The sequence below is a fragment of the Lacisediminihabitans sp. H27-G8 genome (assembly GCF_046156175.1).
GTDB lineage: Bacteria > Actinomycetota > Actinomycetes > Actinomycetales > Microbacteriaceae > Lacisediminihabitans.
In genome coordinates, this window is the sequence record NZ_JAYLVL010000001.1 from 458,953 (window position 1) to 685,732 (window position 226,780).

222 protein-coding genes and 3 tRNA genes (2 of these 225 running past the window's edge) are annotated in these 226,780 nt (G+C 66.8%); 99 read left to right on the forward strand and 126 right to left on the reverse strand.

Going from position 1 to position 226,780, the window contains the following annotated elements; genetic code table 11:
* The 4 genes from VLI63_RS02150 to VLI63_RS02165 form a co-directional block, all read right to left on the reverse strand.
* A protein-coding gene (locus tag VLI63_RS02150) for a ComEC/Rec2 family competence protein (protein WP_409155268.1) crosses the window boundary here: on the reverse strand, window positions 1–718 show its start. The gene continues 1,634 nt to the left of window position 1, outside the view; 718 of the gene's 2,352 nt are visible here — the first part of the coding sequence; its start codon is at window positions 716–718; the stop codon falls past the left edge of the window.
* Window positions 719–748: 30 nt separating this feature from the next.
* A complete protein-coding gene (locus VLI63_RS02155; RefSeq protein WP_409155270.1) occupies window positions 749–1,369 on the reverse strand; it encodes a helix-hairpin-helix domain-containing protein in 621 nt (206 codons plus the stop codon).
* A 101-nt stretch (window positions 1,370–1,470) separates the two neighbouring features.
* Window positions 1,471–4,068 carry a leucine--tRNA ligase gene (gene leuS, locus VLI63_RS02160; RefSeq protein WP_409155271.1) on the reverse strand — a complete coding sequence of 866 codons (2,598 nt, stop codon included), beginning with the start codon at window positions 4,066–4,068 and terminating at the stop codon, window positions 1,471–1,473.
* Between the two features lie 203 nt (window positions 4,069–4,271).
* Window positions 4,272–5,627, reverse strand: coding sequence for an anthranilate synthase component I family protein (locus VLI63_RS02165; RefSeq protein ID WP_409155272.1), 1,356 nt, complete (start codon window positions 5,625–5,627; stop codon window positions 4,272–4,274).
* A gap of 11 nt (window positions 5,628–5,638) precedes the next feature.
* Between VLI63_RS02165 and VLI63_RS02170 the strand changes: the two genes are divergently transcribed.
* The 3 genes from VLI63_RS02170 to VLI63_RS02180 all read left to right on the forward strand — a co-directional run bounded on the left by VLI63_RS02170 (window position 5,639) and on the right by VLI63_RS02180 (window position 8,613).
* Window positions 5,639–6,415, forward strand: a complete 777-nt coding sequence (locus VLI63_RS02170) for an aminotransferase class IV (RefSeq protein WP_409155273.1) — start codon at window positions 5,639–5,641, stop codon at window positions 6,413–6,415.
* Window positions 6,416–6,539: 124 nt separating this feature from the next.
* Window positions 6,540–7,610: a hypothetical protein gene (locus VLI63_RS02175; RefSeq protein WP_409155274.1), complete on the forward strand. Its 1,071-nt coding sequence runs from the start codon at window positions 6,540–6,542 to the stop codon at window positions 7,608–7,610.
* Window positions 7,611–7,941: 331 nt separating this feature from the next.
* Entirely contained in the window at window positions 7,942–8,613 is a 672-nt protein-coding gene (locus VLI63_RS02180; RefSeq protein ID WP_409155275.1) for a DedA family protein, read from the forward strand.
* A gap of 32 nt (window positions 8,614–8,645) precedes the next feature.
* On the opposite strand, the gene VLI63_RS02185 is transcribed toward VLI63_RS02180, so the two are convergent.
* The 5 genes from VLI63_RS02185 to VLI63_RS02205 form a co-directional block, all read right to left on the reverse strand.
* Complete coding sequence (locus tag VLI63_RS02185; protein WP_409155276.1) at window positions 8,646–9,440, reverse strand: ABC transporter substrate-binding protein; 795 nt, start codon at window positions 9,438–9,440, stop codon at window positions 8,646–8,648.
* Between the two features lie 159 nt (window positions 9,441–9,599).
* On the reverse strand, window positions 9,600–10,316 hold the full coding sequence (locus VLI63_RS02190) for an ABC transporter permease (RefSeq protein WP_409155278.1): 717 nt from the start codon (window positions 10,314–10,316) through the stop codon (window positions 9,600–9,602).
* Entirely contained in the window at window positions 10,313–11,002 is a 690-nt protein-coding gene (locus VLI63_RS02195) for an ABC transporter permease (protein WP_409155280.1), read from the reverse strand. Before VLI63_RS02195 ends, VLI63_RS02190 begins: the two co-directional genes overlap by 4 nt.
* The gene (locus VLI63_RS02200; protein WP_409155282.1) at window positions 10,999–11,850 is read right to left on the reverse strand and encodes an ABC transporter ATP-binding protein; all 852 of its coding nucleotides are present in this window, start codon (window positions 11,848–11,850) and stop codon (window positions 10,999–11,001) included. The genes VLI63_RS02195 and VLI63_RS02200 overlap by 4 nt, the downstream gene beginning before the upstream one ends.
* A 372-nt stretch (window positions 11,851–12,222) precedes the next feature.
* Window positions 12,223–12,879, reverse strand: coding sequence for a TetR/AcrR family transcriptional regulator (locus VLI63_RS02205; RefSeq protein WP_409155283.1), 657 nt, complete (start codon window positions 12,877–12,879; stop codon window positions 12,223–12,225).
* Between the two features lie 174 nt (window positions 12,880–13,053).
* On the opposite strand from VLI63_RS02205, the gene VLI63_RS02210 reads away from it, so the two are divergent.
* Complete coding sequence (locus VLI63_RS02210) at window positions 13,054–14,097, forward strand: App1 family protein (RefSeq protein WP_409155284.1); 1,044 nt, start codon at window positions 13,054–13,056, stop codon at window positions 14,095–14,097.
* Window positions 14,098–14,140: 43 nt separating this feature from the next.
* The gene (locus VLI63_RS02215) at window positions 14,141–14,947 is read left to right on the forward strand and encodes a class I SAM-dependent methyltransferase (protein WP_409155285.1); all 807 of its coding nucleotides are present in this window, start codon (window positions 14,141–14,143) and stop codon (window positions 14,945–14,947) included.
* A 13-nt stretch (window positions 14,948–14,960) separates the two neighbouring features.
* On the opposite strand, the gene VLI63_RS02220 is transcribed toward VLI63_RS02215, so the two are convergent.
* The gene (locus VLI63_RS02220) at window positions 14,961–16,328 is read right to left on the reverse strand and encodes a glucose-6-phosphate dehydrogenase (RefSeq protein ID WP_409155286.1); all 1,368 of its coding nucleotides are present in this window, start codon (window positions 16,326–16,328) and stop codon (window positions 14,961–14,963) included.
* 31 nt (window positions 16,329–16,359) lie between these two features.
* Here VLI63_RS02220 and VLI63_RS02225 point away from each other — a divergent pair, with 31 nt between their 5' ends.
* Window positions 16,360–18,165: a glycoside hydrolase family 15 protein gene (locus tag VLI63_RS02225; RefSeq protein ID WP_409155287.1), complete on the forward strand. Its 1,806-nt coding sequence runs from the start codon at window positions 16,360–16,362 to the stop codon at window positions 18,163–18,165.
* On the opposite strand, the gene VLI63_RS02230 is transcribed toward VLI63_RS02225, so the two are convergent.
* Together VLI63_RS02230 and VLI63_RS02235 are read right to left on the reverse strand one after the other, a co-directional pair.
* Window positions 18,162–18,905 carry a dienelactone hydrolase family protein gene (locus tag VLI63_RS02230; protein ID WP_409155288.1) on the reverse strand — a complete coding sequence of 248 codons (744 nt, stop codon included), beginning with the start codon at window positions 18,903–18,905 and terminating at the stop codon, window positions 18,162–18,164. The two genes, VLI63_RS02225 and VLI63_RS02230, sit on opposite strands and share 4 nt — an antisense overlap.
* A 44-nt stretch (window positions 18,906–18,949) precedes the next feature.
* On the reverse strand, window positions 18,950–19,810 hold the full coding sequence (locus VLI63_RS02235) for an aldo/keto reductase (protein ID WP_409155289.1): 861 nt from the start codon (window positions 19,808–19,810) through the stop codon (window positions 18,950–18,952).
* Between the two features lie 74 nt (window positions 19,811–19,884).
* On the opposite strand from VLI63_RS02235, the gene VLI63_RS02240 reads away from it, so the two are divergent.
* Both VLI63_RS02240 and VLI63_RS02245 read left to right on the forward strand, forming a co-directional pair.
* Window positions 19,885–21,327, forward strand: coding sequence for a sensor histidine kinase (locus tag VLI63_RS02240; protein ID WP_409155290.1), 1,443 nt, complete (start codon window positions 19,885–19,887; stop codon window positions 21,325–21,327).
* The gene (locus VLI63_RS02245; protein WP_409155291.1) at window positions 21,324–21,980 is read left to right on the forward strand and encodes a response regulator transcription factor; all 657 of its coding nucleotides are present in this window, start codon (window positions 21,324–21,326) and stop codon (window positions 21,978–21,980) included. Before VLI63_RS02240 ends, VLI63_RS02245 begins: the two co-directional genes overlap by 4 nt.
* 35 nt (window positions 21,981–22,015) lie before the next feature.
* Here VLI63_RS02245 and VLI63_RS02250 read toward each other — a convergent pair whose 3' ends face one another.
* The gene (locus VLI63_RS02250) at window positions 22,016–22,552 is read right to left on the reverse strand and encodes a hypothetical protein (protein ID WP_409155292.1); all 537 of its coding nucleotides are present in this window, start codon (window positions 22,550–22,552) and stop codon (window positions 22,016–22,018) included.
* Window positions 22,553–22,955: 403 nt separating this feature from the next.
* On the opposite strand from VLI63_RS02250, the gene VLI63_RS02255 reads away from it, so the two are divergent.
* From VLI63_RS02255 to VLI63_RS02265, 3 genes are all read left to right on the forward strand, one after another.
* Complete coding sequence (locus VLI63_RS02255; RefSeq protein ID WP_409155293.1) at window positions 22,956–23,321, forward strand: hypothetical protein; 366 nt, start codon at window positions 22,956–22,958, stop codon at window positions 23,319–23,321.
* 87 nt (window positions 23,322–23,408) lie between these two features.
* Complete coding sequence (locus VLI63_RS02260) at window positions 23,409–24,446, forward strand: FUSC family protein (protein ID WP_409155294.1); 1,038 nt, start codon at window positions 23,409–23,411, stop codon at window positions 24,444–24,446.
* The gene (locus VLI63_RS02265) at window positions 24,443–25,381 is read left to right on the forward strand and encodes an alpha/beta fold hydrolase (RefSeq protein ID WP_409155295.1); all 939 of its coding nucleotides are present in this window, start codon (window positions 24,443–24,445) and stop codon (window positions 25,379–25,381) included. The genes VLI63_RS02260 and VLI63_RS02265 overlap by 4 nt, the downstream gene beginning before the upstream one ends.
* A 17-nt stretch (window positions 25,382–25,398) precedes the next feature.
* Here the strand turns inward: VLI63_RS02265 and VLI63_RS02270 are convergent, their stop codons facing one another.
* Complete coding sequence (locus VLI63_RS02270; RefSeq protein ID WP_409155296.1) at window positions 25,399–25,878, reverse strand: hypothetical protein; 480 nt, start codon at window positions 25,876–25,878, stop codon at window positions 25,399–25,401.
* 42 nt (window positions 25,879–25,920) lie between these two features.
* On the opposite strand from VLI63_RS02270, the gene VLI63_RS02275 reads away from it, so the two are divergent.
* A complete protein-coding gene (locus VLI63_RS02275; RefSeq protein WP_409155297.1) occupies window positions 25,921–26,898 on the forward strand; it encodes an NAD(P)H-quinone oxidoreductase in 978 nt (325 codons plus the stop codon).
* 20 nt (window positions 26,899–26,918) lie between these two features.
* Here VLI63_RS02275 and VLI63_RS02280 read toward each other — a convergent pair whose 3' ends face one another.
* Complete coding sequence (locus VLI63_RS02280; protein ID WP_409155298.1) at window positions 26,919–28,163, reverse strand: allantoate amidohydrolase; 1,245 nt, start codon at window positions 28,161–28,163, stop codon at window positions 26,919–26,921.
* A 51-nt stretch (window positions 28,164–28,214) separates the two neighbouring features.
* On the opposite strand from VLI63_RS02280, the gene VLI63_RS02285 reads away from it, so the two are divergent.
* Window positions 28,215–29,045, forward strand: a complete 831-nt coding sequence (locus tag VLI63_RS02285; RefSeq protein WP_409155299.1) for a UbiA family prenyltransferase — start codon at window positions 28,215–28,217, stop codon at window positions 29,043–29,045.
* Window positions 29,046–29,144: 99 nt separating this feature from the next.
* On the opposite strand, the gene VLI63_RS02290 is transcribed toward VLI63_RS02285, so the two are convergent.
* Genes VLI63_RS02290 through VLI63_RS02300 form a run of 3 tightly spaced genes read right to left on the reverse strand, consistent with a single transcriptional unit; the run spans window position 29,145 to window position 32,020 of the window.
* Window positions 29,145–30,521: an MFS transporter gene (locus VLI63_RS02290; protein WP_409155300.1), complete on the reverse strand. Its 1,377-nt coding sequence runs from the start codon at window positions 30,519–30,521 to the stop codon at window positions 29,145–29,147.
* A 13-nt stretch (window positions 30,522–30,534) separates the two neighbouring features.
* On the reverse strand, window positions 30,535–31,209 hold the full coding sequence (locus VLI63_RS02295) for an esterase/lipase family protein (RefSeq protein WP_409155301.1): 675 nt from the start codon (window positions 31,207–31,209) through the stop codon (window positions 30,535–30,537).
* A 10-nt stretch (window positions 31,210–31,219) separates the two neighbouring features.
* Window positions 31,220–32,020, reverse strand: coding sequence for an alpha/beta fold hydrolase (locus VLI63_RS02300; RefSeq protein ID WP_409155302.1), 801 nt, complete (start codon window positions 32,018–32,020; stop codon window positions 31,220–31,222).
* Between the two features lie 87 nt (window positions 32,021–32,107).
* Here VLI63_RS02300 and VLI63_RS02305 point away from each other — a divergent pair, with 87 nt between their 5' ends.
* Window positions 32,108–33,337 carry a PQQ-binding-like beta-propeller repeat protein gene (locus VLI63_RS02305; protein ID WP_409155303.1) on the forward strand — a complete coding sequence of 410 codons (1,230 nt, stop codon included), beginning with the start codon at window positions 32,108–32,110 and terminating at the stop codon, window positions 33,335–33,337.
* 66 nt (window positions 33,338–33,403) lie between these two features.
* Here the strand turns inward: VLI63_RS02305 and VLI63_RS02310 are convergent, their stop codons facing one another.
* Window positions 33,404–34,072: a hypothetical protein gene (locus tag VLI63_RS02310; protein ID WP_185200872.1), complete on the reverse strand. Its 669-nt coding sequence runs from the start codon at window positions 34,070–34,072 to the stop codon at window positions 33,404–33,406.
* A 130-nt stretch (window positions 34,073–34,202) separates the two neighbouring features.
* On the opposite strand from VLI63_RS02310, the gene VLI63_RS02315 reads away from it, so the two are divergent.
* On the forward strand, window positions 34,203–34,862 hold the full coding sequence (locus VLI63_RS02315; protein WP_409155304.1) for a peroxiredoxin-like family protein: 660 nt from the start codon (window positions 34,203–34,205) through the stop codon (window positions 34,860–34,862).
* Here the strand turns inward: VLI63_RS02315 and VLI63_RS02320 are convergent.
* From VLI63_RS02320 to VLI63_RS02335, 4 genes are read right to left on the reverse strand one after another with little or no spacing between them, the layout of a single operon-like run.
* A complete protein-coding gene (locus tag VLI63_RS02320; protein WP_409155305.1) occupies window positions 34,859–35,623 on the reverse strand; it encodes a tyrosine-protein phosphatase in 765 nt (254 codons plus the stop codon). The genes VLI63_RS02315 and VLI63_RS02320 overlap by 4 nt on opposite strands.
* 32 nt (window positions 35,624–35,655) lie before the next feature.
* A complete protein-coding gene (locus tag VLI63_RS02325; protein WP_409155306.1) occupies window positions 35,656–38,187 on the reverse strand; it encodes a DEAD/DEAH box helicase in 2,532 nt (843 codons plus the stop codon).
* On the reverse strand, window positions 38,180–39,109 hold the full coding sequence (locus VLI63_RS02330) for a nucleoside hydrolase (RefSeq protein WP_409155307.1): 930 nt from the start codon (window positions 39,107–39,109) through the stop codon (window positions 38,180–38,182). Before VLI63_RS02330 ends, VLI63_RS02325 begins: the two co-directional genes overlap by 8 nt.
* A gap of 56 nt (window positions 39,110–39,165) precedes the next feature.
* On the reverse strand, window positions 39,166–41,079 hold the full coding sequence (locus tag VLI63_RS02335; RefSeq protein ID WP_409155308.1) for a hypothetical protein: 1,914 nt from the start codon (window positions 41,077–41,079) through the stop codon (window positions 39,166–39,168).
* A 143-nt stretch (window positions 41,080–41,222) separates the two neighbouring features.
* Here VLI63_RS02335 and VLI63_RS02340 point away from each other — a divergent pair, with 143 nt between their 5' ends.
* Complete coding sequence (locus tag VLI63_RS02340; protein WP_409155309.1) at window positions 41,223–42,692, forward strand: SDR family NAD(P)-dependent oxidoreductase; 1,470 nt, start codon at window positions 41,223–41,225, stop codon at window positions 42,690–42,692.
* Window positions 42,693–42,923: 231 nt separating this feature from the next.
* On the opposite strand, the gene VLI63_RS02345 is transcribed toward VLI63_RS02340, so the two are convergent.
* Complete coding sequence (locus VLI63_RS02345) at window positions 42,924–44,351, reverse strand: helix-turn-helix domain-containing protein (protein ID WP_409155310.1); 1,428 nt, start codon at window positions 44,349–44,351, stop codon at window positions 42,924–42,926.
* A gap of 167 nt (window positions 44,352–44,518) precedes the next feature.
* Between VLI63_RS02345 and aceA the strand changes: the two genes are divergently transcribed.
* From aceA to VLI63_RS02390, 9 genes are all read left to right on the forward strand, one after another.
* Window positions 44,519–45,808, forward strand: a complete 1,290-nt coding sequence (gene aceA / locus VLI63_RS02350; protein ID WP_409155312.1) for an isocitrate lyase — start codon at window positions 44,519–44,521, stop codon at window positions 45,806–45,808.
* 38 nt (window positions 45,809–45,846) lie between these two features.
* Window positions 45,847–47,481 carry a malate synthase A gene (aceB, locus tag VLI63_RS02355; RefSeq protein WP_409155314.1) on the forward strand — a complete coding sequence of 545 codons (1,635 nt, stop codon included), beginning with the start codon at window positions 45,847–45,849 and terminating at the stop codon, window positions 47,479–47,481.
* Window positions 47,482–47,574: 93 nt separating this feature from the next.
* A complete protein-coding gene (locus tag VLI63_RS02360; protein WP_409155316.1) occupies window positions 47,575–48,702 on the forward strand; it encodes an alcohol dehydrogenase catalytic domain-containing protein in 1,128 nt (375 codons plus the stop codon).
* Window positions 48,702–49,457, forward strand: coding sequence for a 3-oxoacyl-ACP reductase FabG (gene fabG / locus VLI63_RS02365; RefSeq protein ID WP_409155317.1), 756 nt, complete (start codon window positions 48,702–48,704; stop codon window positions 49,455–49,457). The genes VLI63_RS02360 and fabG overlap by 1 nt, the downstream gene beginning before the upstream one ends.
* A gap of 4 nt (window positions 49,458–49,461) precedes the next feature.
* Window positions 49,462–49,950 carry a MaoC family dehydratase gene (locus tag VLI63_RS02370; RefSeq protein ID WP_354575936.1) on the forward strand — a complete coding sequence of 163 codons (489 nt, stop codon included), beginning with the start codon at window positions 49,462–49,464 and terminating at the stop codon, window positions 49,948–49,950.
* Window positions 49,947–50,345, forward strand: coding sequence for a hypothetical protein (locus tag VLI63_RS02375; RefSeq protein WP_409155318.1), 399 nt, complete (start codon window positions 49,947–49,949; stop codon window positions 50,343–50,345). The genes VLI63_RS02370 and VLI63_RS02375 overlap by 4 nt, the downstream gene beginning before the upstream one ends.
* Window positions 50,342–50,779, forward strand: a complete 438-nt coding sequence (locus VLI63_RS02380) for an acyl-CoA thioesterase (RefSeq protein ID WP_409155319.1) — start codon at window positions 50,342–50,344, stop codon at window positions 50,777–50,779. The genes VLI63_RS02375 and VLI63_RS02380 overlap by 4 nt, the downstream gene beginning before the upstream one ends.
* Entirely contained in the window at window positions 50,776–51,837 is a 1,062-nt protein-coding gene (locus tag VLI63_RS02385; RefSeq protein ID WP_409155320.1) for a phosphotransferase family protein, read from the forward strand. The genes VLI63_RS02380 and VLI63_RS02385 overlap by 4 nt, the downstream gene beginning before the upstream one ends.
* Complete coding sequence (locus tag VLI63_RS02390; RefSeq protein WP_409155321.1) at window positions 51,837–53,039, forward strand: acyl-CoA dehydrogenase family protein; 1,203 nt, start codon at window positions 51,837–51,839, stop codon at window positions 53,037–53,039. The genes VLI63_RS02385 and VLI63_RS02390 overlap by 1 nt, the downstream gene beginning before the upstream one ends.
* 28 nt (window positions 53,040–53,067) lie before the next feature.
* Here VLI63_RS02390 and VLI63_RS02395 read toward each other — a convergent pair whose 3' ends face one another.
* Window positions 53,068–53,499 carry an Lrp/AsnC family transcriptional regulator gene (locus VLI63_RS02395; RefSeq protein ID WP_354575941.1) on the reverse strand — a complete coding sequence of 144 codons (432 nt, stop codon included), beginning with the start codon at window positions 53,497–53,499 and terminating at the stop codon, window positions 53,068–53,070.
* A 123-nt stretch (window positions 53,500–53,622) separates the two neighbouring features.
* On the opposite strand from VLI63_RS02395, the gene VLI63_RS02400 reads away from it, so the two are divergent.
* The 5 genes from VLI63_RS02400 to VLI63_RS02420 all read left to right on the forward strand — a co-directional run bounded on the left by VLI63_RS02400 (window position 53,623) and on the right by VLI63_RS02420 (window position 59,551).
* Window positions 53,623–54,654, forward strand: a complete 1,032-nt coding sequence (locus VLI63_RS02400) for an ornithine cyclodeaminase (protein ID WP_409155322.1) — start codon at window positions 53,623–53,625, stop codon at window positions 54,652–54,654.
* A 5-nt stretch (window positions 54,655–54,659) separates the two neighbouring features.
* Window positions 54,660–55,595, forward strand: coding sequence for a citrulline utilization hydrolase CtlX (gene ctlX, locus VLI63_RS02405; RefSeq protein WP_409155323.1), 936 nt, complete (start codon window positions 54,660–54,662; stop codon window positions 55,593–55,595).
* A gap of 576 nt (window positions 55,596–56,171) precedes the next feature.
* Window positions 56,172–57,440, forward strand: coding sequence for an alkaline phosphatase family protein (locus VLI63_RS02410; protein WP_409155324.1), 1,269 nt, complete (start codon window positions 56,172–56,174; stop codon window positions 57,438–57,440).
* Window positions 57,437–58,612 carry an alkaline phosphatase family protein gene (locus tag VLI63_RS02415; RefSeq protein WP_409155325.1) on the forward strand — a complete coding sequence of 392 codons (1,176 nt, stop codon included), beginning with the start codon at window positions 57,437–57,439 and terminating at the stop codon, window positions 58,610–58,612. The genes VLI63_RS02410 and VLI63_RS02415 overlap by 4 nt, the downstream gene beginning before the upstream one ends.
* Before the next feature lie 264 nt (window positions 58,613–58,876).
* Window positions 58,877–59,551 carry an SDR family NAD(P)-dependent oxidoreductase gene (locus tag VLI63_RS02420; RefSeq protein WP_409155326.1) on the forward strand — a complete coding sequence of 225 codons (675 nt, stop codon included), beginning with the start codon at window positions 58,877–58,879 and terminating at the stop codon, window positions 59,549–59,551.
* A gap of 152 nt (window positions 59,552–59,703) precedes the next feature.
* Here the strand turns inward: VLI63_RS02420 and VLI63_RS02425 are convergent, their stop codons facing one another.
* Both VLI63_RS02425 and VLI63_RS02430 read right to left on the reverse strand, forming a co-directional pair.
* Window positions 59,704–60,051: a VOC family protein gene (locus VLI63_RS02425; protein ID WP_409155327.1), complete on the reverse strand. Its 348-nt coding sequence runs from the start codon at window positions 60,049–60,051 to the stop codon at window positions 59,704–59,706.
* A 286-nt stretch (window positions 60,052–60,337) separates the two neighbouring features.
* A complete protein-coding gene (locus VLI63_RS02430) occupies window positions 60,338–60,799 on the reverse strand; it encodes a hypothetical protein (RefSeq protein WP_409155328.1) in 462 nt (153 codons plus the stop codon).
* A gap of 73 nt (window positions 60,800–60,872) precedes the next feature.
* On the opposite strand from VLI63_RS02430, the gene VLI63_RS02435 reads away from it, so the two are divergent.
* Entirely contained in the window at window positions 60,873–62,162 is a 1,290-nt protein-coding gene (locus VLI63_RS02435; RefSeq protein ID WP_409155329.1) for an alpha/beta hydrolase, read from the forward strand.
* A 28-nt stretch (window positions 62,163–62,190) separates the two neighbouring features.
* Here VLI63_RS02435 and VLI63_RS02440 read toward each other — a convergent pair whose 3' ends face one another.
* The 3 genes from VLI63_RS02440 to VLI63_RS02450 form a co-directional block, all read right to left on the reverse strand.
* Window positions 62,191–62,544 (reverse strand): DUF3566 domain-containing protein, encoded by a 354-nt coding sequence (locus tag VLI63_RS02440; protein ID WP_409155330.1) that lies wholly within the window; start codon window positions 62,542–62,544, stop codon window positions 62,191–62,193.
* 359 nt (window positions 62,545–62,903) lie between these two features.
* On the reverse strand, window positions 62,904–63,530 hold the full coding sequence (locus VLI63_RS02445; RefSeq protein ID WP_409155331.1) for a response regulator: 627 nt from the start codon (window positions 63,528–63,530) through the stop codon (window positions 62,904–62,906).
* A complete protein-coding gene (locus VLI63_RS02450; RefSeq protein WP_409155332.1) occupies window positions 63,527–64,717 on the reverse strand; it encodes a sensor histidine kinase in 1,191 nt (396 codons plus the stop codon). The genes VLI63_RS02445 and VLI63_RS02450 overlap by 4 nt, the downstream gene beginning before the upstream one ends.
* A gap of 165 nt (window positions 64,718–64,882) precedes the next feature.
* Here VLI63_RS02450 and VLI63_RS02455 point away from each other — a divergent pair, with 165 nt between their 5' ends.
* The gene (locus tag VLI63_RS02455; RefSeq protein ID WP_409155333.1) at window positions 64,883–65,953 is read left to right on the forward strand and encodes an ABC transporter permease; all 1,071 of its coding nucleotides are present in this window, start codon (window positions 64,883–64,885) and stop codon (window positions 65,951–65,953) included.
* Entirely contained in the window at window positions 65,950–66,639 is a 690-nt protein-coding gene (locus VLI63_RS02460; protein ID WP_409155334.1) for an ABC transporter ATP-binding protein, read from the forward strand. The genes VLI63_RS02455 and VLI63_RS02460 overlap by 4 nt, the downstream gene beginning before the upstream one ends.
* 98 nt (window positions 66,640–66,737) lie before the next feature.
* Here the strand turns inward: VLI63_RS02460 and VLI63_RS02465 are convergent, their stop codons facing one another.
* The 3 genes from VLI63_RS02465 to VLI63_RS02475 are packed head-to-tail and all read right to left on the reverse strand — an operon-like array spanning window position 66,738 to window position 68,835.
* Window positions 66,738–67,472, reverse strand: a complete 735-nt coding sequence (locus VLI63_RS02465; protein ID WP_409155335.1) for a glucose 1-dehydrogenase — start codon at window positions 67,470–67,472, stop codon at window positions 66,738–66,740.
* 2 nt (window positions 67,473–67,474) lie between these two features.
* Window positions 67,475–68,089: a TetR/AcrR family transcriptional regulator gene (locus VLI63_RS02470; protein ID WP_409155336.1), complete on the reverse strand. Its 615-nt coding sequence runs from the start codon at window positions 68,087–68,089 to the stop codon at window positions 67,475–67,477.
* Entirely contained in the window at window positions 68,089–68,835 is a 747-nt protein-coding gene (locus tag VLI63_RS02475) for an SDR family oxidoreductase (RefSeq protein ID WP_409155337.1), read from the reverse strand. The genes VLI63_RS02470 and VLI63_RS02475 overlap by 1 nt, the downstream gene beginning before the upstream one ends.
* Before the next feature lie 114 nt (window positions 68,836–68,949).
* Between VLI63_RS02475 and VLI63_RS02480 the strand changes: the two genes are divergently transcribed.
* The 3 genes from VLI63_RS02480 to VLI63_RS02490 are packed head-to-tail and all read left to right on the forward strand — an operon-like array spanning window position 68,950 to window position 71,489.
* A complete protein-coding gene (locus VLI63_RS02480) occupies window positions 68,950–69,975 on the forward strand; it encodes an NADP-dependent oxidoreductase (RefSeq protein ID WP_409155338.1) in 1,026 nt (341 codons plus the stop codon).
* 3 nt (window positions 69,976–69,978) lie between these two features.
* Complete coding sequence (locus VLI63_RS02485; RefSeq protein ID WP_409155339.1) at window positions 69,979–70,716, forward strand: AAA family ATPase; 738 nt, start codon at window positions 69,979–69,981, stop codon at window positions 70,714–70,716.
* Between the two features lie 11 nt (window positions 70,717–70,727).
* The gene (locus tag VLI63_RS02490) at window positions 70,728–71,489 is read left to right on the forward strand and encodes a putative protein N(5)-glutamine methyltransferase (RefSeq protein WP_409155340.1); all 762 of its coding nucleotides are present in this window, start codon (window positions 70,728–70,730) and stop codon (window positions 71,487–71,489) included.
* Window positions 71,490–71,493: 4 nt separating this feature from the next.
* Here the strand turns inward: VLI63_RS02490 and VLI63_RS02495 are convergent, their stop codons facing one another.
* A complete protein-coding gene (locus tag VLI63_RS02495) occupies window positions 71,494–72,288 on the reverse strand; it encodes an alpha/beta fold hydrolase (RefSeq protein ID WP_409155341.1) in 795 nt (264 codons plus the stop codon).
* Window positions 72,289–72,323: 35 nt separating this feature from the next.
* The gene (locus VLI63_RS02500; protein WP_409155342.1) at window positions 72,324–73,799 is read right to left on the reverse strand and encodes a flavin-containing monooxygenase; all 1,476 of its coding nucleotides are present in this window, start codon (window positions 73,797–73,799) and stop codon (window positions 72,324–72,326) included.
* A gap of 113 nt (window positions 73,800–73,912) precedes the next feature.
* On the opposite strand from VLI63_RS02500, the gene VLI63_RS02505 reads away from it, so the two are divergent.
* A complete protein-coding gene (locus VLI63_RS02505; RefSeq protein WP_409155343.1) occupies window positions 73,913–75,178 on the forward strand; it encodes an LCP family protein in 1,266 nt (421 codons plus the stop codon).
* Between the two features lie 6 nt (window positions 75,179–75,184).
* Here the strand turns inward: VLI63_RS02505 and VLI63_RS02510 are convergent, their stop codons facing one another.
* Genes VLI63_RS02510 through VLI63_RS02520 form a run of 3 tightly spaced genes read right to left on the reverse strand, consistent with a single transcriptional unit; the run spans window position 75,185 to window position 78,547 of the window.
* Entirely contained in the window at window positions 75,185–76,090 is a 906-nt protein-coding gene (locus VLI63_RS02510; RefSeq protein WP_409155344.1) for a 2-deoxy-5-keto-D-gluconate 6-phosphate aldolase domain-containing protein, read from the reverse strand.
* Window positions 76,091–76,137: 47 nt separating this feature from the next.
* Complete coding sequence (locus VLI63_RS02515; protein WP_409155345.1) at window positions 76,138–76,626, reverse strand: universal stress protein; 489 nt, start codon at window positions 76,624–76,626, stop codon at window positions 76,138–76,140.
* Window positions 76,619–78,547 carry a heavy metal translocating P-type ATPase gene (locus VLI63_RS02520; protein WP_409155347.1) on the reverse strand — a complete coding sequence of 643 codons (1,929 nt, stop codon included), beginning with the start codon at window positions 78,545–78,547 and terminating at the stop codon, window positions 76,619–76,621. The genes VLI63_RS02515 and VLI63_RS02520 overlap by 8 nt, the downstream gene beginning before the upstream one ends.
* A 167-nt stretch (window positions 78,548–78,714) precedes the next feature.
* Here VLI63_RS02520 and VLI63_RS02525 point away from each other — a divergent pair, with 167 nt between their 5' ends.
* Window positions 78,715–80,142, forward strand: coding sequence for a protein kinase domain-containing protein (locus VLI63_RS02525; RefSeq protein ID WP_409155348.1), 1,428 nt, complete (start codon window positions 78,715–78,717; stop codon window positions 80,140–80,142).
* 3 nt (window positions 80,143–80,145) lie between these two features.
* On the opposite strand, the gene VLI63_RS02530 is transcribed toward VLI63_RS02525, so the two are convergent.
* From VLI63_RS02530 to VLI63_RS02540, 3 genes are all read right to left on the reverse strand, one after another.
* Window positions 80,146–80,574, reverse strand: coding sequence for an FMN-binding protein (locus VLI63_RS02530; protein ID WP_409155350.1), 429 nt, complete (start codon window positions 80,572–80,574; stop codon window positions 80,146–80,148).
* The gene (locus VLI63_RS02535; protein WP_409155352.1) at window positions 80,571–81,977 is read right to left on the reverse strand and encodes a ferric reductase-like transmembrane domain-containing protein; all 1,407 of its coding nucleotides are present in this window, start codon (window positions 81,975–81,977) and stop codon (window positions 80,571–80,573) included. The genes VLI63_RS02530 and VLI63_RS02535 overlap by 4 nt, the downstream gene beginning before the upstream one ends.
* Window positions 81,978–82,281: 304 nt before the next feature.
* Window positions 82,282–82,355, reverse strand: a tRNA-Ala gene (locus VLI63_RS02540).
* A 120-nt stretch (window positions 82,356–82,475) separates the two neighbouring features.
* Here VLI63_RS02540 and VLI63_RS02545 point away from each other — a divergent pair.
* Complete coding sequence (locus tag VLI63_RS02545) at window positions 82,476–83,036, forward strand: antibiotic biosynthesis monooxygenase (RefSeq protein ID WP_409155353.1); 561 nt, start codon at window positions 82,476–82,478, stop codon at window positions 83,034–83,036.
* 13 nt (window positions 83,037–83,049) lie between these two features.
* Here VLI63_RS02545 and VLI63_RS02550 read toward each other — a convergent pair whose 3' ends face one another.
* The 11 genes from VLI63_RS02550 to VLI63_RS02600 form a co-directional block, all read right to left on the reverse strand.
* The gene (locus VLI63_RS02550) at window positions 83,050–84,012 is read right to left on the reverse strand and encodes a hypothetical protein (protein WP_409155355.1); all 963 of its coding nucleotides are present in this window, start codon (window positions 84,010–84,012) and stop codon (window positions 83,050–83,052) included.
* A 17-nt stretch (window positions 84,013–84,029) separates the two neighbouring features.
* Entirely contained in the window at window positions 84,030–84,407 is a 378-nt protein-coding gene (gene rsfS / locus VLI63_RS02555) for a ribosome silencing factor (RefSeq protein ID WP_185200918.1), read from the reverse strand.
* 42 nt (window positions 84,408–84,449) lie between these two features.
* Complete coding sequence (locus VLI63_RS02560) at window positions 84,450–86,627, reverse strand: hypothetical protein (RefSeq protein ID WP_409155358.1); 2,178 nt, start codon at window positions 86,625–86,627, stop codon at window positions 84,450–84,452.
* Window positions 86,624–87,226, reverse strand: a complete 603-nt coding sequence (nadD, locus tag VLI63_RS02565; protein ID WP_409155762.1) for a nicotinate-nucleotide adenylyltransferase — start codon at window positions 87,224–87,226, stop codon at window positions 86,624–86,626. Before nadD ends, VLI63_RS02560 begins: the two co-directional genes overlap by 4 nt.
* 13 nt (window positions 87,227–87,239) lie before the next feature.
* On the reverse strand, window positions 87,240–87,440 hold the full coding sequence (locus tag VLI63_RS02570; protein WP_409155359.1) for a hypothetical protein: 201 nt from the start codon (window positions 87,438–87,440) through the stop codon (window positions 87,240–87,242).
* Window positions 87,441–87,497: 57 nt separating this feature from the next.
* Complete coding sequence (locus VLI63_RS02575) at window positions 87,498–88,766, reverse strand: glutamate-5-semialdehyde dehydrogenase (protein WP_409155361.1); 1,269 nt, start codon at window positions 88,764–88,766, stop codon at window positions 87,498–87,500.
* 23 nt (window positions 88,767–88,789) lie between these two features.
* On the reverse strand, window positions 88,790–89,584 hold the full coding sequence (gene proB / locus VLI63_RS02580) for a glutamate 5-kinase (RefSeq protein WP_409155363.1): 795 nt from the start codon (window positions 89,582–89,584) through the stop codon (window positions 88,790–88,792).
* Window positions 89,577–91,130: a GTPase ObgE gene (gene obgE, locus VLI63_RS02585; protein ID WP_409155365.1), complete on the reverse strand. Its 1,554-nt coding sequence runs from the start codon at window positions 91,128–91,130 to the stop codon at window positions 89,577–89,579. The genes proB and obgE overlap by 8 nt, the downstream gene beginning before the upstream one ends.
* A 137-nt stretch (window positions 91,131–91,267) precedes the next feature.
* Complete coding sequence (gene rpmA, locus VLI63_RS02590; RefSeq protein WP_185200924.1) at window positions 91,268–91,522, reverse strand: 50S ribosomal protein L27; 255 nt, start codon at window positions 91,520–91,522, stop codon at window positions 91,268–91,270.
* Window positions 91,523–91,539: 17 nt separating this feature from the next.
* Window positions 91,540–91,848, reverse strand: coding sequence for a 50S ribosomal protein L21 (gene rplU / locus VLI63_RS02595; RefSeq protein ID WP_185200925.1), 309 nt, complete (start codon window positions 91,846–91,848; stop codon window positions 91,540–91,542).
* Between the two features lie 143 nt (window positions 91,849–91,991).
* The gene (locus VLI63_RS02600; protein ID WP_409155366.1) at window positions 91,992–92,555 is read right to left on the reverse strand and encodes a hypothetical protein; all 564 of its coding nucleotides are present in this window, start codon (window positions 92,553–92,555) and stop codon (window positions 91,992–91,994) included.
* Window positions 92,556–92,632: 77 nt separating this feature from the next.
* Here VLI63_RS02600 and VLI63_RS02605 point away from each other — a divergent pair, with 77 nt between their 5' ends.
* A complete protein-coding gene (locus VLI63_RS02605; protein WP_409155367.1) occupies window positions 92,633–92,905 on the forward strand; it encodes a DUF4031 domain-containing protein in 273 nt (90 codons plus the stop codon).
* A 92-nt stretch (window positions 92,906–92,997) separates the two neighbouring features.
* Here VLI63_RS02605 and VLI63_RS02610 read toward each other — a convergent pair whose 3' ends face one another.
* Genes VLI63_RS02610 through VLI63_RS02625 form a run of 4 tightly spaced genes read right to left on the reverse strand, consistent with a single transcriptional unit; the run spans window position 92,998 to window position 98,975 of the window.
* Entirely contained in the window at window positions 92,998–94,422 is a 1,425-nt protein-coding gene (locus VLI63_RS02610) for a hypothetical protein (protein ID WP_409155368.1), read from the reverse strand.
* Complete coding sequence (locus VLI63_RS02615; protein ID WP_409155369.1) at window positions 94,403–95,164, reverse strand: TIGR03943 family putative permease subunit; 762 nt, start codon at window positions 95,162–95,164, stop codon at window positions 94,403–94,405. The genes VLI63_RS02610 and VLI63_RS02615 overlap by 20 nt, the downstream gene beginning before the upstream one ends.
* Window positions 95,157–96,176 (reverse strand): permease, encoded by a 1,020-nt coding sequence (locus tag VLI63_RS02620; RefSeq protein ID WP_409155763.1) that lies wholly within the window; start codon window positions 96,174–96,176, stop codon window positions 95,157–95,159. Before VLI63_RS02620 ends, VLI63_RS02615 begins: the two co-directional genes overlap by 8 nt.
* 51 nt (window positions 96,177–96,227) lie before the next feature.
* Entirely contained in the window at window positions 96,228–98,975 is a 2,748-nt protein-coding gene (locus VLI63_RS02625; RefSeq protein WP_409155370.1) for a ribonuclease E/G, read from the reverse strand.
* A gap of 420 nt (window positions 98,976–99,395) precedes the next feature.
* Between VLI63_RS02625 and VLI63_RS02630 the strand changes: the two genes are divergently transcribed.
* Both VLI63_RS02630 and VLI63_RS02635 read left to right on the forward strand, forming a co-directional pair.
* Window positions 99,396–100,397: a vitamin K epoxide reductase family protein gene (locus VLI63_RS02630; RefSeq protein ID WP_409155371.1), complete on the forward strand. Its 1,002-nt coding sequence runs from the start codon at window positions 99,396–99,398 to the stop codon at window positions 100,395–100,397.
* Window positions 100,398–100,501: 104 nt separating this feature from the next.
* Window positions 100,502–101,392 (forward strand): DsbA family protein, encoded by an 891-nt coding sequence (locus VLI63_RS02635; protein ID WP_409155372.1) that lies wholly within the window; start codon window positions 100,502–100,504, stop codon window positions 101,390–101,392.
* An 87-nt stretch (window positions 101,393–101,479) separates the two neighbouring features.
* Here the strand turns inward: VLI63_RS02635 and ndk are convergent, their stop codons facing one another.
* From ndk to ileS, 4 genes are read right to left on the reverse strand one after another with little or no spacing between them, the layout of a single operon-like run.
* Entirely contained in the window at window positions 101,480–101,896 is a 417-nt protein-coding gene (gene ndk, locus VLI63_RS02640; RefSeq protein WP_409155373.1) for a nucleoside-diphosphate kinase, read from the reverse strand.
* A 7-nt stretch (window positions 101,897–101,903) separates the two neighbouring features.
* Complete coding sequence (locus tag VLI63_RS02645; protein WP_409155374.1) at window positions 101,904–102,314, reverse strand: DUF4233 domain-containing protein; 411 nt, start codon at window positions 102,312–102,314, stop codon at window positions 101,904–101,906.
* Window positions 102,311–103,702 (reverse strand): bifunctional folylpolyglutamate synthase/dihydrofolate synthase, encoded by a 1,392-nt coding sequence (locus VLI63_RS02650; RefSeq protein ID WP_409155375.1) that lies wholly within the window; start codon window positions 103,700–103,702, stop codon window positions 102,311–102,313. Before VLI63_RS02650 ends, VLI63_RS02645 begins: the two co-directional genes overlap by 4 nt.
* Entirely contained in the window at window positions 103,695–107,048 is a 3,354-nt protein-coding gene (ileS, locus tag VLI63_RS02655) for an isoleucine--tRNA ligase (RefSeq protein WP_409155376.1), read from the reverse strand. Before ileS ends, VLI63_RS02650 begins: the two co-directional genes overlap by 8 nt.
* 244 nt (window positions 107,049–107,292) lie before the next feature.
* Between ileS and VLI63_RS02660 the strand changes: the two genes are divergently transcribed.
* Entirely contained in the window at window positions 107,293–108,243 is a 951-nt protein-coding gene (locus tag VLI63_RS02660; RefSeq protein WP_409155377.1) for a cation diffusion facilitator family transporter, read from the forward strand.
* Window positions 108,244–108,246: 3 nt separating this feature from the next.
* Here the strand turns inward: VLI63_RS02660 and VLI63_RS02665 are convergent, their stop codons facing one another.
* Window positions 108,247–108,522, reverse strand: coding sequence for a DUF5652 family protein (locus VLI63_RS02665; RefSeq protein WP_409155378.1), 276 nt, complete (start codon window positions 108,520–108,522; stop codon window positions 108,247–108,249).
* 149 nt (window positions 108,523–108,671) lie between these two features.
* A complete protein-coding gene (locus VLI63_RS02670) occupies window positions 108,672–109,286 on the reverse strand; it encodes a TetR family transcriptional regulator (protein WP_409155379.1) in 615 nt (204 codons plus the stop codon).
* Window positions 109,287–109,350: 64 nt separating this feature from the next.
* On the opposite strand from VLI63_RS02670, the gene VLI63_RS02675 reads away from it, so the two are divergent.
* The 5 genes from VLI63_RS02675 to VLI63_RS02695 are packed head-to-tail and all read left to right on the forward strand — an operon-like array spanning window position 109,351 to window position 115,984.
* Window positions 109,351–110,982 (forward strand): ABC transporter substrate-binding protein, encoded by a 1,632-nt coding sequence (locus VLI63_RS02675; protein WP_409155380.1) that lies wholly within the window; start codon window positions 109,351–109,353, stop codon window positions 110,980–110,982.
* Window positions 110,967–111,941, forward strand: coding sequence for an ABC transporter permease (locus VLI63_RS02680; protein WP_409155381.1), 975 nt, complete (start codon window positions 110,967–110,969; stop codon window positions 111,939–111,941). The genes VLI63_RS02675 and VLI63_RS02680 overlap by 16 nt, the downstream gene beginning before the upstream one ends.
* On the forward strand, window positions 111,938–112,735 hold the full coding sequence (locus VLI63_RS02685) for an ABC transporter permease (protein WP_409155382.1): 798 nt from the start codon (window positions 111,938–111,940) through the stop codon (window positions 112,733–112,735). The genes VLI63_RS02680 and VLI63_RS02685 overlap by 4 nt, the downstream gene beginning before the upstream one ends.
* A complete protein-coding gene (locus VLI63_RS02690; protein WP_409155383.1) occupies window positions 112,732–114,285 on the forward strand; it encodes a dipeptide ABC transporter ATP-binding protein in 1,554 nt (517 codons plus the stop codon). Before VLI63_RS02685 ends, VLI63_RS02690 begins: the two co-directional genes overlap by 4 nt.
* 52 nt (window positions 114,286–114,337) lie before the next feature.
* A complete protein-coding gene (locus tag VLI63_RS02695; protein ID WP_409155384.1) occupies window positions 114,338–115,984 on the forward strand; it encodes a glycoside hydrolase family 13 protein in 1,647 nt (548 codons plus the stop codon).
* Window position 115,985: 1 nt separating this feature from the next.
* On the opposite strand, the gene VLI63_RS02700 is transcribed toward VLI63_RS02695, so the two are convergent.
* The 4 genes from VLI63_RS02700 to VLI63_RS02715 form a co-directional block, all read right to left on the reverse strand.
* Entirely contained in the window at window positions 115,986–116,786 is an 801-nt protein-coding gene (locus tag VLI63_RS02700; RefSeq protein WP_409155385.1) for an ABC transporter permease, read from the reverse strand.
* Window positions 116,787–116,796: 10 nt separating this feature from the next.
* Window positions 116,797–117,696, reverse strand: coding sequence for an ABC transporter permease (locus VLI63_RS02705; protein WP_409155386.1), 900 nt, complete (start codon window positions 117,694–117,696; stop codon window positions 116,797–116,799).
* Between the two features lie 84 nt (window positions 117,697–117,780).
* Complete coding sequence (locus VLI63_RS02710) at window positions 117,781–118,917, reverse strand: ABC transporter substrate-binding protein (RefSeq protein ID WP_409155387.1); 1,137 nt, start codon at window positions 118,915–118,917, stop codon at window positions 117,781–117,783.
* Between the two features lie 96 nt (window positions 118,918–119,013).
* Window positions 119,014–120,054: an ABC transporter ATP-binding protein gene (locus tag VLI63_RS02715; RefSeq protein ID WP_409155388.1), complete on the reverse strand. Its 1,041-nt coding sequence runs from the start codon at window positions 120,052–120,054 to the stop codon at window positions 119,014–119,016.
* Window positions 120,055–120,217: 163 nt separating this feature from the next.
* On the opposite strand from VLI63_RS02715, the gene VLI63_RS02720 reads away from it, so the two are divergent.
* The 4 genes from VLI63_RS02720 (at window position 120,218) to VLI63_RS02735 (ending at window position 124,726) form a co-directional block, all read left to right on the forward strand.
* Window positions 120,218–120,928 (forward strand): FadR/GntR family transcriptional regulator, encoded by a 711-nt coding sequence (locus VLI63_RS02720; RefSeq protein ID WP_409155389.1) that lies wholly within the window; start codon window positions 120,218–120,220, stop codon window positions 120,926–120,928.
* Between the two features lie 6 nt (window positions 120,929–120,934).
* Complete coding sequence (locus tag VLI63_RS02725) at window positions 120,935–121,777, forward strand: cache domain-containing protein (protein WP_409155390.1); 843 nt, start codon at window positions 120,935–120,937, stop codon at window positions 121,775–121,777.
* 142 nt (window positions 121,778–121,919) lie between these two features.
* Complete coding sequence (gene valS / locus VLI63_RS02730; RefSeq protein ID WP_409155391.1) at window positions 121,920–124,496, forward strand: valine--tRNA ligase; 2,577 nt, start codon at window positions 121,920–121,922, stop codon at window positions 124,494–124,496.
* Window positions 124,497–124,498: 2 nt separating this feature from the next.
* On the forward strand, window positions 124,499–124,726 hold the full coding sequence (locus VLI63_RS02735; protein WP_409155392.1) for a hypothetical protein: 228 nt from the start codon (window positions 124,499–124,501) through the stop codon (window positions 124,724–124,726).
* A 126-nt stretch (window positions 124,727–124,852) separates the two neighbouring features.
* Here VLI63_RS02735 and VLI63_RS02740 read toward each other — a convergent pair whose 3' ends face one another.
* Together VLI63_RS02740 and VLI63_RS02745 are read right to left on the reverse strand one after the other, a co-directional pair.
* A complete protein-coding gene (locus VLI63_RS02740) occupies window positions 124,853–125,101 on the reverse strand; it encodes a hypothetical protein (RefSeq protein WP_409155393.1) in 249 nt (82 codons plus the stop codon).
* 67 nt (window positions 125,102–125,168) lie between these two features.
* Window positions 125,169–125,786, reverse strand: a complete 618-nt coding sequence (locus VLI63_RS02745) for an ArsR/SmtB family transcription factor (protein WP_409155394.1) — start codon at window positions 125,784–125,786, stop codon at window positions 125,169–125,171.
* A gap of 85 nt (window positions 125,787–125,871) precedes the next feature.
* Here VLI63_RS02745 and VLI63_RS02750 point away from each other — a divergent pair, with 85 nt between their 5' ends.
* On the forward strand, window positions 125,872–127,911 hold the full coding sequence (locus VLI63_RS02750; protein ID WP_409155395.1) for a M3 family metallopeptidase: 2,040 nt from the start codon (window positions 125,872–125,874) through the stop codon (window positions 127,909–127,911).
* 78 nt (window positions 127,912–127,989) lie between these two features.
* Here VLI63_RS02750 and VLI63_RS02755 read toward each other — a convergent pair whose 3' ends face one another.
* Together VLI63_RS02755 and clpX are read right to left on the reverse strand one after the other, a co-directional pair.
* Window positions 127,990–129,090 (reverse strand): benzoate/H(+) symporter BenE family transporter, encoded by a 1,101-nt coding sequence (locus tag VLI63_RS02755; RefSeq protein WP_409155396.1) that lies wholly within the window; start codon window positions 129,088–129,090, stop codon window positions 127,990–127,992.
* A 212-nt stretch (window positions 129,091–129,302) separates the two neighbouring features.
* Window positions 129,303–130,580 carry an ATP-dependent Clp protease ATP-binding subunit ClpX gene (clpX, locus tag VLI63_RS02760; RefSeq protein ID WP_354575002.1) on the reverse strand — a complete coding sequence of 426 codons (1,278 nt, stop codon included), beginning with the start codon at window positions 130,578–130,580 and terminating at the stop codon, window positions 129,303–129,305.
* A 233-nt stretch (window positions 130,581–130,813) separates the two neighbouring features.
* On the opposite strand from clpX, the gene VLI63_RS02765 reads away from it, so the two are divergent.
* From VLI63_RS02765 to VLI63_RS02775, 3 genes are all read left to right on the forward strand, one after another.
* On the forward strand, window positions 130,814–131,434 hold the full coding sequence (locus tag VLI63_RS02765; protein WP_409155397.1) for a hypothetical protein: 621 nt from the start codon (window positions 130,814–130,816) through the stop codon (window positions 131,432–131,434).
* A 106-nt stretch (window positions 131,435–131,540) separates the two neighbouring features.
* A complete protein-coding gene (locus VLI63_RS02770; protein WP_409155398.1) occupies window positions 131,541–132,266 on the forward strand; it encodes a YcnI family protein in 726 nt (241 codons plus the stop codon).
* A 3-nt stretch (window positions 132,267–132,269) separates the two neighbouring features.
* Window positions 132,270–132,899, forward strand: a complete 630-nt coding sequence (locus VLI63_RS02775) for a copper resistance protein CopC (RefSeq protein ID WP_409155399.1) — start codon at window positions 132,270–132,272, stop codon at window positions 132,897–132,899.
* 67 nt (window positions 132,900–132,966) lie between these two features.
* Here the strand turns inward: VLI63_RS02775 and VLI63_RS02780 are convergent, their stop codons facing one another.
* The 8 genes from VLI63_RS02780 to VLI63_RS02815 all read right to left on the reverse strand — a co-directional run bounded on the left by VLI63_RS02780 (window position 132,967) and on the right by VLI63_RS02815 (window position 139,577).
* Complete coding sequence (locus VLI63_RS02780; RefSeq protein ID WP_354574998.1) at window positions 132,967–133,632, reverse strand: ATP-dependent Clp protease proteolytic subunit; 666 nt, start codon at window positions 133,630–133,632, stop codon at window positions 132,967–132,969.
* Between the two features lie 16 nt (window positions 133,633–133,648).
* Window positions 133,649–134,248, reverse strand: coding sequence for an ATP-dependent Clp protease proteolytic subunit (locus tag VLI63_RS02785; protein WP_354574997.1), 600 nt, complete (start codon window positions 134,246–134,248; stop codon window positions 133,649–133,651).
* 346 nt (window positions 134,249–134,594) lie between these two features.
* Window positions 134,595–135,452: a MurR/RpiR family transcriptional regulator gene (locus VLI63_RS02790; protein ID WP_409155400.1), complete on the reverse strand. Its 858-nt coding sequence runs from the start codon at window positions 135,450–135,452 to the stop codon at window positions 134,595–134,597.
* Complete coding sequence (gene phnE, locus VLI63_RS02795; RefSeq protein ID WP_409155401.1) at window positions 135,436–136,248, reverse strand: phosphonate ABC transporter, permease protein PhnE; 813 nt, start codon at window positions 136,246–136,248, stop codon at window positions 135,436–135,438. The genes VLI63_RS02790 and phnE (VLI63_RS02795) overlap by 17 nt, the downstream gene beginning before the upstream one ends.
* Window positions 136,245–136,988, reverse strand: coding sequence for a phosphonate ABC transporter, permease protein PhnE (phnE, locus tag VLI63_RS02800; RefSeq protein ID WP_409155402.1), 744 nt, complete (start codon window positions 136,986–136,988; stop codon window positions 136,245–136,247). Before phnE (VLI63_RS02800) ends, phnE (VLI63_RS02795) begins: the two co-directional genes overlap by 4 nt.
* Window positions 136,989–137,035: 47 nt before the next feature.
* A complete protein-coding gene (gene phnC, locus VLI63_RS02805; protein ID WP_409155403.1) occupies window positions 137,036–137,818 on the reverse strand; it encodes a phosphonate ABC transporter ATP-binding protein in 783 nt (260 codons plus the stop codon).
* 2 nt (window positions 137,819–137,820) lie between these two features.
* Window positions 137,821–138,807, reverse strand: a complete 987-nt coding sequence (locus VLI63_RS02810; RefSeq protein WP_409155404.1) for a phosphate/phosphite/phosphonate ABC transporter substrate-binding protein — start codon at window positions 138,805–138,807, stop codon at window positions 137,821–137,823.
* Window positions 138,804–139,577 (reverse strand): HAD family hydrolase, encoded by a 774-nt coding sequence (locus tag VLI63_RS02815; protein WP_409155405.1) that lies wholly within the window; start codon window positions 139,575–139,577, stop codon window positions 138,804–138,806. Before VLI63_RS02815 ends, VLI63_RS02810 begins: the two co-directional genes overlap by 4 nt.
* A 98-nt stretch (window positions 139,578–139,675) precedes the next feature.
* On the opposite strand from VLI63_RS02815, the gene VLI63_RS02820 reads away from it, so the two are divergent.
* Window positions 139,676–140,353: an amino acid deaminase gene (locus tag VLI63_RS02820; RefSeq protein ID WP_409155406.1), complete on the forward strand. Its 678-nt coding sequence runs from the start codon at window positions 139,676–139,678 to the stop codon at window positions 140,351–140,353.
* Here VLI63_RS02820 and VLI63_RS02825 read toward each other — a convergent pair.
* The 3 genes from VLI63_RS02825 to VLI63_RS02835 all read right to left on the reverse strand — a co-directional run bounded on the left by VLI63_RS02825 (window position 140,287) and on the right by VLI63_RS02835 (window position 142,821).
* Window positions 140,287–141,201 (reverse strand): hypothetical protein, encoded by a 915-nt coding sequence (locus tag VLI63_RS02825; protein ID WP_409155407.1) that lies wholly within the window; start codon window positions 141,199–141,201, stop codon window positions 140,287–140,289. The two genes, VLI63_RS02820 and VLI63_RS02825, sit on opposite strands and share 67 nt — an antisense overlap.
* Before the next feature lie 63 nt (window positions 141,202–141,264).
* Window positions 141,265–142,677, reverse strand: coding sequence for a trigger factor (tig, locus tag VLI63_RS02830; protein ID WP_409155408.1), 1,413 nt, complete (start codon window positions 142,675–142,677; stop codon window positions 141,265–141,267).
* 70 nt (window positions 142,678–142,747) lie between these two features.
* Window positions 142,748–142,821 (reverse strand) — tRNA-Pro (locus VLI63_RS02835).
* Window positions 142,822–142,980: 159 nt separating this feature from the next.
* On the opposite strand from VLI63_RS02835, the gene VLI63_RS02840 reads away from it, so the two are divergent.
* The 9 genes from VLI63_RS02840 to VLI63_RS02880 all read left to right on the forward strand — a co-directional run bounded on the left by VLI63_RS02840 (window position 142,981) and on the right by VLI63_RS02880 (window position 151,646).
* Window positions 142,981–143,054, forward strand: a tRNA-Gly gene (locus VLI63_RS02840).
* Window positions 143,055–143,627: 573 nt separating this feature from the next.
* Entirely contained in the window at window positions 143,628–144,899 is a 1,272-nt protein-coding gene (locus VLI63_RS02845; RefSeq protein WP_409155409.1) for a M20/M25/M40 family metallo-hydrolase, read from the forward strand.
* Entirely contained in the window at window positions 144,896–145,696 is an 801-nt protein-coding gene (locus VLI63_RS02850; protein ID WP_409155410.1) for a FadR/GntR family transcriptional regulator, read from the forward strand. The genes VLI63_RS02845 and VLI63_RS02850 overlap by 4 nt, the downstream gene beginning before the upstream one ends.
* Window positions 145,693–146,652, forward strand: a complete 960-nt coding sequence (locus tag VLI63_RS02855) for an ABC transporter permease (protein WP_409155411.1) — start codon at window positions 145,693–145,695, stop codon at window positions 146,650–146,652. The genes VLI63_RS02850 and VLI63_RS02855 overlap by 4 nt, the downstream gene beginning before the upstream one ends.
* Entirely contained in the window at window positions 146,649–147,524 is an 876-nt protein-coding gene (locus tag VLI63_RS02860; RefSeq protein ID WP_409155412.1) for an ABC transporter permease, read from the forward strand. The genes VLI63_RS02855 and VLI63_RS02860 overlap by 4 nt, the downstream gene beginning before the upstream one ends.
* Entirely contained in the window at window positions 147,521–148,393 is an 873-nt protein-coding gene (locus VLI63_RS02865; RefSeq protein WP_409155413.1) for an ABC transporter ATP-binding protein, read from the forward strand. Before VLI63_RS02860 ends, VLI63_RS02865 begins: the two co-directional genes overlap by 4 nt.
* Entirely contained in the window at window positions 148,390–149,172 is a 783-nt protein-coding gene (locus VLI63_RS02870; RefSeq protein ID WP_409155414.1) for an ATP-binding cassette domain-containing protein, read from the forward strand. Before VLI63_RS02865 ends, VLI63_RS02870 begins: the two co-directional genes overlap by 4 nt.
* 49 nt (window positions 149,173–149,221) lie before the next feature.
* Window positions 149,222–150,028, forward strand: a complete 807-nt coding sequence (locus VLI63_RS02875) for an alpha/beta fold hydrolase (protein ID WP_409155415.1) — start codon at window positions 149,222–149,224, stop codon at window positions 150,026–150,028.
* Between the two features lie 25 nt (window positions 150,029–150,053).
* Window positions 150,054–151,646 carry an ABC transporter substrate-binding protein gene (locus VLI63_RS02880; protein ID WP_409155416.1) on the forward strand — a complete coding sequence of 531 codons (1,593 nt, stop codon included), beginning with the start codon at window positions 150,054–150,056 and terminating at the stop codon, window positions 151,644–151,646.
* 75 nt (window positions 151,647–151,721) lie between these two features.
* On the opposite strand, the gene VLI63_RS02885 is transcribed toward VLI63_RS02880, so the two are convergent.
* Window positions 151,722–153,425 carry an alkaline phosphatase family protein gene (locus VLI63_RS02885; protein ID WP_409155417.1) on the reverse strand — a complete coding sequence of 568 codons (1,704 nt, stop codon included), beginning with the start codon at window positions 153,423–153,425 and terminating at the stop codon, window positions 151,722–151,724.
* Window positions 153,426–153,554: 129 nt separating this feature from the next.
* Between VLI63_RS02885 and VLI63_RS02890 the strand changes: the two genes are divergently transcribed.
* The 5 genes from VLI63_RS02890 to VLI63_RS02910 all read left to right on the forward strand — a co-directional run bounded on the left by VLI63_RS02890 (window position 153,555) and on the right by VLI63_RS02910 (window position 158,300).
* Window positions 153,555–154,271 (forward strand): phosphatase PAP2 family protein, encoded by a 717-nt coding sequence (locus tag VLI63_RS02890; protein WP_409155418.1) that lies wholly within the window; start codon window positions 153,555–153,557, stop codon window positions 154,269–154,271.
* Between the two features lie 79 nt (window positions 154,272–154,350).
* Window positions 154,351–154,656 carry a hypothetical protein gene (locus VLI63_RS02895; RefSeq protein ID WP_409155419.1) on the forward strand — a complete coding sequence of 102 codons (306 nt, stop codon included), beginning with the start codon at window positions 154,351–154,353 and terminating at the stop codon, window positions 154,654–154,656.
* A 3-nt stretch (window positions 154,657–154,659) separates the two neighbouring features.
* Entirely contained in the window at window positions 154,660–156,441 is a 1,782-nt protein-coding gene (locus VLI63_RS02900; protein ID WP_409155420.1) for a DEAD/DEAH box helicase, read from the forward strand.
* Window positions 156,442–156,570: 129 nt separating this feature from the next.
* Window positions 156,571–157,236, forward strand: a complete 666-nt coding sequence (locus tag VLI63_RS02905) for a response regulator transcription factor (RefSeq protein ID WP_409155421.1) — start codon at window positions 156,571–156,573, stop codon at window positions 157,234–157,236.
* Window positions 157,233–158,300 (forward strand): sensor histidine kinase, encoded by a 1,068-nt coding sequence (locus VLI63_RS02910; protein WP_409155422.1) that lies wholly within the window; start codon window positions 157,233–157,235, stop codon window positions 158,298–158,300. Before VLI63_RS02905 ends, VLI63_RS02910 begins: the two co-directional genes overlap by 4 nt.
* Here VLI63_RS02910 and VLI63_RS02915 read toward each other — a convergent pair.
* Together VLI63_RS02915 and VLI63_RS02920 are read right to left on the reverse strand one after the other, a co-directional pair.
* Entirely contained in the window at window positions 158,290–159,108 is an 819-nt protein-coding gene (locus tag VLI63_RS02915) for a hypothetical protein (RefSeq protein ID WP_409155423.1), read from the reverse strand. The genes VLI63_RS02910 and VLI63_RS02915 overlap by 11 nt on opposite strands.
* 46 nt (window positions 159,109–159,154) lie before the next feature.
* The gene (locus VLI63_RS02920; RefSeq protein ID WP_409155424.1) at window positions 159,155–159,949 is read right to left on the reverse strand and encodes a hypothetical protein; all 795 of its coding nucleotides are present in this window, start codon (window positions 159,947–159,949) and stop codon (window positions 159,155–159,157) included.
* 92 nt (window positions 159,950–160,041) lie between these two features.
* Here VLI63_RS02920 and VLI63_RS02925 point away from each other — a divergent pair, with 92 nt between their 5' ends.
* Entirely contained in the window at window positions 160,042–160,710 is a 669-nt protein-coding gene (locus VLI63_RS02925; RefSeq protein WP_409155425.1) for a DedA family protein, read from the forward strand.
* Between the two features lie 25 nt (window positions 160,711–160,735).
* Here VLI63_RS02925 and VLI63_RS02930 read toward each other — a convergent pair whose 3' ends face one another.
* Complete coding sequence (locus tag VLI63_RS02930) at window positions 160,736–163,318, reverse strand: CDP-glycerol glycerophosphotransferase family protein (RefSeq protein WP_409155426.1); 2,583 nt, start codon at window positions 163,316–163,318, stop codon at window positions 160,736–160,738.
* 325 nt (window positions 163,319–163,643) lie between these two features.
* Between VLI63_RS02930 and VLI63_RS02935 the strand changes: the two genes are divergently transcribed.
* Window positions 163,644–165,257, forward strand: coding sequence for a glycosyltransferase family 39 protein (locus tag VLI63_RS02935; RefSeq protein WP_409155427.1), 1,614 nt, complete (start codon window positions 163,644–163,646; stop codon window positions 165,255–165,257).
* On the opposite strand, the gene VLI63_RS02940 is transcribed toward VLI63_RS02935, so the two are convergent.
* The 10 genes from VLI63_RS02940 to VLI63_RS02985 form a co-directional block, all read right to left on the reverse strand.
* Window positions 165,244–167,772 (reverse strand): CDP-glycerol glycerophosphotransferase family protein, encoded by a 2,529-nt coding sequence (locus tag VLI63_RS02940; RefSeq protein ID WP_409155764.1) that lies wholly within the window; start codon window positions 167,770–167,772, stop codon window positions 165,244–165,246. The two genes, VLI63_RS02935 and VLI63_RS02940, sit on opposite strands and share 14 nt — an antisense overlap.
* Before the next feature lie 63 nt (window positions 167,773–167,835).
* Entirely contained in the window at window positions 167,836–168,597 is a 762-nt protein-coding gene (gene heR, locus VLI63_RS02945) for a heliorhodopsin HeR (RefSeq protein ID WP_409155428.1), read from the reverse strand.
* Window positions 168,594–168,878, reverse strand: a complete 285-nt coding sequence (locus VLI63_RS02950) for a hypothetical protein (RefSeq protein ID WP_409155429.1) — start codon at window positions 168,876–168,878, stop codon at window positions 168,594–168,596. Before VLI63_RS02950 ends, heR begins: the two co-directional genes overlap by 4 nt.
* A 131-nt stretch (window positions 168,879–169,009) precedes the next feature.
* Window positions 169,010–169,792: an enoyl-CoA hydratase/isomerase family protein gene (locus tag VLI63_RS02955; RefSeq protein WP_409155430.1), complete on the reverse strand. Its 783-nt coding sequence runs from the start codon at window positions 169,790–169,792 to the stop codon at window positions 169,010–169,012.
* A gap of 1 nt (window position 169,793) precedes the next feature.
* On the reverse strand, window positions 169,794–171,011 hold the full coding sequence (locus VLI63_RS02960; RefSeq protein WP_409155431.1) for a CaiB/BaiF CoA transferase family protein: 1,218 nt from the start codon (window positions 171,009–171,011) through the stop codon (window positions 169,794–169,796).
* Window positions 171,008–172,531, reverse strand: a complete 1,524-nt coding sequence (locus VLI63_RS02965) for an aldehyde dehydrogenase family protein (RefSeq protein ID WP_409155432.1) — start codon at window positions 172,529–172,531, stop codon at window positions 171,008–171,010. The genes VLI63_RS02960 and VLI63_RS02965 overlap by 4 nt, the downstream gene beginning before the upstream one ends.
* A 10-nt stretch (window positions 172,532–172,541) precedes the next feature.
* Window positions 172,542–173,318 (reverse strand): enoyl-CoA hydratase, encoded by a 777-nt coding sequence (locus VLI63_RS02970; RefSeq protein ID WP_409155433.1) that lies wholly within the window; start codon window positions 173,316–173,318, stop codon window positions 172,542–172,544.
* Window positions 173,315–174,214, reverse strand: coding sequence for a 3-hydroxyisobutyrate dehydrogenase (gene mmsB / locus VLI63_RS02975; RefSeq protein ID WP_409155434.1), 900 nt, complete (start codon window positions 174,212–174,214; stop codon window positions 173,315–173,317). Before mmsB ends, VLI63_RS02970 begins: the two co-directional genes overlap by 4 nt.
* Window positions 174,211–175,311, reverse strand: coding sequence for an enoyl-CoA hydratase/isomerase family protein (locus VLI63_RS02980; RefSeq protein WP_409155435.1), 1,101 nt, complete (start codon window positions 175,309–175,311; stop codon window positions 174,211–174,213). Before VLI63_RS02980 ends, mmsB begins: the two co-directional genes overlap by 4 nt.
* The gene (locus VLI63_RS02985) at window positions 175,311–176,447 is read right to left on the reverse strand and encodes an acyl-CoA dehydrogenase family protein (protein WP_409155436.1); all 1,137 of its coding nucleotides are present in this window, start codon (window positions 176,445–176,447) and stop codon (window positions 175,311–175,313) included. The genes VLI63_RS02980 and VLI63_RS02985 overlap by 1 nt, the downstream gene beginning before the upstream one ends.
* A gap of 104 nt (window positions 176,448–176,551) precedes the next feature.
* Between VLI63_RS02985 and VLI63_RS02990 the strand changes: the two genes are divergently transcribed.
* Window positions 176,552–177,097, forward strand: coding sequence for an MOSC domain-containing protein (locus tag VLI63_RS02990; RefSeq protein WP_409155437.1), 546 nt, complete (start codon window positions 176,552–176,554; stop codon window positions 177,095–177,097).
* 26 nt (window positions 177,098–177,123) lie between these two features.
* Here VLI63_RS02990 and VLI63_RS02995 read toward each other — a convergent pair whose 3' ends face one another.
* On the reverse strand, window positions 177,124–177,777 hold the full coding sequence (locus tag VLI63_RS02995) for a pentapeptide repeat-containing protein (protein WP_409155438.1): 654 nt from the start codon (window positions 177,775–177,777) through the stop codon (window positions 177,124–177,126).
* A gap of 120 nt (window positions 177,778–177,897) precedes the next feature.
* Between VLI63_RS02995 and VLI63_RS03000 the strand changes: the two genes are divergently transcribed.
* Together VLI63_RS03000 and VLI63_RS03005 are read left to right on the forward strand one after the other, a co-directional pair.
* Window positions 177,898–182,001 carry an SCO7613 C-terminal domain-containing membrane protein gene (locus VLI63_RS03000; protein WP_409155439.1) on the forward strand — a complete coding sequence of 1,368 codons (4,104 nt, stop codon included), beginning with the start codon at window positions 177,898–177,900 and terminating at the stop codon, window positions 181,999–182,001.
* 144 nt (window positions 182,002–182,145) lie between these two features.
* Window positions 182,146–182,322, forward strand: a complete 177-nt coding sequence (locus tag VLI63_RS03005; protein ID WP_185200985.1) for a DUF2510 domain-containing protein — start codon at window positions 182,146–182,148, stop codon at window positions 182,320–182,322.
* Between the two features lie 27 nt (window positions 182,323–182,349).
* Here the strand turns inward: VLI63_RS03005 and VLI63_RS03010 are convergent, their stop codons facing one another.
* The 6 genes from VLI63_RS03010 to VLI63_RS03035 all read right to left on the reverse strand — a co-directional run bounded on the left by VLI63_RS03010 (window position 182,350) and on the right by VLI63_RS03035 (window position 186,793).
* Window positions 182,350–183,018, reverse strand: a complete 669-nt coding sequence (locus VLI63_RS03010) for a response regulator (protein WP_409155440.1) — start codon at window positions 183,016–183,018, stop codon at window positions 182,350–182,352.
* Between the two features lie 81 nt (window positions 183,019–183,099).
* Window positions 183,100–184,068, reverse strand: a complete 969-nt coding sequence (locus VLI63_RS03015; RefSeq protein ID WP_409155441.1) for a histidine kinase — start codon at window positions 184,066–184,068, stop codon at window positions 183,100–183,102.
* Window positions 184,069–184,077: 9 nt separating this feature from the next.
* On the reverse strand, window positions 184,078–184,449 hold the full coding sequence (locus VLI63_RS03020; protein ID WP_409155442.1) for a sensor domain-containing protein: 372 nt from the start codon (window positions 184,447–184,449) through the stop codon (window positions 184,078–184,080).
* Between the two features lie 94 nt (window positions 184,450–184,543).
* On the reverse strand, window positions 184,544–185,128 hold the full coding sequence (locus VLI63_RS03025) for a helix-turn-helix domain-containing protein (RefSeq protein WP_354574953.1): 585 nt from the start codon (window positions 185,126–185,128) through the stop codon (window positions 184,544–184,546).
* 19 nt (window positions 185,129–185,147) lie between these two features.
* Window positions 185,148–186,086, reverse strand: coding sequence for an agmatinase (gene speB, locus VLI63_RS03030; RefSeq protein WP_354574952.1), 939 nt, complete (start codon window positions 186,084–186,086; stop codon window positions 185,148–185,150).
* A gap of 38 nt (window positions 186,087–186,124) precedes the next feature.
* Window positions 186,125–186,793, reverse strand: coding sequence for a cyclase family protein (locus VLI63_RS03035; protein ID WP_354574951.1), 669 nt, complete (start codon window positions 186,791–186,793; stop codon window positions 186,125–186,127).
* A gap of 96 nt (window positions 186,794–186,889) precedes the next feature.
* Between VLI63_RS03035 and VLI63_RS03040 the strand changes: the two genes are divergently transcribed.
* The gene (locus VLI63_RS03040) at window positions 186,890–188,464 is read left to right on the forward strand and encodes a cytosine permease (protein WP_354574950.1); all 1,575 of its coding nucleotides are present in this window, start codon (window positions 186,890–186,892) and stop codon (window positions 188,462–188,464) included.
* A complete protein-coding gene (locus VLI63_RS03045) occupies window positions 188,461–188,859 on the forward strand; it encodes a nuclear transport factor 2 family protein (RefSeq protein ID WP_354574949.1) in 399 nt (132 codons plus the stop codon). The genes VLI63_RS03040 and VLI63_RS03045 overlap by 4 nt, the downstream gene beginning before the upstream one ends.
* An 18-nt stretch (window positions 188,860–188,877) precedes the next feature.
* Here the strand turns inward: VLI63_RS03045 and VLI63_RS03050 are convergent, their stop codons facing one another.
* The 9 genes from VLI63_RS03050 to VLI63_RS03090 all read right to left on the reverse strand — a co-directional run bounded on the left by VLI63_RS03050 (window position 188,878) and on the right by VLI63_RS03090 (window position 196,260).
* Entirely contained in the window at window positions 188,878–190,347 is a 1,470-nt protein-coding gene (locus tag VLI63_RS03050; RefSeq protein WP_409155443.1) for an amidohydrolase, read from the reverse strand.
* Entirely contained in the window at window positions 190,344–190,964 is a 621-nt protein-coding gene (locus VLI63_RS03055; RefSeq protein WP_409155444.1) for an FMN-binding negative transcriptional regulator, read from the reverse strand. The genes VLI63_RS03050 and VLI63_RS03055 overlap by 4 nt, the downstream gene beginning before the upstream one ends.
* Before the next feature lie 24 nt (window positions 190,965–190,988).
* On the reverse strand, window positions 190,989–191,966 hold the full coding sequence (locus tag VLI63_RS03060; RefSeq protein WP_354574946.1) for a DNA-formamidopyrimidine glycosylase family protein: 978 nt from the start codon (window positions 191,964–191,966) through the stop codon (window positions 190,989–190,991).
* 2 nt (window positions 191,967–191,968) lie between these two features.
* Window positions 191,969–192,454, reverse strand: coding sequence for a ribose-5-phosphate isomerase (locus VLI63_RS03065; RefSeq protein WP_409155445.1), 486 nt, complete (start codon window positions 192,452–192,454; stop codon window positions 191,969–191,971).
* Between the two features lie 38 nt (window positions 192,455–192,492).
* Entirely contained in the window at window positions 192,493–192,834 is a 342-nt protein-coding gene (locus tag VLI63_RS03070; RefSeq protein ID WP_409155446.1) for a cupin domain-containing protein, read from the reverse strand.
* Window positions 192,831–193,412: a hypothetical protein gene (locus tag VLI63_RS03075; protein ID WP_409155447.1), complete on the reverse strand. Its 582-nt coding sequence runs from the start codon at window positions 193,410–193,412 to the stop codon at window positions 192,831–192,833. Before VLI63_RS03075 ends, VLI63_RS03070 begins: the two co-directional genes overlap by 4 nt.
* Before the next feature lie 37 nt (window positions 193,413–193,449).
* The gene (locus tag VLI63_RS03080; protein ID WP_409155448.1) at window positions 193,450–194,874 is read right to left on the reverse strand and encodes an NAD(P)/FAD-dependent oxidoreductase; all 1,425 of its coding nucleotides are present in this window, start codon (window positions 194,872–194,874) and stop codon (window positions 193,450–193,452) included.
* Between the two features lie 48 nt (window positions 194,875–194,922).
* Window positions 194,923–195,534, reverse strand: a complete 612-nt coding sequence (locus VLI63_RS03085) for a GyrI-like domain-containing protein (protein WP_409155449.1) — start codon at window positions 195,532–195,534, stop codon at window positions 194,923–194,925.
* Window positions 195,535–195,636: 102 nt separating this feature from the next.
* On the reverse strand, window positions 195,637–196,260 hold the full coding sequence (locus VLI63_RS03090) for a DsbA family protein (RefSeq protein ID WP_409155450.1): 624 nt from the start codon (window positions 196,258–196,260) through the stop codon (window positions 195,637–195,639).
* 108 nt (window positions 196,261–196,368) lie between these two features.
* Here VLI63_RS03090 and VLI63_RS03095 point away from each other — a divergent pair, with 108 nt between their 5' ends.
* The 7 genes from VLI63_RS03095 (at window position 196,369) to VLI63_RS03125 (ending at window position 204,390) form a co-directional block, all read left to right on the forward strand.
* Window positions 196,369–197,019: a hypothetical protein gene (locus tag VLI63_RS03095; RefSeq protein WP_409155451.1), complete on the forward strand. Its 651-nt coding sequence runs from the start codon at window positions 196,369–196,371 to the stop codon at window positions 197,017–197,019.
* A 55-nt stretch (window positions 197,020–197,074) separates the two neighbouring features.
* Window positions 197,075–199,612 carry an aminopeptidase N gene (pepN, locus tag VLI63_RS03100; protein ID WP_409155452.1) on the forward strand — a complete coding sequence of 846 codons (2,538 nt, stop codon included), beginning with the start codon at window positions 197,075–197,077 and terminating at the stop codon, window positions 199,610–199,612.
* A gap of 168 nt (window positions 199,613–199,780) precedes the next feature.
* Window positions 199,781–200,695, forward strand: a complete 915-nt coding sequence (locus VLI63_RS03105; protein WP_409155453.1) for an ABC transporter ATP-binding protein — start codon at window positions 199,781–199,783, stop codon at window positions 200,693–200,695.
* Window positions 200,692–201,531 carry an ABC transporter permease gene (locus tag VLI63_RS03110; RefSeq protein WP_409155454.1) on the forward strand — a complete coding sequence of 280 codons (840 nt, stop codon included), beginning with the start codon at window positions 200,692–200,694 and terminating at the stop codon, window positions 201,529–201,531. Before VLI63_RS03105 ends, VLI63_RS03110 begins: the two co-directional genes overlap by 4 nt.
* Window positions 201,532–201,580: 49 nt before the next feature.
* Window positions 201,581–202,594, forward strand: coding sequence for a mechanosensitive ion channel family protein (locus tag VLI63_RS03115; protein WP_409155455.1), 1,014 nt, complete (start codon window positions 201,581–201,583; stop codon window positions 202,592–202,594).
* 77 nt (window positions 202,595–202,671) lie between these two features.
* Window positions 202,672–203,052 (forward strand): globin, encoded by a 381-nt coding sequence (locus tag VLI63_RS03120; protein ID WP_409155765.1) that lies wholly within the window; start codon window positions 202,672–202,674, stop codon window positions 203,050–203,052.
* 237 nt (window positions 203,053–203,289) lie between these two features.
* Entirely contained in the window at window positions 203,290–204,390 is a 1,101-nt protein-coding gene (locus VLI63_RS03125) for a fatty acid desaturase family protein (RefSeq protein ID WP_409155456.1), read from the forward strand.
* Here VLI63_RS03125 and VLI63_RS03130 read toward each other — a convergent pair.
* From VLI63_RS03130 to VLI63_RS03140, 3 genes are read right to left on the reverse strand one after another with little or no spacing between them, the layout of a single operon-like run.
* Window positions 204,387–205,208 (reverse strand): HpcH/HpaI aldolase/citrate lyase family protein, encoded by an 822-nt coding sequence (locus tag VLI63_RS03130; RefSeq protein WP_409155457.1) that lies wholly within the window; start codon window positions 205,206–205,208, stop codon window positions 204,387–204,389. The genes VLI63_RS03125 and VLI63_RS03130 overlap by 4 nt on opposite strands.
* Entirely contained in the window at window positions 205,205–205,687 is a 483-nt protein-coding gene (locus VLI63_RS03135; protein ID WP_409155458.1) for a MaoC family dehydratase, read from the reverse strand. The genes VLI63_RS03130 and VLI63_RS03135 overlap by 4 nt, the downstream gene beginning before the upstream one ends.
* The gene (locus VLI63_RS03140) at window positions 205,687–206,853 is read right to left on the reverse strand and encodes an acyl-CoA dehydrogenase family protein (RefSeq protein ID WP_409155459.1); all 1,167 of its coding nucleotides are present in this window, start codon (window positions 206,851–206,853) and stop codon (window positions 205,687–205,689) included. Before VLI63_RS03140 ends, VLI63_RS03135 begins: the two co-directional genes overlap by 1 nt.
* A 121-nt stretch (window positions 206,854–206,974) precedes the next feature.
* Here VLI63_RS03140 and VLI63_RS03145 point away from each other — a divergent pair, with 121 nt between their 5' ends.
* From VLI63_RS03145 to VLI63_RS03165, 5 genes are all read left to right on the forward strand, one after another.
* Window positions 206,975–207,562 (forward strand): TetR/AcrR family transcriptional regulator, encoded by a 588-nt coding sequence (locus VLI63_RS03145; protein WP_409155460.1) that lies wholly within the window; start codon window positions 206,975–206,977, stop codon window positions 207,560–207,562.
* A gap of 147 nt (window positions 207,563–207,709) precedes the next feature.
* The gene (locus tag VLI63_RS03150; protein WP_409155461.1) at window positions 207,710–208,204 is read left to right on the forward strand and encodes a hypothetical protein; all 495 of its coding nucleotides are present in this window, start codon (window positions 207,710–207,712) and stop codon (window positions 208,202–208,204) included.
* Between the two features lie 70 nt (window positions 208,205–208,274).
* The gene (locus VLI63_RS03155) at window positions 208,275–209,933 is read left to right on the forward strand and encodes an FAD-binding dehydrogenase (RefSeq protein ID WP_409155462.1); all 1,659 of its coding nucleotides are present in this window, start codon (window positions 208,275–208,277) and stop codon (window positions 209,931–209,933) included.
* A 17-nt stretch (window positions 209,934–209,950) separates the two neighbouring features.
* Entirely contained in the window at window positions 209,951–210,370 is a 420-nt protein-coding gene (locus VLI63_RS03160; RefSeq protein WP_409155463.1) for a nitroreductase family deazaflavin-dependent oxidoreductase, read from the forward strand.
* A gap of 26 nt (window positions 210,371–210,396) precedes the next feature.
* Window positions 210,397–210,696 (forward strand): hypothetical protein, encoded by a 300-nt coding sequence (locus VLI63_RS03165; RefSeq protein WP_409155464.1) that lies wholly within the window; start codon window positions 210,397–210,399, stop codon window positions 210,694–210,696.
* Here the strand turns inward: VLI63_RS03165 and VLI63_RS03170 are convergent.
* Window positions 210,654–211,346, reverse strand: coding sequence for a hypothetical protein (locus VLI63_RS03170; protein ID WP_409155465.1), 693 nt, complete (start codon window positions 211,344–211,346; stop codon window positions 210,654–210,656). The genes VLI63_RS03165 and VLI63_RS03170 overlap by 43 nt on opposite strands.
* Before the next feature lie 69 nt (window positions 211,347–211,415).
* Between VLI63_RS03170 and VLI63_RS03175 the strand changes: the two genes are divergently transcribed.
* Window positions 211,416–212,288 (forward strand): acyl-CoA thioesterase, encoded by an 873-nt coding sequence (locus VLI63_RS03175; protein ID WP_409155466.1) that lies wholly within the window; start codon window positions 211,416–211,418, stop codon window positions 212,286–212,288.
* A 6-nt stretch (window positions 212,289–212,294) separates the two neighbouring features.
* Here the strand turns inward: VLI63_RS03175 and VLI63_RS03180 are convergent, their stop codons facing one another.
* From VLI63_RS03180 to VLI63_RS03190, 3 genes are read right to left on the reverse strand one after another with little or no spacing between them, the layout of a single operon-like run.
* On the reverse strand, window positions 212,295–212,813 hold the full coding sequence (locus tag VLI63_RS03180) for a hypothetical protein (protein WP_409155467.1): 519 nt from the start codon (window positions 212,811–212,813) through the stop codon (window positions 212,295–212,297).
* A 47-nt stretch (window positions 212,814–212,860) separates the two neighbouring features.
* Window positions 212,861–213,583, reverse strand: a complete 723-nt coding sequence (locus VLI63_RS03185; RefSeq protein ID WP_409155468.1) for an anti-sigma factor family protein — start codon at window positions 213,581–213,583, stop codon at window positions 212,861–212,863.
* Window positions 213,580–214,086 carry a sigma-70 family RNA polymerase sigma factor gene (locus tag VLI63_RS03190; RefSeq protein WP_409155469.1) on the reverse strand — a complete coding sequence of 169 codons (507 nt, stop codon included), beginning with the start codon at window positions 214,084–214,086 and terminating at the stop codon, window positions 213,580–213,582. The genes VLI63_RS03185 and VLI63_RS03190 overlap by 4 nt, the downstream gene beginning before the upstream one ends.
* A 144-nt stretch (window positions 214,087–214,230) precedes the next feature.
* On the opposite strand from VLI63_RS03190, the gene VLI63_RS03195 reads away from it, so the two are divergent.
* Together VLI63_RS03195 and VLI63_RS03200 are read left to right on the forward strand one after the other, a co-directional pair.
* Window positions 214,231–214,683, forward strand: coding sequence for a Rieske (2Fe-2S) protein (locus tag VLI63_RS03195; RefSeq protein WP_409155470.1), 453 nt, complete (start codon window positions 214,231–214,233; stop codon window positions 214,681–214,683).
* Complete coding sequence (locus VLI63_RS03200; protein ID WP_409155471.1) at window positions 214,683–215,189, forward strand: hypothetical protein; 507 nt, start codon at window positions 214,683–214,685, stop codon at window positions 215,187–215,189. The genes VLI63_RS03195 and VLI63_RS03200 overlap by 1 nt, the downstream gene beginning before the upstream one ends.
* A gap of 20 nt (window positions 215,190–215,209) precedes the next feature.
* Here VLI63_RS03200 and VLI63_RS03205 read toward each other — a convergent pair whose 3' ends face one another.
* The 4 genes from VLI63_RS03205 to VLI63_RS03220 all read right to left on the reverse strand — a co-directional run bounded on the left by VLI63_RS03205 (window position 215,210) and on the right by VLI63_RS03220 (window position 218,242).
* A complete protein-coding gene (locus tag VLI63_RS03205) occupies window positions 215,210–215,689 on the reverse strand; it encodes an acyl-CoA thioesterase (protein ID WP_409155472.1) in 480 nt (159 codons plus the stop codon).
* A gap of 5 nt (window positions 215,690–215,694) precedes the next feature.
* Window positions 215,695–217,377 (reverse strand): energy-dependent translational throttle protein EttA, encoded by a 1,683-nt coding sequence (ettA, locus tag VLI63_RS03210; RefSeq protein WP_185201021.1) that lies wholly within the window; start codon window positions 217,375–217,377, stop codon window positions 215,695–215,697.
* A gap of 140 nt (window positions 217,378–217,517) precedes the next feature.
* A complete protein-coding gene (locus VLI63_RS03215; RefSeq protein WP_409155473.1) occupies window positions 217,518–217,646 on the reverse strand; it encodes a hypothetical protein in 129 nt (42 codons plus the stop codon).
* 113 nt (window positions 217,647–217,759) lie between these two features.
* Window positions 217,760–218,242, reverse strand: a complete 483-nt coding sequence (locus VLI63_RS03220) for a DUF6993 domain-containing protein (RefSeq protein WP_409155474.1) — start codon at window positions 218,240–218,242, stop codon at window positions 217,760–217,762.
* Between the two features lie 155 nt (window positions 218,243–218,397).
* Here VLI63_RS03220 and VLI63_RS03225 point away from each other — a divergent pair, with 155 nt between their 5' ends.
* The gene (locus tag VLI63_RS03225) at window positions 218,398–220,005 is read left to right on the forward strand and encodes a carboxyl transferase domain-containing protein (protein WP_409155475.1); all 1,608 of its coding nucleotides are present in this window, start codon (window positions 218,398–218,400) and stop codon (window positions 220,003–220,005) included.
* Window positions 220,006–220,010: 5 nt separating this feature from the next.
* Window positions 220,011–222,026 (forward strand): biotin carboxylase N-terminal domain-containing protein, encoded by a 2,016-nt coding sequence (locus VLI63_RS03230; RefSeq protein WP_409155476.1) that lies wholly within the window; start codon window positions 220,011–220,013, stop codon window positions 222,024–222,026.
* Here VLI63_RS03230 and VLI63_RS03235 read toward each other — a convergent pair.
* From VLI63_RS03235 to VLI63_RS03245, 3 genes are all read right to left on the reverse strand, one after another.
* Window positions 222,023–222,571, reverse strand: coding sequence for a single-stranded DNA-binding protein (locus VLI63_RS03235; RefSeq protein WP_409155477.1), 549 nt, complete (start codon window positions 222,569–222,571; stop codon window positions 222,023–222,025). The genes VLI63_RS03230 and VLI63_RS03235 overlap by 4 nt on opposite strands.
* A gap of 67 nt (window positions 222,572–222,638) precedes the next feature.
* Window positions 222,639–222,917: a hypothetical protein gene (locus tag VLI63_RS03240; protein ID WP_409155478.1), complete on the reverse strand. Its 279-nt coding sequence runs from the start codon at window positions 222,915–222,917 to the stop codon at window positions 222,639–222,641.
* Between the two features lie 70 nt (window positions 222,918–222,987).
* Window positions 222,988–223,227, reverse strand: a complete 240-nt coding sequence (locus tag VLI63_RS03245) for a methyltransferase (protein ID WP_409155479.1) — start codon at window positions 223,225–223,227, stop codon at window positions 222,988–222,990.
* A gap of 116 nt (window positions 223,228–223,343) precedes the next feature.
* Here VLI63_RS03245 and VLI63_RS03250 point away from each other — a divergent pair, with 116 nt between their 5' ends.
* Window positions 223,344–224,393 (forward strand): LLM class F420-dependent oxidoreductase, encoded by a 1,050-nt coding sequence (locus tag VLI63_RS03250; protein ID WP_409155480.1) that lies wholly within the window; start codon window positions 223,344–223,346, stop codon window positions 224,391–224,393.
* A 6-nt stretch (window positions 224,394–224,399) separates the two neighbouring features.
* Here VLI63_RS03250 and msrA read toward each other — a convergent pair whose 3' ends face one another.
* On the reverse strand, window positions 224,400–224,927 hold the full coding sequence (msrA, locus tag VLI63_RS03255) for a peptide-methionine (S)-S-oxide reductase MsrA (RefSeq protein WP_409155481.1): 528 nt from the start codon (window positions 224,925–224,927) through the stop codon (window positions 224,400–224,402).
* 109 nt (window positions 224,928–225,036) lie between these two features.
* On the opposite strand from msrA, the gene mgrA reads away from it, so the two are divergent.
* The 3 genes from mgrA to VLI63_RS03270 form a co-directional block, all read left to right on the forward strand.
* A complete protein-coding gene (gene mgrA / locus VLI63_RS03260) occupies window positions 225,037–226,044 on the forward strand; it encodes an L-glyceraldehyde 3-phosphate reductase (RefSeq protein ID WP_409155482.1) in 1,008 nt (335 codons plus the stop codon).
* Window positions 226,045–226,141: 97 nt separating this feature from the next.
* Window positions 226,142–226,387, forward strand: coding sequence for a hypothetical protein (locus VLI63_RS03265; protein WP_185201030.1), 246 nt, complete (start codon window positions 226,142–226,144; stop codon window positions 226,385–226,387).
* Window positions 226,388–226,494: 107 nt separating this feature from the next.
* Window positions 226,495–226,780, forward strand: the start of a protein-coding gene (locus VLI63_RS03270; protein WP_409155483.1) for a hypothetical protein. It continues 1,127 nt past the right edge of the window; only the first 286 of its 1,413 coding nucleotides appear in the window; it begins with the start codon at window positions 226,495–226,497; its stop codon lies beyond the right edge, outside the window.

The window sequence follows — 226,780 nt, forward strand, 5'->3', positions numbered from 1 at the left end:
GCGACGTCACCTTCATCGCGCCGTCGAGTGCGGTGCCGACGGCGCTGGTGTCCCCGATGGCGAGGCCCGGGAGCAGGTCTCCACCGTCGCCCGGGAGTGTTGCCGCGGCATCCCGGAACCGGGCGCGAAGACCATTCGCCCAGTCGAGGTACGAGGGCGAGGCGGACTCGAGGCGGACTCCGCGATCGGCGAAGAAGCGGAATGCGACCCGATCTGTCGGCTCCGTTGCCGAGACGGTACCCGCAAGCTTCACGGTGGCTCCGATACCGATCGTGGTGGGCGGGGGAACCGCGAAGACCGTGACCGGGCTATCGAGAGACAGCGTGTGACCGGCGATGGTCACCGAATTCAGCGTGGCGGAGAACATCGCCTTACCCGCGACACCCTGGCCTAGTGCCGGCACCGTTTCGGTGACCACCGCCGTGGCGGTGATGAAACGACCAGCCTTGGCCGCCTCGAGCAGCACCTCCGGCGATCGGCTCGGGGCTCTGGTCGCCGCGACGCTGGTGAGCAGCGCGCTGGCGGCAAGGGCGAGGACAACGCCGACGAGCACGGCGCGGCGGCGGCCGCGCGTGGCGACAGATGCCAGGAGGGTCAGGGTGGTCGCTACCCAGAAGAGGATTGCCGAGCCGGGGAGCAGCTGCGGTGTTGCCACCAGCACCCCGACGACCACCCAGGCGACAACGGTCGGCACCGCGAGTCGAAGATCGACGTTCACAGCGTCACGGCCGTCACAGCGTCACGGCGGTCACAGCGTCACGAGGTCCTTCAGCGAGTCGAAGGTCTTCTGGCCGACACCGGTGACGCTCATCAGGTCTTCGAGGGCGGTGAACCTCCCGTTCTTCGCGCGCCAGTCCAGGATGCGTTTCGCCATGGCGGGCCCCACCCGGGGAAGGGTCTCGAGCGCCGCCTCATCCGCGGTGTTGATGTTGACCTTGCCGCCCGGGGAAGAGGCCCCCGGCACGATGACGGGGGCCTCGCCGACCGCGGGCACGAGGATCTGCTCGCCATCGACGAGCGCTCGCGCCAGATTGAGCCCCGCCTGTTCGGCGGCCGGGGTGAACCCGCCGGCGGCCGCGATCGCATCGACGGCCCGGTCCCCGTCACGGAGAAGGTAGAGCCCTGGCTTCGCGACAGCGCCGAGGATGTGCACGTAGATGGTCACGCCTCCCGAGGCGGACCGTGGCGCGCCGCTGACGCCGGGCGTGGATGGCGCGGTCGGGGCGACGGACTGTGTCGCCCCGTCGGTGCCCACCGCGCTCACGAGCACCGCGATGCCCAGGCCGACGAGCACCAGCACGATGGCCGCACCCACACCCACCCGCGCGCGGACGGGTCGGCGCGCGACGAGGGCGGCAAGCGGATCCATGCCCGAAGGCTAGGAAGTATCCGCCCGTGACCTCACCGTGGCGACCGGGGATGGGGACAATCCGGCCCCCGCTCCCCCGGCAGAGGACTGGAGCCGTCGCGTCAGGGTTTGGTGGCGATGTTCACGATGCGCGGAGCCCGCACGATCACATTGACCACCGTACGATCACCGACGGCGCGCACGACTCCGGCGGATGCGAGCGCGAGCTTCTCGAGCTCGGCAGGGTCGATCTTGGGGCTGACGTCCGCCTTGTCACGCACCTTGCCGTCGACCTGGAACACCGCCGTGACGGAGGTCTCCACGAGCAGTGTCTTGTCGGCCTTGCGCCAGCCGTAGAGAGCGACGGGCGGCGGGTAGCCGAGCTGCTCCCACATCTCCTCCGCGGTGTACGGCGCGAAGAGCGAGAGCCCGAGGGCAACGGTCTCGGTGGCTTCGCGCACCGCGGCATCCGCTCCCCCCGCTCCGCTGTCGATGACCTTGCGGGTGGCATTGACGAGCTCCATGAGACGGGCGACCACGACATTGAACTTGAAGGACTCGATGAGGCCCGGCGCTTCGGCGAGGAAGTGGTGGGTGACACGGCGCAGGGCCTGGTCGCCGGTGCGCCACTCGATCTCGGGAGCGCTCGTGACATCCTGCGCGAGGCGCCAGGCGCGGGCGAGGAACTTCGCCGAACCGGCGGGAGAGACGTCTTCCCAGTTGATGTCGTCTTCCGGAGGACCGGCGAACACCATGGTCAACCGGATCGCGTCCACACCATGGGCCGAGATCTCGTCGCCGAGGTTCACTCCCCCGCGGCTCTTCGACATCTTCGAGCCTCCGGAGAGCACCATCCCCTGGTTGAGGAGGGCGCTGAACGGCTCGGTGAAGCTCACGTAACCGAGGTCGAAGAGCACCTTGGTGATGAAACGCGCGTAGAGCAGATGCAGGATCGCGTGCTCGACGCCCCCGATGTACTGGTCCACCGGCGCCCACTTATCGGCCTCCTTCGGGTCGAAGGCACGGGTATCGTCCTGCGGGCTGAGGAAGCGAAGGAAGTACCACGAACTGTCGACGAAGGTGTCCATCGTGTCGGGATCGCGACGCACGGCTCTGCCGTCGGGCAGGGTGGCGTTCACCCAGTCCTCGGCAGCGCCGAGAGGCGACACCCCCTTCGGCTGCAGGTCGAGCCCCTCCGTCGACGGCAGGCGAACGGGCAGTTGGTCCTCCGGCACCGGAACCAGTTCGCCGTCTTCCGTGTGGAAGATCGGGATGGGGGTGCCCCAGAACCGCTGACGGGAGATGAGCCAGTCGCGCAGGCGATAGTTCTTCGATGCGCGGCCGTTGCCCGCGGCATCCAGCTGCTCGGTGATGCGCTTGATCGCGTTGGACTTGCTCAGCCCGTTGAGGGATCCCGAATTGAGCATGCGCCCGTCGCCGGTGAGCGCGACACCGGTGTGAGCGGGATCGAGCGGCGGCAGGTCGTCGGGCAGCTCGGCCTCGCCGGTCTCGGGGTTGATCGGCAGCACCGGGATCGCTCCGGTGACGGGCTGGTTGGTGTCGACCACCACTCGCACGGGGAGGTCGAACTTGCGGGCGAAGTCGAGGTCACGCTGGTCGTGCGCGGGAACGGCCATGACCGCTCCGTGGCCGTAGTCGGCGAGGACGTAGTCTGCGGCCCAGATCGGGATGCGTTCGCCGTTGATCGGATTCACCGCGAACCGGTCGAGGAAGACGCCGGTCTTCTCCCGGCTCGCGTCCTGGCGCTCGATCTCGGTGGTCTTCTGCACCTGCACGAGGTAGTCCGTGAAGCTGTTGCGCACGGCATCCGTCGACCCGGCCACGAGCTCCGCGGCAAGGTCGGAGTCCGGCGCGACGACCATGAAGGTGACGCCGTAGAGAGTATCGGGGCGGGTGGTGAAGACGGTGATCTTCTCCTCACGACCCTCGATCACGAAGTCGACATCCGCGCCCTTCGAGCGGCCGATCCAGTTGCGTTGCATCGCGAGCACCTTGGGCGGCCACGATCCCTCGAGCTGGTTGAGGTCGTCGAGAAGCCGGTCGGCGTAGTCGGTGATCTTGAAGTACCACTGCGTGAGCTTCTTCTTCACGACGACGGCGCCGGAGCGGTCGGAGGTGCCGTCGGGCAGTACCTGCTCGTTGGCGAGCACGGTCTGGTCCACCGGGTCCCAGTTGACCCAGGAATCCTTGCGGTAGGCGAGGCCCTTCTCGTACATCTTGAGGAACAGCCACTGGTTCCACTTGTAGTACTCGGGGTCACTGGTCGCGATCTCACGGTCCCAGTCCACCGAGGTGGCGTACTGCTTCATCGACTCCGACTGTTGGGCGATGTTGGCGTAGGTCCACTCGCGCGGGTCGACCCCCCGCTTGATCGCCGCGTTCTCCGCGGGCAGGCCGAAAGAGTCCCAGCCGATGGGGTGAAGCACATTGAAGCCCTGCTGGCGCCAGTACCGCGCGAGCACGTCCGCCAGCGCGAAGGCCTCGGCATGTCCCATGTGCAGGTCCCCGGACGGGTACGAGAACATGTCGAGGATGTACTTGCGCGGACGTTTGTCGTCGGGATCGTCGGTGCGGAACGACTTCAGCTCGTCCCAGCGCGGCATCCACTTCGCCTGGAGCGCAGCGGCGTCGTAGCGCGGGCCGTGATCTGCGGTGCGGTCCTCTGCAGTCGGGTCTGCTGCAGTGCGGTCTTCTGCCACGAAAGTCTCAATTCATTGAATTCACCAGAGGCGGCCGGATTTAGCCACGGCCGTGTCCAAGGGTACCGAACCCAGCCGTGCGCGACCGCATCCCCCCGATGGGCGCCATTCGGACGTGCCTGATCCCGGTGATCCGGGCCACGGTAGGTGGAGGCGCCCGCCGTGCCGGACTCAGCGCCGTTCCACCACGGGGTCCGCCGGAGTTAAGCCGAAGGGACGCCCAGCACCGCGAGCAGAGCGGCCGCCTTGAGCTTCACCTCGGCGAGTTCCTCCACGGGCACCGACAGCGCCGTGATACCGCCGCCGGATCCGACGGTCGCACCCTCCGCGTCCAGCAGGATGCTGCGGATCACCATCGACAGTTCGACCCGGCCGTCGAGCCCGAAGTAACCGAAGGCGCCGGCGTAGACGCCGCGGGCACGGTGCTCGAGGCTGTCGAGGATGGTGACCGCGCTGTGTTTCGGGGCGCCGGTCATCGAACCCGCGGGAAAGCACGCCACCACGGCGTCGACCGCACTCAGCCCCGGCGCGAGACGGCCGCGCACCGTACTCACCAACTGGTGGACGTGAGCGTAGGTCTCCACCGCCAGGAGCCGCGGAACACTCACCGAGCCCACCTCGCTCACCCGGGCGATGTCGTTGCGCATCAGGTCGACGATCATCAGGTTCTCGGCTCGTTCCTTGTCGCTCGCGAGCAGCTCTGCCACGAGTGCCGCGTCGGATGCCTCTGTCTCGCCGCGACGACGGGTGCCCTTGATCGGGTGGGACTCGACGGTGCCGTCCGGTGCCACGGAGAGGAACAGCTCTGGCGAGGAACTCAACAGCGAGACCTGCCCCGCGCGGAAGAAGGCACCGTGATGGCTCGGGTTCGCCGCTCTCAGGGCGAGATAGGTCTCGAACGGATCGGGGGTCACCGCGACTCTCGCCTCGGTCGTGAGGCACAACTGGTAGGCATCGCCGGCTTCGATGGCGGCCTGGCAGGCCCCGATCATCCGCAGGTAGTCCTCGTCGGTGTCCGCCCACACGACCTCTGCCTCTGGCGGCAGACCGCTGCCCGTCGCGGCGGCAGGAGCCTTGCTCAACCCCAGCACGGTGGCGAGCAACTCCTCGACGGCGGCCCGTTCGAGCCCCAGCACGGTCACCGAGCCCGACGAATGGTCGAAGGCGATGGCCACGTCCACGAAGACCAGCGAGGCATCCGCGTATCGCGACTGGTGAGCGGATGCCGCGCCCATCGTCTGCGCGGCCAGGCCGTAGCCCAGCCAGCCCACCCACCCGAGCCGGAATCCGGTCGAGGGAGGCAGTTCATGCAGAGCGAGATCCTCCCGCAGCACATCGAAGACCTCGCCCTCGGTCGCCTCGCCCGCGATGGTCACCGTGCCCCGAGCGACGGATGCCGTGAGCGAGCGCCTGCCGAATCCCAGGTAACTCATGCCCTCCGTGGCATGCATCCCGGAGTCCAGCCACACCGCCGACGCGCGATCCGCGAAGAGTGCGCGGGCGAGTTCGGCAGGCTCGCTCCACCCGGGCAGCGGTGATTCGTAGACCCGGTGGCGCATAACCTAACTCTATGAGCGAGTCGACCGTCTACCGCTGGCACGAGGGCGAGCTGCACCTCCTCGATTACTGCGATATGACGGACACGAGCATCGCTGCCGCGGATTCCTGGCTGGTCACCGGCGGCTCCTCGCTCGCTCTCGAGCTCCATCGCCACCGCTTCTTCGAGGCGGCAGCGGGCCTCGTCGACGATCTCGACGCCTTCTGGAACGCCTCCATCACGGCGATTCCACGCTCTGGAGACTGGTTCCCCCGGGTCGAGGTGCAGGTACGAGGCGGCGCTGCACTCGCGGTGTTCCGGCTGCGCAGCGCCCCCGAGCTCTTCCGGTCGGTGAGGCTCGCGAGTCACCGGGGGGCAGATCCGAGAACCGTGCCGGGCACGAAGGGTCCCGACACCGCAGTGTTGCTGCGCATCCGCACGGAAGCCCAGGCGATCGGCGCGGACGAAGCCGTGATCCTGTCCGTAGATGGATTCGTGGTCGAGGGCGCCTACAGCGCGATTCTCTGGTGGCGTGGGGACGTGCTCTGCGCCCCCTCGCCGGAGCTCGACCGCGTTGACAGCGTCACGGCCCGCTCGGTCATCACCCTCGCCACCGCGCTGGGCGTCGAGGTCTACTACGAGTCGATAACGCCAGATGAACTCGACGGGTGCGAGATCTGGGCGGTGAGCGCCCTGCACGGCATCCGCATCGTCACCTCGTGGATCGACGGACCCGCGCCGGCCGAGCTGCCCGGTCGCCTGGCGACCTGGCGCGCCCGGCTCGACCGCCTGCGACGACCCCTCCCCTAGCAGCGCCGCACGGGTTCCTGTCGGCGCTCTTCGGAGGCGTGTTGTGATCGCTCAATGGCGTCATCGGGGCGGAGTACCCGAACGGGGACGTGCGCGCCTGCGATCATCTGGTGAGACTTGATGAGTGAGCCGCGCCACTTCAGCCTCGATCTCTTCAGAGATTGATTTCAGGGAGTTGCACGCGCGTTATTCACGGGCCGATTTTCGGGAGTTCAAGAAGTGGGCTCGCGGCACGGCGCAGGGCTCGCGGCGCGGGGGAAGTTTGGTCCGGTCTGTCTTCGTCGGCTCCGTTGTCGTGTCGACCTTCATCTCTATCGCGCTGTCAGCGCTCGTCATATTTTCCACGATGGCCACAACGAGCCCCCTCTGGGCCACGCTTGTGGGGGGTCCGGTAATCGCGGCCTTCATCTATCTCGCGTCGGTGCGGTTGATCGATATCTGGCGACGAGACGTTCGGCTCCGGGTGCGTTGGCGCCGCTGGATGAACCTCGAGCGGTTCACGCTGGCCAACACCATGGTCTATACACCAGAGATCAGCTCGCCGAGTTACCCCGGATCGATTTTCACGATCGGCACAGCACGAAGGGCGTTTGACGTGGTCACGACGAGCGTGGGTCGTTACGTCGAGATTGGCAACTACAGCTTCAGCGGGGCCTCGGGGCTGAACCGATCTCTCAACCACTGCGGCTACATCCGCACCCTGGTTGATCGGAGACTTCCCCATCTGTACCTCAAGTCACGTAAGTCTCGACGGTTCGGCGCCGCGTTCATGCGTTCGCAGGAGTTCTCGCTCGAGGGCGACTTTGGAAAGTATTTCCGGCTGTACACGCCACTCGGCTATGAACGGGATGCCCTGTACATCTTCACGCCTGACCTTATGGCGGTACTCATTGACGAGGCATCCGACTTCGACGTCGAATTCGTCGACACCCAGGTGTTCTTCTACTCACCTCGACGCTTCGCCATGCGCGATCCTCGGACGTACCGTCGAGTGGTCGCCGTCGTCGACGCCGTCGTCGGTAAGGCATTGAGACAAACTCGTGCCTATTCGGACGAGCGAACCACCGGCAATTTCGTTGCGGCACGCGGTGCCCGATTGGGGCGTGGTGTGACCCTGGCGATGGTCGTCGGCGTCATGATCCTGGTCGCTCAGATCACGAGAGCGATCATCATGCTCTGGAACGCAGCGCACTAGATGAGCGGTGCGCTGTCGTGGCTGAGTTGCTTCGAATCAAGCACGCAGGGACGCGGAGCTCGAGAAGGCCGAACCGTCCTGGGTTTCATGCCGCTGTTGTGCCAGCGATGTGACCTCCATGGCCGAACCATCTTCTTGAGCCGCCACGCCCGCGTGACCTGTCTCGCAACCGAAGTTCCTCGAAACCCATCGGATGCAAGACACTGGCCCCGCTCGAAACCGGTGACGGAATTTGCTCGATGCGTCACAGAGCGATCACAGAACGCCGCCACAGGGCGCTGACAGTCACACACCGGACGGAATCGCATTTCTGCTGGCTAGGCTCTCGTCCGTGAACGACATCCTCAGCTGGATTCTCGACACGGTTCGCAACGTCGATCCCGTGCTTCGGATTCTGATCGCGGGCGTCGGCATGCTGCTGGAGACGTCGATCCTGGTGGGGCTGATCGTGCCCGGGGACACGATCGTGCTCGTGTCGGCCACCGGCATCGCCGACTGGCCGCAGTACGTGGCGCTTCTCGCCGCCGTGATCGTGGGTTCGCTCACCGGGGAGAGCATCGGCTTCGCCCTCGGTCGCTTCTTCGGGCCGCGCATCCAGGCCTCCCGGATCGGGCGGCGACTGGGTGAACGCAATTGGCTCAGAGCGGAGACCTACCTCGACCGGCGCGGGGGCATCGCGGTGTTCATCTCCCGATTCCTTCCGGTGTTGCACGCGCTCATCCCCCTCACGGTCGGGATGAGCACCATGAGCTACCGCAAGTTCGTGGCCTGGACGGCGCCGGCCTGTATCCTCTGGGCCGGCGCCTATGTCTCGGTGGGATGGCTTGCCGCGGGGTCCTATCGGCAGCTGGCGACCCAGTTGCACTTCGCGGGCTACCTCTTCGCCGGAATCATCGCGGCGTTCCTCGTGATCGTGTTGATCGTGAAGAAGGCCGTCACCCGGGCCGAGGCTCGCCACATGCTGCGCGAAGAGCCCCAGACAGACGAAGTGCCCGAGCCGTAGCCCGGGCACTTCGAATGATCGCGCGGTTGGTGTTACTTGAGCAGGCCCGCGTCGGTGAGCCAGGCCTTGGCGATGACCGGTGCAGACTTCTGGTCGGTGACGCTTTCGGAGTTGAGGCTGACGAGGTCGGACTGCGAGAGCTTGGCGCTCACCTTGTTCAGTATGTCCGCCGCCTTCGTTGTGACCTTCTTGGACACGATCGGGGCGACGTTGTCCGGGAAGAACAGGTTGTCAGGATCCTTGAGCACGACCAGGTTGTCGGTCTTGATGAGCGGGCTTGCGGTGTAGATGTTGGCGAGCTGGATCTTGTTGTCCAGAAGCGCCTTCACGGTGAGCGGTCCGCCGCCGTCTTCGATCGCGGTCAGTCCGGCGGTTGTGACGCCGTACTTGGCCTTGAGCGCATCGGGACCGTAGGGACGGGTCGCGAGCTCGGAGTTGCCTCCGACCAGGATCGGCTCGGTCACGTTCTTCAACGAGGCGATATCGGTGAGCTTGTACTTCTGGGCGAACGCCGAGGTGACGGTCCACGAGTTCTGGTCGGCCGCCTCAGCCTTGTCGAGAACGCGAAGGCCGGTCGGCAACACCGACGCGAGGTCCTTCGCCACGTCATCCGCAGAGCCCCCGGCTGCGGTCTTGTTCAGTGCCTGGTCGAGACTGCCGATGTATTCGGGGAAGACATCGATCTTTCCCGATTCGAGTTCGGGCAGGTAGACCTCACGCTGACCGATCTTGAACTGGCGGTCGACCGTGAATCCGCCGTTTTCGAGCGCCTGGGCGTAGATCTCGGCGACGATCTCGTTGGAGTAGTAGTCCTGCGATCCGACCACGAAGGTCGTCTTCGATCCCGAACCCGAGCCCCCGGAGATGGGGTTACTCGACGCACACCCTGAAAGGGCTATTGCTGCCCCAACCACGACTGCGCCAAGTGCGACGAGCCGGCCTTTTCTTGCTGTGAACATGTGATTGTTTCCTTAATGTGAGGGGGGTTAACCCAGGGCCGCGCGAGATCGGGTCGACTTCACGCGGAAATCTTGAGGTCGTCCGGCCGTGACCCCCGCGGGGATCACGAGCCTCTGGACGATGCTGAACAGCACTTCGGAGAGGATGGCGAGCAGAATCACGAGAATCGATCCCGCCAGCATCTGGGGATAGTCGTTCGTCTTGAGCCCCAGGAAGATGTAGTGTCCGAGGCCGCCGCCGCCGACGTAATCCGCGAGCGTTGCGGTGGCGATCACCTGGAGAGATGCGGTTCGCAGCCCGCCGATCAACAGCGGCAGCCCGAGCGGCATCTCGACCCGTCCCACGATCTGCAACTCGGTCATGCCGACGGCTCGTGCCGCGTCGATGGCTCGTCGGTCGACGGCCTCGAAGCCGGAGTACGCACCGGCCAGGATCGAGGGGATGGCCAGCACGACGAGGGCGACGAATGGGCCGATCAGACCGACGTTCACGATCAGGGCGATGAGGCTCAGCAGTCCGAGGGTGGGAAGTGCGCGTGTCGCGCCCGACAGCCCGATCGCCAGCGAGCGCCCCCGGCCGGTGTGACCGATGACGTACCCGAGCGGGATCGCGATCACCGACGCGACAGCGAGCACTCCGAGGCTGATCAGCAGGTGCTGGCCCACCCGGGTGCCGATTCCGTTCACCCCGACATAGTGGGCCGGATCCAACACCCAGAGAATGCCCTGCACAAAGAGATTCATGCGGTGACCGCTGCTCTCGGTCGACGACGGTCCCGGCGGGCTAGTCGCCCCGAAGTGACCGCGACCCAGGGCATCAGCACCCGGCCGAGAAGTACGAGGAGCCCGTCGACCCCGAGCGCGATGATGATGGTGAGCACGATCCCGGTGAGGATCTCGACGGCTATGCCACGCTGGATTCCGTCGGTGAAGAGCGCCCCGAGGCTGCTGATGCCGATCACGGCGCCCACTGTCGTGAGGCTGATCGTGCTCACGGCGACGACGCGGATGCCGGCGAGCAGCACGGGACCAGCAAGAGGAAGCTCGACCCTGAAGAATTGCGACCTCGCCGAGAAACCCACGGCGGTGGCCGACTGCCGGATGTCCGGATCCACCGAGCCGAGGCCGTCGGCCGTGGTGCGCACCATGAGGGCGATGCCGTACAGGGTGAGCGCGACGACGAGGTTGATCGGGTCCCTCAGCCCGGTGCCGATGATCAGCGGAAGGATGATGAACAGGGGAAGCGACGGGATGGCGTAGAGCAGGCCGAGAACGGTGAGCAGTGTTCCGCGACTCCAGCGGTAGCGATTCGCGACCCAGCCGATGGGCACCGAGATCACGAAACTCAGGATGATCGGCGGGATGGCGATCAGGAGATGCGCGACCACCAGCTGGCCGATCAGGTCACCGTTGTTGAGCAGCCAGTTCACGGCGCTACCCCGCCGGATTCGCTGACGGTCTCGGGATCGGCGACCAGAACTCCCGCGGCACGTCCGGAAGCATCCACCAGGATGTCTCCACTCGGCGTACTTCGGATGCTCAGCTCACGCTTTCCCTTGTCCCCACCGATGAAGGAGGCGACGAATTCGTTGGCGGGCGCCGAGAGGATCTCGGTCGGTGTGCCGACCTGAGCAATGCGACCACCCTTCTCGAGGATCACGACCTGGTCGCCGAGGAGGAACGCCTCGTCGATGTCGTGGGTGACGAACACCACGGTCTTGTCGAGCTCGCGCTGGAGGCGCAGCAACTCGGTCTGCAGCTCGGCGCGCACGATCGGGTCAACGGCACCGAAGGGCTCGTCCATCAGCAGGATGTTGGGATCGGCCGCGAGCCCGCGGGCCACCCCGACGCGCTGCTGCTGGCCACCGGACAACTGGCTCGGGTAGCGGTCGGCCAAGGCGCGGTCGAGACCGACGGTGTCGAGCAGGCGCAGCGCATCCTCCCGTGCCTGTTTCTTGGGGACCCGGTTGAGCACTGGGACGGTCGCGACGTTGTCGATCACTTTGAGGTGGGGAAGCAGACCGGAGTTCTGCATCACGTAGCCGATGCGGCGGCGCAGTGCCACCGGCTCCAGCTTCGAGGTGTCGTCACCATCGATCTCGATGACGCCGGACGTCGGGTCGACCATGCGGTTGATCATGCGGAGCAGAGTGGTCTTGCCCGATCCGGATGAACCGACGAACACCGTCGTCTTGCGCGACGGCAACACCAGGCTGAAGTCTTCGACCGCGACCGTGCCATCGGGAAACTGTTTCGTGACGCTGCGGAACTCGATCATGGGGGCGGCTCATTCCTCGTGGGCTACACGAATCGACACTTGCCGGACTTTTCTAGCTAAACACTATTCCCGGCCACCGTCACTTTCGGTTGCCGCAGATTACGAATCGCTGACAGTGCGGGGCGCACAGCGTTCGCAGAAATGGCCGGATTCAACGGTGAACCGCACCATACGCCGTGACCGACCCGCGGCCTAGGCCCGGTCGGGATCTCTGCAGGAGCCTGTCAGGAACGGGCGGGCGGCCGAAGCCGCTCTCTCGCCGAGATGCCGGGATCCCGAGACTCCGAGACTCCGAGACTCCGAGACTCCGAGATTCCGAGATTCCGAGACCAGCCGAACCGCCATCGCGCCGGGGACCGGCGCGACGTGCCGCTACGCCTTGTCGGGATCTCCGTAGAAGCCTGTCAGGTAGGCCTTCGAGATCGTCATCGCTTCATCGACGAGTGCGGAGTCACCGTGGGATTCGTAGGTGAAGGCGCGGGACAACAGAGAGTCGGCGACCACGATGACGACCTCGAGACGGTGAGCGAGTTCCTCGATCGGGAGTCCGAAGCGCTCAGAGAGTGCCGTCGCCGCTGCGGCAGCGACGACGGTGCTTCCCGACTGGGCCGAGAGCGCCGGACGCACGTCCAACACATCCCCCAGTCGGAGCGAACGGAATCCGGGGGTGGAACGGAAGGCGCCGGTCATCCCGTTGATGCAGGCGCTGATGGCATCCCACCAGGTGGCGTGGGCGGGATCGAGGATGGTGGTGCGGGTGCCCTCGACGAATCCACCGAGCGATCGCGCGCTGAGGCTCTGGAGCACGACGATGCGGTCGGGGAAGTAGCGGTAGACGGTGCCGATAGAGGCCCCGGCACGCTCGGCTACCATCGCCGTGGTGAGGCGCTCGTAGCCGATCTCGTCGATGATCGCAGCTGCTGCATCGAGGAGACTCGCGAGCCTCGCCGTACTGCGCGCCTGAACCGGCTCATTGCGCAACAGGGCGCTGCCATCCGAGGCGACTTCCGTGGGGTTTTGATCGGCCAATGCAACTCCTCGATTTATGTCAATCGGAATACTATCGCGCCCCCGAGACGGGGGCGCGAGTTTCTTGCGATTAATTCACGAACTGTGAGATTTCCCAGAAATGACGGGTCTGTGTACTACTCCAACCGTTCTGTGGACGGTAATCGCTCGCCATAGACGTGAAAGACTTGCCTCATGGCCAGGATCCCGAAAACGTCAGCCACAGCGGCAGGAGCAGAGCCGATCATCCACCTGGCAGCGCGCGCAGAAGACACCGTGCACGATCTCCGGGAGAAGTGGGCGCGGCGTCGCGGACACCTCCCGACCATCGTGCCGTATGCCGGCTATGGTGCGCCGGGATGGGCGCGGGTGCTGTGCCGGGTGCTGCTCACCAAGCCGACCGCCGGCACCGATCCCCGGTACAAGAAGATCCGCGGATGGCGCAGTTTCACGAGCGTCCCGGTAAACGACATCGTCGTCACCATCGGCATCGGCGATGTGGAGCAGCGGGTAGAGGCCGACCGCGGAGGTGTTGTCGACACCGTGCTCGAAGTCGACCTCCCCCCGGGCTGGCACACGATAACCCTCGGCACCAACGAGACCGATACGGTGGAGGCCTCGGTATTCATCGTCGACCCCGCGGTGACCGCAGGAATCATCTCCGACGTGGATGACACGGTGATGGTGACCGCTCTGCCCCGTCCGTTCCTCGCCGCCTGGAACACCTTCGTGCTCGACGAGCACGCACGGCGACCGGTGCCAGGCATGGCCGTGCTCTACGAGCGGCTGACGCGGTCGCATCCGGGAATCCCGGTCTTCTATCTCTCCACCGGAGCCTGGAATGTGGCACCGACCCTCACCCGTTTCCTCTCGCGGAATCTCTACCCGACCGGACCCCTGTTGCTCACCGACTGGGGGCCGACTCACGATCGCTGGTTCCGCAGCGGACGCGACCACAAGGTCGACACCCTCAAAAGACTCTCCCGGGAGTTCCCCGACGTGCGCTGGCTGCTCGTCGGTGACGACGGGCAGCACGACGAAGAGATTTACAGCCAGTTCGCCGACAGTCATCCGCACAGCGTCGAGGCTGTGGCGATCCGCCAGCTCTCGAACAGTGAGGCTGTTCTCGCCGGCGGCAGAAGCAAGTCCGAGGCCCATTCCAACGAGTCGGCGCCCTGGGTCTACGCTCCCGACGGGGCGGGGCTGGCCGAGCGCCTCGCAGACACTGGGATTTTCTGACAACGACCTGCGAGTGTCGCCGATCTGCTGGTAGACCTGAAATATGACCCAACGGCTGGCGGACGGATCGGCCGGCGACGCCGACTACTCGAGAATCGGGCCGGGCTACGCGCTCATCCGGCAACCCGACCCGCGGATCGCGGCTCGCATTCTCGATGCCCTCGGAGACGCACGCACCGTGCTCAATGTCGGAGCGGGCGCCGGATCCTATGAACCCGTCGACCGGGAGGTCACCGCCGTCGAACCCTCGGCCTCGATGCGCGCCCAGCGACCGGAGTGGCTCACCCTAGCGATCGACGCCACCTCTGACGACCTGCCCTTCCCCGACAGAAGCTTCGATGCCAGCATGGCGACGGTAACCGTGCACCAGTGGCCGGCGCGTGCGACGGGTCTTGCCGAGATGCGCCGCGTGACCCGGGGGCCCGTCGTGATCATGACCTTCGATCCCGTGCCGCCGCAACACTGGTGGCTTATGGACTACGCGCCAGAGGTCTTTGAGGTGGAGAGCCACCGGATGCCCGCGATCGCCACCCTGAAGTTCGAACTGGGCGGGGACAGCGGCGCACCGGTCGACGTGATTCCGGTGCCGGTTCCGGCAGACTGCGTCGATGGATTCGGCCAGGCCTTCTTCGCCCGCCCCGAGCGGCTGCTCGAAGCGGATGTCCGCCGGGCCATGTCGGCGTGGAGCTTCGTGTCAGACGAGGTCGTCGCCCGCTTCACCGGTCGGCTCTCGGCGGACCTGGCCAGTGGTGCCTGGGATCGGCAGTACGGCGACTTCCGCCGGCTCGACGAGTTCGATGCGGGCCTGAGGCTCGTGGTGGGGCATCCGTCCCACCGCACCGAGCCGTAGCGCGGCTTGTGAGCTACTTCCACGCGGTCGGCCCGGCAGAACCGGCCCGGTAGCTGTCGATCGGCACTTCGCCCTTGCGCCAGGCCGAGAGGATCGGCCCGACGATGCGCCAACATTCCTCGACGGCGTCCGCTCGCACCGACAGGGTGGCATCGTCGGACAGGATGCCGTGGAGTACCTCGCCGTAGGGACCGAGCTCCCCCTTCGCGAACTCCACATCGAGGCTCACGCGGTCGAGGGTGAACGGGTCGTCTTCGCCATTGATGTTCAGGTCGAGCTCGATGCTGTCCGGGCTCAGCGAGATGGTGAGCCGCGCGGGCCCTGGGTTGCCGGTGAAGCCGTAGGGGCGATGCGGCACGTCCTTGAAGGTCACCACGATCTGCTGGCGTTTGTCAGCGATGGCCTTGCCCGACCGCAGTCGGAACGGCACTCCAGCCCAACGCCAGTTTTCGATCCCCACGGTGACCTCCGCGAGGGTCTCGGTGTCGAGTTCCGGATGCACGCCGGACTCCTTCACGTAGGCGGGGAGCTTGCGGCCGTCGATGGTGCCTCCCGTGTAGCGGGCTCGGCGCCCGGCCGCGACAGGATTGCTCTTCCAAGCGTGGGTGGCACGCAACACCTGTGCCATCGATCCGCGGAGGTCGTCGGCGTCGAGACTCGACGGCGGCTCCATCGCGGCGAGCGCCATCACGAGCAGCAGATGGCTCTGGATCATGTCGACGAGGGCGCCGGCCTTGTCGTAGTACCCGGCTCTGCCTTCGAGGGCGAGTGTCTCGTCGAAGACGATGTCGACCCTCTCGATGTGCTCCGCGCTCCAGACCTGTTCGAATATGCGGTTGGCGAAGCGGAGGCCCAGGAGGTTGAGCACCGTCGACTTTCCGAGGAAGTGATCCACCCGATGGATGTGCTTCTCCGGCAGGAGCTTCACCAGTTGCCGGTTGAGCGCCTGGGCGCTGCGCAGGTCGGTGCCGAAGGGCTTCTCCAGCCCGAGCACCGTGCCCTTCGGCAGCCCGACCTTCTCGAGGGCGGCGATCGAGAGGATCGTCACGTGTGGAGGCAGCGCGAAATAGAGGGCGGGCGTGCCGGTTGCCGCAGCCAGAATGCGCTCGAGATCCGCCGGCTTCGTCACGTCGGCCTGCAGGTACACCGAATTCTTGGCCACCGCGGACGAACGGGCGCTCGCGGATCCCCCGGCGGCGAAGGAATCGACGACCCGCGCTCGCCACTCGGCGTCCGTCATCGGATCGAATCCCACGCCGATCAGGTGCAGGTCGTAGCCGCGCGAGCTGCCGAGCAGCTGGCCGAGGCCGGGAAGCAGCAGCCTCTTGGTGAGGTCCCCACCCGCTCCGAATATGACGAGAGTTCCGATGTGGTCAGCCATGACCACAGGCTACCTCTGCGAGACTGAGGGAATGGCTCTGCGCATCGAGGACTACGCCCTGATCGGCGACTGCCACACCGCCGGAATGGTCGGACGCGACGGGAGCATCGACTGGCTCTGTTTCCCCCGCTTCGACTCCCCCTCCACCTTCGGGGCCCTGCTCGGGAACAAGGACAACGGTCGATGGCTCCTCGCCCCCGCGGGTCAGGTGCTGGCGACTTCGCGTCGCTATCTGGAGGACACCTTCATTCTGGTGACCCGATGGGTGACGGAGACTGGCGAGGTGGAGGTCACCGACTTCATGCCGCACGGTGACCGGCGAGCCGATGTGATCCGTCGCGTCACGGGAATCCGGGGCAGCGTGCCGATGATGATGGACCTGCGCTTCCGGTTCAACTACTCCGATGCCTTGCCCTGGGTGCGGCAGGCACCAGACGAGCACGGCCACGCACTCGTGGCGGTGGCTGGTCCGGACGCCGTGATCATGCGTGGGCCGGAGCTGAGGGCATCCGACCACACTCACGTCGCGGAGTTCACCGTCTCCGCCGGCGAGACCGTGGATGCCGCGATGACCTGGTACCCCTCGCATCGTGAGCCTCCCGCTCGGGTCGTCGTCGACGACCGCCTGGCCGACACGAGCCTCTGGTGGAAGGACTGGGCATCCCACTGCATCGCCTCCCCGGTCTACCACGACGAGGTCCATCGCTCGTTGCTGGTTCTGCGTGCTCTCACCCACGAGGACACCGGCGGGATCGTGGCGGCGGCGACGACGAGCCTGCCGGAGTCCTTCGGCGGCAGCCGCAACTGGGACTACCGCTACGTCTGGCTGCGCGACGCATCCCTCACCCTCAACGTGCTTCTCGGTCACGGATTCCACGAGGAGGCGAAATCCTGGCGCGGCTGGCTGCTCCGGGCCGTCGCCGGCGACCCGGGAGACGTGCAGATCATGTACGGGCTCGCCGGAGAGCGTCGGCTCACCGAGTGGGAGGTCGACAGCCTTCCCGGCTACGACGGCTCCTCCCCGGTGCGGGCCGGCAACGATGCCTGGAGGCAATACCAGGGCGACGTCTTCGGCGAGGTCATGATCGCGCTGCAATCGGCCCGAGAACTCGGTTTGGCCGAGGACCAGTTCAGCTGGCCACTGCAGAGGGCCCTCATGACCTACGTGGAGCAGAACTGGCGGCGACCCGACAACGGCATCTGGGAGATCCGAGGCCCGCAACGCGACTTCGTCTCCTCGCGTGCCATGATCTGGGCGGCATTCGACTGTGCCATCCGGGCGGTCACCGAATTCGGTCTCGATGGCCCGGTCGAGCGGTGGATTCGACTGCGCGACGAGGTCCGCGCCGAGATCGAATCGCGCGGATTCGATACATCCCGCAACACCTACACCCAGCACTACGGCAGCACCGGGGTGGACGCCTCGCTGCTTCTGCTGTCCCAGGTCGGCTACGTTGCCGCCGACGACCCGCGGATGCTCGGCACGGTGGCCGCAATCGAGGAGGAACTGCTTCACGACGGCCTGCTGATGCGGTATCGCACGGAATCCGGTGTCGACGGACTGCCCGCTGGCGAGCATCCGTTCCTCGCCTGTTCGTTCTGGCTGGTCGAGCAGTACGCCCGCAGCGGCCGGGTCGCTGATGCGCGCACCCTGATGGATCGCCTGGTGAGCTTCTGCAACGATCTCGGGCTGCTCAGCGAGGAGTACGACGTGGCGGGGGCGCGCCAGGTGGGAAACACCCCGCAGGCGCTCTCCCACCTCGCCCTGGTGCGTGCGGCCGATGCCATCGCCGCAGCGAGCGGTGCGGCAACACAGAGCGGTGCGGCCCGGGCCTAGCTCTTCTTCGCGAGATGCTCGCCGAAGAACGCGTCGATTCGCGTCCACGCATCAGCGGCGGCCTCCGGGTTCGGACCCGCTCCGAGGATGCGCTTCATGATGAACCGCAGCGCGGGCGGCCCGCTCTCCTCGTCGTTGAGGAACGAGTGCCCCGCTTCGGGGTACTCCTTCACGTCGTGGTCGATCCCGAGCCGGGTGAGCGATTCGTCGAGCTTCTGCGCGGCACCCTTCAGCGAATTGTCCTTACCGCCGTAGCTGCCGATGATCGGGCAGGCGCCCACGAGCGACTCGTCGAGTGGCTTGGGCAGTCGGCCGTAGTTGGCAGACGCGGCACCGAAGCCGAGACTCGCCGCGGCGAGCGCGAAGCCGCCGCCCATACAGAATCCGATGATGCCGACCTCGCCCGTGCACTCCTCGCGCGCGATGAGCAACTGCCTGGCCGACTCGATGTCGGCGAAGGAGCGACCGGTGCCGGCGCTCAGCTCACGAAAGGTCTGATTCAGGCACTTGCGAGCCCCGCCCTCGGTGAAGAGGTCAGGCATTAATGCGATGTAGCCGGCCCGGGCGAAGCGCTCGGCCTGCCGCCGCATCACGTCATTGATGCCGAAGGCCTCATGCACGAGCACGACTCCCGGCCACGGTCCTTCTCCCGCGGGGCGCACGAACTCCCCGGTGAGCCCGGCGCTCGCCCCGGTGAGCCCGGGGATGTCGATGGTCTGGACTGCGCTGGTCTCGGGCATTGCTCTCCTGTGTGGTGGTCGGGCGGGTGAAGGCGAGGCGGAGGTCAGACCGCTTCGGTCAGCTCCGTGAACTCATCATCGGTCAATTCGAGCGCGGCGGCTGCCACATTGTCCGCGAGATGATCGAGGCTCGACGTGCCGGGGATCGGCAGAAGCACCGGAGAGCGCTTGAGCAGCCAGGCGAGAGCGAGCTGCGAGGGGGACGCGTCGTGCTTCTTGGCGAGTGCATCGAGCGGCCCGCCCGGCTGCGCGAGCTTGCCGGTGGCCAGCGGGAACCACGGGATGAAGGCGATGTCGTTGGCCGTCGCGGTTTCGAGCAGCGGCTCGGCATCACGGTGGGCGAGGTTGAAGAGGTTCTGGACCGAGACGATGGTGGCGAGCTTCTGCGCGGCCACCAGCTCGTCGACACTGACCTCCGATAGTCCCAGATGCCGGATCTTGCCCTCGGCCTGGAGTGCCACGAGCTCCCCCAATTGGTCCTCGAGCGCGACTGTGGGGTCGATCCGGTGCAGCTGCAGCAGATCGATGCGCTCGAGGCCGAGGTGGCGAAGGCTCAGCTCCACCTGCTGGCGCAGGTATTCCGGCCGCCCAACCGGAATCCACTGGTTCGGGCCCTGGCGGGTGAAGCCGACCTTGGTGGCGATCACCAGGTCATCGGCATAGGGATGCAGCGCCTCTTTGATCAGCAGGTCGGCGACCTCTGGCCCGTAGGCGTCCGCGGTGTCGATCAGCGTCACCCCGAGTTCTACGGCTCGGCGCAAGACCTTCACCGCGTTCTGCGGATCGCGCGACTCTCCCCACACGCCTGCCCCGGGTAACTGCATCACTCCGTATCCGAGTCGGTTGACCGTGAGGTCACCGCCGATGGCGAAAGTTCCGGATGCGGACGCGATAGTCGAAGTCATGACCGTCACGGTACGCGCGTGAGACCTCTCTCATCTTGGAAGTAGCTGGGTAAGCTCTCCTCGATAATGAGGGGATGACCCGCCGCCGCACCATCACTGTGTCGGTGCGCGTGCGCATCCTCGCCGCGATGCTCGTGGTGGCCGCCGCCGGAATGACGGTGGCCGGGGGCACGGCCTTTCTGGTTCAACGACAGCGTGTGCTCACCCAGGTCGATGCGCGACTCGAGGACACGGCGAGCCGACTCCGCTCGATCGCCGCCGACAAGCAGTACCCGAGCATCCGTGAGCTGCTGACCGCCGCCATCCAACAGATCACTCCCGATACCAACGAGGGCATTCTCGGGATCATCGACGGCAAGCCGGCGGTCGTGCCCGGCAGCCAGGTCGGGGTGTCCCTGGAGAACGAGACGGCATTCATTGCGCGGATCAACCGTGAGACTGGGCCGGGGGCTGTGGTTCTCGGCACAGACGTGAGCTCTCGCGGAGCCCTCCGTTACCTGGCAGTCCCGGTGCGGGCGAGCGGTGACAGCGCCACCGGCGTCTACGTCGCCGCGTACAGCATCGACGCGGAACTCCTGCCGATCGCCGTCGGCTTCCAGACCTTCCTTCTGGTGGCGGCCGGTGCGCTGGTGGCGGTCGGTCTCGTCGGATGGTTCGTGGCCGGGCGCCTTCTGAGACCGCTGCGCATCCTGCGCGACACGGCGCGACGCATCACCGGGTCCGACCTGGTCGAACGCATCCCGGTGGCCGGCGGGGACGACGTCTCTGTGCTCACCCTGACCGTCAACGAGATGCTCGACCGCCTTCAGACCTCGCTCGAGGGCCAGCGGCAGCTGCTGGACGACGTGGGACACGAGCTCAAGACACCGATCACGATCGTGCGCGGGCAACTGGAGCTACTGGATGCCGGTGACGCGTCGCAGGTGGCAGAGATCCGTACCCTCGTGATCGACGAGTTGGATCGCATGAACCTTCTCGTCGCCGATATCTCACTTCTGGCCTCCGTTCAGCGTCTGTCCGGCGTTACGATCGAGCCCACCGACGTACGAAGCCTCACCGAGACGGTGTACCGCAAACTGTCGGCGATCCCGGGGAGGGACTGGAGACTCATGGAGACTGCGGATGCGGTCGCCGAGCTCGATCCCGCTCGGATCACCCAGGCGTGGGTTCAGCTCGCCTCCAACGCGAACCGCCATGGCACGCCCGGACTTCCCATCGAGATCGGCAGCAGGGTCGTCGAAGACCTCGGCGAGGAGTTCCTGGAACTCTGGGTGACCGATTTCGGACCCGGTATCGCTCCGGAGGCCCACGAGCGCATCTTCGAGCGATTCCGCCGCGAGGGAGAGGGCCGAGGCGAGAGCGGCGCAGGCCTGGGGCTCGCCATCGTCACGACGATCCTCCACGCGCACAACGGGGTGGTCCGCCTGGAGAGCGCCCCGGCGATCGGATCCACCTTCACCCTCGAGTTGCCGCTCGGACCCGCGCTCCCCGGCGACACCTCGGAGGAGCAGGAATGAGTGGGATTCTGATCGCCGAAGACGAGGAGCGCATCTCCTCGTTCATCGAGAAGGGCCTGAGGGCAGCGGGCTACACCTCGCACGTGGTGACGAACGGCGGCGACGCTCTCGACTTCGCCTCGTCCGGGTCATTCGACCTCCTCGTCCTCGACATCGGGCTGCCCGGCCTCGACGGATTCGAGGTATTGCGTCGTCTCCGGTCGTCCGGCTCCACCATTCCCGTCATCATCCTCACCGCTCGCGATTCCGGTGCCGACACGGTCGCGGCACTCGAGAGCGGGGCGAACGACTACATGTCGAAGCCGTTCCGGTTCGACGAATTGCTCGCGCGGATCCGCCTCCGTGCCCAGGATGCCGTGCCAGCCGATCGATCGGTGCTCTCGCACGGTGACCTCAGCCTCGACACCCGCACCCGACGCGCAACGATCGGCTCGCGAACCGTCGACCTGTCCGCGCGCGAATTCGGTCTCGCCGAGGAGTTCCTGCGGCATCCCGACCAGGTTCTCAGCCGGGAACAGTTGCTCAGCCGCGTGTGGGGGTTCGACTTCGACCCCGGCTCGAATGTCGTGGACGTGTACGTGCGCTACCTCCGCGCCAAATTCGGGCCGGAGCACATAGAAACGGTGCGCGGGATGGGCTACCGGTTGAGGTAGGGCATCCCGCGCACCTGGCCGGGCCGACCGTAGTGCTAGTGGTGCGCGCCGGTGTCGCCCGAACCGCCACCGTTGCCACCACCGCCCGAGGAACCGCTCTTGCCGGAGCTGCCACTACCCGAAGTGGAGCCCGATCCGCTGGTTCCCGAACCTGAATCGCCCAACCCGCCTGTGCCGCCCGACACACCCGTGCCGTGGCCGGAATCGCCGTCGCTGTTCGTGTCGCTGTCACCGTCGCCGCGAACGTGTCCGTCGCCCGCGCCATCGTCACCGAGATCGTGTTTCGCACCCTCGCCGGTACCGCTGTGACCGGCCCCGCCGCCGTCGACATTGATCGGCGGCGCCGGAGCGACCGTGGTCGTGCCGGTCGGACCGTCCGACTTGTCATTCGCCGGGGATGCGGTCGGAGACGGGCTCGTTGTCCCTGTCGTCACCGGGGCGATGCCCTGCACCATACCGGTGCGGTCCTCGATGGTGAGGCTCTGCGCGACTGCGGCGGCCCCGGCCGAACCGAGAGCGAACACCCCGAGCGTGACGGCACCGGTGAGCACGATCTTTCGCGAGATGTTCATTCCGGGGTCCTTTCGCTCGTGCGTTTGTCCGTGGGGGCTGAGTGTTCGGCGCGCCTGCGAGGCTACCCGCACGACGTAATAAGTGTCGATCGAAGGGATGAGACCCCCACGAGAATCGGATGAGAAGGCTCTCATCTTGCTCGCGTCCCCGCGCAGCCGCCGGATGGCGGAGGACATGGCCGGGCAGGGTCGAAAGTTCGGGGCGAAAACCCCGTGATTCCGGGCATTCCCGATGAGATTGTGGGTCATGCCCCCAAATTGGGGCACATACCGGCTTGCCCCGCGAATGAGGGGCTGATACGGTCACTCTATCGATCCGATGTCCCCCTAAAGACGGACAGACCGATACACAGTTCATGTACCCGACATGAACCGTTCCTTACCCGAAAGGAACAGCCAGCACATGAATGCTGCGCTTGCTGCCGCGCCCGCGGCGATCGATGCGATTACCCTGCCACTAGTGCTCACTGTCTCTTTTGCGACAGTCGCCCTCGTGGCCATCGCCGTTTTTGTGAGGCGCTCGCGCCTCACAGGACGGCTGACCGGAGTGACCGCGGCAGCAAGCGGAGTTTCAGCGGCCGGCATCCTCGCGAGCGCTCTGCTCGTGAGTGTCGCGCTCGGCGGATCTACAGTCGCTTCGGCTGACACCGTCTCCGGAACCGGCGCCCCCCAGCCGGGCTCTTCGGATTCGTCTGTCACCGTCGTGTCCCCCACTGTCGATCCGCCGACCACCGACGATCTCAGCGGCCCGCAGCTCCCCACCGAGTAGACAGACCCCTCCTCGCGATCGCGGTGTGCCAGGGTCTGACGCCGATGATCGAACTGGTGAGACCCCGCCTCCGGATACTCTGGGGGGATGCGACTGATGGCCTCGCTGCGCGCCTCGTCACGCAGTCCCCTGCTCCAGGTGCTCAAGACCTCCGTCGCCGCGATCATCGCCTGGCTCATCTGCACGGTGACGCTGGGACAACCGCTTCCGATCTTTGCGGCGATCGCGGCGCTCCTCGTCGTTCAGCCGAGTGTGAACCAGTCCCTCGCCAAGGGCATCGAACGCAGTGTCGGAGTGATCTTCGGGGTCGTCCTCGCCTACGCCGCTGGAAGCCTCTTCGGGCATTCGAGCTGGATCGTTCTCGGCATCATCGTCGTCTCGCTCTTGGTCGCCTGGGCACTTCGACTCTCGCCGGGCTCGGCGAACCAGATCCCGATCAGTGCGATGCTCGTTATCGCCATCGGTACCAACACGCCCGGATACGCGGTCAATCGGGTGATCGAGACCGTGATCGGCGCGATCGTCGGGTTGGCTGTGAATGCGATCATCGTGCCGCCGGTGCTTCTCACCCCCGCGCACGGAGCGGTGGTGCGACTGGCCGAGCGAGTCGCGGACACCCTCTCTTCCTTTGCGACGGCCCTGCGGACTCCGCAGAACGCGCAGGAGCTCGCCGCGATGCTGGCCGCGGCACGCCAGCTGCCGGCACTGCGCAATTCGGCGACGGATGCTCTGGTGCGCGCGGACGAATCCCTGATGCTCAATCCGCGACGGGCGCGGTACCGCGAGGCCCTGGAGCGCGATCGTGACCTTCTCGACACCCTGGGAATCCTCGTGACCCGCGTGACGGGCATGGCCAGAGCCCTTCACGACAACTACGACACGGGCCTGGCCGATGATCGCTTCGTGGGCTCGATCGCGCTCGAGCTCGACCGGGCAGCGCACGACCTCCGCCTTCTCGCGCGGGACACTCCGAGCACGGAGCCGACACCGATCACCGCCGAACTCCCGGCGCTCACCGCACCGTTGACGATCGCCCTGCCGGATCCGGACAACTGGATCCTGGTCGGGTCACTGCTCGAAGACCTGCGCCGGGTGCGCGAGGTCATCATCGGGGAGGTCGCATGAGCATCGTCACTCTCGAAAACTACGCACCATTCGAACTCCTCTCCGATCCCGATGCGCTCGGGCTTGCCACCACCACGGTCTCGAGCCCGCTCGGAACCTGCGTCGCGCGACATCCGTCCCGCCGCACCTCGACACGCGCGACCCTGTTCCTCCACGGAGCCGCCGGATCGTGGACCACCTGGACCCCGCTGCTGCAGGCGGCGGTCGCTGATCGGATCGATCTCGGTGACATCGTGATCTTCGACCTGCCGGGCTGGGGCGACGCCTCCCTCGCGGAGGACTCCGTCGACGACCCGGTGTTCGCGATCTGCTCGCTCGTCAAGGACATGGCCGAAGAACTCGGTTACACCGAATGGGACATCGTCGGCCACTCCCTCGGCGGATTCATCGCCCTCCACATGGCTTCGATCTGGCCACAGGCCGTGCTCTCGGTGGGGATGGTCTCTGGCACGACCTTCTCGATCATCCACTCCGTCGAGCATCCGGTGCGGCGCTTCGGCGAGCTTCCGGGATTCACGATGCTGTGGCGCGTCATGCAGTTTCTCGACCTTCTCGGCCGGGCGGGGCCGGCGCTGGTGCGGGGCATCGGCGCGATCGGGCTGCTGCGCCCGGCCACCTTTCCGCTCTTCCGGCACTGGCAGGCGGTCCCGCGATCGCAGGGGCACGCTCTTGCCGTAGAGATCCGTCCGCGATCATTCGCGACAGCTGCCGCCGTGACGAAGGGATACGACGCGGATGCGCGCTGGTCGCGGATCGAATGCCCGGTGCGCGCGACCAAGGGCGACCGTGACGTGTTCGTCACCCAGGAAGACCTCGACCATCTCGGGCGGCTCCTGCCGTCGAGCGTGCGAACGGTCATCCCGGACTGCGGCCATTTCGGTGCGGTCGAACGCCCGCGGGCAGTGCTCAGCGCGCTCGGGTATACCGAGGACTGAGGCCGCAAGCCACCGGATCAGTCGGCGAGTTCGAGCCAGGTGAGGCTCGCGAACTCCTCGTGGGTGAGCCCGAGAGACTCCGAGAGTCCGGCGACCTGGGTGCGGAAGGCGAGGGAGTCCGAGCCTTCGCGCACGACGACGTCGACTCCCGCGGGGCTCAGCAGCGACTTCGCGAAACGGATCACCAGGATGTTCGAGTCCTCAGTCACTCCCGCGACCGCCCACCGGCTGGTCACAAAACGAAGCAGCCCCGCCCCGCGCCAGACGAAACCGTCGTAGCGCATCCGGTCGACGCCCACGATGGTCTTCTCCACGCCATCCGCTGTCGTATACCCGACCACGTCATCCAGCACGAGCGGATCGGCGGTCTTCAGGTCGTAGCGGAAGTGCGGCCGGAGACGATCACCGCGGAGCCACATGGGAAAGTTGGTGGCACCGATGCGCCAGGTGCCCGGAAGCAACGCGGCGAGAGCGGCGGCGTCCGGGGCGAGTGGCATGACTTCCAACCTAGTTGCAGCGGCTGGGCGTAGCGTTCAGGAATGCATGCCATCACTGTCCCCAGTCCCGGGGGTGTCGACTCCCTGGTCCACACCCGACTCCCCGATGTCGTTGCCGGCACGGGAGAGGTCGTGATCGAGGTCGCCGCCGCCGGCGTCAACCGGGCCGATATCGGCCAACGCGAGGGCAACTATCCGCCGCCCGCGGGTGCCTCCCCGCTGCCCGGCATGGAGGTCTCGGGGATCATCAGGTCACTGGGGCACGGCGTCAGCGACTGGGCGGTGGGTGACCGGGTGTGCGCCCTGCTTCCCGGCGGTGGCTACGCCTCCCTCGCCGTGGCCGCGGCCGGCCAACTCCTGCCCGTGCCGGAATCCCTCGATCTCGTGGATGCCGCGGGGCTCCCCGAGGCGATCGCGACGGTGTGGTCGAACGTGTTCCTCACCGCGGGGCTGCGATCGGGAGAGACTCTCCTCGTGCACGGGGGGTCGAGCGGCATCGGCACGATCGCCATCCAGCTCGCCCGCGCATTCGGCTGCCTCGTCGCCGTGACCGCCGGAACCCCGGCCAAGCTCGCGGCCTGCGAACGGCTCGGTGCGGACATCCTCATCGATTACCGAGAGACGGACTTCGCGGAGGAGATTTCGGCGGCCACCGAGGGTGCGGGCGTCGATGTGATCCTCGACTCGATCGGCGGCGGCTACCTCGACCGCAACCTCCGCTCGCTCGCCCCGCACGGCCGTCTGGTCAACATCGCGAACCTCAGCGGGGAGAGCGGCGACCTGGACTTCGGGCTCATGATGCGACGCTGGCTGTCGATCCACGGATCGACACTGCGGGCCCGCCGACCGGAGGAGAAGGACGAGATCATGGCGAGCGTGCGGGAGAACGTCTGGCCTCTCGTGGAGAACGGCCAGATCGTCCCCGTGATCGACAGCAGGTTCGCCCTCGCGGATGCCGGGAAGGCGCACGAGCGGATGGAATCCTCCGGCCACATCGGCAAGCTGTTGCTGCTGCCGTAGCACTGGGGGCGGCCGGCCTCTCAGTCTCGGGTGAGCAGCGCCTCCAACGCGTCGGCGAGCGCGATCGACCCCGCTTCCGCGTCGTCCGCCTCCACGTGTTCCTCCGGCGAGTGGGACACTCCGGTCGGATTGCGCACGAAGAGCATCGCCGATTCGACCCGCGCGCCGAGAACGCCGGCATCGTGGCCCGCCCCGGTGTCGAGGAGCGGGCTGTCGGGAAGGGTGCCCGCGATCCGGTCCCGGAGCCCGATCGGGAACTCCACGGTTCCGCTCAGCGATTCCTCGACGACCCGCACCGAGCAGCCCTCTTCGGCGGCCAGGCGCTCTGCCTCGCTCGTGATGCGCTGCACCACCGCCGCCGTTATGTGGTCGTGCGGATGCCGCACATCCAGCCACAGGTCGACGCTGGATGCGATCACGTTGGTGCCACCGGGCACCGGGGTCAGCCGCCCGACGGTCGCCCGGGCACCCGGATGCGCGAGAGCCGCCTGGCGAACGGCAACGACGATCTGTGCCGCGGCGAGCATCGGATCCCGCCGGTCCGCCATCAGGGTGCTCCCCGCGTGATTGCCCTGCCCACCGACGGTGATGCGCCAGCGCCCGTGACCGAGGATCGAGCGCGCGATTCCCACGGGCCGGCCCAGATCGATCAGCCCCCGGCCCTGCTCGACGTGCAGCTCGAGGAAGGTCCCCATGGTCGCGAGGGTGCCGTCGTCCTGTCCGAGGAATCGGGGATCCAGTCCCCCCGCCGCCGCGACCTCGGCAAAGGTCGCGCCGCCTTCATCCCGCAGCGACCGTGCCCGGTCGGCGTCGATCGCCCCGGTGAGCAGGCGCGATCCGAGACATGCCACACCGAAGCGGGAACCCTCCTCCTCGGGGAACACCGCGATCGCGAGTGGACGCCGCGGGGCGACGCCACGCTCGCGCAGGCGGTCGATCGCGACGAGCGCCGAACAGATGCCGAGCGGACCGTCGAAGGCCCCTCCCCCGGGCACAGAGTCGAGGTGGCTGCCGGTGACGACGGAGTCTCCCGCCGAGAGGTCGCCCATCGACGCCCAGATGATGCCGTTGAGGTCGGTGTGCACGTCGAGACCGCGTCGGGAGGCCTGCTCGGTGAACCAGCCCGTGAGATCGCGCTCCGCCGGCGAGAACACCGGGCGCGAGTACCCGCCGCGCTGGCGGTCACGCCCCACGTCGGCGATCTGTGCGAGGAGCCCGGTGACCGTGTCGGCCCGCGTGGAGTCGAGACGCGGTGACTCTGGCATGTTCCCCACGATAGTGCGAGCGGCACATCCCGGCGCAAGTAGCATGAACGGATGCCCCGAACTGCCGCCGCGCTGGCCCTCTCGAGCCACCCGGGTCCGAGCCTCGCGGTCAGCGCCGTTACGGCAGTGCTCGGCATCGCTGTCGGCCTCGATCCCCTGCACGTGGCCATTCTCGGTGTGGCAGTCCTGCTCGGACAGCTCTCGGTGGGACTCTCCAACGACTGGATCGATGCGGGGCGGGATCGCGCGGTCGGACGCACCGATAAGCCGGTCGCCGCCGGGCTGGTGGGCGTTGGCACCGTGCGCGCGGCGTCATTCATCACGGTGGCGGCGGCGATCCTGCTCACGCTCCCGCTCGGTGGGCCGGCCACACTCGCCCACACAGCCTTCATCATCTCCGCCTGGACGTACAACCTCGGTCTCAAGAAGACTCCCGCCTCGGTGGTCCCCTACATCGTGAGTTTCGGATTGCTGCCGATGATCGCCACGCTGTCGCGCCCCGTGCCCGCCGTCGCCGCGGGTTGGGCGATCGCCCTCGGTTCACTCCTCGGCGTCGCCGCACACTTCGCCAACGTGTTGCCCGATCTCGATGACGACGCGCGCACGGGCGTGGCCGGGCTACCGCATCGCATCGGCCGCGCGGCATCCGGGATCGTGATCTGCGGAACCCTCGCCGCCGGGGGAATTGTCGCCTTCTTCGGACCGTCGGGCGACAAGACCCTGCTCCAGTGGGTCGGGCTGGCACTCACCCTTCTGCTCGCCGGTTCGATCGCCGTCGTGCTGCGCCGGCCGCCGACCCGGCTGCTGTTCCAGTTGATCATCGCCGCCGCCCTCGTGAACGTGGTGCTGCTCTCGTTCAGCGGATCCCGGCTGCTCGCCTGACCATTTGCGCGCCGCGGCACTCGCCGATCGCCCCGGGCACGACTCCGCGCCGTTCCCGGGCCGACCGAGGAACGAGGTCGATTTCAGGCGGGAGCGGGGTCAGTCGGCGGCGCTGTCGACCGGCGGCGTCTCCTTTGCGGGGTTGCGGATGCCGATCCACGAGGTCACCCCGCCGAGCAGCAGCAGCACCGCGGTGACCAGCACTCCACGCTGGAAGCCGGCGACGCCGAATTGGGGCCCGACGATGAGCGCCACGAAGGCAATGGCAACGAGGCCGGCAACCCTCGAGACGGCGTTGTTGATCGCGGAACCGATCCCGGCCTGGCGCTGATCGATCGCCCCGAGGATCGCGCTGGTGAGCGGGGCGACGGTGATCGTCATCCCGAATCCGAACAGGATGACCCCGGGCAGGATCTGCGTCCAGTAGTCGGCCTTCGCGCCGGTGAAGGTGAAGAGGAAGAAGCCGGTCGCGGTGATGATCGGGCCGACGGTCATGAACGCTCGCGGACCGTACCGGCCGGCGAGGCCACCGATCCGGCCGGAGAGCAGGATGCTGATGATCGTCACCGGGAGGGTCGAGAGCCCGGCGAGCGTCGCCGGGTACCCGGCGACCTGCTGAAGGAACACCGCGAGCAGGAAGCCTCCGAGCGAGATGGCCGCGTAGACGAAGGTGGTGGTCAGGTTACCCCAGGCGAAATTGCGCACGCGGAACAGCGCGAGGGGCACCATCGGCTGCTTTGCCACCTGCTCTCGGCGCAGGAAGGCGACGAACGCGACGACGCCAAGGCCCATGCTGAGGAAGATGAGGGGACTTCCCCAGCCGTAGTTGCCCTGCTCGATGAGGGCGAACACCGGCAGCCCGACCCCGAGCACACCCAGCACGGCGCCGGGATAGTCGATGGCGACACCCTTCTGTCGCTCGTCTTTCTGCTTGAGCACCGCGAGCAGGTACAGCGTCACCACGATCGGCAGCACATTGATCGCTAAGACCAGCCGCCAGCTCGCCAGATCGACGAAGAGCCCGCCGAGGAGCGGACCGAGGATGAAGGCCGCGCTGGTGAAGCCGGTCCACTGCCCGATCGCCTTGGCCTGGGCCGCGCCGCGGAAGTTGGAGAGGATGATCGCGAGCGAACTCGGCACGAGCAGCGCACCGGCGACCCCCTGCACGCCGCGCGCGATGATGAGGATCTCGGCGGCAGGGGCGAGCGCGCAGAGCAACGAGGCAGCGCCGAAGCCGATGAGACCGGTGCGAAGCACGACGATGCGCCCATAGACATCCGACAGCGATCCGGCGACGAGGATCAGCGATCCGAGCGTGATGAGATAGGCATCGACCACCCACTGCTGGGTGGTGATGCCACCCCCGAGGTCCCTCGTGATGGCCGGAAGCGCGACGTTGATCACCGAGCCGTCGAGAAAGGCGACGAACGAGGCGAGAACCGCGATGGCGAGTACGAGTTTCTGGTGCTTCTCCATTGCCGCCATTCTTCTACCCCCGCGCCGAGAGGGCAGCCTCCACTTCGGTGAACAGTGCAGGCGAGCTGAGCGGACGGAAGTGGCCCACCATCGGAAGGCGGATATTGGTCGCACCGGCGAGCTCGCTGCCCTCGGGGATCAGCGGATCGAGACGGCTGTAGATGGAGGTGATGCGTGCGTTGGCCTCGAGGTTCGCGGCCAGCGTCATCACGGTCTCGTCGCGAGGGGAGAAGGCGCGCAGGGTACGCACCGGCGCCCAGTTGGCCAGGGTCGAGCCGCCGAAGGGCGAGTTGATCGCGACGAGGCTGTCGATGCGGCCCGCGCGGTCATCCGTCACCATCATGTGCTTGGCGATGAGGCCGCCCTTGCTGTGCGCGACGATGACAACTCCGGTGAGGTTGCGCTCGTCGAGGTATCGCTGGGCCAGCTCCGCCGAGGCGACGATCGTGAACCGGTTGTATCCGAGCGCGGGAAGTGTGTGGATCGGATGCCCGAGGGTGTTGAGCCGGTCAGCCACCGGACGCAGGAACTGCCAGGTCTCGTACACTCCGGGGAGCAGCAGCACGGGAGCGAGGGTCCCGCGGTCGTAGCGCGGGCTCGGAACGCGACCGACGACGTGTCTCGTCTGTTCCCGCATCTGGTAGAGCCGGTCGGCCACGGCGGCTCCCGCATCTCTGGCACTGATCATGAACGGCGCCTCATTCGGAGTGCCTCACGATGAGGGACGCGATGCGCACCGGGTCGGAGTGCATCACGACGTGCGGGCCCGCGACGTCGGCGTAGGTGCCGTGAGGCAGCAGTTCGGCCACCCGCTCGGCCCAGGACCGCGGAACAATCGGATCGCGGTCCCCCCGAAGCACGAGTGTTCGCGCCTCGATCACCGGAAGACGGTCTTCCATGCGATCGTCGACCAGGTGCTTGAACTGGGCGAAGAAATACGGGATGCCGCACCGCACCAGATAGTCGGTGACGACGATGAGGTTGGAACGAAGCGACTCCCGGGGGATATCGCGCAGCAGCGCCATCACCTCCGTGCTGAAGCGTCGGTCGGGCGGGTTGACCGTCGGCGCGATGAGCACGAGACGATCGGTCACCTCGGGAGAGTCGAACACCAGCTGCGAGACGACCTGGGTACCCATCGAATGCCCGACGAGCACGGGATTCACGATGCCGGCCTGCTGCAGGAAGGTGCCGAGCACCTTGGCATGCAGGGCGATGGAGACATCGCGCTTCGGATCCGGAGCCGAACCGTACCCGGCGAGATCGATGAGGAAGACTTCGCTGCTCTTGGCCAGCTGCTCGGCCAGGGGATGGAAGTAGCGGGAGGAGACACCGATGCCGTGGACGAGAACGAACGGCCGTCTCCCTGCCGAGTCGACCGACCCGGGGAAGCGCCTGATCGCGACGGCGAGATCGTCGTAGAGCGGACGACTCGAGAAGAAGGTGACGCCGTGCCGGTGCCGCCGCCGTTCGCCGGTGCGGAGGTCATTCGTGGTCACGCGATCGACTCTACGCGGCGCACATCCGTCATCGAACTGTAAGACGCATCCGGCTCCGCGACGCGCAGCCCGTCATAGGTTCGCTGCATGACCCGTGTACTGAGCACTGCGACGCTGCGTCTATCGGCCGGTGCGCTCATCGTGGGCGTGCTGCTGACGGGATGCACAGCTCCGGGAACAGGCGCCGGATCAACCGGTGCGGCCGGTGGCCTGAGCGGCGTCGGGCAGCTCCCTGCACCCGCGAGCGCCTGGCCGTCGGCGCAGTTCGATGCCCGGCACTCCTCCGCGACAGCCGCGACCGGGCCACAGACGGCGAACCTCCGCTGGTCGAGGGACCTCGGCGGATCCGTGACGCCGGGGCCGGTGATCGGCGTCGACGGCAGCATCCTCGCGGCCACGAACGCTGGGGTGCTGCACGCCCTCGACCCCACGACCGGAGAGGATCGCTGGGTCTTCGATGGCGGCTCCGGTTACGGAAGCGACCTGTCGACCAGCCCGGCAGTGCTCGGAGACGGCACGATCCTCTGGCCCGGGCCCCGCTCCACCCTGTTCGCCCTCGATCGGTCCGGACGGCTGATCTGGACGGAGAAGTTCGCGGCCGATGTGCTCTCGCCCGCAATCGCCGGTCACAACCGGGTCTATGTAGCCGACCTCGCCGGTCACCTCTCGGCCCTCGAGATCACCGCCCACGGCCACCGGAGGGTGTGGTCCCTCGACCTCGGCGGTGTCGACTATGCGAGCCCCGCCGTCGGTCCGGATGGCACCATCTATACCGCCATCGAAAAGCAGCTCATCGCCGTGCGTGACACCGGCAGTTCGGGAGTCATCCGCTGGCGGTTCGAGACGGCGAAGCGCATCGAGGTCTCCAGCGGGGTGAGCGAGTCGGGAATCGTGGTGCTCGGCACCAACAACGATCACGAATACGGCGTGCGCAGCGACGGCAGTCGAGCCTGGCAGCTGCTGATCCACGACTACACCTACTCGTCATCGACGGTTCGACCCGATGGCACGGCCTACTTCGCCGACAACTCCGGACGGGTGCGCACCGTCGATTCCTCGACCGGTCGGGTCATCCGCACGATCGCCCCGGTCGCGCCGGCGAAGGAACACGCCTGGACCTCGATAGTGGTCGATGCGCGGGCCAACACCTACTGGGGATCGATGAACGGCACCGTCTACGGCTACGACGCGAACGGGCACCGACTCTTCGCCCTCGCCGTCGATTCCGGGGTCTCGAGCTATCCCGCGCTCGGCGCGGACGGCACTCTCTATCTGGGGACGGTGGGCGGCGTGCTCTATGCGATCGGTGCGCGCTGACCGTCGCTCGCACGACGAAGGGCCCACCGCGATCGCGGTGGGCCCTTCGAGTGACGCGCTGTGCTGCTACTTGATCTGCGCCGTGATGGTGGCGATGCCCACGAGGAGGCCGCCCTTGACGGCGTCCGTCGAGAACACCTTGTCGAGCAGGCCGGCCGCGGTGTCGGAGATGTGCACCGTCGTGCCGGTGAGGATGGCGTTGTCACCCTCGAGCTGGAGCGGCTTCAACGTTCCACCGTGGAGGTCGAACAGCGGGGCCTGGACGGCAGCAACGGTCCCGTTGACGTCGACATCGCCGTAGAGCTGCGAGTTGCCCGGGTTGATCGTGAAGTTGGAGAGACCGACGACGGTGGATCCCGCGGTGAGCGAGAGGCCGGATCCGTCGTGCTCGATGATGCCCTGAACGTAGGGGCGGTAGTTGCTCTTCGGCGACCAGTAGACGACGCTTCCGCCCGTGATCGGGAAGTGCACCGAGCCATCGGTGAGGGTTCCGGTGCCCGTGACACCGGGGGTGAGGCCGAGCGAGGTGAGAGCCGAGGCAAAGCCGGCGTCGAGCAGCACGGCAGTGTCGCCGCCCTTGAGCGCCGGAACGGCGGCAGCCGGGGCGGGGATGGCGGAGGAGGACTTCGCCTTGATCTCGGGAGCGGCGTTGGCGGTGGAGCTGACGCCGGCAACGCCGGCGACGAGGAGGCCCGCGGTGGCGATTCCGATGGCGGCCTTGGTGAAACTGCGCATGATCTTAACCTTTTCTGACGATGGACTTGGAGAACAACTGGTTGCATCTGGTTCGGTGTGCCCGCACAAAGGGTTTGCTCTCACGGGAGAACGTAAGCTCGGGGCATCCCGATCAGTGAAAGCAGGAACCATGGCTCCGGCGACCATCAGCCAGGAAGCGGATGAATTCACTGTCGGCTTCGACCGACGAATCGGCGATCGACTGGCCGCGGTCTTCGCGACCGAACGGGCCGGCTCGCGCTCCGAGGGAGTGCCGGTCGTCTCGGTTACTCTCGGCGCGAACCTTCCCAACGCGCCCCTGCTCGACCGGGACGGATTGCGGGCCTGGCTCTATGACGCCCTCGGATCCGATTCCGCGGTCATCGTGTTCTACCGCGGCGCCTGGTGCCCGTACTGCACCCTCTCTCTTGCCCATTACCAGAGGGAGTTGCTTCCCCGGCTGCTCGAGCGTGGCATCGGCCTTGTCGCCATCAGCCCCCAGAAGCCGAGCTCTTCGCAGCTCTCGATCGCTCAGGGCGCTCTCGATTTCACCGTGCTCTCGGACCCCTCGAACTTCCTCGCGACGGCCCTCGGCATCCTCACCGAACCGAGTCCGCAGGTGCGCTTGGCCCAGACCGAACTCGGATTCGACGTCGCCGACAGCAATGCGGATGCCACCGCCGGCATCCCCTTCCCCACCGTCATCGTCGTCGATGCCGGACGCATCGTGCGGTTCGCCGACGTGCAGGTGGACTATACCCGACGCACCGAGGTGTCGGTGATTCTCGCGGCGGTCGACGCTCTGGACTAGACCAGACGCGCTTGGAGCGAGTCGATCTCGCCGGAGGTGAGGCCGCTGGCTCGGAGATACGACTCGACGTCGAGAGACTCGAGCCACGCGAGAAGAGCGGATCGGCGGCTCGCGATGCGCTCCTCCATCACGGCTGCGGAATGGGCCTTCTCTTCGGTGAGGCCCGGCTCTACCCCGAGCCCGGCATTGAAGCGAATAGCCGCGTCGACATAGTCGTCCGTGATGGCCTCCGGTGTCACACCCACCACGCTCAGCAGCATCGCCATCACCATCCCGGTGCGGTCTCGTCCCGCGGCACAGTGCACGAGGACGGCGCCCTCCGCGTCGGCGATCGCTCGGAACACCTCGGCGAACTTCCGCGGGTAGAGCCGGATGTTGTCGGCATAGGAGAGGGGGTGGTCGAGCAAGGCACCACAGAGCTCAAGGAATTGCGGGTCGCTCGGATCCTCAGTCGGACAGGAGACGAACCGGATACCCTCCGTCACCGCCGCAGCACGGACCGGCGCAGCACCGGCCGCTGCTGCGGCCGCCCCATCCCCCTCGCTCGTGCTCTCCCCCGGATTGCGCAGATCGACCACGGTGGTCACCCCGGCGGCCCGAGCCGCGCGCCAGCCCTCTGGCGTCAAGTAGTCCGGGCGAGCCGAGCGGAATACCCGCCCCGATCGGGTGACTCCGCCGCCCTGGAGGGGAAGTCCGCCCGCATCCGCGAGGTTGAAGGATCCCGGCCAGTACGGTTGGCCGGCTGCGGGGATAGTGGTCATGGGTGTCGATCCTCACTAGCCCGAATGGGGGCTCAGAGCATTCCGACCGCGGTCACCCGCACCACGGCGACGCCGGCGGTATTGGACTCCGCGAGGTCGACAGTGGCCGAGATACCCCAGTCATGGTCTCCGGCCGGATCGTCGAAGATCTGGCGCACCGTCCAGCCTGTCGACTCCTGCTCCACCATGAGCATGGCGGAGCTGCGGGCGTCCCCGCCGGTTCCGAGGTGGTCGTGGGCGTCGAAGTAGGCGTCCATGGCGTCCCCCCACGCGTCGGCATCGAAGCCGGCCGCGGCATCCAGCTCCCCCAGCTGGTCGTAGTCCTCGAGGGCCGCGAGCTGCACCCGGCGGAACAGCTCGTTGCGCACCAGGATGCGGAAGGCACGGATGTTCGTGGTCACGCCCTTCGGGGCGGGCGGCAGCACCGGGGCGGAGGCATCGATGGCGGCCGCCGGGTTGATGAGCTGCTCCCACTCGTCGAGCAGGCTCGAGTCGACCTGGCGCACCAGCTCGCCGAGCCACTCGATAAGGTCGAGAAGCTCTTCGGTCTTCGCATCGGGAGGAATGGTCTGCCGTGCCGCCTTGTAGGCGTCAGAGAGGTAGCGAAGCACGAGCCCCTCGGAGCGGTTGAGCTTGTAGAAGCCGATGTAATCGTTGAAGGTCATCGCGCGTTCGTAGAGGTCCCGCACCACCGACTTGGGGCTGAACTCGAAGTCGCCGACCCAGGGCTGCGATGCGCGGTAGGTCTGGAACGCTGCGTCCAGAAGCTCCTCGAGCGGTTTGGGCCAGGTGACCTGCTCGAGCAGCTCCATGCGCTGGTCGTATTCGATGCCTTCGCTCTTCATCGCCGCGACGGCCTCGCCGCGGGCCATGAACTGTTGCGCGGAGAGCACCGGGTGCGGGTCGTCGAGGGTCGCCTCGAGCACCGAGATCAGGTCGAGGGCGTAGGTGGGTGACGTCTGCACCGCCCCCTCGGCGGGCTGCAGCAGGTCGAACACCGCGAGAGCGAACGGCGACAGCGGCTGGTTGAGCGCGAAGTTCTGCTGCAGGTCGACGGTGAGGCTGATGTCCCCCGACGCGCTCTGCTGCACGATCTCGGCCGTGCGCAGCGTGCGGTAGATGGCGAGGGCCTGCCGGGCAAGCTCGCGCTGGCGCGGCCGCGGTTCGTGGTTGTTCTCGATCAGCTCGCGCAGTTCGTCGAACGGCTGCCCGCCGCGGCCGATCACGTTGAGCACCATCGCGTGGTTCACCTGCATGCTCGAGGTGAGGGTCTCCGGTTGGGCGGCGACGAGCCGGGCGAAACTGGGCTCCCCCCAGGAGACGAACCCGTCCGGCGCGCGCTTGCGCACGATCTTCTTGATCTTCTTCGGATCGTCCCCCGCCTTCGCGAGGAGTCTGGCGTTCTCGGTCTCATGGTCCGGGGCCTGCACGATCACGGTGCCGGCGGTGTCGAAGCCGGCACGGCCGGCACGACCGGCGATCTGGTGGAACTCCCGCGCGCTCAACTGGCGCATCTTCGTGCCATCGAACTTGGTGAGCGCGGTGAGCAGCACGGTGCGGATCGGCACGTTGATGCCCACCCCGAGGGTGTCCGTGCCGCAGATCACCTTGAGCAGGCCCTGCTGCGCGAGCTGCTCCACGAGCCGGCGGTATTTCGGCAGCATCCCGGCGTGATGCACCCCGATCCCCGAGCGGATCAGGCGGCTGAGGGTTCGCCCGAAGTTGGTGGTGAAACGGAAGTCGCCGATCGCATCCGCGATCTCGTCCCGCTGCTCACGGGTGGCGATCTTGACGCTGGTGAGTGCCTGCGCCCTCTCGAGGGCGGCGAGCTGCGAGAAGTGCACGATATAGACCGGTGCCTGGCCGGTGGCGAGCAGATCCTCGACGGTCTCGTGAACTGGCGTGGTGGCGTAGGAGAAGTGCAGGGGCACCGGGCGGTCGACACCGGTGACCACTGCGGTCTCGCGGCTGTTGCGCTTCGACAGGTCTGACGCCAGCCACTCGACATCCCCCAGCGTCGCGGACATCAGGATGAACTGCACCCCCGGCAGGGTGAGGAGCGGCACCTGCCAGGCCCAGCCGCGTTCCGGATCGGAGTAGAAGTGGAACTCGTCCATCACGACCTGGTCGACCGGGGCATCCGTGCCCTGCCGCAGGGCGAGATTCGCCAGGATCTCGGCGGTGCAGCAGATGATCGGAGCCTCGGCGTTGACGCTCGAATCCCCCGTGACCATCCCCACGTTCTCCGCTCCGAAGATATCGACGAGGGCGAAGAACTTCTCTGACACCAGGGCCTTGATGGGGGCGGTGTAGAACGTGCGCTGCCCCTGCGCAAGGGCCGCGAAGTGTGCTCCGATCGCGACGAGGGACTTGCCGGTGCCGGTGGGGGTGCTGAGGATCAGGTTGGCGCCGGAGACGATCTCGATGAGGGCTTCGTCCTGCGCGGGGTAGAGACTCAGGCCGCGCCCGACTGCCCACTCGACGAACTGTTCGTAGACGGCATCCGGATCGTAGGACCCGGCCGCTCGCATCGGTTGCAGCCGGTCGAGGAGGAGGTCAGGCATGCTGCCCGGCGACGATCGCATAGACGTGCTCGACGTAGGACCAGAAGCCCGCGACATCCAGGGTGACCGGCACCATCGCGTTGGGAAACGGCGAATCGAAGTCGACCACCGTCATCCCACTGGTGAACTCGCCACGGGTCTCCACTGTCACCAGCGCCGGTCGGGAGGAGAAGAGGTCCGGACGCACCACGTGGGCGACCGCGCACACGTCGTGCACGGCCTGGCCGTCCCAGTCGCTGTTGTTCGCGTCGACCCAGAAGGTGGCGAGGGGGAGGATGAGTTCGTGGGCCAGAGTGCCGAGCCGGCCGAGTCGTGCGACGACGGCGCTGTTGGCCTGCGCCTGAAGCGTGAGATCGAGGCCGACCATCACCACCTGCCAGTCCGCGTCGAAGACGACCCGGGCGGCTTCCGGATCGGCGTAGATGTTGAATTCGGCAGCGGGGGTGGCGTTTCCGCGGGTGAAGGATCCGCCCATGATCGTGAATGAGGCGACCCAGCGGGCGATCGCCGGCTCCTTCTGGAGCGCGAGCGCGATGTTGGTGAGCGGGCCGGTCGCGACGAGGTGGATGGTGCCAGGAGTCGCACGAATCGTTTCGATGAGAAAGTCCACAGCGTGACGCGGGTCCACCGCCAGGGTGGGCTCAGGCAACACGGCGGCGCCGAGCCCCGACTCTCCGTGCACATGGCTCGCGTCGCGGGTCTCCCCGCTCAGGGGCCGTGCCGCGCCCGCGGCAACCGGCACGGTCTCGAATCGCAGGTACTCGCGCAGGGCGAGGGCATTGCGCGTCGTGCGCGGCAGCCCGACGTTGCCGCCGACTGTGGTGACCCCCACGAGGTCGATGTTCGGATCCCCGTGCGCGAGCAGCAGGGCGAGAGCGTCATCGAGGCCCGGGTCGCAGTCGAGCAGGATCTTCTTGGGCATGGGTCAACCGTGCCACATCCCCGCGCCCCCTGCCGCGAGACGGGCTGTCGGTGCGGTCAGTCCGGTGGTTGCGTGCGAGCTGCGAGAGTTCTCGGAATGCGGCCGAACCACGGCGCCGCGATCACCGCGACCGCCGCGATCAGTGAGCCGACGAGAACGAGCGGATGAACGCGTGCGGCAATGGTCGCTCCCACGGCGAGCGCCAACGCGAGCGGAACGCGCACGATCAGCCCCCACACCCGGAGGCGAGGAACCGCCGGGGTGTCGTAGCGGCTGCTGGCGAGCCGGGTCTCGAACAGCTGCCAGAGGGCGCCATTCGCCCAGAGCAGCAACGCCGCCGCTCCGGCGACGAGGGCGAAATAAGGCACCCAGGTGAGGGTGAACAGCCAACCCCAGATGCCCTCGCCGTCTTTCACCTGCAGCAACCACTTGAGTGCCGTCGTGACGACTGCCACCGGCCCGGTCGTGGTCAGCCTGAAGAGTTCGGAGAGAGTCGGCACGAAGAAGCAGAGGGCGGCGAGCAGCAGCACCAGCAGCCGATTCAGGCCGAGTTCCTTCACGGCCCGCACGTGCAGCCGATTCTGCTCGGCGCTGGCCGCCAGCAGGGGACGCTCACCGTTGTCCGCCGCCGGGTCACGGGTCTCGAGTCCGAGCACGATTCGGGCGAGCGGATCGATCACCTGCACGATGTTGGCGGAATAAGACTGGTGATCGGTGAGGGCGGAGGCGGTGTTGTGCACCGGATGCTCTTCGGGACCCAGTGCGGGCGAGTCGGCGAGAGCCCCCTGCTCCGCCTCCGCTGCCGGCGCATAGCTCGCCGTCCAGCGCGCGCGACGGGCTGCGCCTCCGGTGGAGGTCGGACCGGAGGGGATCACATCCCAGGTCGCGAAGAAGTCAAGCCAGCGCGGGCGGCTGGCAGCCGGCATCCCGCCCCAGGCGCGCACCGGATTGAGGGAGAGGGAGAATCCGTGGGCTGCGAGTTCGGCGGGGCTCAGCCGATGGGAGGTGAAGCTGGGACGGCCGAGCAGCGACAGGGCACTTCCGACCGTGACGAGAGTGTCCACCCGCCGTCCCGGCGCGAGGATCGCATCGCCGAAGAGCAGGTTCGCGGTGATCGCCGCGCCCTCCGAATGAGCGACCACCATGACCCGGCCATCGTCGCCCGCCCGCGCCCGGGCCTCACCCACCGCCGTGGCCACGATCTGCCGCATTGCGGCCGCCCGGGTCGGACGCTGGGTCCAGGCCGGCACATCTCCGACGAAGTCCACCAGGGCATCCACCACCGGTTTGAGTGCCGTGCCGACGAAGGGAAAAATCAGCAGCGGGCCGGACAGGGCGAGAAAGACCACCGCGACGAGCGTGAGCACGCCCACCACGAGGCCGAGTGCGGCGATCGCCATCACGGCGATGACCCGACCGATCCCCCAGAATCCTCGGGAGGTCACCCAGAATGCCGTGCTGAGGTACACCAGCAGTCGGCCGACGGCGCGAAACACGAAGCCGAGGCCCCAGGTGAAGATCTGGGTGCGGGACAGGGGCAGGAAGGCCTCGGACCAGCGCGCCTCCGTGATGTGCAGGGACACCGAACGCGGCGCCGCCTCGAGATCGAGATAGTGGATGCTCGCGGTCACCTCGTCTTTCGCCGTGCCGAGCACGACCGCGCCGAACTCCAGCGCGGTCGGTTCGCCCTGCGAGTCATCATCCTGTTGGGCCGTTCCGATCTCGGCGGGGGCGGTCGGCCGCAATCCTGCCCCCGGGGACTGCCGGGCCGCATCCTCGGCGACGGCCTGCGCGGAGGGGGTCGCACCATTCTCGGCCGGGCTCCCCTTGGCGAGCCAGTCCATCCGCTGCAGGATCGGTTCGGCCCATTCGAGCAGAGTCTGTCCGGCAGTCTGTCGCCCGATCCCGTGCACCACCACGAGTTCGACGAGCGGTTCTGTCGGCGGCCCTGCCACGGTGCGGGACATCACGGGTCCTCCCTCGGGTCGACTGGCGCAGTGCACAGTTCGCCGCCCTGCGGATCACGGGTGACCACACAGTAGTACGTCGGCACCGGTGACGGCCAGACCCGGGCCCGGCCCCGACGGCCGGAGCCCTCCGCTTAGAATCGTGTGTGCCTTCCGACCCCGCCGACAGCAGTGCCCTCGACCCGACCGAGCTCGAAATCACCCTGCGGGTGCTCGCGTCGATGGACACCCTCGACGAAGAACACCCGGACTTCATCGCTGTGCGCCAGGCCACGGCCCGCATGTTCAAGTCGGTGAAGCGCAACCGGCGGCTCGAGAAGCGTGCCGTCATCGCCGACGCCGACCGCGCCGTTGTGGCCAACACCGCCACGGGAGCGCCCGACCGCATCGACGACGAGACCCGCGGCATCCCCCTGTCCATCACGGCGACGGCGGCCACCGCCGGCACCCTTCTCAAGTCCCGGCCGTGTTACATCTGCAAGCAGCACTACACCCAGGTCGACGCGTTCTACCACCAGCTCTGCCCGGACTGCGCCGCCCTCAACCACGCCAAACGCGATGCCCGCACCGACCTCACCGGCAAGACGGCACTACTCACCGGGGGCCGCGCGAAAATCGGCATGTACATCGCCCTTCGGCTGCTGCGGGACGGCGCGCACACGACCATCACGACGCGGTTCCCCCGCGATGCAGTGCGCCGATTCGCCTCTCTCCCGGATGCGAGCGAGTGGCTGCATCGCCTGCGGGTGGTCGGCATCGACCTTCGTGATCCGGCGCAGGTGATCGGACTCACGGACGCGATGATGGAGGCCGGACCCCTCGACATCCTCATCAACAATGCCGCACAGACCGTGAGGCGCTCCCCCGGGTCCTACGCCCCGCTGGCGGATGCCGAGAGCGCGCCGCTGCCCGACGGCCCGCTACCCGAGCTGCTGACCTTCGGCCACACGAACGATGCGCATCCCCAGGCGCTGGCCGCCTCGGTCGGTGCGCACCCGATCCTCGCCAGCGCCGGTGGGCTCAGTGCCGCGGAGCTCACCGAGCTCGCACTGGCAGCGGGCTCATCCTCCCTGGCCCGCCTGGCCGCCGGCACCGCGATCGACGCGGGTGGGCTGGTGCCCGACGAGCACGACCAGAACAGCTGGACACAATTCGTGCACGAGGTGGACCCGCTCGAGATGCTCGAGGTGCAGCTCGCGAATGTGACCGCGCCTTTCCTGCTGGTCTCGCGCCTTCGCCCGGCCATGGCCGCGTCGGCAGCCCGCAGAAAGTACATCGTCAACGTGTCGGCGATGGAGGGGCAGTTCGGTCGGGGGTACAAGGGACCGGGGCATCCGCACACGAACATGGCCAAGGCCTCGCTCAACATGCTCACCCGCACGAGCGGAAAAGAGATGCTCGAGAGCGACGGCATCCTCATGACCAGTGTCGACACCGGCTGGATCACCGACGAGCGCCCGCACTTCACCAAGATCCGACTCGCGGAGGAGGGCTTCCACGCCCCCCTCGACCTCGTCGACGGCGCCGCCCGCGTCTACGACCCGATCGTGCGCGGCGAGGCTGGCGAAGACCTCTACGGTGTCTTCCTCAAGGACTACGCCCCCGCCGCCTGGTAGCGCCCGCGCATCCCGGTGCGGCTTTCATCATTCAGGAACCTCTGTTGCTGGCGGGGAGGATGTCACGCTCCGAGGTCACATCGGACTCACCAGCCCCTCCAGCCCCACCCCTTCCTGAATGATGAGATCGACGCTGAACGCGATCAACGCCGGCAGGGTCCTTCATTACCCGGTCTTCCCGCACGATGAGTCGCCAGCCGGGGAGGATCGGTCGCGTCGATCGAGTCCGGACTACGCCGGCGCGTGACGCTCCAGGAACTCGAACACCTCGGTGCTGTCGACTCCGGGGAAAGCTCCGGTCGGCATCGCCGCGTGCAGCGACGAGTTGAGTCGCGCGCTCGGCCAGGAGTGCTTGTCCCATTTGGCCGCGAGAGTGCTCGGGGGTGTGCGGCAGCACGAGGGCTCTGGGCAGGTCGAGGTGAAGCGATTCTCGGTGTCCCTCCCCCGGAAGAACTTCGCCTGCGTGAATTGGGTTCCGACACTCACCGAGAACTGCCCGCGCGGGGAGGATTGAATGCGCGAGGTGCACCAGTACGTGCCCGCGGGTTTGTCCGTGTACTGGTGGTACGGGCTGAACCGGTCCGCCACATCGAACACACGGCGAGCGCTCCAGAAGCGGCACACGACCTGCCCCTCGACCGCGCCGAGGGCATCCGTCGGCAGCGTGACACTGTCGTTCTCGTAGGCCTTCGACACCGTGCCGCTCTCGTGCACCTTGAGGAAATGCACCGGGATGCCGAGATGCTGCGTCGAGAGATTGGTGAAGCGGTGGGCGGCAGTCTCGTAACTCACCCCGAAGGCATCCCGCAGGTCTTCGACCGAGAGCTCCCGCGCGGCTTTCGCCCGCGTGAGGAACTCGACCGCGCTCTGTTCCGGCACGAGGAGTGCCGCCGCGAGGTAGTTGGTCTGCACCCGCTGGTCGAGGAAGTCGGCGTAGTTGGTGGGCTCCTCGTGCCCGAGCACATGGCTCGCGAGCGCCTGGAGCACCACCGATCGCGGATCGGAGTCCGCACTCGCCCCGAGCGGCACGTAGATGCGGCCGTTGTTGAGGTCGGTGACCGACCGGGTGGATCCCGGAAGGTCTGGCACATAGTGCAGGGTGAAGCCGAGGTGGGTTCCGAGGTCGGCGGCCACCCGCTGTGAGAGCGGGCCACCGGTGTGGCCCACCGCCGCGAGCAGGCCGCGCGCCACATCCTCGAGCTCGGCGAAATAGTTGTTGCGACGCCGCATCGCCTTGCGCAGTTCCGTGTTGGCTCGCCGTGCCTCTTCCGGCGTCGCGGCGCGCTCGCTGTGCACGCGCTCGAGTTCGCGATACAGGCCGAGGATCGCCTCGATCGCCTCGTCGCTCAGGGCTTTTCGCACGGCGAGCTGAGGCAACCCGAGGGAGGCATACAGGGGCCCGCGCTGGATGCGCTCGAGCGCGATCTCGAGTCCCGCCCGGCCGCTCGGCGGCTCGGAGTTCAACAACTGGTCGATCGGCACATCGAGCGCGCGGGCGAACCGTTGCAACTCGCCGAGTTTCAGTTCGCGCTTGCCGTTCTCCACCACCGAGACCTGCGACGCCGCACGCCCAATCGCGACTCCCATGTCGTCGAGCGTCATGTGCCGGGAAGTGCGCAGCTGCCGGATGCGGCGGCCGATCGTCAGTGAATCGAGCATGTCTTCATCCTCGAGCGAGTCGAACGGCCGTTGTCCCATGGGCCAAGGATGACACGCGAGCTTCTTCCGGTAAATAGAAGAATCGCAAAAATTCTGCCATCAAAGTGGGATCAGGCCCGCTAAAACGGCCGCATCGTGGGTTTTACGCAACCAACGAAGGAGCACCGATGACCAGCCGACCGGGTGACCAGAACCAGACCGCCGCAGAGCTCGAGACCCACTGGAAGACCGACGCGCGCTGGAACGGTGTCGAGCGGGACTACACCGCCGAAGACGTGATCGCCCTGCGCGGCAGCGTGCAGGAGGATCACACCCTCGCCCGCCGCGGCTCGGAGCGGCTCTGGGGCCTGCTCGATTCCGAAGAGTGGGTTCCCGCCCTCGGCGCCCTCACCGGCAACCAGGCCGTGCAGCAGGTGCGCGCCGGACTCAAAGCGATCTACCTCAGCGGCTGGCAGGTCGCGGCCGATGCGAACCTCTCCGGCCAGACCTACCCCGACCAGAGCCTCTACCCGGCGAACTCGGTGCCGAGCGTCGTGCGACGCATCAACAACGCGTTGCTGCGCACGGACCAGATCGAGACCTCGGAGGGACGCACCGGCACCGACTGGCTCGCCCCGATCGTCGCGGATGCCGAGGCCGGCTTCGGCGGACCGCTCAACGCCTACGAGTTGATGACCTCCATGATCGCGGCCGGAGCGGCCGGCGTCCACTGGGAAGACCAGCTCGCCAGTGAGAAGAAGTGCGGGCACATGGGAGGCAAGGTGCTGATCCCCACCGGCCAGCACATCCGCACTCTCAACGCAGCGCGTCTCGCCGCCGACGTCGCCGGCGTGCCGACGATCGTCATCGCGCGCACCGACTCGCTCGCGGCGAACCTCGTGACCAGTGATGTGGATGAGCGCGACCGCCCGTTCCTCGACGGCACGCGCACTCCGGAAGGCTTCTACGGCACCCGGCCCGGCATCGAGACCGTGCTGTCTCGAGGCCACGCCTACGCCCCCTACGCCGACCTGCTCTGGGTCGAGTCATCGGAGCCGGACCTGGCCCTCGCGCGAACCTTCGCCGAGAGCATCCACAAGGAGTTCCCCGGCAAGAAACTGGCCTACAACTGCTCGCCGTCGTTCAACTGGAAGAGCCACCTCGACGATGCCCAGATCGCGACATTCCAGCGGGAGCTGGCCGCGATGGGCTATGCATTCCAGTTCATCACGCTGGCCGGCTTCCACGCCCTCAACCATTCGATGTACACGCTCGCCCGCGACTACAGCCAGCGGCACATGAGCGCCTACGTCGAGCTTCAGGAGGCCGAATTCGCCTCGGAGGCCGACGGCTACACCGCCACGAAGCACCAGCGCGAGGTCGGTACCGGTTACTTCGACAAAATCTCGACGGTGCTGAACCCCGACAGCGCGACCCTCGCGCTCGTCGGCTCGACCGAATCCGAACAGTTCCACTAGACCGCAGTGTCACTCACCAGCAGGGAAAGGCCATCATCATGACAACCCACAACCGCATGACCGTGCTCGGCAGCTCGGAACCCGGCTTCGAAACCATCCTCTCCCCCGAGGCGCTCACCTTCGTCACCCGCCTGCACGACCAGTTCGCCGGCCGCCGCCAGGAACGTCTCACGGCGCGGATGGTGCAGCGGAAGAACATCGAGAACGGCCGAAATCTCGGCTTCCTCTCCGAGACTGCCGCGGTTCGGGCGGACTCCGGATGGCGCGTGGCCGGTGCCGGCCCCGGGCTCGAAGACCGCCGGGTCGAGATCACCGGCCCCACCGACCGCAAGATGACGGTGAACGCGCTCAACTCCGGCGCGAAGGTCTGGCTCGCCGACCTCGAGGATGCGACGAGCCCCACCTGGTCGAACATCATCGGCGGGCAGCTCTCGCTCTACGACGCCATCCGTCACCAGGCGGACTTCACCAGCGAGGCCGGCAAGAAGTACACGGTCGGCGAGGTCACCCCGACGATCGTCATGCGTCCCCGCGGCTGGCACCTGGTGGAGAAGCACCTGAGGTACACCGACCGGGCGGGCCTCGGAAAGGCAGCATCCGCCTCGCTGGTGGACTTCGGGCTGTACCTCTTCCACAATGCGGCCGAACTCATCGCCGACGGCCGCGGACCGTACTTCTACCTGCCGAAGATCGAGAACCACCTCGAAGCACGCCTGTGGGACGACATCTTCACCTTCTCGGAGATCGCCCTCGGCCTCGAGCACGGCTCGATCCGCGCCACGGTGCTCATCGAGACGATCACCGCCGCGTTCGAGATGGAGGAGATCCTGTTCGAGTTGAAGGAGCACTGCGCCGGTCTCAACGCCGGCCGCTGGGACTACATCTTCAGCCTGATCAAGAACTTCCGCGGTCGAGGCCGCCAGTTCGTGCTTCCGGACCGGGATCGCATCACCATGACCTCGCCGATGATGCGCAACTACACCGAGTTGCTGGTCGCCACCTGCCACCGTCGGGGAGCCCACGCCATCGGCGGCATGAGCGCCTTCATCCCGAATCGTCGTGACCCCGAGATCACCGCGCAGGCGATCACCAAGGTTCACGACGACAAACGGCGTGAGGCGACCGACGGATTCGACGGCACCTGGGTGGCGCATCCGGATCTCGTCGCCAGCGCCCGCGAGGAGTTCGACGCGGTGCTCGGTGATCGCCCCAACCAGGTCGATCGTCTTCGGCCGGAGGTGGATGTCTCGGCGGCCGACCTGCTCGATGTGCGGTCCTTCGACCAGACCGTCACCACCGAGGGGGTTCGTCGCAACGTGTCGGTGGCGCTCAGGTACATCGAGAGCTGGTTGCGCGGAGTCGGCGCCGCCGCCATCGACAACCTCATGGAGGACGCCGCCACGGCGGAGATCTCCCGGTCGCAGCTCTGGCAGTGGATCGCCCAGCGCATCGTCACCGAGCAGGGAGACCTCGTCACACGCGACCTCGTGGAGGGGATGCTGCAGAGCGAGCTCGACGGCAGTCGGCGGTCGGCGGAGGATCGTTTCGAGGATGCCGCCGCGATCGTGCGCCTCGTGACCCTGCAGGACGACTTCCCGACCTTCCTCACCATCCCGGCGTACACGCACTATCTCGTCGACACCGTGTCGGAGCGGGAGACGGTCGCCGCCTGAGGACTGCCGCTCCGCTCGACCGCCGGGCATCCGGGTAGACTCCATACCGTCCGGTCGGTTTTTCGATCGGAGTCGGTACGACAGAAGGCATCAATGGAGATCGTCGGCGCGGTACTCGAGCACAGCGGGGCGGAGCCGCCATTCGCGGCATCCGCTCCCCTGTCGATCAGCCGGCTCGAGCTGGATTCCCCCGGGCCTGGAGAGCTGCTCGTGCGCATCGAGGTGGCCGGGGTCTGCCACTCCGACCTCTCCGTCGTCGACGGCAACCGAAAGCGCCCCACTCCGATGCTCCTCGGCCACGAAGCGGCCGGCATCATCGAAGCACGAGGAGACGAGAACAGCGACCTGGCCATCGGCGACCGCGTGGTGATGACCTTCCTTCCCCGCTGCGGCACGTGCGCCGGATGCGCCACCGGCGGGCGCCTTCCCTGCGAGGTCGGCAGCGCCGCCAACAACGCCGGCACCCTGCTCGGCGGAGCGATGCGGCTGCGGCGCGACGGGCATCCGGTGTTCCACCACCTCGGGGTGTCCGCCTTCGCGAGCCATGCCGTCGTCAACCGGGCCTCTGTGGTGCGGGTGGACCCGGACATCCCGGCGGAAGTCGCGGCGCTACTCGGCTGCGCCGTACTGACCGGTGGCGGTGCGGTGCTCAACTCGGCGCAGCCGCAGCCGGGTGAGACGGTGATGGTCGTGGGACTCGGCGGTGTCGGCATGGCCGCCGTACTCGTGGCCCTCTCGCTCGGGCACCACGTGATCGGGGTCGACGGCGTCGAACAGAAGCTGGCGACCGCCCGCGACTGCGGCGTCACCGAGACCTACACACCACAGCAGCTCCTCGACTCCGGTGTGCGGGCTCCCGTCGTGATCGAAGCCGCCGGCAACGCCCGCGCCTTCGAGACCGCGCTCGCGGCGACGGCGGCCGGTGGCCGCACCATCACCGTCGGCCTGCCCGCACCGGAAGCGCGGGCAGCCATCTCTCCCCTGCTGCTCACCGCCGAAGCGCGCACGATCATCGGCAGCTACCTCGGCTCCGCGGTGCCATCGCGCGACATCCCGCTGTTCGCCCAGCTCTGGCGGGAGGGTCGGCTGCCCGTGGAGAGGCTGATCTCCAGCCGCATCCGCCTCGACCAGCTGAACGAGGCGATGGATGCCCTCGCCGAGGGCCGCGCGCTGCGCCAGTTGATCGTGTTCGAACCAGAAGCAACCACGAAGGAGAACTGATGACCGAGCAGCGCACCGCCATCGTCACGGGAGGCGCCCGCGGAATCGGGGCAGCCATCTCGAAGCGTCTCGCCTCGGATGCCTACGCCGTGGCCGTGATCGATCTTCGCGAAGAAGACACGACAGCGACCGTCGACGCGATCGTCGCGGCGGGCGGGCGCGCCATCGGCATCGGAGCGGATGTCGCGGATGCCGCGGCTGTCGCCACCGCCGTCGCGCGAACTGTCGACGAACTGGGGGCTCCCACGATCCTCGTCAACAACGCCGGCATCCTGCGCGACAATCTGCTGTTCAAGATGACCGAAGGCGACTGGGATGCCGTGATGGGGGTGCACCTGCGCGGGGCGTTCCTGATGAGCCGCGAGGTGCAGAAGCACCAGGTGGAGGCGAAGTGGGGGCGCGTCGTCAACCTCTCGAGCACCTCCGCTCTCGGCAACCGCGGGCAGGCCAATTACTCCGCGGCCAAGGCCGGCCTGCAGGGTTTCACGAAGACGCTCGCGATCGAACTCGGACCCTTCGGTGTGACCGCCAACGCCATCGCACCGGGCTTCATCGCCACCGACATGTTGCGCGCGACCGCCGAGCGCATGGGGGTCACCTTCGATGCCTTCCTCGAGGGCGCCGCGAAGGAGATCCCCGTTCGCCGGGTCGGCCAGCCGGAGGACATCGCCGCCCTGGCATCCTTCCTCTGCTCCGAAGAGGCCGGATTCGTCTCCGGGCAGGTCGTCTACGTCTCCGGCGGGCCGAAGGCCTGAGCCGATGACTACTTTCGCGAACCCTGCCGCTCTCCTGACTGCCGTGGGAGCCGAGCTCGGCACCACGGCGTGGCTCGAGATCGACCAGCAGCGCATCGACGGCTTCGCGGCCGCGACGGGCGATGAGCAGTGGATCCATGTCGATCCGCAACGCGCTGCCGCCGGCCCCTTCGGGGGCACGATCGCCCACGGATACCTCAGCCTGTCCCTTCTCGCCCCGTTCACCGCGCAGCTGCTCGAGGTGGATCACGTGGCGATGGCCATCAACTACGGGCTCGACCGGGTGCGGTTTCTCCAGCCGGTGCAGAGCGGATCGCGGCTGCGGGCACACGGATCGATCACCAGCGCCGAGGCGGTGGGGCTCGGAGTGCGGGTGGGTGTGAAGATGACTGTAGAGATCGACGGCGAATCGAAGCCCGCACTCGTTGCGGACACCATCGTGCTTTTCGCCGCCGAGCCGGATTCCGCACCCCCAGCAGAGGAGCCCTCATGACCGAGGAAAAGGCCCTGACCGAGAAGTCCCTCATCGAGCTCTGGACGAAGGCGCGACTGCACCTCATCGTGTCGCAGTTCGCCCCGACATTCCTCCTCATCGTCACGATCGGCCTGCTCGACGTCGGCCTGACGACGGCGCCGGCCAGCGTGCGGCTCGGCGCCGCCGGCATCCTGCTCGCCTCGGGCATCCTCGGCGCTCTCGCCCAGATCTCGGTCGCGGGTGAGGCCGCCGCGATCATCGACGATCTCGACTCGATCGTCGCCCCCTCCGCCGTTGCGCAGCGGATCATCGCCTCCCGCCGTTGGCTGCTCGTGCCGAAGTTCGTGACGCCCGCGATCTTCGTGCTCGTGTACATCGCGCTGCTCGTCGCCCTGTTCCTGACGACCAGATGACGGAGACTCCCGGACCGGACGGCTTCGGCTACAGCTGTGTCTTCGGCACGCGCTGGAACGACAATGACGTCTACGGTCACCTGAACAACACGACCCACTACGCCGCGATGGACACCACCATCACGAGCTGGCTGATCGGGATCGCCGGGCTCCGCACGGATGCGGATGACGCGATGGCGGTGGTGGTCTCCTCCTCCTGCACCTACCTCGCCTCGGTGTCGTTCCCGGAGGGACTCGTGGTCGGCCTTCGCGCCGGGCGCCTCGGCACCACCAGTGTCACCTGGGAGCTCGGCCTGCACGCCGAGAGCTCCGGGGTGCTCGTGGCGACCGGGCAGTTCGTGCACGTCTTCGTCGACCCCGTCGGCCAGCGACCGGTGCCCATCCCGCGGCTCGTTCGTGAGGCCATCGAGACCCAACTGGTGATGACGGCATGAGCCGCGAACCGCGCGGGCTCGCTACGTCAGTGCTCGAGGAATGGCTGCGGGCGGAGCATCCGGAACTCGTCGCGGATTCGGAGCTCGACGCGACGCTGATCACGGGCGGACGCAGCAACCTCACCTACCGGGTGCTCGGTGGGACGACGCCCCTGGTGCTTCGGCGGCCACCGCTCGGGCACGTGTTGGCGAGCGCTCACGACATGGCCCGGGAATTCCGGGTGATCTCTGCGCTGGGCGGAAGCACGGTGCCCGTGCCTCAGGCCGTGCTGTACCGGGATGACACCGATGGCACCGCCGGAGTGGGCACCCCTTTCTACCTCATGGGCTTCGTCGACGGCCAGGTGCTCTCGTCGCCCGCCGCGAACGTCCCCTTCAGCCCGACGCAACTGCGAACGCTGAGCCTCGACCTCGTCGCCACCCTTGCCGAGTTGCACTCGATCGACCCCGCGAGTGTCGGGCTCGAGGACTTCGGCCGGGCGTCCGGCTACCTCGAACGCCAGGTGCGCCGCTGGGGACAGCAGTATGACAAGTCCCGCAGCCGCGAGCTGCCGGAGCTCGATGCGTTGCAGGCCTCCCTGCGAGAAAGGGTGCCGTCCACGGTCGGCTCCTCGCTCGTGCACGGGGACTTCCGCCTCGACAATGCGATCGTGCAGGTGGACTCCGGTGGTCGGCCTCGCATCGCCGCGATCCTCGACTGGGAGATGGCGACCATCGGGGATTCGTTCACCGACCTCGGACTGCTCGGTCTCTACTGGGACATCAGCAGCATCAGCGAGCAGGCGGCGGCCGTCGCTGCGAGCGCGGTCGATCCGGCGGCGGGATACCCGAGCTTCGCCGAACTGCTCGACGCCTATGCCGCAGCCCGGGGAACCGCGGTGCCCGAGCTCTCCTGGTACCTGGCTTTCGCCGCCTACAAGCTCGCGATCATCCTGGAGGGCATCCACCTGCGTTTCCAGGCCGGCGAGACGGTCGGCCCCGGCTTCGACACCATCGGCGGCCTCGTCACCCCACTCGCCAGGGCCGGGCTCCGCTCCCTGGCCGAAAGGACCCCCTGATGGACTTCGCCCCAGACGCCACGACAGTCGACCTCGTCGAGCGGATGACCGCGTTCCTCACCGAGCGCGTCTATCCCGCAGAGGCCGTGCTCGAGGCCCAGGTCGCCGAGACCCCGGATGACTGGAGCCTGCGTCCGATCGTGCGGGAGCTGCAGGCGGAGGCCCGCTCGCGCGGGCTGTGGAACCTCTTCCTTCCCGCCGAAGGCCTGACGAACCTGCAGTATGCGGCCGTCGCGGAGCTCACCGGGCGCAGTCCGAAGCTGGCCCCCGTCGCCCTCAATTGCGCCGCGCCGGACACCGGGAACATGGAGCTGCTCGCGGAGTTCGGTACCCCGGCGCAGAAGGAACGCTGGCTGGCGCCGCTGCTGGAGGGTCGCATCCGCTCGTCGTTCTGCATGACGGAGCCGGAAGTCGCCTCTTCGGATGCGACGAACATCGCAACGAGCATCCGTCGCGATGGGCCCGACTACGTGATCGACGGGCGCAAGTGGTGGTCCACCGGGGCGATGAACCCCGAGGCCGAGATCTTCATCGTGATGGGACGCACCGCGGCATCGGATTCGGATGCCCCGCGCCACCGCCAGCAGAGCATGATCCTGGTGCCGCGCGACACACCGGGGGTCACTATCGTTCGGCCGCTCACCGTCTTCGGGTATGACGACCGGGACCACGGCGGACACGCCGAAGTGCTCTTCGATGGGGTGAGGGTGCCCGCGAGCAACCTCATCGCCGGGGAGGGCGACGGATTCGCGATCGCCCAGGCGCGGCTCGGGCCCGGGCGCATCCATCACTGCATGAGGCTGCTCGGCATGGCGGAACGCACCATGGATCTCATGCGCGAGCGAGCGAAGGGTCGCGTCGCCTTCGGGAGACCGCTTGCCGAGCAAGGGGTGGTGCGCGAATGGCTGGCCGAGAGCCGCATCTCCATCGAATCGCTGCGGCTGCTGGTGCTGAAGACCGCCTGGCTCATGGACACCGTCGGCAATGCCGGGGCGATGACCGAGATCCAGGCGATCAAGATCGCCGTGCCGCGGGCGGTGCAGCGGATCCTCGACCGCGCCATCCAGTTGCACGGCGGCGGCGGGCTCACGGCCGACGACCCGATCGCCGAGATGTACGCGGGGGCTCGCGCGCTCCGGCTGGCCGACGGACCGGACGAAGTGCACCTCGCGTCCCTCGGCAAGGCGGAATTGCGCCGCTGACCCCCGGCGCTACCGCGAGAGAGACCCGCTATCGCAGGACAGAGCTGAGCAGCAGGCTGGTCTCGCTGTTGACCACGCCCTCGATCGCGCGGATCTGTCCCAGGGTGCGATCGAAGTCGGTGAGAGTCTCGGTGCGCAGTTCGGCCACGAGGTCCCAGCCACCGTTCGTCGTGTGGAGCGCACTGATCTCGGGCATCCCGCGCAGCTGACGGATCACATGGTCGGTGGTGCGCCCCTCGACCTCGATGAAGGCGATCGCGTGGATGGTGAGCGGATCGAGCTCATCGCGCACCCGCACCGTGAATCCCACGACCGTTCCGGATGACACGAGACGCTCGAGCCGGCTGCTGATCGTGGCCCGGGCGACCCCGAGGGTGCGCGCGAGGAACGCGACGGATGCCCTGCCGTCTTCGCGCAGGGCGGAGAGCAGGTTGCGGTCGAGGTCATCCAAAGCCGGCATGAACGCAATGTACTACGCGGTCTGTCAGATTGCTCATTCGTACGCCAAAAGATCCACTTTCTGTCTATTCTCTGTGCATATCGTCGGAAACTAGGCTTGCCGTCTAGTGAAGTGGAGACGCCCGTGACGCGTTTTGTGGATGTTCGCAACATGGTGCGTTGGGCCACCACGACCGGACCCGAGGCCATCATCGGCGGCATGATCGGTTACCTGCGCGACGACTTCCGTCGCTGGGAGAGCTTCGACAAGACGGCTCGGGTCGCCAGCCACACCCCCCTCGGCGTGATCGAGCTGATGCCGACCAGCGACCTCGAGACCTACGCCTTCAAGTACGTCAACGGCCACCCCTCCAACCCGGCGCGGGGATTCCAGACCGTCACCGCGTTCGGGGTACTGGCCGACGTGCACAACGGCTATCCGACACTGCTCGCCGAGATGACCCTTCTCACCGCGCTGCGCACCGCCGCGACCTCCGCGATGGTCGCGAAAGAACTCGCCCGACCGGATTCCACCACCATGGCGATGATCGGCGCGGGCAGCCAGGCCGAGTTCCAGGCTCTCGGATTCCGGGCCGCGCTCGGAATCGACCGGCTGCGCGTGTGGGACACCGATCCCGAAGCGCTGGAGAAGTTCGTGCGCAACCTCGCCCCCCTCGGATTCGACATCACCGTCGCCACGAGCGCCGCGGATGCCGTGGCCGGAGCCGACGTCATCACCACCTGCACCGCGGACAAGGCCCTCGCGACAGTGCTGACAAGCGACCTCGTCGCACCGGGCGTCCACATCAACGCGATCGGCGGCGACTGCCCCGGCAAGACCGAACTCGAGGCCGCGATCCTCGACCGGGCATCCGTCTTCGTCGAATACCCGCCCCAGACCCGCGTCGAGGGCGAGATCCAGCAGATGGCACCCGACTTCCCCGTCACGGAACTGTGGAAGGTCATCGTCGGCAGCGCTCCCGGGCGCACCTCGGCCGAGCAGATCACGCTCTTCGACTCGGTCGGCTTCGCGATCGAGGACTTCTCCGCCCTTCGCTACCTGCGCGACTCGGTGGCGAACACCGATTTCTTCGACGAGATCGACCTCGTCGCGTCTCCGGAGAACCCGAAGGATCTCTTCGGCATGATCGGCGCGCTCTCCCCCGTCGGCGGCTGAGGCCGGTGTCGATCCAGGCGCCATCGGCGGTCGTGCTGGTGCGGCCGCACCATTTTCGCCCCAACCCCCTCACCGCCGACGACAACGTGTTCCAGGTGATCGGAGCCGAGACCGAGTCGGCTCGCCTCGCTGCTGCCGCCTACGACGAGGTCACGCGCGCGGCTTCGGCTCTCGAGACCGCCGGCATCCGGGTGCATCTCTTCGACGACGAGAGCGCGAAGCGTCCCGACAGCGTGTTCCCCAACAATTGGATGTCCACCCACCCGGGCGGCCACGTCGCCATCTATCCGATGTACGCGGTCAACCGTCGCTGCGAGCGCCGGTGGGATGTGATCGACATGCTGAAGAACGCCTACCGGGTACAGGATGTCATCGACTATTCCGGTCTCGAACTCGACGACGTATTCCTCGAGGGCACCGGCGCCATCGTGCTCGACCATGTGTCGCGCATCGCCTACGTCGCCCGCTCGCATCGCGCCGATCCGATCGCCCTCGAGAGGTTTTGCACGAACTTCGGATACGAGCCGATGGTGTTCGATGCGGTCGACCCGACCGGTGTGCCGATATATCACACCAACGTGATGATGGGGATCGCCACGGACTTCGCTCTCGTGGGTCTCGACCTCATCCAGTCCCCCGCGCGTCGCGCCCAGGTGGTCGACCGGCTCACCGCCCATGGACGAACCATCATCGATCTCGACTTCGACCAGGTCTGCGACTTCGCCGGCAACGCGATCGAACTGCATGCTCCGGCAGGCCGCATCCTCGCGCTGTCGCAGCGCGCCGCCGACACGCTGCGACCCGACCAGCTCGCGATCATCGAGCGATCGTGCACGCTGCTGCCCCTCGACATCCCGACCATCGAACTCGCGGGAGGTTCGGTGCGTTGCATGATCGCGGGAATCCACCTCGACCCCCGTCCGGCCGTCGTCGCGGCCTGAGGCGGCGCGGCCTGAGGCGTCGCGGCCTGAGGCGGCGCGGCCTGAGGCGTCGCGGCCTGAGGCGTCGCGGCTGGGCGGCTCTCACGAGTCGACCCGAGAAGGCGCCACCTGTGCAGCTCCCGCAGGCGATTCGATTGACGGAGCACGTTCTTCGGGACGGCGTCCCGCCCGACGCCATGGCTGCCGCAAACGATTCGCTACTCCCCCCACCGGCCGGTTCGTCGACGTGTCGTCGGCACTTCGCATCTCGCCGTTTTTGCCATGCGGGAGATGAGGCGGTCGAACCCGAACGCGCGAAGCGGTTGGCCGGCGCCCGGTCAGGACAGACCTGCTTCGGATCGGCGCAGCAGCCTAAATCGCGGAGGAAAGCACTTCCAGCTGCGGTCGGCTGCACGCGACCGAACAGACCAACTGCGACGAGGCCGAGGCGCGTCAAGACCTTTGCGACGCGTTCCCGCAGAGCTTCGACGAGGCCTGACCTGAGGCCCGAAGCGAACGATTGCTCGTCATGAACATCGCGTGAAGATGCAACCGCTCGCCTGCAATCGTTATCCGTTCGAGGCTTACGGTTGCCGAATGGATATCAGCCGCCGCACCTTCGTTACCGCTGCCGCTGCGGGCGCCACGGCCGCCGGGACGCTCGGCGAGGCGAGTGTCCGCGCCGCGACCACGGTCGCGGCGCTCCCGGCCGGGGCCGCCTCCGGCATAGACCACATCATCGTGGTGATGATGGAGAATCGGTCATTCGATCACTTTCTCGGATGGCTGCCCGGGGCCGACGGGAGGCAGTCGGGGATGAGTTTCGTCGACCGGTACGGTCGTGGACACGCCACACACCGGTTGACGGACTACCAGGGCTGCGCGCATCCGGATCCGGACCACTCCTACAAGGGCGGACGAATCGAGTACAACTCCGGCAAGTGCGACGGCTGGCTGCGAGCCGGGGAGAACGATGACTTCGCGGTCGGCTACTACACCTCCGCTGATCTCGACTTCTGGCGCCAGGCCGCTCCCGGCTGGACCGTGTGCGATCGCTACTTCGCCGCGACCATGGCAGAGACCTACCCCAACCGGTTCTACCAGCACTCGGCGGCGACGGATCGAATTCACAACTCGACGGCGACCAGTTCGCTCACCACGATCTGGGATCGGCTTTCCGACGCCGGCGTTTCGGGCAAGTACTACTTCGGCGACGTCCCGTTCCTCGCCCTGTGGGGCGCCAAATATCTGGGCATCTCGCATCCGTATTCAGACTTCCTCGCCGATTGCGGCACGGGCAACCTCCCGGCCGTGTCCTTCGTCGACCCGCGCTTCACCGACGAGGCCTCCGGCACTTCCGGCGACGACCACCCGCATGCCGACGTGCGCTCCGGCGAGAGCTTCCTCGCCGAGGTCTACGCCGCCGTCACCTCGAGCCCGGCCTGGGGTCGCACCATGCTCGTGATCAACTACGACGAGTGGGGCGGCTTCTACGACCATGTTGCGCCCACCTCCGCGCCCGACGCCGTGCCGGACAACGGACTTCGGGGCTTCCGGGTCCCGTCCGTCGTGATCTCCCCGCGAGCCCGGCGCGGCTACATCGCGCACGACACCTACGACCACACCTCCATCCTGCGGGCCATCGAATGGCGCTGGGGCCTGCCGTCCCTCACGCCACGTGACAAGGCCGCCAGGAACATTGCCGAGGTACTCGACTTCACCAAGCCGGCCAATCTGCTCGCTCCCCAGTACGTGGTGCCGCCCTTTGTGGCCGGACCGGCCTGCGCTCTGGTCGGACCGCCCCCAGCCGAGGAGTGGGCCGGATTGAAATCGAAGGCGCTCGCCAACGGATGGACACTTCCATGACCCAGCAACTCCACACTTCTCCCCGCACTCCGCGACGAGCCCGATGGGTGCGCTGGACGGTCGGAATCGTCGCGGCGGCGCTGCTGATGACCGCGGCAGCCGGCTTCGGTCAGATCGCGGCACCCGCCGAGGCGGGGGCGGCGACGAAGGCCGTGGTGAGGTCGGCGTACCTGCCAGGCGCTCAGCACCTCTTCGTCATCAACCTGGAAAACAAGGGCTACGACACGACCTGGGGGCCGGGCTCCGCCGCACCGTATCTGTCCACCACACTCCGCAACAAGGGAGTGCTGCTGTCGCAGTACTTCGGGGTCGCGCACAATTCGCTTCCCAACTACATCGCCGAGATCTCCGGGCAGGGTCCGAATGCGCAGACCCAGGCCGATTGTCAGACTTACTCGCCGTTCATCGGATCGGGCACCGTGAGCCCTGGCCAGGCGGTGGGCAACGGCTGCCTCTACCCAGCGTCGGTGCCGACTGTCGCTGGGCAGCTCTCCGCGTCCGGCCGCAGCTGGAAGGGCTACATGGAAGACATGGGATCGGCCTGCCGGCACCCCGCCGTCGGAGCCGTGGATGACACCCAGAAGGCCAGGGTTGGTGACCAGTACGCCGCACGGCACAACCCTTTCGTCTACTTCGCGTCGATCACGGGGAGCCCCGACTGTGCGCGCAACGACGTCGATCTGAGTCGACTGACAACGGATCTCGCCTCGACGGCGACAACCGCCAACCTGTCGATGATCACGCCGAACCTCTGCCACGACGGCCATGACTCGCCGTGTGTCGACGGACAGCCCGGCGGCCTGGCGAGTGCGGATGCCTGGCTCAAGACGTGGGTTCCGCGGATCACGTCGTCGCCGGCGTTCACGAAGGACGGCGTCCTCGTGATCACCTTCGACGAGTCGGACAGCCCTCAGTCCGACTCGACGGCCTGCTGCGGGGAGGGACCGGGGCCCAATTCGCCCCTTCCGGGCATCGCTGGTCTGGGTGGTGGACGGGTAGGAGCGCTCGTGTTGTCGCCGTTCGTGCGCGGAGGCACCTGGTCGACAACTCCCTACAACCACTACAGCCTGCTCGCGAGCATCGAGGACACGTTCGCTCTGCCGTACCTCGGTTACGCGGCAACGCCCGGCCTCAACCGGTTCGGGCTCGACGTCTACAACGCCCGGCTCTAGGAGGCGCGGCCAAGCGCTCGGGGAGCCGGTTCGGACTGGGGCACCGGCCCCGGGGATCGCGGCCGTAACAGCGATGCTGGAAGGGTGGCAGAAGGTCACCGAGCTCCCTTCGCGAAATCGAATCTCACCGGTGCTGAAGCCGGCGTGGTCCGGTCTCGAGGCCGTCACGGCAAGGGTTTTCCTTCGGGCTACACGGATCGGACAAGCTGTAGCCCGGCCTGACGGCTAGGGTCGAATCACCACCATCAATCGGAGGAACGTATCGTGCCTGTCATCGCCATCATCGGAGCTGGACCGGGACTCGGAGCGGCAGTAGCGCGAAGATTCGGCCGCGAAGGCTTCTCGATAGCCCTGATCTCGAGGAACCAGTCGAAGCTCGACGCCATGGCCGCGGAGCTCACGGCCGACGGCCTGACCGCGCGTGGCTACGCCGCGGACGTGCTGCTGCCGGCCTCGCTCGAGGATGCCCTTGCACGTGCAGCGGCAGAGCTGGGACCCATCGCTACTGTGCAGTACAGCCCGCTCCCGTCGCGTGACTACCTGAAGCCGGTGCTCGAGATGACTCCGGAGCTGGCTCTAGAAGCCTTGCAGTTCTCGGCTCTCGGGCTCATTCACGCGGTGCGGACGGTCCTACCATCGATGCGTCAGGCCGGAGGAGGCAGCATCCTCCTGGTCAACGGCGGCACTTCGGTGAAGGCACGCGCCGGCTTCGCAGGCACATCGGTCGCGTTCCCGGCCGAGAGTGCCTACGGTGAGATGCTCCACGACGCACTCGAGGGGGAAGGCATCCGTGTCGCGCAACTCGTGATCCCGGGAGGCATCCCCCAGCTTCAGCTTGCCAATGGCATCGACGACGTCGCCGATCGCATGTGGGACCTCCACGCCGGTGCGGGTCCGTTCCGCACCATGCTCATCCCGCTCGAGGACGGCAGAGAGTAGGAAGCGGATCCGCCCGTCGAACGTCGCTCAGAGCACGCATTCCACTGCCTGCAGAATGGTCCGGCGCTGAGCAATCACCGTCCTGGTCCACGATCACAAGCAAACCGTGGTCGATTCGGCCCGCACGTGCGAAGTACTCGCGACCGGGATTTCTAGCGTGCGGCCAGGACGCAGAACTCGTTTCCCTCCGGGTCGGCCAGAACCACCCAGGACGTGCTTCCCTGACCGATGTCGACGCGGCTGGCGCCGAGGCTGACGAGACGCTCGACCTCCTCCTGTTGGTCGCCCGGCACCCAGTCGAGATGGAGCCGGTTCTTACCCCGCTTGGGCTCGGCTACCTCGACGAACAAGATGCTGGGCGTGTGGCCCGGGGCCGCAGCCAGCTCTGTCGCGTCGCTGTCTTCGCCCACGACCTGCCAGCCGGTGGCGGCTTGCCACCACCGAGCGAGTGCCACTCGATCACGGCAGTCGACGACGATTTCCTCTAGATGAAGAGCCATGCCCCAACCCTAGGCAGTTGCCCCTTCACAGGCGAGGAATGGCGCCTACTGCGGCACGTCTCAAAGAATCCCTTGCCGGTGCCGTGAGGGAGTTCCTTCGTGGCGGGCGGTGAGTAACTTGTGAGCACGGGTGAGCGGTTCGCAGAGCGCGTCACTGTTCCGGCCGTTGTCAGGCTCCCGTTCCATGTCGGCCGTGACCTAGCCGCTGAGTGTGGTGTCACTCTCGCCAACCCCGATCCTGATGGACCACCGATCGGGAGGCTCGCGTAGCCAGGATTGTTCTGCATCACGGCGCAGCACCCGCCCGCGGACGCTGATGTCTTCCGGTGGGATTCCGTCGCTGTCGAGATCGTCGGCTTTGGCGAGGCGGACAGCGGTGTTCCTCGCAACTCGCCGGTCCGCTGTCCAGTGCGACCCGCTCGGCGGCGACCTTCGATGGCACGTACCCTTCGCAGCTGAGGGGATCGACGTCGTCGGCCGCCGGCGGCACGGTCGGCATGCCCTCGTTCATCGGGGTGGGGAACCGGGGCGGATCATCCCCGTTGATGTGGCGGCCATCCGGATCGACGGAGACGGCCCTGGTGGAGATGATCACCGCGCTTCCGACCGATCCCATCCCCGGCAGCAGTGCTCGCACGTCTGCGGCGCGGTAGGCGAGCAGATCGACGAGGAGTGTCGAATCGTCGCCGACGAGACTTTCGATCGCGTCGACGACCGTGACCTGACTGTCCGCCTTTGCGGTCGGCACACACCCGGGTTCCCTTAGAATCGCGTGCGATCAGAACCCCGATGTGAGGACGCCAGTGGATGCATTCCTGAGGATGAATATCCTCGATGGCCCGTTCGTCGGAGTTGTCTACACCCTGGCCGTCGGTGCCTTACTTTTCCTTGCGTGGCGTCTCCCGTCGCGGCGATGGATCGTCACCGGCCTGGGTGCTCTGCTTGTCGGATCCTGTGCCGCTTTCGGCGTGCTGTGGTGGGTGAGGGCGACAAATGCTTTTGGTGTCGACCTCAGCGTCACCACGACCGTCTGGGTCTATGTGACGTTCTCGGCAATCTGTCTTGCGGTCGTCAATCTCTGGAAATCGGCGTGGCCGCGAAAGGTCATCGCCGCCGTTGCCATTGTTGTCTTTCTTCTGGCGGGAACCGTAGGGATCAACGCGGACTTCGGACTGGATCGCACTGTTGCAGACCTGGCCGGGATCTCCACCCAGAAGCCCATCGCGCTCCCCCATGCAACCCCGACCCCGAGTCGAACTCCTCTCGCCGGAGGGGCGCTGTGGGCGAATTGGGTGGCACCGCACGGCCAGCCTGCTGAGGGGACCATCGGTTCGGTCACCATCCCGAACACCCTCTCCGGATTCCATTCCCGGCCTGCCGGTCTCTACCTGCCCCCGGCTGCCTTGGCGAAGAACCCGCCGCTACTGCCTCTCGTCGTCATGCTGATGGGGCAGCCCGGAAACCCGGACCCCTCTTTCCAAAAGCCGATCCTCGATGCCTTCGCTGCTCGACACAACGGGCTCGCACCGATTGTGCTCGTCGTGGATCAACTCGGCGATCCGGCCATCGATCCTCTCTGCTTGGATACGGTCAAGCACGGCAAATCAGAGACATTCCTCGTCGAAGACGCGGTGGCATGGGCTCGTGCAAACCTTCATGTTCTCCCCGATGCCGCGCACTGGACGATCGCCGGGTATTCCAACGGCGGTGAATGCGCCCTCTCGCTCGGGTCCAAACATGCGGAAATCTGGGGCAACGTGCTCGACATTTCCGGTGAGGAATACCCCGGATCCGACAGACCCAGTCAAACGCTCAAGGAAGAATTCGCCGGCAACAAGGCCGCCTATCAAGCGGTGTGGCCCGGCACGATTCTTGCCAGCCACCACTACACCGACACCGTCGGAATCTTCACCGTCGGCTCCAACGATGGCAATTATGTGACCCAGGCTCGCCGGGCGGAAGCCGCGGCCAAAGCATCGGGCTGGAAGACCACTTACTTCGAGGTGCCGAACGGCGGACATGTTCTCGGTGCTCTCAACGGAGGTCTCCAGGAAGGATATCGACTGCTCTTTCCTCGGCTGGGCCTGTCCGATCCTTCGGCAACTCCCTGACCTGTGGGCCGAGATCGGTCCGCGGTGTCTAGTTGGTGGTGAAGCCGACAAACAAGCCGCCTGTCAGCCGCACAACGAGGTTATAGAGCACTGCGCTGACCGTGCCGAAGACCGTGGTGACGACGACATTCACCAGCCCGAGTACAGCTGACAGTGCGAACACGTGGCTGAAGCTGAACAACGTCTTCACGTTGATTCCGTTGGCTCCTTCCCCGGCGATGACGCTGGCGATCTGGTCGAGGGACCCCGTGCGGGTGAGGATGACCCACGCCACCAAACCGATGAGGATCGCGAACACCCCGAGAACCACTCCAAGGAGCAGAGACACCAGGATGCTGGTCCTCACATTCAGGTAGACGAGATGCAATCGCACCTGTTTCACCGGTCCAGGCAGACCGCTGGACTTCCGCGCAAGCCTCTCGGCAATGCTGCTCAGAATCGCCTCCCCCACTCGTCTCATCGCCACGAACGATGAGCTCATCCCTCGCGTGAGCGGCCATGGATTCGTCCCCGGATGGCACCGGCGACCGCGCACCCGCGCAACCGTAGCCTTGCCGATTTCAGAAACCCCTAAGAAATCCGCCTCCAGCCGGGACGGCCTCGAGGTCGCCCGGACTCGAGGTCGCCCGGACTCGAGGTCGCCCGGACTCGAGCTCTCCGGGCCCACGCCGGGAGCTTCGAGGGTCTCGCCGCGAACACATGACACGGGGGAAGTCCGCGTCAGCGATCCTCGGTTGGGAACTAGCGAAGGATGCCCTGTTGGCGCGCCGCGGATACCGCAGCGGTGCGAGAGGTCACATCGAGCTTGGAGAAGATGTGCGCGAGGTGGGACTTGACTGTGGTCTCCGTCACGAAAAGCTCGCTCGCGACTTCGGTGTTGGAGCGTCCCGCGGCCACGGACTCGAGCACTTGCATCTCCCGGGCGCTGAGACTCACCTGTGGCGCGCGCATCCGGCTGAGCAGCCGCGATGCGATCACGGGTGCGAGGGCGCTCTCGCCCGCGGCGGCGGCGAGTACAGCCGCCACGAGTTCGTGGGGCGGTGCGTCTTTGAGAAGGTAGCCGCTGGCTCCAGCCTCGACCGCCCCGAGGATGTCGGCATCCGAGTCGTAGTTCGTCAGCACGAGCACATAGGGCGGAGCCGGGAGGGCGCGGATTCTTCTGGTCGCATCGGCCCCGGTCGAAGCCTCCCGTGCGCCGAACTGCAGATCCATGAGCACAACGTCGGGATTCTCTCTCTCGGCTGCGGCGACGGCCTCATCGGGCGTGGCCGCTTCCGCGACGACGTCGAAATTGGCCTCGGAACCAAATAGGGCCCTGAGTCCAGCGCGCACGATGGGGTGATCATCGGCGATGACCAGTCGGATCATGCGCTGCCCTGCACAGCCAGGTTCACGGCCACGACTGTTCCCTTTCCGGGAGCGGAGTCGACCGTGAGAGTGCCGCCGAGCTGGTCGACGCGCTCCTGCGTGGCCTGCAGTCCGAATGAATCCGTCTTGCCTGCGGTTCGGTTCGCCGACGGACCGGCCGGCTCGAATCCCCGGCCATCATCGGCGATGGTGAAACTGAGGGCTCCGGAGTCGACCTCCAGGGTGATGGTGGCGGTACTGGCTCCAGCGTGCTGGATCACATTGGCCATGGCACCCTGCGCGATTCGCAGCAGGGCGGTCTGGAGCTGCATCGGCAGGCTGAGCGAGTCGGAGATCCTCACGTTCACCAGGAGACCCTGGGGGCCCCACTGTGTCTCGGCCAGGCGACGGAGTGTGCCTCCGAGCCCGACCTCGTCGAGGTCGGGTGGGGTGAGTTCGCGGATGAATCGCCGCGTATCAGCCAGGCTGGACGCAGCGGTCTCGCGAGCGAGGCGGATGTGCTCGAGGCCCGGCCGCTCGGTGTCGGCTCGTTCGGCGGCATGGAGCAGCATCTGGATGCTCGAGAGCCCCTGCGCGACGGTGTCGTGGATTTCGCGCGCCAGTCGTGCACGTTCGGCCAGCACCCCCGATTCGTGTTCGGTGGCGACGAGCTGATCCCGTGTGGCGATGAGCTCCGCCATCAGGTGTTCGCGCTCTTCCGCCTCCCGGGCGAGGGCCTGGTAGCCGAGCCCGATCATCACCGCGACAGCAGCACCGACGACGGGGCCGATCACGCCGCCGACGCTCCATCCGCCCTCGGCTCCGAGAACGAAAATCGCCACGCCCGTCGAGGCGATGACCATGACGGTGCCGATCCGACGTCCGAGCAGGTGAAGGTACAGAAAGAACAGCGGGAACACCAGGTAGGCCGCGGCGGAGTTCAGCCAGAGCAGCACCACCCATTCTGCGGTCACCAGTGCGAGCCAGATCAAGCCCGGGATGCGACCGCGCTGGCGTGACGCGCGGGCGAAGATGCCGCCGGTGGCATAGGTCGCCAGAAGAACACACGATGTGACTACGAGCGCAACGCTCAGCGGTGTCGGAACCAGGATGGCGCGTCCGATGACGAGCACTGTGAGGCCCACGAAAAGCAGGTGCAAACCCGTGCGCAGACCCACGAAGACGGGGGTGAGCGTGGTGTGGGCCATGACAAACAACAGTACGCGCCGTGCCCGCGGCATCCATCGTTCGAAAGTACGACCGAGCACTCCATCTTTTCGGCGCGGAACAGTGTGCCGGCGACGGATGCCCCGAATAACGCCCGACGGAAGAGTTGTTCCTGTCGCCACAACGGTGACACGAAAGGAAAGCCCATGTTCGTCGCCCTTCGCGACCTTCGCTTCGCCCGCGGCCGGTTCATTCTCATCGGCTCGGTCGTCACTCTCATCACCATCCTCGTCGGCTTCCTCAGCGGGCTGACCGGAGGCCTAGCCGCGCAGAATATCTCCGGCGTCCTCTCCATCCCCGCCGATCGCATCGTGTTCTCCGCACCAGCCGCGGGAAGCACCGGCGCGAGCTTCTCCGACTCCACGATCAGCGCCGCCCAGGCAGGCACCTGGAGATCAACGAGCGGCGTGACTTCGGCCGAGCCGATCGGCATCACCCAGACGCGAGCCGAACACGGCGATGCGCGCGCGGCGATCGCCCTGTTCGGAGTGCGTCCCGGGTTCGACAGCGCTTCCCCCACGGCCGACGGATCGCTGAGCCTCTCCACCTCCGCCGCGACAGACCTCGGTGTCTCCACCGGGGACTCGGTCACTATCGCCGGCACCTCCTACCGGGTCCAGTCGATTGCGGGTGACTGGTGGTACAGCCACACACCGGCGGTCAAGATGACCCTGAACGACTGGCAGGCCTATTCGAAGGCCACCGGTAGCCCCGATGCCTTCGCCACGGTGCTCGCCGTGTCGGGAGCACCCGACTGGGGGACGGCCTCCGACCGCACCGGAACGGACGCCCAGACGACACTCGGATCCCTCGCCGCCATCAGTGCCTTCAAGTCGGAGGTCGGATCGTTGCTGATGATGGTTGCCTTGCTCTTCGGCATCTCGGCTCTCGTGATCGGCGCGTTCTTCACCGTCTGGACGATGCAACGCAAGGGCGACATCGCGTTGCTCAAGGCACTGGGAGCCAGCACCCGTTCGCTCGTTCGCGATGCCCTCGGCCAAGCACTCATCGTGCTGGTCATCGGAATCGGGCTCGGGATCGCTGTCGTCGCACTGCTCGGCACTCTCGCCGGCGGCGCCCTGCCGTTCATGCTTAGTCCGCTCACCACACTCCTGCCGGGGGCCATCATGATCGCCCTCGGCCTCGCAGGCGCTGCCTTCGCCCTGCGTTCCGTCACCTCCGCCAACCCCCTTACCGCCCTCGGGAGCAACCGATGATCCGCCTCGACAACATCACCCTCACCTTCGAAGACGGAGACACTCGCGTCACCGCCGTCGATCATGTCTCATTGACCGCCCACCCCGGAACGGTCACCGGCATCACCGGGCCGAGCGGATCGGGCAAGTCCAGCCTGCTGGCCGTCGCCGCGACGCTGATCGCTGCAGACTCCGGGCGGCTGCTCATCGATGACATCGATGCGACGCGACTCGACGCAGCCGCCGCCAGCGACCTGCGCCGGGATGCGGTCGGAATCGTCTTTCAGCAGTCGAACCTGATCCCCTCACTGACGGCTCTCGAGCAGCTCCAGGTGATGAACGAGCTTGGCGCCCGGCGAAGCCGAAAGGCGCTCGCCCGGGCAACTCAGCGTGCGGGCGAACTTCTCGACTCCGTCGGCCTCGGGGACCAGGTTCACAAACGGCCGCACCAGCTCTCCGGCGGACAGCGCCAGCGCGTCAACATCGCGCGGGCGCTGATGAACGACCCGAGCGTGCTCCTCGTCGACGAACCCACGAGCGCTCTCGACCAAGAACGCGGGGCGAGCATCATCGAGCTGATCCTGCGCCTCACGGATGACCTCAACACCTCTACCCTGCTGGTGACCCACGATCTCGTGCACCTGCCGCGGATGCACGCGGTGGTGCAGATGGTGGACGGGCGCCTGTCGGAGCGCGTTCTCGCCTGACCCCCGCCCCAGCGCCGAGAGGTTCAGTCGGACACGATGGTCTCGTCACGACTCCGGCCCCACGCACGGAGCCGTGACGACCATCGACAGCCGACAACTCAGGAGTGCGGGATCGCAGAGGTCATCCCGCCGTCGACCACGAACTCCGCACCCGTCGAGTAGGCCGACTCCTCGCTGGCGAGGAAGACGACCAGCGAGGAGACCTCCTCGGGCTGGGCCGGACGCCCGAGCGGAACCTGCTGGCTCGCGAAGTCGAGCTGCTCGGTCATCGGGGTCACGATGAATCCCGGATGCACGGAGTTGACCCGCACGTTGTGGCGTCCGAGTTCCACGGCCACCGACTTCGTGAGACCCCGCACCGCGAATTTCGACGCGACGTAACCGTGCAGGCCGGCGCTTCCGCGCAGCCCCTCGACCGAGGAGATGTTGATGATGGATCCGTGTTTCGCGGCCTTCATCACCGGAACCACCGCCTTCACCCCGAGGAACGTGCCGGTGAGATTCACCGCAAGCACGGCATTCCACATCTCCAGCGTGTACTTGTCGATGGCGGCCATGTTGCCGATACCGGCGTTGTTCACGAGCACGTCGACAGTGCCGAATGCCTCGACGGTGGATGCGACGACCGCCTCCCATTCACTCTCCGACGTCACATCGAGGTGCTCGTAGCGCACGTCGTCGCCGAGCTCCGCGGCCAGGGCCCGACCCTCGTCATCGAGCACGTCCGCGATCACCACGCGGGCGCCCTCTCGCGAGAAGGCACGGGCATGGGCGGCTCCCATTCCGCGAGCGCCACCGGTGATGATGGCAACGGTGTTGGTCAGTCGGGGCATGGTTACTCCTTCGTCAGGGTGTTGACAGTGCTGTTGTTCAGGATGCCGATCCCGGCGAGGAACAGGTCGGTGAGCTGGGCCGCGATGAGACTGCCGTCCTCCGGGCCATCCGCGGAATACCACTGCGGCAGGTAGTGCAGGTCGCTGAAGAAATTGGCCACCAGCACGGCCCGGGGGATATCGGTGCGGTACACACCCTCGCGCTGTCCGGCCTCCACCAGCGACACGAACTGGTCGTTGTACTCACGCCGACGGTGTTTCACTTCCAGTTGCTTCTCAGCCGGCAACATGTGCGCCGAACGGAAGAACACTGTGCCCTCGTCGAGGAATTCGATAGAGGTCTCGATCACGTCGATGCAGGCGGCACGGAGCTTCTGCACCGTCGAGTCCCCGGTCGCGACGATCGCCGCGAGGTGCTCGCCCTGAAGGGTGAGCAGATGCTCGTAGATACCGAACAGCAGCTCGTCCTTGGAGCGGAAATAGTGATACATCGCGCCCTTGGTGACACCGGCCGCGTCCACGATCTGCTGCACCGAGGTGTTCGCGAAGCCGTTCTTCGCGAACAGGTCGACCGCAGCGGTTCGCACCGCATCCTTGACGCCGGCGGTCGTCGCCATCAGGTCACCGGACGGATGGACCCGCCCCCGTCGATAACGATGGTCTGGCCGGTGATCCAGGCCGCGTCGCTCGAGAGCAGGAAGGCGACGACTCCGGAGACGTCCTCGGGCACACCGAGGCGGGCGAGAGGGTAGATCGAGGCGACCTCGGCCTCACGTCCGTCGTAGAGCGCTTCGGCGAACCTGGTCTTGATCACCGCGGGTGCCACCGCGTTCACCCGGATGTGCGGCGCCAGCTCGAAGGCGAGTTGGGTCGTCAAGGAGATGAGGGCGGCCTTGGAGACCCCGTAGAACCCGATGCCGGGAGCCGCCGAGATCCCCGCGATCGACGCGATATTCACGATAGAACCGTTGCGGGCTCCGATACCGGCCGTCACGGCATCCCGCGACCAGTCGAGCGCGGCCATCACGTTGATCTCGAGGATCTTCGTCATGGCCGAATGCTCGGTATCCAGGGTCGGTCCGAAGCTCGGGTTCACTCCGGCATTGCTCACGAAGTGGTCGAGACCCCCGAACTCCCGACCGATCAGGTCGAAGACCTCGGCGCGGTGGGCGGGATCGTCGGCCTTGCCTGCCACCCAGAGCGCGGATGCGCCGAGGTGCGCCGCCGCCTCGCGAAGGGCCTCTTCACGGCGCGCGGTGATGAGCACCCGGGCACCCTCGTCGACGAGTCGCTGGGCGATCGCGAGTCCGATGCCACGGCTCGCTCCGGTGATGAGGGCCGTGCGGCCGGTGAAGCGATTCACGAGGGCTCCTGACGGGGGAAGATAGACAAACCGACTGTTCGGTATGGATACCCTAGCGCCGTTCGCTACGCTGGAGGCGCCGGCGCCGATCCCCGGCCGTCGATGGAGACACACATGACCCCCCTTGCGTCCAGCCGCCAGTGGCACCTGGCCAAACGACCCACCGGCACCCCCACCCCGGAGGATGTGCGATTCGTCACCGTGGAACTGCCCCCTCTCGCCGAGAACGAGGTGCGCGTGCAGAACGAGTTCGTCTCGGTCGACCCCTACATGCGCGGTCGCATGAACGACGTCAAGAGCTATGTTCCGCCCTACCAGCTCGACCGGGCGATGGATGCCGACGCGGTAGGCCGCGTGATCGAATCCCGCTCCCCCGATCTCCCGGTCGGCCAGCTCGTGCAGCACTTCCAGGGCTGGCGTGATGTCGCCCAGGGCGACGCGAGCCGGTTCACGGCTCGCGACGAGGTGCCGGGCGTCGCGTCATCCGTCTACCTGAGTGCTCTCGGCCTCACCGGGATGACGGCGTGGGTCGGGCTGCTGGTGATCGCCGGGATGAAGCCAGGAGACACGGTCTTCGTCTCGGGCGCGGCCGGTGCGGTCGGCTCCGCCGTGGGCCAGATCGCGCGCCTGCGGGGGGCCGGTCGGGTGATCGGCAGCGCGGGCACCGACGAGAAGGTGGCGCTTCTCAAAGACCGTTACGGCTTCGATGCCGCCTTCAACTACAAGAGCGGCAAGGTGTCGCGGATGCTGCACGAGGCCGCTCCCGACGGCATCGACGTCTACTTCGACAATGTGGGTGGCGATCATCTCGAGGCGGCCATCTTCGCGTTCAACGACGGCGGCCGCGCGGCAATCTGCGGAGCGATCAGCTCCTACAACTCCGAGCGGCCCGAGCCTGGTCCGCGCAATCTCGCCATGCTCATCTCCAAGGGGCTCACCCTCACAGGCTTCACCATCCCGAGCTACCAGCACTACGCCCCCGAATTCTTCCGCGAGATGACCCCGCTGGTCGTCTCTGGTGAGTTCGTCTTCGACGAGACGGTGATCGACGGCGTAGAGCACGCCTTCGACGCCTGGCTGGGACTGATGCGCGGGGAGAACACCGGCAAGATGCTGGTGCGAGTTGGCGGAAACTCCTGACCCGTGCCCGTCGACACAGGGTTCGACCGCTTCCCGATCCGCCGGATCGAGGAACACCCTCTCAACGCCCTGGCGAGGGATGCCTGGCCGGCCACACTCGCACCGGTGGCCCACCTGCTCGATCATGGCCTCGACCTCGGACCGGCCACTGTCTTCGTCGGCGAAAACGGATCGGGCAAGTCGACTCTGGTCGAAGCGATCGGGCTAGCCTACGGACTCTCCCCCGAGGGCGGATCCGTCGGCGCGCAACACAGCACCCGGGCATCCGAGTCAGAACTGTGGGACCACCTCCAGGTCGTGCGCAATGCCGGAGCCAGCAAGCGCGGATACTTCCTCCGCGCGGAGACGATGCACGGCTTCTTCACCTACCTCGAGGAGAATCCGAGTCCGTTCCGGGAGGACATCCGCTTCCATGAGAGGTCGCACGGCGAATCCTTCCTCGATCTCGTGGAGGACCGCTTCAGGGGCGCCGGGCTCTGGCTTCTCGACGAGCCGGAATCGGCGCTGTCGTTCTCTGGCTGCCTTGCACTCATCGGCATCCTCGATCGTCTCCTCGACACCGGAAAGTCCCAGGTGATCATGTCGACCCATTCGCCGCTTCTCGCTTCGCTCCCGGGCGCGACGATCTACGAGGTCGGCGACTGGGGGCTGAACGCCAGCTCCTGGGAAGACCTGCCCCTGGTGCTCAACTGGCAGGCTTTCCTCGGTGCGCCGGAACAGTACCTGCGCCATCTTCGGTGAGTGAGGCGGCAATGACGGTCGACGAGGTGATCGCGCAGTTGCGCGCCGCGGGGTGCGTCTTCGCGGAAGACGAGGCGGCACTGCTCATCGGAGCGGCATCCTCCCCCGTCGAGCTGAGACAGCTGGTTGACAAGCGGGTCTCGGGGATCCCCCTCGAGCACATCCTCGGCTGGGTGGAGTTCTGCGGCCTGCGCATCGCCGTCGGCCCGGGAGTCTTCGTGCCGCGCCAGCGCACCGCGTTCCTGGTGCAGCAGGCGGTTGCCCTTGCCGCCCCGGATGCCGTGGTGCTCGATCTGTGTTGCGGAGCGGGCGCGATCGGGGCCGCGATCGCGTCCCGGCTCCCGGGGATCGACCTGTACGCCGCCGATATCGACCCGGCGGCGGTCCAGAGCGCCCGTCTCAACATCCCCGCGTCGCGCGTTTTCGAGGGCGATCTGTTCGACCCTGTGCCGCGCGAGCTGAGGGGGCGTGTCGACATCCTCGTAGCGAACACTCCCTACGTGCCGACGGATGCGGTGGCCCTCATGCCCCCGGAGGCCCGACTCCACGAGGCCCGGCTCGCCCTCGACGGCGGGATCGACGGACTGGATGTTCAACGCCGCGTCGCGGAAGCCGCACCCCAGTGGCTCGCCCGGGGCGGCCACCTGTTCGTGGAATCGAGCGACGAGCAGGCCGAGCTCAGTGCGGCGGTGTTCGAGGCCCGGGGCCTCGTTGCATCGATCGTGCACTCTGAAGAGCTCTATTCGACAGTGGTGATCGGCACGCTGCCGTAGCTCCTCATCTGTCGAGCGAGGCGAGGAACGGGATCACGGCGTCGAGCACCTCCGCCGCCGGCCTGAGGGTGTTTCCGTGCGTCCGCCCCGGTAGCGGCCGGAAAGTCGCGTGCGGCATCAGGGTAGCCGCGCGCTCGGAATCGAGGTAGCGCTCGTGATCGCGAGTGCCGGCGAGGAGCAGGGTCGGCACCGCGAGTTCGGCGAGCCGGGCATCCGGGATGCCCGGCTCGACCTCGACCCGGCGGAAATACGCGCGAAGAGCCAGCGGGTCGTTGGCGAGAAAGGCCGCGGAGGTCTGTGGATCGATCGGTTCGCCGGCGTGCGCCGCCCATCCGTCGAGGAAGCCGCGCATGCCGCCCGCCCCGAGCGCCCCGTCATAGCCGGGGAAGAAGAGCTCGGAGACGCTGCCCCCGGGTGCCCGGTAGGTGCCGCCGGCGGAGACGAGCGAGAGCAGTCGCTCCGGATGACTGTCGGCGAGAGAGAATCCCGCGCGCGCCCCGAAGGAGTAGCCGAAGAGGTGAGCCGCGGGGGCCTCGACCGCGTCGAGCACCGCCAGGATGTCTGCGAGAACGAGCGGCATCCGGTACGCCTCGGTCTCGTGGGGCTTGCCGCTCCGGCCGTGCCCGCGAAGGTCGATAGCGATCACCCGATAGCGATCCTGCAGCGCGGCCACGTAGCCGAATCCGCGCCAGATCGACCGCGAGAGCGCCGAACCGTGCACCAGAAGCACGGGCGCGCCGTCGCCGCGCACATCGAACGCGATCCGGGTGCCGTCGATCGGATTCACCGTTTCACTCACGGATCCATCATCTCCCGTCACACGGTGCGCTGCGCTCAGCTCGGGGCGGCGACCAGCGGCTGCTCGAAACGATATTCGGAACTGTCGAAGTGACGCACCGAACCGCGGAACAGCGCCGCCCGATGGGGCCAGAGCGTGGTGTTCCTGCCCCCGACGTCGAGGTAGTAGCTCGAGCATCCGCCGCTCAGCCAGACCGAGTCCGCGAGGTCGGCCTGCACGCGCCGGTTGTAGCGCTGCTGGGCTTCGGGGGTGGGCACGACGGATGCCGCGCCGCGCGCCCGCATCGCGTCGAGAGCCTTGAGCACGTAGTCGATCTGCGCCTCGATGATGTACACGATGCTGTTGTGGCCGAGCGCGGAATTCGGGCCGACGAGCAGGAACAGGTTCGGGAAACCCGCAACGGTGGTGCCGTGAAGCGCCTCCATGTGCGGAGACCACGCCTCGGCGAGGCTGAGTCCGTCGACGCCATGCACCAGGCGCGCGACCGAAGGCTCGGTCGCGGTGAACCCGGTTCCTGCGATCAGGACGTCGAACTCCCTCCTCTTGCCATCCGCGGTGACGATCTCGCGTCCCTCCACGGAGACGATCGCACCGGTCACGAGCTGCACATTGGGCCGGGTCATCGCCCGGTAGAAGTCGCTCGAGATGAGGATGCGTTTGCAGCCGATGCGATAGGCCGGGGTCAGTTTCGCCCGCAGGCCGGGATCCGCGACCTGGCTGCGCAGGTAGCCCGCGGCGAATCGCTGCATCAGTCCACCGATGGTCGCGCTGCGGAATCCCGCAAACCGCGCTTCCGCAGACCGGAACACCCAGGCCCGTGCAGCGCGGCGGAGAATGGGCAATCGCCGGAACAGCCTGGCGCGGCGCTCGGTGGTCGGAGCATCCCCCCGCGGCACGATCCAGGCCGGGGTGCGCTGGAACACCGTGAGCTCGCCGGCCACCTTCTGAACTTCCGGCACGAACTGGATAGCGGATGCCCCGGTGCCGATCACGGCGACCCTGCGCCCTGCGAGGTCGATGTCGTGACGCCAGCGGGACGAATGGAAACGCTCGCCCGCGAACCCTTCGATGCCGGGGATCTTCGGCCACACCGGATCGATCAGCGGGCCGGCACCGGACACGAGCACCGAGGCGGTGAAATCACCAGTGCTGGTGTGCAGCGTCCAGAGGGAAGCCGAGCTGTCCCAGGTCGCGTCGAGGAGTTCGGAGTCGAAGTGGATTCGCGATCGGATGCCGAACTCGTCGGCGGTCGATCGAAGGTAGGCGAGGATCTCCGGCTGGCGGCCGTACCGGAACTTCCAGTCGAACGCCGGCGCAAAGGAGAACGAATACAGGTCGCTGCGGATGTCGCAGGCGGCTCCCGGATAGGTGTTGTCACGCCAGGTGCCCCCGACCTCGCCCGCTCGTTCCACGACCACGAAGTCGTCGATGCCGTGCCGACTGAGCTGGATGGCCATGCCGAGTCCGGCGAACCCCGATCCGATTATCGCGACCTTCACATGTTCGAGCATGCGCAGATGCTACCCCTGGATTGCGAAAGGCCAGTCCCGCACAGCATCTATTGAGGTCTGCTGCGGTACATTTCTGATCGGTGTCGCGTTCGCGGCATGCGGGGGAAGGTCTCATGGGTCGTCGAAGCGCCGAAAGCGGCACGCGTTCGTCGCGCGCGCACGCGCCCATCCGTCACGGCCGGCTGCACCGCTCGCACCCCATCGCCTCGATCGCGAAAGTCCTCGCCGCTATCGTCGCTGTCGTGGCCGTCAGCGGCACCGCCGTTGGCGCGTTCGCCGTCTACGGCACCGTCTCGAACATCAAGCCGGGCATCCACCTCACCCATGCCGTCGGTGCCAAACCCGCGCCAGAGGCGCCGTCGGTCGGCCCGATCGATGGCGAGGTCAATATGCTGCTCGCCGGCACCGACACCCGAACGGGCCAGGCCGGCTACCAGACCAAAGCCCAGCTGGCCGGAAGCTCGGGCATCGGCAACAACGACGTCACGATGCTCCTTCACGTCTCCGCCGATCACACGAGCGCCACCGTCGTGAGCTTCCCACGCGACATGGTGAACATCCCTCTCTGCGGCCGCAGCACCTCCCCGGCCATGTTCAACTCGACCCTGTCCCGGGGCCTCTCCTGCACCGTGCAGACCGTCGAGAAAATGACCGGCCTGTCGATCCCTTACGCCGGCGTCATCAGCTTCGACGGCGTCACAGGCATGTCCAACGCGGTCGGCGGCGTCACCGTGTGCCTCGCAACCCCGGTGAAGGACCCGTACACCGACCCGCAGCTCGATCTGCCGGCCGGTCAGCAGATCCTGGTGGGTGCCGAAGCCCTCTCCTTCCTGCGGAGCCGGCACGGCGTCGGCGACGGCAGTGACCTCGGGCGCATCAGCAACCAACAGGTCTTCCTCTCGGCCCTCACGCGCAAGATCACCAGCGACGGCGTGCTCAGCAACCCGGTCACGCTCTACAAGCTGGCGAACGCGGCCCTGTCCAACGTGCAGCTCTCGGATACCCTCACCAACCCGACGACGCTCATGTCGATCGCGCTGGCCCTCAAGGGCATCGATCTCAGCAAGATCGTCTTCGTGCAGTACCCCACCGGAGCGGACCCCGCCAACCCCAACCGGGTCGTCCCTCTCGTGACCCCCGCCGCCGCCCTCGCCACGGCGCTCCAGTCGGACCAGCCGATCACGCTCACCGGAAAGCTCGGTCGCGCAGCGATCGCCGATCCGACCGCGCCCGTGGCGGCCACTCCCGCGCCGGCCGCATCCACCGACCCCTCGGCGAGTGCGACCCCGGCCCCGAGTTCGATCGCCCTTCCGTCGACGATCTCCGGCCAGAGTGCAGACCAGACCACCTGCACCCAGGGCTTCACGAACAGGAAATAGCTCGACTCAGCTGTCCCAGGCGTGCACGAAGTGCGTGTAATTGCCGGCGACCAGCTGCACGAGTTGCGACTCGGATGCCGTTCCGGCCAGATGATCCGCCAGCGGCTTCTCCCAGATGCTTCGGCCGATCGCGAAGCCCCGGAACCCCTCGACGGCGGATGCCACGCCGAGCCAGTGATCGAGCCGCGGCTGGGAGGCATCTCTCCCCAGCACGATGCAGCTCACGCCAGAGCGGTCATCGCGCTGGGCCGCTGCGACGACAGCACGGGCGTCCTGCTCCGTCTCCAGTCCCTCGATCTTCCAGATCTGCGGCTCGATCCCCTCCGCCTGCATCTCTTCGATCACCTGAACCGTCAGGCCGGCGCGAACGTCGCGGTCATAGCGGAGGGCATCCGATCCCACCGATTCGAGTTGCGCCGGTGTGGCGGGAACCAAGAGTTCGATCATGAAGGTGCGGCCGGCCGCCCGAAGGGCATTCGACACCGTGATGAGACGGTCGAACTGCAGCACGCGGTTGAAGGACGCTTGCGGATTGTCGCGCACCAGCACCTTCACCTGGGCCGGGGCGAACTCCTGCACGTGTCGCAGCCACTCGGAGTCTCCGAAGGTGCCGTATTCGAGCATGAAGAGCGGCTCCCCGCTGCGCTCGATCGGCATGGCCAGGTCGATGCCGGCCTCCTTCGCCCGAACGGCCACGGCCGCCCCGTACCGCTCATCGACGAGAACGCCGACGCGAGAGGCATCCACCCCGCCCTCGATCGCCTTCAGCAAGCCATCGAAGATGAGCGCCTTGTGGGCGGAGATCCTGGCGATCTGCTCCCTCGTGGGAGCGTCGTCGATGCCGTAGAGGTCGCGCAGCAGGGAATCGCGATGGTCCATCGCGAGGATGAGCACGTCCGAATTCGAAGTCACGATGTTGACGGTACTCCGCCGAGAGCCGGCTGAAGTGCACGGCCCGGTCAGCGAGTGGGAACGACGAGCACCGGGCAGGTCGCGAGCTGCACGCAATGGCTGCTGACCGATCCGAGCAGCAGCCCGGCGAACCCACCGAGTCCTCGCGGGCCGACCACCAGCATGAGGGCGGGCGCGGCCAACTGGGTGAGCAGCTGCGCCGGTTGCGCCAGCGCGGCGCGCACCAGCAGGGTCACTTCCGGGTGACGGGCTGCGATGGTCGCTGTATCGGCGACCAGCATCTTCCTCACCGTCTCCGTCACCTCGTCGAAAGAGGCGACATAGCCGTGGTTGTACAGCGCGCCGTGAGGAGCCGTATCGATGCTCCACGTGCGCACCACCACGATCTCGACTCCGAGTTTGGCGGCGAAGTCGAAGGCGACCGTGAGGGCATGGTCGGAGTCCTTCGATCCGTCGTGGCCGACGACGATGCTTCCCGCGGGAACGGTGAAGACCGGTGCCGCGGCAGCGGTCGGGGCGGGGCTGTTGTCACTCATGGCTGTGCTCCTTCTGTGGGGTGGGGATGACGAGAGCCGGCTGGGCTCGCTCGGTGTGTTCTTTCGGTCGGATCGCCCGCAGGGCATTGAGAATGGTCGCAAGATCCACGACCTCCTGGATTCCCGCGCCGAGGGTCGCCGGGATCACGCCGAAGGCGGCGATCAGCATGAGTCCGATGCTCAGCGCGATTCCCAGCCAGATGCTCTGCAGAGCTATGCGCACGGTGTCCTGGCCGATCCTCACGGCGAGGGCAACCACCGAGATGTCATCGATCAGGATCACGGCCGCAGCGGACTCGCTCGCGGCAGTCGCGCCGCGCGCTCCCATCGCGATTCCGACATCCGCCGCGGCGAGCACGGGCGCGTCGTTGACACCATCCCCGATCATGAGAACCGGCCGCGCGGCGATGTCACGCACGGCGGCGACCTTGTCGATCGGCAGGCAGTCGGCGGTGAATTGTGAGATGCCTACCGCGGAGGCCACGTGGGCCGCGGTGGCGTTGGCGTCTCCGGTGAGCATCACGGTCTCGTGCACGCCGAGCATTCCCAGCTGCTCGATGGTGGAGTGCGCGTTGTCGCGCACGGGGTCGCTGGCGACGACCACGCCGGCGAAACGACCGCCGATCGCGATATAGATCGCCAACTCCCCCGCAGCCAGATCCACGGCTTCGACGCCGGGTGCCGCAGCGGCGGCGAAGGCGAGTGTTCCGATCTCGATTCGCTGACCGTCGATCGTGGCGGAGACGCCCTGGGCGGCCACCTCCACGGCGTTCTCGGCGGAGGGCAGCACCAGTCCGCGGTCCTCTGCCGATGCCACGAGGGACGCCGCGAGCACGTGGGAAGAGAATCGTTCGGCGGAAGCCACCCTGGCGAGTAGTTGCGTTTCGTTCCAGGGTTCGCGCGGCAGGATCCGCGTGACGGTGGGCGCACCGATCGTGAGTGTGCCGGTCTTGTCGAACACGGCGGTGCGCACCCGGGCAAGGGTCTCGAGCACCCCGCCGCCCTTCACGATGATCCCGTGGTGTGCGGCCCGGCTCATGCCCCCCATGAACGCCACCGGTGCGGCCAGTACGAGCGGGCACGGAGTGGCGAGCACGAGCACTTCTGCGAAGCGCACCGGGTCGCCAGAGACGAACCAGGCCACCGCGCCGATGAGCAACGAGATGACGGTGAAGGGGATGGCGTAGCGATCGGCCAGGCGCACCACCGGCGCCCGATTGCTCGAGGCCGCTTCGACCAGTGCCACGATCGCCTGGAACTGGCTGTCGCGCGCCAGAGCGGTCGCCACGATGGTCGTCGCCGTCACCCCGTTCACCGAGCCGCTCAACACCGTCTCCCCCGCGACCCGGGTCACCGGCAGGCTCTCCCCGGTGAGAGAGGATTCATCGAAGGCCGCGCTGGCAGACACCAGCTGTCCGTCGACGGGAACCACCTCGCCGGAGCGCACGAGGATCAGGTCGCCGACGACCACCTCCCCCGCGGGGATGTCGTCGATGTCATCGGAATCGGCGTGGGTGCGGTGCGCAACCTGCGGCTCCCGGTCGAGCAGGGCATCCAGTTCGCGACGTGCCCGCCCCTGGGCGAAGTCCTCGAGGGCTCTGCCCCCCGACACCATGAGCACGATGATGATGCTCGCGAAGAACTCTCCGACGAGCACGGTGGCCACGATGGCCACAATCGCCAGGATGTCGATGCCGACGATGCCCTTGCGCAGTTGCTTCGCCATCTCGACGGCCTCGATGGCGGCGACCGCCAGCGCGAAGATGCTGAACAGCCAGCGGGTGATGTCCACCTGACCGAAGAACCAGAAGATCATGCCGACGATACCGACGAAAACGGTGAGTGAGACGACCGGATAGCGGCGACCGAAACCGAGCACGGCACGAAGCGGATTCCTCGGTCGATCCGGGTGTCGCGGCACTGTCGATCCTCTCGTCGGCTCCCAGCTTCCTGCGTGCCGGCTGCGGCAACCGGGCCGAAGGTCCCGTCCATCGGGACGGTGGGGAAAATGGACCTGTTGTCAACCCCTCCCGATCGCGGACGCACGGACGCACGGCGTCAATACACTGGGGAAGGAGAGTGGGTTTCATGGCGGTTCCAGCAGCAGGGAACATGGCGGGCCGGCTGCTCGGGGCACGCTATCGCGTCGAATCCGCCATCGGATTCGGCGGCATGGCCACGGTCTACCGGGCGACCGACGAGGTGCTCGGTCGCGCCGTCGCGGTGAAGCTGTTCGATTCGAGCAGCCTCGATCCGGCCCGGCAGGAGAGCGAACTCGCCGTGCTGGCGAGCCTCGACCACCACGGAGTGGTGAACCTCTACGACGCCGGTCTCGACACCGACGATTCCGGCCGCACCCGCCGCTACCTGATCATGGCGCTCGTCACCGGGCAGAACCTCCACGAGCGGATCCAGGTCTCCCCCATCGCCTCCCGGCATATCGCCGAGATCGGCTACGACATGGCGGAGGCGCTCGAGTACATCCACGCCCGCAATGTGCTTCACCGGGACATCAAGCCGTCCAACATCCTCCTCGTCGACTACGGCAATGACGCGCCTCGGGCGCGGGCGAAGCTGACCGACTTCGGAATCGCCCTCTCCGACGACATCGAGCGGATGACAGCCGAGGGAGAGACCACCGGCACTGCGGCGTACCTCAGCCCCGAGCAGGTCACCGGCACGCCTCTCACCGCGGCGAGTGACGTGTACTCCCTCGGTCTGGTGCTCCTCCAGAGCTTCACCCGCGCCATCGAGTTCCCCGGATCGATGGTGGAATCGGCGATGGCCCGGCTCTCCCGCGACCCGGTCATCCCGGCTTTCCTGCCCGACCACTGGCGTGACCTGCTCTCCGCGATGACGGCGCGGGACCCCGCACAGCGGCCGGCGGGGCGCGAGCTCGTCTCCCTGCTGCGCCAGACGGTCATCGCCGACAGCGCGCGCCACAAGGATGCCGAGTCCGACACCTTCTACCCCAGCGACCCGCACTCCCCGACCGGTCGCTCCGCGATCCTCGACACGATCCCGGATGAGGCCCTTCATCGCGTCACGGCCATGGCGGCGCGCCTGTTCTCCGCGCCGATCTCGATAGTGAGCGTCGTGGACCACGACCGCACCTGGTTCCGGTCGCACTACGGGCCGGAGGTCGAACAGATCGCGCGAGCCGTCGATCTCAGGACCGCGACGATCCCGCATGCCGAACCGGTGATCATCGAAGACGGCCAGAAGGATCCGCGGTCGCAGGACAGTCACCTTGTCACCGGGCCCCTCGGCCTGCGTTTCTATGTGGGGGTGCCCCTGAAGCGCTCCGACGGGCAGACCATCGGCACCCTGTCCGTGCTGGACTTCGTCCCGCGCTCGGCCTCGGATGCCGAGATCGCGAATCTCGAAGACCTCGCGGCTCTCGTCGTGGCCCAGCTCGAAACCCGCCACGAGGGTCTTCGCACCGTCGAGATGACCGGACCGATGATGGCCGTGGCGCCGCAACCCGAAGGACCGTCGGCGATCCGACAGGTCTGAGGCCTAGATCCCCGCCTGGTCGAGGGCCGACTGCAGGGAGAGCAGGTACGCGTCGGTCGTGTAGGTAGCGCCGCCGACGCTGGCGACTTTCGCCGACTGGGACTTCAGCACTTCCGCGCGCAGGATCGGAGCGGCCCGGTTGCTCAACTGCACCGAGCGACCTCCCTTGTCGGTGAGGTGCACGGGCACGACATCGGTGATCTTGCCCCCCGCGACAACGATCTTCACCTGCACGCTGCCGTACCGGGTGTTCTCGGAGGCACCGGTGAAGCTGCCACTGGACGCTGCACTCGCAGCGGGCTTCGCCGTGGAGGTCGCGCCACCCCCCGCGGGTCCTCCGTTCGATGCGTCGATCGAGCTCCCCACCTGCCAGGCGATGGCGAGGATCGCTGCGGAGCCCACGGCCCCGACCACTGTTGCGCGCGCCCTCACCAGTCGAACCGTTCGGCATGGATCTGGTGGTCGGAGATTCCGGCGGCGCGGGCATCCGCCTCGACGACATTGAGCCACGAGGTGGGCCCGCAGAGGTAGAGGTCGCTTGCCAGCAGATCGGGAAAGACGCCCAGCAGGGTGAGCCCGCGGTCCGCGTCGGCCTGGGTCATCCAGCCGGGTCCGGTGCGCGCACGCGGCCCGATCATCATGGTGACGGCGACTCCCTTCTGTCGGGCGAGTTCCTCGATCTCGCCCCAGAGGAACGTGTCATCGACGGTGGAGGCGCGAAGCAGGATGGTGGCCTCCCCGGGCTTCAGCACCGAATCTTCGAGCATGGCCCGCACCGGGGTGATGCCGATCCCGGCGACGACGATGGCGAGCTTCGGGGCCGTGCGTCCCGCATCCGTGAAGATGCCATAGGGCCCCTCGAACCACACCCGCGTGCCGGCGGGGACCGAACTGATGCTCCTGCTGCCCCCTCCGAGATCGCGCACGGTGATGCGCAGCTGAGTGTCGGTCGCCACGGAGGACAGCGAGAGGGGATGCGAGTGCCACCAGGTGCCCGCCGTCCAGAACCTCCAGACGAAGAACTGGCCGCCCACCGACTCGAGCGACCGCAACCGGCGGCCGGACAGGTAGATCGATACGACCCCGGGAGCCTCCGGTTCCATCCGCTCGACCCGCAGGCGGTGTCGCAGACTCGAGACGAGCGGCTCGGCGAGACGATGGGTGAGGATCGCGCCGAAGGCGAGGATGTAGAGCGCGAGCCAGTAGACCCGCTCGAAGCTGAAGGGCGACAGTACGCTGCCGATGCTCAGCTGGTGCGGAACGGATGCCAGCACCGCCGCGTAACTCAGCAGGTGCATCAGGTGCCAGGTCTCATAGCTGTACCGGCGTCGCACCAGCGCCGCCGAACTCACGATCACCACGGCGAGCAGCGCGATAGCGAGAATCGCGAGGAGCATGTCGGGGATGGCGAGCATCGGCCCGATCTCCGCGACGGGATCGAGTCCGGAACTCAGTCCGTAGCCGATGAGCAGGATGACCCCGTGACCGAGCAGCAGGTAGAAGGCCGGCTTTCCCAGCGCCCGATGCACGGCGATCGCCCGGTCGTGGCCGATCGCGTGGTCGATGAACGGCACTCGCGCGGCAAGCAGCAGCATCGCCAGGACGAGGTTGGTGCCGACGAGTCCGGTCGCAATCCCCACGCTCGTGACGGCATCCGCGACCGAACCGAATCGGGCGGTGCCCCCGGAGAAGAGGAAGAGCGCGACGGCGAAAGCCGAGGTGAGCCAGAGGGCTATGCCCAGGGCATCGCCCACGCGTGCCCGCCGCCGATAGTGGGCGGGGTGGTCGACACCGGGAGTGGATAACCGCGAACTCCGCTGCGAGTCGATCGCCATCCGTGGACTTCCTCTGTTCGAGATCACGAACCGGTGCATGATCGTGTCAGCCCCAAGCTACCCGCCGCCGCCGCCATCGACGCGGGACATTGGTCCCGACACGGCGCGTTCCGGCGCGAGGTCATCATCTCGACCGCCCGCGGGGCCGCGGGCCCCAAGGCTCGGCGCCAAGGGGAACCGGACTGACGCCGGACCGGAATGCGTTCGCGGAGCGACCATCGTCCGGACTCCGACAGTGGATCCCAAAGAAAAAGCCCCGAACCAGAGGTTCGGGGCTTTTCTCAATCCTGGGACAGGATTTCGGTGGATCCAAGGGGATTCGAACCCCTGACCCCCTGCATGCCATGCAGGTGCGCTACCGGGCTGCGCCATGGACCCAAGCTGACTTTCTCGAACTTCCGAGAAGGCAACTACGTCAGATTACTACACATCCGAGCGCTCCGCGGTCAGCCCCCGATTTGGAGCGGTCGCCCCGGCCGACGGTGCTTGACTGGAGGGATGTCAGCTGAACCGATCACCGTCTCGATAACCCGCGTCGTCTCACCCGCTCGCGCGAGGGAGGTCGCCGCCTGGGCGCGTGCCGGTCAGGATCTCCTCAGCTCGAGCCCGGGCTACCTTGGCTCGGGCTGGGTGCGTCCCGATCCGGAATCGCATGAGTGGCACATGCTCTACCGGTTCGCGGATGCCGCAGACCTCGCGCTGTGGGAGCGGTCACCGGAACGCGAGTGGTGGATCGCGAGCGCCCTCGGGCTCGTGGAACATGCCCGGGAGGAGAAGCGCACCGGAATCGAGGGGTGGTTCGATGAGCCCTCGACGGTCGAGGTGCTCGAGTCCGCGCCATTCGCTCCCCCGCGCTGGAAACAGCTGGTGAGCATCTTCATCGCGTTCTATCCGCTGAGTCTGCTCGCCAACTGGCTGCTGGCCCCGCTCACCGGCCCGTGGCCGCTTCCCCTGCGCGTTCTCATTCTCGTTGCCGCGGTCGCGCCCATCATGACGTACCTCGCACTGCCGTTCGTGACTCGCGCACTGCGACCCTGGCTGCTGCGTCAGCCGCGTTAGCCGTGCAGCCTCGTTAGCCGTCCAGGCGTCTCCGGAGGCCCAGCATCGCCCCGATGGCCGCGCGCAACTCCTGCAGGTGATGCTCTGCCAGGAATGGCTGGCTGTGCGCCCCCAGGTCGCTTGCTGAGGCACTCGCGCCCACGGTTTCGACCGAGAGTCCATAGTCGAGCCCCAGGATGCCCACCGCCACCGCAGCCTGGTAGGGCACGTAAATCGGTGATGTGACCTGCAGCACCGATTGCTCGGCGGGGGCGCGACGCTGTCCAGCCCAGAATCGATAGGTGTCGGCGGAATTGGCGCGGCGCTGCTGCGGGTCCGACGAGGGGGCTGCGAGCACGCTCAACCGGGGCAGCTGCCCTCGATTCCAGGTGAGGTGTCGCCAGGACGCATTCACCGTGTCACCGCTGTGTTCGACGAACTCGGGTGCACCGAGGGGGCCGAATGCCTGCTCGAGGCCGGCCAGCATCCCCCCGAATTCATCGTCGGCATCGATCCTCAGCGCCCGGGCGACCGCAGTCTCTTCCGACGAGAACGGTCGAAATCCGCCGAGGAACAGGATGTGGTCGCACTCGAGCCCGTCTTCGAGCAGCTCGGCGACGAACCGCGGCTTGACGATACCGGCACGCACCATCCCGCCGGTCATGATCACCGTGTCGTAGTGCGCCCTTCCGGGCCTTTCCCGGTTCGCGAGCCCGAGATCCGGGGAATGTGCAGAGATGGCCTCGGTCTGAGCCGGCGACAGCGCCGATCGGCGGATCGAGTCACGCTCCCTGCCGCGGCGGAAGTCCCATTCCGCGGCCGCGAAGGAATCGAGCCAGGCCAGGCGATCGCCGGCACCGCTGTCGGGCACAGAACCCCCGAAGGCCGCGACAACGCCAGCGAGGGCGGATGACGCAGCCCAGCTGTCGATGAGGTCGAGGACACGCTGCCGATCGCCGCCGGTCGCACGCCAGGACGGCAGCTCGAGGGCTGTCATCCGCTGGCCGGTCTCGACTATTCGGCGGACTCGCGCACGGGAAGGTCGATCGGGATCACCGGGCAGTCCTTCCACAGACGTTCGAGGGAGTAGTACATGCGGTCCTCCTCGTGGAAGACGTGCACCACGAGATCACCGAAATCGAGCAGGATCCAGCGCCCCTCGGCCCGACCTTCGCGACGGAGGGGCTTCGAACCGTGTTCGATCAGCTTGTCTTCGATCTCGCTCGCGATGGCGACGACGTTGCGTTCGTTGCGCCCGGTGGCGAGCAGGAACACATCCGTCAGGGGAAGCGGACCGGAGACATCGAGAGCCACGAGATCTTCGGCTTGTTTCGAGTCTGCGGCGGCCGCAGCGATCTGGAGGAGTTCGCGGGCGTGGTCGGTCGCAGTCACAGGGTCCTTTGGGGTGGAAGAGAAACAGAAGTGGTCACAGGCCTAGAAGATCTTGAAGATCAACCCTGCGACGAGCAGAACGACGACGCCGACGGCCATGACCGCGGCGGAGACGATGAGGATGAGGGGCAGGCGACTGGCCTTCTGGGGCTTCATCGAATTGATGACGTCACCAGATGCGGTGTTCGTGCTGATCGCGCGGATCGCACGAACCGGCGCGGACTCTGGATCGGAGGAGTCTTCGCGGTCGTCGGCCTCGAGCAGCGCGTCGACATCGGAGTGGTCGTAGCGGGCCGGGTGCACCCCGGTGGATCCCATGCTGCTCGGGAGGTTGATGGAGCCGGTGATGAGGATCTCACCGGTACCACTCAGCGGGCCCATGATGTCTTCTCCGGTGGGCATCGACGGCAGCACCAGGGCGCTCGTCGTGATGGCGCCACTCGTGGCACCCACGTCACGAGCGAAGGTGTTCTCCTGCACCTGCACGTCATCGTCGATCAGCGCCTGGGTCGACCAGTGGCCGACCGGGGGCACATAGCTGTCTCCCGGCTCGGCGACTGCGCGCTCGGGAGAGGACACGGTGGGCGCTGGCGCATCGTGCCCGGCGAGGAAAGCGCCGAAGGAGGTCGCCGCAGCATCGGCGGGTGCCGGCTCTACGGTGGTCTCCACGGGCTGACCGCTGGGGAACAGCAGGTCTTCGAAGGTCGAGGTGCTCTCCGAGTTGGGCTCGAGCTCGGCGACGACGATTTCTGGCTCTGCCACGAGGTGGTCAGAAGCCGGAGCGACATTGAATACCGGAGAATTCGCCGGTTCCCGCGAAGCGGGCGGCGCGACCGGCGGCTCGACCAGTTCGGCGACGGTGACATCCGTGGGAATGGCACCGGTGAACAACTGGCGCAGCGGCGGTTCGATCAGTGCGGGCGGCTCGACGAATGCGGGAGGTTCGACAATCGCGGGCGCTTCGGCGAACACGGGCGCTTCGGCGAACACCGGTGCTTCGGCGCCGGCATGAGGAGCGGCAGCCGCTTCAGACACCTGTGCGGCCCGACGGGCCTCTTCGCGCTCGAGCTCGGGATCCACCGTGCCACGACTGGCGCGATCGCGGAACCGCGGGCGCTCGGTGGCCACCTCGGCGACGACAACTTCCTCGACCGGGCCGGATTCGACCGGAAGTGGCTCGACAGGCGCAGTCTCGACCGGTGCGTCCGCAATCGGCGCCGCGGCGGTCGGCGCGGCCACAATAGGCGCATCTTCGACGGGCAGAGCAGAGACGGGCTCAGCGAAGACGGGCTCAGCGAAGACGGGCTCAGCATCGACGGGCACAGCATCGATCGGAGCGGCCTCGATAGGCGCTTCCTCGACCGGTGCAGCATCCACCGGAGTAGCTGGCAGGGAGGCAGCGGCAGCGGCAGCACGCTCGGCCTCGTCGTTCTCGCTCGGGCTGGTCACAAAACCGCCGATGCCCAATTCGCGCATCTGGCGACGCGTCAGGACGGGCGCGGGCTGAGACGAGGATTCGGATGCGACCGGGGCCGAAGACACTGGGGCCGAAGACACTGGGGCCGAAGACACCGGGGCCGAAGACGCCGGAGCCGAAGACGCCGGAGCCGAAGACGCCGGAGCCGAAGACGCCGGGGCCGAAGACGCTGGGGCCGAAGACGCCGGTGCGGCAGCCTCTATCGCCGGTGCGGCGATGGGCTCGGGGAGCGGCACCACCACGGGCGGGGCCCAGTTCAACGGCGGACCGACCGGGCGGAAGGCGGATCGGCGCGAGTCCGAGGGGCTGAAGTCGCGGTTGCGATATTCGGGCTGCTCGGCACCGGGGGCGGGATCAACCGGCGTCACGGCGTCGGAGTCGTGAGGAACCGCGCTGATCGCCCGGCCACGGAACGAGGCGCCGTCGTAGCTCGGCACCTGAGGTCGTGCCTGGGTGATGTAGAGGAGCGGCTCCGGCGTGGAGTCCGGGCCGAGTTCGTTGGTCGCGGGCTGCTGAACTCTGCGGCCACGGCTCACTGGGGGTTCGACGGCACTCTCCGGCGGTCCCTGCGGCGCAGTCGCGCGGCGCGCTTCGGCTTCCCAACCCTGGCGGGCGATACCCGCGAAGGAGGTGTCATCGGGAGCGTCCTGCTCAGGGGTCGCCTGAGGAACGACGTTCTCGTCGCGTTCGGTTTGCCGAACTTGCCGCCGACTCACGGGCGGCTGGTCTTGCCAGGCTGTCATGTCAGACTCCGATACAAGTGATGTTTGGAGATGTATTGAACAACACCATCGGGGACCAAATACCACACCGGGTATCCCCGGCTGACCCGGCTACGACAATCGGTGGAGGAGATTGCGAGCGCGGGCACTTCCAACAAGCTTACGTCCGACTCCGGCAAACCGGAAATAGTGAGCGAGTGGCCCGGCCGTGTCACCGCGACGAAGTGGGCGAGTGACCAGAGTTCGGCCACGTCTTTCCAGTCGAGAATCTGCGTGATGGCATCCGCGCCGGAGATGAAGAAGAGCTCGGCGTCTGGTCGCTCCGCATGGAGGTCACGAAGCGTGTCGATCGTGTACGTGGGGCCCTGGCGGTCGATGTCCACCCGGCTCACCGTGAAGTTGGGGTTCGCCGCGGTGGCGATGACCGTCATCAGGTAGCGGTGCTCACTGGAGGTGGCACCCGGCTTCTGGTAGGGCATTCCGGTGGGCACGAACACCACCTCGTCGAGGCCGAATGACTGCGCCACCTCGCTCGCTGCCACAAGATGCCCGTGATGGATGGGGTCGAAGGTGCCGCCCATCACGCCGATTTTCGGGCGCTTCGTCGTGCTCTTCGCCATCACGTCGTCGGCGTCAGTGATCGGTCGTGTGCCCACTCGCCGCCGAGCCGCCGGTCTTCTGGCTATGGCGGTTGGCGACGTCGCGGAAGCTCCAGACGACGAAACCGAGTGCGACGAAAGCGGCGGCGGCGATGATGGGGAAGACCCAGGCCGGGAAGAACAGGGCGATCTTCGCCTCTTCAGCCGCCAGAACGATCATGCTGAGCACCGACATCCACCAATCCGTTTGAACGAAATTTCACTGCCGGTAAGCCTACCGGCCCGCAGATGCCTATTCCCTGACCTGGCCCGCGCCACGCACTATCCATTTGGTGCTGGTGAGTTCGCTGAGCCCCATGGGTCCACGAGCGTGGAGCTTCTGCGTCGATATCCCGACCTCGGCCCCGAAACCGAACTCTCCGCCGTCGGTGAACCTGGTGGAGGAGTTCACCATCACCACGGCAGAGTCCACCTCCGCAAGGAAGCGTTCCGTATTGCCGAGGTCGTTGGTGACGATCGACTCGGTGTGATGCGTCGAATAGCGGCGGATGTGATCGATCGCCTCATCGAGCGAGCCGACCACTCGCACGGCCAGGTCGAGCGACATGTATTCGGTCGCCCAGTCCTCCTCGGTGGCGGCGACGGCATCCGCGAAGATCTGACGTGTGCGGTCGTCCCCGTGGATGGTGACCCCGGAGGCGCGCAAGGCACCGAGCACCGACGGCAGCAAGCGCTCCGCAGCGGTCTCATGCACGAGCAGCGTTTCGAGGGCATTACAGACACTCGGTCGCTGCACTTTGGAATTGTGCACGATATCGATGGCCCACGCCTCGTCGGCGGATGCATCGAGGAACACGTGCACGATCCCCGCCCCCGTTTCGATCACCGGGACTTTCGACTCCGTGACAACGGTGTTGATCAGGTCGGCACTCCCCCGCGGGATCAGGACATCGATCTGTCCGCGCGCCTGCATGAGCTGCCGGGCGCCGTCCCGCCCGAACTCGTCGATGGTCTGCACGGTGTCTGCGGGCAGCCCGACGCTCACGAGCGCCTCCTGGATGATCGCGACCAGCGCCCGGTTGGTATTCTCGGCGGCGCTGCCCCCACGCAGCACGACGGCATTGCCGCTCTTGAGCGCGAGGCTCGCGATATCGACGGTCACGTTGGGGCGAGCCTCGTAGATCACTCCCACAACGCCGAAGGGCACGCGCACCTCGCTGAGCCGGAGGCCGTTGGGCAGCGTCTGTCCACGAACATTCTCGCCGACCGGGTCGACGAGTGTGGCGACCAGTCGCACCGCGTCCGCCAGGGCATCCAGGCGCGTGACATCGAGCCGGAGGCGGTCCTGCATGCCGGCGCTCAACCCGTTGTCGCGCCCAGTGGCGAGATCGAGATCGTTCGCCGGGATGATCCGCTGCGCATGGTGCACGATGGCGGTGGCGACAGCGGCGAGAGCGCGATTCTTGAGCGCCGCGTTCGCGGTGGCGAGCACGAGGGATGCCGCGCGGGCGGCATCCATCTTCTCGGTGAACGAGCGCGTGGCGACGACGGTCTCAGGCATGACGCCAGTGTAGTTGCGTGGTCTCAGCCGGCTGCTGCGGCGGCAAACCACGTGCCGAGCTCCGCGCCCTCGAGGGCCGCGGCGACGTGCCTCGTGGAGGCGAGGAGCACGGGCGTTCCGGATGCCGCAGCGAGCTTGGCGGCGGCCACCTTTGTGCCGGCACCCCCCGTTCCGACCCCCGCGGCGCCGATGTCACCGAATTCGACCCCGGTGAGATCGTCGTCGAACGCGACATCCACGATCCGGCGCGCTCCGGGCTGCTCGGGCGGTCTCGTGTACAGCGAATCGATATCGGAGAGCAGAATGAGCAGGTCGGCGCGCACCAGCTGAGACACGAGGGCAGCGAGCCGGTCGTTGTCGCCGAAGCGGATCTCGTGGGTCGCCACCGTGTCGTTCTCGTTGACGATCGGCAGGATTCGCAGGTCGAGGAGGCGTTCCATCGCTCGTTGCGCATTGCCGCGATGGGTGGGATTCTCGAGATCCCCCGCGGTGAGCAACACCTGGGCCGCGACGATCTTGAAGCGGTCGAGGCTGTCCTGGTAGCGGTAGATGAGCACATTCTGGCCGACCGCCGCGGCGGCCTGCTGGGTCGCCAGGTCAGTGGGGCGGGCATCGAGCTTGAGGTACGGCATGCCGGTGGCGATCGCCCCGGAGGAGACGAGGATCACCTCGGTTCCCCGCGCGTGGGCTGCGGCTAGCGCATCCACCAGTGGCGCGATCTGGTCGGAGTTCGCGCCGCTGATCGACGATGAGCCCACCTTCACGACGATGCGCCGCGCCGCGGGGATGCCACTGCGCGAGAGAACCGGGTCAGACATCCGCCGGCGAATCCTCCGACTCGGTTTCGGCGTCCTTCTCCGTGATCGCGAAGCCCTCATCGTCGTTCCACATGCCGGCTTCGCGTTCGCGCAGGAGTTCGGCGCGCGCCTCTGACTTGCTGTCCATGCGATCGAGGTATTCCTGGCGACGGGTCTTCGACGTCGGACGATCGTTCTGCACGAGTCGCGGATCGGTTCCTCGCGGAGCGGTCAGCAGTTCCGCGGTGGAGGTGAGGGTCGGCTCCCAGTCGAAGGTGACCGGTCCGATGATCACGGTCGAGCCGGCGACGGCTCCGGCCTTGAACAGCTCGTTCTCCACGCCGGACTTGGCCAGGCGGTCCGCGAGGAAGCCGATGGCCTCTTCGTTGTTGAAGTCGGTCTGAGCGACCCAGCGTTCCGGCTTGCCGCCGACGACACGATAGATGTTGCCGCCGGAACCGCCCTCGACCTTGACCGTGAAGCCCGCATCACCGCTGGCTCGGGGGCGGAGAACGATCCGCTGTTTCACCGGCACGGCAGCCTTCTTGGCGCGTTCGGCATCCACCAGCTCGCCGAGGGCGAACGACAGCTCGCGCAGGCCTTCACGGCTCACAGCGGAGATCTCGAACACGCGATAGCCCCGGGCCTCGAGGTCGGGGCGCACGAGGTCGGCGAGATCCCGGCCCTCGGGCACATCCACCTTGTTCAGCGCGATGAGTTGCGGGCGCTCGAGCAGCGGAAGCTGGCCTTCGGGCACCGGGTAGGCGGCGAGTTCACCAAGGATCACGTCGAGGTCGCTGATCGGATCGCGACCCGGCTCGAGGGTCGCGCAGTCAAGCACATGGAGCAACGCGGAGCAGCGCTCGACGTGGCGCAGGAATTCGAGGCCAAGCCCCTTGCCCTCGCTCGCGCCCTCGATGAGACCGGGCACGTCGGCAACGGTGTAGCGCGTGTCACCCGACTCGACGACGCCGAGGTTCGGATGCAGCGTGGTGAAGGGGTAGTCCGCGATCTTCGGTTTCGCGGCCGAGATGGCAGCGACGAGGCTGGACTTGCCGGCCGAGGGGTACCCCACCAGCGCGACATCCGCCACCACCTTGAGTTCGAGGAAGACGTCGCCTTCCCAGCCGGGGATACCGAGAAGCGCGAAACCCGGAGCCTTGCGCTTGGTAGAGGCGAGAGCGGCGTTGCCGAGTCCGCCCTGACCACCGGGAGCCACCACATAGCGCATGCCCGGTTCGGTGAAGTCGATGAGTTCGTTGCCCTCGGCGTCTTTCACGACGGTGCCGAGCGGAACGGCGAGTTCGATCTCCGCGCCATCCGAGCCGCTGCGGTTGTCGCCCATACCCTGGCCGCCCTTTTCGGACTTGCGGTGGGGTGCGCGATGGAAGCCGAGGAGGGTCGTGACGCCGATCTCGCTGACCAGCACGATGTCGCCGCCGTCGCCGCCGTTGCCGCCATCCGGTCCGGCGAGGGGCTTGAACTTCTCGCGCTTCACCGAGACGCAGCCGTCACCACCGTCGCCGGCGCTGAGGTGGAGTGTTACCTGGTCAACGAAGGTAGCCACAACGCATCCCTTCGTGTACTGATTACCGCTTAACAGGCAAGAGCGGGCCGAAGCCCGCCCGAACCCACTGAATGTGCCGACCCCGAATCAACCGGTGGTCGAGTAGGTCGCTCAGCGACCGTATCGAGACCAGTCGCTTAGGCGGCGACCACGATGTTGACGACCTTGCGGCCGCCCTTGGCGCCGAACTCGACCGCACCGGCCGAGAGGGCGAACAGGGTGTCGTCCCCGCCACGGCCGACGTTGACGCCGGGGTGGAAGTGAGTGCCGCGCTGGCGAACGATGATCTCGCCTGCGCTGACGACCTGGCCGCCGAAACGCTTGACGCCGAGGCGCTGTGCGTTGGAATCGCGACCGTTACGGGTGGAGCTTGCGCCCTTTTTGTGTGCCATGAGTTTTCAGCCCCTAGTTACTTAATGCTGGTGATCTTGATGCGGGTGAGCTCCTGGCGGTGGCCCTGGCGCTTCTTGTACCCGGTCTTGTTCTTGAACTTCTGGATGACGATCTTCGGACCGCGGAGGTCGCCGACGACCTCAGCGGTCACCTTCACCTTCGCGAGAGCCGACGCGTCATGCGTGATGGTGTCGCCATCGACCAGCAAGACCGGCACGAGCTCGACGTTGCCGTCTTTGTCGGCCTTGATGCGGTCGAGAACGACAATGCTGCCGACCTCGATCTTTTCCTGCCGACCACCGGCGCGCACAACTGCGTAAACCACTTGGGAACCCTAACTCTATGAACTGTTGCCGATGATTTCGGCAGAAGTCTTGGTGTGCATTCGGTTGCGGGCTTAGCCCAGCACACACCGAAGCTCAACAATAGTCGATTATCGCGGCCGGGGTCAAACGCTGCGAGGTGTGTTCAGGCCGTGTCGACGATGCCGACGATCTCGTGTTCGGACGGATGCCGTTCCAACCACAGGCGCAGCAGCACTCCCACGAGGATGACGAGCGGTGCGACGCTCAAAAACTGCTGCCCTGCGGTCGCCGCGGAGAACCCGAGCGCCTGCAACACGCGCTCCCCCGCGTCGGCGGGGAGACGGATCTGGCCCATCAGGCCGTTCGTCACCAGGGAGAATCCGTTCGTGGCCAGCATCACCACGAAGATCAGGATCCCTCCTACGGCCGCCGCGAGGACCGAGCGCGTGATCACGTGGACGACATGCAGTTCGGGGCCGATCGGCGCAATGAACCAGAAGCTGAGGAACACCCCGACGGACAGGGGCACGGCGACGGTGGCGAACTGCGTGGCATATCCGGCCCACCATTGCCAGGCCGGCACGTCGCTCGAGCCGAGGAAGGTGAGTTGGCCGATCAGGGCGTTCAGCACGTTCTGAATCAGGCTGAGGGCCAGCACGACGAGGGCGGAGACGAGGGCGACGAGGAAGCCGTGTTGGCGCACGACGCGATGGGCTAGTGAAGTCATCCCGCTCATCCTTCCTGGTGAGATCTTCTAGGGGAGAAACGGAGGTGTTGTGAATCGGCGCTGTTTAGAATCGGCCAATGACCATCCTGATCGACCAGCCTAGGTGGCCGGCACACGACATGCTCTGGTCTCACCTGGTGAGTGACAGTTCGCTCGAGGAATTGCACGACTTCGCCAATCGGCTGGGCATCCCCCGGCGCGGCTTCGATCGGGATCACTATGACGTGCCAGAGGGCCGGTATCACGAGCTGGTGGCCGCGGGGGCGGAACCGGTGAGCATCCGGCAGCTCGTGGAGCGACTGAGGGACAGCGGGCTGCGGGTGTCCCAGCGAGATCGTCGCGGCCTGTAGCCGCCCCACGCCCGCCTCGCGCGCGCGGCACGTCCAGCCATCCACGGTGCGTCACAGCGATGCCCTGCCACGGCGGTGACGGGTGAGAGGGGCTACCAGCTTTCGTCGAAGCCCTCGACGCTGCGCACGACGGCTCCGCTCGCGATGTCGATGAAGACTGTGGAGATCGAGGTGGACTGCGCGTCGGCCGGGTAGCCATCGGAGACGCTGTTCGCATAGTCCGGGATCACGTTTACCGCCACGAACTGGCCGTTCGGCGAAATGCTGAAGTCTTCGATACTGCCGGCATCGTCCTTCGACTGGTAGAGCACCCGCGCGGTCGTGCCGTTCTCGTAGAGCAGATAGCTCTGGAACCTGCCGCCCGTCGCCGAGTCGAACACGGCGACTTGCTGCACCCGGGCAGTGTCGCGCCCGAGCAGCACGACATCGCCGCCGTAGGTGGATGCCCCGGCGATCGGCAGCGACGGGATGCGCGTCTCCTTCCCGTCTGCGAGAGAATAGGCGATCTTTCCGAAGACGTCACTCACGACGATCGTCTTGCCGTCGGGCGAACTCCGCCCGAGACCGGTGTACTGGCCGAGAGGCACGGGCGGTCCGGCCTTGGCGGCATCGATCAGCAGTACGGTCTGGTCTTCGCCCTGGGCGACGATGCTCGTCGTACCGCCGAGGAAACCCCAGTCCAACACTCCGAGAGGCTTGCCGGCGAGGTCGGGCACCGGGGTCACCGTGTGTGCTCCGGTGAGATCGATGCGCATGAGCACGGAGTTGAACTGGCGCGAGACCGTGGGCCCCGCGCTGGTGAAGGCGAAGCCGAGCAGTCCAGCATCCGACTCGCCCTGCATCTGATCGATGGTGCCCGGCGACGGCAGCACGATCTGCTCCACCAGTTTGCTGGAGAGCCCCACCAGAGAAAGCGAACTGGTGCCATCGTCGGCAAGGGTCGTGACGGCGATCGCCTGGGCGAAGACAACGAATTGCTGGATGCGCGGCGCCGAGTAGACCACGGTGCGCTCACTGCCGCGCAGCCCGGTGCGGATGATCGAATCAACCTGCCCAGCCCCGGCCGCCGGGTCGGCGCGATCGAGATAGTAGATCCCGGCCGGAGCCGTGGTGAACGCATAGTTGAAGGTCGACACCCGCGGCTGGAACGCGTTGGCGACATCCGACACCCGCACTGTGTATCTGGTGCCATAGCGAAGGCGGTCCGTGAATTGCACCGCGATGATGGCCCCGGAGGTGCTCACGGTGAACGGCGCCGCCGGACTCACCGACACGTGCTTCTTCGTGACGTCGAGGATGCTCTGGTTGGCAAAGAGCCGCAGCTGCTGTCCGGCCTGAGCGACCACACGATCGACATCGACGCTTCCGCTCGACAACTTCGGCCCCTGAAGGAAGTTGAGGCCGGCGAATCCCGCGACGAGGATCACCAGGGTGATGATGGTGATCGCGAGGGCGCGACGGAACGGCCCGGCCGCCCCGTCGGCAGCATCCTCGCCGTCAGTAGAGGTATGGCTCACTCGGCTGAGTCACTTTCGTCGTCGCGGTGGGCACCAGCGCGATGGACTGCTGGCTCTTCGTGCTCGGATTCGTCTCGAAGGATCCGCTCACCTTCACCCACTGATCGGCGCTGAAGCGATCTTGCCAGTTGGGCAGGTACACCGGCACCCCCACCGGCTGCGCGTCGACGGCGCAGCAGGTGATCACGAAACGGGAGACATAGAAGACGTTTTGCGGGTCATCGGTGTCCTTGGTGATAAATCCGATGACGTTCGCCGTCTTATCGCGGTAGAAGCCCGCGTCGGTCGTCTGGCGTAGCAGTGACGACCAGTCGAGCACGGTGAAGCGCGCGAACGCGCCGGCAGGAGCGGATGCTGCGGAGTCCACGGTCTTCGTGCCGGAGCCCACCTGAGTGCTGTTGATCACCCTTTGGTCTGCGGTGGCGGTGGTCAGGGTCGCGGGCGGTACAACGACGAGGGCGACAGCGACCACGAGGGTGACCACCGTGCCGGCGACAGAGATCGCTTTGCGGTAGCCCCGGGGGCTCGGCTCTTCGTGATCCTGGTCGTGGTCATCCGGTTTCGGCGACTTCCAGAAGCTGGCCACGACGAGCACGAGCCCCAGCCCAGCCATGATCACGGTGAACACGATGTACCGCGGGTGGATGTAGAGGATGAGCTGGTTGGTCACGGCCAGCCAGACCGTGGAGACGAGGGCTGCGACGCACAGGGCGATGCCCTGCCACCGGGTGAACCTAGGCAAGATAATTCACGACCAATCCGATCAGGGCGCTCAGCAACCCGACGATCACGGTGAGTTGCACCAGTACCTTCGCCCGGAAGGTGGTGCGCATGAGGGTGAGCATCTTGATGTCGATGATCGGCCCGAAGACGAGGAACACCGCGATGGAACCCGGCATGAAGGTGCTGGCGAAGGGCAGGATGAAGAACGAGTCGACATTGGAGCAGACGGAGATCACGAACGCGAGCACCATCATCGCGAGAATCGACCAGAGCGGGTTGCTGCCGAGACTCAGCAGCACCGCGCGGGGCACCGCCACCTGCACGAGGCCGGCGATGAGCGACCCGATGAACAGTGCCGGCATGATCACAGCGCTCTCGCGGGTGAAGAGTTCCACGCTCTTCTGCCAGCGGGTCTGGTCGTGTTCGTGCCCGTCGGGCAGTCGGCAGTCGGCGGCGAAGCGGTCGGTGAGCAGGCTGTCCTGGGCGGGATGCTTCGAAAAGAGCCATCCGATCACGTTGGCGATCACGAATCCGCCCACCAGGCGTGCCGCGAAGACCCAGCTGTCGAAACCGAAGGCCTGCCCGGTAGTGAGGATCGTGATCGGATTCACGATCGGCGCGGCAAGGAGAAAAGTCATCGACTCCGAAACGGTGAATCCCTTCACCATCAGCCCGCGCGCCAGCGGTACGTTGCCGCACTCGCAGACCGGCAGGAAGATGCCGAGGAAGGAGATCGTGGCCCGCCGCAAGAAGGCATTGCGCGGAAGGATCCGCATGATCCAGCGGTCGGGAATCCAGACCTGCACGAGGATCGACAGCACGATCCCCAGAATCACGAACGGCAGGGACTCGATGATCACGCTGATCGACAGCGTGAGCAGGTCCTGCACGCGGCTGGGCAGCGACCAGGGTCCGAGCGCGGGAGTGAAGGCACGCACGGCGAAGATCCCGATGATGCCGGTGAGCCCGAGCGAAAGCCCCACCACGGTGGGCGTCCGGATGCCGCTTCGCTCGCGCTCTGCTACCCGGATGCCCACCTGCGGAATCCTACGACGTGACGCTGTCTACGCCACCTCGGCTCGCTACTCTGGCGCGGAACCCTTGGACTGCTCGGACTGCTCGGACTGCTCAGACTGCTCAGGCTGCTCGGTGGTTCGAACGGTACCGGCGCTGGAGGCGCGGCGAGAGACGCGTGAGCGCCCCTGCCCCGGCTGCTTCGGTTCGGGAAGGGCATCGAGCACCGAATCGAGGATCTGCTCGGCATCGTGGGTGGAGATGCGTCGCGGTCCCCGCGAGTTCTTCTTCACCGGGATGTCCAGGATCTCGACGGCAGCCTCGGCCGCGGCGATCGTCACGGCCTCGACCTGGGGCGACTCGACAGCAGCCACCGGAGCGGACTCGACGGCGACCGCGGATGCCGTGACATCCTTGGCCGGAGCATCGGAGGCCACGACGGCGGGCTCGTCGACGTGCGCGTGCGCGATCGTGGAGGCCGCGATCTGGGCGAGGGCGTTCTTCACGTCGTCGGTGATGGCGTGGGTTCCACCGTTGGGCTTCTGCGCGGTCGACGAACCGTTGTTCGACGAGCCGTTCGAGCGCCCGGAATCGTTGCCGCCGTTGCCATTGCCGCCTTTGCCGCGTCCGCGACGGGGAGTCTCGGGCTGGGCGGACTGGCGGTGACGCACTACCGGGTCGTGATGGATGATGATGCCGCGTCCCGCACAGAACTCGCAGGGTTCGCTGAATGACTCGATGAGGCCGAGCCCGAGCTTCTTGCGCGTCATCTGCACCAGGCCGAGTGAGGTGACCTCGGCGACCTGGTGCTTTGTGCGGTCGCGGCTCAGGCACTCGACGAGCCGACGCAACACGAGGTCGCGGTTCGACTCGAGCACCATGTCGATGAAGTCGACGACGATGATGCCGCCGATGTCGCGCAGACGCAGCTGGCGCACGATCTCTTCGGCCGACTCGAGGTTGTTCTTCGTCACGGTCTCTTCGAGGTTTCCGCCCGAGCCGACGAACTTGCCGGTGTTGACGTCCACGACGGTCATTGCCTCGGTGCGGTCGATGACGAGCGAACCACCCGAAGGCAACCACACCTTGCGGTCGAGAGCCTTCTCGATCTGCTCGGTGATGCGGTACTCGTCGAACGAGTCGACGGTGCCCTCATAGGTCTTCAGCCGGTCCACGAGATCGGGGGCCACCTGCGAGAGGTAGGTCTTGATTGTTGCTTCGGCATCCTCGCCATCGATGACCAGCTCGTGGAAGTCCTCGTTGAAGACATCTCGCACGATCTTGACCAGGAGGTCTGGCTCGCTGTGCAGCAGGGCCGGCGCCTGCACCGTTTCCAGGGTGGCGCTGATCGCGGCCCACTGCGCGGTGAGACGGTTGACATCGAGGGTGAGCTGCTCGTCGGTCGCGCCTTCGGCAGCGGTGCGCACGATGACGCCGACGTTCTCGGGGAGCACCTCTTTGAGGATCTTCTTCAGACGGGCGCGCTCGGTGTCGGGGAGCTTTCGGCTGATGCCGTTCATCGAGCCGTTCGGCACGTATACGAGGTAGCGACCGGGCAGGCTGACCTGGCTGGTGAGGCGGGCGCCCTTATGGCCGACCGGATCCTTCGTCACCTGCACGAGCACCTTGTCGCCCGGCTTGAGGGCGAGCTCGATGCGACGGGCCTGGCTCTTGCCATCGGCGGAGTTCTCCGCCGCGGCCTCCCAGTCGACCTCGCCGGAGTAGAGCACGGCGTTGCGGCCGCGCCCGATGTCGACGAAGGCTGCCTCCATGCTCGGGAGCACGTTCTGCACGCGACCGAGGTAGACGTTGCCGATCAGGCTGGCATCCGCCGCCTTGGCGACGTAGTGCTCGACGAGCACGCCGTCTTCGAGCACGCCGATCTGGATGCGGTTGAACTTGGAGCTCACGACCATCTTGCGGTCGACGCTCTCGCGGCGGGCCAGGAACTCGGCCTCGGTGATGACCGGGCGACGGCGGCCGGCGTCACGGCCGTCGCGGCGGCGCTGCTTCTTCGCTTCGAGCCGGGTGGAGCCGCGTACCTTGGTCGGTTCGTTGCTGAGTTCGGGCGCCGGACGCGGCGTGCGCACCTTGACGACGGTGTTGGTCGGGTTGGAGTTGCCCGAGTTGCCACCGTTCGAATCGCGGTCTTCATCCCCGGCACGACGGCGTGAACGGCGGCGCAGCGTCGTCTGCTCGCCGTCGTCGTCCCGCTGGTCGCGGTCAGAGTTTCGATCGTCGTTGCGATCAGTGGTGCGGTCGTTTCGGCTGTTGCGGGAGTTCCGCGACGTCCTGTTGTTGTCTCGGGGCTCGTCGTCGAAGTCGTCGTCCCGGTCGGGCCGCGGTGGGAGCACCGGCAGGTCGGGAGCCTGGAAGAGCAGGGACGTGGTCGGGCGCGCGATCGGCGCCTTCTTCGTCGCCGCGGCCGTCGGCTCGGTCACCTTCTCGGCGGTCGAATCGTCGGACTTAGCGGCATCCTGCTTCGCCGCGGTCCGGCGGGCCGGAGCGCGCTTGGCCGGGGCGTCGGAGGTCGCCGCTGCGGCGCTAGCGCCCGCTGCGGTGTCGGTGCCCGCTGCAGCCTTGGGCTGCTCGGCCTTCGCTTGCCTGGCCGGCGCTTCATCGGCCTGCGGAGCGGCGGATGCCGCCGGCTGCTTGGCCGCCGCTGCGGGTTCCGGAGCTTTCACCGGTTGCACATCAGCCGTCGGTTCCGGAGCCGCTGTGGGCTTGGATGCCCGGCGTGATCCGAAGAGGCGTGAACGCTTTTTCGGTTCGTTCTGCGCCGAACCGTCGTTGTTGTTTGTAGTTGTCTCCACCATCGCTGGTGCACTCCTAGCCCGGTACGGGAAGCCGCGCGACCCGTCGGGTACTCTCTCGTCGCGGTTTTCGACTCCGGCGGTTCTGGCCTCGGTCGATGTGCCGCTAATTCTTCGCTCTGAAACCGAACCCCGGCCCCCGGTCGCTGTGACACGCTGGGGCTGGCTCTGGTCTCGTTCGCTTGTCTTGGTGATTCTGTTCGGAACTCGCTATCCGACACGCTCTCGATGGGGATCGATCCTTGGGCGGATCGAAGCCGATTCAGCGCGGCCCGGTGTTGTGTTCGGCAACCCTCAGGTTTCGTCACACAGTGCCCGGTAAGCATTCTTTGGCGTCATATCGAGCGCGGCTCGGATGACTTCTCCAAATTATCGCATGCCTTGCCAGTTACGCCGCATTTGGCTCATGCAATAATCCTCAGGGTGACCACGACCCCACCGGCGACTCCCTCCCGCCGTGGCACTCTCCTCCTCACCGCGACCGGTGCCGCCGGAGTTCTCGTCTCCTTCGCGAGCACGGCGATCGCCTTCGTTGGCATCGAGTCGGCGAGCGGTATCCCCAAGCTGCTCGGCGCGGACAACGAACTCGGATACCCGTCATCCGCCTTCTCGATGGCCCTCTTCGTGATCGCCCTCACGGTCGGTGCCGCGCAATTCTCCGGTGCAAGCATCTCCGCTGGCTGGTGGCGCGCCATTGCCACGATTTTCGCCGTCGGAGTGCTCTTCCAGGTCTGGGCCCTGTATCTCGCGGTAGTGCCGCACCTCGCCGTGTCCTGGCTTCTCGCAGCGCAGCTCCTGCTCATGGCCCTCGTCTTCGCGCTGGCCGTGCCACGGCTCCGTCGGGACGGGCGGCCCCTCGAGCTCGGGATGTTCCTTGCCGTGGCATCCGTCGCCGGGTTCTTCGCGGCCTTCCGCCTCACCGTCGACAAGGTCGGAACCTTCACCACTCCGGACGTCGCGCCCTCGTGCAACGTGAGCGTCCTCGTGCAGTGCGGCAAGAATCTCTCCTCGTGGCAGGGCTCGCTGTTCGGCTTCCCGAATCCGCTCATCGGCGTGGGCGGGTGGATGGCCATGTTCATGATCGCCGTGCTCATCATCAGCGGCGTGACCTTCGCGCGCTGGTTCTGGATCGCGCTCAATGTGGGCATCACCCTCGCTCTCGCATTCGTGATCTTCCTGATCACCGAGAGCATCTTCGTGCTCGGCACTCTCTGCCCATGGTGCATGGCCACCTGGTCGGTGGTGATCCCCTCGTTCTGGCTGATCACCTTCTTCAACCTCAAGTCCGGACACATTCCCGTTTCGGCACGCGTCCGCGATCTCGGCGCGGCGGCCTATGGATACGTCCCGCTCATCACCCTCGTGAGCTACGTGGTGGTCGCCGCCATCGCGCAGGTTCAGCTCGATGTCATCCATCGCCTCTGAACTCCGCCAGTGAATATTCAGCCTCCACCGTGATCCGTCCCAGCTTCACCCCGTAATTTTTGCCCAGATTTTCGTCCATCTCACAGAACGTTGGTTACCGACACATGGCTGCTTCCGGCACTTCGAACTCCCCGCAAGGCAAGAAGGATCGACGGGAGGCCGCCCGCGAGACCGCGCGCATCGAACGCGAGGCCGAGAAGAGGCGCCAGCGTCGCAACAAGATCCTGCTGCAGGGTGGCATAGGTATCGCCATCCTCGCGGTCATCGCGATAGTGGTGGCGATCGTCGTGCAGCCCGCCGCACCCGGGGCTCCCGGCCCGAAGAACATGGCGAGCAGCGGCATCCTCTTCACCGGCAAGGGCGGTGTGGCCAACCCCACGACCACCGCAGCGGCCTCGGCCGACGGCAAGCCGAAGGCGACGAAGACCGACGCCTCCGACGGGCTCGCCCACATTGTCACCTACGTTGACTGGGCCTGCCCGGCCTGCAAGTCATTCGAAGCCACCTACGCCGCGCAGATCCAGCAGCTCGTCGCGAGCGGATCGGCCACGCTCGAGGTGCATCCCGTCTCGATTCTCGACCGCAACTACCTGACCAGCCGCTATGCGAGCCGCGCCGCCAATGCGGCCGCCTGCATTGCGAACTACGACCCGGCGAAGTTCCTCGATGCCCAGACGGTCTTCTACGACAAGCAGCCCACCGAGGGAACCTCTGGCCTCACGGACAAAGAGATCAAGGCGCTCGTGGCAGAGGCGGGAATCAGCGACCCCACGGTCGACAGCTGCATCGACAGCGAGAAGTTCAAGTCATGGGTGGGCAAGACCACGCAGGTCACGACGGGCACGGCCTCGCTCGTGAACCCCACGGCCGGCGGATTCTCGACCCCGACGGTGGTCGTCAATGGGAAGCGCTGGGATGGCACCGGAGACTTCATCTCCTTCGCGGCGAGCGCCGCCGGGATCACCCCGTCACCCACCCCGACTCCCACGCCCTAGGCGCGAGGCTGGCCCGCTCAGGGCACGACTTCGCACGCCCCGGATGCCCGGAATCGTGCGAAGTCGTGCCTCGCGGGTCTAGAGGGCTCAGTCGAACCAGAGGGCGAGCTCGCGCTCGGCGGATTCGGGCGAGTCGGACCCGTGCACCAGGTTCTGCTGCACACGGAGGCCCCAATCCCGCCCGAGATCACCGCGGATCGTGCCGGGGGCCGCGGTGGTGGGATCGGTCGTGCCGGCGAGGGATCGGAAGCCCTCGATCACACGCTCGCCGGTGACGCGCAGCGCAACGATCGCGCCACTCTCCATGAACTCGATGAGCGGTTCGTAGAAGGGCTTTCCGACGTGCTCCTCGTAGTGCTTCGCCAGGAGTTCACGGCTCGCCTGCACGAGCTTGATGTCGACGAGCTGGTAGCCCTTCGCTTCGATACGGCGCAGGATCTCGCCGGTGAGGTTGCGGGACACGCCATCCGGCTTGACCAGGACGAGGGTTTCTTCGGTGCTCATGGGGCTCCTAATTGTTGGGGGTGGACGAGTTGTCGAGCAGATAGGCGGCCTTGCGGCGGTCGAGACGCCGGCCGGTGACGAAGCAGTAGATCCAGATCGCCGCGAAGATCGCGCCGATGAAATACATCAGCGGCAGCAGGATACCGAGGGCGATGAGCACGACCTGGAGTGCCCAGCCCAGCCAGACCCCGAGGGCTCGGCCGGCGAGCCTGCCGGCGACGACCAGCAGTACGACGAGCAACGCTCCCCCGCCGAACACCACCGGGGTCGGAAGCACCTGGAGGCCGAAAGCAACCATCACCACGAAGAAGACCAGCACGGCCTCGAGGAGGAGTGCGATGGAGAGCAGCGATTCGCTCGCGGAACGCTCGCGCCGCACCCGCGTGCGAGGCGGGCGTGCGCCATCCGCCTCCGTCATCGCGTCCACCCCTCTGCCGCCGCGAGCACCAGGGCGTCGCCGATGAGAGTGATCGACCCGGTGATGACGACGCCGCGACGGGGCGCCTTCTCTGCCCAGGCCCGGGCTGCCGTGATCGCTTCGCCCGGGGTGTCGTAGTCGTCGACGGAGGTCTCGGGGGCAACTTCGCGCACGATCTCCGCGAGATCATCGACGGGCACAGCCCGCTCGGAGCTCGAGGCGGTGACGAGGATGACTTCGGCCACCGGAGCGAGGGCCGCCACGATCGAGCGGGCGTCCTTGTCGTCGAGCACACCGAGCACGATGGCCACCTCGTCGAAGGTGAAGTAGGTGCCGAGTGCCGCAGCGAGAGACCGCGCCCCATCCGGGTTGTGCGCGGCATCGATGATCACGGTCGGCTCGATGCCGATGACCTGCAGGCGTCCGGGTGAGGACGCTGTCGCGATGCCCTCGGTGAGCACATCGCCCACCAGCGTCTGCTCGCCCCCGCCGAGGAATGACTCAACGGCGGCGATCGCGACGGCGGCGTTCTGCGCCTGGTGATCGCCGAAGAGAGGAAGGAAGAGGTCGTCGTAGGTGCCGGCGAGCCCGCGCACCGAGATGACCTGGCCGCCGACCGCGACGGTGTTCGAAAGCAGTTCGAATGCGGTGCCCTGCACGGCGAGGCTCGCCTCCATCAGCTCGCTTGCCCGCTCGAGTTCGGCGAGGGCGGTCTCCGGCTGGGTCGCGGTCACGACGGCCGCCGCGGGCTTGATGATGCCGGCCTTCGTCGCCGCGATGAGCGCAACGGTGTTGCCGAGGCGTGCGGTGTGGTCGAGCGAGATCGGGGTGAAGACCGCCACCTGGCCGTCGCCAACATTCGTCGAATCCCACTCGCCGCCGAGTCCGACCTCGATCACCGCGACATCCACCGGGGCATCGGCGAAGCTCGCGTAGGCGAGCGCGGTGAAGGCCTCGAAGAAGGCCAGCGGAGCGTCGCCCGCGGCGCGGAGCTCGGCATCCACCATGTCGAGGTATGGCTTGATGTCGCGGTAGTTGGCGACGAAGGCCTCGTTGGTGATCGGCTCACCGTCGACGAGGATCCGCTCGTTCACCCGCACGAGATGCGGGCTCGAGAAGAGCCCGGTGCGCAGGCCGTAGGCCCGCAGGATGCTCTCGATGATGCGGCTCGTGGAGGTCTTGCCGTTCGTTCCGGTGATGTGGATGATCGGGTACGAACGCTGCGGATCACCGAGAAGTTCGACCACACGGCGCGTTGCGGCCAGGCGCGGCTGCGGGTGTCCCTCGCCGATGCGCGCGAGCAGCTCCTGGTAGACGGCGTCGGCATCCTTCTGGAAGAGCGCGTCGTCTCCCAGTTCTGGATCTTCGGACAGGGGGTTCTTAGACATCGGTTGCTGCTCCATGGATCGTTACTTCGACGAGCACGTCGCCGCTGTTCGCGTACTGCCCGGCCCGGATGAGGGAACGGAATGCGCCGGCGTGACCGTGCTGGGCAGCGTACGCCTCCACGCTCCCGTCGGTCTCGACGGCCGTGATCGCCAGGGCGAGGGTCTCTTCGGCGATGGTGGCTTTGAAGGGTTCGACTCCAGCTCGCTCTGACGAGGACTCGAAGTAGAGGGTGAGGTCGATGCGGTCGCTGACCTGGAAGCCGGCAGCCTTGCGGGTGTCCTGCACTCCACGGATGAGGTCGCGCGCGAGCCCTTCGGCCTCGAGCTCCCACGTGGTCACCGTGTCGAGCAGCACGAAGCCGCCGCCGGGCAGGAAGGTGATCGCCTGCGCGTCATCCGCCGCCTGCAACTGCAGTTCGAACTCGGTGGGGAGCAACTCGATGCCGCCGACGATCACGTTCTCGCCGTTCGGGGCCCAGTCTCCGGCCTTGGCCGCCTGGATCACCAGCTGCACCTGCTTGCCGATGCGGGGTCCGGCTGCGCGGGAGTTGACCGTGAGCTTGCGCTGGATGCCGAACTCGCCGAGGCTGTCCTCTCCGAGCTCGCGCACCACCACCGCCTTGACGTTGAGCTCGTCGCGCAGGATGTCGGCGAAAGCCCGCAGGTCCGCCGAGTTCTCGGCCACGACGGTGAGCTCCGCGAGGGGAAGCCGCACTCGCAGCCCGGTGGCCTTGCGCAAGCCCAAGCCGGAGGACGCGATCTCGCGGACGCGGTCCATCGTGGCGACGAGAGCGTCGTCCTCGGGGAACGACGCGGCATCGGGCCAGTCGGTGAGGTGCACGCTGCGACCGCCGGTGAGTCCCTTCCAGATTTTCTCACTGACGAGCGGAAGCAACGGTGCCGCCAAGCGGGTGAGGGTCTCGAGCACCGTGTAGAGCGTGTCGAAGGCCTCGGTGCTGTCGCCACTCCAGAAGCGACCGCGGCTGCGCCGCACGTACCAGTTGGTGAGCACGTCGCCGAAGTCGCGAAGGGAGTTCGCGGCGAGCGGGCTGTCGAGGTTGTCGAGGTGGGCGGTGACATCCCCGATCACCTGGCGGGTCTTGGCGAGCAGGTAGCGATCCAGCACGTCCGTCGAATCGGTGCGCAGGCTCGCGGTGTATCCCGTCTCCGCCGGTCGAGTGGGGCGCTCCGCGCCCGTATCGAGACCAGTGGCGGTCGCGGCATTCGCGTAGAGCGTGAAGAAGTAGTAGCTGTTCCAGAGGGGCAGCATCAGCTGGCGCACTCCCTCACGGATGCCCTCTTCGGTGACCACGAGGTTGCCGCCGCGGATCACCGACGACGACATGAGGTACCAGCGCATCGCATCCGCGCCGTCCCGGTCGAAGACCTCCGAGACATCCGGATAGTTGCGCAGCGACTTGGACATCTTCTGCCCGTCGCTGCCGAGCACGATGCCGTGGCTGATCACGTTGCGAAAGGCCGGCCGGTCGAAGAGAGCCGTCGACAGCACGTGGAGCATGTAGAACCAGCCGCGGGTCTGGCCGATGTACTCGACGATGAAGTCCGCGGGGTTGTGCTCCTCGAAGAACTCGGCGTTCTCGAAGGGATAGTGCACCTGCGCGAACGGCATCGAACCGGAATCGAACCACACGTCGAGCACGTCTTCGATGCGCCGCATCGTCGACCTGCCGGTGGGATCGTCGGGGTTCGGCCGGGTGAGCTCGTCGATGAACGGGCGGTGCAGGTCGGTGGGACGCACGCCGAAGTCCGCCTCGAGCTCATCGAGCGATCCGTACACGTCGACGCGCGGGTACTCCGGGTCGTCGCTCTTCCAGATCGGGATCGGCGATCCCCAGTAGCGGTTGCGCGAGATCGACCAGTCCCGGGCGTTCGACAGCCACTTGCCGAACTGGCCGTCCTTCACGTTGTCGGGCACCCAGTTGATCTGGTCGTTGAGCTCCACCATGCGGTCACGGAACTTCGTGACGCTGACGAACCAGCTCGACACCGCCTTGTAGATGAGCGGATTCTTACAGCGCCAGCAGTGCGGATAGCTGTGTTCGTAGCTCGCCACGCGCAGCAGGCGGCCGTCGGCGCGCAGCTTCTGCACGAGCGGCTTGTTGGCATCGAAGACCTGCAGGCCCGCGACATCCGAGATCTGGGACAGGAATTTGCCGCCGTCGTCGACGGAGATGATCACCGGGATATCGGCCGCAGCGCAGGTGATCTGGTCGTCTTCGCCGTAGGCGGGTGCCTGGTGCACGATGCCGGTGCCCTCACCGGTGGCGACGTAGTCCGCAACGAGGACCTGCCAGGCGTTGCCGGTGCCCCAGGTCTCCACATCCGCGTAGTAGTCCCAGAGGCGGGCATAGGTGACCCCGCCGAGCTCGGACCCGAGCAGTGTTCTCTCGATGGCTTCGACGGCGGCCTCTGGCGAGCCGTAGCCGAGGTCCTTCGCATACGCAGCGACGGTGTCGGCAGCGAGCAGGAACTCCGCGACGCCCTCCGCAGAACCATCGGATGCCCCGAGCGGACCACTCGGCACGATCGCATACGAGATGGCGGGCCCCACGGCAAGAGCGAGGTTGGTCGGCAGCGTCCACGGTGTCGTCGTCCAGGCGAGCGCCTTCACCCCGGTGAGCCCGAGCGACTCCGCCTTCGCGCCGTCGAGCGGGAACGTCACGGTGACGGACTGGTCCTGCCGCATGCGATAGACATCGTCATCCATGCGCAACTCGTGGTTCGAGAGCGGCGTCTCATCGTGCCAGCAGTACGGCAGCACGCGGAATCCCTCGTAGGCCAGCCCCTTGTCGTAGAGCTGCTTGAAGGCCCAGATGACCGACTCCATGAAGGTGATGTCGAGGGTCTTGTAGTCGTTCTCGAAGTCGACCCATCGGGCCTGGCGGGTGACGTAGTCCTCCCACTCGCGGGTGTACTCGAGCACCGAATCCCGCGCCTTCTCGTTGAAGGTGGCGATGCCCATCTCTTCGATCTGGTGCTTCTCGGTGATGCCGAGTTGCCGCATCGCCTCGAGCTCTGCGGGAAGACCGTGGGTGTCCCAGCCGAACCGACGGTGCACGAGCTTGCCGCGCATGGTCTGGTAGCGCGGGAAGAGGTCCTTCGCGTAGCCGGTGAGCAGGTGGCCGTAGTGGGGCAGGCCGTTGGCGAATGGCGGACCGTCGTAGAAGACCCACTCGGAGCATCCCTCGCGCTGGTCGATGGAGGCCTGGAAGGTGTCATCTCTCTTCCAGAAGGCGAGGATGCCGTTCTCGATCGCCGGGAAGTCCGGGGATGCGGTCAGGCCGGCGTCGCCAGCATCCGAGCCGTCGCTAAGGGGGTAAGTCATGTCTCTCCAGGTCGCACGTTCAACTGGACGAGGACGCGATCCCGAGGGGTTCGGATCGCGCGGTACCACCCCGTTTGCCTCCCTGTGCAGGGCGACCGCTTGTTCATTGGCGATGACGGGCCAGACCCGTTCGGTTCTACCCGGCTGCCGCCCGTGGGCGGCCGCCGCTCTTCCGAAGACTCCCCGGTGATTGCCGGATCGATGTCGTTGCAGACAATTCTACGTGAGGTGACAGACTGAATCGGTGACAGATCCCGTTCCCACCGCAGCCGCCGGCGGATCGCTCACGGTCGTGATCGCGCTCGGTGCCAACCTGCTGGTCGCCATCGCGAAGACCATCGCCTCGGTGATCACGGGATCCGCGTCCATGGTCGCCGAGACGGCGCACTCCTGGGCGGACTTCGGCAACGAGATCTTCCTGCTCATCGCGGATCGACGATCGGTGAAACAGCGCGATGACCGACATCCGCTCGGCTTCGGTCGCGAGGCCTACGTCTGGTCGATGTTCGCGGCCTTCGGCATCTTCACCGCCGGGGCCGTCGTCTCGATCTGGCACGGCATCCAGGAGCTCATCACGCCGGAGGATGCCACCGACTTCGGCATCGCGTACATCGTGCTCGCCGTCGCCTTCGTGCTCGAAGGGATCTCGTTCACCCAAGCCTTCCGCCAGGCCAGGGCCGGCGGTAAGCGTCGCGGGATCAGCACGGGGTCTTACGCTCTCACCAGCTCGAATGCCACCCTGCGGGCCGTCTTCGCCGAGGATGCCGCGGCACTCATCGGTCTCGCACTCGCGTTTCCGGGCATCCTGTTGCATCAGGTCACGGGACTCGCGGCTTTCGATGCCATCGGCTCGATCCTGGTCGGAGCGCTTCTCGGCGGGGTCGCGATCGTGCTGATCGACCGCAACCGTCGGTTCCTCATCGGTGAGAATCCGGATGACGGGCTGCGCAACGACGTGCTCGGCGGACTGCTCGAGCGCCCGGAGATCGAGCGGGTGACCTACCTGCACCTCGAATACGTGGGACCGGGCAAGGTGTTCCTCGTGGCGTCGGTCGACATCGTCGGCGACGACACCGAGACCCATGTGGCGTATTCGCTTCGCCGCATTGAAGAGTCGCTGCGCCAGAACGAGCACATCGAAGAGGCCCTGCTCTCGCTCTCGACCCCTGACGAACCGTCGCTCGAGGTGGCCTGAGGCTCAGTCCTCGATGGAGTGTGTCTGCTGCGGATAGTCGTCGTCGCGCCGGGTATCCTCCACCGCGAGTCTCCGCGTGCGACTGACCCGGAAGATGTAGAGCGCGTCGAGCAGGCCCATCGTGTTGCTGAGCAGCAGCACGACGAACCACGGCTTGCTGTCGTCCTTGGCAGCGTGCCAGAGCGAGACGCCCTTCCAGGCGAGGGTCCAGGCCGCGAGCAGCGAGATCAGCGCGATCTGGCCGGGCTCGGGCTTCCTGTGTTCCATCCAATGCGACATGCCTGCCATTCTGCGCCGTAGACCCGCCCGGGTACAGGGCCAAACGTCCCGGACGCCTCCGTGAAATACGGGCCATTGCGGACGGCCCGGGTCGGCCTGCCGGCCCGGTTTGTCCGCAGACGCCCGAATTGCGCGCTGTGGGCAGCGACCTACTCGACCAGAGACGCGGTGAGGCCGGCCGAGACGACGTCGAAGGCCTCGGACATGTACTCGGCGAGCGGTCGGCGGCCGATGCCGTCGCGAGCCCAGACGGTCCAGGCTGCGGAGATCGCTCCGGACAGCGCGTTTGCGGCGCTGAGTACGAGCAGATCCTCCGGATCGCGGTGCAGTTGGCGGGCCAGGAACACTGCGATCAGGTCGGATCGGCGGGCAAGGCGCGCGAGCCCGGATACCCGGGTCTCCTCGGTCGTGCCCATCACATCGTCCTGGGTCAGGGCGAGGGGCACGCGGTCCACACCGATCTCGGCAACCACCCGCAGTGTCGCCGCGCGCATCTCGGCGAGCGCGGGGCGACCCTCTGGGACCGCCTGCAGCTCGAGCGTGAGACGGTCGATCGCGGCATCCAGCTCCACCCAGAGCACGTCGCTCTTGGCGGCGAAGTAGTTGAAAAAGGTGTTGCGGCTCACGCCTGCCCGCTGCGTGATCTGTTCGATCGTCGTGAGCGCGTAGGTGTTCTCGAGGAACAGCTCGGCTGCGGCATCCTCGATGACGGCACGGGATGAGGTGCGCGGGCGACCGACGGCGTTCGGTGTGCCAGGGACCATGTGTTCCTCCGCGGGGGCGTAATATTGTACTGAGTCCAATAATAGAACCGAAAGAGTCTCCGTCGTGAAACGTGTCGTCGCCCCCGTCATCTCCATTCTTGCAGTCGCGCTCATCGCGAGCGGCTGCAGCGCCGCACCGGCGCCGACGAGCACTAAACCGGTCTCCGGCGGCACCCTCGTCTACGCTTCCGGTGATGCGGAGCCGGACTGCCTCGATCCCCACGTCGGGGGCAACTATCCGCAGGCGCTCGTGGCCACCCAGTACCTCGAATCCCTCGTCTCCAAGAACCCCGCCGGCGACATGATCCCCTGGCTCGCCACCACGTGGTCGGAGTCGGCCGACGGGCTGAGTTGGGACTTCACCCTCAAGAAGAACGTGACGTTCACCGACGGCACCGACCTCACCCCCGAGGCGATCGCGGCGAATGTCGCGCACGTGCAGGACCCGGCCACCGGATCCTCCACCGGCTACCTGGCCCTCCAGAAGGTGACCGCGGTGACCGCGGTGTCGGCGGATGTCGTGCGCTTCACCCTCTCGACGCCCGACAGTGCACTGCTCGACTCGCTCTCCCAGCCCTGGCTCGCGATCGAGTCCGCCACCGCGCTGAAGCGCGGCCAGGCCGTGAACTGCGAGTCGCCCGTGGGCACCGGACCGTTCGTCGTGAAGAAGTGGACGCACCAGCAGTCGATCAGCCTCGTACGCAACGACGATTACAGCTCTCCCCCGGCGGATGCCGCCCACACCGGCAGCGCCTACCTGAAGGCGATCGACTGGCGATTCCTGCCGGACTCCGCCTCGCGCTACGCCGCGCTGCAGGCCGGCACCGTCGACGTGATCGACAATGTGCAACCGGACACCCTCGTCGCCGCGAAGAAGAGCAACGATCTGATCGCCATCGACGCTCCCCGGCCCGGGGCATCCAATCGCATCGAATTGAACTCGAGCATCGCGCCGTTCGACGACGCGAAGGTGCGCGAGGCCTTCATTCGCTCCGCGAACGTGAACGATGCCGTCAAGAGCCTCTTCTTCGGCACTGCGAAGCGCTCGTACTCTCCGCTGTCGAGCGTGGAGAAGGCCGGATTCTCCGATCCCTCACTCTTCGACTACGACCAGAAGGCCGCAGCCCAGCTTCTGGATGACGCGGGCTGGTCCACCAAGAACGCCGACGGATACCGCACCAAAGACGGCGCCGTGCTCGAACTCTCCTTTCCGGTGAGCACCAACCAGTCGATCCCCGCCGAGCAGTCGCTGTTCGAGCAGCTGCAGGCAACATCGAAGCAGGCCGGGTTCAAGGTTGACCTCAAGCCCCTCGACCTCTCCAGCTGGTACGGCGCCCTCGGCAAGAACCAGTACAACCTCGTGAGCGCCCCGTATACGAAGGTGGGTCCGGATGTCTTGCGCATCCTGTTCGACTCCGCCGGCACCACCCCCGCGCCGAGCGGCTACTTTGCCAACCACTCCCAGGTGAAGGACCCGGCGCTCGACGCGCTGCTCGAGAAGGCCGCCGTCTCCTCCGATGCCGCCGCACGTCTGTCCCTGTACAAGCAGGCGCAGCAGATCGTGCTCAAGGGCTTCTACATCCTGCCGCTCTACGACCAGCAGAATCACTACCTGCACCGCTCCCTCGTGAAGGGCCTGCGGGCGATGCCGACGGTATCGACCCCCACGATGTACGACTCGTGGCTCTCCCGGTAGCGGCACTACCGGAGGCAGGGAGGCGCAGGCGCTGGGCCCCCTGGGCGCTGCTGCGGGCCGGCGGCGTGGCCTTCGTGCTCTGGGCCGTGGCCACGGTCACCTTCTTCGCGATCCGGCTGATTCCCGGTGACCCAGCGGAGGCGATCCTCGGCGGGCCCGGTTCCCAGGCGAGCGCGGCGGCGCTCGCCAAGGCTCGTGCCGACTACGGTCTCGACCAACCGCTGTTCGTGCAATACCTCCAGTACCTTGGCCGGATGCTTCGGGGCGATCTCGGCACGTCCTACGCGCTCAAACGGCCGGTGATCGCCGTCGTCGGCGAGAACCTCGGCGGCACCCTTGTGCTGGCGGTGGTGTCGCTGATCGTCGCGGCGATGATCGCGCTCGCGCTCGCGGCCTGGTCCGCGCAGGGCGGGCGGGCGGCATCCGCCGTCAGCTGGGTGCTCGAGGTCGTCGCCGCTGCGGTGCCGCACTTCTGGCTGGCGATCAGCCTGATCCTGCTGTTCTCCACCACTCTCGGTTGGCTGCCGCCAGTGAGCGTGCCCGGACCGCTCGGACTCGTGCTGCCCGTCCTCACCCTCGCTCTGCCCCTCTCCGGATTCCTCGCGCAGGTGATGCGCGAATCGATCCTCGACGCGATGGGCTCGCCTTTCGTCCTCGCCGCTCGGGCTCGGGGCGAGGGACCCGGCGGAGTGTTCTGGCGCCATGCGCTGCGTCACGCGGCGATCCCCGCCATCGGACTGGCCGGCTGGGCCTTCGGTTCCCTCATCAGCGGGGCTGTCGTCGTCGAGACGATCTTCGCGCGGCCCGGACTCGGTCGCAGCCTGCTCTCGGCGGTGCAGCAACGGGATGTTCCGCTCGTGCTGGGCGTCGTGCTGCTCGTCGCCCTCGGCTACATGCTTGTCACGACACTGACAGACCTCGCCGACCGCGTGGTCGACCCTCGGTTGCGTGGTCGATGAGACGCATCCTGCCGTGGATCGGAGTCGGCGCGCTCCTCTTCCTGCTGCTCGCGGCCCTGGTGCCCGGACTGCTCGCACCGGCCGATCCGCTGGCCATCCATCCCGCCCAGAGCTTTCGATCCCCGTCGGCCGGCCACCTCTTCGGCACCGACGAATCCGGCAGGGACATCTATACGCGCATCATCCACGGCACCGGAGCCTCCCTCCTGATCGGCATCTCCGCCACGGCCATCGGCGTCGGGCTCGCGCTCGTCTTCGGGCTGCTCGCTGGGCTCGGTCCGCGCTGGCTCGACTTCGGCACCACCCGCTTTCTCGAGGTGCTGTTCGCCTTTCCCGGACTGCTTCTCGCGCTGCTCTTCATCGTCGTCTATGGACCAGGGGTCGTCACTTCGACCATCGCCGTGGGGCTCGCCACCGCGCCGGGCTATGCCCGCATCATCCGCAGTCGGGTGCTCGTGGTGCGCCGCGCACCGTACCTCGAATCGGCGACCGTTCTCGGGCGCGGCTGGTGGTTCCGCCTCTGGCAGCACGTGCTGCCCAACGTGGCCGGATCGCTCTTCGTGCTGGTCACCCTCGGCATCGGCCAGTCGATCGTCTGGGCCTCGTCGCTCAGCTACCTGGGACTCGGTGCGGTGCCGCCCGCGGCCGAGTGGGGGGCGATGCTCTCGGCGGGTCGCACTTACCTCGCCTCCTCCTGGTGGATGACGTTCTTTCCGGGACTGTTCATCCTGATCAGCGCGGTGGCCACGACGCTGGTCGGACGCGGACTTCAGGAACGGAGCCGGCGATCGTGACTCCTCTCGTGAGCGTGCGCGACCTCGCCGTGAGTTTCGGTGCGCCCGTCGTCTCGGGCGTCTCGTTCGACATCGAACCGGGGCAGTGTCTCGCCATCGTCGGCGAATCCGGCTCGGGCAAGAGCGTCACCGCGCGGGCGCTGCTCGGCCTCACCGGCGGCACTGTCACCGCGTCGACGCTGCGCTTCGACACGACCGACATCGCGGATGCCTCCCCCCGCCGGCTGCAGCGCCTCCGCGGGCGGGACATCGGCTTCATCTCGCAGGGGGCGCTGGTGGCCCTCGATCCGCTGCGGCCGGTCGGACGAGAGATCGCAGACCCGCTTCGGCTGCACGCATCGCTCTCCCCCGCCGAGCGCCAGGCACGTGTGCTCGAGCTCCTCGCGCAAGTGGGCATGCCGAATCCCGTGCTGCGCGCATCCCAGCGTCCGGATGAGCTCTCCGGAGGTCTCCGTCAACGTGCTGTCATCGCATCGGCGATCGCGCTGCAGCCGCGGCTGCTCATCGCCGATGAACCGACCACCGCGCTCGACACCACAGTGCAGGCCGGCATCCTCGACCTGCTCGATCGGCTGCGAGACGAGGGAGCCGCCGTCCTGCTGATCAGTCATGATCTCGCCGTGGTGAGCCGGCTGGCCTCCCGGGTGCTCGTGATGAGCGAGGGGCGCGTGGTCGAGAGCGGCCCGACCCACTCGGTGCTCTCGGCCCCGCAGCATCCCTACACCCGAAGGCTGATCGCGGCCGTGCCGGCCGGACGGCCTCGTTTCTCCCGGCTCACGGAAGAGCCGCCGGCGCTCGAAACGCCGGTGGAGCCCGTCGTGGTGCTCGCCGCCAATGGCCTCTCCCGGCGATTCGACACCCTGCAGGCAGTCGACGACGTCAGCTTCTCCCTGCAGCGCGGACGCACCCTCGGAATCGTCGGCGAATCCGGGTCGGGCAAGACCACCCTCGCCCGCTTGGTGCTCGCCCTCGAGCGACCGGATGCCGGGCACGTCTCCCTGCTCGGCGAGCCATGGAGCGGCGTGCCGGAGTTCGCGCGACGAGCCCGTCGCCCGCGCATCGGCGCGATCTACCAGGACGCCGTCAGCTCCTTCGATCCGCGCTGGACGGTCGGGCGCATCCTCGCGGACGCCCTCGGCGGCAAGGATGGAGTGCCGGCCTTACTGGAGTCGGTGGGGCTCACTCCAGCGCTGGCCGCCCGCCGCCCTCGGCATCTCTCGGGCGGCCAGCAGCAGCGCGTCGCGATCGCGCGCGCCATCGCGCCACGTCCGGACATCCTGATCTGCGACGAGCCGGTGTCGAGCCTCGACGTGTCGGTGCAGGCGCAGGTTCTCGACCTGCTCGACGACCTGCAACGCTCGCTCGGCCTCAGCTACCTGTTCATCACGCACGATCTCGGCGTCGTTCGGCACATGAGCGACGATGTGCTGGTGATGCGGCACGGTCGGATCGTCGAGGCTGGCGCGACCGAGTCGGTGTTCGGGTCGCCGCAGGATGACTACACGAGGGAGCTGCTCGCCTCAGCGCCGCGCCTGCCGATGGCCGACTGACGGGAATCTCGCCCGCACGGGCGCAGAGATCAGGCGTGAAAGACTTGATCGGATGAGCATCGATATCGCGCCCGCCTGGTGGACCTCCGCCGTCGTCTACCAGATCTACCCGCGCAGCTTCGCGGACTCTACCGGAGACGGTATCGGTGACCTCGGCGGCATCCGCGGCAAGCTCGACTACCTGCAGGAGCTCGGGGTGGATGTCGTGTGGCTCTCCCCCATCTACCGCTCTCCCCAGGCCGACAACGGCTACGACATCAGCGACTACCGGGACATCGACCCGCTCTTCGGGTCGCTCGCCGAGTTCGACCTCCTGCTGGCCGAGGCGCACGCCCGCGGCATCAAGATCGTGATGGACCTCGTGGTCAACCACACAAGCGACGAGCACGCCTGGTTCGAGGAGTCCCGCGGCTCACTGACCAACCCGAAGCGCGACTGGTACGTCTGGCGCGACGGTGTGGACGGCCGCGAGCCCAACCTCTGGCGCAGCATGTTCGGCGGACCGGCGTGGAAACTCGATGCCGCGACCGGCCAGTACTACCTGCACCTCTTCGCGGTGAAGCAGCCCGATCTCAACTGGGAGAACCGCGAGGTGAGGTCCGCCGTCTACGAGATGATGAACTGGTGGCTCGACCGAGGCGTCGACGGCTTCCGCATGGACGTGATCAACCTCATCGCCAAGGTTCAGTCCGACCTCGTGGGCGACAGCCCCGGCTTCGTGATGGGCGATCAGGTGCACGACTACCTGCAGGAGATGAACCGCGAGGTGTTCGCCGGGCGGGATGCCGACCTCATCACGGTCGGTGAGACACCCGGTGCGACGGTGGATGACGCCATCCGGTTCACCAGTTCCGACCGGCTCGAGCTCGACATGGTGTTCCAATTCGAGCATGTGGGCCTCGACCACGGCCCGCGCACCAAGTTCGACAACGTGCCGCTCAAGCTCGTGGATCTCAAGCGGTCCCTCGGGCGCTGGCAGTCCGGTCTCGCCGAATCAGGCTGGAACAGCCTCTACTTCGGCAACCACGACCAGCCGCGCTCCGTCTCCCGGTTCGGCGATGATGGGCAGTTCCGGTTCGAGTCGGCCACACTGCTCGCCGCCATCCTTCACCTGCACCGCGGAACGCCCTACGTCTACCAGGGTGACGAGATCGGCATGACGAACGCCGGCTTCACCACCATCGAGCAGTACCAGGACATCGAGTCGCTGAACTACTACAACGAAGAGGTGGCGGCCGGGGCCTCCCCCGCCGACGTGCTCGCCTCGCTCGCCTTCCGCAGCCGTGACAACGCGCGCACCCCGGTGCAGTGGGATGCCTCGCCCGGGGCGGGCTTCACGACCGGCACGCCCTGGCTCGCGATCACTCCGAACCACACCACGATCAACGTCGCGGCGGATCGGGCCGCCGGCCTCCGGTCCATCTTCGAGTTCTACCGACGACTCATCGCGCTTCGGCACGAGTCGCCGGTCGTGGCGCTCGGCGACTTCGAGATGCTCGAGCCGGAACATCCGACGCTGTACGCGTTCACCCGGTCGCTGGGCGCGGAGACGTTGCTGGTCGTGGGCAACTTCTCGTCGGAGGGGCTCGAACTTCCGCTGTCTGCGGACGGGGAACCGGTGATCGGCAACTACCCGCAGGGCGAGGATGTCGCGGGCGAGTTGCGTCCGTGGGAAGTGCGGGTCGTGTGGCGGGGCTGACTCACTTTTGCACCACATCCGAGCCGGCGATGCGCTGTGCGACGTAGATGGGGATGATCGAGACGAGCACGAGCACCACGGCGATGACGTTCACGATCGGCGCCTGGTTCGGGCGGAACAGGTTGTTGAGAATCCAGATCGGCAGGGTGTTGACCCCCGTGCCAGCGGTGAAGGTGGTGACGATGATCTCGTCGAAGCTCAGGGCGAAGGCAAGTAGTCCGCCGGCGAGCATCGCGGAGCGCAATTGCGGAAAGGTGACCAGCCGAAAGGTAGTCCAGAGTCCGCCACCGAGGTCGGCCGACGCTTCTTCGAGACTCGTTCCCATCCGGCGCAGGCGTGCGATCACGTTATTGAAGACCGTGACGATGCAGAAGGTGACGTGGGCGATGATCACGGTGTAGATCGACAGCTGAATGCCCAGGATGGTGCGGAAGGCGTTGTTGAGCGCGATTCCCGTGATGATTCCCGGAAGCGCAATCGGCAGGATGACCAAGAGGCTCACGGCATCCCTGCCAAAGAATTTGTAACGCTGAAGCGCCAGCGAGATGAGCGTGCCGAGCACGAGCGAGACGATCGTGGCGACCACTGCCACCTGAACGCTGGTGAGGATCGCGTCGAGCGCTCCAGCGCTTTGGAAGGCCTTGCCCCACCATGCGAAGGTGAGGCCAGGAGGTGGCCAGGTGAGACTCTTGCTCGTACTGAAGGAGTTGATCAATACCACTATCAGAGGCAGGTAGATCGTCGCAAGAATGATCCCCGTGATCGTGCCGAGAACGGTGCGGCTGGTCTTGCTCAATTTCACGGCGCGCCTCTCACAGGCTGTTCAGTGCACCGGTGCGCCGCACCGCCGCGAGGTAGACGAAGATGATCGCGATGGGGATCAGCGCGATCGCCGAGGCGAGGGGGAGGTTGTTCGCAGCGCCGACGTTGGTGTAGACGAGGTTGCCGAGCATCTGGTTCGCTCCGCCCACGATGTTGATGGTGATGTAGTCGCCAAGGGTCAGCGAGAAGCTGAAAATCGAACCGGCTACGATTGCGGGCCAGAGAAGCGGCAGCACGATCGAACGAAGCGTGCGCCAGGTGCCGGCACCGAGATCCGCGGATGCCTCGAGCAGCGAATTGGGAACGCGTTCGAGCCCCGCATAGATCGGAAGTATCACGTACGGCAGCCACAGGTAGGCGAGGGTGATGACGGCTCCCGTGATGCCGTAACCGGGAGTCGTGCCTCCGAACGGCTGCACGATCCACTGGAAGATGCCGTCGTTGGACAACACAGACCGCCAGGCATACGCCTTCACCAGGTAGCTCGCCCAGAGTGGCATGAGAATCGCGATCACGAGGATGCGTTGCCACTTGGCCGACGCCACTTTTGCCATGAAGAAGGCGATGGGCAGCGCGATGACGATGTCTGCGATGGTCACCAACACGGCCATGCCCAGCGTGCGCAGGGTGACGGACTGGTACAGCGACCCGGTGAGCACAGTGATGACGTTTTCAAAGGTCCAGTCGGTGCGCACCTCACCGGTGAAACCATCGACCGTCCAGAACGCGGTGATGAGAAGCGCGACCAGAGCCGCGATGTAGACCAGGGCGAGCCAGAACAAAGGTGCGGAAAGCAGCAGCGCGAGACGAACCCGAGCGTGCGAATACAGAAAGACCGAAGCACGGTGGGCGGCGCCATCCTGCGCGCGCGTTTCGGTCTGCGTGGTCATGTCTCTCCATTCGATTCGTAGCGTCGGCTCATTGCAGGGTGAGGGTCGGCCGTCGCGGCCGCCGGCGGCCGACCCCGAGATCGTCTAGCCCTTGATTTCCTGCCAGGCGGTGGTCCACTGCGAGTAGTCCGTGCATTTCACGTCGGTGCGACCGTCGAGGCACTTCGGGATGGGGGTGGTCCAGTACCAGATCTTCGACGCGTAGGCCTCGTCACCGGCGTGGTAGGTCGCACAGGTGTTCTTGTCAGCCGTGAAATCGCACGCCTGCGAGCTTGACGGCGCTTCGCCGAAGTATTCCGTAGCCTGTGCGTTGACCTTCGGGCTGGCGATGTAGTCGAGCCACTTGTACGCACAGTTCGGGCTCTTGGCCTTCGCGCCGATCATCCAGGTGTCCGACCATCCGGTCACGCCTTCGCTCGGCACCGTAACATCGACCGCCGTATCTGCCGCCATCGAGTTCTTGATCACCTGCCAGGTGGTGCCGACGACCGAGTCACCCGTCTCGAAGGACTGCGTCGACTTGAGGTAGTCCGACCAGTACTCGCCGACGTTAGCGCGCTGCTCCTTGAGCAGGGAGACGGATGCCGCGAGCTGCTTTGAGTCGAGCGCATAGGGGTTCTTGATGCCGAGACCCTTGTCATGCGCCATCAGGTACATCGCGGCATCCGCAATGTAGATGGGAGAGTCGTAGGCCGTGACTTTGCCCTTGTAGGGCGAAGACTTGTCGAACACGACGTCCCACGAGGTTGGCGCTGTGGGGAAGGTTTTCGTGTTGTAGGCAAGCAGGTTTGCGCCGTAACCGTGGGGGATTCCGTACGACTGGCCGTCGACGCTGTTCCAGGCTTTGAGCTTCAGGAAGCTGTAGATGTTCTTATAGCTCGGGATCAGATCGGTGTTGACCGGGGCGACCTGACGCGAGGCGATCAGTCGCAGGGTCAGGTCACCGGAGGCCGCGACCACGTCGTAGTTGCCGCTCTTCATGAGACTGAAGGCCTCGTCGGAGGTGCCGTAGACCTTGCTGGTGACTGCGCATCCGGTCTCGTCCTCGAACGACTTGACCCAGTTGACTGCGGGGTCGTTGCTGCCGTCTTCAACGTAACCGGGCCAGGCCAGAATCGACACGGTCTTCTCGCTTGAGCCGAGTTTTGTCGCCGGTTTGAGGTCGCTCGATGAGGTACTTCCCGCACTCGTGCCGCAGGCGGAGAGAGCGAAGACTGTCACGGCCGCAATCGTGACAGCGATCGCAACCCCCGATCGCCGGTGTGCCATGTGGTTTTTCATAACGTCTATCTCCGATCGTTTGGTGTGCTGTGGGTGCTATGTCAAATCAAGGGGCACGACGGCGGCGGTCGCCCATTCCGCGTGCACCCGTTCCCCCCTGCGGTCCCGCTGTGCTGCAGTGTCCTCTCTTGTGGAGTTCTGCTCCAACACGATGATTCGTTTTCCTGCGTCGAGGTCGACAACGATGCGAGTGCTCGTACCGACGTAAATCAGCTCGGCGATTGTTCCCACAGCCGAACTCGCTGCAGCGGAAGCGGACTCGCGCAGCGCGATCCGTTCCGGCCGCACCGAGTTGATCCCGCTGCGTCCGAGCAGGCTCTTCGACAGGGCTTCGTCGAAGATGTTCGAGGTTCCGACGAATGATGCGACAAAGGAGGTGGTCGGTCGTTCGTAGATCTCGGTCGGCGTGCCGAGTTGCACGACCTTGCCGTCATTGAACACGGCGATTCGGTCGCTCAGCGTGAGCGCTTCTTCCTGATCGTGGGTGACGAAGATGAAGGTGATGCCGAGCGAACGCTGCAGTTCCTTCAACTCGACCTGCATCTGCTCACGCAGTTTCAGATCCAGCGCACCGAGCGGCTCGTCAAGAAGCAGAACCTTCGGTTTGACCACTATCGCTCTGGCAAGCGCGACCCGCTGCCGTTGACCACCCGAAAGCTCGCTGGGCTTGCGGGCTCCATAGCTCGATAGGCGCACGGCATCCAGCGATTCCTGAGCGCGGGCGAGTCGTTCTGCTTTCTTGACCCCGCGAACACGCAGCCCATACGCCACGTTTTCGAGCACGGTCATGTGGGGAAACAGGGCGTAGTCCTGAAAGACAGTGTTGACGTCGCGATCAAAGGGTGCCGTGCCCGTGACATCGCGACCTCGAAGCTGCACCGTGCCGGCGGTCGGCTGCTCGAATCCGGCGATCAGTCGGAGCACCGTGGTTTTGCCCGAGCCGGAAGGACCAAGCATGGAAAAGAACTCACCCTCGGCGATATCGAGATCCACGCTGTCAACAGCAGTGACCGAACCGAAGGATTTGGTCAGCCCGGTGAGTCTGATTGCGGGCGCCGCGATCGATTCTGGCTGCACGAATGGTCTCCTCTGATTGATCGCTAGCTAAATCATATGGAAACAGAGGTCTTGCGCAATCGGCGGCTATCCTTGTTGGTATCACAGTCGGATAACAAGTCTTCGCGAGAGCGGTATCGCAATGCCACGGTTGATTCGCCCGTCGACCCTCACGAGAGGTGCCGTGTTCGCTCCCCTCGAAGGGGCTGGCCGTGCCGGACTGGTCGAGAAGAGACTGACGGACGCCATCGTGCTTGGCGTTCTCGAGCACGGCGAGCGGCTTCCGCGCGAGGCCGACCTCGCGCTGAGTCTCGGCGTCGCCACGGTCACCGCCCGAGAAGCTCTCGAAGCCCTTCGTGATAAGGGCCTGATCAAGACGCTGCGCGGCCGGGGCGGCGGAAGCTTCGTCATCAGGCATCCGAACGAGGGCGAGCGAAACGAAAAAGCGCGCCTTCGAGAGATATCCAGGGTCGACATACGCGACATCGGTTCCTATTACGGCGTCATCGGAGCGGGTGCCGTCGAGCGGGCTGCGGAGCACGCGTCCATCGACGATGTGGAGAACCTGAGGCGCATCGTGGGCATCACCGACTTTGCCGAAGAGGGCTCGACACGGCGCGGGGAAATGAACTTCCATCTCGAACTTGCCGCGCTCAGCCTCTCTGCGCGGCTGGTTCGGGAGGAGATGCGGTTTCAGGCCGAGATCGGGCCGATCCTGTGGTTGGGCATGCAGGATGATGCCTGCCGATCCTCGAGCCGAAGTGCCCACCTACAGATCGTGCAGGCCATCGGGGATGTCGATGGCTCGGCCGCACGGCGATTAATCACAGAACACATCGCCGCGACGGTCGACTGGCTGATCGATGCGAAGTCCGAGTGGGAAAGAGGTCGGTAGCGTCCCATGACTGAACTCACGCGTTCCGCACGAGATGCCCCCATCGACGCCTGCATCGCAGCTGTCTCCGAGGTGTTCACTGCGATCCTCGGTCGGGTCACCACCTGGCGAAACGAGCTGCTCGCGGCGGTCGAGGCACACTCGCCGACCCGCAATACACTCGATGCGCTAGTCGAATCCCTCGTCGTGCCCGCGCTCTCCGAGCCAGGCGCCGCCATTATCGGAGCCGGCTTCGTGGCGACCCCCGGCTATCTGCCTGACGCGTATTGGCACCTCGCCTGGTGGTTGGGCGAGCAGAACACCCTCGGGCTCGAAGCTGGTGCCACCGCGCCGACTCGACGTTTGGCGACTGTCACGGACCCGACATCCGACCAATTCCGCGACTACACGAACCTCGAGTGGTGGCGCGTTCCCGAGCGCACGGGCTCCCCGCACATCACGGGCCCGTACGTCGACTACCTCTGCACAGACGACTACACCCTCACTGTCACAATGCCGGTCTACTCCTCCGGGGTCCTGATCGGCATGGTGGGTGTGGACAGCTACGTGAAGAACATCGAGTCGCTTCTGCTGCCACCCCTCTATAGAATCGGACGCCCTGCAAGCGTCGTCAATTCCTCCGGACGGGTGGTCGCCTCGAGCGACCCGCACCGCCCGCCGGGGTCGATCCTGCGGATCGCGGGTCTGAGTGAACAACTGCACAGTTGGGGCGCCCCCACCTACGCCAGGGTGCCTCCCGCGTCACTGCCTCCGACGTCGCTGCCGGGCGGGGAATTCGTGATCCCGTGCCCCGGTACCAGCCTTGCGCTTGTGCTCGAAGGCTCGTCAGAAGTCCTGCTCGCCGAGTGAGCAGGAGTTGGTTCTTCAAGCAGCGAACAGCTCGAGTCGCGACGCCAGACCCTGCGAGAGCCCGCCTGTAGAATCGACCTACCCACACATTCAGGCACCTCTTCATCGACTCGGTGCCGTCTATACAGAACCGGAGAACGCCATGGCGTCCGAAATCTCGCGAAGTCAGATCCCTGAAAAGCCCGCCCTCGAAGGACTCGAAGCCAAATGGGATGCGGCCTGGGAGACCGCCGGCACGCACCGGTTCGACCGCGAAAACGCGACCAAAGACAACGTCTTCTCCATCGATACCCCGCCGCCAACGGCATCCGGGAGCCTGCATATCGGGCACGTCTTCAGCTACACGCACATGGACCTCATCGCGCGCTACCAGCGCATGCGGGCTAAGAATATCTTCTACCCGATGGGCTGGGACGACAACGGCCTGCCCACCGAGCGCCGCGTGCAGAACTATTACGGTGTGCGCTGCGACCCGACGTTACCGTACGACCCCGGGTTCACCCCGCCGCTCGAGGGCGGAGAGAACGCGTCATCCAAGGCCGCCGACCAGTTGCCGATCTCCCGCCGCAACTTCATCGAACTGTGCGAGAAGCTCACCGCAGAGGACGAGACGCAGTTCGAGGATGTCTGGCGCAAGCTGGGGCTCAGCGTGGACTGGACACAGAGCTACCGCACGATCGGGGACGAAGCACAGACCGCCGCCCAGCGCGCGTTCCTCCGCAACCTCGCTCGCGGTGAGGCCTACCAGGCGGATGCCCCGACCCTGTGGGACGTGACGTTCCGCACCGCTGTGGCCCAGGCCGAGCTCGAAGACAAGGAGCAGCCGGCGGCATATCATCGCCTCGCGTTCCACGCCCCGGACGCCGACGTGTTCATCGAGACCACCCGACCGGAACTGCTCGCGGCGTGCGTCGCGCTCGTCGCGCATCCGGACGACGAGCGCTACCAGCACCTCTTCGGCGGCACCGTGAAGACCCCGCTGTTCGGCGTCGAGGTTCCTGTGCGTGCGCATCACCTCGCCCAGAAGGACAAGGGTTCAGGCATCGCCATGGTCTGCACCTTCGGCGACGTGACCGACGTGGTCTGGTGGCGTGAACTCGACCTGCCGAACCGCACGATCATCGGCCGCGACGGACGCATTGCGGCGGATGCGCCAGAGGCGATCACGGGCGAGAGCGCACTCGCTGCCTACGCAGAGCTCTCCGGCAAGACGGTCTTCAGCGCCAAGGCGAAGACCGTGGAGCTCCTGAAGGCCAGCGGGGAGATGATCGGCGACCCGAAGCCGATCATGCACCAGGTCAAGTTCTTCGAGAAGGGCGACAAGCCCCTCGAGATCGTGTCGACCCGGCAGTGGTACATCCGCAACGGTGCTCGAGACGAGACGCTGCGCGACACCATGCTGGAGCGCGGCGAGGAGGTCAACTTCGTGCCCGACTTCATGCGGGTGCGTTACGACAACTGGGTCAACGGCCTCACCGGCGACTGGCTCATCTCCCGCCAGCGGTTCTTCGGCGTGCCGATCCCGGTCTGGTACGAGCTGGATGCCGAGGGCGAGAAGGGTGCCGTGATCGTGCCCGGCGAAGACGCGCTGCCGGTCGACCCGGCATCCGACCCCGCCCCCGGATTCGACGAGAGCCAGCGCGGCGTGCCCGGCGGTTTCATCGGCGAGGTCGACATCATGGACACCTGGGCCACCTCCTCCCTCACCCCGCAGATCGCGGGCGGCTGGGAGCGGGATCCGGAGCTCTTCGACCTCGTGTTCCCCTACTCGCTGCGCAGCCAGGGCCAGGACATCATCCGCACCTGGTTGTTCTCCACCATGCTGCGCGCGGAGCTCGAGAACCACAGCGTGCCGTGGAAGAACGCCGGGATCTCCGGGTTCATCGTGGACCCCGACCGTAAGAAGATGTCGAAGTCGAAGGGCAACGTCGTTACGCCCGCAGGCATGCTCGACGAGCACGGCTCGGATGCGGTGCGCTACTGGGCCGCTTCGAGCCGGCTGGGCACGGACGCGGCATTCGATCCGCAGAACCCCAAGCAGATCAAGATCGGTCGACGCCTGGCGATCAAGGTGCTGAATGCCGCCAAGTTCGTCTATGGCTTCCCGGCACCGGCGGAGGGCCTCGCCGACTCGGTCACGAACCCCCTCGACATCGACATGCTCGCCGAGCTCTCGACGGTCGTGGAGACGGCGACCGCGGCCTTCGACGCTTTCGACCATGCCAAGGCCCTCGAAGTGACCGAGAAGTTCTTCTGGACCTTCTGTGACGACTACCTCGAGCTCGTGAAGGAACGGGTCTACTCGACCGACTCGCCGGAAGGACAGGCCTCCGCCGTCACTGCGCTTCGCTCGGCACTCGAGGTGATGCTGCGACTGTTCGCACCGTTCATCCCCTTCGCCACCGAAGAGGTGTGGTCGTGGACCCACGACGGCTCGGTGCATGTCTCCGAGTGGCCCACTGCGCCGACCGAAGCCACACCCACCGGGCTCTTGGCCCTCGTCGGCGAGGCGCTCATCGGCATCCGACGCGCGAAAACTGATGCGAAGGCATCGCAGAAGGCGGATGTCACGTCCGCGACCATCGGCGGGCCGACCCAGCTACAACTCGCTCTCGACGATCTTCGGGACGTGGGACGCATCGCCATCATCGACTTCGTCGAGTCCGCCGAGATCACGGTGAGTGACGTCGTGCTCACCCCGACACCATTGGAGAACTGATCATGCAGATGGGAACCCGTTGGGCGGTCGGTGCCGAGGCACCGGCCCGCCTCCCGCAGCTCGTCGTCGACGCGGTGAAGGCGATCGAGGTCGATCTCGAAGGGATCGACACGAGCCTGCTGCGCTGGACGCTCACCTGGCTGGAGGGAAACCCGGTAGTCGAGCTCGATGATGGCACGGTCATCCGTTATTCCGGTGGCGAGGTCGTCATCGTCGCGTCGACCGACTGAGCCTCGGCCGGCGAAAGCCTCCCACAAGGGGGCTTGGTTCCCGCGAAGAGCCCAGTTCCCCGGGGGCTCGCTTGCCACAACGCGCCCTATTCTCCAGCGAGCAGTTGCCTCGCGGGGGCGTCGCTCCTAGACGAGTCGTATCGGGCCGAGGGGGGACGCCTTCTCGCGCGCATCGCGATCGAGGGCGTTGCGGTTTCGCAGCACGGCCTCGTCGTACGGCACGATCGAGCGGTCCGCGCGTTTGCGCGCCCACAGGAGCATCGCCAGGCTGACCCGGATCACGATCCGGTCGAAGCCTCGGGGCTGCGCGCGACGAGAGCCGCGAAGGGGGGCGGGAAGAGCGCTGGAAAGCTGGAGTGCGACTACTGATGTCATTGTTTTTCACCTCCTCGTCAGAGCAAATCTAGGGTCGGCCACCGACATTTTCGGGGCCGAAATCCGGTCAGTCTTCCGCTGGTGTTGCCACACCGTCGACGATCGGGAAGGCATCGAAGTGGATGAGCACGGGGCGTGCGCCCGGCGCATCCTTTCCGCGGAATTTCTCGACGATGTCCTCGAGAAATTGCTCGATCGCGCCGCTCACCTCCGCGAGCTGTTCCGCGGTGAGCCGCAGGTTCGAGGAGCTGAAGACGGCCGGATCGGTCCATTCGTGCGGAAGGATGTCCCAGCCACGGTGGGCGAAGTCGAGCACCAATTGCGACCGGTTCTGCTCCCACTGCGTGAGCACCAGGCTCGAGGCCGCGCGCCCGGTGGGCGTGTCGGTGATAGCACGGTCCGAGATCGTGATGCCTCCGGGCACCCGCTCCCACCACCGCTCCCGACCGGTGCCCTTGCCCGTGACCTCACGCACGAAACCATGCCGCTCGAGCTGGCGAAGGTGGTAGCTGGTCGCGCCGCTCGACTCCCCCAAACGCTCAGCCAGCCCACTTGCGGTGAGGCTGCCGTGGGTCGACAGCACGTCGACGATTCGCACCCTCAAGGGGTGAGCGAGTCCCTTGAGCGAGTCAAGGTCGATCTCGCGCCGCTCGGGGATGCTCCGCTCATTCTCTTGTTCGTCCATGAGGAGAAGCTACCAGTGCAAAGCTTTCTTTGCAACAGTTTCTTTGCAATTGTTCCTTTGCACTCCGTCACCCTAGGCTGGAGGGATGGTTGAACAGAATCCCTTCTTCGCGCCCAGCACCCTCCCCTACGGTCTTCCGCCCTTTGCGGACATCACGGATGACCACTACCGCCCGGCCTTCGAACGCGGCTTCGAGGAGCAGCTCGCCGAGATCTCGAACATCACCCGTCGCCGCGACATGCCGACGTTCGAGAACACGATGATCGCCCTCGAGAAGTCCGGCCAGACCCTCGAACGCGTAGCAACGGTCTTCTTCAACAAGAGTTCGGCCGACAGCACCGACTTCACCAACGATCTCGAAGAAGAGATCGCTCCCCTGCTCGCGGCCCACTCCGACGCCATCAAGCTGGATGCCCAGCTGTATTGGCGTATCAAGACCCTGCACGACCAACTCGACCAGCTCGATCTCGACGCCGAGTCCCGGTATCTGGTGGAGCGGTACTACGCCGAGTTCACCCTTGCCGGTGCCGGGCTCGACGAGGCCGAGAAGGCGAAGCTGCGCGAGTTCAATCAGAAGCTGTCCACCCTTACGACCCGCTTCGAGAAGAATCTCCTGGCCGACACCAACGATCTGGCCGTCGTGATCGACGATGTCGCAGACCTCGATGGCCTCGAGGCCGGCGAGATCTCCGCGGCAGCGGAGGCCGCAAAGGACCGCGGGCTCGAGGGTAAGTACCTCGTCACCCTGGTGTTGCCGACCGGTCATCCCTACCTCGATGCCCTCAGCACGCCGGCGGTGCGGGCACGGATCATGGATGCCTCCCGCGCGCGCGGCAGCCGCGGAGGTGTCAACGACAACCGCGAACTGGTGCTCGAGATCACCCGGCTGCGTGCCCAGCGGGCGAGATTGCTCGGCTTCAGCAACCACGCCGCGTACGTGACCGCCGACGAGACCGCGAAGACCCCCGAAGCCGTCGCCGCGATGCTCGGACGACTCGCTCCCGTCGCGGCCCGCAATGCGCGCGCCGAGCAGGATGACCTGCAGCTTCAGGTGACGGATGGTGCGCCGATCACGGCCGCCGACTGGGCGTTCTACACCGAGAAGGTGCGCATCGCCAAGTACGACGTGGATACCGCGCAGATGCGTCCGTACTTCGAAGCCGAGCGGGTGCTGCACGACGGAGTGTTCTTCGCAGCGAACCAGGTCTACGGCGTCACCTTCACCGAGCGAGAAGACCTCCAGGCGTACCATCCGGACGCCCGCGTCTTCGAGGTGCACAACGAAGACGGTTCGCCCGTCGGGCTGTATGTGCTCGATCTGTACACCCGCGACTCGAAGCGCGGCGGGGCGTGGATGAACCCGCTCATCTCCCAGAATGCTCTGCTCGACCAGCCGGTGACCGTGGTGAACAACCTCAACGTGCCGAAACCCGCCGCCGGCGAGCCAACCCTGCTCACCTACGACGAGGTGAACACCTTCTTCCACGAGTTCGGGCACGCCCTGCACGGGTTGTTCGCGCGGGTGACCTACCCCAAGTTCGCCGGCACCAACGTGTTCCGCGACTTCGTGGAGTTCCCGAGCCAGGTCAACGAGATGTGGATGCTCTGGCCCGAGATCCTGGCGAACTACGCCGTGCACTACCAGACCGGTGAGCCGATGCCGGCGGCGTTCGTGGAGAAGATCCAGGCGTCGTCCGCCTTCAACGAGGGATTCAAGACCAGCGAGTATCTCGCCGCGGCGATGCTCGACCAGGCCTGGCACCGGCTCTCGGCCGACGACACGGTCGACGATGTCGCCGAGTTCGAGGCCGAGGCCCTGGCCGCTGCCGGGCTCGACAACCCGGCCGTACCCACCCGGTATTCGAGCGCGTACTTCGCCCACACCTTCTCCGGCGGCTACGACGCGGGTTACTACTCCTACATCTGGAGCGAGGTGCTGGATGCCGACACCGTCGACTGGTTCACGGAGAACGGCGGTCTCACGCGGGCGAATGGCGACCGCTTCCGTGACCGGCTGCTCGGTGTCGGTGGATCGAAGGATCCGCTCGAGGCCTACCGCGACTTCCGCGGTCGCGATGCCGTGATCGAGCCGCTGCTGAAGCGCCGGGGCCTGCTCGGCGCCTGAGTCGACAGCGCCTGAGTCGACAGCGCTACCGCGCCACCGCGTGATACTCGCGCCCGAATGTGCGGGCGCGGGTGTCGCTCACGGACGCGGTGGGGCCGCTCGTCTGCTCCAGCCCAGCCAGAGCATGACGAAGGCGCCCACCAGCAGGCCCCAAAAGGCCGATCCGACTCCCCCGACGACGATCCCGGATGCCGTCACCAGGAAGGTGAGGATCGCTGCGAGTCGGTGTGCCGCATCCTCAACCGCAGCCACGACCGCGCCGATCAGCGCACTGAGCAGCGCGAGCCCCGCGACCGCCTCGATCAGCAGGGGCGGCGACGCGGACACGAATGCCGTCGCCACCCCGGCGAGCAGCCCGAGCGCGATGTAGGTGACCCCGGCCGCGACGGGAGCGATCCAGCGTTTCGTTCTGTCCGGGGATGCTTCCGGACCGGCCGTCAGTGCCTGGGTGAGAGCCGCGAAGTTCACGGTGATCCCGCCGAAGAGCGCCCCGACGCCGGACATCACCCCCGATGAGACGAGCGCCGAGCGCACCGGCGCGCGGTAGCCGAAGTTGTTGAGGATGGCGGCGCCCGGAATGTTCTGTCCGGCCATCGTGACGATGAACAGGGGAATCGCGAGACTCACGACGACGAGTGGATCGAAGACCGGCGCCACGAAGACGAGTTGCGGCGCGAGGTGCGCGCCGGCGAGCCATCCGTCCCCCGCGGTGACCGCGAGCAGTATCCCGGCCAGCACTATGGCCGCGGGCACCGCCCAGCGCGGGGCCAGCCGGTATAGCAGGAGCCAGACCAGGATCACCGGGATCGCGAGCAGCGGGATCGCGACGGCAGCCTTCACCGGGGCGAGGCAGAGCGGCAACAGGATGCCGGCGAGCATGGCACTGGACACCGGTCGCGGGATCCGCCCGATGAGCCTCTCCAAGGCCGGCCAGAGTCCGACCAGCACGATGAGGGCTGCCGCGACGATGAAGGCCGCGACCGCTTCGGCGAACCGCCCGGTCACGCCCGCCGTCGCGACGAGCAGAGCGGCCCCCGGAGTGCTCCAGGCGAACTTCACCGGAACGCGGTAGACGGCGCTCAGCACGATCGAGAGCAGCCCCTGCACGACACAGATCACCAGCAGGCCGGATGACGACTGCGATTGCGTGGCACCGACGGCGGCGAGCCCGGCGAGCACGATGGCGAACGAGCTCGAGAACCCGGTGATGGCGGCGACGATCCCCGCGATGATCGGCTGGACTATGGGCTATCGGGCTCTCTCGTCGGGGATGATGCCCCCAGCCTAGGGGCGCGCGGGAGCGGCCGTCCCCGGCCAATCCTGCACCTGTGGCCCGCGGGGTGGCGGGTCGGTGGCGGGTGTGCGAGACCCGGCGAGCGACCGCGATCGGATCAGGCCGACTTCTCCTGGCGTGGTGCCTTGTGGTTCACGATCGTCGGCAGCGCGTTCTCGAGCACCGCCGCCTTCGTCACGATCACGCGGGCGATGTCGTCGTTCGACGGCACGTCGAACATGATCGGCCCGAGCACCTCTTCCATGATCGAGCGCAGTCCGCGCGCACCGGTCTGGCGCAGCACGGCGAGGTCGGCGATGGCCTCGAGCGCATCCTGTTCGAAATCGAGGATCACGCCATCGAGGTCGAACATGCGCTGGTACTGGCGCACCAGGGCGTTCTTCGGCTTGGTGAGGATCTCCATCAGCGCGACCTGGTCGAGCGGCGTCACTGTCGCGACGACGGGGAGGCGGCCGATGAATTCGGGGATGAGTCCGAACTTGTGCAGGTCTTCCGGCAGCACCTCGCCGAACAGGTTCACATCGTCGCCCTTGCTGTGCAGCGGAGCGCCGAAGCCGATGCCCTTCTTGCCCGCGCGCTGGGAGATGATCTCCTCGAGCCCGGCGAATGCGCCGGCAACGATGAAGAGCACGTTGGTGGTGTCGACCTGGATGAACTCCTGGTGCGGATGCTTGCGGCCACCCTGTGGCGGAACGGAGGCGACCGTGCCCTCGAGGATCTTGAGCAGGGCCTGCTGCACGCCCTCGCCCGAGACATCCCGCGTAATGGACGGGTTCTCGGCCTTGCGGGCGATCTTGTCGATCTCGTCGATGTAGATGATGCCGGTCTCTGCGCGCTTCACGTCGTAGTCCGCGGCCTGGATCAGCTTGAGGAGGATGTTCTCCACGTCTTCGCCGACGTAGCCGGCCTCGGTCAGCGCCGTCGCATCCGCCACGGCGAAGGGCACATTGAGGCGCTTCGCGAGGGTCTGGGCCAGGTACGTCTTGCCGCAACCGGTCGGGCCGATGAGCAGGATGTTCGACTTGGCGATCTCCACATCGTCGATCACCGCATCCGCCGAGGTGATCGTGTTGCGGGAGCGGATGCGCTTGTAGTGGTTGTAGACGGCGACCGAGAGCGCCTTCTTCGCGGCCTCTTGCCCGATCACGTATTCCTCGAGGAAGTTGAAGATCTCGCGGGGCTTCGGAAGCTCGAACTCGCTGGAAGACTCTTCGCCGGCTTCGGCCAGGCGCTCCTCGATGATCTCGTTGCACAGCTCGACGCACTCGTCGCAGATGTACACGCCAGGACCGGCGATCAGTTGTTGAACCTGCTTCTGGCTCTTGCCACAGAAGGAACACTTGAGCAGATCGGCACTCTCACCTATTCGAGCCATGCTCGGCCTCCTCCTGGTCTCGGCCTGTGCTGTGCCCCGCTGTCTGGGACCGCAGCCCTGCAATCAGCGGGTTGTCTGACACGACCGTGGGTCAGATACAGAGCCTAACGCGAGTAGACGACACTGTTCGCACCATGACGCAATTCGGCGTCGGCGAGCCGCCTCGTTCGTGGGGGTGTCGCCCCCGATCTAGACTTGTCGGGAGCCGAACGGCAGACGGACCGGGAGCAGGAATGACCACCAGATGGGCGCGATTCGCCCGAGGGTGGATCGCTGCGATCGTGTCGCTCTGTGTCGCCGCGTGCTCCCACGCCCTCGCCGGAGGAACGCTGCCGGCCACCGCCGGCCTCGCGCTGTGCCTCGCCTTCTCCGGCGCCGTCTGCGTGCTGCTCGCCGGGAAGACCCTGTCGTTGCTGCGCCTCTCGATCGCCGTCGGCCTGAGCCAACTGCTCTTCCACGGGCTCTTCAGCCTGCTGGCGGACGCTCCGCTCGGTGGGGCGGCCCCGGCCGGAGCGGGCATGCAGCACGGCGACACGATGGTGCTGCAACTCGGCTCCGCGACATCCGCGAGCCCCTCGATGAGTGCGGATGCCGACGTGGCGATGTGGATCGGTCACGCGATCGGCGCGATCGTCACCATCGCGGCCCTGAGTTCCGGCGAGCGGGCCTTCTGGGCGCTGGCGCGGCTCGCCCGACTCTGCATCTCACGAATTGTGGATGCCGTGCTGCCGGTGGAGACGCCGACCGGCATTCGATCACGCGGGGCGGCACGGGATGTCGTGGCGACTCCCCGCGCGCTCGTCTTCTCGATCCACCGGCACCGTGGACCACCGGCAGTCACAGCCACTCTCTGAATTTCGGCCGGGCACAGTCCGCGCGGCCACCATTTTCGACGCCCGTTCCGAACTTCCCGTGAGCGATGCTCCGGCGGATGCGGGTGTCACAAACCCAAGGAATGACATGAACAAGAGAACCCTGATCACCGCGACCGTCGCCGTCGGCGCCGGAGCGCTTCTCGCCCTCGCCGCGCCGCTGGCCGCCAGCGCACACGTGGAAGTGACACCCAACACGGCCGCCGCGGGAACCTATTCGGAGATCTCGTTCCGCGTGCCGACGGAATCCGCGACCGCGACGACGACGAAGGTCGAGGTCGATATCCCGGCCGCGACACCCTTCCCGAGTGTGAGTTACGTGGCCGTGCCCGGCTGGGACACCGAGCTGGTGACCGAGACTCTTCCGAAGCCGGTGAAGGTGGACAAGACGACGATCACCAAGGCGGTCACCAGGGTCATCTGGACCGCGCAGCCCGGTTCGGAGATCAAGGAGAACGAGATCCGTCAGTTCACGCTGTCGGTCGGGGCCGTGCCCGACACCGGCAAGATCGTGCTCAACGCGCTGCAGACCTACAGCGACGGCTCGGTCGTCGAGTGGACCGGCACCGGTGAGAGCGCCGACCACCCCTCCCCCGTGCTCTACGTGAATGACAAGCCCGTCGAAGAGCACGATGCGGATGCCGTCTCCGCTCCCCCGGCAGCGCACGATTCGGACACCACGGCCGCGGCATCGTCGTCGTCATCGTCGTCGGGCGACACTCTCGCGCGCGTCCTCGGCATCGGTGGCCTCGTCGTCGGGGCGGTGGGCGTGGTGCTCTCCGTCGTCACCCTGCGACGCAAGGGTACGGTCTAAGCCATGGCACGTCGCTCCCGGCTCCCCCTGGTGATGCTCGTCGCGCTCGCGGCGATGCTGGGAGCGGCGGTGCCCGTCGTCGGCGCGGTCGCCCCGGCCCAGGCACACAACTACCTGGTGTCATCCACTCCGAAGGCAGGCGAGACGCTCACCGCGCTGCCGAAGGATTTCATGATCACGACCAACGACATCCTGCTGAACATCGACGGCAACGGCGCGGGCTTCGGCCTGCAGGTGACCGACAGCGCCGGAAAGTACTACGGCGACGGGTGCGTGAACGTCGAGGGGCCGGAGATGTCTACAGCAGCATCCCTCGGTGCAGCCGGCACCTACACCGTGACCTGGCAGGCCGTCTCTACCGATGGCCACACCGTGTCGGACAGCTATGAGTTCACGTGGCAGCCGCCCGCCGGCTTCACGCCCTCCACCGGCTCGACGACGGTGCCGGACTGCAACGGCACCGCCTCGGTGAACACCAAGCCCGCTGCGGGATCCGGCACCACCGGAGCAGCCACGGTCGACACCGGCACGTTGAGTACCGTGCTGTGGATCGGTGGCGCGTTCCTCGCGGTGGCCGCAGCGGTGATCGTCACCCTCGTGGCCACGGGTCGAAAGAAGAAGCCCAGCGCCTAGCTTCACATGCGGCATACAACGAAGGGCCCGGATTTCTCCGGGCCCTTCGTGTCGTGCGGGGCGATGCCTACTTGGTGATCGCCGGGATGTTCTTGCGCGAGGTCAGCACCTGGTCGACGAGGCCGTAGGCCAGCGCCTCTTCGCCGCTCAGGATGTTGTCGCGGTCGATGTCCTTGTTGACCTGCTCCATCGTGCGGTTCGAGTGACGTGACAGCGTCTCCTCGAGCCAGGAACGCATGCGAAGGATCTCGCGGGCCTGGATCTCGATGTCCGAAGCCTGGCCACGACCGGAGTCGCCCGTGGACGGCTGGTGGATCAGGATGCGGGCGTTCGGCAGCGCGAGACGCTTGCCCGGGGTTCCGGCCGCGAGGATGACCGCGGCGGCAGACGCCGCCTGGCCGAGCACCACGGTCTGGATCTGCGGTCGCACGTACTGCATCGTGTCGTAGATGGCCGTCATCGCGGTGAACGAGCCACCGGGTGAGTTGATGTACATCACGATGTCGCGGTCGGGGTCCTGGCTCTCGAGAACGAGGAGCTGGGCCATCACGTCATCCGCCGAGGCGTCGTCGATCTGCACGCCGAGGAAGATGATGCGGTCCTCGAACAGCTTCGCGTAGGGGTCCTGGCGCTTGTACCCGTAGGCCGTGCGCTCCTCGAAGGTCGGGAGGATGTAGCGGGCCTCGGCCGTCGGGCCAGCGAGCCCGGTCGGCATGTTGTTGTTGAATTCCATGTCTCTGTGCCTGTCTCTACTTCTTGGTAACGGACTCGTCGGTGCCGCCGCCGCCGATGACCTCGGAGGCGAACTCCCGCAGGTGGTCGACGAAGCCGTACTCCAGGGCCTGCTGGGCGGTGAACCAGTTGTCCCGGTCGCCGTCGATGATGATCTGCTCCGGGGTCTTGCCCGTCTGCTCCGCGGTGAGCTCCGCCATCCGCTTCTTCATGTCGAGGATGAGGTTGGCCTGCGTCTGGATGTCGGCCGAAGTGCCACCGAACCCACCGGACGGCTGGTGCAACAGCACTCGCGCGTTCGGGGTGATGTACCGCTTGCCCTTGGTGCCAGAGGAGAGCAGGAACTGCCCCATCGAGGCCGCCATGCCGATTCCGACAGTGACGATGTCGTTGGGCACGAACTTCATCGTGTCGTAGATCGCCATGCCTGCGGTGATCGATCCACCGGGCGAGTTGATGTAGAGGAAGATGTCACGCTTCGGGTCTTCTGCCGCCAGCAGCAGGATCTTCGCGCAGATCTCGTTGGCGTTGTCGTCACGCACCTCTGAGCCAAGCCAGATGATGCGGTCCTTGAGGAGTTGGTCGAAGATGCTCGAGACCAATGCCGGTTGGGCCATTGTTGCGCTCCATTTCAGTTTGTCGCTGGTGACGAATCTATCGGAGGCTCGGGGACGAAACTGCCGTGTTCGCCGTGGGCAGAGCGCGCGGCGGCACCACGGTGAGCCGCGGCGGGACAGCCGCGAGATGAGGAGTCGCGTTTCATGCTCGACCGCGGTCGGCCGGGCGACCTCGGACTCGTGCTCACCGCTCGCATCACGTTGCGGCGATCACCCACTCCGCCCCTCCCAGAACGCGCAGGACATCCGCCACGAAAACAGCCGAATGGTGAGGCGAGGCGCCGTTTCGTGGCGAAGGTCCTGCGCTTGCGGGGTTGTGGGCGGACACCGCCAGTCGCTCGGTCGGTCAGTCGCTCAGGTTGTCGCTGAGGATGGTGAGCACCGTCGAGCGCGCGGCGCGGGCACGATCGCCGAGCCTGGCCGCGATCACCTCCACGAGGGATTCGAGCAGGATGACGTGCGGCACGCGCGAGGTGTGCTCGAGCTCATGGCGGAACGACCCGCTGGCCGGGGCGACCACGAGTGCGACATCCGCCAGCGACCCGAGCGGCGAGGTGGCGAAGGAGGTGATGACGACGAGCTTCGCGCCGGTGAGCTTCACCGCGCGGGCGGCCTTGAGGCTCGATTCGTTGGCGCCACTGCCGCTGAGGATGATCGCGGCATCCGCCGGGGAGAGCTGGCGGGCGGCGATCTGCTGGCCGATGGGGTCGGCGACGAATTCCGTTGGACGCCCGATCGCGGTGAGCCGCATCGACAGGTCGGAGGCGAGCGGCGACGAGAGCCCGTTGGCGAGGGCGAGCAGTCGTGTCGCCGACAGCAGCGTGACAACAGAGGCCTCGACATCCGCTTCGCTCAGCACGCTCGCGATCTGGGGAAGGGATGCAGCGAGAGCAGCAATCTCCGCCCGGATCCTGCCGAGGGCCGACTCTCCGAAGTCCTCCGGCTGGCCCGACTGCGCGAGCTCCCGGGTGAGGGCGACCCGCAGTTGCGGGAAGCCGCGATAGCCGAGTGCCTGGCAGGTGCGGATCACGGTGGAGCGGGCGACTCCCGTGCGATCGGCGAGATCCTGCGCGGTCATCTCCACCACGCCGCCGAGGTCGCCGATGATGTGGTCGACAACCCGGCGTTCGCTGGGGTGCAACGAGTTGAGCACCGTCGCGATGCGCGTGGTCACCGCGGCGTCGTCGTTACCGGTCCAGCTCACGAACGGTGGCTCCCTCGGTGATCCTGCGGCGGATGGCGCCGGACACGGCGTCGATGCTCATCGTAACGACCACCACCACGATGAGCAGCACCCCGACCACCGGCCAGAGGCGGTACTGCGTGTAGCTGGTGAGCATGTCACCGATGCCGCCGACCCCGATGAGTCCGAGAACCGCGGATGCCCGCACATTGATCTCGAAACGGTAGAGCCAGAAGGAGATGAATTCGGGGGTCACACTCGGCCAGACGCCCCAGCGGATGACGTCGATACCCGAACCGCCCGCCGCTCGAACCGCCTCGATGGGACCGGGATCCACTCCCTCGATCGATTCGTAGCCCCACTTGCCGAGGGTGCCGATGCTGTTCACGGTCAGGGCCAGCGCACCGGTGAGCGGCGTGAGACCGGTCACGGAGAGGATCACGATCGCGATGATGATCTCCGGCACCGCTCTGATCATTCCGAAAAGCACCCGAAGCCCCCAGCGCACGGGGGTCGGTGAGAATCCGCGGGCGGAGAGGAAGCTGAGGGGCAAGGCGACGACCAGGCCGAGCACGGTGCCGACCCAGGCCATCTCCACCGACCGCCAGGTCTGCAGCAGGGCCTCCGGAAGCTTCGTCCAGTCCGGTGCCGAGAACATCAGCCAGAGGTAGCGCAGGATCTCGGCGGGGAGACTGCCGAGCCTGCCCCAGTTGATGTTGATCGACCAGAAGGCGGCGACGACCACCAGGGTGACGACGATTCCGATCGCCAGTCGGCCCCGACGCGATGGCCGGGGTGGCAGGGTGAAGGCGCTCATACCAGTCGCCTCCGGATCGCGTCGCTCGTGGTGTCGATCACGATCACGACGATGAGGATCTCCAGGATGATGAGGGACAGCTGGTCGTAGCGGTAGAACGTGCGCACCGCGTCGATCAGCAGCCCGAGCCCGCCCGCGCCGACGAGCCCCAGCACGGTGGAGGCCCGCACGTTGAGTTCGAGCACATAGAGGGTCTGGTTCACGAAGGCGGGCAGGGCATCCGCCGTGGCGATCGCGCGGTTGATCTGAAACTGGGTGCCGCCCGCCGCGCGCCCGGCCTCGAGCGGGCCGGCGTCATTCGCCTCGATGTTCTCCGAGACCATCTTCACGATGATGCCGATGTTGAAGAGCAGCAGGGCGATGATGCCGGGCAGTGCCCCGACCCCGACCATCGCCACGAGCACTGAGGCGTAGAGCAGGTCGGGGATCGACCGCACGACGTTGAGCAGGGTGCGCACGAGGCCGCGGGTCCAGCGATTCGGATTGGTGAGGCGCGCCGCCCAGAGGCTGAGCGGAAATGAGACGAGGGATGCCACGAAGGTGGCGATCACCGCCATCTCCAGAGTCTCGAACAGAGGCGGGAGCGTGCGCGGGAAGAAGGACCAGTCGGGCTGAAGCAGCGCGACGATCTTGGAGGCCCCGTTCTGCCAGTTGCGCACGATCGCGTCGAGGCTGAACGAGATACCGACCTGGGGGCTGAGCGTGATAGCCGTGATCAGCAGGATGACGGCGAGAGCCACCCACGGCTTCCAACGACCTCGCGGACGTGGTGGAAGATCGAGCGCACTCATGCGCCGAGCACGTCCCTGTTCTCGATCGAACGACCGTAGATCTTCTCGAACACCGCGTCCGAGGCATCCGCGACGGCACCGTCGTAGACGACCTCGCCGGCCCGCAGCCCGATGAGCCGGGTGCCATACTGGCGGGCCAGGTCCACGAGGTGCAGGTTGGTGATCACGGTGATGCCCAGCTCCTGGTTGATGCGGCGCAGGTCGCCCATCACCCCGTGAGCCGTCGGTGGATCGAGGCTCGCCACCGGTTCGTCGGCGAGCACGAGCCGCGGCTGCTGCGAGAGCGCCCGGGCGATCGCGACGCGCTGCTGCTGGCCGCCGGAGAGTGTGGAGGCCCGGTCCCAGACCTTGGCGAGGATGCCGACCCGATCAAGAGCCTCATACGCGATCTGCTTGTCCTCCGGCCGGTACGCGCCGAGGAAGGTGCGCCAACTCGGGGTGTGGGCGAGGCGCCCGACGAGCACGTTGTTGAGCACACTCGCCCGCTTCGCGAGGTTGAAGCCCTGGAAGATCATGCCGATGTCGCCGCGTAGCGCCCGCAGCTCCCGACCGCGCAGGGCCTCGAGGTGATGCCCTCCCACCTCGAGAGTGCCCGAAGTGACCGGCACGAGCCCGTTGATGGTGCGGATGAGGCTGCTCTTGCCCGAGCCGGAGAGCCCGACGACCGACACCATCTCCCCCGCTTCGATGTCGAGGGAGATGCCGTCGAGCGCCACGACGCCGTTCGGGTACCGCACCGTGACATCCCGCGCGTGGATGGAGAACGGCACGGTACCCATGGTTACTGCAGTCCGAGCTTCTTGGCGGCGTCCGCGACCACGGTGAGGGTCTTGGGGTTCGCCGGGGCGAGCTTGGTGATGGAGTAGATGGAGGTGAGCACCTTCGATCCGTCCGGGGTGTTCGAGTAGTCAGCGAGCGCCTTCGTGATCTTGTCCTGCAGCCGGGGTGAGAGGTCCTTGGTGAGCGCGACGCCGTCGTTCGGGATCTCGTCGGTGAGCGCGAACACCACCACCTTCTTTCCCACGTCCGGCTTGTCGCTCTTCACGATGTCACGAGCATCCCAGAAGCTGAAACCGACCTCGGCGTCACCGTTGTAGACGGCGAGAACAGAGGCATCGTTAGCCGTGACGGGGATCTGCTGGATGTCGGTGTCGGTGTTGAGCCCGGCATTCTTCAGCGCGAGGATCGGGTAGATGTAGCCGGCCGGAGACCCGGGGCCGAGCACGGCGACCTTGGCTCCCTTGACCTTCTTGATGGAGGAGAGCCCCGCCGGTCCCTTGAGGGCGTCGGCGCCGTTGCAGAACAGTTTGCCGTCGCGCTCGACCGGGGTGTCGGTGCAGTACTTGTCCGGGTTGTTGGTCATGAACTGGGCAGGGTAGGTGATGTTGCCGTTGCGCTCGGTCTGCAGCACGACGGATGCTCCGTACCGGTCGCTCGCCTGCCACAGCTGCAGCGAGGGCAGGAACCCGATCTGCGCCTGGCCGGCGCCCATCGCCTCGACCGCCGCCTGGTAGTCCTTGGACACGACACCGGTCACCGGCATCTTCAGTGCCTTCGTGAGCATGTCGGTCAGCGGCTTCGCGGTGTCGACCAGGCCGGCCTGGTCCTGCGACGGAACCAGCGCGAGGGTGAGGGAGGTCGGATCCTTGGCCGCGCTGGTGTTGGTGGTGGAGCCGGCCGGAGCCGAGCATCCCGAGAGGGTGACCGCGGTGACTGCGACTGCAGCCAGTGCGACCGACGAGCGGAGGAGTGCCGTTCTGGAGATCACTTTTCTACCTTCGTTTCGAGAGTGGAGGATGCGGTGGAGGTGGTGCGGTGTGGCGATTCGAGCCAGGCGGAGAGCAGGGGGTAGAGCTCCTCGAGCGAAGCGGCGCGCAGCGTCGGCGTCGCCCGGGCATCCCGTCTCGGCCCGACGAGGGCCGTCGTCGCTCCGCGGCGGTGGGCGGGATCGAGGTCGTTGGTCCAGACGTCGCCGATGCTCACGAGGGCGGATGCGGCATCCTCGACCGTCGAATCGGCAAGCAGCCCGTCGATGATCGAATCGAGCCCGGCCGGCTTGCCGACGGTCGTATGCACCTCGTCGAAAGCCTCGGCGAGTCCGAGCGAATCGAGTGCCTCGGCGATGCGGGTCTCTGGCGCATTCGTCGCGAGCACCAGTCGGGCTTTCGTGCGAGCCGCCGCGAGGAAACCGGCCAGACCGACGGGGGCGAGAATGGGTGCGGCAGCGCTCGCAAGCTCCGCACGGCTGCTTGCGTAGGCGGCAGAATGCGCGGCATCGGTCAACGCGAAGGGAGCGGCAAGAAGTCGCACGAGGTCGTAGCCGTCGAGGGGGTCGAGACCTTCCGGAAGGTGGCCGGAGAGGCCGGCCTCGATGGCGGCGAGGAACGTGTCGCGCTCTGCCGCCTCGAGTCCGGCCGCGACGAAGCGTGCGTAGGAGCGCACGGGTCCGTCCCCGAGCGACACTGTGCCGTCGAAGTCGAACACCATGACCTTTCCGTGCTGCGCCACGTTGATCTCCCCATTCCAGCGACCCCTCATGGACGCAATGTCCACAGTAGAACTACAACAGCGACGAAATGACCTCACAGAGGTTAACAGCGCGTAAAACCTGGGTGACCCCTCCCTACGATGGAGTGGTGACCCGCGAGACGATCGATGACCAGATTCGGGCGGATGCCGCGAACTCAGCCTTCGACGACTGGGGGCTGTCGACAGTCATCGACGAGAACATCGCGGCGCCGGTGATCGTGCGGGACGAGTTCGAGCGACTGCACGAGCTCGCCGCGCTCGAGGCCGAGTGGCCGATCGGCAACGCCGGCCTGCTCCACGTTTACGGCTACCTTCTCTCGACGGTACAGACGCCCTATGGACTCAAGCGTGAGAGATGGCTGGATGGCGCGCTCGCTGGCGCGCTCGGCCTCCCGCGGGACGCCTTCCTCCCGACCGGCACCGTCACCGTCACCGGCACCGGCACCGGCACCGGCACCGGCACGCTGCTCTCCCGCGTCACGGCCGCCGCGCTCCCCCGCGTCGTCGAGCCACCGAGCGACGCACTGCTGGTGCTCGATCAACAGTCCATCGATGGTGGCATCGCGGTGCGCACCGTCGTGGTCGGCCACCCCATCGGCGCCGCGCTGCTCTACGGCGTGCGCGAAGCGGGACGGATGCGCGCGATCACGGCGTTTCCACTGGCGATGGCATCCGAATCCTTCTGCCGGTCGCTCGAGGAGAAGGCCCCGCGGCTGCGTTACAACGCTGCGACGTCGGCGCTCGCGCCGCGGTCAGAACTCGCGGCGAGTCTCCGCACCCAGTAGCCGAGGAATGCGGCGCCCGCCTCATCGTGGATCGCGTCGCCCTCCACGATGACGCGGTAGGGGCGCTCGAGGATTCCGTCCGCCGGGCGCACGTCGACGTGAGCCACGTCGTATCCCGCCCCATGGAGGTGGTCGGCCATCAGGTAATCGCTGCGGGAGTCCCCGACCGACCGCCACAGCGTGGGGAGCGGTCCGAGGCCGGCGAAGTAGTCGAGGGCACGTTCGGCCCCCCGGTCCTTGTCGAGCAGCACCGATTCGATGTCGGTGGAGATGATGGTGGACTCCAGCCGGAAGGGCACTCGGCCCGCGGCATCCGGAGCCGATCGCGAACCGAGCTTCACACCGACGCCTGCCGCGGCGACAAGGGCGAAGCTCGCGTCGTTGAACCACGCCTGGGCATGCAGGTAGGTCTCTGGCGAGACGTCGGTGCGCTGCTCGACAGAGATCATCGCCCTCTTCGTCTCGTCGAAGAACATCGTGTCGGAGAACCCGTCGGCCACCAGTGAACGCACCCCGTCGACGATCGAGGCCGGCGGCGCGACGCTCTCGTCGACGGTGACGTCGCCCATACCGGCACTCGTGATGGGCGCCCAGGAGCCGCCCTTTTCGAACACACCGAACATGCGCGCCCCCGGTGCGGCCAGAGCGGTGGCGAGCCCGACCCGCATCAGCGGGGCGATCACCTCGTCGCGGATGAAGGTGTCGGATCGACCCGTGATGAAGGCGATCGGCACCCCCGCGGCGGCCAGAGCCACGAGGTCGTCGAGAATGCTGGGAATGCGGATGCTGCGGCTCACCGGGCTCGCGAGAGGCCCGTCCACGTCGAAGAGCAGGCCGAGATCGAGCATGGTCTTACCTCCGGTTCGACGGCGATGCGATCGCCGTCGAACGCGGGGGATTAATCGGCACGACTACTTGTGGTCGTGACCGTAGTGCTCGTTGTTGGCCGAACGGCCGTGGCTGTCCTTCGCGCCACCGTGGCTGTGGCCCTCGTGCTCGTCTGAGCCGGCGCTCGCCTCGACGAAGTCCTCGTCGTCGCCGGATCCGGTGACGGGAGCGGTGAACTCGGTCATATCGACGTCGTCCCCGTTGGAGTCGACGACCTTCGCCTTCGACAGCACGATGGCCAGGGCCTTGCCGCGGGCGACCTCACCGATCATTCCGGGGATCTGGCCGTTGGAGTCGAGCACCTTGATGAACTCGCCCGGCTCCATGTTGTACTGGGCCGCTCCCTGGATGAGGTATTGGGTGAGCTCGTCCTGGCTCACCTTGACCTCTTCGGCCTCGGCGATCGTGTCGAGCAGGATCTGGCTGCGGAAGGTCTTCTCGCTCGACTCGGTGACCTCGGCGCGATGCACCTCGTCCTCGAGACGGTTCTCGTTCTCAAGGTGACGGTGCACCTCGTCGAGCACGAGCTGCGGGGGAACGGGGATCTCGACGGACTCGAGCAGCTTGTCGACGACCTGGTCGCGCGCCTGGGTGCCCTGGCCGAAGACCTTCGAGCGGCTCACCTGCACCTTGATGTCGTCCTTGAGCTCGCCGATGGTGTCGAACTGGCTGGCGATCTGGGCGAAGTCGTCGTCCGCTGTGGGAAGCTCGCGCTCCTTCACGGCGAGGAGCTTCACGGTGATCTCCGCGGACTCGCCCTCGTTGTCACCGCCGAGCAGCTTGGACTCGAAGACGGTGGTCTCGCCGGCGCTGAGACCGTCGAGGGCCTCGTCGATGCCGTCGATCAGGTCGCCGGATCCGACCTCGTACGAGATCGCGTTGGCCGTGTCGACCTCATTGCCGCCGATGGTGGCGACGAGGTCGATCTGCGCGAAGTCTCCGGTGGTCGCGGGGCGGTCGACGGTGATGAGGGTGCCGAAGCGCGAGAGCAGGTTCTGCAGCTCGGTCTCGACCTCCTCGTCCGTGACCTCGATCGCGTCGACGGTGAGGGTGATCCCGTCCAGGTTCGGAACGGTGAACTCCGGGCGCACGTCGACTTCGACGGTCACCTCGAGGTCGCCGGAGAAGTCCTTCGTGCTCGGCAGGCCGGTGACATCCGCTTCGGGGCGACCGAGCGGACGGATCTTCTGCTCCTCGATGGCCTGGCGGTAGAACTTGTCGAGACCATCGCTCACGGCGTGGTTGAGCACCTCGTCGCGGCCGACGCGCTGGTCGATGATGGGCGGCGGAACCTTGCCCTTGCGGAAGCCGGGGATGTTGACCGACTCGGCGATGTGGCTGTACGCGTGATCAATGCTGGGCTTGAGCTCATCGGGAGTGACTGAAATGCTCAGCTTCACTCGTGTCGGGCTCAGCTTCTCGACCGTGGTCTTCACGTTGGTTCTCCTGCTTGCTCTTTTGTGCGTGATTCTTGGGCAGTTCTACTTGGGGGTCATGCGGGTGATGTCGGGATGACAGGAGTCGAACCTGCGACATCTCGGCCCCAAACCGAGCACTCTACCAAGCTGAGCTACATCCCGATGGGCCTGTCGGCCCCGGTGGCCCAGCGAAGGAACGCCGATAGGCGCCCGAAAATAGGCCTCGGCAAGCCTATCGCACCGATCCTGCGCGCTGGTTCTCGCATCCCCACTGATGTAATAAGGTGGTAACCGCGCAATCGGCCTCGGCCGGCAGCCCATGGGGATGTAGCTCAATGGTAGAGCCTCAGTTTTCCAAACTGATGGCGCGGGTTCGATTCCCGTCATCCCCTCCACCTCCAGGAGTCCCCCGCCCCTCAGCCCCTGCCCCTTCGCGATCGCCGGCGAGACGGCACATCCGGTCCTGTCCGGGCTCGGAAAGAACCGGATGTGCCGTCTCGACCTTCATCGCTCCGGGGCAAGGGGGGCCAGCCTGATCCGGCGAGTGGCCGCGCCATCACCGGGCCGGCTGCGTCATCCCCCTCAGCTTCGGTCGCCTGGGCTCCCCTCGATGAAACGTCGGTCCCGCACTCCCCCTCGACCTCCAGGTGAGAGTCGACGCGGACGCCATCGCTGTACGCCCCGAGCTCCTCGATTGCCGCTGCCGACAGGCGCGTCTTCGTCGCACCCTTCGTCGTGCGCCACGACGGCGATGACGATCGCAAGAGCCCCTTCGAAGGCGTGCCCGTCATCGACAGTTCGCTCTCCGGGGCCCGAGGGGAACATTTGGGCGCGGATTCTCCGCCTGATGTTTCGGCCATGTGTCGCAGAAGAACACGGCAGGTAACAAATCCGGATCTTCTCGAGTTTGCACTTCTGAGTCGACTGAAAAAGGAATAGGGTCTGGACTCTAGACCTAAAGAGGATTCATGCTGACCGAGCTCGATCACGTCATCGCGAGCAATTCCGAGCGCGCGTTTAACTTCTTGGAAGACCTGGTGCGCGCGCCGAGCACGGTGGGCCACGAACAGGGCGCACTCGACGTCTTCGCCGCAGAGATGGAAGACATCGGGCTCCGCTCGGAGAAACTCGCGTTCCCGAACACACCCCTCTCCCACTCGCGCGCAGGAATCACCCAGCCTGAGTCGATCGACGCGGCTGCGCGCTACCAGTTGCTCGCCCGTACGCCCGGTGACGGGCCTCTGAAGCTGCTGCTGAACGGCCACATGGATGTCGTGCCGGCAATGACCCCCCACCTGTGGACCTCGCCGCCCTTCGAACCCGAACGGCGGGGTGGCCGCCTCTTCGGAAGGGGGACCGCCGACATGAAGAGCGGGTTCGCGATCGGCTCGCTTGCCCTTCGCTCCCTCGCTGAGGTCGCACCGGCGCTCTTCTCCCAGCAGCGCCTGGGGTTCCTCGCGGTCATCGAGGAGGAGTGCACCGGCAATGGGGCGCTTCATTCGATCATCGATCACGGCATCACCGCGGCCGAAGTCGTGCTGCTCGAACCAACCGATCTCGGACTGATGGTTGGCGGGGTCGGAGTGCTCTGGATCGATGTCGACGTGACCGCGCTCTCCGGCCATGCCCAGGAGGCCAACCTCAACGCGAACGCCCTCGAGCTGGGGATGAAGGTCTTTCACGGCCTCACCAGGTGGTCGGAACAGCTCGCGTCCACGCTGCCGGAACCGAGCATGGCGATCGGCGAGAACCCCTACAACGTCAATCTTGGCAAGGTGCACTCCGGTGACTGGACTTCGACGGCGCCGTCGACGGCGACCTTGAGCATTCGCGTCGGGTTCCCCCGAGCGTGGACTCCTGACACTGCAGAGAAGGAAGTTCGCCGGGCCATCGAGGAGCTGGTCGAGGCGGAAACCGACTTCGCGCTTCCTCCCCGGGTGACCCTCACGGGTTTCCGGGCGGACGGATACCTTCTCGCCACAGACTCACCCCTGGTGAGAGACCTCAGTGCCGCGCACTTCGACGCGCACGGAACACTCCCAACGGCATTCACCCTCGGTAGCACCACCGATGCGCGCACCTACCTGAACGGGTTCGAGATTCCCGCCGTGTGTTACGGCGCAGTCGCTCACGACATGCACGGGGTGGATGAGTCTGTGGAACTCGACAGCATCGTCGCTGCCGCGCGCACCCTGGCGCGCTTCCTCCTCACCCGGTTCACGCGAGAGGAACAATCATGATCGCGCACGGCGCGGGGACAGAGGCTTCTCTCGCCGCGAATGACAGCGCCGCCGCGACCCTCACCTGGGGAAGCCCCATCGTGGCGCGGCACGTCGCCGACGATGTGGCCGACCGGCTGATCACCGCCATCGCCCTCGGACTGTATGTGCCGGCACAGCAGCTTCCGACCGAACGCGAACTCGCGTCGATGCTCGGAGTGTCGCGCACCTCGGTGCGCGAAGCACTGGGGCAGCTCACCGACACGGGGTACCTCGAGGTGCGCCGCGGCCGCAACGGCGGGTACTTCGTCCTCTCCACCTGGGGACCGACATCGGCCGAGCATGTTCGCCGCCATCTGGTGCCGAAATGGTCCGAATTCGAGGAGCTGTTCGACGCTCGCACTCTGATCGAACCGCTGATCGCCCGCACGGCGGCTCTTCGGCACACGGAAGACGACGACATCAGGATTCAGGCAGCTCTTCAGGCCTACCAGGATGCGCCGAACCACGATGCCTCCCGCAACGCCGACTCGATGCTGCACCGCGCAATCGCGGAAGCCAGCCACAACCAGCTGTTGGTCAACCTGTCGGTCGACCTTCGGACGAAGATCAGCCTGAACCTCGGCGCGGAGCCCTACACCGACTCGGTGCGCCAGACAGCCATCCACCAGCATCACGACCTCGTGCAAGCGGTCATCGAGGGAAGGGTCGACGACGCCGGCGACATCGCAGCCCTCCACTTCGTGCTCTCCGAAACGCTGATCAGGGATCTGATCGCGCGCGCGGAACGAGACGACGAGAGGGAGGATGAGCGATGACGTCCCGCTTCGCTTTCGTCGTGCGCAGGATACTGCTCACGATTCCGGTGCTCTTCATCATGAGCATCGTGGTCTTCCTGATCATCCGGCTCGTGCCAGGCGACCCGGTGCGCACGATGCTCGGATTCCGGGCAACGGCCGCGAATATCGCGGAGATTCGTCACCAGCTCGGGCTCGACCAGAATCTCTTCGCGCAGTACCTGAACTGGATCGGAGCCCTTCTCCGCGGGGATCTCGGCACCGACATCGTCAGCCATGCCTCCCTGGCCGAGTTGCTCTCCCAGCGACTGCCGGTCACCTTCGAACTCGCGGGATTGTCCATGCTTCTTGCCGTCGCCATCGGTGTGCCGCTCGGAGTCCGCGCCGCCGTCGGGGGGCGTTGGGTTCGCCGGCTCACCGAAGGGTTCGTCATTCTCGGCGTCAGCATCCCCGATTTCTGGCTCGGAATCATGCTCGTGCTCCTGTTCACGGGCACTCTCGCGGTGCTGCCCCCCTCCGGCTATGTGCCATTCACCGACAATCCCCTCGACAATCTGCGCTACATGATCCTGCCTGTGCTGACCCTCGCGGTGGGCGAGGCCGCCTACATCCTCCGCACCACCCGCGCTGCGGTGTCGACCGTCCTCGACCAACCGTTCGTGCTGTTCCTCCGGGCGAAAGGGATCCGTCCCGGCCGCATCGTGTTCGGGCATGCGCTCAGGAACGCCGGCCCGGCCATCGTCACCGTGATCGGAATCCAATTCGGCGTGCTGCTCGGAGGGGCCATCATCATCGAGACGCTCTTCGCTTTGCCCGGTGTCGGCAAACTCATCGTGACCGCGATCAACCAACGGAACTACCCCACCGTGCAGGTAGGCGTTCTCGCCATCGCGACGACATTCATCGTGGTCTCGCTGCTCACCGACCTGATCGTCGGCTGGCTCGACCCGCGTGTCTCGGACGGAGCCTCCACATGACCACGGCCCTCGTTCCCGACACGACTTCGACACGGATGCGACCACCCCGCAAACGGCGTCGAACGGCGAACCGTTTCATTCTCGCCGGCATCCTGATCCTGGCCGCGCTCGCCGTCGTCGCGATCCTGGCGCCGATCCTCGCGCCCCACGATCCGGAAACCGTCGAGGTGAGCAGGGTGCTCGGCACCCCCAACCTCCAGCATCCCTTCGGCTCGGATGTGCTCGGACGAGACGTGCTCAGCCGGGTTCTCTTCGGTTTGCGCGTCAGTCTCCTCGTCTCGATTTCGGCGGTCCTGGTCGCCACACTCGTGGCCGTACCGCTCGGACTGGCCGCGGGCTACTTCGGCAGCTGGGTGGACACGGCGATCTCGCGCACCCTCGACATGGTCCTCATCCTGCCGGCCATGCTCCTGGCGATAACGCTGATCGCGATCCTCGGCCCGGGAAGCACGGTTGCCGGCCTCGCCATCGCCGTCATCTACCTGCCCATCCTGGCCCGGGTGATGCGAAGCAGCACCCTCGTCGTGACGCGCAACGACTACGTGGCCGGAGCGCGGGCGCGGGGAGCAAGCCACCTTCGCATCATCGGGACCCACGTGGCCCCGAATGCGATCGGTCCGGTCATCGTGCAGGCGTCGATTCTCAGTGCGTTCGCCCTTCAGCTCGAGGCGGGACTCAGCTTTCTCGGCCTCGGAACCCAGCCGCCGACCCCGTCGCTCGGAGGCATGCTGGCCGACGGTCGGGATGTCCTGATCCAGGCTCCCTGGGTCGAGGTCTTTCCCGGCCTCGCGATCGTGATCGCGGTGCTCGCATTCACGCTTCTCGGCGAGGGTCTTCGCCGCGCCTTCGATCCGGCAGGAGTGGCCGAATGACCGACATCCTCGCTCTCTCCCAGGTGTCAGTGCGCTTCGGCGCACAACCCGAACCCGCCGTGCGCGATGTGTCGCTCACCCTCAACCGTGGCGAGATCTTCGGGATCGTCGGCGAAAGCGGCAGCGGCAAGAGCACCCTGGCGAACGCCGTGATGAGCCTGCTTCCGACTATCGCCCAGACCACGGGAAGCATCTCCATGAACGGGCGGGAGATCACGCACCTCGACACCGCCGAGCTCCGAAACCTTCGTGGCAACGAAGTCGCGATGATCTTCCAGGATGCCTCGGCGAGTCTCGATCCCACCTGGTCGGTCGGTGACCAGATCGCCGAGACCCTTCGCGCGCACAGTCGCATCTCGCTGCGGGAAGCTAAGGCGCGGGCAATCCAGCTCATGAGCGAAGTGGGAATCCCCGACCCCGCCTCCCGCTATTCCGACGCTCCCCACCGCCTGTCCGGCGGCCAACGGCAGCGTATAGTCATCGCCGCCGCCCTGGCGAACCGGCCGCAGCTGCTCATTGCGGACGAACCGACCACGGCACTCGACGTGACGATCCAGGCGCAGGTCCTTAACCTGATCGACACGCTGCGAACCGCCCACGGCACCACCGTCCTGCTCATCACCCACGATCTCGGCGTTGTCGCCCAGGTGTGCGATCGAGTGGGGGTGATGTACCGGGGGAAACTCATCGAGGTCGCGGAGACGACGGATCTCTTCAACGCACCCCGACATCCCTACACGCGCGCACTCCTGGCCTCCAACCCGGCTGGCGCCCCGCGCGGAAGCCGCCTTCCCGTGATCTCGGACGACTGGAGCATCGACCGACCGGCAACGGAAGGGTCACTCCCCGAAATGGACGGTCGATCATGAACTCTCTCCTGACGGTCGAAAATGTGAGCAAGTCGTTCCCCGCGGGAGGGCCTCCCTGGAGGCGCCGCAACGCCGTGGCTCTCGACCGTGTCTCGTTGACGCTCGAGCGTGGCCAGACACTCGGTCTCGTCGGGGAATCGGGAAGCGGAAAGAGCACTCTCGGTCGCTGTATCCTCGACCTCACCGCGCCGTCCGAGGGAGTCATCACCTTCGACGGGAAGGAACTCAGCACGATGTCCCGGGCCGACCGCTCGACTTTCCGCCGGCGCGTGCAGCCGGTGTTTCAGGATCCCTACGGGAGCCTCGATCCGCGGTGGCCGATCGGGCGAAGCGTGCGGGAATCGCTGGACAGCTTTCGGATCGGCACTCCGCTCACCCGGGAGCGACGCGTGCTCGACCTGTTCGACCGGGTCGGACTCAGCACGACCCTGGTCGACCGCCTGCCGACCACGCTCTCCGGCGGCCAGCGTCAGCGCGTCAGTATCGCCGCCGCTCTCGCGAGCGAGCCCGAACTCATCGTGGCCGACGAGCCGGTGAGTGCTCTCGACATGAGCGTGCAAGCACAGATCCTCAACCTGTTCATGGACCTCCAGCACGATCTCCATGTCGCCTGCATCTTCATCTCCCACGACCTGGGGGTGGTCGAGCACATCAGCAACGAGGTCGCCGTGCTCTACCACGGAGTCATCGTCGAGAACGGTGAAACCGAACAGGTCATGAACCGGCCCGGTCATGACTACACCCGAGCGCTGATCGGCGCGATCCCCCGCCCGAAATGACCCCGACCGAGCCCACGAACACGCACATCACCGACAGAAGGAGCGCACCGTGCCCACAGCACACGTGAACGGAATCACCCTGAATTACCGTCTCGACGGCGAAGAGAACACCGGAGAGACGATCGTTCTCATCAACGGACTCGCCGATGATCTCTACTCCTGGGACTTTCAAGTTCCCGCGCTGCTCGAGGCGGGATGCCGCGTGCTGCGATTCGACAATCGAGGCATCGGGGTCTCCGACAAGCCTGCCGGTCCGTACACCTCCACGATGATGGCCGAAGACGCGAAAGCCCTCGTCGACAGTCTCGGGATCTCCGACTTCCACCTCATGGGTGTCTCGATGGGCGGCATGATCGCCCAGGAGTATGCGATTGCGTTCCCCGAGGATCTCAAGTCGCTCACCCTCGGCTGCACGTACGCGAAAGCGGACGCGTTCTGTCTCAACATGTTCGCCATGTGGGCCGATCTCGCCACCGGACTCGGTGTGCCCTTCGTCATGCGGGATGTCGCCCTCTGGGCCTTCACCGGTCCGTTCTTCGAAGAGCGTCCAGAAGACGCTGCCGAATTCGCGGAGGCGATGGCATCGCTGCCGATGACCGTCGAGGCGTACCTGTCACAGCTCAACGTCATCCAGACCCACGACACCGTCGACCGGCTGGCACGCATCACCGCACCGACCCTGGTCCTGGCCGGCGAAGAGGACATCCTGATCCCGGTGCGCCTCTCAGCTCAGCTCCAGTCCAGCCTCCCCGGCTCCAGCTGGGCGACGGTTCCCGGCGGGCACGCGTGCCTGTGGGAATCGCCGGATCCGTTCAACCACAGCTTCATCGAGTTCGTCACCCGCACAGCAAATTAGTCCATCACATTCGGAAGAGGCACCAATGAAACCGCACTCCCGCCCCCGGCCCTCGACAGGCCACCGGGCAAAAATCGCCGTACTCATCACCGCAACCGGACTCGCCGCCGCCCTCGCCCTGACGGGGTGCGGCACCAGCTCGACGCCATCGGCGAGCGGCGGAACGTCGTCATCGGGCATCAAGGACGGAGGCGACCTCCGGGCCGCGCTCACCGGCGAACCCGATGTGCTCGACCCCGCCACATCGTCGATCTACACGGGCGCGCAGGTGTACGAAGGCATCTTCAGCATGCTCATCGACCTCGACGCCAACGGAAAGTTCGTTCCCGACCTCGCCACGAAGTGGAAGCAGGATGACGCGACGACCTGGACCTTCACCCTGGTCGACAACGCCACATTCCAGAACGGCGAGAAATTCACCTCGGCCGACGTGAAATACACCTTCGAGAGACTGCTCAACCCCGCAACCGCCAGTGCCTATGCCGGGCTCTACTCCCAGATCGACTCCATCGACGCGCCAACGCCCACCAGCGTCGTATTCCACCTGAAGGCCGCATTCGGACCCTTCCTCACCAACCTCGCGACCAACGGCGAGATCGTGAACAAGAAGGCCATCGAAAGCTCCGACCCTGCCCGCAACCCAGTCGGCACCGGTCCTTTCGAATTCGTCGAATGGGTGCAGGGAGACCACATCACGCTGAAGAAGAACCCCAACTACTTCAAAAAAGGGCTTCCTCATCTCGATTCGATCACCTTCAAGTTCCTTCCGGTGGACCAGAGCCGCATCGACGCCCTGTCCTCCGGTGAGATCGACTGGGCCGATGCCGTTCCTCTCCAGCAGGTGCCCGCCCTCAAGAAGGACCCGCGTTTCACCCTGGTGACGAGCCCCGTTGCGGGAATTCCCGACTACCTCGCGCTCAACACCACGAAGGCACCCTTCAACGACCCGAAGGTGCGCCAGGCGATCGCCCTGGCCATCGACCGTTCCGCCATCCGGGATGTCGCGTACCTCGGCACCGGCGAACTCGGTCTCGAGGAGGTTCCCACCGGGTCATCCTGGTACAACGAATCCGGCATCTTCGGTGCGAAGCAGGATATCACCAAGGCGAAGAAACTGATGAGCGAGGCCGGCTACGGCAGCGGACTGAAGGTCGAGTACCTCGGTCTGTCCCAGTATCCAGAGTTGCTCAAGACCGGGCAAGTGGTTCGAGACGAACTGAAGAAGATCGGTATAGACATGTCGATCAAGGCCGTCGATGTCTCCGTCTGGTACGACGCTTTCAGCAGCGGTGATTACCAGATCACCAGCGCGTACCAGGAGCGCACCATCGATCCGGACAACTTCTATTCCCTGGTCATCAAAGCGGGCGGGCCAATCAACACCACCGGATATGCGAACCCGCAAGTCGATGCGCTCATCGACCAGGCCGCGGCGAGCAGCGACACGAAGGAGCGCGAGTCCCTCTACGAGAAGATCCGCACCCAGATGACAACGGATGCGCCGCTCATCTTCACGCACTACGAAACGCTGAACTACCTCATGAACAAGAAGGTGGTCGGATCGGCGATCACCCCGACTCTGAGCCTCAACATGGCGAAGATCGGTTTCAGCAAGTAACTCCGATCACCCTGGCCGGACGGGGAGCGAACACCACGCTCCCCGTCCGGCATCAGTGTCGAGGAGAGCCCTGGTCTAGGCGCCGAAAAGCTCCCGGCCGTGCTTCTCGAGGAGTTCCGTAGCGTCCGCATAGGTCTTGGGGATCGGGTCGCCCGGCTGCCCATACTTCGCGAGCAAGACGCTCAGCAATCCGACCGCCGGCGGGGTGAGCGCCGCATTCGGCTTCGCCCCGACTGGTCCACTCAGGGCCTCGGGGTTGAGCGGCACGTAATGCGACGTCGTCACTGGCCAGGTGGAGGGCTGTCGCGGCGCGGGCAACGTGGCGGCATTGTCGAGGGTCGCGGCGTGACGATCGCGCTCCGTCAGTGGCTTCAGCCCCCACCGAGCACGCAGGCTGCTCGGGATCGCACCGTGGTGCATCTCATCGTTGATGACAGCTCCCGCGGGCGTATAGGCGGAGATCGTCAGCGCCGGCACTCGCACCCCCAGCCGGTCGAATGCGAATCCGAGCTCTCCCGGTGCGCCATCGCCCGGGGGCTCGGCTGCCGGAGGGGGAACGTGATCGTAGGTGCCCCCGGTCTCGTCGAAGGTGACGAGGAACATCGTGTTGAGCGCATTCGAGCCCTTCACGGCCGAACTCTTCCTGATCGAGGTGTAGACCTCATGGAGCAGTTGCTCACCGGCCCGCGCATCGGAAAAGCCGCTCCCCAGGATGACCTTGCCATCCACTGTCTGCTCGGTGACGGCTTCGGTGGCCGGGTGCATGTCGTTGTGGTTGTAGATCATGCGTGGCTCGATGAAGCTGTAGGCAGGCAGGGTGCCCGCGGCGACATCCGCGTGGAACTGGGTCATGTTGCGGAAGTTGGTCTTCCAGTAGGGCTGGAGGCGCGCCGCGTGGATCAGTCCGGTGAAGGAGATGAGCTGGCTCTCATCGAAGTACACCGCCCAACTCACCCCCGCCTCGTCGAGTTGGTTGAAGACGGTCGGCGCATCGTTGAGTGCCGGATCGATCCATTTGCCGAAGCCCTGAACGCCCTTGTTCTCCACGAATCCACTCGAGGTGGATGCGTGAATGAACGATCGGTTCGCGAAGGTCTGGGTCGGCACCGGAGCGTGCCAGTGATCGTAGATCGCAAAGCTCCGGGCGAGCGTGGTGAACACGGGCAGCATGTCGGGAGTGAATGATCCCATGATGGCGCCGTATTCGTCCGGCGTGAGGACTGCACCGGTCTTCGCGGCATGGTTGTTGATGTAGTCCGTGACGAATCCGCTCATACTGGGCTTCGTTCCCGGCGGCGGCGCGTTGTACGGCGCCAGCGGAACGGTGGCCGTGGCGTTCGTTGGCGGATCCACGATGCCGAAGAGCTGAGTATTGATGTGCGCATACTCCTCGCCGGCGTTGGGCGAGGGGCTGGCCATGATCGCGTCGGTCGACCCGGAGTAGGGATGCGCGTCGACACGGGTGCCATCGGGAGCGAGGCTGAACCGGGCTCCCCCGTCCAATCCCTCGAACGACTGGCCCGCAGGGACAGGATGCCCGAGAGAGGAATACAGGTATCCGAAGAGGTTGTCGAACGACCGATTCTCAAAAGCAAGAACCACCAGGTGATCGAAGCCCATGCCGCCCGGCCGCTCGGGAAGTTCCCACTCCGCGACTGTTGCGCGGGGCAGGGCGGCACCGAGCGCCGTTCCCCCCGCAAGCCCCGCGATCCCCCACACCGTTCCGGCGAGCACCGAGCGTCTGCTGGGTCGATGCGATCGAGCAGTGGATTCGGTCATCTACACACCCTGCCACCTCCCCTGGTCCTCGATGCTCGAAGCCGTCTCGCGATCGGTCGGGGGCACAGGCTGCACGCGGATCTCACGAACCTTGCGGGATTCTTAGAGAGCGGAGGCAAGGTTGGGCAGGTGAGCATCCCCCCGGCACCCCAGGTGCGCCCGTTCGTCAGCGACAACTCCCCGTCACCACTCGGTCGTCGGCTGCCCGCAGTCACGGCTGTCGCCGTGCTCGGGGTGGTTGCCGTCGCCGCCCTCGGGCTGGGTGTCACCCGGTTCGGCCTGCTCTCCGGGTTCGACCGGGGGGCGTCGCAGGCACTCAATACGCTGCATTCAGGCGGTCTTGGCGCCCTCACCTCCGGCCTCTATTCGGTGCTGAGCCCGATCCCGGCCGTGATCATCACTGCCGCCATCGCCATCGTCATCTTGGCGATCACGCGCCGATTCCGCGTGGCCCTCACCTTCGCGGTCGTGGTGGCCGTCACCTGGCTGCCGAGCGCCGTCATGAAATTCCTCATCCACAGGCCTCGACCGGATGTCACCGCGCTGTCGCATCCCTTCGCCCACCAGCCGGTCGATGCCTCGTTCCCCAGCGGTCACCTGGTGTTCGTCGTCGCGGTGGTCGTCGCATCCGTGTTCCTCGCCCGGCGGGGCCCCTGGCGAGCTTTCGCCCTCATAGCGGGGACGATCTTCTCGGTCCTGGTCGCGTTCGCCCTGATGGTCGACGGGGTGCACTATCCCACGGATGTCTTCGCTTCGGCGCTCTGGTCGGTCACGGTCGGCCCGCTCGTGTGTGCGCTGTGCGCCCGCGTCATCCTGCACCGTTCGAACCCGAGGGACGTGACCTAGCCGCCGAGCCGCTGCACCAGCACTCTCGTCGATCCGGGCGGAGCCCCCCGCTCCGAATATTCGGGATGCAGACGAGCTCGTGAGTAGTGAACCCGGCCGCGCGAGTCCGGCCACCGATGCACTGTTCATGCTCGGGATCGGACCCCGCACCGCTGCCATCGCCGCCTCCGCCAACCCGGCTGTCCACCGCGACGTCACCTGCTCGCTCTCCCTCGTCGTGATCGCCACCTCTGGGCGGGCGGCACCTCGATTTCGACCGCGCCACGAAGAAGCTCACCTCCCGGGCGCACACCGCTTGCTCATCCAACGGACCACGGGAGGGCCGGAAAAAGTGGAATCGACCACCACAGCGCGGCGCGGCGGCCCGGCGAACGTCTACCGTTAGAGCATGACGCCAGCTGACACAACCGCGACCAGCGAGGCAACCGCTGCCCCCGCCACGCTCACTTTCTCCGAACTCGGCCTCACCGACGCCGTCCTCAAGGCGCTCAAGGATGTCGGGTATGAGACCCCCTCGGCCATCCAGGCGGCGACCATCCCTCCACTGCTCGCCGGACGGGATGTCGTGGGACTCGCCCAGACCGGCACGGGAAAGACCGCGGCATTCGCCCTGCCCATCCTCTCCCGTCTCGATCTCGCCCAGAAGAACCCGCAGGCCCTCGTGCTCGCTCCCACTAGGGAGCTCGCCCTTCAGGTCTGCGAGGCCTTCGAGCAGTACGCCTCCGGAATGCGTGGCGTTCACGTGCTCCCGGTCTACGGCGGGCAGGCCTACGGGGTACAGCTCTCCGCCCTCCGGCGCGGCGTGCACATCGTGGTCGGCACTCCCGGACGCATCATGGACCACCTCGCCAAGGGCACCCTCGACCTCTCCGAGCTCAAGTACCTGGTGCTCGACGAGGCCGACGAGATGCTCAAGATGGGCTTCGCCGAAGATGTCGAGACGATCCTCGCCGACACCCCGGACGACAAGCAGGTGGCGCTGTTCTCGGCCACGATGCCTCCGCAGATCCGTCGGATCTCGAAGAAGTACCTGCACGATCCGCAAGAGATCACCGTCGAGAACAAGACCACGACGTCGGCCAATACGACGCAGCGCTACCTCATGGTGTCGTATCCGCAGAAGGTCGATGCACTCACGCGCATCCTCGAGGTCGAGAACTTCGAGGGAATGATCGTCTTCGTCCGCACCAAGAACGAGACCGAGACCCTCGCCGAGAAGCTGCGGGCGCGCGGCTACTCCGCCGCAGCCATCAGCGGCGATGTCGCCCAGGCCCAGCGCGAACGCACGGTGAACCAGTTGAAGTCGGGCAAGCTCGACATCCTGGTGGCCACAGATGTCGCGGCCCGCGGCCTCGACGTCGAACGCATCAGCCACGTGGTCAACTACGACATCCCCATCGACACCGAGTCCTACGTTCACCGCATCGGTCGCACCGGTCGCGCGGGACGCAGCGGTGCCGCGATCAGCTTCGTCACCCCGCGCGAACGTCGGCTGCTCGACGCCATCGAGCGCGCGACGCGCCAGCCGCTCACCCAGATGCAGCTGCCGAGCGTCGAAGACGTCAACGTCACCCGCCTGACCCGCTTCGACGACGCCATCACCGAGGCTCTCGGCCAGGGCGATCGCATCGCGGGCTTCCGCGACATCATCAGCCACTACATCGCGCACCACGACGTGCCGGAGGTGGATGTTGCTGCCGCGCTCGCGATCGTCGCGCAGGGCGAGACTCCGCTGCTGCTCTCCCCCGAGCGCGCGCAGCGCCACGACCGCGCCGAGCGTGCCGACTGGGGCGATCGTCCGGACCGCGGTGACCGCCCGGAGCGAGCGGATCGCACCGAGCGACGCGCGCGGCCCAACGCCGGCCCGATGTCGACCTACCGCATCGAGGTGGGCAAGCGGCACAAGGTGGAGCCGCGCCAGATCGTCGGCGCGATCGCCAACGAGGGTGGCCTCAGCCGCGAAGACTTCGGCCACATCAAGATCCTTCCCGACTTCTCGCTGGTCGACCTGCCGGCGAGCCTCCCCGGCGATGTGCTCGACAAGCTCAAGGGCACCCGTATCAGCGGCAAGCTCATCGAGATCCGGCCCGACCGTGGCGGGGCACGGAAAGACGCTGCCCGCGGCGACGACCGGGGCGAACGCCCCCCGCGCAAGTCCTACCGGGACTAGGCACAGTACGCGGTGGCTCACCGACGGAGTCGACGAACCCCGATCGGTACCGCCCCCATTCTTTAGAGAATTCTTAGAGGGAAATGGGCAGACTGGGCAGATGACGACGACTGTGCACCCGAGTCTCCCGTGAACGACGCCCGGCCCCGCCTGTTGCTCATCGAGGATGACCCCCAACTCGGTCCCCTCATGCGCGAGGTGCTCGACGAGGTGTACTCCGTCACCCTGGTCGCCGACGGCACCACCGGGGTCGCCGTGGCGCTCGAGGGCACGTTCGAGGTGATGATCGTGGATCGTCGCTTGCCGGGACTCGACGGCCTCGGGGTGATCGAGACCCTTCGCCGCAAGCGAATCACCACCCCCATGCTGATTCTCACGGCGCTCGGCACCATCCAAGACAAGGTTCGCGGTCTGGACGCCGGAGCGAACGACTACCTGGTGAAGCCATTCGAGTTCGACGAGCTGTTCGCCCGGTTGCGGTCGATCCGGAGGGTCTACACGGGCGAGGGGCCGTTCGTGCGCATCGGGCTGTGGGAGTTCTACCCGGAGAGCCGCACCGTCTACTCGCCCTATGACGGCCGCACCATCCTCACCGAGCGGGAGAACGAGCTGCTCCGGCTGTTCGCGGAGAATCCGCATCGCACCTACTCGCGCGAACAGATCCTGGACCAGGTCTTCGGCTCCACCGACCAGCCGGGCACCGTGGACACCTACGTGCACTATGTTCGCCGGAAGACCGACACAGACCTCATCACCACCGTCCGCGGGCAGGGCTACCGCCTGGGGGCACCGTGACCAAGCGGGACACCGTGACCAAGCGGGGCACCGTGAGAATACTCGGCATCGCGCGCAAGACGGATGACTCCGACGCCCGGGCGATTCGACGGGCATCGCGCACGGTCGGGCTCCAGATCACCATCACCTCGACCGCGCTCGTGCTGGTCGTGCTCATCGCCGCCTTCACCTTCGTCTTCGCGCACATCAAGCCCGGACGCCTGTTCCCCCAGGGGGGATCCCACGAGACGACCATCGATGTCGGTGGCCTGGAGATCCTGGTCGGCGGGCTCGTGATCGGCACCGTCGCCATCATCCTGGCCGGCACGATGAGCTTCTTCGCCACCCGTCGGGCTGTTCGACCTCTCGGCGACGCGCTGCGCCTGCAGCGGGCCTTCGTCGCCGATGCCAGCCATGAGCTTCGCACCCCCCTGACCGTGCTCGACGCGCGCCTCCAATTGCTGCAACGCGGCCTTGCCCCGGGTGATCCGTCGGCGCCGACGGTGAACGATCTCCGCCGCGACACCCGGACCCTGATCGGTATCGTCAACGATCTCCTCGCCCTCGCGGAGCTCGACCGCTCCCCGGGCAGCGGCGAATCCATCCCGGTTGCCCCCATCGCACAGCGAGCCATCGACTCGATGTCCATCCTGGCTGCGGAACGCTCGATTTCGATCCACCTGGAGGCGGCAGAGGGGTGCGCCACCGCAGTTCCGGCCACCAGCATCCACCGCTGCGTCCTGGCGCTCCTCGACAACGCTCTCGATTTCTCCCCCGCGGGATCGACCATCGAGGTGACCGTCGAAGAGATCAAGAACACTGTGGTGATCCGCGTGCGGGACCGCGGACCGGGAATCACCGGAATCGAACCGGGTCGCATCTTCGACCGCTTCGCCCGGGCGGGAGCCGCCGTCGGCGGGGGCGGGACCACCCATACCGGTTTCGGCATCGGACTGTCGCTCGTGCGCGACACCGTCGAGCGTTTCGGCGGCACAGCGACCGTTCTGGAGACATCTCCGGCGGGCACCACCATCGAACTGCGGATTCCCCGGGCTCGAGAGCAGCAGCCCGCGCCTACGTCGTAGGGACCTCGATTCCGGAGGCGTCATCTGCGGCAGCTTCCACTCGCGAACCGCGGACTGACAGCGCGATCACGAGCAGCAGGATCACCCCGAGGAAGAGCGCGCTCGTGGTCGTGGTCCCGAGGCCGAGTCCGCCATCCTGTGTGCTCTGCGACAGGAGGTCGCCGGCGGATGCGCCGAGTGGCCGGGTCAGGATGTAGGCGATCCAAAAGGCGACGACGGAGTTGAGCCCGACCGCTGAATGGGCCAGGGCCCCCAGGGCGATTGCGACCGCGAACACGACGAGCGAGAGCAGATAACCCAGGTTGAGGCTTTCGGCCAGCAGGTCGCCGGCGGCGGTGCCGAGCGCGAAGGTGAAGAGCACTGCAAGCCAGTAGAACGACTCACGCCGGGAGGTGACGATCGAATGGATCGACAGGGTCTTCTCGCTGGCGAACCACGCGATGAAGGTGCCCGCGAGCGCGATGGCGAAAAGAACAGCGGTGATCCAGAGAGGCACTCCGAAATTGTCCGTGAGATTGTCGGTGATCAGCGTGCCGACGACGCTGATCAACACCACCGCCGACCAATACACCGCAGGGATGTACTGCTGGCTCCGAAACTGCGCAACGAGCACAATGGCAAGCGCCACCGCCATCACCAGGCTGGTGGTGGCGAGGCCGAGGTTGAGATTGACGTTGAGGAAGTCGGCGAAGGTCTCCCCGACTGTCGTGGCGAGCACCTTGATGATCCAAAACACCGCAGTGACTTCCGGGACCTTGTTGAGCATGCTCCGACCAGTGATCATCGAGCCGAGTGTGTTGCGTTGCATAGGGCGCGCTCTTTCAGGTGGGGTGGTGATCGCGGTACGGCGACACCTAGGAATCGGTCGGGGTGAGAAGTCGACGAGGTTCGGTGGCGGCGATGACCGCGATCCCGGCTGCGATGAGGATCGCCAGCACGACGCTCACCGGGCCGGTGCCCCACTGCAGTCCGCCGCGCGCGTGGGAGACCCCCATCCAGTCGGCGAAGGATGCCCCGAGCGGTCGGGTCGCCACATAGGCGAACCAGAACGCGAACACCGGGCCGAACCGGCGCAGCCGGAATGCCACGGCCGGGATCGCGATCACCACGGCGAACAGCAGGCCAGAGGCGAGATATCCGAGATGCAGCGTCGTCGCCGTGAGGTCCCCTACCGCTGTGCCCAGGGCGAAGGTGACGACCACCGCGGCCCAATAGAACAATTCGCGACGCCGCGAGGTGATGCTGTGGATGGACAGGGTGCCTTCGCTTCGATGCCAGACGAGGAAGACCAGTGCGAGGGCACCCCCGAAGACGATGCTCGAGACCAGGTACGGCACGCCGAGCACGATGTGGGTGACATCCGCCGCCATCGTGCCGAAGATACTGACCGCGACCACCGTGAGCCAGTAGATCCACGGTCGATAGCGAATGGCGAGGAACTGCAGGGTCAGCGCCCCCGCGAAGAGAGCCGCCCCGATGCCGACCGCGACGACCGGGTCGATCGAACGCACGAGGAAGTCCGAAGTCGTCTCGCCCATTCCAGTCGTCAGCACCTTGACAATCCAGAAGAGCACCGTCACTTCGGGCACTTTGCTCGCGATGGTGGTCGCCAGACGCCGGCTGCGCGAGGGTGAGGGGCGAACTGTCACGACTGCAAGGGTCCACGGGACGCCCTAAGAAGCGTCTGAGAATTCGGTAGCTTGGAGCTTTCTTAGACCCGCGTTGGGCAGACTGGGAAACCATGATCTCCTCTTCCCTCGTCTCTCTCGGAATCCTCGACCCCCAGTCCCTCATCACCGGGGCGGGAATCTGGGGGCTCGCGATCGTCTGCGCAGCCGTATTCGCCGAGACCGGCCTCCTCGTCGGATTCTTCCTCCCCGGAGACACCCTGCTGTTCTTCACCGGGGTGCTCACCCTCAGCGGAGCCATCCGCCAACCCCTGTGGCTCGTCGTGCTGGTCGTCGCTGTCTCCGCCGCGCTGGGCGATCAACTCGGTTACACGATCGGTCGACGCACGGGGCCGAGGGTCTTCGAACGCCGCGAGTCGGGGATCTTCAGCAAGAAGAGTGTGGACCGCACGGAGGCCTTCTTCACCCGCTTCGGACCGGTCGCGGTGACCATCGCCCGGTTCGTCCCCGTGGTGCGCACCTTCGCTCCGGTCGCGGCCGGTGTTGGGCACATGTCGCGCCGACTGTTCACGCTCTTCAACCTCGCGGGGGCCGCTCTCTGGTCGGGCTTGATCATTCTGCTCGGCTTCGGACTCGCTCACGTGCCCGGGGTGACCGATTTCGTCTCGCAGTACATCGACATCGTGCTGGTCGGGATCGTGGTGATCTCGGTCGTGCCGATCGTGGTGCGCACGATCATCGTCCGTCGACGCACCGTGACCACATCACCCGAGTCCGACTGATCCCACCCGCGACTCTGCAGCCCGGCTACGACACGATCCGCTGCGCCTTCGGGTGCGGGCTCGCCACCGCGCAGAATTCCGCCAGCGCGGACCGGTTGTACGCCACCCCATCGAGCGCGGCCGCGGCCACCTCACCGCGGAGGAACGCCCGCATGCCATCGGCGAGGCCGCTGTCGCTCTGGGGGACGATTCTGATCGGGGAATCCGGCAGTGCATCACGAGCGGAATCGAACTCCACAGAGACGATCGGAAGCCCCGCCAGTGCCGCTTCCAGAATCACCATCGGCTGCCCCTCATAGTCGCTCGACAGCACGAAGCAGTCAGCCGCGGCGAGAATGGGAAAGGGGTTGGCAAAGGGTCCGACGACGAATGCGAGCTCCGAGAGCCCGAGACTGTCGATGAGCTGTTGCAGGTGATCGCGCAGCGGTCCGTGACCGACGATGACCAGGCGTGCGGCGGGAGTCTCGCGGGAGATCTCCGCGAAGGAGCGGATGAGTCGTGCCTGGTTCTTCTCCGGCGAGAATCGGCCGATGGTGACGAACCACACGGTGTCGTCGTCGCGCTGCATCCCGTCGATCCAGCCCCGGTCGCTCGAAGCCTGCGCGCGGTCCTGCACGGCAGCCTCGTCCGCCTCGAACTCTTCGATCGACGACAGCGGGGCACGAAGCCCCTGGAGCACGTGGGTTTCATCCACGAGGTTTCGAGCGAAGACGAATGATTCTGCCGGCAGCGCGTAGCGGGCGCCGAGAGCGTCGCGGTTGATCCTGTTCAGGCTCTCCGACACGGACACCAGGGCGTCGAAGTCCCGGTACACGCTGAACACCGCGGGCAAGGAGCGCTTCATGCGGCGACGACTCCCCACGAATCGCCGGGTCTCGAGAAACAGGTCGTTGTGCAACCAGATGGAGCGAAAGGCCCGCGGGGAATGCAGGAGGAGAGAGGCCCAGAACGCGGTGTAGCCGCTGAACTCGACGACGGAATCGAACTGCGTGTCGCCGAAGCAGCGCGCCCACTCTGTGCGCCACATCCGCTGCTCTATCGCGGTCTCCGGCCTGCGCCTCAGCACGGGGTAGTGCTCCTGCAGCCGACGAAACAGGTGCGTGAGCTTGCTGCCGTTCATGCCGCCGACCCGGTGGAATTGCCTCACCTGGTGCGGAATGCGCTGCTGGTTCGACAGTTGCTGGGCGCGGCGCGGTCGGTTGAAGACGACCGACACGTCGTAGGCATCGTGGTCGATCGCAGCAAGCAGATTGAGCGCGGAGTTGGTGATGCCGTTCGAACGCATCCCCCCGATGCTCAGCAGCATCGACGTGCGAGGGTCCTCTGCAAGCGACCGCGTTCGAGCGCGATCCGTCTTCCCTCGAAAGACGACGTCGACGACACGACGCGCGGCTCCCCCATCGTCGTCCGGTGAGAACCGCGCTCTCCACTCGGCAGAGCGGGCAGCCGGACCTGACCGGGCTTCCGGGACTTTCGAGCCCTTTGGGACTTCCGAGGCCTTCGCGGTGATGCAGGACCGGATGGCCTCGCCGAGCTCCGAGATGTGTGCCACCACCGGCCCCGGAAGCTCGTCGAGCGGAAAGTAGAGACCGCGCGATGCGGAGTAGTCCAGATCATCCGGGGTGAAGAACACGACGGGGCGCTCGAGCGGGAGAAAATCGAAGAAGATCGACGAGTAGTCGGTGATGAGAATGTCGGTGATGCCCAGCATCAGGTTCGTCGGCAGGTCGTTCGACACGAGAATCTCGCGGAATTCGGGGCGATCCCTCGCGAATCGGTGCACCACCTGATGGGTCTTGAGCAGCACCAGGAATGAGGGTCCCACCTGCTTCTGGATCTCCTGCACCAGCTCGAACAGCTCGTTCGCATCGTCCGCCGGCGAACTGAAATCCGTTCCCTTCCAGGTGGGGGCGAACAGGATCACCGAGCGATCGCCCAGCGTGATTCCCTCGGCCTCGAGGCGGGATCGCACCTCGATCACCTCCTCGGCGCCGAGGAACTGGCGGTCGACGCGAGGGTATCCCTCTTCGATGACGAGCCCGCGGAAGGCCCCGCGCAAGCGGTAGGCCTTCTCGTACATCTGCTCGGTCATGAAGGGGTTCTGGGACAGCAGGAAGTCAGCAGCCACGAAGTTGCGCATCGTGTTCGCGGAGTCGAGAGCGCCGTTGGGCATGTCGTAGCCCATGCGTTTCAACGGTGTGCCGTGCCAGGTGTTCAGGTAGACCTGCCCCGGCCGCTTGCTGAACTCGGCGGGAAAAGTCGCGTTGTTCACCAGATAGCGGCTCGTCGCGAGGGCACGCACGTAGGCGAGGGAGCGACGCCTCACAAAGCGCACCCGCCGATCGGCGGCGAACTCGGCCTGCACCGCCCGGTGTTCCGTGAGGCTGTCGAGCGCCCAGATGTGGTGAAGGTGGGCGAGGTCGGGAGATCGCAGGACCTCACGGAAGATGGCCTCGGGATTGCACAGCACACCGTTGCCGGCGAAAGACTCGTACAAGACGACATCTGCGCGCACTGCACCCCGTCGGGCGAATGCCTGGAGTTCCGCCCGGCTCGCTCCGCCCACGAGCCTGAGCACCTGGCGGATCAGACGGATCACTCGCTTCATGGCGCTCCCACTCTCGAGCCGGCCGTTCAGCCCAGCACACGAGTCGAGCGTGCTCGCCGGCTCCCCAGAAAGTTCTAAGAATGCGCCGCACACTCTCGCCATGAGGTAACCCGCAGTCTTAGAGCCATCTGGGAGAGCGCTTGGCAAGCTGGCCCCCGACGGATTCGAGATCCCGGGAGGCGCTCTGTGGTGTGGCTGATATTCGGTGGTGTCGGTGTTCTGGTCATCGTTGCTGCGGTGTGCGTCTGGGCGGTTGTCGCGCTCCTCGCAGAGGTCGGGGACGAACAGAACGACGATCAGGACGCGTCGATAAGCGATCCCCTGGGTGTCGAAGACCGTACCGACAGCTCGTCCGAACGAAAGCGGGTTCACCACCGTGTCGCTCGCTACTGAACTCTCCGACGGCGCAAGGTCGCCCCTGTCCCGGCTTGCGGGATGGCGGCCGTCGGTTCGGTCGAGCCTTGCACTGTTTCTCGGCGCCGCGGCAACTGCCGTCTCCGCCTCCGGATCCTGGATCCCCTCGCTGTGGGGCGATGAGGCGGCAAGCGTCCTGTCCGCCGAGCGTTCGCTTCCCTCGCTGTTTCGCATGCTCGGCAGCGTTGACGCCGTGCACGGCACCTACTATCTCTTCCTGCATTTCTGGGTGCAGGCGTTCGGCGCCTCTCCCTTCTCCGTGCGATTCCCCAGCGCCATCGCCGTCGGAATCGCCGTGGCGGGGGTCGTCGTGCTTGGCTCACGCCTCGGAGGAATCCGGGTCGCGGTCTTCGCCGGCATCATCGCCCTGATGCTGCCTCGCATCACCTACATGGGCGAAGAGGCACGGGGCTATGCCATGAGCACGGCCGCCGTCGTCTGGCTGACGATCCTGCTGCTTCACATCGTCGGTCGCGATCGGCCGGAGAAGCGACTGTGGGTGGTCTATGCCGTTGGACTCGCCGCGTGCGGGTATCTGTTCCTCTTCAGCCTCCTGATCGTCGTCGCCCATGCGGTGGTCGTGCTTTCCCAGCGGCGTCCCACACTCCTGCGCGGCTGGGCACGGGCGACGCTCGGTGGCATTCTGATCGCCGGGCCGGTGATCGGGTTCGGTATCGGGGAGAGCGGCCAGATCGCGTTCCTGGCGAGCCGAGACTCCACCAACATCCGAACGCTCGTCGTGACCCAGTGGTTCGGGAACAACCTGCTGGCGATCGTCGCCTGGACGCTCATCGCGGCCTCGATCATCGTCTGGACCGTGGTCTCGCGCCGAAACCGCAGCTGGGTCGGTGGCCCGAATCCCGACCCCACCTCCGGCGCCCGCACTCCGGCCCTCGTTCCTCTTGCGGCGACCTGGCTGCTCGGCCCTCCGGCCATCCTCCTGGCGGTCAATTCCGTGCACGCGGTCTATTCCTCCCGGTACCTCTCGTTCGCGGTGCCCGCCGCAGCGCTCCTCATCGGATGGCTCTTGGCACGAATCCGACCGCGCATCTTCGGGATCGGCCTGCTGGTGGCCGTCATCGGCGCCTCCTCGATCAGTTACCTCAGCGAACGCACACCCTTCGCCAAGAACAACAGCGACTGGGCGCAGATCGCGCAGACCATCCAGGCTCACGCGCAGCCCGGTCAGGGCATCCTCTTCGACGAAGGGAGTCGTCCGTCCCGCGCTACCCGCCTGGCGATGCGCACGTACCCTGCGTCATTCGAGGGACTGACGGATGTCGCGCTCGAGACCCCCTGGTACGACACGAGCAACTGGCACGATGCGGTGGCGCCGACTACGACCGTCGCTTCGAGACTCGACTCGGTCTATCGCTCGACCAAGACGGTCTGGTTGGTCGAGTACCGCCTCCCGGGCGGGGAAGCCGATACCTACGACCGATCGATGCTGGCAACGCAGGGATTCCTGGTCGTGGCGGAGTACTCGCAACACACGAGTGTCGCGCTGGAACTCACGCGTCCGTAGTCGCACCGATCGCCGGGATCGCCCCGATCGCCCGGTAGAACGTCTCGATCGCATGATCGTCGTGCGCGATCCAATCGATCGACGACGGCCCCACCCGGCCGGCAAGGAACTCGAGCATTCCCTCGGCGATGGCCTGGTCGTCCGCCGTGACCTCGAGGGTCCCCGAGAAGGGTGCGATGCCGACTTCCGGGCCGATGACCCGGACGACGGGCAATCCGAGCACCCGCGCTTCCCCGATCACCCTCGGGATTCTGGCACTCCCGGAGACGAAGACGAAGCAGTCTGCCCGCCTCAGGAGGGGGAAGGGGTTGGATCGGTACCCCACGAGAGCCACGACGCCGGTGAGGCCGAGGGCGGCCACCTCCGCGGCGAGGATCGACGTGAGCGGGCCATCCCCCACCACAAGCAGTCGCGAAGTCGGCACAGCGGCATTCACCAGCGCAAAGGCGCGCACCAGTCGAAGTGGGTCGTTCTCCGCAGTGAGTCGGCCGAGCGACACGAAGATCCGGGTCGCGCCGCTCGCTTCTCCGGAGCCGTCAAGACCCAGCCAGTCGGGTAGCGCTGGATCTCCGTCGTTGCGCTGTACGGGCAGGGCCGCCCGGGCCAGGATGCTCTCGCCGCCGATCACGGGCTCCGCGACGGCCACTGCCCGAAAGGAGGGATGCCGCGAAAGCGAAGGCGAAACCAGACGATCGAAGGCGTCGTAGAGGGAACGGATCCCGGCGATGTCAGTCCCGCGCCGACCGGGGGTATCGGTCTCCGGAGACCGCGTCGCGGCCGGGTCATCCCTCAGCCAGATCGAGCGTTCCGAGCCGGGCGACTGCAGCATCAGGCTCGCCCAGAATGGGCTGGTGCCGACGAAGTCGAGTGCGAAGTCGAAGGCGGCAGCCCCGAAGCATCGATCCCACTCGTCCCGCCAGAGGTCGTCCCGCCGGAGCTCGTTGCCCACGGGAGACGTCCGGCGGCGAGGTCTCGAGCCGGCTGCTGCCGCGCGCGTCGACCGCAATCGGGCCAGGGCGAGCTTCGATCCGTTCATCCCGCCCACCCGAGCGAACTGCCGCACCCGCGGATCCAACAGCCGCTGCTGGTCGAGCACCGGCCGGGAGCGGATGGGCGGGAAGATCACCGACACGTCGAACCGGGAGTGGTCGATCACGTCGAGCAGCGCGACGAGATCCGCGGTGATGGAACCGGGCCTCATGCTTCCGGCGGCGATGAGGATCCTCTGCCGCCCATCACCGGGGAGCGGCGCAACCGCGTAGTTCTCGGTCCTGCCACGAAACACGATGTCGAGGATGCGCTGGGTGGCGTTGCCGTCTTCGCGCGCGACGAACCGCGCCTGCATCTCCCGGTAGTTCGAGGCGACCCGGTCGTCTACGCCGCCGTTGTCGAAGTCGTTGATGGCGTCGGCGAGTGCACCGACGCTGGGCAGCACCGGACCCGGCCAGTGCTCCGGCTCGATGTACAGGCCGCGGTATCCGCTGTAGTCCGCGAGATCCGGGGTGAGGAAGAAGATCGGCCGGCCGGTGGCGAGGAAGTCGAAGAAGATGCTCGAATAATCGGTGACCAGCACGTCGGTGACGCCGAGGATGACATTCGAGGGGATCTCGTTGGGTACCACGCGATCGCGGAGGCCCGGGATGTCCGCCGCGAAGCGGTGCACCACCTGGTGCGTCTTCAGGAGCACAACGTACTTCGTCGGGTCGATCAGCGACTCGAGCTGTTCGATGCGGGACACCAGCTCGCTGATGTCGTCTTCCGGCCGGGAGAACGAGGTCCCCTTCCAGGTGGGCGCGTAGAGGATGATCCGGCGTCCGTGCAGGGCCAATCCCCCGGCTTCGAGGTCGGCTCGCACCGCAGCGGCGGCGGGTTCAGCCAGGAATTGACGATCGATCCGCGGGTAGCCCTCCTCGATGATCCGCCCGCGAAAGATGTTGCCCAAGCGGTGGGCATCCTCGTACATGTGCTCGGTCATGAACGGGCTGGCCGAGAGGAGGAAGTCGGCCGAGAGGAGGTTGCGGATGACGTTGGCCACGCGGGTGGCCGGATCCCCGATGTCGAAGCCCATGCGCTTGAGCGGAGTACCGTGCCAGGTATTCAGATAGACCTGGCCGCTGCGCTTGCCGAACTCGGTCGGGAATGTCGCGTTGTTGACAAGGAAACCTGCAGTGGCGAGTGCCCGAAAGTAGCCGAACGTACCGGGGCGGACGAACCGCACGGAGCGCGATCGCGCGAACTCCCGCGCGACAGCCGGATTCTCTCGCCGACTCGCGAGCACCCAGACGTGGGAGAAATCGCCGAATTCCGGGTCGGCGAGAAGTGCCCGGAAGATCGCCTCCGGATTGCAGAGCATCCCGTTGCCGGCGAAGGACTCGTACAGCACCATCGTCGGGCGCACCGCGCGGCGTCGCCAGAACGCGTAGACCTCGGTCTTGGCCGCCTGCCGAAGACGACGCGCAATGGCGAGGAGTCGGCGACGGATGCCGGTGAGGCCGGGCACATCCGTCAGACTCATCACCACCTCACTATAAAGTCCGCCACGCAACGCGCCGTCCGCGGTGAGCGGAACTCCTCGGCTCTAGAGCTGGCCGATCACGACGCCGAGCACCACGAGCCAGGCGAAAACGGAGGTGCTCACCAGACTGAGCAGGATGTGGACGGCCTCTCCAGCCGACGGCCGAGCGGAATCGATCCCCCGCTGCTCGCGCCGGCGGACGATGAAGAGCCAGTGCACGATGAAGAAGGCGAACGAGAACCCGAGCATCACCAGCGTGATGACGCGGCCGAGGCCGGAGGGCGGCTGTCCCACGAGCAATCCGGCGATCTGATGCAACGCGATCACTCCCCACGGCACGATGCCGATCGCGGCGCCGAACCAGAGGGGAAGCATCCGCTCGGTCGCCGGTCGCGGGGTGCGCTCTTCGAGCACGAAGAACAGGGTCATCGCGCTCGTCGCGGCATAGCTGAGCACGAGGGTACCGATGTCGGTGATGCCGTTCAGCTGGGCGACGAGAAACACGACGATTGACGAGCTGAAGGCGAACTCGAACCAGCGCGCGGGGTGGCGATCGCGGGACATGTGCGCGTAATAGATCGGGAAGATCCCCGGGGTGATCGCGAGCAGGCGAGCCACCCCCACGAACAGGCAGAGCACGACGGCACCGAAACCGAGGTCGAGGTGCACGAGCACGAAGCGGTGCGGATCTGCGGCAAGGTCGAGAGCGATCGGCAGGAGCACCCGCGTGGGAGCCGTCGCGAGCAAGAGCCACAGCGCGATCGCCTCGATCAGGAGCAGCGCTCCGGAAAGGCCGGAGATTCGACGAAGGTGGGCGCCCGTCACCGGCGGCCCACCCGCCAGCCGAGACAGAAGAGCAGCACGGCGATGCCGACACCGATCAGGATCGCGCCCACCGCGTGCGGCGTCGATGAGAACCACGGCATCGGCATGAAGGCGGTGCTGCTGAGCGGCGCGTAAGCGAACCACCCGAAACTCGCGGCGGGATCCGGCCTGAGCAGAAGGATCAGCCCGGAGAGGGCCAGCACCCCGGCGGTGACGGGGAGGATGATGCCCAGCATCAGTTCGCCGCGCCGGCGCGGGGAGTCTGCAGGCCGTTGAGACATGAGTGCAGCCTAGTTCTCGACCCTCCTCCGCCGCCGCCGCCAATGACAACGACAATGACAATGACAATGACAATGACAATGACAACGATGACGACGACAGTGCGCGATGGGGAGAAGGACGCGGGGATCCGTCAGTCCGGAGGTCGCGGCGCCCAGGTGAACTCCGGGGCCCGCTTCGCAGCGAAGGCGGCCGCACCGATCGCCGGGTCGTCGCTGCCGGCGACCTCCCGCTGCCACCGCTGATTCACGGCCGCCGCATCCGCACCCGATGCGATGGCATCGACGATCTGCTTCATCGCGTGGATCGAGAGTTGCGACCGCGCTGCCAGGCTGTTGGCGAGACTGGCGGCCTCACTCCACAGGTCTTGAGCCTCCACGACCGAGGTCACCATGCCCCAGCGTTCCGCCGTTGGCGCGTCCACAAGGTCGCCGCTGAAGAGCAGGTATTTCGCGACGGCGATCCCCGCGACGCTCACCAGTCGCTCGATGCCGGACAGCGGATAGACGATCCCGATGCGCGACGGGGTCACCCCGAAGGTCGCCCGGCTCGAGGCGAGGCGGATGTCGCACGCCGCCGCGAGCTGCCAGCCGCCGCCCACGCAGAATCCGTCGATGGCCGCGATGGTCGGCTGGGGGAACCGTGCCAGGGCATTCTCGCCCTCGGTCAGATGGCCGCCGTCCTGACCCGTCGGGGCATGCAGGATCCCATCGAGCTCACTGATGTCCGCACCGGCAGAGAAGTCCTCACCGGCACCGCGCACGATCAGCACCTTCACACTGTCGTCGCGCGCGAGCCGGGAGAGAAGCGGCGGGAACTGCTGCCACATCTCCGCCGAGAGCGCGTTGCGTTTGTGACCGTTGTCGATCACCAGCGTCGCGACGACTCCGGACTGGTGCACCGACAGCCCTGGCATGTCAGGAGGCTGTCTGCGTGGCTGCAGTCTTCACGATGCCGGAGGCGAGGAGCCCCGCAACCTGTTGATCGGTGAGTCCGAGCGCGGCGAGCACCGCCTCGGTGTCCTCCCCGAGCGCTGGTGGGGCTTTGCGGATCGGGAGCGCCTGGCCGTCCACCGAGATCGGCCCCCGAAGCAGCGGGAGGTCGGTGCCATCGGCCCTGGTCACGTGTTGCACCATGTCCAGGTGCTTCACCTGCGGGTCTTCGAAAACCTGCTGGTAGTTGTAGATCGGACCGGTGGGGATGCGCGCGTTGCGCAGTGCCTCGACCCATTCGAGTCCGGGGCGCGCGGCCAGGGCGAGTTCGAGCCGGGCGGTGAGGGCGTCCCGGTGGCTCAGCCGAAGCGAGCCCGTGGCGAAGTCGGCCTCCGAGGAGAGTTGCGGGTCGCCGACGAGTGCGCACAGATCCACCCACTGCTTGTCGTTGCCGACCGCGATGATGATCGGGATGTCTGCCGTCGCGAACATGCCATAGGGCGCGAGCACGGGATGGTTATTGCCCTGGGGCTCCGGCACCACCCCGGTGCTGAGGTAGCGCTGCCCCTGGAACGCGGAGATCGCGATCGCCGCCTCGAGGAGCGAGGTCGACACCTCACGGCCGCCTCCGGTGCGCTCCCGCCCAACGAGCGCCGCGACGATACCGAAGGCGGTGAAGACACCGGCATAGATGTCGATGATCGGGATGCCGACGCGGTAGAGCTCACTCGCGTTCTTGCCCGTCACCGACATGAGCCCCGACATCGCCTGCGCCACCTGGTCGAGTCCCGCCGTCTGGCTGAGCGGTCCGGTGCTACCGAAGCCACTCACCGAAGCGATGACGATCGAGGGCTTCTCGGCCCGGAGCCGCGCGGCATCCAGTCCCATATCGGCCATGACGCCGGGGCGGAAATTCTCGATGACCACGTCGGAAGCGAGGGCCAGACGGCGCAGGAGCGCCTTACCCTCCGGAGTGTAGAAATCGAGGGCGATCGAGGACTTGCCACGGTTGACCGAGTCGAAGTAGAGGCTGTGTTCGTTCTCGAACGGTGGCCACGCGCGCGTCGAATCCCCGCCCTTCATGCTCTCGACCTTGGTGATCGTGGCCCCCATGTCCGCGAGGAGGGCGGTCGCGTATGGGCCGGCGAGCGCGCGAGTGAGGTCGAGCACCGTGATGCCCTCGAGGGGCAGTGGCGCGCTCATCCCCGGAGCCGCACGTTGATCTGCTTCGTCTGGGTGAATCCGGCGAGCATGCCCTCGAGCGACACCTCGCGCCCGATTCCGCTCTGCTTGTAGCCGCCGTAGGACTGGCCGACCACCTGGCCGCCGCCCTGGTTCACCTGCACCCACCCGGCCTCGACGCGATGGGCCGTGCCCAGCGCCGCATCGAGATTGTGGCTCCAGACGAAGGCGGCGAGCCCGTAGTGGGAGTCGTTGGCCATGGCCACCACATCGTCGACCTCGCGCCACGGGATGGCGACGAGCACAGGCCCGAAGATCTCCTCCTGGGCGAGACGGAAGTCGTTGCGAGCACCGGCGAAGACCGTCGGCAGGTGGTAGAAACCCTCGGTGAGCGCACCTTCCGTCGGCGCTGAACCGCCGAGCGCCACCGTCATCGCGCTGTTCGCCCGACCGTCCGCAAGATACTCGTCGATCGAGGCGTGCTGCTTGCCGTTGATGATCGCACCCATATCGGATGCCTCATCGAGGGGATCCCCCACCGTCAGGGCGCCGAGGCGACCGACGAGACGGTCGAGAACCTCGTCGTAGATGTCTTCGTGCAGGAAGAGGCGGGATCCGGCCGTGCAGCTCTGTCCCTGGCGGGTGAATCGCGAGGCGAGAAGCAATCCGTCGATGAGTTCGTCGGTGTCCTGCGGTGTCGCGGTGGCGTCCGGGAACACGATCGAGGGGTTCTTGCCCCCCAGTTCGAGCGAGACATGTGCGAGGCGCTCCCCCGCCTGGCGGCCGACCCCGCGACCGACCTCGGTGGAGCCGGTGAAGGAGACCTTGTCAACGCCACGGTGCATCGCGAGAGCAGAGCCGATGAGGCTACCGCGACCGGTGAGCGCGTTGACGACACCGGCAGGGAGGTGGCGGTTGCAGACCTCCGCGAGCAGCAGGATCGTGAGTGGGGCGTCATCCGCGGCCTTGAGGATCACCGTGTTGCCCGCGGCGAGCGCCGCCGGCACCTTGAAGCCCGCGATCATCAGTGGCGAGTTCCACGGCAGGATGCACGCCACGACCCCGAGCGGCTCGAGCCGGGTGTACTGCAGCTGGTTGTCTCCGGCGGGCAACGTCGTGCCCTTCACCTCTCCGGCGATTCCGGAGAAGTAGCGGAAGAGCGCGACGAGGGTGGTCACCTCCGGGCGGGCCTGCGTGCGCAGCGCATTGCCGGTGTCGAGGGCGGTGAGGCGGGCGAAGTCCTCCGCTCGGGCTTCGATCTCGTCCGCGATGAGAGCGAGTGCCCGCGCCCGCTCGGTGAAGTGCCGAGCCCGCCAGGCCGGGAATGCGGCGCGCGCTGCGGCGACCGCGCGGTCGACGTCTTCGACCCCCGCAGCCGGAACGCGGCAGATCACGCTACCCCGGTGGGCGGGGTTGCTGACCTCTCGCCACTCACCGGTGGCGGACTCGACCTTTTCACCGCCGATCCACATGGGCTGGTCGGGGCCGGGAGTGGTGGCGAAGGTATCGACTGCGCCGGGAAGGAGGGTGGTGTCTGGCATGCGGGGCGTCCTAGCGGTTGGTGAAGTGCGGGGAGCGCTTCTCGATGAAGGCGCGCATCCCCTCCTTCTGGTCATCGGTGGCGAATACGGAATGGAAGACCCGGCGTTCGAAGCGGATGCCGGCATCCAGCGTGGTCTCGAAGGCAGCGTTCACGGCCTCCTTCGCGAGCATCGCAACCGGCAGAGACATGCCGGCGATCGTCGTCGCGGTGGCGAGCGCGTCGTCGAGCAGCGTGTCTGCGGCCACGACCCTGGCGACGAGACCGGCCCGCTCCGCCTCGTTCGCATCGATGGTGCGCCCGGTGAGGATGAGCTCCATGGCCTTGGCCTTGCCGACCGCCCGGGCGAGCCGCTGGGAGCCGCCGATGCCGGGGATCACGCCGAGCTTGATCTCCGGCTGGCCGAACTTGGCAGTGTCGGAGGCGATGATGAAGTCACACATCATGGCGAGCTCGCATCCCCCGCCGAGCGCGTGCCCGGAGACGGCGGCGATGAGCGGCGTGCGCACGGCGGCGAGCCTGTCCCAACCGGAGAACCAATCGGCGAGGTACATCTCCATGTAGCTCTGCGTCGACATCTCCTTGATGTCCGCTCCGGCGGCGAAGGCGCGGGCCGATCCGGTGATCACGATGGCTCCGATCCCGGCGTCGGCGTCGAGCTCGGTCGCGGCCGCCACGACGTCGTTCATCAGGGCGAGATTCAGAGCGTTGAGCGCCTCTGGCCGGTTGAGGGTGATGAGGCCGACGCGTCCACGTTGTTCGAGCAGGATGTTCTCGTAGTCGGTCATGCTGCCCTGCCCTCGGAGTTCTCACGGATGGTCTTAATGATGGCCGAGAAGTCGAGGCCGGCGCCGCCCTCGTCCGCGAATCGCCGGTAGATGGATGCCGCGAGCGGCGCGAGTTCGGCGGCGGTGCCGGTCGACTCCAGCGCCGCGAGCGCGAGCCCCAGGTCTTTCGCCATCAGGGCGCCCGCGAAACCGGGCTGGTAGTCGCGATTGGCGGGGCTCGCCGGCACCGGTCCCGGCACCGGGCAGTTGGTGGTGAGGGCCCAGCACTGACCGGAGGCCGTGGACGCCACATCGAAGAGCGCCTGGTTCGACAGCCCGAGTTTCTCGCCGAGCACGAATGCCTCGCTCACGGCGATCATCGAGACGCCGAGGATCAGGTTGTTGCAGATCTTCGCGGCCTGGCCGGCACCCGAGTCGCCGCAGTGCACGATCCGGCCGCCCATCACGGAGAGGATCGGCTCTGCCGCGGCGAAGTCCGCGACATCCGCTCCGACCATGAAGGTGAGGGTGCCGGCGGTCGCTCCCCCGACGCCGCCCGAGACCGGCGCATCCATCCCCCGGTGGCCCGCCGCCACGGCGAGGGACCGTGCGGTGCGGGCGTCCTCAACGTCGATCGTCGAGGAATCGATGAACAGGGTGCCCGGGGCCGCTGCGGCGAGCAGCCCATCGGAGTAGGCGTCGATCACGTGTTTCCCGCTCGGGAACATCGTGATGACCACCTCGGCGCCGGAAACTGCGGAGCCGGGATCCGGCGCGACGGTGACGCCGTTCTGCCTGGAGTGGTCGAGCGCGGCGGGCACCGGGTCGAAGCCCACCACCTCGTGACCGGCCTTCACGAGGTTGGCGGCCATCGGGCCGCCCATGTTGCCGAGTCCGAGAAAAGCGATTCTGGTCATGGGGTTCTCCTGTCTGCGGCGGCCGTCGTCGATGACAGGCCGAGTTCCTGAATCGGGGGTTCGCTGCCGTCGAGGCCCGCGAAATAGGCCTCGATGTCGCCCCGGGTCACGTCGACGAGAGCCGGCGGCGACCAGTGCGGGGTGCGGTCCTTGTCGATCACCTGGGCGCGCACGCCCTCCACGAGCTCCGTGCCCCGAGCGAAACGCACGGAGACGCGGAACTCCTGGTCGAGCACCTCTTCGAGCGTTCCGAGCGCTCGTGCCCGGCGCAGGGACTCGAGAGTGACGCTGACCGCCGTCGGCGATTTGGCGAGAATCGCGGATGCCGCGGCCCTGGCCGCTTCGACCGGTGAGGCCGAAAGCCGCTCCACGATCTCCGTGGCGTCGTCAGAGGCGTAGCAGGCATCGATCCACTCCCGCTGCTCGAGCAGCGCGGATACCGGCGGAGCCGTGGCGACGGCGGCGACCGCCTCCGCGGCATCGCGCGTTTCCAGTGCGATGGCGAGGCCGGCGAGCGCCTCGCTCGGCACGAAGTGGTCGGCGAGGCCGAGGGCGATCGCGTCCGCCCCGGTGACCGTACCGGCGGTGAGTCCGAGGTGGGTGCCGAGCTCTCCGGGCGCACGCGAGAGCAGGAAGGTGCCGCCGACATCCGGAACGAACCCGATTCCCGTCTCCGGCATGCCCACCCTGCTGCGTTCGGTGACGATGCGCACGGATCCGTGCGCGGAGATCCCCACTCCTCCGCCGAGCACCACGCCGTCCATCACTGCCACATAGGGCTTGGTGTACCTGGCGATGTGCGCATTGAGCGCGTACTCATCGGCCCAGAACTTCGCCGATTCGTCACCGCCGGCTTTCGCGTCCGTGTAGATCGCGACGATGTCACCGCCGGCACACAGGCCGCGTTCCCCCGCGCCCGTGATGAGCACTGTCGACACGGAGTCGTCGCGCTCCCACCCATCCAGCGTCGCCGCGATGGTCTGCACCATGCCGTGGGTCAGGGCGTTGATCGCCCTCGGCCGGTTCAAGACGATATGGCCGAGCCGTCCGCGGCGCTCGACCAGCACGTCCTCGTCGGTCGACGTCCCCGGGCCCATCAGGCTTCCGCCAGGCTTCGGCCGATGATGAGGCGCATGATCTCGTTGGTCCCTTCGAGGATCTGGTGCACTCGCAGGTCTCGCACGATGCGTTCCAGTCCGTACTCCGCCAGATAACCGTAGCCGCCGTGCAACTGGATGGCCGAGTTGGCGACGGTGAATCCCGCGTCGGTCGCGACCCGTTTCGCCATCGCGCAGAGGCGCACCTTGTCCGCATCGCCGCGGTCGAGGGCATCCGCCGCTCGAGCGAGGAGCGTGCGTGCCGATTCGAGTTCGGTGTCCATGTCGGCGAGCTGGAAGAGCAGTGCTTGTTGCTCGATCAGTGGGGCTCCGAAGGCCCTGCGTTCCTTGAGATACGCGACGCTCTTATCGAGCGCAGCCTGGCCGCCTCCCAGCGAACAGGCGCCGATGTTGACCCTCCCGCCGTCCAGTCCGCTCATCGCGATACCGAAGCCGTCGCCCTCCCGGCCGAGCAGGTTCGCGACGGGCACCCGCACCCCGTCGAAGAAGACCTGCCTGGTCGGCTGGGCATGCCAGCCCATCTTCTTCTCCAGCGGTCCGAAGCTGAGTCCGGGAGTGCCGTCCGGCACCACGATGGCGCTGATGCCATGGCTGCCGGTATCGGCGGTGCGTGCCATCACGATGTAGAACGCCGAAGTCCCCGCTCCGGAGATGAACTGCTTCACGCCGTCTATCACGTAGTCGTCTCCGTCGCGCACCGCTCGGGTGCTGAGGGCCGCGGCATCCGATCCGACCCCGGGCTCGGTGAGGCAATAGCTGCCGAGGGCCTCCATCGAGGCGAGCTGCGGCACCCATTCGGCACACTGCTCGTCCGTGCCGAAGCTGTCGATCATCCAGGTGACCATGTTGTGAATCGAGATGTAGGCCGCGATCGTTGTGTCGCCCTTGGCCAACTCCTCGAAGATGAGCACCGCGTCGGCTCGGCTGAGACCCGATCCGCCGAATTGTTCCCGGGAGTAGATGCCGCCCATGCCCAACTCGCCCGCTTGGCGCAGCACGTCGACGGGAAAGTGGTGGGTCTCGTCCCACTCGGCCGCATGGGGCGCGAGCGATTCGGCGGCGAATTGGCGCACCATCTGAACGATCGCCGCCTGGTCTTCGGTTACTCCGTACATCTCCCCCAATTTACTAGGACTTCCGAGTATTTTTACTAGGACTTCCGAGTACTTTCAGAAAAATGCGAATTGGTGAGGGCCGCGCCGCTTGCGAGAATGACGGTATGCGCGCCCCTTCCGTGGTCTCGGTCAGCCGAGATGACCGTCACCGGTTCAGCAAGCCCGTGGTGGACCGGATAGTGCTCCTCGACGGGCTCGGAATCGAGGGGGATGCGCATTGCGGGGCGACGACACAGCACCGGTACCTCGTGAAGAAGGACCCGACGCGGGCCAATCTCTGCCAGGTCCACCTGATCGGCGTCGAGCTCTATGACGACCTCGTGACAGCCGGCTGGGTGATCGCGCCCGGTGAGCTCGGCGAGAACGTGACGACGCGCGGTATCGACCTGATGGGGCTGCCGACCGGAAGCATCCTGCACCTGGGCAGCGAAGCGAGCATCGAGATCACCGGCAAGCGAAGCCCGTGCAGCCAGATCAACGGCTTCCAGCCCGGACTGGTGAAGGCAGTGTTCGGAGTGGATGGGTCGGGCCGCACGCAGTCACGGGCGGGCATCATGGGCATCGTGCTCAGTGGAGGGGTGGTGCTCCCGGGGGATTCCCTTCGGGTCACTCTGCCCGCGGAGCCCTTCCGTGCGCTGGTCGCGGTCTGATCACCGAGCCATGCCGGTGGCAGGAATCAGTCGACGATGACACCGAGGTGGGACGCGAAGAGCGGGGCGAACAGGGATAGCTGGTAGTCGTCGATCGTGACGCCCCGCAAGCCCTCGAGTCCGTTCACCGTTGCGAGGGTCGTCGATCTGAGGTCGACATCCGCCAGTGTCGCTCTGGTGACATCCAGGGTCTCAACGCGGCAGTTGCGCAGGGCGATGCGCGTGCCGCGGCAGCCTCCGAGATCGAGGTCGGTGATCGTGCAGTCCTCGATCAACAGATCGGTGATGGTGGATGTGCGCAGGTTGAGGTAGTCGATCTTGCCCCCGCGCAGATGCAGCGAGGTGATGTTCGCCTCGAAGAGTTCCGCGGAACCCCAGCGGGGATTGACGATCACCACCTCACGCCAGGTCGTGCGCGCGGCCAGCAGTGAAGGGGCGAAGGAGTCCGAGATACGGCACTCGACGAACCGAGCGCCCCGCAACTGTGTGCCGTCGAGGGTCACTGCCGAGAAGTCGCACTCGGTGAAGAGGCTGGCGGTGAGGTCGTATCCGGTCAGGTCGCTTCCCTCATAGTGCTCGCGTTCCCTCTCGTCATTGCGGGTGAGCCGGGTGCCGTCGGTCTCGTCGAGGGGCGGGAGGGATGCGAGCGGCATCCGGGGGGCTTTGGCGGGAGCGGTCACGCCCTCCACTCTTCCACCTCGGCTCGGGGCATCCGTTCCTGCACCGAATCGCGAGCTGATTGATCCTCGCACTCGTCAGCCACTAACCTGAGCGGACGCCGTTCGAGGGGGAACCAGAACATGGCCGAGACAGGTCCACCGAGCGCACGGGGTGCCGGCGGAGGGACGCCGACCGGGCTCGATCTTCGCCGCTTCGCCGGCCGTGTGCTGTTCCCGCGCACTCCCGCCGACCTCACCGACACCACGCGGTGCCCCGCCTGTTTCTCGTCGTTGGTCGGCGGGGCCTGCCAGGACTGCCGACTGGACCTGTCCCATCCCGCAGCCGTCGAGATCGTCGCCCTCTCCCAGCAGAGCGCCGAACTCCTCGACCGGCGCCTCGAGGTCATCGGCAGGATCCGCTACGACACGGGTCAGGCCATACTCGCGCTGGAGGAGCAGAGGGAGGAGAAGGAGCGGGCGCGGGATGACGTCCCCGTCTTCTCGGCGGCTGCGACGGACCCCTTCAGCGCCCTCATTTCGACACCGCTGCCCCCGGCTGCGCGAGCGGGCAGCGTCCCGGCCGCCATCCGCGGGACGACTCGACCGGAGCCGACTCCCCCCGAGGGGGCAAACCCTCAGACGGCCGACCCGGGGGCACCGGCTCCCCGACGCTCGAGCGTGCAGGTGCTCCTGCTCATCGTCGGCATCTCGCTCCTGTCGGTCGCCGCGATCTTCTTCCTCGTCTATGCCTTCATCAATTTCGGCATTCTGGGCCGATCGCTCGTCATCGCCGGGGTCACGATCGCCTCCTTCGTCGTCGCCTCGACTCTGCGCCGCCGCTCTCTCACCTCGACCGCCGAGGGCATCGCGGTGCTCGCGGTGGTCCTCGTCTATCTCGACGCCTTCGCCATCCGCGCCAACGACTTCTTCTCGCTGGGGTCTACAGATGTCACTGCATTCTGGGGAGCGACCCTGCTCGTGACCGCGGCGGGCTTCCTGGCCTGGCACCGCTTCTCAGGTCTCCGAACCGCCCACCTGATCGGATTCGTTGCCATAGTTCCGGGGACCGCCCTGTTGGTCGGCGCACTGGCCGATGGCGCGGATGACGGCACCCGGATCTTCGTCGCGTTCGCCGCTGCGGCGCTGGCGGGTGTCGCGCATCGCTTCACCGGGCGGCCGGCGACCGCCACGCGAGCGGCCTTCTCCGGTCGTGCCGAGCGCCTGATGGTGGTCGGTTTCACCGGCGGAGCCCTGGTCGGCGCGCTCGTCGCGGCCGCCACGCTGGCGCCCGGCCAGCCCTGGGCATCGACACCGGCGTTCCTGGTGGTGGCGGCCATCGCCGCCCTTCAGGCCCGGCTCGTGGGCTCAGATCCCCGCACTCCCGCCGTGCCCTCCACCGCCGTCTCCGCCGCCGTCTCCGCCACTGTCGGCGCCAGTGTCTTCGCCGCTGTCGGCGGGGTGGGCGCAGCGGTGGCCGTGGCCGCGGGAGCGCTCCGGTTCGGCGAGCTCACCGCGGTAGTGATCCTCGCCCCGGTCTGGGCCGTGCTGGTCACCCTCGCGGGGGAATGGCTCTGGCGGCGATCCAGACACTCCCCGAGTGCCGCGATCGCGCATCGCCGCAGCCTCGTGGTCGCCACGATCTCGGCCGGAACCGTGGCGGCGATCGCGCTGCTCTACCCCCTGGGTGTGACCATCTCCTCCGTCGTGGGCGCCGTCTCCCGCAGCATCTCGTCGGCCTGGGCGCTGGGGCCTAACGACGAAGTGTTTCGCGCAACCAACCTCGACGCGCTCGCGGTCACGGCGCTGGTGGCCTGTGGGCTGATGACAGCGGCGGCCTGGGCGGCCGGCGGTTCCGTTCGGTCTCGGGACAGCATCCTGGGCGGGTTCGCCGCCTTCGTCCTGGTCGTCGCCGTTCCGCTCGCGGTCACGGTGGCTCCGGTCGTGACCGCGTGGCTCGTGATTGCCGCGGCGGCCCTCACCGGGCTTCTGCTCTCTCACCGCTACCGGCGCGGCGCCCGGCTTCGAGCGCCAGCGATGGTGCTTCTCGCCGTCTCCGGGGTGCTGGGCTATGTGGTCTCCTGGGGCAGCACCTCCACCTGGTGGATCGGTTCGCTCGCCGCTGTTGCGCTGCTCCTCGCCTCACGGCTTCTCCCGGGCAGTGCCCTCGGTCGTGCCACTGCGGCCGGAACTGCCGCAATCATCGTGCTCATCGGGTCGGCCGCGGCGGCACGCCAACTGGCTCTGCCCTTTCAGCCGGATTCCCCGGTCGATTCCTCCAATACCCTTCGCTTCGTCGGCTGTGCCGCGACAGTCCTGATCGGTGTCTCCGCGTTCCGCCTGACCGCGGGTTTCTCGCGGCTCGATCGGCGGGTGGTGTTCTGGGTCGGCCTCGCCGCCGCCACGGCGTCGTTCGGCGTGCTCGCCCTGTCGCTCTGGTCGCTCTCTGCGAGTGAACGGATGTCGCTGCTGCTGCCCGAACCGGGCACGAGCCTCGCGGCGAGTGCGGCCCTCCTGGCGGCACTGCTCCTCGTGGCGTTGCGCCCTCCGGGCCGGGGGCTGCCCGCTTCGGGGTCGGGAGTTTCGGGGACGGCGGTTTCGGGGCTGGCAGTCGAACGGGTCGTGGCATCGATCGCGCTCTCCCCCGTGCTCTCGCTCGTGGTGGACTCCTTCGCCCGGGTGATCGGGCTGCCGGAACTGGTTCGATCGGTCGGGCCGATCACCGCCGCCCTTTTCGCCGCGGTCGGAATCCTCGTCGTCGCGGCTCGTCGCGTCCGGCCGAGCACGCTCGCAGCAGAGAAGCTCGCCGTGGAGAACCTCGCAGCAGAAGGCACAAACGCGGTTCCGAACAGGAACAGATGGCTCGGTCGACGATGGGCGCGGGAACTCGGAGTGCTTCTGGTCGCCGTTCCGAGCGTCGTCGTCGGCGTGGCCCGCCAGGACTCTGTGACCTGGCTCGTGCTCCTCGTCGCCGCGCTCGACGCCCTGGTGCTGGCGACGAGTCCCGACGGGCTGGTGGGTTCTGTTTCCCCGAGACGCCACATTGGCTGGGTCTCCCTCGCGCTGGCGACGGCCGGACTCTGGTGGCAGCTCGTGAGCGCCGGCATCACGAATCTCGAACCCTACGTCTTGCCACTCTCGGGGGTGCTGCTACTCGTGGCGCTGTCGGTCTGGCGCGCGACGCCCGTGATGACCGCGTCCGGGCCGAGTCTCGTCGCGCCGGCGATCACCCTCGTGGCTCTGCTCGGGTCGATTCTCCCGCTCGCGGCGAGCGGAGCGACCGGTCCACCGCTCCGCGCGCTGCTGACCGGAGGCATTTCGGCGGCACTGCTGCTCGTGGGCGGCATCTTTCGCGGCAGCACCGCGTCCCGCCCCTATCTCGACTCGATCGGCCTCGCCGGTGCACTCGGGGTCATCACCGTCGAAGTCGGTCGCAGTACAAGCCTCCTCACGCAACCCGGCGCACCCGACATCCGTCTCGACGGCTTGCTGACTGCGGGTCTGGTCCTGCTGCTCGTGGCCGGGATCGGCCAGGCGCGGGATCGGGGAGACTACAGCGCGGCCTGGCGCTCTGTGGTGAGTCAGTTGCTCGGGCTGTTTGGGCTCGTGATCCTCCTCACTTTCGAACTCGCGGCGCTCGACGCGACATCTCTCGGCGGAATCCGGGCGGTCGGGGTGATACTGCTCCTCTGTGCCGTGCACGTGGTCGCCGTCCTCCTGCGCCGCGCGCCCTTCACGCACGCGGTCGCGTGGATGGCGATCGCCGGAGCCGCGGTCGCGGGCATCGGTGCCCTCGTCACGGGAGCCGTCGACGTCGTCGAAATCGCCTCCGTGCCGGTGGCCGTTGCGCTGATCCTCACCGGCGCGATCACGCTCTCACGGGTGCCGACGGCCCGAACCTGGCCGTGGCTCGCACCGGGGATCGCCGCGTTGCTCCTCCCCTCGCTCATCGCGACCGCCGGCCAGCCGCCCCTCTGGAGGCTCGTGGGACTCGGGGTGGTAGCCGTGGCGATCATCGTCGTGAGTGCGATCCTGCGCCTGCAGGCGCCGTTCCTGATCGCCGTCGTCATCGTGCTGGTGCATGCGGGCGCGACCTTCGCACCGCAGATCCGCGTGATCTACGAATCGGTGGAATGGTGGCTCTGGTTCGTGCCCGTCGGCATCGCGGTCGTGGTCTTCGCGGCCCGATTCGAGAAGAGCGTCCTGGGGATGAAGAGCGTCGCAATGCGCATCCGCGCCCTCCGCTGAGAGCCCCGTACCGCCTCTCGAACCGAGGATTTCCCACACCCCCCATTCGGGGGTCTGTGCTGTCCCCCCTAAGGGGGACTATCGTGATCTCACCGCACCCGAAAAGCCCTTTGCGGTAGGGCAAATCCCCACAGGAGCTCCCCGATGCCTTCAGTGAACAACTCCCCTGTACCCGCCGGCTGGTACCGCGACCCGCTCGGCCTTCCCCAGCTGCGCTGGTGGAACGGCCTCAGCTGGACGAACCGGATCGAAGAACACCGACCGGAGATCCAGATGGCGACGCCCGACGCCGAGGAGTCGAACCTGGTGGCCGCTCGCTGAGTGACGCTTCACCCGCAGCCTGAGCAATCAGCGCTGCAGCCAGGCCAGTACCGCAAGCACGCGCCGGTGGTCATTGCCCGAATCGTCGAGTCCCAGCTTCTGGAAGATCGACGTGACGTTCTTCTCCACCGCGCCAGTACCGACGACCATGGCAGCCGCGATCGCCGCATTCGTGCGACCTTCCGCCATGTGAGTCAAGACTTCACGTTCCCTGGGCGTGAGCGAGCCGAGCGGATCGTGTCGGCGCCCGAGTAACTGTGCAACGACTTCGGGGTCAAGCACAGTTCCGCCCGACGCGATCCGTTCGATCGCTTCTTCGAGCTCCGCGAGCGATGCGACGCGATCCTTCAGCAGATAACCGATCCCGCCGGTGCCCGAGGACAGCAGTTCCTGCGCGTAGGCGATCTCCACGTACTGCGACAGCAACAGGATGCCGAGCTTCGGCATCAGTTGCCGGGCTCGGATGGCGGCGCGCACCCCTTCGTCCCGGAAGGTGGGCGGCATCCGCACATCGAGCACGATCAGGTCGGGGTTCTTCGACTCGAGGTCTGTGAGCAGCGAATCGGCATCCGGGTAAGAGCCCGCGACCTCGAGTCCAGCCTCGACGAGCACGCGCACCAGACCCTCCCGCAGCAGGACGGAGTCGTCCGCCACGAGCACTCGGAGCGGAGCGGAGGCTTCGGTCGATTCGGTCACGCCACCACCCTAGGGGCCGGTGGCCTCGTCTTTGAGGAGGGTGGCCCGGGAGCTGCGCTCAGGAGGACCCGGGAGCTGTGCTCAGGAGAGGGGCAGAAGAGCGGAGACGACGGTCGGACCGCCGTCGGGACTCTTCAGCACCAGGTGGCCCCCGAGACCGCGGAGGCGCTCCTCGAGACCGGCCAGCCCGTGCCCGGCCACCACCGTCGCACCGCCCCTGCCGTCATCCGTCACCGAGATCTCCAGGCCGCCCCCGTCGCCCAGCCCGACCCGCAGCGCGATCGAGGTCGCCGAGGCATGCTTTGCCACGTTGGTGAGCAGCTCACTCGCCACGAAATACGCGTTGCGCTCGATCTCCTGTGGCAGCAGCACCGGCGTGGGAAGCGCGTTCACCAGCGTCACCGGCACGGGGCTGCGTACCGCGAGGGAATCGAGCGCGGCGATCAGGCCACGATCGAGCAGGATGGGTGGGGCGAAGCCGCGCGACAGCGCCCGAAGCTCTTCGAGTGCTTCACGGGACTGGTCCCTGGCCTCGGAGATGAGGGTTCGCGCGGCATCCGGGTCCGAGGCGAGCTGTCGCTCGGCCGCAGCCAGATCCATCTGCAGTCGGACGAGCCGCTGCTGTGGCCCATCGTGGATGTCGCGCTCGAGGCGACGGAGCGCTGTCCCCTCGGCCGACACAGCGGCCGTCCGCGACGCCGAGAGATCGGCGACTTCGCCCTGCAGCTCGGCGATGCGGAAGCGTCCGAGCATCCCGACCGCGACCACGTAGTGGAGCATCGTCATTCCGCGGGTGATGAACGGCAGAGTGACCGCGAAGATCACCCCGATGGCGAGGTAGACGAGGTCGTCGGCGAGCACCGGATCGGGGGTCCAGCCCGGGGCGAAGGTGCGGGCGATCCAATCGGAAACGTGCCAGTCCCCGCGCCCGGTGGGAATGAACCGGGAATAGAACCAGTAGCTGAGGCCGGACAATGCGACGACGGTCCACGTGAAGGACAGGATCCAGGTGAACAGTCCGACCGCGAAGTTGACGACGAGGCCGTGCAACAGGTAGAGCTAGTAGTGCGGGTTGAGCAGGGTGCCGAAGAGCCTCGCCCAGAAGCCTGTGGCGGTCGGTTTCGTCCAGTCCGGGCCGGCGATGGCTGGACGACCCGCCCAGCGGAGGCGCAGGAGTTCGAGCATCCCGAATCCGCGCGCCGCCCAGAGCGAACCGATGATCAGGAAGATGCCGAAGAAGGTCACCAGGGTGCCGAAGCCGGTGGAAATGCCGGTGACCAGCACCGTGAACGACACGATGACGAGGGGAAGGGTGAGCAGCAGGAACCCGAGCTCCCGCGGCACAGCGCGCCAGAGACTCCCGTACAGGGATCGCGGGCGCGGAACTGTGATGGTCACAGGGTCCAGAGTGGCAGAGTCGGTGGAGGTCATGGAGCAAGCCTCGCGAACGGCCGCGCCGCGCGACATCCGGTAGCCACACCGGTGTGGAGTGGGGTTAGCCCCCGGGCGTGCAGAGCTCGCCGGTTTAGGAGGATCCGCTCCAGGCCGCCGGGACGATGGTCCAGATCAGCTCGGTCTCGGCGTCGGATTCGTTGTCCCAGGAGTGCGGTTCGCGTCCGGCGAAGGTCATGGTGTCCCCCTCCGCGAGATCGACCCGACCGCTGACCAACCGCACCCGGAGGCTCCCCCGCACAACGTGAAGCACCTCGACGTCGCAGTTGATCGTGTAGAGCTCTTCCCCTCCGGACGCGCCGGGCTCGAGCACCGACCGCAGCAACTGCACCCGAGCCTCGCTGCGCGGAGTGAGCAGCTTCTCCACCGCGCCGATGCCGCCCATGTTGATGCGCGGTGCCTCGGCGAGCGCGACGACCTCGTTCTCCGGCGGCTCGAACAGCGAACCGAGTTTGAGCGAGAGCACCTGGCACAGCGTGACGAGGGTCGACACGCTCGGTGAGGTCTCATCGCGCTCCACCCGACTGATGAAGCCGGTGCTCAGCCCGCTCGCCGTGGCGACGTCCGCCATGGTGAGCGACTGCGCCAGTCTCGTCGCCCGCAGCTTGGCGCCGATGGCGAGCGGGGATCCCGATGGCGCGGGGTGGACTGCTCGCATGTACGGTTCTCCGGTCGGATCAGCGGGGTGTCATCGCTGAAAGGATCTCATACGCGACGTGTGAGGCGGCGACAGCCGTCACCTGAGCGTGATCGTAGGCCGGGGCGACCTCCACGACGTCGGCTCCGACGATCGTCAGCGGGCTGAGGGCACGGATGATCGCGAGCAGCTCGCGACTCGTCAATCCACCGGCCTCTGGGGTGCCCGTTCCCGGGGCGTGGGACGGGTCGAGCACATCGATGTCGACCGAGATGTACACCGGCCGGTCGCCGAGCCGGGCGAGCATCCGTTCGATGACCCGCGCCAGGCCGTCGGTCTCGAACTCGTGGGCGGCAATGACGGCGAAACCGAGGCGGGCATCATCCGTGAGGTCCTGCCGGCTGTAGAGGGGACCGCGGATGCCGATGTGCAGGCTCGCCTCGAGGTCGATGAGCCCTTCCTCTGAGGCCCGACGAAAGGGTGTTCCGTGGGTCACCGGGGCGCCGAAGTAGGTGTCCCAGGTGTCGAGGTGAGCGTCGAAGTGGAGCACGGCTACCGGGCCGGTGCGCTTGGTGACGGCCCGGAGCAGTGGCAGGGCGATGGTGTGGTCCCCGCCGATGGTGAGAAGGCGGGTGCCGTCGGCGCCGAGCCGCGTTGCCGCCTCCTCGATCTGGGCGACTGCCTCCTCGATGTTGAACGGGTTGGCAGCGATGTCCCCCGCGTCCACGATCTGCTGGGTCGAGAACGGCTCTACATCCTGCACCGGGTTGTAGGGGCGCAGCAGGCGGGATGCCTCGCGAACGTGCGCCGGCCCGAACCGGGCGCCCGGACGGTAGCTCACTCCGCTGTCGAATGGCACGCCGACGACCGCGATGTCGGCGCGGGGCACGTCTTCGATCCGCGGGAGACGGGCGAAGGTGGCGATGCCGGCGTATCGGGGCGAGACGCTCGCATCCGATGGTCCGAGGGGTGTTGTCATGGGGTTCTTCCTGTTGGAGGGTTCGTGCGGCGGAAAGATCAGTCGGCAACCCGCAATGCGACGGCGCGCACGGGAGCGCCATCGGCGGCTTCGAAGGCGATGGGCAGCAGGGAGATGAGCGGGTCCTCGAAGTCGATCGACTGAAGGTTAGTGAGATTCTCGCTGATCACACCGGCGACATCGGCGATGAGGTGATGCACCGGGAAGCCCTCGCCGGGATGGTCGTCATCGGGAGTCTCGTCGATATTGATCGCGTCGATCCCGAAGGTGCGCACCCCGAGGGCGATGAGGCGTGCACACGCGTCCGCATCGAGGAAGGGATTCTCGAAATATTCGTCGGTGCCGTAGTGGGCACTCCACCCGGTGTGGAGCAGGACGATGCTCCCGGCCACCAGAGCATGTTCGAGCCCGGCGAAGTAGTCCCACGTGATGCGCCCGCGTGCCCCGGCTCTCCGGGCGTCGACGACCACGCCCGGACCGATGAACCGGTCGAGGGGCAATTCATCGAGTTTGGGCGCGTCGGCATCGAAGTGGAACGGCGCGTCGACGTGGGTGCCGGTCTGCGACCCCATCGAGACGCTGAGCAGGTTGAATCCGTCGTGCTCGATCGTGGAGTGGGGGCGGAATCGCGGCACGGGATCGCCGGGGTAGACCTGCGTCGTGGCATTGACCACCAGCGAGAGATCGACGACCGCTTTTAGCTTCATAGTCAAAAACTATTGCACATGGAACAACACCCCGCTAGTGTCGGGCCAACCCTCGAGCCCTCGCCGGGCCCGTTCGCTTCGTCGAAAGCACTTCACATGAGCACACGCCCCGATATCCGCCCCGACTCCCCCACCGAGGTGTTGAACGCGCGCCCCAAGATCACCGAGGTGGAGGTTCATGGGGTCGACACGATTCCCGACGCCGACCGCACCTCCACCTGGCTCGACCTGCTGCGAATCCAGTTCGGCGGCGCCAACACCTTCGCCACCGTTCTGCTCGGCACCTTCCCCATCGTGCTCGGACTCTCGTTCTGGCAGGCGGTGCTCGCCACCGTCTCCGGTGTGCTGCTCGGCACCATCTTCCTCATGCCGATGGGACTGTTCGGCCCGAAGACGGGAACCAACAACGCCGTCTCGTCGGCCGCCTTCTTCGGTGTGCGCGGTCGGATCGTCGGCTCATTCCTCTCACTCCTCACGGCGGTGGCGTTCTACTCGATCTCGGTCTGGGTGAGCGGTGACGCGCTCGTTGGCGCGCTGACCCGGCTCGGCGGCATCCCCGACTCGCTCGGCCTTCGCACCCTCGTCTACGGTGTCATCGGCGTGATCGTGATCGTCGTGGTGGTCTTCGGATTCCAGTTCATGTTGCTGGTGAACAAGACAGCGGTGATCGCCAACACCATCCTGATCCTGCTCGCGATCGTCGCCTTCAGCGGCACCTTCGACAGCTCCTACGACCCCGGGCCGAAAGGCTTCGCCCTCGGCGGGTTCTGGGCGACCTTCGTCGCCGCGGCCCTCATAGTGGCATCGAACCCCATCTCGTTCGGCGCCTTCCTCGGCGACTGGGCCCGCTACATCCCGCGCAACACGCCCCCGCGCAAGCTCCTTGCCGCGACGCTGTTCGGGCAGCTGCTCACCCTCATCCCCTTCCTGTTCGGGGTGGCGACCGCCACGATCGTCGCCGGCAAGAGCGACTACGTCGTCGCACTGATCCAGGCCTCACCCATCTGGTACGCCGTGCTGCTCATGGTCGTCGCCTTCATCGGCGGCCTCTCCACCGGCACCACCTCGCTCTACGGCACCGGGCTCGACTTCTCCTCGGTGTTCCCGAAGTTCAGCCGGGTGCAGGCCACCATCGGCATCGGAGTCGTGGCTTTCCTGTTCATCCTCACCGGCCGGATCTTCTTCGACCTGCTCGGCGCAGTCAACGCCTTCGTGGGCGCGATCATCGTGACCACGACTCCGTGGATGGTGATCATGGCGATCGGATACATCGTGCGACGCGGAAGCTTCCGTCCCCGTGACCTCCAGGTGTTCAACCGCGGCGAGATCGGCGGCAGCTACTGGTTCCGCAACGGGGTGAACTGGCGCGGCATGGTGGCGTGGCTCGGCGCGGCGGCCCTCGGCCTGCTCTTCGCGAACTACCCGCCGATCATCATCGGACCGTTCATCAACGTCGGCGGCGGCATCGACCTCAGCCTCGCTGTTGCGGTGGTATCCGGCGCGGTGCTGTACCTCGGTGCTCTCTGGCTGTTCCCCGAACCGCGCTACGTCTTCGGGGACGAGGGCCCGCGGGGAGTGCGGAGCCTGCCGGGCGAACCCCGCCCGATCGAGACCGATCACACCTCCACCGCAGCCCGGATCGCCGCCCGCCGGACGGAAGCGGCCTCATGATGGACGCCACCGTGCCGACCGAGGCGGACGCCCTGGCCGCAGCGGACCGCATCATCGACGACTTCGCCCACCACCGTCGGGATGCCTACTTCGCAGGATTCTCCCCGGAGGCCACATTCCTGTTCCACAACGTTGACCACCGCCTCGAAGCCCGCAAAGCCTACGAGGAGCTGTGGGCGGAGTGGGAGGCCGAGGGATTCCACGTGCGGGGGTGCAGGTCGTCGAATCGTCGCATCCAACTGCTCGGGACGGTAGCGGTGTTCAGCCACGATGTCGACACCGACGCCGAGGTCGCGGGGGTCGCGGAGACCTCGCACGAACGCGAGACGATTGTGCTGGCCTTCGATGACGGGGCCTGGCTCGGGGTGCACGAGCACCTCTCGAAGCGGGAGTAGCTCCCGCCAGACGTGCCGCTAGGCGCCGAGCGTGTCGTGGGTGAACCGGCCGGCGATCAGGGTCGCCGACACCGGCATCGTCCGGAGCGCGTCGCCACTGGCCGTGAGAGGGTTTGTGTCGACAACACAGAGGTCGGCGACATCCCCGGCGCTGACACGACGACGCCCGTGTGCCGATGCCGCGACAGCCTCTGCCGCGGTGATCGACTGCTCCGGATGCCACGCGGCGCGCCCGTCGCGCGCCCGTGCGACCGCCGCGGCGATCGTGATCCACGGATCGAGCGGGGCGACCGGCGCATCCGACCCCAGCACCACTGTCGCCCCCGCGTCGAAGAGGCTCCGCAGCGGGAAGGCACGGGAGGTGCGGCCCGACCAGTAGCGGTCGGCGACATCGCGGTCGTCCATGGCCTGTTCGGGCTGCGCGCTGGCGGTGACCCCGAGCGCGGCGAACCTCGGAAGGTCAGCGTCGCGCAGCAGCTGGGCGTGCTCGATGCGCCCGTGGTATCCCGCCGCCTCGAAGGCGTCGAGAGCGATGCGATTGGCGTCATCGCCGATCGCATGCACGGCGGGCAGGAGCCCCGCGGCCGAGACCCGCCGCAACAGCGGCAGCAGGTCTTCGGGAGCCACGGTGAGCATGCCGTGGGAGTGCTGATGCCCCTCGAGTCCCGGGTATTCGTCGACGCAGAAGGCCGTTCGGGTGTTGAGGGACCCGTCGATGAGAATCTTGAAGGGCCCGACCGCGAGCAGCTCACCGGTGCCGGGCATGACCTGGCCGGTGCGATGGCCGGCGGTGATCGCCGCATCGAGGTGCTCGGTGTAGATCCCGGCGGAGATCCGCAGGGCGCGCGAACCTCCGGCCATCCGGCGGGCCCAGACCGCGAGGTTGTCGGCCATCTCGAAGTCCACGACCCCGACGACACCCCGGGAGGCCGCGGTCGCGGCTGCTTCGGCCACCCAGCCGTCGAGCACGCTGTCTGGAACATCCTGCAGCGAATCCGTCACCCGGAAGGCGTCGTCTTCCCGCAGGATGCCGGTCGCGTGACCGCCGAAGCCGAACCGGTCGAGCGCCGCGCTGTTCAGCCAGCAGCAGTGCAGGTCCCCGCTGACGAGAACGGTCGGCAGCGCGCCGGTTGCCTCGTCGAGCACCGCAGCCGTCGGGAGGTCCGGCCAGAGTCCATCGCGGAAACCGAATCCGACAAGGGGCACCCCCGGCTCCGGTGGTCGCACGATGGCGGCGCCGCGCATGATCGCCGCGGCCTCCGCGGCGGAACCGGCCGCCGACACATCCACCCGGCGCTGGGCGAGGGCATGCTGGCTGAGGTGCACGTGGTCGTCCCAGAGTCCGGGCACGACATGACGCCCCTCGAGGTCGATGGACCGGCTCGCGGTGAGACCGGTGCCGATCTGGGCGACAGCTCCGTTCTCGAGCAGGAGATCGACAGGTTCTGCCCCCTCGATTCGGCCGTTGCGCAGCACCAGCCCGGTCACGGGGTGACCGGGTTCGCGCGTCGCATCTCGGCAGCGAGCGAGGGGCTGGAGTAGGCCCCGTCACCCTCGAGGTGTTTCACGATTCGCTCGATCACGGCGGGCTCCTTGTTCTGGCTCAGCTTGAGCCGGGCGTCGAATCGCGTGACCCGCAACCGCAGCCCGACGGTACCGCTGGCAATGTGGCGGGCCGCGGACTCATCGATCTGCAGCGACATCGGCTGGGGCATCCGCTGTTCGAAATGATCGACGAGCCGGCCGAGCACCGCGAAATTCTCGTCGTCGGACAGGAGTTCCGGGGTGCCGTAGAGGTGGGCGGTGACGTGATTCCAGGTGGGCACGAAGTCCTCGGACTCGTACCATCCGGGTGAGATGTACCCGTGCGCGCCCTGGATGATCACCAGCACCTCGTGCTGGCCCAGTTCATGCAGCCTCTCGTCCGGACGCCCGACATGGCTGACGATGCTGATGCCCTCGGCGTCTTCCTCGAGCAATACCGGATAGTGCGAGGCCACCATGCCGGTCGCGGGGCTGGAGACGATCGTCGCCCAGGGGTTCTCGCGGATGAGCCGCTTCACCTCATCCGGGTCCGTGAGCAGGTAGTCGGGCGTGAAGCGCATGGTTCCATTCTGGCGCAGAGAAACTCAGGCCTGGTCGGTGGGGCACCAGTAGAGCTTGCGCCCGCCGAGCTCCTCCAACGCGATGTTCGTGCCGCAGACCCGGCAGGGCAGGCCGGCGCGGTGATAGACCCAGTGCCGATCATCCCGGTGCGCGAGAGCCTTGCGTCGGGCCGCCGGGGTGAGTCCGTCCATCGTGAGCATCTGGCCGGTCTTCACGCCGATGGCGAGCAGCCGACACCAGTCCCGCCACAGGGCACGCAGGGTCTCCTCCGGCACGAGTTTCCCGGGGGTGTGCGGGTTGAGTCTGGCGCGGAACAGCAGCTCGGCGCGATAGACATTGCCGATGCCGCTGACGACCGACTGGTCCATGAGCAGCAGCGCGATCGGGGTCGGCTTCTTGTGGATGACGCCGACGAACCGCTCCTCCCCTGCCTTCTGGTTGTCGACCAGCGGATCCGGGCCGAGTTTCGCGATGGAGGCTTCCACCTGCTCCGGTGTCTGAACCTCGCAGGCTGTGGGTCCGCGCAGATCGGCGACGGTGTCGTGGGTGAGCAGGCGGACGCGAACGGCGCCGATCGGATCGGGAGGGAAGGGCGTGTCCGCGTCGCGCAGCACCTCCTGCTCCGACATCCGCAGCCGGGTGCGCCGCGGGGCGCCGATGCTCGAGAGCGAGTCTTCGGCAGCGTCCCGGTCCACGATCGTGCCGCGCTGGTTGGTCTGGCCCATGCGTCCATTGGCGGATGCGACCGTGGCATCCGCGGTGAAGTCGCCGGCGAAATCCCAGGCTCCGTAGAGCCCGAGGTGCACCCGAAGCCACAGGTGGTTGTCGAACTCGAGGAACATCTGTTTGCCGACGGCGCGTGCGTCGATCATGCTGTGCCCGTCGAGCAGTGCCGCTCCCTCGGCGAAGCGGCCCTGCGGCGAGGACACGGCGGTCTGCTTGCCCACGAAGTGTCGGGCGAACTGGCGGGCGATGCGGTGGACGGAATGACCTTCTGGCACTGTCAGTCGATCTCGTGGCCGGCGATCAGGCCCGTCGCCTCGTACTCGGAAAGCTGGGCGATGCGGCGAGCATGCCGCTCCTCACCCGAGAATGGTTCGCCGATGAAGGTGTCGATGAAGAGCTTCGCCTCGTCGACGCTGTGCTGCCGCGCGCCGATAGCGATGAGATTCGCATCGTTGTGCTGGCGGGCCAGCAGCGCGGTCGACACGTTCCAGACCAGGGCGGCACGGGCGCCGAGCACCTTATTGGCCGCCATCTGCTCGCCGTTTCCTGACCCGCCGAACACGATCCCGAGGGCCTCGACACCGGCCTTCTGGTCCGCGACGGTGCCGCGCGCCGCATTGATACAGAAGCTCGGGTAGTCATCCACCGCGTCATAGACCTTCGGGCCGTGGTCGACGACCTCGTGGCCGGCGGCACGGAGGTGCTGCTGCAGATCCTCGCTGAATTCGAGCCCGGCGTGGTCGGTGGCGATATGGATGCGCATGCTTCCCAATTTAGGCGATGCACTCTGGGGATACGTGCCTAGGCGAGGTAGACCTTGCGAATCGTCTCGGTCACCGTCCACACCGTGCGTTCGCCGTCCGAGAGTCGGGCGACCGATCCCGCGGAGAGGTCCATCACCCGGTCGTCGGCGTCGAAGGTGACCGTGGCGCGACCGGCGATCACGACGAACACCTCGTCGGTCTCGACATCCCGCATCGATCCCACCGTCATCTCCCACACCCCGACTTCGAGGTCACCGAGAGTGGTGATGGTCGTGAAGCCGGTGCTCGGCGCACCGCCCAGGACCTGCTCGAGCGCGACCGGCTCCAGGATGATCTCCACCGCACCGGCGGCGACCGCGACGTCTCCCGGGATCGTCACGGAACCCAGTATCCGACGCGAGCGAGGAGCCGGGTCTCGGCATCCGCGTCTTCCGGCACCGTGATCTCGGGCGGGAAGACCCCCATCGCGCGGAAGCCGTCGATCTGCGGCCCCACGATCTCCCACAGTCCGTCGACGAGCGCATCGGGCAGCGAGTAATCGAGGCCGATGAACTTCGCGATCGACCACGCCTGGAATGCCCGATACGTGCTCGTGTGCACGAGGTAGTCCCCGAGGGGGAAATCGCCGTAACTCAGGTGAACCGTGCGCGCGAGGTCGAGATCGCCGGTGACGGCCTCGGTCGCCGCGTCGTTGATCTCGCCGTAGTTGCCGATCGGGTCGTCACCGAGCAGGTCGCCGTCGTGACGCGTGCCCACTTCTTCCGTGGTGCGCCCCGCCAGTACGTCCGGAACCCAGGCCTCATCGAAGGCGTGGTAGGCGAGGATGTCGCGCAGGCTCGGGTTCGGCTTTCGGGACCAGTCGGCCGGGGCGGCGAGGGTGAGCTGGTCGGCATCGACCATATCGATGACCTCCCGCAGGGCGGCGTCGGACATGAGGAAGAGATCCTGTTGGTTCATGCCCACACGCTACTGCCGGCCGCCGACGCCCGAAAGATCAGGAATCGAAACCGAGCCCGGCCGCATCCAGGGCCTTCAGAAGCAGGTTGCGGCGACCACCGTCGTGGTCCGCCCGGTCGAGTGCCCATTTGGTGGCCTGCACGCCGGCGTAGGTCGCCGGCTCCGGCGGGAATGGCAGGGGTGTCGAGCGCACCATCTCGAGCTCCGTGCGCTCGGTCGGCTCCCCCGACAGGTGATCGAGCATGACGTTGGCGGCGAAACGGCTCGCTCCCACACCGAGACCGGTGAAGCCGGCGGCGTAGGCCACCCGCCCTCGACGGGCGAGGCCGAAGAAGGCGCAGAATCTCGTGCTGGTGTCGATCACCCCTGCCCAGCGATGACTGAACTTCACCCCTTGGAGCTGCGGGAAGGTCGTGAAGAAGTGGCTGGCGAGTCTCTGGAACGACTGCGGCCGGTCGTCGTAGCGTGCGCGGATGCGTCCGCCGTAGTGGTAGATCGCGTCGTAGCCGCCCCAGAGGATGCGGTTGTCGGCGCTCAGTCGGTAGTAGTGGAACTGGTTGGCCAGATCGGCGATGCCCTGCCGGCCCTCCCAACCGATGGAGGCGAGCTGGGCATCCGTCAACGGCTCGGTCATGAGCACGTAGTCGTACACCGGCACGGTGTGCAGCCGGTAACGCTTGAGCAGAGACGGGAAGGCGTTCGTTGCGAGGGCGACCCGCTCGGCGCTGACGAAGCCGCCATCGGTGGTGAGGGTCACAGCGCCGGTGGGCAGCTCGCTGTCGATGCCTCGCACCGGCGAGTTCTCGCGGATGTCGACTCCCGCCTCCACACAGGCCCGGGCGAGCTCCGCGGCGAGTTTCGCCGGGTGCACGAGCGCCGTCGCGTGCCGGCTCCACAGTCCGCCCTCGTAGGTGGGTGAATTGACGAGGGAGCGGATTCCCGCGGCGTCGTAGTACAGCTCGCCATCGCCGTCGTGGGCGGCCCCGAGTTCGGGAAGCTGGTAGCGCTCGGTGGCCACGGCGAGCGAGCCGGTGCGCTCGAAGTCGCAATCGAGCCCGAGCCGCTCGACGGTCGCCTGGATCTCATCGAGGTTTTCCTCGCCGAGCCTGTCCAACTGCGGCAGCTCCCGGGGAAAGCGGGCGAGTCCGTTGGACTCGCCATGGGTGAGGGATGCCTCGCAGAAACCCCCGTTGCGCCCGGATGCCGCCCAGCCGATGGTCTTCGCCTCGAGCACGATGACGCGCGTGCCCGGATCCCGCTCGACGGCCTGCAGCGCGGTCCACAGCCCGGTGTAGCCGCCACCGACCACGGCGAGGTCGTAGTGCACAGTGCCGGAGTGGCGCGGGTAAGACTCTCGCCGGCCGAGGTCGTCGAGCCAGAACGGCGCGAGCCGGGCATCCGCCAGTGAGTCTGTGATGATGCGGGCGTCGGGTGCGGATCGTTCGAAAACGGTGCTTGCCATGCTCGCAACACTAGTGTCGAGCCACCGCGCCCGGCAGCGCACCACGGTTCACACCGAACGGATCGGCTGCCGGATCACGGTCCTGAGATTCTCCGGTTTCGCCCGGCGGGGGTCGCCGAGATAGATCTCGTGGTGGTGGCCGTCCTCGCTATAGCCGTTGGCCGAGATCCACTCGTGAAGGCGGAGGATCGTCGGTCCCTCCGCGCTGTACCGACCGACGTACATGATCTGCACGCACTGGCCCTCATTGAAGGTCTCGAGCCGAACGGCGGGCAATGCCGACAGCGGCTTCCGTGCGGCCGTGGCGCGCACCCCGTCCCAGGTCGCGGCGGGCAGGGGAACCGGCTGGCGGATCATCATGGTCCACGACCAGGCCTCCTTGGTTTGGGTGACGAACGCCTCGAAGTCATCGGCCCACCACAGTCCCTCGAGGGGAAGCACCCCGTAGTCGCGACCGAGCTCTAGCTTGCACGCGAACTTGGCCGCGTAGGAGAGGCTGTAGAGCGCTTCGACAGCTGCGACGTAGTCGGGGCTCGTGTTCGGGTCACCGTGACCCTCGATCATCAGGAATTCGAATGACGGGACATCGACGACCCCGAAGTCCTTCGCGCCGGGCGCGTACAGGTCCTTGCGGTCGTTGCGGAAGTCGAGTTTCTCCATTGCTGGAGTCAACTCCTCCCTCCCGGCCGGGCTAGGGACCTTTGTCATGGCCGGCGCGAGACCTTCCCCCGGGGCGGTCCGATCGGACCGTTGATCGAGCGCTCAGTCGAAGACCGGCCCCCGCGTGCGGGAGCGCTTGATCTCGAAGAAGCCGTCGTAGCTCGCCAGCGCGACGACGCCATCCCACAGTGTCGCGGCCTGCTCGCCTTTCGGCGCGGGAGAGAGCACCGGACCGAAGAAGGCGTAGCCACCGACCGCGATCACCGGGGTACCGACATCCTGGCCCACCCTCTCGATCCCGTCGAAATGGGAGGCCCGCATCTGCGGGTCGTATTCGTCGGTGTCGGCGAGGGCCGCGAGCGAAGCGGGGAGTCCTGCCTCCGCGAGAGCCTCGGCGATGATCGCGTCGGCATCGGTGCGGGCACCGGGATGGATGCGCGTCCCGAGCGCGTCGTACAGGGGCTTTACCGCGGATTGGCCGTGCAATTCGGTGACCGCCGCGACCAGGCGCGTGTACCGCAGTGCACGCGGCAGGAATTCGCGATACTGCTCGGACAGATCGGTGGCGTCCTCGTTGAGCACGGCGAGGCTCATGACGTGCCAGGTCACCTCGAGGTCGCGAAGCACCGCCACCTCGTCGAGCCACCGGCTCGTCATCCAGGCCCAGGGGCAGGAGGGGTCGAACCAGAAGTCGACAGCGGTCGGGGCGGGTGGAGAAACAGTCATGAACCGAAACGTACCCTCAGTCGCCTGAAAATACGGTCGGGGTATGGATTAGCGGGGCCCGAAGGCGCACACTGGACTGACAGAAATCGTCAGTCGTGGGAGGCCCTCATGCGCACAACTCCAGACCTGCTTCCGGTGCTGTCCCGAGGCAAACATCGCACGCCGCGGCGCGGTGCCTGCTTCATGGAGTACGCCTCCTACCTGGCCGGTGAGCCCTGGAGCGACCACCCCGCGTGCACCGATCCGGCGCTCGCCTCCCTCGCCCGCATGGTGAACGACTGCACCTCGGACGCGGCGCGCGGTCGCCTCGTCACCCTCATTCCAGCGGTCATCGGCCTCACCGGCGCTGGCACGATCACGGGCATCCGTCTCGCTGCGCGCGCGGCGAGCGCCGCACTGCCGATCGCGAGCGAGGGACGCCAGCGTGCCCTGGCAGCGGGACTCCTGCGGTGCGATGAACTCCTGGCCGGCTTCGGCGAGAGCGCGGCGAGTGTGAGCCGCACCCTCATCCGTCGTGCCCTGGAATTCACCCCCGGAGCCTCCTCCTGGGCCGCAGAGTTCCTGGCGGCAGCGGGAGCCGTCAACCCTCGGTCGATCCCCCTGATGAGCGACGCGATCATCCGCACCGCCGTCGTGGGAATCGCGGACGCGTGCGTGCAGGATCCGGACGACCGTCTCCGGCAGCTTCTCGGCGAGGCCATCGCGGACTGCGCCGTCGCGGCCGAAGCGCCGGCCCGGGAGCTTCAGCCGACCACCTGATAGGCGCAACTAGACTCTTTCGTTGGACACGATCCATTGAGCGAAGGAGCCGCAATTGCCTGGAGAGAACCTCACCCGCGTCGAAGCCCAGGAGCGCAAGTCGCTCGTCTCCGTCGATCACTATGACGTGACGCTCGACCTCACCACGGGGCCGGAGACCTTCCGCAGCACCACGACCGTCACCTTCGACGCCACCGCGGGATCATCGACCTTCATCGACGCGATCACGCGCACGGTGCACTCCGTCACTCTCAACGGCACCGAGCTCGACGCCGCTGTGGTAAGCGATGGCATCCGGATTCAGCTGGACGGTCTCGAGGCAGAGAACACCCTCACCGTCGTCGCCGACGCGGAGTACACGAACACCGGCGAGGGACTGCATCGCTTCGTCGACCCGGTCGACAACGAGGTCTACCTGTATACGCAGTTCGAGGTTCCGGACTCCCGGCGCGTCTTCGCCGTCTTCGAGCAGCCCGACCTCAAGGCGACGTTCGGATTCACCGTGACCGCGCCCGCCGCCTGGCAGCTCGTCAGCAATTCGCCCACCCCCGAACCCGTCGTCGACGGCGATTCCGCGACCTGGACCTTCGAGCCGACCCCGATCCTCTCCTCCTACGTGACCGCGCTCGTCGCCGGCCCCTACGAGGTCGTGCGCTCCGAACTGACGAGCAGCAGCGGACGCGTCATCCCGCTCGGCCTGTTCTCGCGCAAGTCGCTCAGCCAGTACCTCGACGCCGACTACATCTTCGAGAAGACCCGCCAGGGCTTCGCGTACTACGAAGAGAAGTTCCAGTACCCCTACCCCTTCGCCAAGTACGACCAGCTCTTCGTGCCGGAGTTCAACGCCGGCGCGATGGAGAACGCGGGTGCGGTCACCTTCACCGAGACCTATGTGTTCCGCTCGAAGGTGACCGACGCCATCAAGGAGCGTCGTGTCGTCACGATCCTGCACGAGCTCGCCCACATGTGGTTCGGCGACCTCGTCACCATGAAGTGGTGGAACGACCTCTGGCTCAACGAGTCCTTCGCGGAGTGGGCCTCCACCATCGCGACAGCCGAGGCCACCGAGTGGACCGAGGCGTGGACCACCTTCCAGGCCATGGAGAAGAGCTGGGCCTACCGCCAGGATCAGCTGCCGTCGACGCATCCCGTCGTCGCGACCATCGAGGACCTCGAGGCCGTGCAGGTGAACTTCGACGGCATCACCTACGCCAAGGGCGGCTCTGTGCTCAAGCAGCTCGTGGCGTGGGTCGGGATCGACGCTTTCTTCGCCGGAGTCGCCGCCTATTTCGCCAAGCACGAGTTCGGCAACACCGAGCTCGGCGACCTGCTCGCGGAGCTCGAGATCACCAGCGGCCGTGACCTCAGCGGTTGGTCCGCGCTCTGGCTCGAGACCGCGGGTGTCAACACACTGACACCGGAGATCGAGACGGATGCCACGGGGGTCATCACCTCGTTCGCGATCGTGCAGACGGCCGCGGCCGACTACCCGACCATCCGTCCACACCGCCTGGCCGTCGGCTACTACGACCTCTTCGATGGATCGCTCGTGCGCACCCACCGGGTGGAACTCGACGTCGACGGCGCGCGCACCGAGGTGCCGGAGCTCGTCGGCACCACCAAGCCGGCGCTCGTGCTCCTCAACGACGACGACCTCGCCTACGCGAAGATCCGTCTCGACGCCGACTCGCTCGCCGTGGCGATCGACCACCTCGCCCACATCGAGAACCCGCTCGCCCGGGCCATCGTCTGGGGAGCAGCCTGGGATGCGACCCGCGACGGCGAGAGCGCCGCCAGCGACTACGTGCGCCTGGCCCTCGGCAACATCGCGAGCGAGACCGAGTCGACGACCATCCGCACGACGCTCAGCCAGCTCGGCCTCGTCGCCAAGCAGTACGTGGCTCCCGAGCGGCGCACGGAGACGCTGACGCGGGTCGGCGACACCCTGTGGACTCTCGCGACGGACGCGACCCCCGGCTCCGACGCGCAGTTCCAGTTCGTCAAGTTCTTCGCCGCCTACGCCTCGACGCCGGAGCATGCCGCGGCCCTCGCCGGGCTGCGGGACGGCTCCGCGCCGCTCGAGGGCCTGGAGATCGACACCGACCTCGGTTGGGAGATCCTCGAGGGACTCGTGCTGCTCGGTGCCGCCGGACAGTCGGAGATCGACGCGGCCCTCGCCGCCGACAACACCTCCAACGGGCAGCAGGCGGCCGCACGGGCATCCGCCACGATCCCGACAGCCGAGGCCAAGCGGGCCGCCTTCGACTCCCTCGTCGACAGCGATGCCCTGCCCAACTCGATAGTGCGCAACGTGACCATGGGCTACCTGCACGTGAACGATCCCTCGGTACTCGAGTCGCTCATCGAGCCGTACTTCGCCGCGATCGCCGACATCTGGGCCACGCGCTCCTACAAGATCGCGGAATACATCGTCTTCGGGCTGTATCCCTCGCCGCTGGCATCCGTCGCCCTCGTCGATGCGACGACGGCGTGGCTTGCCGCCAACCCGGACATCCCGGCGCTGCGTCGACTCGTCACGGAGAACCTCGCCGGGGTCGAGCGCGCGTTGGCCGTGCAGGCGAAAGACGCGTAGCCCGCTTCCGCATTGGCCGCCGTTGCGGGCGTGTGCGGTCATCCCGGGCTGGCAAGTCGGCCCGGAATGACCGCACAGGCCCGTGTCGTGCTGGGCGGCGAATATCCCCCGGAGGGATGATTCGCCCGGGAAACGGCCTCGCTAGGCTTGAATCATGAGGATGAATTCGTGATCGAAGCGACCGGCCTGACCAAGCGATACGGCACGAAGACCGCCGTGGACGATGTGACGTTCTCGGTGAAACCCGGGCTGGTGACGGGGTTCCTCGGGCCGAATGGCGCGGGAAAGTCGACGACCATGCGGCTCGTAGTCGGTCTCGACCGTCCGTCCAGCGGATCCGTCACGGTCAACGGGAAGAGCTACAGCGACCTGAAGGCGCCGCTCCGCGAGGTCGGCGTGTTGCTCGACGCCAAGGCCGTGCACACCGGCCGGTCGGCGATCAACCATCTCCGCGCCCTCGCCGCCACGCACAGCATCGGACGCGCGCGCGTGGATGAGGTGATCGGCCTCACCGGTCTCGATCCCGTCGCCCGCAAACGCGTCGGCGGCTTCTCGCTCGGCATGGGGCAGCGGCTCGGCATCGCCGCCGCCCTTCTCGGCGACCCGGCGACGCTCATCCTCGACGAGCCGGTCAACGGTCTCGACCCAGAGGGAGTGATCTGGGTGCGCAACCTCGCCCGGTTCCTGGCCTCGGAGGGCCGCACCATCTTCCTCTCCTCGCACCTGATGAGCGAGATGGCGCAGACCGCCGACCACATCATCGTTCTGGGGCGCGGACGGATCATCGCGGATGCGCCGGTGGGAGAGATCCTCGCGCTCGCCACGGGAACCGCCGTGCTGGTGCGCACACCGGACGCGGAGCGCTTCGGTGCACTTCTCTCCGCGCCCGACATCTCGATCACCCACCGCGAACCACAGCTCATGCAGGTCACGGGGCTTTCCTCCGCGCAGATCGGAGAGCTCGCTGCCAAGAACGGCGTCGTGCTCCACGAACTCTCGCCGCAGGCCGGCTCGCTCGAAGACGCCTACCTCGCCCTCACCAAGGACGAGGTCGAATACCACGCCGGAGGAACCCCACGATGACCACCACCCAGGCCTACGTCGCTCACGGATCGGGACTCAGCTTTCGAGGACTGCTGCTCTCGGAGTGGATCAAACTCTCCTCCCTCCGCTCCACGATGTGGTGCTACGGCATCATCATCCTCATCAATATCGGCCTCGGAGTGCTCCTGGCCGTCTCGTTCCAGCCACAGGGAGCATCGACGGCCGCGATCGACCAGGGCTACTGGGTGCAGTTCTCCACCATCGGCATCGCTTTCAGCCAGCTCGTCGTCTCCGTTCTCGGAGCGCTCGTCATCACGGGCGAGTACGGCACCGGGATGATCCGCTCCACCCTCGCCGCGGTTCCGAAGCGGATTCCCGCGCTCATCTCCAAGGCCGTCGTGTTCTCGGTTGTGAGCTTCGTGATCTCCCTCGTGAGCATCGTGGTCGCGGCGCTGCTCGCGCAGGGGATGCTCACCGGAAAAGGGCTGACCCTCGACCTGTCCGACGGCAGGGCCTGGGGTGCGATCGTCGGAGGGGCGGCATTCCTGGCCCTCATCGGTCTCGTCGCCCTGTTCCTCGGTGCGGCCGTGCGCAACAGTGCGGCGGGGATCTCGGCCGCACTCGGCCTGATCTTCGTGGCTCCGATCGTGTTGCAGATCTTCGCCGCGGTGACCCGGGCGGCCTGGGTGCAGAACCTCTTCGAATTCCTGCCCAGCAGCGCCGGGGCGCGGATGTACAGCTACACCGCAACGCCGGCGCCGAAAGTGCCCGATGTGATCGTGCTGGATCCCACTCAGGGGCTCCTCGTCCTTGTGGCCTGGGTCGTGCTGTTCGGCATCCTCGCCGGCGTTCTGCTGAAGCGACGGGACGCCTGACCCGCCCGCGGAGGGAGCGCACAACCGGTCGCCGGTAAACTCGGTGACCATGGTGACTGCGGTAGCGATCGACGGATGGACCGCCTTCTGGGCGACCGTCAAGTCCATCTACGAGATGACACTCGTGCAGGTGATCGTGATCATCGTCGTGGCTGTCGTGTTGCGCGTTGTGCTCCGGTTCGTGATCGACCGCGTGGTCAAGCGCATCGTCACCGGCGTGAAAAAGCGCCAGAACGTGGAAGACACCCAGGCACTCAGCACCTCCCCGCTCAGCGCGGTGAGAGTGGTCCAGCGCACGCGCACCCTCGGCAGTGTGCTCAACAACATCGTGGCCGTCGTGCTCGTCATCGTGGCCGGGCTCTCGGTGATCACCGCCATCAACCCCAACATCCTCGGGTCGTTCGCTCTCATCACCGCGGCCCTCGGCGCCGGCCTCGGCTTCGGCGCGCAGAACATCGTCAAGGACGTGCTCAACGGCCTGTTCATGGTGGCCGAAGACCAATTGGGCGTCGGGGATGTGGTGGACCTCGGTCCCGCGACCGGGGTCGTCGAGACCGTCGGCATCCGCATCACGCAGATCCGCGACGTCAACGGCACCGTGTGGTTCGTGCGCAACGGTGAGATCATCCGGGTGGGAAACATGTCGCAGGGTTGGTCCCGGGTCATCATCGACCTCGCGGTGCCCTACGACGCGGATGTCGCGGCCGTGCAGGATCGCATGCTCGGGATCGCGACACAGATGGCCGCCGACCTCAAGTGGCGCAGCCGCATCCTCGAGAAGCCCGAGATCTGGGGCATCGAGTCGATCTCGGCCGAGGCGATCGTGATCAGGCTGGTCGTGAAGACGCGACCAGGAACCAAGGACGACGTCGCTCGCGACCTGCGCGCACGGCTCAAGTCCGGACTTGACGCCATGGGCATCAGGCTGCCGGCCCTCAACAGCATCGTGCTGAGCGGGTTCGAGGGCGCGGAGAGCGTCAAGGGGGCACGCCCGCCACGCACGGCCCCGAATCCGATTGCAACGACAGCGGATCCGAAATCACTGAGGAAGCCGCGCTCATGAGCACCGAGATTCCCGGCATCCCCGGCGGGCAGATCAACCCGGTGACGCTTCGCGTGAGCGAACACGGCGAGGCCGCGATGGGCAGCTTCTACGAGAAGATCGGTGGGCGGGCCGCATTCGAGCAGCTCGTGCGCGCGTTTTACGATGGCATCCGCACCGACGAGGTGCTGATGCCGATGTATCCGGAGCAGCCAGCGCTCGAGGGCGCGATCCAGCGCCTCACCGGCTTCCTCGAGCAGTACTGGGGCGGACCGGGCACGTATTCCGAGCAGCGCGGGCACCCGCGGCTTCGCGCGCGGCATCTGCCGTTCAAGGTGAACCCGGATGCCCGCGACCGCTGGCTGCACCACATGCGCGCCGCCGTCGACGGGCTCCACCTCTCCCCGCTCGATGACGCCATGCTCTGGGGGTACCTCGACCGGGCGGCGCACGCGATGGTCAACACCTTCGAGGAGTGACGTCCGCCGATCGAGTAGCGAGCCCCGGCCAACGTATCGAGATCACCGGGGCACGGCCTCGGTCCGCGCCCGCTCCTTGCAGGCACTCGACCAGCGGCGAAGCCTGACCGACGACTGGGAGTCCGCTCCGATCATCCCACCTGCATAGCGGTCAGTTCCGAACTACCCGTTACCGTGGATGCAGGTTGCCCTGGATTCCGGTCGCCCCACCGACCACCCACCAGAGCGAGGCTCAGCATGAGCACGACCACCAGCACTCCCGTCGTCACCTTCACCAAGACGAAGCCGCGCGGCGACCGGTCGAATCCGACGACCGAGTACTCGGCGCTTCTTCGAACCGTCCGGGACGCCGGCCTCCTTCAGCGCAGCCGGGGCTTCTACTACGGAATGTTCGCCGCTCTTCTCGGGGCACTCGCTGCCACCGTCACCGGCATGGTCTTGCTCGGCGAATCCTGGTTCCAACTGCTGCTCGCCGCGGCGCTCGGGCTGATCCTCACCCAGTTCGCCTTTCTCGCGCACGAGGCATCCCACCGCCAGGTCTTCGAGTCGGGCAAAGCCAACGACCTCGCCGGACGACTGATCGCCAACCTCTTCGTCGGCATCAGCTACTCGTGGTGGATGACCAAGCACAGCCGCCACCACGCGAACCCCAACATCATCGGCAAGGATCCCGACATCGAGCGGGACTTCGTCTCGTTCGTGCCCGAGGATGCGGCGAAGGCCGGCGGACTCTATGGCTGGTTCACCCGCCGCCAGGGCTACCTGTTCTTTCCGATTCTGATCTTCGAGGGTGTTAACCTGCACATCGCCGGCTTCCGCACGGTGTTCGGTCGCGCGAAGGTCGATCGTCGGGCGCTCGAGATCTCCATGCTCGTTCCCCGTATCGCCCTCTACGTCGTGGCCATCTTCCTGCTGCTTTCGCCCGGCATGGCCTTCGCCTTCATCGGCGTGCAGCTGGCCGTCTTCGGCGTGTACATGGGCGCATCCTTCGCGCCCAACCACAAGGGGATGCCCGTGCTCCCCCACGACTCGACCGTCGACTTCCTCCGGCGCCAGGTGCTCACCTCGCGCAACATCCGCGGCAACTGGGCGATGGATACCTTCATGGGCGGGCTCAACCACCAGGTCGAGCACCACCTGTTCCCCAACATGCCGCGCCCGCACCTGAAGAAGGCACGCGAGATCGCCCGCGAGTACTGCGAGGCTCACGCCATCCCCTACACGGAGACGTCGCTCCGCGCGTCCTACGCCATCGTGGTGCGTTACCTCAACCGCGTCGGACTTGCGGCCGGCGGCGACCCCTTCGACTGCCCGGCCGCGACCGCCTTCGGCCGCTAAGGCTGCTGAGGCTGTCCAGTCCCGCGCGCCAGGACCGCTCGCGCGTGTCGCAGGACAGGCTCGTCGACCATCCGTCCGTCGAAGCGGAAGACGCCACGCTCCCCCTCGGCCGCCAAGAGCATCGCGGTAGCGGAGGCGACTTCCTCCGGTGACGGGAGATAGGCGGTCCGGATCGCCGACACCTGGCTCGGATGGATGCACGCGGTGGCCGAGAATCCGCTCGCCCGGGCATCCTGCGCCTCCCGTTCCAGACCGGGAAGGTCGGGGATATCGACGTATACCGAGTCGATCGCGGCTTTGCCCGCGGCACCCGCTGCGAGAAGCACGCTCGAACGGGCATGCACGGCGACGGCGCGATAGCGTCCGTCGTCATCGCGACTCGAGGTGCCCCCCAGGGAGGCCAGGAGGTCCTCTGCGCCCCACATCAGCGCGACCACCGAAGGCGCGGCCGCAATCGATGCGACATTCACGATGCCGGCCGCCGTCTCGCACAGGGCGATGACCTCGAACCCGTCGAGCCGATCCACCTGGACTACCGTCTCGGTCTTCGCGAGCATCACCCGGCGATAGCCGGTGCGGGCGAGCGCGGCGAGGTCGTCATCGAAGTATCCGGAGTCCACCGCGTTCACGCGAACGATCGTGGTTGCCGCATCGAGCGGGTGGGCCACGAGCGCCTCGCGGGCGGCCGCCTTGTCGCCGGGGGCCACGGCATCCTCGAGGTCGAGGATCACGGCATCCGCCCGCTCCGCCGCCTTGTCAAAGCGATCCGGACGGTCGGCCGGGCAGAACAGCAGTGCGGGGCCGAGGTCGAAGGTCACGACGCTCCCTCGCACCAGACCAGCGTGGAGCGTACCGCCGTCGCCACGACCACATCATCCTGGTTCTGGCCGCTGTGACGAAACACCACGATGCCCTGACCCGGGCGCGACTTCGACAGCCTCTTCTCCTCCACGACCGTGGAGCTGTACAGGGTGTCCCCGAGAAAGAGTGGCGCCGGAAAGGTGACGTCGCCGAACCCGAGGTTCGCGACCAGTGTGCCCTGGGTGAGTTGCGCCACCGAGCTCCCCACCATCGTCGAGAGCGTGAACATCGAGTTGACCAATCGTTGCCCGAAGGGCTGAGTCGCGGCGAACGCCGCATCGAGGTGCAGCGCTTGCGTGTTCATGGTGAGCGTCGTGAAAAGCACATTATCGGCTTCGCTGACGGTGCGTCCCGGGCGGTGAAGGTAGCGGGCGCCGAGCTCGAATTCCTCGAACCAGAGCCCGCGCTGCAGGATGTCCCGGTGAGCAACATCCATCAGTCGGAGAACCCGAGGTCTCGCGCGATCACCATGAGCTGCACTTCGGTGGTCCCTTCGCCGATTTCGAGGATCTTGGAGTCACGGTACTGCCTCGCGACCGGATTCTCGTTGAGGAACCCGTATCCGCCGAAGATCTGGGTGGCGTCGCGCGCGTTGTCCATCGCCGCCTCCCCCGCCACCATCTTCGCGATCGAGGCCTGCGCTTTGAACGGCCTCCCGGCGAGCATACGGCGCGCGGCGTCGTAGTACGCGAGGCGGGCCGTGTGGGCACGCGCCTGCATTCGCGCGATCTTGAACGAGATGGACTGGTTGGACCCGATGCTGCGCCCGAAGACATTGCGCGACTTGGCGTAACGCAACGATTCATCGAGACAGCCCTGCGCGGCGCCGGTCGCGAGAGCGGCCACAGCGATGCGGCCCTCATCGAGGGTCTGCACGAAGTTGGCGAAACCGCGACCCCGCTCGCCGAGCAGATTCGCTTCCGGCACGCGCACGTTGCGGAGGGTGAGCGGATGCGTGTCGCTCGCGTGCCATCCCACCTTGTCGTAGCCCGGCTCTACGGTGAATCCGGCGATCGGTGTCGGCACGAGGATCGCAGAGAGTTCCTTCTTGATCGATCCGTCTTCCCGCGTGGATTCACCCGTCACCGCGGTGATCGTCACCAGCCGCGTGATGTCGGTGCCGGAGTTGGTGATGAATTGCTTGGTGCCGTTGATCACCCATTCCCCGTCGACGAGTTCAGCGGTGGTCTTGGTACCCGCGGCATCCGATCCGGCGTCGGCTTCAGTGAGTCCGAATCCGGCGAGCGCTCGGCCGCTCGCGAGTTGGGGCATCCACTCCTCGCGCTGCGCGTCGGTGCCACGGCGGAACACCGGCATCGCCCCGAGCCCCACGCCGGCCTCGAGGGTGACCCCGACACTCTGGTCGACCCTGCCCAGCTGTTCGACAGCAAGGCACAGGGTGAAGTAGTCCTTACCCTGGCCGCCGAGTTCGGTGGGGAAGGGCAGACCGAAGAGTCCGAGGTCGGCCATCTGGGAGACGACCTCGTAGGGAAAGCTGTGCTCGGCGTCGTGCTTCGCCGCCACCGGTGCAACCACCCGGTCGGCGAAGTCTCGCACGAGGTCACTCACTCGCTGCTGGTCATCGGTGAGGTCAAAGTGCATGGTGTCTCCGTCGACAGTTCGGGCGCGCGCTTCAGTAAGTCCTGACTAACTCAATCAGGTTAGTGATGACTAACTGGATTGTCCACACTAGAGTGTGAATCCACACGATCGGAGGGCTCGGATGACTGTCGAAACCGACTCTCGCGAGACCCCCCGGGCTCGCGCCAAGGCCGACCGCCGCACGGCTCTGCTCGACTCCGCCGCCCGACTGTTCGCCGAGCGCGGCTTCGATCGAGTCTCGATGGAGGATCTGGGTTCCGCTGCCGGAGTCAGCGGGCCGGCCGTCTACCGGCACTTCCCGGGCAAGCAGTCCGTGCTGGCCGCACTGCTCATCGACGTGAGCCAGGGGCTTTTCGACGGCGGCACGACCGTGATCGAACGCGGCTCGGATGCCACCCTCACCCTTCACGAGCTCATCGCGTTCCACGTCGCGTTCGCGCTGGCGAACGCCGATGTCATCCGCGTGCAGGATCGCGACCTGGAGAGCCTCGCCCCCGCCGACCAGCACCAGGTTCGTGCTCTTCAGCGCAACTATGTCGAGCTCTGGGTCGGGGTGCTTGCGCGGCTCGACCCCGAGACTCCCGCCGCCGCCCTGCGCGTGAAGGCGCACGCCACCTTCGGACTCATCAACTCGACCCCCCACAGCGGTCATTCGGCCGGCACCGGTCAGATTCTCGAGGCGATGGCCCGGGCGGGCCTGCGGGCCTGACGGCGGCGGATCCGGCCCAGCGGCCCTTCGGCACCTCGTCTTGTCGAGCCGGAGTGTGCTCGGTGCACACCCGACGGCCCGAATGCGATTGTGCGACTGTTCCTCGCGTCTGGATTCTGCGATGCTGGGGCTCACGAAGGAGTGACCATGAGATCGGCGAAGACCTTTCCTGCGAACGGCACCCCTCCCGTATTGGCCCCCGCACCCGAAGCGCCAACGGTCGGGCTGGGACGCCTCGTGGTCGCGGCGCTCTTCACAAGCCTGCTCTACGCCGCGCTGAGCACGGCGAGTGCCGGCATCTGCCCGGGAGGCGTCGACAGCAGTGGTGGTTTCATCGACGCCGACGGCCTGCCCACCACCGCACGGCCGGTCTGTCTCCTGGTGAACTTCCACCCGCAGCGATGGGTGCTGCTCCTGCTCGCCGCCATCGTCATCGTCGCCGCCGTCCTGACTGCCCGCGCAACGAGGGTCGAGCGTGCGCGCCGCATCGTGGTGATCGCCACGCTGTCGATCGTCGCCATCGGCATCGTGGCCACCCTCGCGAGCTTTCCGGCCTTCTACTCCGGTGCGGTGACCCAGTGGCGGGGCGGCCCCGTTCCCCACTTCTGGTTCGACGCCGTGACAACGATCACGAAGGAGTAGAACTGATCTCGGGTACCGATAGCGTTGCACCACGCGCACCGCGAGAACACCGTGACGAAGGAGCCACCGGATGCCCGACCCATCCACCACTGATGTTCTGATCGTCGGCGCCGGCCTGGCCGGCCTCGTCGCCGCGGCCGAACTCGTCGACGCCGGCAAACGGGTCACGATTCTCGAGCAAGAGCCCGAGGCGAGCTTCGGCGGGCAGGCCTGGTGGTCATTCGGCGGAATCTTCCTCATCGACTCCCCCGAACAACGCCGCCTCGGTGTGCGTGACTCACTCGAACTCGCGCGGCAGGACTGGATGGCGACTGCCGGATTCGACCGCGACGAAGACGCCTGGCCCCGGAAGTGGGCCGAGGCGTATCTCGACTTCGCCTCCGGAGAGAAACGGGCCTGGCTGCGTGAGCAAGGCGTGCGGTTTTTCCCGGTGGTGGGCTGGGCCGAACGTGGTGGCTACACGGCCCTCGAACACGGCAACTCGGTGCCGAGATTCCACATCACCTGGGGTACCGGCCCCGGGGTGCTCGCCCCCTTCGTACGCCGCGTTCGTGCGGGAGTCGACAGCGGACTGGTCACCCTGGCATTCCGCCACCGGGTCGACGAACTCATCGTCGACGAGGGGTCGGTCGTCGGGGTGCGCGGCGCCGTGCTCGCTGCGGATGCCGCGGAACGCGGCGCCCCCTCGAACCGTGAGGTGGTCGCCGACTTCGAACTGCGTGCCTCTGCGGTCATCGTGACGAGCGGCGGCATCGGCGGCAACCACGACCTCGTGCGCCAGCAGTGGCCGACGCGAATGGGCACGCCACCACAGAAGATGCTCTCGGGAGTTCCCGCGCACGTGGACGGCCGCATGCTCGGGATCACCGAGAAAGCCGGCGCGCACCTCATCAACGGCGACCGCATGTGGCACTACGTGGAGGGGGTCGAGAACTACGCGCCGGTGTGGGAGCGCCACGGCATCCGCATCCTCCCCGGGCCGTCGTCGCTCTGGCTGGATGCCACCGGCCATCGCCTGCCGGTGCCACTGTTCCCCGGCTTCGACACCCTCGGCACCCTCGAGCACATCGTCGCGACCGGCCATGACCACAGTTGGTTCGTGCTGACGCAGAAGATCATCGAAAAGGAGTTCGCGCTCTCGGGCAGCGAACAGAACCCCGACTTCACGAACCGGGACTATCGCCTCCTCGCCAAGCGGCTGCAGCCGGGGGCACCGGGGCCGGTCGAGGCATTCAAGCGGAAGGGACCCGACTTCGTCGTGGCGGACACCCTCGACGAGCTGCTGGCCGGCATGCAGAAGCTCAGCCCGGAGGTGGCGATCGACGCGGCAAGGGTGCGGCAGGAGATCGAGGGCCGCGACCGCGAGCTGGCCAACGACTTCTCAAAGGATGCGCAGGTCAACGCCCTCAGGCAGGCGCGTCGGTATCGGGGCGACAAACTCATCCGGGTGGCTACGCCGCACCGCATTCTCGATCCGAAGGCCGGGCCGCTCATCGCGGTGAAGTTGCATATCCTCACCCGCAAGAGCCTCGGGGGCATCGAGACGGATCTCGACGGCCGCGCGCTCACCGCGAACGGCGAGCCGATCCCGGGCCTGTATGCGGCCGGCGAGGCGAGCGGATTCGGCGGTGGAGGGATGCACGGCTACCGCTCCCTCGAAGGGACCTTCCTCGGTGGGTGCCTGTTCTCGGGTCGGGTGGCGGGCCGCGCCGTCTCCCGCGCGCTCTGAGCGGGCACAATGGCACCATGACTGATTTCAACGACCGGATCATCGCCGAGTTCCGCGCCAACGACGGAGTCGTCGGAGGACCGTTCACCGGAGCGCACCTGCTGCTCCTCACGACGACGGGCGCGAAGTCCGGCGCACGCCGCGTCGCCCCCATGATGTATTTCGCCGAGGGCGACACGAGCTACGTGATCGCGTCCAAGGCCGGCTCCCCGACCAATCCGGCCTGGTTCCACAATCTCGTCGCACATCCGACAGTCTCTGTGGAAGCAGCGACCGACGACGGGATCGAGAGCTACACCGCCACGGCAGAGCAGGTCACGGGAGAGCTGCGGGAACGCCTCTACGCGAAGTTCAGCAGCACGAACCCCGGTTTCGCCGAATACCAGCGGAAGACGGATCGGGTCATCCCGATCGTCGCCCTCACTCGAACGGGCTGAGTTCCCCGGGCCGACGGAACGGTCCGTTGAGTGCGGCCCACTGCAACAGCCTGATGGTCTTCGCGTCGGCGATCGCGCTGCTCGGTCGTCACCGAGCCATCCGCGTGGCGATGCTCGAAAGTGCTCTTCCTCAGCATGTGCCAGCCAGAAGCGAGGAGCTCGACGGCCGTGACCGTGATGTCGGGATTGCCGGCCAGGTCGATCCCGACACGGTCGAGGCCGGACCGGCCACGATGGTCCGGCTCGTCCAGGCCGCGCATCTCTCTCCCGGCATTCGGGCCGATCAGCGCTGCAGGCTCCACGCGCGGCGCTTGACCAGCACGTGACCCCGGTCGGAGGTGAGTCGGGTCCAGGGACCGGTCTCGTAGATCTTCACGGGGGCCGATCCGCCGAGGAAGCCGAGGGACAGTCCGGCGAATGCCGCTCCGGCCGGCACGTATTCGAATCCGGGGATCGGGTGGCCCCAGACCTCTGAGCGCACCCGCTGCACGATCTGCTCGCCGGTGCCGGTCGGAATCGCGGCGGCGACCTCGTCGATGCCCGATTTCGCAACGGCTTCGAGCACGGATGCCTCCACCGACTCGAGGGCTTTCCACCCGCCCCGGGGCGGCGAGATCGCGGCCCAGGTGACGGTGTTCACCTGCATGGGCAGGTTCACGGTGACGGGAGCGGTCGGGTCGACGATCTCCCCCTGAAGCCGATTGAGTCGTTCGAGCAGCGAACGCACCGGAACCACCGCGTCGAAGGAGTCCGGCGCCGCGTCATCCCCCGCGCTCAGGGCGAAGGTGCGCAGCCCGAGCACCGTCGGGCTCTCGTCGAGCAGCCCGGCCGGAACGAGTATCGCGACATAGACCGCGAGCACCCCCTGCCCCGCAATCAGGCGCACCGAACCATCCTCCACGCGCTGGGCACGACTGAGGAATACCTGCAGGTCGCCGAGGGAGAGGGAGTCAACAAGGGAGAATGTCTGGCTCATCTGCTCTCTAAACTATAGGAGCGCCGGGGATCTCGCTGCCCCGTGACCGCCGGACCACGGGAGAAGACCATGACCGACCCACTCGTCGACCTGCTCTCGGCACTCGATCTCACCGATACCCACGCTCGCACGAGTGAAGACATCTTCATCGGCGAGAGCCAGTGGTCGGCCCTCGGCCGCGTCTTCGGCGGTCAGGTGCTCGCCCAGTCGCTGGTGGCCGCCCAGCGCACCCTCTCTGAGGGGCGCACCGTGCATTCGCTTCACGGCTACTTCCTCCGGCCGGGCAACATCGAGCTCCCGATCACCTTCTCGGTCGACCGCATCCACGACGGCCGATCATTCTCGACGCGACGCACGCAGGCCTACCAGGGCGGGCTGCCGATCCTCTCGATGATCGCGTCGTTCCAGGATTCCGACGACGGTCTCGAACACCAGGTGGAGATGCCGACGGATCTGCCGCAGCCGGAGGATCTGCCGACCGCGGCCGAGGTGCTCGGTGCCGTGGACCATCCGATCGCCAAGCAGTGGGCGGAGGGCCGCCCGTTCGACATGCGCCACGTGCCCTCCCCCGTGTTCCTCACCGTCGACGGTCCGCATGTGGCCCACCAGGCCGTGTGGCTGAAGGCCACCGGCCGACTACCGGATGACCCCGACCTTCATCGCGCCGCTCTCGCGTACGCGAGCGACTATTCGATCCTCGAACCGATCTTCCGTCGTCACGGAGTCGCCTGGTCGACTCCCGGTCTCAAGGCGGCCAGTCTCGACCACGCGATGTGGTTCCACCGCTTCGGACGGGTGGACGAGTGGATGCTCTACGTGCAGGAGTCCCCCAACGCCACCGGCGGTCGCGGGCTCTCGCTCGGGCGCATCTTCAGTCGCGACGGCGTACTTCTCGCGAGCGTCGCCCAAGAGGGCATGGTGCGGGTACCGCGACGCGACTGAGGCCTTTCAGTCCCCGGCGAGGATGCTCGTGCGTTCCGCGAGATAGGACTCGAGGTTCGCAAGGCCCTGGTCGCCCTCACCGGCCACCCAGCGCACCATGACCGTGTCACCGCGCAGCGACAGCGGTCCGGTCTCGGCCCGCAGGCTCGCGGCATCCAGGGCGATCTCCGTCACGTCGAAGTTCACGGTATCGCCGAGCGCGAAACCACCGCGGGTTGCGGCGACCCGAAGCTCCCGGCGATGCAGCGCTTCGGCGTTCATGTACACGGTCTCGTGGGTCAGCTCGATGGCGCGGGTGATTCCCCCGACGGCGAACAGCCGGCGGTCCCGGTCGAGAAGCAGCACGCCGAGCCGCCAGGCGCGGCCAACGCCGTCCATCACCGCCGGCCGCGGGATGAAGCCGATGCGACGTGCCGGACGCAGGGTGGCGATCGCCTCGTCGCCGATGGCCATGCCCTCCAGCCTGGCGATCGTCGCCGCGAGCATCTCCCGGAGATCGGGGCTGATCCCATCCGCATCGGTCATGCTGCCAGTATGCCTCCCCGACCCAGAACCGGATGTCGATGGCAGCCTCAGGGCCTCCCCGAAAGCAGTACCCGCCCATCCGAACCCGATCGGATGTCGACCGAGCTGATGTCGGCGACCGCGAGGCTCGTGGTGCCAGAGGGTTCGACGATGCTGCCCGGGGTGGCCGTCCAAGTCGCCACCTGCATGGACCGGCCGGCCGCATCCGTCACGAACATGGCATAGCCCGCGCCCTCGCCCGTGCTGTACCCGGGTGGGGTGCTCGCCGTGGCGTCGTACCGGCAGTTCATTTCGAGGCGCGTGCCCCAGCCCTCCGGCACCAGTTTCACGTCGGCATGCAGCGGACTCGATACCACCGGCGTGAGCACGACGGATGTCACAGACGCGGTGCCCGTGGGGGTGACAACTTGAGGCGTGGGGAGGATGAGAGGAACCGCGAGGACGATCGCGGCTGCGGCAGCAGCGGCAGCGGCAGCGGCAGCGAAGATGCTGCCGACGACGAGAGCGCGCGATCGACGACGGCGGCGCGCGACGGACCGCACCAACCGCGGAAGAAGCGTCTGCGGAACGGGGAGCGGAGGCCTCTCGCTCATCTCGACCTCGGCGACCGGAACCTTGGCGAGCAGGCCAGGAAGCCCGGCGAGCTCCGCGACAGCGGCAGAGCATTCGGCACAGCCTGCCAGGTGGCGTTCGAACTCGCGCCGGTCAGTTGCGGCCAGTGCGCCGAGCACATAGGCGGCATCCCAGTCGGAGTAGGCATCGGTCGTCATTGGGTCACCCCTCGTTCCTGCAGGGCCAGCCGGAGGGCGCGGAGCGCGTAGTGCAGCCGCGACTTGACGGTGCCCTCCGGGATCTCCAGCGCCCGGGCTGTCTCCGCGGTCGACAGTCCGAGGTAGTACGCGTGAATCACAACGAGCCGGTGATCCGTCGACAGGGTTGTCAGGGCATCCGAGACCAGCCAGGCATCCAGCAGCGCATCGGTGTCGTCATCGGCCGGGCGTTCGGGGAGCTGTTCCGAGGCGATCTCGTGCCGCGTGTGGGCGCTTCGCCGGTCGTCGATCACGAGGTTGCGCGCCACAGTGAACAGCCACGAGCGCGCCGAGTGATCACTCTGGTCCAGTACCTGCGGGCGACGCCAGGCCCGCATCAGGGTCTCCTGCACGACGTCTTCGGCGAAGTGTCGGTCACCGGTGAGCCAGACCACATATCGCCAGAGAGCGGGCGCGTGCTCGTCATGAAGCGTGCGTAGCAGTTGCGCCTGTTCGTCGACCATCGTCACCCTCCTGCTGGTTACAACGTAGTCCGAGCCCTCTCGGTTCATTCCCAGCCGAATTGAACCGAATCGGGCTCGCATTCGTGCATTCAGGTGACAGGCTTTTCACGTCGCTCTCCACTCATCCCCCGGAGGAATCAGCTCATGACTGCATCACCGTCTCTCACCCGTCGCGCCCTGATCAGCGCCGGCAGCGCCACCGTCGTCGGAGCGGGCGCTCTCGCTCTCGCGGCATGCAGTTCGCCCGCGACCGGCGGATCCGCAGGCGGGTCCGGTTCCGGATCCCCGACGTCCAAGATCGCTGCCGGCACCGAGGTGGCAAAGGTGGCCGACATTCCGGTCGGCGGCACGAAATCGGCCAAGATCGGGGATGCGCCGGTGTTGCTCTCCCAGCCCACCGCCGGCACCGTGATGTGCTTCAGCGCCATCTGCACCCACCAGGGTTGCACGGTGGGCGCTGCGGCGAAGGAATTCGACTGCCCCTGCCACGGATCCAAATTCAATGCGGAGACCGGCGCGGTCCTCAACGGTCCGGCGCAGACCGGCCTCACCGCCATCGCGGTGAAGGTCTCCGGGGATTCGGTGGTCACCGCCTGATGGACTTCGAATTCAACGGGCTGCCCGTCCACGTGCTGCTCGTGCATTTCGTCGTCATCGTCGTGCCCCTTGCGGCGCTCTGCACTGTCCTGGCCGCATTCTGGCCCGCCGCCCGCCGCCGGCTCGGAGTTGTGACGCCGATCATCGCTCTCGCGGCGTTGATCTCCGTACCGATCACCACGGAAGCCGGCGAATGGCTGCAGGCGCGAGTGGGTCGCACCGATCTCGTCGCGGCCCATGCGGCGATCGGCAAGACCCTGCTTCCGTGGGCCGCAGCGACATTCCTCTTCGCCGCGATCCAGTGGTTCTGGTTCCGCTTCGTCACGGCCCCGGATGCGAAGTTCGCCGCCCGGGTTCCCGGCACGACCGCGCGACTCGTCATCACCGTCGCACTCGCGATTATCGTCGTCGTGCTCGCCGTCGGCTCGGTGATCACGGTGGTGCAGATCGGCGAGTCCGGCGCGCGGGCGATCTGGACGGGTTCGTTCACCCAGAATCCGAAATAGCGCGGTATCCGCCGCAGACTTCAGCGTCGGCTGAAGACCAGCGGGTCTTCGACGTAGGGTTTCCACGCCGCTCGTTCCTCGGCGGAAAGTCGTCGGGGGCTCATCGTCTGAGAGTCGCACAGCACCACCCGGGTGGTGGCCCGGGCGTACAGCTCGGCGGGTTCGGCGCCGATCGGCGACCGGATCTCGTAGCAGACGTCGATATCCGCTCCCCCGAGACGACCGATCCAGACCTGGATGTCGAGGGGGCTGCGACGGTAGTCGATGGTGGCGAGATACTCGATCTCGGTGCGCGCGATGATGCTCAGCGTCGGCGACCCGAGCCGGGCATCCAGCACCGCGCTCGGCGGCGTGCCCGGGCGCTCCGCCTCGTCATCGGGCATCCACAGTGCCTGAACGCGTGCCTCTTCGAGCAGCCGCAGGATCTCGACGTTGTTCACGTGCCCGTAGGCGTCGAGGTCTCCCCAGCGCAGCACCGTCGGGATGTGCAGCCGCGCCACGGGCGTCAGTCCCTGGTGAGTTTGCGGTACGCGGAGCGGTTCGGCTTCGCCGCATCCGGTCCGAGTCGCGCGATCTTGTTCTCTTCGTAGGATTCGAAGTTGCCCTCGAACCAGTGCCAGTTGCCCGGATTCTCTTCCGTGCCCTCGTAGGCGAGGATGTGGGTCGCGATGCGGTCGAGGAACCACCGATCGTGAGTGATGACCACGGCGCAGCCGGGAAACTCGAGCAGCGCGTTCTCGAGGCTGCCGAGGGTCTCGACGTCCAGGTCGTTCGTCGGTTCGTCGAGCAGCAGCAGGTTGCCGCCCTGCTTGAGCGTGAGGGCGAGGTTGAGGCGGTTGCGCTCTCCACCGGAGAGCACGCCGGCCTTCTTCTGCTGGTCGGGGCCTTTGAAGCCGAACTGCGAGACGTAGCCGCGGCTCGGGATCTCGGTCTTGCCCACCTGGATGTAGTCCTGCCCGTCGGACACGACCTCCCACAGCGTCTTCGTCGGGTCGATGCCGCCGCGATCCTGGTCGACGTAGGAGATGTCGACGGTGTCGCCGATCTTCAGGTCGCCGCCGTCGAGGGACTCGAGCCCGGTGATGGTCTTGAACAGCGTGGTCTTTCCCACCCCGTTCGGGCCGATGACGCCGACGATACCGTTGCGGGGAAGCGTGAAGCTCAGGCCGTCGATGAGCACCCGGCCGTCGAAGCCCTTCTCGAGTCGCTTCGCGTCGATCACCTGGGCGCCGAGACGCGGGCCGATCGGGATCACCAGCTCTTCGAAATCGAGCTTGCGAGTCTTCTCGGCCTCACTCGCCATCTCTTCGTAGCGTGCGAGGCGCGCCTTCGACTTGACCTGGCGGCCCTTGGCGTTGCTGCGCACCCACTCGAGCTCGCTCGAGAGGCGCTTCGCGAGCTTGGCGTCCTTCTTGCCCTGCACTTCGAGGCGCGCGCCCTTCTTCTCGAGGTAGGTCGAGTAGTTGCCCTCGTAGGGGTAGAGGTGGCCGCGGTCGACCTCGGCGATCCATTCGGCCACGTGATCGAGGAAGTACCGGTCGTGAGTGACGGCGAGGACGGCGCCGTGGTACTGGGCGAGGTGCTGCTCGAGCCACAGGACGCTCTCGGCATCGAGGTGGTTGGTGGGCTCATCGAGAAGCAACAGGTCCGGTTTCTGCAGCAGCAGTTTGGTGAGCGCGACGCGGCGCTTCTCACCACCGGACAGGTTCGCGACGGTGGCATCCCCGGGCGGTGTGCGCAGGGCATCCATCGCCTGCTCGAGCTGGGAGTCGAGGTCCCACGCGTCGGCGGCATCGATGGCCTCCTGCAGAACGCCCATCTCGGCGAGCAGCGAGTCGAAGTCGGCATCCGGATCCGCCATGGCGGCCGAGACCTCATTGAAACGGTCGACCTTCGCCTTGATCTCGCCGACACCCTCCTGCACGTTCTCGAGCACGGTCTTGGTCTCGTCGAGCTCCGGCTCCTGCATCAGGATGCCGACGCTGTAGCCGGGGCTCAGTCGCGCTTCGCCGTTGGACGGGGTGTCGAGGCCTGCCATGATCTTGAGGATCGTGGACTTGCCCGCTCCGTTCGGCCCGACGACGCCGATCTTGGCGCCGGGGAAGAACGACATCGTGACGTCGTCGAGGATGAGCTTGTCGCCGACCGCTTTGCGGGCGCGGACCATCGAGTAAATGAATTCGGCCATACGCCAAGTTTAGGTGGCTGTCCTTCGCCACCCGAACCGCCCGAGAATTGTCCGCGCCGCTCGGCCCGCCCATTCTGGGCCGGGTCTTTCGTGCCGCGCTATCGGCCGATCGGGTGGGTCCTGCCGATCGAAGTCACGGGTCAGGACAGTTTTTCGAACACCAGGGTCGCCTGGATGCGATCGCCGCCGCCGAAGCCCTTGCTTCCGGAGGACGCCGTGGTTCCACTGATCCGACCGGTCGTGGCCGACAGCGGATTGGGGGACGACACGCCGGGAGCGGCGCACTGCAAGCGGCGTGTTGCGAGGGTCTCCGCCCCGAGACTCCGAACGCGCCTCCGTGATCGCGCAACTCACCACCCTCACGCGGCGTCGGACCCGTTCACTACCAGTCGATCGTGCGGGTCTTGCCGATGAGGCAGAGCCCGCTCGACAGCGCCTTTTCGACCGCGCTGCTGTACCCGCCCCCGCCGTGCTGGCCGAGCAGGCAGGAGTCGCCGATCTTCACCGAGAAGAGGATGGAGTCGACTCCCCCGTTGATCGACGTCTTGTCGGGCGTCACCTGCATCGCTGCTTTGTCGAAGCCCGCGGAGACCAGTGAATCGATGATCGCCCGCCCGTTCGCTCCGCCGTTCGCTGCGAAGAGCTTCGTGTTGACCGCATCGAACCAGGCCTTGTTCGCCTGCGCGGTGCCGTCGGGCCGGTAGCTCGGAGTCGGTGCGGGCGTCGCGGTGCGGCCCGGGCTGGCTGATGCCGATGCGGATGCGGGCACCGCAGTCGGCGCGGGCGCGGCGGGCGAGCACCCCGCCAGGGTGACGGCGAGCACGAGCAGCGGTGCGGCGAGCAGTATGCGGCCCCTGGCTGACATCCGGTCGACCTCCCCAGTCGCTGTGCGGGGCCGATCCCCCGTCGCGATTCTAATTCGTCCGCTTCAGCCACCATCGACACCCCCGCGCTCGACTTTCCAGTTAGTCGCCACTAACCTGTTTCAATTAGCGTCCGCTAACTGAAACGGAATGGTCGATGGAGACTCTGTCCAGCACTGCACGTGCGTCGAGTGCCGGGTTCCAGGCGAATGCGGCGGCCCAGGGCGCGCTGGCGGCGGAATTGCGGGCCCGGCTGGCCGAAGCATCCCGCGGCGGCTCGGAACGAGCGCGCGAGCGCCACACCGGTCGCGGAAAGCTGCTGCCACGGGATCGGATCGACTACCTTCTCGATCCCGGAAGCCCCTTTCTCGAGATCGCTCCGCTCGCCGCCTGGGGACTCTACGACGACGAAGCGCCGTCGGCCGGCATGGTCACCGGCATCGGCCTGGTCAACGGTCGACACTGCATGATCGTCTGCAACGACGCCACGGTGAAGGGCGGCACCTACTACCCGCTCACGGTGAAGAAACACCTCCGGGCGCAGGAGATCGCGGCGCAGAACCGGCTTCCCTGCATCTACCTCGTCGACTCCGGCGGCGCCTTCCTGCCTCGCCAGGACGAGGTCTTCCCCGACCGCGACGACTTCGGCCGCATCTTCTACAACCAGGCGCGGATGTCGTCCCGCGGCATCCCGCAGATCGCCGCGGTGCTCGGCTCGAGCACCGCCGGCGGCGCCTATGTGCCCGCGATGAGCGACGAGACCGTGATCGTGCGGAGCCAGGGCACGATCTTCCTCGGCGGACCTCCGCTCGTGAAGGCGGCCACCGGCGAGGTCGTCACGGCGGAGGACCTCGGCGGCGGAGACACCCACGCCCGCCTCTCCGGCGTGGTGGACCATCTCGCCGACAACGACCAGCATGCGCTCGAAATCGTGCGGGACATCGTCGGCACCCTTCCGCCCGCGGCACCCCGCCCGTACGATCTGCGCGACCCGCTCCCACCGACGGTCGACCCGCTCGAGCTCTATGGCGTCGTGCCGACGAACCTGCAGTCGCCCTACGACGCGCGCGAGATCATCGCGAGAATCGTCGACGGCAGCGAATTCCACGAGTTCAAGAAGAACTACGGCGAGACCCTCGTCACCGGATTCGCTCACATCCACGGCCATCCGGTGGGCATCGTCGCCAACAATGGGGTGCTGTTCAGCGAGTCGGCCCAGAAGGGCGCGCACTTCATCGAACTGTGCGACCAGCGCAAGATCCCCCTGCTGTTCCTTCAGAACATCACCGGCTTCATGGTCGGTCGCGAATACGAGGCCGGGGGCATCGCCAAACACGGGGCGAAGATGGTCACCGCTGTCGCCTGCGCCCGGGTTCCGAAACTGACGGTGGTGGTCGGCGGATCATTCGGCGCGGGCAATTACTCCATGGCCGGCCGTGCCTTCTCCCCTCGATTCCTCTGGATGTGGCCGGCGAGTCGCATCTCGGTGATGGGCGGCCCGCAGGCGGCCTCGGTGCTCGCCACCATCCGTCGCGAGCAGGCGGAATCGAGCGGGGCGACCTGGACCGAGGAGGAGGATGCCGCCTTCCGCGCCCCCATCACGGAACAGTACGAACGACAGGGCAACCCCTACTACTCCACGGCCCGGCTCTGGGACGACGGCATCATCGACCCGGCCGACACCCGCACCGTCGTCGGCCTCGCCCTCGAGGTGTGCTCGCACGCCCCCCTTGACGACGTCTCCTACGGCGTCTTCCGGATGTGACCCGGATGCCTTCACACACCATGTTCGACACCGTGCTCGTTGCCAATCGCGGCGAGATCGCCTGCCGCATCATCCGCACGCTGCGCTCGCTCGGTATCCGCTCGGTCGCCGTCTACAGTGACGCGGATGCCGGGGCCCGGCACGTCTCGCTGGCGGATGTCGCCGTGCGCCTCGGCACCGCCAGCGCGGCCGACAGCTACCTCAACATCCCTCGGATCATCCAAGCCGCCCTCGACACCGGAGCCGGGGCGGTTCACCCCGGCTACGGATTCCTCGCCGAAAATGCGGAGTTCGCAGAGGCCTGCGCGAGCTCCGGCCTCGTCTTCATCGGTCCGGGCGTGGAGGCCCTGGCGGTGATGGGCGACAAGATCCGCGCCAAGAAGCAGGTCGCCGGCCGGGGAGTCCCGGTGGTTCCCGGTGTCGCGGACCCCGACCTCAGCGACTCAGAGCTCGCCGCGGCGGCGATCGGGGTGGGATTCCCACTCCTGGTTAAGCCCTCCGCTGGCGGCGGCGGCAAGGGCATGCATGTGGTCGACGGACCAGAACAACTTCACGAGGCGATCGCGTCGGCCCGACGCGAGGCCCTGTCGTCCTTCGGCGACGACACGATCTTCATCGAGCGATTCGTCTCCCGCCCACGCCACATCGAGGTGCAGGTCCTCGCCGACAACGACGGCACGACGGTGCACCTCGGCGAGCGCGAGTGCTCGCTGCAGCGGCGCCACCAGAAGGTGATCGAGGAGGCACCCTCCCCCCTGATGGACGAGGCGACTCGTGCACGGATCGGCGAGGCCGCCTGTGAGACTGCCCGCAGCGTCGGCTATCGGGGTGCCGGGACCGTGGAGTTCATCGTCTCCGCGGACGCGCCAGAGGAGTTCTTCTTCATGGAGATGAACACCCGGCTGCAGGTGGAGCACCCGGTGACGGAGCTGGTCACCGGTATCGACCTGGTCGAGTGGCAGCTGCGCATCGCGGCCGGTGACACCCTCGACTTCGGCCAGGCTGAGGTGCACCTCACGGGGCACGCGATCGAAGCGCGTATCTACGCGGAAGACCCGCAGAACGGGTTCCTCCCCTCGGGCGGCCGGGTACTCGGGCTGCGCGAAGCGCGCGGCGAGGGCGTCCGGGTGGACAGCTCCCTCATCGAGGGACTCGACGTTTCGGCAGACTACGATCCGATGCTGTCGAAGGTGATCGCGTGGGCTCCCGACCGCGCCGGTGCCCTTGCTCGCCTGCGCGGCGCGCTGCGGCAGACGGCGATCGTCGGCGTCACCACCAACATCGAGTTCCTCGGGCTGCTGCTCGCGGACGAGGATGTCGCGGCGGGGCGACTCGACACGGAACTCATCGGCCGCCGTCTCGCCACCCTCGACTTCGCCACCGTCGACGACGGGTTGCTCGCGCGCGCCGCGCTCATCCTGTTCGCGGTGGCCGGCCATGAGGCCCCGGAGTCGCCCTGGCAGGCCAGGGACGGATGGAGGATCGGCGCTCACGCTCCGACCGTCTTCCGCCTACGGGTCTCCGGCACGGAGTCCGAGCAGGTTGTCGCGGTCTGGGGCACGCCCCGGCAGGCCACGGTGAGCGTGAACGGGCAGCCCCCGCTCCCCGCCGGCGTGCGACGCACCGCAGCGGCGGACGGCCCGGTCACCCGCACGACCATCGGAGGTCGGTCGATCGAATCGCACTGGTCCCTCTGTGACGACATTCTCTACCTCGTCGAAGACGGCCGGTCGTGGACCGTGCGCCGGGTGTCGACGGCTCCACGCGCTGCCGCCGACACGATAGCCGTGCCCGAACTGCGCTCCCCGATGCCCGGTGCCGTGGTGGCGATCGCGGTGAACGACGGTGACCTCGTCGAGGAGGGTGCGGCCATCATCGTCGTGGAGGCCATGAAAATGGAGCACGTTCTGCGGGCGACGACCGCCGGACGGGTCGAATTGCAGGCGACGGTCGGGACCCAGGTCGTGCGCGACCAACTGCTGGCGACGGTCGTTCCCCACGCCGCGGCTGAGGGCGCTTAGAACGGCGCCTCCGTGCCCTGCACCGCCGTGCCGACCAGATCATAGACATCGTGTGTCTCCGCCTCCTCAGGAGCGCCCGGAGTCGTGGTCGGCCAGCCGTTGTCGAGGGAGGCCGCACCGGTTGCCGCGGACGGATCGGGTGCCGCAGCGTCCGCCTCCGCCCGCGTGGACGAATCGACGGCGGCGCTCGACAGGCCGCGGGTGAACGATGCCGTGCCCCAGGTGAGGTCGTGACCGATCGAATCCGCATCGATTTCGATGGACGTGCCCACTTTGTCGCCGGCGGCCCAGTCCCGGATGCGGAGGCGGCCGGTGACGATCACCCGCTCGCCCTTCTTGATCGAGCTGTTGGCATTGAGCGCGAGCTGCCGGAACGACGTGACGGTGTACCAGTTGGTGCCGTTGTCGACCCACAGGTTGCGGGAGCGGTCGAAACGACGTTGCGTGGAGGCCAGCCGGAAGCTGGTGATGGGAAGCCCCTCGCCGGTGACGAGGTGATTCGGGACGGTGGCCACAAAGCCGGTGAGTGTGATGGTGTCGGTCATGCGGCAAGTGTGGTCCGGCATCGACCCCCGACCGGCTCATACCCCCGAGGACGGGGAGAGTCCGCCCTCAGAGGTAGGTGTGGAGGAGCTGCCATTCGCCCAGGGCCACGTCGTAGAGCACATCGAACATGCGGCAATCCCCGCTGTCGGAGGTGCCCTGGAAACGCCACCCGAGCGGCATAGCGCCGGGATGGGTGATCGCCGCGTAGTCGACGTCGAGAGGAGTGGGAGTGTCCGTCACGCGAAAACGGCTACCCGCCCACACGAATTGCTCCGGAATACCCTCGGCTCCGGTCCACACAGTCACGGTCGCGCCAACCAGCGTCATCTTTCCCACCTCCGACATTCGAAACTTTGTTCGATAGTCGACTGTAAGTGACCGCGGCGCGACACGCCAACAGGGAATTACCGAGGGCTCAGTGCTCTCGGAACTCCGGCCACTCCGAGCCGGGGAGCAGGCTCGCGTACAGCGCACTCTGGGCGACATCCAGTGTCGGATAGATTCCGCGATAGCCGGCATCCGTCATCAGTTTGAAGGTGAAGCCGCCCTCGACGCTGTGCACGGACCCCACCGCGCCGGCCGGGCCCATCGCCACCCAGCGGTTGCCCGTCAGAACGTGGGAATCGGACGTTGACTGCATTGTGTTGCTCATCATTGAGCTCCTTTTGTTCACACCTGCCGATCCATGCCGGCAGGAATAGCCTAAGTCTGCGTGACGCGATCGTCACGATGCGCGAACTGTCAATTTCATGAACTCCTGGGAGACCACCGATGCCCTCCACCCGACTCGGAGTCGTCTTCGACTATGCCGATGACTTCACCACCAACGCGGCTGAGGTCACCGAATTCGAGCGGGCAGGGGTGGACCTCGTCACAGTGGCGGAGGCGTACTCGTTCGACGCGGTGAGCCAACTCGGGTATCTCGCCGCCATCACCTCGACCATGACCCTCGCCTCCGGAATCCTGCCGATCTTCTCCCGCACGCCGGCGCTGCTCGCCATGACGGCTGCGGGGCTCGATTCGGTCTCCCGCGGCCGGTTCGAACTGGGGATCGGGTCCTCCGGAGCCCAGGTCATCGAGGGATTCCACGGCGTGCCGTTCAGCGCACCCCTCGGCCGCATCCGCGAAAACGTGGAGATCTGTCGCGCCATCTGGCGACGCGAACGCCTGGACTTCCGGGGCGCGCACTACACGATTCCGCTGCCCACGAGCCAGGGCCGCGGGCTCGGCAAGCCGCTCAAGATCATCAACCAGCCGGTGCGCGAGGCCATCCCGATCTCGATCGCCGCCCTCACCCCGAAGGCCGTGGCGCAGGCTGCCGAGATCGCGGACGGCTGGCTTCCGCTCTTCTACCTGCCCGAGAAGGCGGATGCCGCGTGGGGCGCCGCCCTCGCCGAGGGAAGGGCTCGACGCTCTCCCGATCTCGGGCCTCTCGACGTCACGGCCCAGATGCCGTTCTACCTCGGCGACCATCCCGACCGTGCCGTGGAGGCGTACCGACAGAACGTCGCGCTCTATGTCGGAGGAATGGGTGCTCGGGGGGCGAATTTCTACAACGATCTCGCCGTGGGATACGGCTTCGACGACGAGGCGGCGAAGGTTCAGGAGCTGTACCTCACCGGCCGCAAAGCCGAGGCGGCGGCAGCCCTGCCGGAGCAACTCGTGTCGGGCACGGCGCTCATCGGCACCGAAGGCGAGGTGCGCGCCCGCGTGCACGCACTCCTCGCCTCCGGGGTCACGACGATTTCGGTGAAGCCGCTTGCGCCTTCACGCGGAGAGCGCATCGAGCAACTCGAGGCCCTCCGCGCCATCCTGGGCTAGCACCGCTCAGGAAGCGAGCACGTACTCCGCGAAGGACTTACGGATCTTGTTCACTTTGGGAAGCGCCACCGCCATGCAGTAGCCCTGGCCCGGGTTCTTGGCGAAGAAGTCCTGGTGGTACTTCTCGGCCTCGTACCAGGTGCCGAGCGGCGAGATCTCGGTGACGAGACCGCCATCCCAGTACCCGGATGCGCGATCGCGAGCGGTCTCGAACTGCTCCTTCTGGGCGTCATCCGCGTAGAACATGGCCGAGCGGTACTGCGTGCCCACATCGTTGCCCTGCCGGTTGAGCTGGCGCGGGTCGTGCAGGGAGAAGAACACGTCGAGGATGACATCCGCCGGGATGATCTCGGGGTCGAAGGTGACCGCGACCGCCTCGGCGTGACCGGTCATCCCGGTGCAGACGGCGTCGTAGTCGGGGTTCTTGGTGACACCTCCGGTGTAGCCGGAGACGACGTCACTGACCCCGCGAAGAGTGCGGTACACCGCGTCGAGACACCAGAAACAGCCACCGGCGAGTACGAATGTTTGCATGCGAGGAGCCTACTTTCCGCTTATGGGGATGGCAGCATCGCTGCCTCTCAAGACAACACCATGCCGCTCGGCACCATTCCTCACTCACAGCCGCCTCTAGGCTTGGACCATGACCTATGTCGCCAATCCAGACCGCTACCAGTCCCTCGACTATCACCGCGTCGGCCGTAGTGGCCTGAAGCTGCCCGCCGTCTCGCTCGGCCTGTGGAACAACTTCGGATTCGATCGCCCGATCGACACGCAGCGCGCCATCCTGCGCCGCGCCTTCGACCTCGGTGTCACCCACTTCGACCTCGCCAACAACTACGGACCGCCCGCGGGGAGCGCCGAGACCAACTTCGGCCGCATCTTCGCCGATGACTTCCGTCCGCACCGCGACGAGCTCATCATCTCCACCAAGGCCGGCTACGACATGTGGGAGGGGCCCTACGGTGAGTGGGGATCGCGCAAGTACATGCTCTCCTCGCTCGACGCGAGCCTCGGTCGGATGGGCCTCGACTATGTGGACATCTTCTACTCCCACCGCCCCGACCCGGAGACCCCGATCGAGGAGACGATGGGGGCACTCGCCACCGCCGTCACCTCTGGTCGCGCGCTCTACGCGGGCATCTCGAACTACAACACCGAGCAGACCGTCGCCGCCTACACGGCTCTCGCCGAGCACAAGATCCCGTTGCTCATCCACCAGCCGCGCTTCAACATGTTCGACCGTCACATCGAGACCGAGGGTCTCCTTCCGGTTCTGGATGATCTCGGCATGGGCAGCATCGTCTTCTCGCCCCTCGCCCAGGGCATGCTCACCGACCGGTACCTCAGCGGCATCCCGGCGGATTCGCGGGCAGCGGAGGGCCGCTGGATCAACTCCGAAAACATCAGCGAGCTGTACCTCGAGCGGGCGAACGCCCTCAACGAGATCGCGAAGGGCCGCGGCCAGAGCCTCGCGCAACTCGCGCTGACCTGGGTGCTGCGTCATCCGCAGGTGACCTCGGCTCTCATCGGGGCGTCGAGCGTCGCCCAGCTGGAGAACAACATCGCGGCGCTGTCGAGCGCTCCGCTCACCGACGAGGAGGTCGCCGCGATCGAGCCATTCGCGGTAGACGGTACCAGCGACCGGTAGCGGCGCGGATGTCAGCGGCCCCACCTACTGTGAACACCACACAGACAACCGGGCCGGCTGACACTCGAGGGCATCCTCGAGACGTGAAGGAACGCGCATGACCACTCTCGCTTTCACCGGCTCCCAGGCCGTCACCCGCCCCGGGCTCCACCTCGTGCAACTGCACGACGAGCTCTGGCGGGTGACGCGCCCCTCGGGCGACGTGCTCGGCTATGTCGAGCAGTTCCGCGTGCGCGCGGGACTCCGCTTCCGCGCCAAGCGGTTCATCGCGCGCCAGCGCCGCTTCGTGGAGATGGGCGAATTCTGGAGCATGGATGACGCGGTGGATTGTTTCGGCTTCTGATTTCCGCTCGCCTCCACTATTCCCGCGGCTGAACCGGGCCGAAACCAGTTGGAGACTCGCCACGGGCGATTGCTGAATGTCGCCTGTGGCCGGGTTAAAGTTCGTCCATGCAATGGTGGACCGACTTTCTCGACTGGCTCAACTCCGACGACGGGTGGCGCATCGTGTCGACGGCGGTCATCCCGTTCGTCGCCATCGTGGTGGCGGGCATCGTCGCTGCCGCGATCGGCCGCGTGTCGGCCCGCAAGGTGATCGAGCTGAGCGAGCGGGAGGTGCGGGCATCCGCCGTCACCGCTCTCATCAGCGCGGCGCGCAAGGCGGCCGTGTGGAACACGCTCCCGGCCCCCGAGCAGCAGCACATCGACCACCTGATCGGCGACGCCGAGATCCGCT

Bases quoted from the DNA above. Each gene is read 5' to 3' on its own strand.
- aceA (WP_409155312.1), top strand. From the start codon at position 44,519: ATGACCAGCCGACCGGGTGACCAGAACCAGACCGCCGCAGAGCTCGAG.
- VLI63_RS02645 (WP_409155374.1), bottom strand. From the start codon at position 102,314: ATGACGGAGGCGGATGGCGCACGCCCGCCTCGCACGCGGGTGCGGCGC.
- VLI63_RS02735 (WP_409155392.1), top strand. From the start codon at position 124,499: ATGCAGATGGGAACCCGTTGGGCGGTCGGTGCCGAGGCACCGGCCCGC.
- VLI63_RS02925 (WP_409155425.1), top strand. From the start codon at position 160,042: ATGATCTCCTCTTCCCTCGTCTCTCTCGGAATCCTCGACCCCCAGTCC.
- VLI63_RS02670 (WP_409155379.1), bottom strand. From the start codon at position 109,286: ATGGTCCCTGGCACACCGAACGCCGTCGGTCGCCCGCGCACCTCATCC.
- VLI63_RS02980 (WP_409155435.1), bottom strand. From the start codon at position 175,311: ATGGGCCCGGGGACGTCGACCGACGAGGACGTGCTGGTCGAGCGCCGC.
- VLI63_RS02970 (WP_409155433.1), bottom strand. From the start codon at position 173,318: ATGACCGACTACGAGAACATCCTGCTCGAACAACGTGGACGCGTCGGC.
- VLI63_RS02165 (WP_409155272.1), bottom strand. From the start codon at position 5,627: ATGCGCCACCGGGTCTACGAATCACCGCTGCCCGGGTGGAGCGAGCCT.
- phnE (WP_409155401.1), bottom strand. From the start codon at position 136,248: ATGAGCGCCTTCACCCTGCCACCCCGGCCATCGCGTCGGGGCCGACTG.
- VLI63_RS02375 (WP_409155318.1), top strand. From the start codon at position 49,947: ATGACCGAGGAAAAGGCCCTGACCGAGAAGTCCCTCATCGAGCTCTGG.
- VLI63_RS02290 (WP_409155300.1), bottom strand. From the start codon at position 30,521: ATGGAGAAGCACCAGAAACTCGTACTCGCCATCGCGGTTCTCGCCTCG.
- VLI63_RS02435 (WP_409155329.1), top strand. From the start codon at position 60,873: ATGAATATCCTCGATGGCCCGTTCGTCGGAGTTGTCTACACCCTGGCC.
- VLI63_RS02705 (WP_409155386.1), bottom strand. From the start codon at position 117,696: ATGACCACGCAGACCGAAACGCGCGCGCAGGATGGCGCCGCCCACCGT.
- VLI63_RS02190 (WP_409155278.1), bottom strand. From the start codon at position 10,316: ATGAATCTCTTTGTGCAGGGCATTCTCTGGGTGTTGGATCCGGCCCAC.
- ettA (WP_185201021.1), bottom strand. From the start codon at position 217,377: ATGGCCGAATTCATTTACTCGATGGTCCGCGCCCGCAAAGCGGTCGGC.
- VLI63_RS02410 (WP_409155324.1), top strand. From the start codon at position 56,172: ATGGATATCAGCCGCCGCACCTTCGTTACCGCTGCCGCTGCGGGCGCC.
- VLI63_RS02915 (WP_409155423.1), bottom strand. From the start codon at position 159,108: ATGCAACGCAACACACTCGGCTCGATGATCACTGGTCGGAGCATGCTC.
- VLI63_RS02570 (WP_409155359.1), bottom strand. From the start codon at position 87,440: ATGTCGGTGCTCAGCATGATCGTTCTGGCGGCTGAAGAGGCGAAGATC.
- VLI63_RS02225 (WP_409155287.1), top strand. From the start codon at position 16,360: ATGGCTCTGCGCATCGAGGACTACGCCCTGATCGGCGACTGCCACACC.
- VLI63_RS03080 (WP_409155448.1), bottom strand. From the start codon at position 194,874: ATGGCAAGCACCGTTTTCGAACGATCCGCACCCGACGCCCGCATCATC.
- VLI63_RS02695 (WP_409155384.1), top strand. From the start codon at position 114,338: ATGAGCATCGATATCGCGCCCGCCTGGTGGACCTCCGCCGTCGTCTAC.
- VLI63_RS03140 (WP_409155459.1), bottom strand. From the start codon at position 206,853: ATGCACTTTGACCTCACCGATGACCAGCAGCGAGTGAGTGACCTCGTG.
- VLI63_RS02490 (WP_409155340.1), top strand. From the start codon at position 70,728: ATGACGGTCGACGAGGTGATCGCGCAGTTGCGCGCCGCGGGGTGCGTC.
- VLI63_RS02930 (WP_409155426.1), bottom strand. From the start codon at position 163,318: ATGAAGCGAGTGATCCGTCTGATCCGCCAGGTGCTCAGGCTCGTGGGC.
- VLI63_RS02255 (WP_409155293.1), top strand. From the start codon at position 22,956: ATGAATGCTGCGCTTGCTGCCGCGCCCGCGGCGATCGATGCGATTACC.
- VLI63_RS02985 (WP_409155436.1), bottom strand. From the start codon at position 176,447: ATGTACGGAGTAACCGAAGACCAGGCGGCGATCGTTCAGATGGTGCGC.
- VLI63_RS02385 (WP_409155320.1), top strand. From the start codon at position 50,776: ATGAGCCGCGAACCGCGCGGGCTCGCTACGTCAGTGCTCGAGGAATGG.
- VLI63_RS02825 (WP_409155407.1), bottom strand. From the start codon at position 141,201: ATGCTCGATCTCGGCCTGCTCTTCGACGTGGACGGGCCTCTCGCGAGC.
- VLI63_RS03150 (WP_409155461.1), top strand. From the start codon at position 207,710: ATGAGATCGGCGAAGACCTTTCCTGCGAACGGCACCCCTCCCGTATTG.
- mgrA (WP_409155482.1), top strand. From the start codon at position 225,037: ATGACCTATGTCGCCAATCCAGACCGCTACCAGTCCCTCGACTATCAC.
- VLI63_RS02390 (WP_409155321.1), top strand. From the start codon at position 51,837: ATGGACTTCGCCCCAGACGCCACGACAGTCGACCTCGTCGAGCGGATG.
- VLI63_RS02170 (WP_409155273.1), top strand. From the start codon at position 5,639: ATGAGCGAGTCGACCGTCTACCGCTGGCACGAGGGCGAGCTGCACCTC.
- VLI63_RS02450 (WP_409155332.1), bottom strand. From the start codon at position 64,717: ATGGCCCACACCACGCTCACCCCCGTCTTCGTGGGTCTGCGCACGGGT.
- VLI63_RS03110 (WP_409155454.1), top strand. From the start codon at position 200,692: ATGACCACCACCCAGGCCTACGTCGCTCACGGATCGGGACTCAGCTTT.
- VLI63_RS02860 (WP_409155412.1), top strand. From the start codon at position 146,649: ATGACCACGGCCCTCGTTCCCGACACGACTTCGACACGGATGCGACCA.
- VLI63_RS02815 (WP_409155405.1), bottom strand. From the start codon at position 139,577: ATGAGGGGTCGCTGGAATGGGGAGATCAACGTGGCGCAGCACGGAAAG.
- VLI63_RS03020 (WP_409155442.1), bottom strand. From the start codon at position 184,449: ATGACCTCCACCGACTCTGCCACTCTGGACCCTGTGACCATCACAGTT.
- VLI63_RS02605 (WP_409155367.1), top strand. From the start codon at position 92,633: ATGACCATCCTGATCGACCAGCCTAGGTGGCCGGCACACGACATGCTC.
- VLI63_RS02360 (WP_409155316.1), top strand. From the start codon at position 47,575: ATGGAGATCGTCGGCGCGGTACTCGAGCACAGCGGGGCGGAGCCGCCA.
- VLI63_RS03220 (WP_409155474.1), bottom strand. From the start codon at position 218,242: ATGTCAGCCAGGGGCCGCATACTGCTCGCCGCACCGCTGCTCGTGCTC.
- VLI63_RS02560 (WP_409155358.1), bottom strand. From the start codon at position 86,627: ATGACAGCCTGGCAAGACCAGCCGCCCGTGAGTCGGCGGCAAGTTCGG.
- VLI63_RS03085 (WP_409155449.1), bottom strand. From the start codon at position 195,534: ATGGAGAAACTCGACTTCCGCAACGACCGCAAGGACCTGTACGCGCCC.
- proB (WP_409155363.1), bottom strand. From the start codon at position 89,584: ATGTCTGACCCGGTTCTCTCGCGCAGTGGCATCCCCGCGGCGCGGCGC.
- VLI63_RS02770 (WP_409155398.1), top strand. From the start codon at position 131,541: ATGAACAAGAGAACCCTGATCACCGCGACCGTCGCCGTCGGCGCCGGA.
- VLI63_RS02665 (WP_409155378.1), bottom strand. From the start codon at position 108,522: ATGTCGCATTGGATGGAACACAGGAAGCCCGAGCCCGGCCAGATCGCG.
- VLI63_RS02280 (WP_409155298.1), bottom strand. From the start codon at position 28,163: ATGCCAGAGTCACCGCGTCTCGACTCCACGCGGGCCGACACGGTCACC.
- VLI63_RS02515 (WP_409155345.1), bottom strand. From the start codon at position 76,626: ATGAGTGACAACAGCCCCGCCCCGACCGCTGCCGCGGCACCGGTCTTC.
- VLI63_RS02625 (WP_409155370.1), bottom strand. From the start codon at position 98,975: ATGGTGGAGACAACTACAAACAACAACGACGGTTCGGCGCAGAACGAA.
- VLI63_RS03120 (WP_409155765.1), top strand. From the start codon at position 202,672: ATGGGCAGCTTCTACGAGAAGATCGGTGGGCGGGCCGCATTCGAGCAG.
- VLI63_RS02650 (WP_409155375.1), bottom strand. From the start codon at position 103,702: ATGTCTAAGAACCCCCTGTCCGAAGATCCAGAACTGGGAGACGACGCG.
- VLI63_RS02480 (WP_409155338.1), top strand. From the start codon at position 68,950: ATGACCCCCCTTGCGTCCAGCCGCCAGTGGCACCTGGCCAAACGACCC.
- aceB (WP_409155314.1), top strand. From the start codon at position 45,847: ATGACAACCCACAACCGCATGACCGTGCTCGGCAGCTCGGAACCCGGC.
- VLI63_RS02240 (WP_409155290.1), top strand. From the start codon at position 19,885: ATGACCCGCCGCCGCACCATCACTGTGTCGGTGCGCGTGCGCATCCTC.
- speB (WP_354574952.1), bottom strand. From the start codon at position 186,086: ATGACAACACCCCTCGGACCATCGGATGCGAGCGTCTCGCCCCGATAC.
- VLI63_RS02285 (WP_409155299.1), top strand. From the start codon at position 28,215: ATGCCCCGAACTGCCGCCGCGCTGGCCCTCTCGAGCCACCCGGGTCCG.
- VLI63_RS02295 (WP_409155301.1), bottom strand. From the start codon at position 31,209: ATGATCAGTGCCAGAGATGCGGGAGCCGCCGTGGCCGACCGGCTCTAC.
- VLI63_RS02750 (WP_409155395.1), top strand. From the start codon at position 125,872: ATGGTTGAACAGAATCCCTTCTTCGCGCCCAGCACCCTCCCCTACGGT.
- VLI63_RS03180 (WP_409155467.1), bottom strand. From the start codon at position 212,813: ATGACCGATGCGGATGGGATCAGCCCCGATCTCCGGGAGATGCTCGCG.
- VLI63_RS02380 (WP_409155319.1), top strand. From the start codon at position 50,342: ATGACGGAGACTCCCGGACCGGACGGCTTCGGCTACAGCTGTGTCTTC.
- VLI63_RS02250 (WP_409155292.1), bottom strand. From the start codon at position 22,552: ATGAACATCTCGCGAAAGATCGTGCTCACCGGTGCCGTCACGCTCGGG.
- VLI63_RS02220 (WP_409155286.1), bottom strand. From the start codon at position 16,328: ATGGCTGACCACATCGGAACTCTCGTCATATTCGGAGCGGGTGGGGAC.
- VLI63_RS02330 (WP_409155307.1), bottom strand. From the start codon at position 39,109: ATGCCCAAGAAGATCCTGCTCGACTGCGACCCGGGCCTCGATGACGCT.
- ndk (WP_409155373.1), bottom strand. From the start codon at position 101,896: ATGAGCACCGAAGAAACCCTCGTCCTGGTCAAGCCGGATGGCGTGTCC.
- VLI63_RS02320 (WP_409155305.1), bottom strand. From the start codon at position 35,623: ATGACCACTATCCCCGCAGCCGGCCAACCGTACTGGCCGGGATCCTTC.
- VLI63_RS03225 (WP_409155475.1), top strand. From the start codon at position 218,398: ATGGAGACTCTGTCCAGCACTGCACGTGCGTCGAGTGCCGGGTTCCAG.
- VLI63_RS03160 (WP_409155463.1), top strand. From the start codon at position 209,951: ATGACTGATTTCAACGACCGGATCATCGCCGAGTTCCGCGCCAACGAC.
- VLI63_RS02455 (WP_409155333.1), top strand. From the start codon at position 64,883: ATGTTCGTCGCCCTTCGCGACCTTCGCTTCGCCCGCGGCCGGTTCATT.
- VLI63_RS02275 (WP_409155297.1), top strand. From the start codon at position 25,921: ATGCATGCCATCACTGTCCCCAGTCCCGGGGGTGTCGACTCCCTGGTC.
- mmsB (WP_409155434.1), bottom strand. From the start codon at position 174,214: ATGACCAGAATCGCTTTTCTCGGACTCGGCAACATGGGCGGCCCGATG.
- VLI63_RS02685 (WP_409155382.1), top strand. From the start codon at position 111,938: ATGAGACGCATCCTGCCGTGGATCGGAGTCGGCGCGCTCCTCTTCCTG.
- VLI63_RS03045 (WP_354574949.1), top strand. From the start codon at position 188,461: ATGATGGACGCCACCGTGCCGACCGAGGCGGACGCCCTGGCCGCAGCG.
- VLI63_RS03125 (WP_409155456.1), top strand. From the start codon at position 203,290: ATGAGCACGACCACCAGCACTCCCGTCGTCACCTTCACCAAGACGAAG.
- VLI63_RS02575 (WP_409155361.1), bottom strand. From the start codon at position 88,766: ATGCCTGAGACCGTCGTCGCCACGCGCTCGTTCACCGAGAAGATGGAT.
- VLI63_RS03005 (WP_185200985.1), top strand. From the start codon at position 182,146: ATGCCTTCAGTGAACAACTCCCCTGTACCCGCCGGCTGGTACCGCGAC.
- VLI63_RS02210 (WP_409155284.1), top strand. From the start codon at position 13,054: ATGGCCAGGATCCCGAAAACGTCAGCCACAGCGGCAGGAGCAGAGCCG.
- VLI63_RS02470 (WP_409155336.1), bottom strand. From the start codon at position 68,089: ATGGCGACGACCGCCGGCGTCAAGGATGCGGTGCGAACCGCTGCGGTC.
- VLI63_RS03235 (WP_409155477.1), bottom strand. From the start codon at position 222,571: ATGACCGACACCATCACACTCACCGGCTTTGTGGCCACCGTCCCGAAT.
- VLI63_RS02775 (WP_409155399.1), top strand. From the start codon at position 132,270: ATGGCACGTCGCTCCCGGCTCCCCCTGGTGATGCTCGTCGCGCTCGCG.
- VLI63_RS02465 (WP_409155335.1), bottom strand. From the start codon at position 67,472: ATGCCCCGACTGACCAACACCGTTGCCATCATCACCGGTGGCGCTCGC.
- VLI63_RS02855 (WP_409155411.1), top strand. From the start codon at position 145,693: ATGACGTCCCGCTTCGCTTTCGTCGTGCGCAGGATACTGCTCACGATT.
- VLI63_RS02415 (WP_409155325.1), top strand. From the start codon at position 57,437: ATGACCCAGCAACTCCACACTTCTCCCCGCACTCCGCGACGAGCCCGA.
- VLI63_RS03065 (WP_409155445.1), bottom strand. From the start codon at position 192,454: ATGCGCATCCATATCGCCACCGACCACGCCGGGCTCGAATTCAGCGAG.
- VLI63_RS03025 (WP_354574953.1), bottom strand. From the start codon at position 185,128: ATGCGAGCAGTCCACCCCGCGCCATCGGGATCCCCGCTCGCCATCGGC.
- nadD (WP_409155762.1), bottom strand. From the start codon at position 87,226: ATGGCGAAGAGCACGACGAAGCGCCCGAAAATCGGCGTGATGGGCGGC.
- VLI63_RS02740 (WP_409155393.1), bottom strand. From the start codon at position 125,101: ATGACATCAGTAGTCGCACTCCAGCTTTCCAGCGCTCTTCCCGCCCCC.
- rpmA (WP_185200924.1), bottom strand. From the start codon at position 91,522: ATGGCACACAAAAAGGGCGCAAGCTCCACCCGTAACGGTCGCGATTCC.
- VLI63_RS02850 (WP_409155410.1), top strand. From the start codon at position 144,896: ATGATCGCGCACGGCGCGGGGACAGAGGCTTCTCTCGCCGCGAATGAC.
- VLI63_RS03035 (WP_354574951.1), bottom strand. From the start codon at position 186,793: ATGAAGCTAAAAGCGGTCGTCGATCTCTCGCTGGTGGTCAATGCCACG.
- VLI63_RS02260 (WP_409155294.1), top strand. From the start codon at position 23,409: ATGCGACTGATGGCCTCGCTGCGCGCCTCGTCACGCAGTCCCCTGCTC.
- msrA (WP_409155481.1), bottom strand. From the start codon at position 224,927: ATGCAAACATTCGTACTCGCCGGTGGCTGTTTCTGGTGTCTCGACGCG.
- VLI63_RS02230 (WP_409155288.1), bottom strand. From the start codon at position 18,905: ATGCCCGAGACCAGCGCAGTCCAGACCATCGACATCCCCGGGCTCACC.
- VLI63_RS02745 (WP_409155394.1), bottom strand. From the start codon at position 125,786: ATGGACGAACAAGAGAATGAGCGGAGCATCCCCGAGCGGCGCGAGATC.
- VLI63_RS02200 (WP_409155282.1), bottom strand. From the start codon at position 11,850: ATGATCGAGTTCCGCAGCGTCACGAAACAGTTTCCCGATGGCACGGTC.
- phnC (WP_409155403.1), bottom strand. From the start codon at position 137,818: ATGGGTACCGTGCCGTTCTCCATCCACGCGCGGGATGTCACGGTGCGG.
- VLI63_RS02885 (WP_409155417.1), bottom strand. From the start codon at position 153,425: ATGACCGAATCCACTGCTCGATCGCATCGACCCAGCAGACGCTCGGTG.
- valS (WP_409155391.1), top strand. From the start codon at position 121,920: ATGGCGTCCGAAATCTCGCGAAGTCAGATCCCTGAAAAGCCCGCCCTC.
- VLI63_RS02535 (WP_409155352.1), bottom strand. From the start codon at position 81,977: ATGGCGATCGACTCGCAGCGGAGTTCGCGGTTATCCACTCCCGGTGTC.
- VLI63_RS02845 (WP_409155409.1), top strand. From the start codon at position 143,628: ATGCTGACCGAGCTCGATCACGTCATCGCGAGCAATTCCGAGCGCGCG.
- VLI63_RS03195 (WP_409155470.1), top strand. From the start codon at position 214,231: ATGACTGCATCACCGTCTCTCACCCGTCGCGCCCTGATCAGCGCCGGC.
- VLI63_RS02325 (WP_409155306.1), bottom strand. From the start codon at position 38,187: ATGCCTGACCTCCTCCTCGACCGGCTGCAACCGATGCGAGCGGCCGGG.
- VLI63_RS03190 (WP_409155469.1), bottom strand. From the start codon at position 214,086: ATGGTCGACGAACAGGCGCAACTGCTACGCACGCTTCATGACGAGCAC.
- VLI63_RS02785 (WP_354574997.1), bottom strand. From the start codon at position 134,248: ATGGCCCAACCGGCATTGGTCTCGAGCATCTTCGACCAACTCCTCAAG.
- VLI63_RS02245 (WP_409155291.1), top strand. From the start codon at position 21,324: ATGAGTGGGATTCTGATCGCCGAAGACGAGGAGCGCATCTCCTCGTTC.
- VLI63_RS02425 (WP_409155327.1), bottom strand. From the start codon at position 60,051: ATGGCTCTTCATCTAGAGGAAATCGTCGTCGACTGCCGTGATCGAGTG.
- VLI63_RS02500 (WP_409155342.1), bottom strand. From the start codon at position 73,799: ATGCTCGAACATGTGAAGGTCGCGATAATCGGATCGGGGTTCGCCGGA.
- VLI63_RS03200 (WP_409155471.1), top strand. From the start codon at position 214,683: ATGGACTTCGAATTCAACGGGCTGCCCGTCCACGTGCTGCTCGTGCAT.
- VLI63_RS03250 (WP_409155480.1), top strand. From the start codon at position 223,344: ATGCCCTCCACCCGACTCGGAGTCGTCTTCGACTATGCCGATGACTTC.
- VLI63_RS03115 (WP_409155455.1), top strand. From the start codon at position 201,581: ATGGTGACTGCGGTAGCGATCGACGGATGGACCGCCTTCTGGGCGACC.
- VLI63_RS02940 (WP_409155764.1), bottom strand. From the start codon at position 167,772: ATGAGTCTGACGGATGTGCCCGGCCTCACCGGCATCCGTCGCCGACTC.
- VLI63_RS03245 (WP_409155479.1), bottom strand. From the start codon at position 223,227: ATGATGAGCAACACAATGCAGTCAACGTCCGATTCCCACGTTCTGACG.
- VLI63_RS02950 (WP_409155429.1), bottom strand. From the start codon at position 168,878: ATGTCTCAACGGCCTGCAGACTCCCCGCGCCGGCGCGGCGAACTGATG.
- VLI63_RS03175 (WP_409155466.1), top strand. From the start codon at position 211,416: ATGACCGACCCACTCGTCGACCTGCTCTCGGCACTCGATCTCACCGAT.
- VLI63_RS03000 (WP_409155439.1), top strand. From the start codon at position 177,898: ATGGCCGAGACAGGTCCACCGAGCGCACGGGGTGCCGGCGGAGGGACG.
- VLI63_RS02315 (WP_409155304.1), top strand. From the start codon at position 34,203: ATGGCTCCGGCGACCATCAGCCAGGAAGCGGATGAATTCACTGTCGGC.
- VLI63_RS03055 (WP_409155444.1), bottom strand. From the start codon at position 190,964: ATGCGCTTCACGCCCGACTACCTGCTCACGGACCCGGATGAGGTGAAG.
- clpX (WP_354575002.1), bottom strand. From the start codon at position 130,580: ATGGCTCGAATAGGTGAGAGTGCCGATCTGCTCAAGTGTTCCTTCTGT.
- VLI63_RS03240 (WP_409155478.1), bottom strand. From the start codon at position 222,917: ATGTCGGAGGTGGGAAAGATGACGCTGGTTGGCGCGACCGTGACTGTG.
- VLI63_RS02965 (WP_409155432.1), bottom strand. From the start codon at position 172,531: ATGCCAGACACCACCCTCCTTCCCGGCGCAGTCGATACCTTCGCCACC.
- VLI63_RS03170 (WP_409155465.1), bottom strand. From the start codon at position 211,346: ATGAGCCAGACATTCTCCCTTGTTGACTCCCTCTCCCTCGGCGACCTG.
- VLI63_RS03230 (WP_409155476.1), top strand. From the start codon at position 220,011: ATGCCTTCACACACCATGTTCGACACCGTGCTCGTTGCCAATCGCGGC.
- VLI63_RS02635 (WP_409155372.1), top strand. From the start codon at position 100,502: ATGGCTGCTTCCGGCACTTCGAACTCCCCGCAAGGCAAGAAGGATCGA.
- VLI63_RS02780 (WP_354574998.1), bottom strand. From the start codon at position 133,632: ATGGAATTCAACAACAACATGCCGACCGGGCTCGCTGGCCCGACGGCC.
- VLI63_RS02880 (WP_409155416.1), top strand. From the start codon at position 150,054: ATGAAACCGCACTCCCGCCCCCGGCCCTCGACAGGCCACCGGGCAAAA.
- VLI63_RS02445 (WP_409155331.1), bottom strand. From the start codon at position 63,530: ATGATCCGACTGGTCATCGCCGATGATCACCCCATCGTGCGCGCTGGA.
- ileS (WP_409155376.1), bottom strand. From the start codon at position 107,048: ATGACTTACCCCCTTAGCGACGGCTCGGATGCTGGCGACGCCGGCCTG.
- VLI63_RS03265 (WP_185201030.1), top strand. From the start codon at position 226,142: ATGACCACTCTCGCTTTCACCGGCTCCCAGGCCGTCACCCGCCCCGGG.
- VLI63_RS03185 (WP_409155468.1), bottom strand. From the start codon at position 213,583: ATGACGACCGATGCCTACTCCGACTGGGATGCCGCCTATGTGCTCGGC.
- VLI63_RS02505 (WP_409155343.1), top strand. From the start codon at position 73,913: ATGGGTCGTCGAAGCGCCGAAAGCGGCACGCGTTCGTCGCGCGCGCAC.
- VLI63_RS02370 (WP_354575936.1), top strand. From the start codon at position 49,462: ATGACTACTTTCGCGAACCCTGCCGCTCTCCTGACTGCCGTGGGAGCC.
- VLI63_RS02545 (WP_409155353.1), top strand. From the start codon at position 82,476: ATGTCAGCTGAACCGATCACCGTCTCGATAACCCGCGTCGTCTCACCC.
- VLI63_RS02865 (WP_409155413.1), top strand. From the start codon at position 147,521: ATGACCGACATCCTCGCTCTCTCCCAGGTGTCAGTGCGCTTCGGCGCA.
- VLI63_RS02395 (WP_354575941.1), bottom strand. From the start codon at position 53,499: ATGCCGGCTTTGGATGACCTCGACCGCAACCTGCTCTCCGCCCTGCGC.
- fabG (WP_409155317.1), top strand. From the start codon at position 48,702: ATGACCGAGCAGCGCACCGCCATCGTCACGGGAGGCGCCCGCGGAATC.
- VLI63_RS02765 (WP_409155397.1), top strand. From the start codon at position 130,814: ATGACCACCAGATGGGCGCGATTCGCCCGAGGGTGGATCGCTGCGATC.
- VLI63_RS02460 (WP_409155334.1), top strand. From the start codon at position 65,950: ATGATCCGCCTCGACAACATCACCCTCACCTTCGAAGACGGAGACACT.
- VLI63_RS03090 (WP_409155450.1), bottom strand. From the start codon at position 196,260: ATGACTGTTTCTCCACCCGCCCCGACCGCTGTCGACTTCTGGTTCGAC.
- VLI63_RS02345 (WP_409155310.1), bottom strand. From the start codon at position 44,351: ATGCTCGATTCACTGACGATCGGCCGCCGCATCCGGCAGCTGCGCACT.
- VLI63_RS02550 (WP_409155355.1), bottom strand. From the start codon at position 84,012: ATGACAGCCCTCGAGCTGCCGTCCTGGCGTGCGACCGGCGGCGATCGG.
- VLI63_RS02155 (WP_409155270.1), bottom strand. From the start codon at position 1,369: ATGGATCCGCTTGCCGCCCTCGTCGCGCGCCGACCCGTCCGCGCGCGG.
- VLI63_RS02215 (WP_409155285.1), top strand. From the start codon at position 14,141: ATGACCCAACGGCTGGCGGACGGATCGGCCGGCGACGCCGACTACTCG.
- VLI63_RS02265 (WP_409155295.1), top strand. From the start codon at position 24,443: ATGAGCATCGTCACTCTCGAAAACTACGCACCATTCGAACTCCTCTCC.
- VLI63_RS02955 (WP_409155430.1), bottom strand. From the start codon at position 169,792: ATGCCAGGGCTGTCGGTGCACCAGTCCGGAGTCGTCGCGACGCTGGTG.
- VLI63_RS02960 (WP_409155431.1), bottom strand. From the start codon at position 171,011: ATGAGCGCGCCACTGCCCCTCGAGGGCATCACGGTGCTCGACCTCACT.
- VLI63_RS03155 (WP_409155462.1), top strand. From the start codon at position 208,275: ATGCCCGACCCATCCACCACTGATGTTCTGATCGTCGGCGCCGGCCTG.
- VLI63_RS03135 (WP_409155458.1), bottom strand. From the start codon at position 205,687: ATGGATGTTGCTCACCGGGACATCCTGCAGCGCGGGCTCTGGTTCGAG.
- VLI63_RS02270 (WP_409155296.1), bottom strand. From the start codon at position 25,878: ATGCCACTCGCCCCGGACGCCGCCGCTCTCGCCGCGTTGCTTCCGGGC.
- VLI63_RS02870 (WP_409155414.1), top strand. From the start codon at position 148,390: ATGAACTCTCTCCTGACGGTCGAAAATGTGAGCAAGTCGTTCCCCGCG.
- VLI63_RS03145 (WP_409155460.1), top strand. From the start codon at position 206,975: ATGACTGTCGAAACCGACTCTCGCGAGACCCCCCGGGCTCGCGCCAAG.
- VLI63_RS02725 (WP_409155390.1), top strand. From the start codon at position 120,935: ATGACTGAACTCACGCGTTCCGCACGAGATGCCCCCATCGACGCCTGC.
- VLI63_RS03040 (WP_354574950.1), top strand. From the start codon at position 186,890: ATGAGCACACGCCCCGATATCCGCCCCGACTCCCCCACCGAGGTGTTG.
- VLI63_RS02990 (WP_409155437.1), top strand. From the start codon at position 176,552: ATGCGCGCCCCTTCCGTGGTCTCGGTCAGCCGAGATGACCGTCACCGG.
- VLI63_RS02305 (WP_409155303.1), top strand. From the start codon at position 32,108: ATGACCCGTGTACTGAGCACTGCGACGCTGCGTCTATCGGCCGGTGCG.
- VLI63_RS02600 (WP_409155366.1), bottom strand. From the start codon at position 92,555: ATGACTTCACTAGCCCATCGCGTCGTGCGCCAACACGGCTTCCTCGTC.
- VLI63_RS02310 (WP_185200872.1), bottom strand. From the start codon at position 34,072: ATGCGCAGTTTCACCAAGGCCGCCATCGGAATCGCCACCGCGGGCCTC.
- VLI63_RS03095 (WP_409155451.1), top strand. From the start codon at position 196,369: ATGCGCACAACTCCAGACCTGCTTCCGGTGCTGTCCCGAGGCAAACAT.
- VLI63_RS02900 (WP_409155420.1), top strand. From the start codon at position 154,660: ATGACGCCAGCTGACACAACCGCGACCAGCGAGGCAACCGCTGCCCCC.
- VLI63_RS02525 (WP_409155348.1), top strand. From the start codon at position 78,715: ATGGCGGTTCCAGCAGCAGGGAACATGGCGGGCCGGCTGCTCGGGGCA.
- VLI63_RS03075 (WP_409155447.1), bottom strand. From the start codon at position 193,412: ATGAACCAACAGGATCTCTTCCTCATGTCCGACGCCGCCCTGCGGGAG.
- VLI63_RS02235 (WP_409155289.1), bottom strand. From the start codon at position 19,810: ATGACTTCGACTATCGCGTCCGCATCCGGAACTTTCGCCATCGGCGGT.